This is a genomic window from Mesoplasma seiffertii ATCC 49495, assembly GCF_000518725.1.
Lineage (GTDB): Bacteria > Bacillota_I > Bacilli_A > Mycoplasmatales > Mycoplasmataceae > Tullyiplasma > Tullyiplasma seiffertii.
This window is the reverse complement of sequence record NZ_KI912485.1, coordinates 176,880-371,905: the sequence shown is the minus strand read 5'-3', so window position 1 is coordinate 371,905 and position 195,026 is coordinate 176,880. Positions and strand designations below refer to the sequence as shown.

Here is a 195,026-nt window from a genome sequence, read left to right as displayed (position 1 = left end):
TGGGTAGCTATATGCGGAAAGGATAATCGCTGAAGGCATCTAAGCGAGAAGCCTCCTTTAAGATGAATTTTCCCATTCGTAAGATGTAAGATCCCATGTAGACCACATGGTTGATAGGATGGATGTGTAAGCGCTGCGAGGCGTTAAGCTAACCATTACTAATAGATCGAGAGAATTTTAGAATAAAATCTATTACTCAACGCACATTTATATAAAACAATAAATTTTTCAATCTAGTATTCAGTTTTCAAAGAACAATCAAAAACCCAAGATCTGGTGATAATAGCATAGAGGTCACACCTGTTCCCATACCGAACACAGAAGTTAAGCTCTATTACGGCGACAATATTGCATTTGTGAGAAGATAGCGAGTTGCCAGTTCTAACAAAAAGAAACCGCAAGGTTTCTTTTTTTCATTTATTCCTAGCAGATATAATCTTTATTTAGAAAAAGAATAATTTTATTTTATAATAAGAAGGTAAAGATTAGAGGAGAGAAAATATGTACGCTTTTGATTATGAAGATATTCAGTTAGTTCCAAACAAGTGCATCGTGACTTCAAGAAGTCAATGTGATACTAGTGTTGAACTTGGAAAGCATCGCTTTGCGATGCCTGTTGTACCGGCAAATATGGCATCTGTTGTTAACGAAGAAATTTGCATTGCCCTTGCTGAAAAGAACTACTTTTATGTAATGCATCGTTTTAATGTTGATACAATTAAATTTGTTAAGATGATGCATCATAAGGGCTTAATTGCTTCAATTAGTCTTGGAGTTCAACCAAAAGATTATCAAATTGTTGCTGATCTTGTCGCTGCTCAAGAGATTCCCGAATTTATTACAATTGATATTGCTCATGGTCATGCAGATTCAGTTAAACAACTAATTCACCACATTCGCAAATTAATGGGAGATCAAACATTCATTATTGCGGGAAATGTGGCAACACCACAAGCAGTTCGTGATTTGGAATACTGAGGAGCTGATGCTACTAAGGTTGGAGTTGGCCCAGGGAAAGTTTGCATAACTAAATTAAAAACCGGTTTTGGAACTGGGGGATGACAATTAGGAGCCATTAAGTGATGTAGCAAAGCTGCCACTAAGCCAATTATTGCTGATGGTGGGTTACGAGTTAATGGAGACATTGCTAAATCAATTCGCTTTGGAGCAACAATGTGTATGGTAGGAAGTTTATTTGCAGCTCATGAAGAATCACCGGGAAAAAATGTCACTATTGATGGAGTAATGTATAAAGAATATTATGGAAGTGCTAGTGAATATAACAAAGGTGAAAAACGTTACGTTGAAGGTAAAAAAGAACTAATTCAAGTTCGTGGTAAATTAGCAGAAACGTATAAAGAAATGCATGAAGATTTACAATCATCAATTTCTTATGCTGGAGGAACCAAACTTAAAGCCATTAAAAAAGTTGATTACGTAATTCTAAAAACAAGTAATTTTTAAAAAATATGTGTTTGAAACACAATAAATAATGAGAAATTTAAAAAACAAGGCCTTTTGAGGAAAAAGGACTTGTTTTTTTTTTTTTTTTTTTTATACAATCAACAATGATAAGAAAGCGATCAAAGGAGTATAAAAAAATGAAAAACAAAAGTCTTAACAAAAGTTCTTCACTGTTTGAAAAAAATCTAGTAGTGGCAGTAGATTTTCATAAGAAGTTCAAAGACGTTGACATTGGACCTTTTTCTTTTAATATTGAAAAAGGCAAAGTTACCGCCTTATTAGGAAGTAGTGGATCTGGTAAAAGTGTTTTTCTTAATTCATTATTAGGAGCAACTTTAAGTTATGACGGAAATATTTATATTAAAGGTAAAGAACGCAAAAGTGCTAGTTCAATCGAAAATAATGCTCATGTCGGATTTTATTCTCAAATGGATTTTTCGCTATATTCAATTTCAGCGTTAAATTTTTTAAAAAATATGTGCAATGTCATGGGATTAGATATGAATATTGCGGATAGTAAAATTGAATATTGATTAAAAAAATTTGACTTATGAGCGGCTAAAGATAAACCTTTGAATGCATTTTCTTGAGGAATGAAAAACCGTATGAATTTAATATTGTGTTTTATTAAAGAACCTGAAATCTTAATTTTAGATGAGCCAGGAGCTAACTTGGATTCAAAGTGAAGAAGTTATATTTATAAAATTCTAAATGACTTTAAGAATGAATCAGAATGTACAATTGTGATAACAGTTCATAATATTGATGAAGTTTATGACATTATTGATAACTTCGTCGTGCTTGAAAAAGGCCAACTAATTTTTTCTGGGACTAAAGAAGAACTTAATTTATACAAAAAGCTTAAGCTTTCATTTAATAATAATGTCAATATTGAAGATGTTGAAAAACAGCTAAATCAAAATAATATATTAACTTTTGAATTAAATCAAGATGACAATACTCTAGTTGTTGGTTTACAAAAAGAACAAAGTTTTAACCAGGTTCAAATGGTACTTAATAAGTGTCAAATTGAAACCAAAAATATTGTAGTCCAACCGATTAACATTAATGAAATCCAAAAAGCACTAAAAGATAAAACTTTAGCGCATATTCCTAAATATCAACCCGTTGAAGGTTACTTAAAACTTCAGGACCAAAATTTGGTGACTATAGCAAATCTAGAAACTAAAAGTTTTGTTCCTGAAGAACTTTTAAATGAACCTGATCCAACTCATCTTGAACCAACTGAAGTAGAAGTAGCTATAGTTTCAAATAACAAAAAGTCTTCGACTGAAAAGCTTGTAACTAATAAATCTAAAACACCTATTACTGTTGAAGAAGATTTGGATATCTTAAAAAGAATTAACAAAATTAAAGAGCGCCTGAAAGTCAATTAAATAATAAATTAAAAAAAGTAAGGAAAAGATCAATGAAAAAATTACTAACAATTTTAAGTGTAATCGGATTGAGCGTTACTGTAGCTACAAACGTTGTTTCTTGTAACACTAAAAATAGAATCACTGAAAATATTGCGCGGATTGAGAAAAAGTTAAAACTGCTTTTACATTCAAAACCAGAAACTTCCGAACCTTGAGAAAAGTCAAAGTTAGAAAAAGTTCTTAGTGATCAAAAAATTGACAAACCTGGAGGAATATCTGTTGAAGTTGGTACTCCAATTAGTCCTGGTTCAGTAACAGAGTTTGAACAAAAAATTACATTTATTGGAAATGCTCAAAACAATAATAGCTATATTTATTCTGGAAAAATCACTATTGTATATGCTTATGGAGAAAATTTACCGCCAAGCAAAATTAAAATTACTAGAACAGATGTCGAGTCATCAATAGCAAATTTGAAAGAGTTTTTAGTAGGAACGACTTTCAATAATAAAGAGCTTATTTACAAAATCTTTAAAACAAGCAAAAATATGCCTGGTGCTCCAATTGAGGGACTTATTTTTGGAGAAGTTAAAAACTTAGTTATTACTAATGATGAAACTTTAAAGAATAGTTATAAAAATCGAGAAACAATTCGTTTTACTTTTGAAGCAAAAGTTGGTTTAAAAGATGATGAACAATATGAGTTTGCAAATGATGTTGATAATGATTTTAGAAAGTTTGAAGGAAAATTGTTAAAACCTATTTCAATTGAGGAATCTAAAGTTGTTGCGTTAACGGATACTTTAAAAACTGCAAGCAAAGCTTGAAATTTTTTAAACATAAATAATTATAAATCTGAAATTAAAAGTAAGGTTGAAGAGATTACTTTAGCAAGTGGTATCTTGTATGATACCTTTGCTGTTAAAAAACTTGATGAGAGCAACTCAACTGATTCCCAATACTGAAAGGTTCAAATTGAATTGACATTAAAACCTAATGGCAATTTAGGGTATGAATTTGCAGGCAATAACTTTAGAAAAGTCGTTCTCTCAATAAATTTACTATCTTTAAGTAACATTGATAATGCCACATTGTCTTGAAAACTTTTTGAGCAAAAAAATCACCAGATGCTAATTAACCCCCAATTCATTAACTTTGGAAAGCGATCTCAAATTTTTCTTGAAGATCAAGCCAATTATTTAATCGGAGAGAATATTACCGCAAAATGAGGCAAGCAAACAGCAAATCCTGAACCTCCGACAGATGATCCATGAGAGAACTCAAATAAAGAAAATACTGCGTACTATGCAAAGATGGAGTTTGTTTCAAAATTATTAAAATCCAACAATGTTCAAGCAAATCATTTATTTGTTGAAAAGTATATGAAGTATACAACTGCTTTTAACTATGAACAAGATTCTGATTTAACAGCTAATGATAAAGCCTTGTTCTTTAAAGAAAACACTGATAATTTTGAAGCCAAAATAAAAGCAAAGCTTAATCAAATTGGAAACCTAGCCGAGCTTCAAAAAGACACCACAATAATTACTAATGATACGTTATCAGGTAAAGAATATTATCACATGATTCTATTAACAAAAACTAATGATAATCAATACAAAACTTCAGCAAAAGTTTTTAGAGTTCGTTTAGAAACAATTAAACTGTAAGACTCATCTTATAAAACCATAGAAAGGAGGTAGATATTTTGGAAATAGTCGATAAAATTAATACTCAAGAAATCAAAAAAGCAGTAAGTCCTAAAAAACTTATCAAGTACAATACAATACCTTTTTTTAAGCTAATTAAATTTAGCATTAAGAGTATAACCAAAGAAGTTCTCTTCTATGTTTTAAATGCTTTAGTTTTAATTTCATCAATTGCCATTGGAGTTCTTTTGGCATATTCTAAATCTGGTGAATCGCAAGTGATTATGTTTAATTTTTATATTTTATTTTTTGTTTGTTGTTTGATGTTCGTTTTTATATTAAGAATGATTCAGTTCTTTTTTAATAAGAACTTTGAAGATAAAACCACCTATATTGTGCTCACCAACCAAGTAAGTAGAATAAAGTTTTTCCTAGCACAATATGTGCTTATCATTCTAATCATAGTAATCAATGTAGGTATTAGTTTCTTAACAATTAACTTATTTTATTCAGCATTCAATTTACTCAAATATGATCTTTTTATTTTACGAATGACTGTAATTTATAGTTTATATGCAATTCTAGCAGGGTTCTTATTAACTAACTTTGTAATTTTTCTAATTTTCAGTTTTAGTTTACAAACTACAACAATTATTTGTACATTACTATTAGCAATATCGTTTATTGCCAATATTCCAATGTCATTTGCTAAAGCTAATGAAAAGAGTTATAACATTCAGCTACAAAACAAACAGTTGTTTAAACTAAATGATATATATGATGCTTACAATTTAAACAAAAGTATTGCAACAGGAAATATCAAATATAAGTATTTATCAAAATATGTCTATGATAATTTTTTAAAGGCACAAATGACGCAAGAAAACTTTAATAGTCCAGAAAATATTTTAATAAGAACAGAGATGTGATCAAAATTAGGACTAATAAGTAAAGAATCAGTTGTTATTAACGAGTACAACTTAAAGTTGTTGTCTAAACCTTTAAGAGATCCAACTGTGCCAGCAACTTGAAAAACTGGAGATGAATTTAATCTACAAATGACTTTAAACAAAACTTTTATTAATAGCAAAAAGTTAGATGGATTAATTTCTCAATCAACTATAGAAAATACTAAAAATATTTTAAAAGATTTTAAAGACTTTACAGCAGAAATCACTAATCATTTTAATGATAATGTGCAATTTGAAAAATATGACTTAATGTATGATTTCTTATTCATGGAATCAGGAATTGATAAAAGTTTTTTAGAAAAAAACAATGCAGCAAATCATGAAAAAAAATACGCCTTGAAAGATCAAGACATAAAAACCTTCTATGAATATGCCTTGATTGGTCGTAACAATGATGGTTTTAAATTTTCAAATGCTGATAGTTTAGTCAAAAATGATCTTAACTTCAAGTTGATGTATACAGCCAGAATAATCGAACAATATTTCATAAAATATGCTAGCAACTATCACATAATATCAACTAATTCGATAGATACATCTACTGCAGATTGGAAGGCATATGAAAAAGGCCGAAGTGCAATGCAAATACTATCTTACTTTAATTTGTATAATGGACTATGAATGTTGTTTACTGAAAACTTAGGCTTTTATAAAAACGATATTTGATTTTCGCCAAATTCAGATTCAAAAATTTATTTAGAAAACCAAAAAAATATGTTCTTAGGTTATCCAGAATATAAATTAACCTTAAATAATCAAAATCAAATTTCAAAAGATACGACAAGCAGCTATATCAAATCTTGATACTATCTAGCAATCTTAATGGTTGTCAGTTTCATTGGATTTATGGTTGCTCTGATTAGATTTAAGAAATATGATTTTAAATAAATCTTAGAAAGTATTAATAATATGAAAGACAAATGAGATGTAAAATCACCAAAACTAAAAAAGCCAAAAAAAGCCCGAAAACCTAAAAAAACTAGTCGACTTTTTAAAAGCTATTAAATACCGTTGACTAACTACGAGGAGAATTAAAGATATGATAACAAAAGTTAAAAATGACTTTTATATAGAAAAAAATCATAATCGTTTCTATATTAAAGATTTCAATGATAACACGTTAATGGTTTGCAACAATTATTTGGATGCAATTGTCGAACTTGAAAATATTTACACCCAATCAATCAAAAACCCCATTATGAAATTTCATGAAGACCAGACAAAGTTGAAAAAAGAAGGTTCTGATCTTAAGTTTGATCAAATAGCTGACTTAATTAATTTGAAAATTAATAATTTAGAGCACAACTTGAAAAACCAGATTGCTCAAATGGGGACTTTAGCAACTGCTGAAACTATTGAGTTCCAAAATAACAACAAATTATCAAACACAAGAGAGGTCAATGTTGGCTTGCAAGAAACCGAAGAAAATTGAGTCCAAGAAAAGGAAATGACAACTGATGAATACAGCAGTGTTTTTGAAAAAATCTTGGAAATCAATAATACTAATTCTTTAAATTTTAAAAGCTTTGAAAAAACTATAAAAACATTGACAGATCAACTTAGTGAAAAAATTGAAAATAATGAAAAACGTTATAGTGAAATAATGTTTGAAAATTTAGTTTCAGATAGCAAAATTAATGATTTAGATAATAGCCTGAAATCGGTAATTCTAAACCTAAATCAAATCAAAGAAAATTGCTTAGATAAAAGTTTTAGAAACGAGCTTTGTGAAAGAGAGAGCGAAATGCTTGAAAGTTTTAATGGTATTTTAAATAATGAAATGAGTACTATAAGAGCTCAATTATTAGCTACAAATAGTGAAATTCAATCTCTTAAGAATAATCAATCACAAATGCTTAATCAAAATGAATTTAATGAGTTGCTTAACAAAAACAACTTTCAAATTGAAGAGGCAATAAATTCATTAAAAGCAGAAATTTTAGAAAACAAATTCGCAATTGAATCGCTGACTGATACTTGTACAGGTTTCATTAGTAATCAAGATCTAAGAGAAGTAGAAAATAAAGTACTTAACGAACTTGATCAATTCAAAGCGATTCAAGAAAGTCACTTAGAAATCGAAAGTAACAATCTAAAAGAGAGAATGACTAGTATTGCCAAAGAACTTGATAGCTTGTCGGCATCAACTAACAACCATGTATCTTTAGATAAAGTAAACAATATCAAAGTTGAAATGTTTAAAGCCTTTCAAGATGAACTAAAACTAGTAAAAACAAGTTACGAAGATAAAATGCAAAAAAGTGAGAAGAAATTTAAAACTAATTTTGAGGCCTTAAAGAAGGAATTTGTTGAATCTTTAGATTTACTTTTAACCTTGAATAGTAAAATGAAAGATCTTGTTAGTCAAGATGAATTAAACTCAATTAAGAAAAAATGAATCTTGGAAGCCAATAAAAAAATGTTGAGTGCTAGCTAATTTAGTTATCAATCAGAAGCTAAAAAGTTTAAATAATTTGGACTAATAAACTCAAAAAATACAATATAGAAAAGGAAAAATATGAAAAAATTATTAACAATATTAGGAGCAGTTACCTTAATGACAACAGCAGGATTATCGGTTGTTGCCTGTGGTAATAAAAAACAACAAGAACCAGAACCAAAACCTGATGAAGGAAAAGAACTAATCAATAAATTAATTAAGCAATTTGAAAATGAAGTAACTACAAAGTGAGCATCAACAGTTGCTGCACCAATGGGTGAAAGTGCCACCCTTTTGGAAAGTGAAGCTAATAGTAATAATTTGAGTTTTTTTGAAAAAGCAAATTTAGCAGATATTTATAAAAAAGCTAAGCAAGAAAACCCGACTAGTTTTGCTGCTAGTGACGTTCCTAAAGCTGTCCAATTTTATAATGTCTTAGAAGAAAAACAAAAAGACGTTTTAAAACGAAACGTTGAATCACTATTATCATCTGCTTTAAGAATCAATGACCTAAAAAAATCAATTAGTGCTTCAATGTATCAAGTTATTATTGGGGCTCTTGGACAAAACTGAATCGAAAATATTTCTTTTGATTATCAGACTGCGCTATTGAATTTTACAAAAGTTGAAGGTGAAAGTTTTCTGGCAAACCTTGAAGTTAACTATTCTGCAAGATATTCTTATATGGATGCTGAAGACACTAAACAAACTAAAACTATAAGTGGAGCAGTTTCTATTACAATTTCTGATGAAAAAATTATTGTTGATACAATTAAAAAAATTCAGCAAAGTTATACTGCTGATTTACTAAAAGCTGGAGATAATTCAGTTTGAATTGATCGAAGTGACTTAAATGTTGAAACAGCAGAAATTGTTGGAGGAAGATCTGAGAAATATAAAGTTGCCTTAGAACAATATTATAAAAAGTTAGCTTATAGTATGGTTAAAAACCTTGAGTGTAATTACTTTGCCAATAGCGAAAACAACATTTTAAAAGCAGTTAAAGTATCTTTAAATGATTCTGAAGATGTTGTTAGAAATAATTCAAAAGTAAGCGAAATTGGCTCACTTAATTTACAAAAAATTAAGTTAACCAAGTTAAGAGGTCCTAAAAAAGGAGTAATCGATACCGAACAATTAAACCGCCAAAAAACTTATTTTGGAGCAGTTACAAATACTGCTAACATTAGTTTAGCAGACAACACTGTTGCGAAAAATAAAATCTTATTTGACGATTTAAAAGTTGGATTTGAAGAAGCCCAAAAAAATTTCAGATCGACTTTTGAACTTGAATATAAAGAGATTACTAAAAACTCTAGCGTTGAAGAATCAGCAAATATTGAAAACTTAATGGAAGCATCTGTTGCTAATGAACAAGTAGTCATTAAAGGAATTCAATTTGCTTTAAAAAATGGGTATACTCAAAAACTAAATGACATCAAAGTTAGCTTAGCAGTTGCTGTTGACAAAACTGCTACTAAAGAAACTGAAGTTGAATCTAGTAAAGGATTTGCTGCGTACTACAGTGGCGCTGAAACTGCTTTAAATGTTTTCCATAAGTTTTATGGAATAACACCAACTGATATTGATGAACTTTCAAGTGACGCCAAAATTGAAGAAAAAGGACTTTTATTTTATATGACAGGAAAGACTGGAGCCTTAAAAGCAGATGGAGCTGAATTTAATATTTGAGATTATTGAAAAAATTTAAAACCAGATGTGACTTTCTTAAAACGACGAGCACATAGCGACGTGGTTACTAGGGGATTAAACTTGATTGCTGATAATAATCCTGAAGTAGCAAAAATTAAAAATGAGTACTTTTTAAGTAAGTTAAAAGGAATTGAAAGTTTCAACTTCAATTATATTCAAACTGCCCCAACAGGATGAAGAAATTTAAAAAGTTTTGCCGTTGCTGATGTCAATTCTAATATCACAAGGGGATTGCAAGCAACTGGGGTTTCTGTTCCAAGTGGTCCTAATTACTACCAAACATTAGAAATGGTAATTGCCAATGATTTATTTAATATTACATTAGGTGAAAGCGGAGCAAGTGATGAAATCTACTTTGATGATGGACATGAAGTTTTCACAATGATCGGAATGAAATAAAAACTAGTAAATAAAAAACCAAATCAAGTTTGGTTTTTTTGCTTTATTGGTTTAATAAGTTGTTAATCACCTGATAAAATTCTGATCACTCCAATTTATTTTTTTCAAGTTCTGCCAATCCATCTTTGGTAATTTTATAATATTTTCTTGAAGGACCATTTTGTGATTCTTCAACATAATATTCAGCGTATTCTTTAATAATTAGCTTTTTAAAAATAGCATAAGAAGTTGATTCATTAGTTTGAATAACAGTATTTAAAGCCTTGTTAAGTTCGTAAGCATAATAATTCTTTTTGCTTAGAAAATGCAAGACAATCATTTCTAAGACACCTTTTTTTAACTGCGTATCCATTAATCAACCTCACTAAAATTAGTATTAAAATTGTAAGAAACTTCGTATTTTTCAAAACTTGTAACTCCGATAATCGCATTTCAAGGCAACATTGAAGATAAGTAGATTCAATATTTACCACCATTGCTTGTTTGAGAATCTCTAACTTCAACTTGGGTTTCTAATTTATATTTTTCCTTAATATTATAGTGTCGAACTAGTTTGATTGAACCAAACTTTAAAGTTGGATCAGTTTTCTCAATAATATTAGTATACATATATGAGCTTAAACCACTGTAATTAAGGGTGATAGTAGTTGGATTTTTCAGTTGATCACTAAGATCAAGTTCAGTTACTTGAGTATAACGATATTTCCCAGTGTAATTTGAAGCAATTACACTATTTTCAGGAGCTAAGTTAATTGCTGCTCCAAAACCTAAAATTGAAGCAAATACTAATGCTAGAATCAACATGATTTTGCTAAGCAAGGTTTTTTCAAAAAGCTTTGGAAATGGTTGGTGCTCAGTATAAACCATAGACATTGTATTGATCATTCCTTTTGTAAGTTTTTCAAAGAACTTTGCCATAAATCAGCATAATATTCCTACAAGCGGAATAATTCCTAATACCAAGATAAATAATCCCAAAGCTACAATAAGGTCGTAAGTAATAAGCAAAATTGTTGCCATGAAAGGAAAAACAATTACCAAAGTTAAAATTGTGGCATAAAAAGTTAAACTAACCAATCCTGTAGAAGCTGCCAAAAAAGCCATTAAAATATTTGGAAGTGTAAACGCTATTTTTACTCCCATAGATTTAGAGTTAAGCTTCGCTTTCTTAGGTTTAGGTGCTTTTGCAGGTTTTGTCGCTTTTGCCGCTTTTTTGCTACGTTTAGGTTTTGTTTGGTAATCAATCCCTAATTCAATATAAATTTCTCGAGCGATAATTTTAACATCAGCTAATTGTCCCAAAACAATTTGCATATTTTTTAGTTCGTTAAATTCTTCAGTAATTTTTTCATCATAAGAATCAATAATATCATTGGCGTCATCTTCGCCTAAAAGTTTTAAAGCTTTACGCAGTTTTTGCAATCATTTATTTTTTAATTTAAGTTCTTTCTTGTTCATATTTATATCTCCCCACAAAGAATATAATACAACTACTATATATTATCAAGTAGATATACAAAGTATTTTTAAATTGTCTTTATGCGAAGATTCAAAAAACGTGTTATTTTGGTTAAAAAACCGCTTAAAAGATAAGCACCCAGGTAAAACAGGAAAATAATATTTATGAGAGTAGAAAAGGAAAAAAATGAAATTTAAAGATAAAAACTTTTGATTAAAAATGAAATCGGCAATTCCATTAGCAATTTTAGCTTTGGCTGATGTTGCAGTAATGGCAATTCCATTTTATATGGAAAATTACATTCCAAATTTATATGCCAATTTAAATTTAAGTGCTTCAGAATATTCACAAGCTGGAGCAATCTATGGATATTTATCTTTACCATGTTACATAATAGGAGCGTACATTGGGGATAAATTTCGTAGTAAATCATTAATTATTTTTAGTTTGATTGTAATGACAGCGTTAGGGTTATGATATGGTGCATTACCGTTTATCGGAGCGGCAACTGCTAGCTCAAACGTTGTTAAATATCAGTTATATACAATATTTGGAGGCTTTGCAATTGCCACATGTGGATTATTCTGAGCCCCATTATGAAAAGTAGTTAAGAATCACAACACACAAGATTTACCAGATGAATTAAAAGAAAAACAAGTTGGTAAAAACAATGGTATTCAAGGGTCATTGAACGGTCTAATTGGATTAACACTAGCAGGAATTGGAATTTTTTTATTAACATTATCTAAAAAGGGAATTCTGCCAAATATTTATGTTAATGAAATGGCGATCAATGCGGGATTTATTATTTTAGTGGCATTATATATTTTCTTTATTGGATTATCATTTATGATGGCAATCTTTTATATCAAAGAACCTAATATCACTGAAAAAACTTTTTCTCTTAAGTCGCTTTATGATGTAATTAAAAAGTGACAAATTTGAGCTTTAGGAATTTTAGTTCTGGGAGTTTATATGTTACAAATGGGATTAAGCAGTTATATTAACTATTTAGATAACATCTTTTTAGTTGGAGCAGTAGTTGTTTCGATAATTGGAATTTTTCGAACTTATGTAATGCGCTTTTTAATTTCTCCATTTGCTGGTAGAGCAGCAGACAAAAGTCATTCATATATTTTGGGAATTTGCTTAGGACTTATCGTCGGAATTGTTTTAATTATTATCGCAATTTGCTTACCGGGATTTGACAATTCTTTTAAAGAAACTGCCTTAAAAAATCCTCAAAGTGCTAAGGTAATTTTCGTTAAAGTAGCCGCTTGTTTAAACTTAGTTATTTTAGGAGCGGTTACTTGAGCTGTGGTGACAATTCGTTGATCACCGTTAGGAACAGAATTAAAGTTACAAAATAATCAATATGCTGCTGGAGTTAACGTGATTTCTGTAATTGCCTTTACACCAGATGCATTCTTTAAACAAATTAAAGCTGCAATTGAAGCAAAATATTATGATGTGATTGAATCTGTTAGTGGAACTGAAATTAGAGTTGCTAGCCAAACAGGGAATCAATTAATTTTAGCTGTTGCAATCATTTTTGGAATAGTTGCGTTAATTGCCGGAATCGTATTATATATTGGTATTCATCGCAATAGTGCTAATTATATTTTTAAATTAAAAAAACATAAGGTTGTAAGTGTCAGCTAATATAAAAGCAAAACCTTTTGCTATTTCAAAGCAAGGAAAGTTTAAATCAAAATGACTTAAAACTTTTCCGTTGGTAATTTTAGCACTGGCTGATGTAGCTGTATTCGCGATTCCTTCTTATATGGAAAACTTTCTTCCCAATGTCTACAGTTATTTGGGATTACACGCTTCAGAATATTCACAAGGAAAAGCATTATATGGATATTTGTCAATTCCTTGTTACATTTTAGGAGTTTATATTGGTGATAAATTTAAAAGTAAGTACCTAATTGGCGCAGCTTTAGGATTAATCACAATTTTAGCAACATGATATATGACTTTGCCATTTATTAATGCCTTAACGGGAAATAAACCTTTAGTCAAATATCAATTATACGTAATTTTCTGTTTTTATAGTTTTGCAAAAAGTGGTTTATTTTGAGCACCACTATGAAAATTAGTCAAAAATAATGATACTGAAGACTTAGTTGGGGCAGCCAAAGAACAAAAAGTTGGTAAAAATAATGGAATTCAAGGATCATTAAATGGTCTTTTCGGATTAACATTAGCAGGAATTGGAATTTTGTTATTAACTTTAAATAAAAATAAAACATTGCCAAACATTGTTGTCAATAACTATCAAATTAGTTCAGGTTTTTTTGTCTTAGTAAGTCTATACTTGGTTTGTTTAATATCAGCAACAATTATGGTTTTTGCTGTTATCAAAGAACCAAAAGTCACTGATAAAAGTTTCTCTTTGAAAGCAATGTTTCTTTTGTTAAAGAATTGGCAAATTTGAGCTTTAGGAATTTTAGTTCTGGGAGTTTATATGTTACAAATGGGATTAAGCAGTTATATTAACTATTTAGATAACATCTTTTTAGTCGGAGCAGTAGTTGTTTCGATAATTGGAATTTTTCGAACTTATGTAATGCGCTTTTTAATTTCTCCATTTGCTGGTAGAGCAGCAGACAAAAGTCACTCATATATTTTATGAATGTGCATTGGTTTATTTTTAGGAATTATCCTAATTTTGATTGCAATTATTTTGCCAGGATTTAAAAATGACTTTCGCCAATGAGCAATCGAAGAGCCATATAATTGACGAGTTATTGCAATTAAAGTTGCAGCCTGTTTAAACTTAATTATTTTAGGAGCTTTAACATGAGCTGTCGTGACAATTCGTTGATCACCAATTGCTACTGAAATGAAAGTTCCAAATTATCAGTATGCGGCAGTTGTCAATATTATCTCGATTATTGCGTTTACACCAGATGCCTTTTTTCAACAAGTGAAAGCTAAAATTGAAGCCAAGCATTATGAAGTTATTATTAATCCAAATGGTGATGCTATTCGCATTGCTAATCAAACCGGAAATCAAATTATTTTAGCAATTGGTGCTGGTATGGGAATTATAGCCCTAATTTTTGGAATAGTTTTGTATATTAAATTGCACAAAACCAATTATTGAAGTCAGAAACGACATAATAAAGGAGTATAAAATGACTAAATTAATTATTTTAGGAAAATTAAATTATCAAATGTTTGAAAAACTTAGATCAGCAATTACCTTGCCGTATTTAGATGTTAAAGTCCGTTTAGCATTACCAAGTATTAGTCGCGAAAATAATAAGATTTTATTAAACGATGGATTACCGTTAGAACTTATCTATTGTGGGTATGAAAGTACATCTATTATAGATAATCCCGATATTGATATTTATGATTATTCATTTGACAATTTGTCTACTGACCAAATTGCTGAATTAATAAATGATAATGATTTGGAAGACTACAACAAAATTGTTGTTGTTTCTACATCAGGGGTTTCTAAAAACATTAGTGGTGGAATTAATGTAAAAGAAGATCTTGAAGTTCCGGTACTATTTATCGGACAGTATTTTGAAAACAAACATATTATTGGAGAAAATTATTTAATCAATGATGTAGCAATTACAATTAACAATTTTTATGAAACATTTGTCCCAAATGCTCGTGGAAGAGTAATTGAAATGGAGGATAGTTATGAATAAACCTAAAGAAATTAAACATGTTATTATTTTTGGAAGCGACGCTTTTGGAAGCTATTTAATAGAAAATAATCAACTACCAAACTTGAATTATTTAATTGCTAATGGAGCAAGTTCATTAGATTGTCATTCTTCAATCCCAACTGCTTCAGCAATTAACTGAAATTCGCTAATGAGAGGGTTAGGAACTAATCAACATGGATATACTCATTGAAACTCATTTCCTCCTGAAATTGACCCAATTATTAAAACCGAATATAATGTACCGCCAAGTATTTTTTACTTAGTTAAACAACAGAATCAAAATCATAAAACTGCAGCCTTTTTTAGATGACCCCAATGACAACATATCATTGATCTAGATTGTGTTGATTATTACTATAATCCAATCATGAAACATGATGTTGCTAAGTGAGGGATTACTCCAAATTCAGAAATTATTGCGGATGAAGATAATGTTTTAATTAATGAAATGATTGTTGATAAAGCGATTGAGTATGTTAAAAAAGAAAAGCCATTTTTAACTTTATTATATGTTAATGAACCCGATACAACAGGTCACGAAATTGGACATCAGACAGATACAATTAATAAGGTTGCTCGTAGAGTTGATACTTGAGTTGGAAGAGTGACAGAAATGATTAATCAAGATCCAGAAATGCGTGATCACACTTTACTAGTCTTTATTGCTGATCACGGAGGATATGGCCGTGGAGATGAAGCACATGGAGGGGTTAACCGTTCTGAATTTAGAGTTCCGGTAATTTATTATGGGTCAATGGTCCAACCACTAAAAATCAATGGTCCATTAATGCAATATGATTTTGCAAAAACACTAATGTGAAAATTAGGAATTGATGTTCCTAAAGAATGATATGGACGAATTATTGAAGAGGCTTTCTTAAGCGCCAGTAATCATGAATTAGTTCTTTATGAACGACCTATTGGAACTTGAGCTTTATATCACTTTAATGTTAATCAGTTGCTATTTTTAGGGTTCAATGAGGCCTTAGAATTAAGCTTTGAGTATGCAAAAGAACATAATATTAAAAAGCTGCGAGTTTATGATCGTCAGTACCAACTAAAAATTTATGAGGTACTGTAATTTGAAGCTACAGTAGTCAAAAAGTAAAATTTCCAAAGAAAAGTCAGGATTTATATAGAGATTATCGAGTTTTCCATCTATTTACACTTTAAAAACGGAAATTTGACTGTTTTTAACACTTATAAGATTATATTTTTGGAAAAAATTATTATCAATAAATAAAGACGGTAACCTTTGTTACTGTCTTTATTTATTTAAAAGAGTTTTAATAGATAGTTGAGTTAAAATATAAAGTAAAGGATATTAGGAGGAAGCTATGAATCAAGAGAAGTTTTTTACGAATAAAGACCAACAAGAGTTGCTAGTCGAAATGCAAAAAGAACTTACAAGTTGTGATGAAGTTTATTTAATTTATCCCTTTATATCAAAAACAATTTTAAATCGAATTAGTGCAAGTTTTGATTACTGTTTAGAACATAACATTCCTATCAAAATTATTTCAACAACTTTTGATGATTTAGCACAATTTAATAACTTAAAGGAGTTAGTTAAAATAGTTGAAAAATATCCTAATATTGAAATTAAGATTGAAGATAACTTAGAAAAACATAGTGAAAGAATTCACATTAAAGCATCAATTTTCAAACGTAAAAATGGTAGCCATAGTGCAATCATGGGATCATCAAACTTAACTTACAATGGAATGGTAGCTGGTCGTGAATGAAATGTTAAAATTTTAGCAAAAACACCTCATGATATTGTTAATCAAATGATTGCTGAGTTTGATAGCCTATGAGAAGAAGACTTTGTAAACTTTGCAAATTTACAAGAACGTAATTTTTTGTTACAAAGAGTTCAAGAAAATCAGTTATCAAAAATTCAACTAGAAGATTTGGAGGCTACAAATTTTGTGGCAACACGTCGTTATTTATTTAAATTTCAAAAAGAAATTATCAACAAACTTTCATATCGTCGTTTTCAAAATAAGAATAAGCATTTAATTGTTATGGCAACTGGAACTGGAAAAACTACTGTTGCTGCTTTTGACTTTAAGCGTCTTCAAGAAAATAGTTCAAAAAAATTACGACTATTGTTTTTAGCTCATCAAAAAGAAATTATTGATCAAGCAATAATGACTTATCGTCAAGTTTTAAACGATTTTAAATTTGGGAGTGTGCTATACGATGGAACTTACATCAAATTTTCTGAAAAGCCTCAGCATTTATTTGCTACAATTCAATCACTTTCAAATCGCTTAGAGTTTTTTGATCCTAAAGAATTTGATGTAATTGTTTTTGATGAAGCTCATCATTTGGCAGCTAATAGTTTTGATAAAGTTTTCAAATATTTTGAACCGCAAGAAATCTTAGGACTAACAGCAACTCCAGAGCGTGAGGATTTACAAGATATTAGTAAGTATTTTGATAATGAATTTGCCTATGAACTTCGCTTGTGAGAAGCAATTAATCAAAAATTATTATGTCCTTTTGATTATTACTGTATTGATGATACAGCTACGGATTTGCAAGGTGTTGATTTAACATCTGACCGAGCAATTTTTCAAAAAATCAATACTGAATCACGAAATCAATTATTGTTTGATGTCATTGAAAAGTATTTGGGAATTTATGCTCGACCAACATGTTTAATTTTTTGTGCGACTGTTGAACATGCCAAAATTGTTGCTAATTATTTAAAAGAGAGATCTTTGAAAGCTGAATATTTAACTTCAGAAAATAATAAAGATCGTATTCGTATTTTGCATGAATTTAAGACTGGAAGAATTAATTATCTATGTGTGGTAAATATCTTTAATGAAGGAATTGATGTTCCTGAGATTAATACAATTATTTTGCTTCGTCCAACAAGTTCTAAAACTGTTTATTTACAACAATTAGGACGTGGTTTGAGAAAGACATCGCTAAAAAACCGCTTAGAGGTTTATGATTTAATTGCCAATATTGATAATAAGTATGATTTAACTGTGGGAATCAAAAATTTATTTGAGCCAGGAATGAAAGTTAGTGACTTTGAAAAGGGGAAAAACTTTTTACCTTATGATTCAACAATTCGTTTAGAAAAACAAACTGAAAAGTTAATTTTAGAAAGTCTAAAAAAGTGATATCATAATAAGAATCAGCTGCAACTTGATGTTATTAATTATTATCAACAACACCAAACTGATGCATTAAATCAAATGCTTAAGGATTATGAACTATCGATTTATGATTTTTATAATAAACTTGATGATTTGTTTTTAAAAGTTGCTTATCAAAATAAAAGTCGACTACCTAAACAAAATCAAACAAAGCGTAATAAAAACTTAGTGAAGCAATTTTTGTTTTTAAATAACTATCAAATCATTAATTACTTTTATTTAAGATTATCAAAACACCTTAACGCTAATGAAATTGATTTCGATTATGATAACTTATTAATGACATGTTTCTTATATGAAATTACCAGTCTTGATAAATTTTTAATTTTATATCCCAACTATTTAGAAATCTCAGACTTGGTTTCGGACTTTATTGATAATCATGAAATGATTATCAAAGAAGTGCTTATGATTTTGAAATACAAAATCGAGAATGAGAACTTAATTTTTGAAACAACGAGACATAAACTTCTGAATGCAAAATCTACTTATACTGTTAAACAAGCATTAGCTGCGATCGGGCGAACAAATTTTTTATGATATCGTCAAGAACTAAAGATTATTACATTTCAAGCGGGGTACTTAACATTTGATTTGTCAAAACAAATTATTCTAGCAGATGAAGATGGTAATGGTTATGGGAAAATGACTCGCTATGATGCTAAAAATCAAAAGTTTTATTGATCATTACCAGAAAAAATGACTCTTAATCACAAAATTATTCAAGACTTTGAAACACCAGCTATTGTTAAATATTTGTTTATTCATAACAAACAAAACTATCATCATCCGAAATTATTTTTGAAGCTGTATGATTTTGTCGGAGAAGGAAAATATTTACAGATGCATCAAGATATTGCATTGACAGTTGAATTTGATGTAGTAAATTTTAAATTTGAAAAAAGTTAAAACATAAATAACAATAGTTCTAAAAACTTTTTAAAAATAAGTTTTTAGAAACATATAAAAAATAGATAAAATTATCATAATGGAGGTCTCAAAATATGCAACAAATTATTAAAAGTTATATGAAGACATTTTTTAAAAATTGAGTTTCAACAATTGGGACTTTAGTTTTTATTATTATTTTGTCAACAATGATTATTGGGTTATTGGCGACACCATTGCAAATGAATTCAAAAATTAAAAAGATTGAAAATCACACTACTCAATATAATTCAAAAATGGTTCCAGCAACTTATAGTCAAAAATTTGTTTTTGAATATATTTTGAATCCTCAAAATGATTATAAAAAATTAGGAGAGACTGACGAAACGGTAATTAATAGTCCTGACATTAATTTGAGTGACTATCAAGAATATACTTACAATTTTTTAACAGACGATAATGATCAGCCAATTTCAATTCGTTCAGGGATTATTTCGAAATTTGGAATTGAAGTAATTAACTCCCTAGTTAAAAATTTAATTGGACAATATGTAGGTGAATCATTATTTGATGATATTAATTCATTTAATATCAAATTATCAAAAGAGCAACAAGAACCGATTAAAGCGTATATGACTAACTATGTACAAAATTTCCTTTATAATTTTGAGACTAGAGAATTGAATCGTTGAAATATTTATAAAATTAGTTTGAACTACGACAAAGAAATTAAAGAAATTCAAACAAATTTATATGCTAATCCTAAATATAAAGAATTTGTAAAGTTTTTTTGAGCAGGTTTTGTTGAATACTCAGTTAGAGAATTTGCTAACATTGATGTAAAAATTGAAACTAATAATTACATGGCCAGTTTAATTAAAACTATTAAAGAAGTACAAAGTAATAACCAACAATTTAGTCAGTATTATAAAAATCAATTTAGTGGTGTTTTATATCGCCAAATTGGAACATTTATTTCGTCAATTCCTGAACGAAAACATAATTTTACAACTTTGAGAAATGAACTTTATCAAATACTAACAAGTAACCAAGATGAAGCAACAATCATTGCAAAATTGAAAAGTAAAATTGATCAAGTAATTGTTGAAGAATATGAAGAGTTGATGAAGGGTAATGAATTTAAAGATCCTTCAACAGAAGGAGGAATGCTTAAGAAAAAAAGTATCCCGCTGCCTTTTGCAACAACTTTATCAGTTGATGCAAATTTTAAAAATGCTCTAGAACCTTATAGTTATTCTTTTGATGAGTATGTAGCAAATAAAGTAATCTTTAATCAAAAAAATAGTTTAACTCATGACGGAAATAACAATTTTAAATTTATGTTGGAAAAAGAGAATGTATTTTCGATTGTTAAGAAAAAATCAACTTCAGTAGCTTCATCATTTTCAATTAATATTGGGTCAAGCGACATAGATGGCAAAATTAACGAATTGTATATTCAAGAAGGGCGTCGACCAGAAAAATGAAATCCTGAAGATTATTTAACTAAAATTCCGGAAATTGTCATATCAGAGACTTATGCAAAAGCTAACAATATTAAAATTGGAGATATCCTAAGTGAAACTTTAAATTTTTCAACTTCAACTTTGGATAGTTCAGATTATGATAAAGAAAAAGCATTTTATAACTCAGCAATTAAAGTTAAGGTTGTTGGGATTGGAATTAAACATGATGATATTACCCCAGGTAGAAGTTATAGTTCCGCTGTTCAAGAGTTTAAAAATTATACTTATGGATATTTAGATGGCAATTTTTTAGCAATTCTTAAAAATAATTTGCGTTCAAATATTTCTTATGATGGTATTAATGCTGGAACAAAGATTCGTGTAAAAAATTTAACAGCTAGTGATGATACTCCTAAAACATTATTTAGTGCTGATCCAAAAGATTACAACACGTCAATTTTTGATATGCAAAATAATCCTAAGATTTTTGAAAAGTATAAAGATAGTTGAGAATACAACCGATTAAATTTAATCAAAATTCAAATTTTAATTTATGAGTTAATGGGAGTCGCAGTTTTAGTATTGGCGTTTATTTTTATTAACTTCTTGATTAAAAAGGAAATGAATGAAACTCGTAAGCAATTAGGAGTGTTCAAATCATTTGGTTATAAGGTTACGGAGTTATCATGAATTTTTGCGCTTAAGACCTTTATTATCATTTTTTTAGGATTAGTAATAGGATACTTTTGCTCAATTCCATTACAAATGTTTTCTGCTTCTGCAAGTGTTAAAACAGTTATGTTTGTGTTCTCACAAGTATATATTTCAATCCCATTTGCAGCGTTAATTTTTGTTTTAATTCCAGTAGTATTTTTATTAATTTCTTATGGATTAACAATTTTATATATTAAGGAACCGGCATTAAAATTAATCAATCAAAAAAGTAAGATTTCTCGTAGCGCTACAAAAACGACTTGAATCGTACGACGATTGAATGCTAATAATGCATTGTTTGGTTATCGTTTACGTAGAGCCTTTGTAAGAACATCTCGAGGAAAATTCATTGTTATTCAAACTTTATTTGCGTTAACATCATTTGTTTATGCGTTGATGTTTGGAGCTCAAACAATTTTTGCACAAATGACTCAAGAAGGATTTGCTAACTACAATGATAGTTTAGATCATAAATACACATATCGAAATGTTTCTGATTTTACAGTCTCACCAATTGATAGAAAATTTTCTTTACCTATTGGTACTGATGCAAATAAATGAGCAAATCAGTTGAATAATTATCGTGATACTTCAAATTTTAGTTCCTATAATGAGTACTTAAATGCTCAAGATGATCAAAGTGATTCACGTTATGGAATTAGATTAGTAGTAGATTCAATCGCTAATAGTATAACAACTCACGAAAATGAGACTTGAACAGGATTAAATACAATTATGCCATTGTATGTCAGTGCATTTTTAATGCGTGACAAAATTAGTGATTTTAATATTGGTTTAATTTTTAAAGATGAAAAGATTTTAAGTAATATTTCAAATATTCGTCAATGATTCTTATTTAACTTATTAACTTATAAGGTAGTCGGAATTGAACAAGAAAATAATCTTTATTATGACTTAATTAATAAACTTAAGAATAATCAACAAGTAGATACAACAATTGCAGATTTGCAAAAAATACCGAATCTTAGAATTGACTTTACTAAAATCAACAAGCAAAGTGATGAGTTATTAAAAACATTAATTGGAATGAAAGCAACCTTTGCCTCAGAAATAAATGGAAAAATTAAAAACCTTTACAACTCATTATATTTAGCAGATTTATCAAAAATTGTTTCAATGATTTATGCGATGCAGTATTCACAAAATGCATTAACCCAAAATCTTAATGCAACGGGCAAAGAAAAAGTAACTTTTAAAGAATTTACTGAAGCGTGATCACAATTAGCAAAAAATAAAGTATTGAAAAACTTTAACCCTAAAGATGACAAGTATTGAGGGCTAACTAATAATCCTTTAATTGATGTTAAGATTCCTGAAATTGAGGGCATTTTAAGAACTCAACAATTAGATTCAATGAATGATGAATCTAATAATAGTTTTAATAACTCAGTAGGAAATTCAGTAGGAATTAATTTAGAAGCAATTGCACCGGGATTAAAATCATTGGTTATGAGTTCAATGCTAGCAACTAGAAGTAGCAGTATTAATCAAGAAAAGGTTGTAACTTTTAATCAATTCTTGTTTAATAAAAACACTGATTTGTTGGTCAAAAATATTAGTGTACTTAATGTAGACCCCGATAAGACTGATAATATTCAATTGAGTCTAGTTGATTTTAAAGAGCAAGCTTATGGAAATATTTATAATGCTTACAAATTTACAGGAGTCACTCAATCACAAATTGATGAAACTGCAAAAATTAATGAAGATGGTTCATTGAATGTAATCATTCCCTATTCAATCGCGCGAGCAGATAATTTGAAAATTGGTTCAAAATTTCAAGTCAAAACTAAAGGTAAGCAGTTTGCTAAGATTGATCTGAATGTTGTAGGGATTAATCGTGGAGAGACCTTTAATATTGACAGAAAATGAAATATATTTATTGATTATCGAACATTTGCGAAAGCTCACTTTAGCAGTAAACTTTATGATTTGATGTTTAATCAAAAACAAGAACGTTTAATTTTTACAAGTTTATTTTCACAAGAAAAAATGCTTGAAGGAGATATTGATGTTTTCAACATTGCTAAATCTTTAAACTCTTTAAAATTTACTGGAAACGCTTTAGCTTTAGAATTGAATGAGGACACTTCAATGTTTTATTCATTAGCTGTCGGAATTGCTAAACCGCTACAAAATCTGTCACAGTACATAAATTTAAAGGCTTCATCAAACATTTTTGCATTAACTAACCCAAACCCGGTTTCATTGACAAATGGATATTCTGCGCGGCCAATTAATTTACTGCGACAGGGAGTTAAAATTGTTGCTTCAAAAGTTTCGCAATTGCTATACATATTTATTGGATTACAAACAATTTTATTAATTATCATTTTAGTAATTATTATGAATATTATTGTTGAAGAAGCAGCAGTGATTATTTTAACATTACGAGCAACTGGCTATAAATCTGGACAAATTAATTGAATCATTATGGGAAGTTATATTATTTGAGCATTTGTTTCATTTGTTATTGCCTTTACGCTATCAACTATTTTATGGCAAATCATTACATATATTGCAGCGTATAAATGGCAAATTTATATTAGCCTAGGATTTGATTGACGAGCATTAATAGTTACATTCTTAGTTAGTGCGATGATTTTATCAGTTGGATGATACACATCAAGTCGTCAAGTCAATCGCCGACCTTTGAACCAAATTACGAATATGGATTAAGAAAACACTTTTAAGTGTTTTTTTATTTTGTTTTTTTTGTATTATATTTTTAGTATTTTAAATTTAAAAGGAGTTCATATGAAAAACAGAACACAAGTTGTTTGCTTATGATGAGTTGCAATTATTCCTTTAGGAGTTGTCTTGTTGGATTTATTTTTATCAATTGTTGAACAAAACGATAATGTAGTTTCCAGCAACTTTGATATTTCACTTATTAATCAAATTGTGTATTTGTCAGTTTGAAATGCAGTTGCTAGTTCAATTTGAGCAATCTGCAACTTAATTAAACTTAGCAAACCAGAAACCTATAAATTTTTAGGATCACGTGAAACTTTTACTTTGATTACCACTTTAAATATTTTTGTCTTTTTGATGTATACATCAACTTTCTTAGCTGCCCCTGAAACGATTCCAGGGTTCTCAACTTGATATCAAATTGTAAAATCAGTGTTAGAGCATTTTTTGACACCACCACTAGTAGTATTGATGTACTTCTTAACAGCTGAAAAGCGTTATTCATCAAAAGTTTATGCCAAACACCGAGCATGAAGCGCTATGGTAATTCCAGCAGGTTATATTGTGTTCATCCTTATTCGAGCAGCCTTTTTGTATAGTTTTGCTGATAATCCAACAGTTCCATTCCCTTATCCAATTGTTGATCCTTGAAAAGTACCATTATGACTTTCTTTAGGAGCAATCATAGGAGTTTTATTTGGAAATTATGGAATAGCGACATTTTTAAATTGTATGAATAATCGAGTTCATAATTATCGTCATTTAAAACTTTATCGAAAAATAAAAAGCAATGAAGCTTTATAGCTTTTTTGCTTTTTATTTATACTATTTTTGTTAAAATTATTTTAATAGATTGTTAGGTGATGCTATGGATGAATATTTTAGAATCCAAGAAAATTTTAATTCAACTTCGGTAGCTAAACAAAATAGCACCAAATTCAGGGGTTATCAAATTAACTGACGATTTGAGGGGTTTCCTAAACTAATATCCAAACCAACATTTTTAACATATTTGCAAACTAGTTTTGATTATCAATTTAGCAGTTTAATGATTGAAGCAATCGAACAAGAAATTGATAAATTGCGATTTTTATTTAATGAAGTTGATGAAGCAACAAAACGCTATTTGAATGAGTTAGGTGATGTCACCATTATTACAAGAAATTATAGTCGATTTCTTTTAAGTGCATATACTGATCTTAGAAACTTCGTCAATGATTCATTAATAAATTGAGTTTTCTACAATGCACTTCATGAAGATTGGGATGAAAAAACTATAAGCTATGATGCTGATCTTTTTTATCAAATGCGTTTTAAAAGATTAGAACTTGATTTTCAAAATAATTTAAAAAAGACTTTGAAAGCAATTTATAAATTAATGCCAAATGATCAAACGATTAAGCTGATGCTAGAAACTTATGAGGTTGATATGAAACAGAAAGAACTTAATCTTATTGAGTTACGTACACAAGCAAAACTAAACAAGTAAAATAGAAAAAGGAATATAAACATGATTAATAAATTAACGACAATTTTAAATGAGTTTAATGACAAATTGAATTCGGCTAAAGGGTTAGAACAATTAGAAGAAGTCAAAAAACAATTTTCGGGAAAAGATTCACCGTTAAACGATATCTTAAAAGCAATGCGTGAAGCTTCTGCTGAAGAACGCCAAGAAATTGGAAAATTAGCAAATCAAGTACGTGTAGAAATTGCTAATAAATTAAATGCCCGATTTGAGGAGTTAAACCGTGCAGTATTAAATGAAAAATTAAAAGGAGAACAAATCGACGTATCATTGCCAGGAACTAATGTTAATTTTGGTACTAAACACCCTCTAAATTTAGTAATTGAAGAAATTAGTGATATCTTTACCGAAATTGGTTTTGAAATGGTTAATGGTACTGAAGTAGAACTAGATTTATTTAACTTTCAAAATTTAAATTTACCAATTGGACACCCAGCACGAGATATGCAAGATACTTTTTACATTAATGAAGAAGTAGTTATGCGTACTCACTGTACTAATGAAACTGCAAGAATGTTTACACAAATTTCAAAAACAAATAGTAAGAGTAAAAACTTAGCAGCAATTTCTTATGGAAATGTTTACCGTCGTGATGATGACGATGCTACTCATTCACACCAATTTATGCAAGTTGATGGATTTGCTCTTGGAGAGAAAATTTCGTTTGCTAATTTAAAATGAGTTTTAAAATATATGTGTCAAAGATTATTTAACGAAAATGTGAACATTCGTTTAAGACCATCATTTTTCCCATTTACTGAACCAAGTGTTGAAGTAGACGTTTCATGCTTTAAGTGTGACGGAAAAGGTTGTGCTTTATGTAAACAATCAGGATGAATCGAAATTTTAGGTTCTGGAATGATTAATGATCAAGTTATGGAACTAAATGGTTTAGATCCAAAAACACAATCAGCATTGGCATTTGGAATTGGAATTGAAAGAATTGCGATGCTAAAATTTGGAATTAATAATATTAGAAACTTTTATGAGAACAATACTAAATTCTTAGATCAGTTCAAATTTTACGGAGAATAGGGAGAAAATATATGATTATTACAAGAAAGTGATTAGAACAACATCTTAATTTAAAAAATATAAGCAATGATCAAATTTCAGTAGCCTTAAATTCTCTTGGATTTGAAGTAGAAGAAACTTGTGATTTCAGTAAACTAAATGAAGAGTTGGTAATTGGATATGTTGTTGAATCAACTCCAATTGAGGGAACTCATTTGAGATTTAACAAAGTTAATGTGGGAACAACACCATTATTAGAAATTGTTTGTGGAGCAGCTAATGTGGATGCAGGACAATTTGTAATCGTTGCAAAAGTTGGAACTACAATTGCTAATGGAATGACATTAGATGAACGTGAAATTCGTGGATTTAAATCTCAAGGAATGATTTGTGCTTTAAACGAGATCGGATTATCAAACAACGTCTTGACTGAATTAGAGGCTGATTCAATTTATGTGATTAATTCAAGCGATGATTTAAGTTCAAAATTAGGACATTCGATTAGTGAAATTAATTTTGATGATTATATTTGAGATATGGATTTAACTTTAAATCGTAGTGATGCATTGGCAGCAACACAGTTGTTAAAAGAAATTGCTAACTACTTTAAAATTGCTTATGAGCACAAAAACTTTAAAGCATCGGTATCTGAAATTGCAAATATTGAACTTAAAGTAAGTGTTGATTCTTCATTAGAAGAAAATGTTCGTACAATTGCTTATGCAACCATTGAAGTTACTAATAATGATTTTAAATTGGAAGCTAAAGATGATTTATGATTGAAATTTTCTCACTCAAAAGGGGTGGACAATAACTTTGAGCAACTAGCTAATAAAGCAGCGCTTGAAGCGGGACAACCAATTATTCTGGTTGATGCTCAAAAAATTAGTAGATCTTTAGCTTTAAAATCAGTTAGTGTTGAAGACAAAAGTTTCATTGCTTTAACAAGTAATGAAGAAATTGTTAATTTAATTGGTAAAAAAACTGAAACCAAGTTTGCTGTTGACAGTTCAACAACTCAAGTTGTTGCAATCTTTTTAAACTTTAATCCAGTGACAATGCGTAAACAACAAAAAGATTTAAATTTATCAAACGTTGATTTACAACGTTACATTAAACCATTAAATCCTAACTTATTTAGCTTTGCCTATGAAGTTTTCTTAGCAAACTTAGCAGCTTATAATTTAGTTAAACAAGCAAGCACAGTTACAGCTATTAAACAGAGTTATGTCAATCGAGTTATTTACGAATTACCATTATCAAAAATTACTGATTTATTAGGAATCGAAATTACAATTCCTGAAATTAAAGCGTTATTCACACAATTAGATTTTAAAGTTAGTGGTGATGAAAGCAAGTTAGTATTTGAAATTGATCCAAATAGAACCGATTTATATGGACAAAATGATATTTGTGAAGAAGTCGCTCGTTTATATGGTTATGACAATATTATTGAACAACCATTAATCGTTAAGGCACGTAAAAATGCTAAGAATATTAGTCATAAGCTACAAGTTAAAACAGGTGATTATTTAATTGGACAAGGCTTCAACAATACCAAAACATATTCGTTAATTGCTAACGAAGAAGTTGAGAAATGAAATTTATTTAAAATTTCTAACCCTGTAAAATTAATGAGTCCATTGTCAAAATTACATGAAACTTATCGAACAAACTTAATTTCATCATTAATTGAAGTGGCAGTTTATAACTCTTCAGTTGATAACAAGAAGTTAAAACTTTGAGAAATGGCTGATTTATATGCCCACGATAACTTCCGTGAACGCCATCTAGCTTTCTTAGTTTCAGGAGACGTTTTAGAAGATAAGATTACTAAAACCAAAGTTGAAGCAAATTACTTTTACGTTAAAGGAGTAGTTGAAGCAATATTAAATTTATATCGTGTTGATTTGAATCAAGTTACATTTACAGTTTCAGAAACTGTCATTGATGAAATTCATCCATATATTAATGCTGAAATTAAGCATAATGGAGAACTATTAGGATTTATCTTCAAACTAAATCCAAAATTTGAAAATGTTAAAAAAATTCACAAAACTTTTGGAGTTGAATTAAATGTTAATGCTTTAGAAAAAGCATCTCAAAAACAATATGTAGCTCAAGAGTTTTCAAAATATCAACAATCTTCACGAGATATTTCTTTAATTGTTAGTGAAACTCAACAGTATCAAGAATTGATTAAGGGATTAACTAATAACGTTAACCATTTAATTACAACTAACTTAATTGATGAGTATCATGATGCAGAGCTGGCAGCAGCACAAACTAAATCATTGGCAATTTCATTTGTCTTTAATGCTTTAGATCATCAGCTAACTGAAGCTGAAATTAATGAACAGTGAGCAATTGTTTTAAATAATGCGGCAAACTTAAATGCCAAGGTTAGATAATGCATATTTCACAATTAATAAATAAAGCGCATCATGAGTTAACTGCGGAAATTGTTAATGTACAAGATTTAGTTTCAACAAATGTTTTAGTTAAAAAGTTTTTAGCCGTTGATTATGATTTGGACTTAGACTACTTTGACGAAATTCAAACGGTTAAAGTTATCGGAGTAATTAACTTTCGATTATTAGTTGTTGATGCTCGCGATGGTCAGGAGTTTGAATATGCTGACGGGATTGATTGAAATGACGAGTATACTTTCAATGATGAGCTAAATGATCAAGCTAACTTAATCTTGGGAGACGAGTTTAATTTGCAAGACTATATTGTTGAACAAATAAATATTAATATTCCTGTCAACTTGTCAAAAAACAATGATATAATTTTAAAGGCTGGTTCTGGATGAGAGTTGTTAACACAACAACAATTTGACGAGTCGGAAAATGACAATCCAGATCCTAGATGAGAAAAGTTGTCAGAATTTAAAAAAATAAAAAAATAGGGGAGGTGTCATTACATGGCTGTACCATTTAGAAAAACTAGTAAGGCTGCTAAAAATAAAAGAAGATCTCACTTAGCTTTAGCAGCAGCATCAATCGTTTCATGTGGAAACTGTGGTGCTATGATCAAACCACACCGCGTATGTAGAGAATGTGGTTTCTACAAAGGAAAAGAAGCAAAATCAGTTGAAGCTTAATTTTCGCGCAGAATAATAAAAGAACAAAGCAATGCTTTGTTCTTTTTTTTTTTTTTTTTACAAAAAAATCATTTTTTTGTGATAATAAGTAATTTTTAAGTAATTTTTATGTAATAATATACACAAGTGGGAGAAAGTGGGGCGAAATGTCATGTTATTGGGAACTTATGAGCATAGTTTGGATGACAAACTTCGTCTTACCATTCCATCTAAACTTAGAAATAAATTAGGAAGTACTGTTTATGTATCTAAGGGTTTTGAAGGTAGTTTAGAATTACGCAGCGTCGAAGAGTTTAATAAGTGATCACAACAGGTATTGTCATATCCAAACATGAATTCTGAAGCTCGTATGCTAAGCAGAACAATTTTTGCCAATTCTGCTGAAGTTGAAATTGATTCTTCAGGAAGAATTAAAATTCCCGCAAACTTATTACAACTAGCGAACATCTCAAAAGATGTTTATATTTTAGGTTTGGGAACAAAAGCTGAAATATGAGATCGTGTAAAGTTTGACTCTTATGAAAATGAAAATGCTGACAAAATGGAAGTAATTGCTGATAACTTAGGAAGCGTGGCTTAACTATGGAACAGCATATTCCAGTATTGCTTGCCGAATCAATTGAAATGTTAAATATTAAGCCAACCGGAATTTATGTTGATTGTACTCTTGGTCGGGGAGGTCATTCTAGTGAAATCTTAAAACGTTTAACTAGTGGTAAACTTTATTCAATAGATCAAGATCCGACAGCTATTGAAGAAGGTAAAGCAAGGTTAACCGCTATTTCTAATAATTTCGAAATTCTTGAAGGTAACTTCTTAAACTTAGAAGCTCTATTATCAATTAAAGGAGTTTTCGAAGTTGACGGAATTTTATATGACTTAGGTGTTAGTTCACCACAATTTGATGTTCCTGAGCGAGGATTTAGTTATCGTTTTGATGGACCGTTGGATATGAGAATGGATCCGGTAAATAATTTACTTACAGCTGCAAAAGTTGTTAATGAGTATAGCGAAGAAGATCTTAAAAAAATCTTTTGAACATATGGAGATGAAAAGTTTGCCCCAAGTATTGCTCGAAACATTTGCAATTCACGTCCAGTAAACACAACATTCGAATTAGTTGAAATAATTAAGCGATCAATGCCTCAAAAAGAATTAAAAAAACCTAAGCATCCAGCCAAGAAAACTTTTCAAGCGCTAAGGATTTTTGTAAACAACGAAATTGAGGTTCTTAAAGATTCTTTAAGACAAGGTTTAAATTTATTAAAACCTCAAGGACGAATTTCGGTAATTACCTTTCATTCATTAGAAGAAAAAATTGTGAAAGAGATTTTTAAAGAAGTGACTGTTTCTGAACAAGATCATTTTCTAGCATCATTGCCAATTGAAGTTGAATCAAATTCTCAATTTCGTTTAGTAATTAAAAAACCAATTAAGGCAACAACAACAGAACTTAATAAAAATCGTCGTTCTCATAGCGCCAAATTATGAGTTATAGAAAAGAAATAAATAGATAGGAGTGATATCATGATTAACAATTTCAACATTGATGTTTATGCAACATTAGAAATAAAAAATGAAGCAATGATTTTTTCAGTATTTAAATATATCGGAAATAATCCAATGGTATTGTTTACCAAAAAGTCATTTGCTCCAGCAGCTTTAAATAATGGTTGATTAGACAAAGATGAACATGTTAAAGATACGGTAAAGACAGCAAGAGAATTTGGAAAAATGGTTGCCGAATTTGAAAACTCTCATAATGGTTTAAAAATTGACAATGTTATTTTGATAGCTCCTAACAAAAATCTTATTTATACAGAAAAGCCATTTACTAGCAATTTTGTTTCAGAAAGTAATCCTCAAGGAATTGTTGTTACTAAAAAAGTCATCAAAAAAATCATTGGGGATTTAAAAATTAAATCAAAAGTTGATAATCACGAAATTTTCAGTGAAGAGATTATTGAAATTCAGGCAGATGATAAGTATACAACTTTGGAGCGAATCGCAAATATTCAAACCGAAAAACTAACGGTCAGAATTAAGTTCGTGCACATTTCAGAACATATGCTAAATTCTCATCGTATGGTCATTACAAAAGCTGGTAAAGAAGTTTTAAAAGTTAACGGAGTTAATACAAGAATTAGTTCTTTATATAATGCTGTAGCTGATCAATATAGTGAAAAGCAACGTGTCCTTGTAATTGATTGAAAAGAAAATCAAATTGAAGCAGGAGTTTTTGAAGGTCGTAAACTGGTCTACTTTAAAACCTTTATCGATGGGACAGATAAAATCATTAGTATGATTGCCAAAAAACTTCGTGTTAATAAAGAAATTGCTAAAAATTATTTAATGCATAACCTTGATTTTGGTTCAAACAATAATGATCAAAGTGTAGTTTACCAAAACTGAAACTCAACTAATAAAGCATTAGATAAAATGACAGGAACACAAATTAAAGAAACTGTTATGACAATATTTGATAATTTTTATGGACCGATTAAAAGAAACATGAGTAAGAACTTTACTCAAGGAGAATTGGTTACTCACAATTTTGGAACAATCACCGAAATTCCTGGAGTAGAAACAATTCTTCGAAGAGGTTCAAAATTTGCCAATGATTATGTTTATGGAAAAAGAATTTTTGGAGCCAACAATAATCATCAAATAATTAGTGCAGTGGGAGCAGTTAGTTATGCCAAAACTATGAATTCTATCCGTAAGGATAAGATTGTTACATCAATTTACAATGGCATTAATTTACAATTCAATAATAATCAACAAGTTGAAAACAATACATTTGGAAGTCTAGTTCCAAAAAAGAATCATTTAAATGTTAATCAACCATTGTTTCTAAAAGATAATGGAATCTTAATTGACGAGAAAGAATTTAAAAACTAAAAAGGGAGCGTTTATTATGGAAAATAATTTTACACAAAAAGCAGTCATAAAAGTAATTGGAGTTGGTGGAGCAGGTAATAATGCTGTTAACCGTATGATCGATGAAGATGTTAAAGGAGTTGAGTTTATTGTTGCTAATACTGATGCACAAGTTTTACTTAGCTCAAGTGCTGAAAACAAAATAATTCTTGGAGAAAAAACTTCAAAAGGTCTAGGAGCAGGGGCAAATCCCGAAATCGGAAAACAAGCTGCTTTAGAATCTGAAACTGAAATTAAAAAAGCCTTAGCTGGAGCGGATCTTATTTTCGTTGCTGCTGGAATGGGTGGAGGAACTGGAACAGGAGCAGCACCAATCGTGGCTAAAATTGCCGCTGAATCTGGAGCTCTTGTTATTGGAATTGTAACCAAACCTTTCCGTTTCGAGGGTCGTCACCGTTTAAAATATTCTGAACAAGGATTAGTTGAACTTAAAAAATATGTTGACTCAGTAATTGTAATTTCAAATGATAAGTTATTATTATCAGGAGGAATTCCAATTGAAGAATCATTTAAAGAAGCTGACTCTATTTTAAAAGAAGGAGTTAAAACAATTACTGACTTAATTGCTACTCCAGCAGTGATTAACTTAGACTTTGCTGATGTTAAAACAGTTATGTCTAAAAAAGGAAATGCATTATTTGGACGTGGAGCTGCTGGTGGAGAACGTAGTGCCGAAACTGCTGCTAAACGTGCAATTTCTTCAAGTTTGTTAGATACAAAAATTACAGGAGCTAAAGATATTATTATTAACATTATGGGAGGTCCAAATACTTCTTTAAATGATGCTTATGATGTTGTTGACATTATTACTGATGCTACGGAAAATGAAGATGTTAACATTGTTTTCGGAATTTCAGTTAACCAACATTTAGGTCAAGAAGATGATATTGTAGTTAGTGTTATTGCTACAGGATTTAGCGAAAAACCAGGTGAAGAGATTGTTAATGAACGTCCAACTCGTCAAGCACGTATTGTTGAACGTGATCCATTAGACAAAATTCTTAAATCAGAAGTTGAAATTAATAAACCGCGCCCAGTTCCAGCTGTTGAAGAACCTTTAAAAGCTGAAGATATTTTTGACAACGATGACTTTCCGACTTTTTTAAAGTAAGATGAGCCTTTTTAAAAATATTAAACCTAAACCACCTAAAACAGAAAATCACTCCGCTAGTGCAATTAGTGAATACAAAGAAGAGTTCACCCAACAACTAGTCGAGTTTGATAGTGGTTTAAAAGAATTTGAAGAGATAACTATTGAACAAGGAAAGTCAAAAGAACTATCATTTGATGTTAAGAAAAAAACTCACGTTTTTGCACCCAAAAAATATCGAGAAATTCAAACAATGATTGATGAGTTAATTCAAAATAAAGTTATTTTAGTTGATTTCTATAATCTTCAATCTGATGAGAAACGTCGGGTTAAAGATTTTTTAAGTGGAATCACTTATGCTCTGGATGGAGAACACCGCAAAATTGAAAATGAAGTTTTTAAATTTATAATTCGCAAATAACTCTCAATCATTGAGAGTTTTTGTTTTTCCATTTTAATTTGCATTGAATGTTAATGATATAATACTAATATTGCAAGGAGTAGTTATGGGATATTCAAACTTAGCGAGAGCATTAATTTCTATGTGAAATTCACATTTTTCTAAAACAATATTTGAACGTCAAGATGGAACTAATTTAAAACTTAATATAATTAAACTGTTTGACCTTTCACCAATTACTCGTAATTCTAATAAAAAATTGGGAATTTTACAATATAAAACCCCCAATGCTAGTTTTATGGTTCCATCCAAAGATGGGACAAAAATTGCTGGAAGTATTTGATTAAATGATCTCCCATCAAACAAATGAATTATCGGAGTTCATGGTTTCAATTCTGATCGGTTTAGTGTCCTTTACTTAACCTGACATTATCGTGAATTAGGCTATAATGTTCTGACATTTGACTTTCGTAATCATGGTGGTAGTGAAGTTGACGTAGTTACTTGAGGTTATAAAGAAAAATGAGATTTAATGGCGGTAATTAACTGATTAATATCAAGTTATCGCGTTGAGGAAATGGGATTAGTTGGTACAAGTATGGGAGCATTCACAATTAATCACTTAGTTTTAACAGAACCTGAATTAATTAAGCAAGCAAACATTCGTTGAGCAATTGCCGATTCCGCATATATGTCAGTTCCAGAATTGTTAGAACGGATGATTAACAATAATGCCCCAAAAATGTTTGAAGGTTATGCTCGAGAAGTTTTAAAAGATATGATGGCAATCTATCGTGAAGAGTATGGAGTTAATTTGGAGCACTTAGCATTTTTAGATTTGGCAAAACCAGATGTTGACTATATTCCGGTAATGTACTTTCACAATCGGTATGATCGAATTACTGATCATTTAGATAGTTTTCGTATGTGCGATTTAAAAAATAATTTAGAAGATTCAAATCGTAATGAAATGGTGATTTATGATAAAGGTTACCATCACACAAAATCAATTATTGAGTTTGGGGAAAATTATCGTGAGATATCATTAAAGTTTGTTAAAAAAAATCAATTACCAGAAAAAAAGTCGTAATTAAATATTTTAAAATATTCAAAAATAACATATAATTTATTTATATATAAACGAAATAGACACGGTCATCATAAGATGTTACTAAGAGAGCTAGTGGTTGGTGGAAACTAGTTAACTATTATAATGATTATCACTATTTTTTAACAGAAAAGAAAAAAGTAATTTGAGTAGAATTCTGCGGTGGTCCCGTTAAAACCTAAAGATGATAAACAAGACAGTTTATTAATTAGGATGGTACCGCGGTTAATCGCTCCTTTTTATAGGAGCGATTTTATTTTATAGGAGAAAAAAAGATGGCAAATAAATATAAAGACACATTATTAATCGGGCAAACAAGTTTCGATATGCGTGCAGGGTTAAAAGATAAGGAACCAGTTTTTGAAAAATTCTGAGAAGAAAACCAAATTTATCAACAAAAGATAGCTTTAAATGAGGGCAAACCATTATTTATGCTTCATGATGGTCCCCCATATGCTAATGGAGATTTACATATTGGACATGCTTTAAACAAAACTTTAAAGGACATGATTATTCGTTGAAAAAACGCCAATGGTTATCAGGCACCATTTATTATGGGATGAGATACTCATGGATTACCAATTGAAACAGCAGTTACAAAAACTGGTGTTGATCGCAAAACTATGGACCCAGTAGCATTTCGTAAGTTGTGTGAAAAATATGCTTTACAACAAGTTGATAAACAAGCAACTCAATTTAAACGTTTGGGAATGTTTACCGATTATAATACTAAATATGTGACTTTGGACCATGACTTTGAAATCTCTGAATTACGTTTATTTCAGAAAATGTATCAAAAGGGATTAATCTATAAAGCGTTAAAACCAATTTATTGATCACCTTCAAGTGAATCAGCATTAGCAGAATCAGAAATTGAATATGCTGATATTAAGTCACCAACGATTTTTGTAGCTTGTGAAATCACAACTGGAAATCATCAAGTTGAAGCGGGAGTTAATTTAGTAATTTGAACAACAACTCCTTGAACAATTCCGTCAAATCAATTAATTGCTGTTGGCCAAGGAATGGACTATGTAATTGTACAACCAGCTAATGACCCTCGCCAATTTATTATTGCTGAATCATTAGTTAACTCAGTTAGTGAAGCAATTGGTTGAGAAGCAGTTGAAGTCTTAAAACACTTTAAAGGGTCTGAACTATTGGGATTAGAATATGCTCATCCACTATATCCTACAAAAATATCTCAAGTTGTTCATGGTGATCATGTAACAGCTGAGGCAGGAACAGGACTTGTTCATACTGCTGGGGGATTTGGAGAAGACGATTATGTCATTGTTAAGAAGCATGGTTTAGAACCATTTGCCCCAATTGACAATCAAGGAAAGTTTACTGAAGAAATTGCGCAACTTGATCCATCACTAGTTGGAAAGTTTTATGATGATACTAATAAAGAGATTGGGCAACGATTGGCAGCTTCTAAAAATTTATTAAAATTAAAATTCATTTCGCATTCATATCCACATGATTGAAGAACTAAAAAACCGGTGATCTATCGTTGTACTTTACAATGATTTGTTGGTTTAAAAAATGCTAAAGCAGAAATTTTACGTAATGTTGACCAAATTACAACTAACCCTAAATGAGCAAAACAACGTTTATATCAAGTTTTAGATGATCGTACTGATTGAACAATTTCTCGTCAACGTTTATGAGGAGTTCCAATCATTGGATTTTACAATAATCAAGATGAGTTAATTTTAGATAATGAAATTTTGGAATTCGCAATTAATAAAATTGCTGAATTGGGAACTAACTCATGATTTGAATTACCAGCAGACACGTTCTTACCGACTCAATGACAAAATCAAAATCTTCGTAAAGAAAAAGATATTTTGGATGTTTGATTTGACTCTGGGTCAAGTGCAATTGCCCTTCAAGATAGATTTCCAGAATATAAGTTACCATATGATATTTATCTTGAAGGTAATGATCAATATCGTGGATGATTTAATGCTTCAATGATTAACGCAACTGTTTTTGGTGGAGTTGCTCCATATAAAAAATTAGTTTCTCATGGAATGACAACCGATGAGAAGGGAAACAAAATGTCAAAATCATTGGGTAATGGAATTGATCCAATTGACTTTGCTAATGATTTAGGAGCTGATATTTTACGCTTATGAGTCGCATCAACAGATTATACTGATGATCAAAAAATTGGACCAGAAATTATTAAACAAGTTTCTGAAACATACCGTAAGTTTAGAAATACTATGCGATTTATTTTAGCTAATCTAGCTGATTTTGATAGTACAAAAGATTATCAAACAAATCTAACCGAAGTTGATCAATTTGCTCTACATAATTTAACTGAGTTTAAAACAAAAGTTATTGAAGCATATGAGAATCTTCAATACAATGTTGTTTACAATGCCACAATTAATTATGTAACTAAAGATTTGTCAGCATTTTATCTAGACTTCATTAAAGATATTTTATATGTTGACGCTCAAGATTCTTTAAGACGTCGTCAAGTTCAAACAGTATTATTTGAACAACTATGAGTTTTAATCGATACTTTAAGACCAATTTTAGTGCATACTATTGAAGAAGTTTATCAAGCATTGCCAATTGCTGATAAATTGGCATCAGTTCATTTATTAGATGTGCGTAACCAAGAGTTTAAACAATCAAGCGAATTTGTTGAAACATGAACAAAGGTTATGGAATTAAGAGATGATGTTAATAAAGCTCTAGAAATTGCTCGTGAAAGTAAAGTGATTAATAAGGCTTTCGAAGCAACTGTTGAAATCGGATTAAAACCACAATATGCAAATTTAGCAAAGATTGACAATTTGGCACAAATTTTTATTGTTAGTCAACTTAAGTTTGTTGAACCAACAAAAGATTTTAGTGAACAAAACTTGGCATTTGTAAATGTTAAATTACGTAATGGTGCTAAATGTGAGCGCTGTTGAGGAATTTTTGATGAATTAGTCAATCAAGAAGTTTGTCAACGTTGTTATGAAGTGGTCAATCTAAAATAATCAAAAGGAGATTATATGTGATTAGAATTAAGTCAAAATTTAAAAAATCGTGATTATCAATGAAAATTTAAGTTAATTGTATGTCTACCAATTTTTGTGATTTTAGTCGCTTTAGATTGAATTTCAAAAGCAATTGTTGTGGCAAAAATGGAACAATCAGGATCAGCGATTACCATTATTAAAAACTTTTTAGATTTTAAATTTATTATTAATATGGGATCTGCTGGAGGAGCTAATGCTGATAAACTAGGTTTGACTATTACCTTAGCGACTTTGTCAGCGCTAGTATTAATGATTGCCTTTGTATTTTTAACAGAACGTAAAATTTTGATAGCAATTACTATCATGTTAGCTGGAGCAATTGGTAATTTAGTGGCTCGTGCCTGAGCTCCACCTAATTTAGAAGGCCAATATGGTGGAGTTGTTGACTTTATTAGTGTGGCTTCATGATTACAATTACCGTGAGCTAAAGATGCTATTTTCAACTTAGCTGACATTTGAGTTAATATTGGAGTTGTCTGATTTATCATTGCAATTGTTATTGAGGGAGTCAAACAATTGAAAATTCACTTGGCAGCTAAAAAAACTAATCAATCAAATAAAGAAACAGAGGTTTAGAATGGAAAAACAAATTAGAATTATTGCTAAAGCTAAAAGCAATCGTTTAGATAAATATTTAGCAGAGGCTTTAAAAGAAGACCATGACCTTTCAAGAGCATTTATTCAAAAGTTAATTAAAGATCAAAATATTCAAATTAATGGAACAATTGCTGAATCTCAAAAAGTTAATATTGCTGAAAATGATGAAATCATCATTACAATTCCGGCTCCAAAGTCAACAGACGTTGTGGCAGAAAAAATTGATTTTGAAATTATTTATCAAGATCAGGATATTTTAGTAATCAATAAACCAAATAATATTGTGGTACATCCAGGAGCTGGAAACACAAGTGGAACTTTGGTTAACGGATTACTAGAAGCAATTGATGATTTATCATCAATTGGTGGAGTTGAACGCCCAGGAATTGTCCACCGTTTGGATCGTCAAACTACCGGATTATTAATTGTGGCTAAAAATGATAAAGCTCATAAGGCATTATCACAAATGTTGGTTGACCATGAAGTTTATAAAGAATATCAGGCTTTAGTATGAGGAGTAATTCCGGAAAATAAGGGAATTATTGATGCTCCAATTGGCCGTCATCAAAATGACCGTAAAAAAATGATGGTGACAAATAAAAATTCAAAGCATGCTAAAACTAATTTTGAAGTTATTGAACGTTTTGACAATGCAACTCTTGTACGTTGTTCAATTGAAACTGGAAGAACTCATCAAATTAGAGTTCATTTCAATTTTATTAAGTTTCCAGTAATGGGAGATCCGATGTATGGACGCTTAACAGATAAAGATACAAGTTGAGGACAATACCTACATGCATACAAATTAGTATTCAATCATCCAACTACAAATCAAAGAATGGAATTTATAGCTGAACTTCCGCAAGAATTTAATGATAAAATTAAAGAATTAAGGGGGGAAGCATAATATGGATTTTACTTATAGTGAAATTAAGTCAGGTTTGGTTAAATTTTTAACTAAAACTGAAAAATATAAGGCAATTAATTCGAAAGTAACTGATGGATTAGTTTTTCTAATTAACAAAAATCATGAGTACGGAATGGTTGTGATTAGTGAGTTTGATTTTGATTTGAAAACAAACTCAGAAGCAATGACAGTCATTAAAAAGGCAAAAATAAATGATCGTCATAAAGTTAAAATGTTAAAAATTATTATTAACAATGAAACACCAGAAGTTACTAAATTCGCTGATGAAGTTAAAGTAGTTACTAATCAGAGAATTCTTAAAGAAAATTTATTGGAGTTTTTCCCATCGATTAATTTAATTGAATTTACCAAAGCTAAAAAAGAAGTTGCTGCTGAACCAACTGTGGAAGATGAAAAAGCTAACCAAGAAACTTTAAATAAATTTGTAGCGGCGCTTAAAACCAATAAGGTTACTACTAGTTGAGTTATTTTATTCTTATTTGTAGTAACCCCAATTGTTTTATCATTAATTACAATTTTCACAGCCACAAGTGCTGAAGCTGCGGAGTTAAATGAACACTCAAAAGTAATCACATTAATTTTTGGAGGAACAACCTATTCCTTAACAATACTTGGTGGTCAATGATGAAGAATTTTCACATATGGTTTAGCACCGCATTCAGCCAATATTGTGATGATTATGCTATTTATTTTCTTTATTGGATCGACAATATTCTTAACGACTAAAATTACTGAAACACGCATGGGATCATATCGAATGATAGCAGCGTTTGTTCCAGCATATATCTTAACTGGATTTTTAGCTTCAACAACTTTACCTGCAACAATTACTGGAGGAATGCTACCAGTCTTGTCAATTATTTGTGGAATGTTATTGATGAATACTTCTGGTGATCGTACAATTACTGCAAAATTTTCAAAACTTAAGTCTGTTTGACCATTAGTGTTAATTATAATATTTTCTTTTGTAATGGGAAATGCTCAAGACTTTTTGGTTAATGGAGTAGCAATTGCTTTAGGGTCAGCCTTTTCGGGTTTAATTAAACCAAGAGATAAATATAATTGAACTCATGGAGTAATGGTAGCAATCATTGCTGCGGTATTAATTACGGGACTTGTATTTTTATTAATAGATAATTATATTCCCGCAGCAGATATTCGTGTTGCGTTGACATTAAAATACTACGCAAATCATAATATCTTTGGCGGAGTTGATGGAAATAACGCTATATTCAAACGTATTGGATGAAGAGTGTTTTTAGTATATGATGATAAAAATGTTCTTCAAATAAAAAGACTACCATTCTAGGAGGTAACCTAATATGTCAAATAAGAGAAAAGATTATCTATCATGAAAGCCTTATTTTATGACTGTTGCCAAAGCTAGCGCAATGCGCAGTAAAGATCCTTCAACTCAAGTTGGAGCTGTTATTGTTAATCAACTAAATCAAATTATTTCAACCGGGTATAATGGATTTCCTCGAGGAATCAATGATGATGAATTTCCCTGAATCAATACGGGAGAAGATTGAGGAAAGTTGAAATATCCTTATGTTGCTCATGCAGAACTAAATGCAATTGTAAGTGCACGAACAGACTTAACTGGATGTGATGTGTATGTAACTTTATTCCCTTGTAATGAATGTACTAAAATTATTATTCAAGCAGGAATTCAACGAATTTATTTTATTGATGATAAATATCATCATGAAAAAGAGTTTGTAGCATCACGAAAAATGTTAGATGCTGCAAAAATTTCTTATGAACAACTACCTGATTTAGAAATCAAAATTGAAGTTAGACAAAAATAAATGCCCTTTGGCATTTTTTTAATGCTTTTTTAATTAAATAAAATTCTAGAATCAAGAATAAATAATTATCGATAATGATATGATTATTTTGTATAAAGAATTGAATAAGAGTATTGATATCAGGGCTACTAAAAACTATAAAGTATGTTTATAAACTATAGGAGTTATTATGAAAGAAAATCGTTATTTGTATAATTTATCGATTATTGCTAAAACAATTTGAAATTATAAAACAATTAAATCTAAAGCACCAGCGAATTTTGAAAAGTATAAAGCTTTTTGCTATAACTATCCACGTAATGGCAAATGAATTAATGAAGATGGTACTGAAATTATTTCTAACAATTTACAATACCATCTTGATGATTTAAAAAGTAAATATATGAAGTTAGAAACTTTTAAAGAAGAAGATTTAGAAACAGTTGAATTAACAACTACTAAAGGGCCAGTTAGTATGTTAGTTGCCAAAAATTCGCAATCAAATAAGTGAGTGATTGGACTTCATGGATGAACTGAAGATAAATACTTAGCTTTAAGATTAGTTTTTCACTATTATCAACAAGGATACAATATTATCACCTTTGATGCATTTGCTCACGGATTAACTTATGGGGAAAAAACCGATATTGGAATGTCGTCAATTGAAATTCTTGATCGAATTATTGAATATATGCAAAAAACATATCATCCAGATTCAATTGGATTAATTGGCAATAGTATGGGTGCTTCAACAAGCGTCTTATATAGCCAAGTCGGAAAATATAATAAGTTGATTAATTGAGTTGTTGCTGACTGTGGATTTAGTTCGCTTAAACAACAATATCGTTATTTTATTGAAAATAACTTTTTCCATAATTCGTGATGAATTGAGGGATATCAGTTTACTAAGAAGTTCAGTAAAGAAACACGAACAAATCAAAATAAATATGATTTGAAAAAGCAAATGAAAAAATGCGTAGACATACCAATCTTTTTTATTCATGGGCAAAAAGATACTTTTGTGCCATGATGAATGAGTCAAGAAATGTATGATAAAAAACGTCAGTATGAAACTCGAGTGCAAAGTGAAATTTGAACTCCACCAGATGCAAATCATGTCGCGGTAATTGCCAAACATCATGAATTGTATAAAATGAAAACATTAAATTTTAGTAAAAAATGGGAGAACTCTAATGAGATTAAGTAAAAAATACGGTTTTTGAACTGTATTAGCATCAACCTTAACTGCGATTGTTGGATCAAGTATTATTATTTCTTTCAACATGGTCTTTAGTTTAGCAAATCAGAATCCAATTTTGATGATTTTGGCTTGAGTACTTGGAGCTTTAATTGTTATACCTGAAGCAATGATTATGATTGAACCTTCAATTGCCTATCAAGAAAGTGGAGGAGCTTATGCCTGAATTAAAAAGTGTAATTGAAAAATCTTAGCTTTTTGATTTGGTTGAGTTTTGGTGTTGTTCGTTTCAGCAACATCATTGGCTGGTTCTTGTTCAGCAATGGCGGGAATTGTTAGTGAGATATCAGGAATTAACAATATTTACTTTACGAAGTTTTTAGCAATTGCAATCTTAGTAAGTATGGGTGCAATTCAAATCTTAATTCGTAACAGTTCCAAATATACACAATTTATTTTCTTACTAGCTAAAGCCTTACCAATTTTATTAGTCTTTATTTTAGCAATTGTTTTTGGATCAAAAGATGGTCTATTAAGCAATGAAAATATTAATAAAGATCTAGGAAAAGCTTATGTATCAGCGGCATTATTAATTCCAGCAATTACATATACTGGATTTGCCTATTCAGGTCATGAATTTCCAACTTATATTACTGCAGAAATTGAAAATCCTAAACGTACTGTGCCATTAACAATTATTGGAGCAGTAGTTATTGTTTTAGTAATTTATGTTGCTTATGGAATTGCTTTATTGTCATTGGCTAAATCACCAGAAGATTTACCAATGACAGGTACATCATTAGGAAATTTAAATATCCCTGATTGGGCAAAACTGACTTTTAACATTATGGCAATATTTTTATTTATTGGTTCAATTAATGCTTTCTTAATGTTTCAATCACGTTTGATTCATAAACTAGCAGAGTCAGGAGATGCGCATGCAGTTTTTGGCAAAATATATTCAAAGTCTAATCAGCCATATATGGCAATTATTTTATTAAGCGCCATTGCAATTTTCTATATTATTTTCAATGATGTTACTCAAATTATTTCTTCGTTTGCCTTAGCAACAACTGTGTTAAAACTGTTGTTGGATGCATCGGTAATTAAGTTACGTTATTCTGATCGAAAATATACGCGAATTTATAATAATCTAACTTTCTGAATTTTTATGAGTTTGAGTATTATTACTGCAATAATAACTTTAGTTGGTTCAATTTATTTAATGGTAATTTATCCACTATACGAATGAGATCAATATCCAACAGTATTTTCAGCAATTTGAAGACCACTATTAATGATTGCAGTAGCAGCCGTAGTCTTCGGAATTGGGTTTTTCAAAGTTCGCTATGAAAATAAACGTCAATTGCATAATACTACCAAAGTTGTAGAAGTTGACAATAATCAAGGTTAATTCAAAAGTCTTAGTTTATCTAAGATTTTTTATTTTAATAATTAAAACAATCTAACAATAACTTATACTTTAGAAAGGTAAATGTTAAAATAATATTAGGTGAAAATATGATAAAAAAAATTGGAATTGATATTGTTGAAAATGCGCGTATTAAGCTGACACAAGCTTTTTTAGAAAAATTTTTATCAGCTGAGGAACTGCAAATGCTCAACAAGTTTGAAAGTGAACAACGAAAGTTGGAATTTGCAGCCGGCCGTTGAGCTGTTAAAGAAGCAATTATTAAAACATTGGATATTTGAATCTCACCGACCTTAATTAATATTGGTTATGATAATCAAACTCCAATAATTTTGACACCGGGATTACAATCAACTCATATTTCAATATCACATGAAACAAATTATGCAGTAGGAATGGCGGTTAGAGAAGATGATTAAACTAATTTGAGCTCAAACTGCAGATGGAGTAATTGGTAGCCAAAATCAATTACCCTGAAAAATTAAAGCCGAAATGGAACACTTTCGTAAAACAACTTTAAATCATGCTGTACTTATGGGTTCAGCAACATTTGTCGGAATGGGATATCGGGCACTAAAAGACCGCTTGAATTATGTTTTGACTCGTGATCCAAATCGATTTGAAAGTTATGCGAAGGAAAACTTGAGGTTTATTAAAGACTATCAACCTTTAATTGAAGAATACTTACATAACCCTAATAAAGACTTATATGTCATTGGAGGGGCTCAAGTATTTGAACTATTTTTTGATAATTGTGATGAATTATTATGTAGTATTATTAAAAAACCGTATTTAGGGGATGTATATATTCCACAATTCAATTACAATAAGTTTAGTAAGGTAAATCAAAATGAATATGAGGAATTTACCGTAGAAATATATAAGAGGGTATAAAATGGCAAAACAAGCTATTAGAGAAAATAATTTACAAGTTGGTAAAACAGAAAATGTTGAAGTAACAGCTACTGAATCAACACCAGTTGTTCAAAAAGAAACAAACGTAGTTGCAGCAACACCAACTACACAACCATCAACAACTAAAAATATTGATGATGAAGCTGGTAAACCAAAAGAGAAAAAGAATTTTAGTAAACCTAAAATGTTGTTTATGTGATGACCATTATGACGTATTTCTCGTAAGTCAAAAAAAATTGTCAAAAAAAATCGTAATGATCCAAACACATATTCCGAAGAGTATCGTTATCAATGAGTTAAAAAAGCAGTTAACAAAGTATTATTTACATTAAATGTTGATATTAAAATTGAAGGAATTGAAAATTGATTAGATCGTGGAGTGATTTTAGCGCCAAATCATCAGTCAAATATTGATCCAGCAATTTTAATTGCTATTAATGATTTTAGTCGTCAACAACCATTGGCATTTATTGCTAAAGAAGAATTATGAGATGACAAAAATTATGGAGCCTTTGTTCGTTTAATTGATTGTGTTCCATTAGATCGTCAAAGTCCTCGTTCAGCATTAGCTGCTTTCAAAGAAGCTAAAGATCTTGTAGTTGATTACAAACGTTCACTAGTAATTTTCCCGGAAGGAACTCGTAGTGGAACTCAAGAAATTGGAGAATTCCATGGGGCTGCTTTAAAAGTGGCACAAATGGCAAATGCTCCGGTTGTTCCAGTAACAATTATTAACTCTCATCAAGTTTTTGCTGAAGAACGTCCTAAACGTGTTGAAGTTAAAGTTGTTTTTGGTAAACCAATTATGCCAGCCAAACATATCTCTTTAAAAACAGAAGATTTAACAAAAAATGTTCGTAAAGAGGTAGTAGCTAATATGCAAAAATGAGAACATCAACCAATGCGTTATGAACTAAAAAAACTTTCTAAAAAAGATATTAAAGCCTTAGAAAAAGAAATTAAGGAAAAAGAAGAAGGTCAAAAAAATAAAAAGAAAAAATCAATTAAAGATCTTTTCAAAATCGTTGATTAAAATCAGCGATTTTTTTATTTTTTTATAAATTTAGTCTTGAATTATTAGCAAAAATAAATGATAATAAATAAGTAATTGGTTTTTCCAAATTATGTGAAAAAAGGTTGACAAAAGACGCGTACCTGATGTAAAATTATTTATGTCCTTGCTTTCAAGGAATCAGTAATTATTTGCTGACTTAGCTCAGCTGGTAGAGCAATTGACTAGTAATCAATAGGTCGAAGGTTCAAGTCCTTTAGTCAGCACCATTATAAATATGGAAGGGTAGCGAAGAGGCTAAACGCGGGTGGCTGTAACCCACTTCCTTTCGGTTCGGGGGTTCGAATCCCTCCCCTTCCACCATTTTTTTATTGGGCTATAGCCAAGCGGTAAGGCAAAGGACTTTGACTCCTTCATGCGCCGGTTCGAATCCTGCTAGCCCAACCACTTATTTTCGACTCGTTAGCTCAGCCGGTAGAGCAACTGGCTTTTAACCAGTGGGTCCGGGGTTCGAATCCCCGACGAGTCACCATTTTTATATTAGGATTTTTATCCCCAAGTGGCGGAACAGGTAGACGCATTGGACTTAAAATCCAACGGGCTTTATATCCCGTGCCGGTTCAAGTCCGGCCTTGGGGACCATCAGAAATTTAGAATAACCTTCGGGTTATTTTTTTTACGTTTGATTTAAGTTTATGCATTTAATTATAGTTGCTAAGGTATTTCTAAGTGGAATGTATTATAATTTATGAAATTACATAAGTGGGGTCATGATGAAAAAAGTAACCAGTTTAAAATTTATAATTCTTTTAGCATATTTTACTGTCTGTACTTCAATTTTGGCCAACATGTTTTTTAAAATAGTCTTACTAGAACAAAAAACTGAAATTATTTTAATTTGATTTCTTATTCAAGCTAATATAGGGTTTTTACTTTTGCAATTTAAGGGAATCTATGAAAATGGACAAACGATCTTTTCAACAGTTTCAACATATAATTTAAAAGCCAATTTTAAAATTGAAAATTTGCGAAAGATTTATATGATATCAATTCCATCTTTTTTATTATTGCAATGGCAAACAATTTTTTTAATGGAACAAAACGAAGCGAGAGTTGTCCAAAGATTGCTAAACTTAGAAACATTTGCCATTGTTTTTTCAACAGTTGTAGTAATGGGACTAATTATGGGATTGTTTATGCTGCTTTCAATCAAGCGAATGATTAAATCTCATATTAAAATGGTTTTTAAAAGTTTAACAAACGTTCAAATTAGGGCTCAAGAAAATACTCAAATGAGTTTATTTATTTTATTAGATTTAATAGCTACCCAAATTCGAATAGCGGTCCTAAATTGGCATCATCAAGATGTTATTTTGCCATTATTAGCTGATGAAAGTTTATTAAAACGGATTTATAAAAAACACCAAGCAGGAATTTTAGTAGAACAACCTTCATAGATATTTTGAAAACTATGGAGGGAAAATGAATACAAAACACCAAACACCGATTATTAAAATTAATAATCTATCAAAAAGATATCCGAATGGATATGGAATTTTTAATATTGATCTTTGTGTTAATCAAGGAGAAGTATTTGGCTATTTAGGTCCAAATGGGGCTGGGAAATCGACAACCATTAGAACAATTATGGGATATATCAAACCTGATGAGGGGAACTGTGAAGTTTTTGACTATAATAGTTGAAATGATGCAGCCATAATTCAAAGTCAGGTAGGATACTTACCAGGAGAAATTGCATTTCCAGAATTCATGACAGGAACTGAATTTATCAAACTAGTATTTAATTTAAGAAATCAATCTAATTGAAATGAAGTTGAAGATTTAATTAAATATTGAGAATTTGATCCGAATAAAAAAATTAAAAAAATGTCTAAAGGTATGAAGCAAAAGGTTGGGTTAATTATTGCCTTTATGCATCATCCTCGTTTAATTATCTTGGATGAACCGACAACTGGTTTAGATCCGCTAATGCAACAAAAATTTATTGATTTAGTTAATGAACGTAAACAACAAAAAACAACGTTCTTAATGAGTTCACATATATTTGAAGAAATTGAAAAAACTTGTGATAAGGTAGCAATTGTCAAAAGCGGACGAATTGTTTCCAATTTTGATTTAGCTAAACTACGTCAAGAAAATGAACGCTACTATACAGTTACTTTTAATACTAAAGAAATTTTGAAAACTTATAAGATTTTAAAACAAAGTAAAAATCAAGTAACATATAGTATCTTGCCCAACCAAGTTCCCCAATTCATTAAAGATTTAAATAACTATGACTTGGAAATGATTTCAGAAAATCCATTTTCACTAGAGAAGTATTTTATGAATTTCTATAAAGATGCAGGAGGACCAGATGTTAAATAAATATATTATTAAAAATACCTTTAAGGGTACATGATTAATGTGAGCGGTACTAACCTTGACTTCAACTGCTTTAATGACAATCTTTTTCTTCTTAGTAGAAGATGATCAAGTAAAAGTCGTTTTAGGAAAAATGTATTTTGGGTCAATAGGAATTGAAATTCCAATTATTTTTACCGCGATTGTAGGAAACAAAATTGTTGCTCGTGAAATTGAAAAGGGTTATATGGCTTATTATTTGTCAACACCATTATCAAGAACAAAAATTTTGGTATCAAAAGCGTTCGTATTCTTAATGCTAATTATTATGAGTGGAGTCGTTTACTTATGTGTTGGCTATGGATTGATTGCAATGACAGGGGCGAATCTAAGCTATGGCGATTGAACCTTATGAATGATTAATTTAACTCTACTATCAACAGTTTTTGCTGGAATTGCTTGAATCTTTTCATGTTTATTTAACAAGACAGGGTGATCAATTGTGTGTGGAGCAGGGATTCCCGCAGTCTTTTTTATTCTGACAACATTGTCAATGATTGAAACTTTGAATGTTGAGTTTTTAAAATACTTTTCGGTAATTACTTTATTTGATCCAATAAGTATTGTAGGAACAAAAGTCACAACGTGATTATTCCAAGATTTAGGTTTATTAATGATTACAGTTGGATTATTTGCGGGTGGAATTTATATCTTTAAGAATAAGGATTTACCATTGTAATAGACTAATTTTTATACAGAAGAACATCTAAAATAAAGTAGCTACAAACAATTTGTTACTTTAACTGGATGTTTTTTATATTCAAATCATCACCTAAATAGTTTTTTGTTTATAATGGTCGGTATAAAACTTTAATAACCATCAAAGCAAAGAAGTAATATAAAAAAATCAACTAATTTCTTAGTTGATTTAAAGATTATTTTTTAAAGTTATTTAAGTATTGGTTACTTAAACTGTATTGGTAAGGACGAGGCTTTGTTTGTTTATCCTTATCAAAATTTGAACTTCCTTCGTCTCAAGTTGTAAATACTGCTTTTCCAGTTGGATTAGCATTAAGGGTTGGAGAGCCATTATATAATAAATGATCTTCAATGTTAGAGTTAAGTTCTTTTTCAATTGCACTTAATAAATTAATTAATGATGTTTTTCGTTTTTCCTTAGCTTCTTCAATAGTACCAAGTGTTTCATCAATTGCTTTGCTATCACCTTGATTAAATTCATAGAATAATTCAAATCCATTAACAAATCCGGTAATAACACCATTTCTAATAGTTAAGAAAATTGGCCCTTTAGTATCTGTCAATGAAGCTAAAATTGTATTTACGTTTTCAGTCACTACCTTATTGTCAGCATTAGCATTAGAATTAGATGATAATAATGACTTAGCAATATTTTCTTCAATTACATCGCTAACAATTTTTTTCATTGGTTTGCTTGTTCAAAGCTGACTCATTTCATCTAAAATAATTGAATTAAAGGTTACCTTTTCTTCTAACTTGTCTTTTGTAACAACATATTTCTGGTCTTCATTAATTTTTGTTTTTTCTCAATAAGCTTTTTTCTTCTTAGGAGTTTGTTTTTTAACAGTTGCAGTACTTCAAGTTGTTGAATCGCTATAACCATTCTTAAGCGCTCCAGAAGCTGCTTTGATGTTTCAACCTAAATCCTCATTATCTGTACTTAAGTTTTTTAACCCAGTATTAAAGTCATGTCCAGTAGGATCTAAAAATTCTTCAACTGCTGCTTGAAACGAAAGTGAACTAGCATTATCTTTTGCTCCAATATAAATAACAGCAGAAGACCCTTTTGTAACTACTTCTCCAGTATCACCTTTATATTGAACTTTTGTTTCGTTAACTCAATTTTCAAAGTTATTGTAATTTGTTCAATTAGTACATGCGACAACAGCTAAACTAGCTGTCGCTGTTAAACTAACTGCTCCTAACAATGATAATAATTTTTTCATAAATCCTCCTTAAGTGACGATATAAATAATCTATATAATTTTACTATAAAAGCCCTAATAAAAATATAACTATTTATATTTATATCTATTTATAGGTTTTGGATTTTAAAAAAAGAAACACTTTTGCACGGGTGACTTAGAATAATCTCTTCTTAATAAAGATAGTTACTAACAACAAAGCAACTATCATTATTTCAATAATTTACTTTCTAAATTTTTTCTGAAACAAAAACTAGTTTTTATTGTATAATTGTTTAGGAATTGATATTATTTAAAGGCAAGCAAACTTTTCAAGAATGCTTATAGCAAAATATTTTAAAATAATATGATGAATTTAGAGAGGTGAATGTTAATATGCGCGAAAAATATATTTTACGTTGTACAGCATGTAAAAATGAAAATTACATCGGGAAAAACGATAAGAAAAAAGAAAAAATTGAAGCTTCAAAATACTGCTCAAACTGCAACAAACACGAAATTCATAAACAAAAAAAATAGTCTTTTTTAAAGATACAAATTATTCTCCACATATACAAAAGATAATCGAACATTATCGTTGATGTATAAGCGGAGATTTTTTTATTATCGATATTGAGTTGAAGACCGCGTTTTTATTCTATAATATAGTTAATACATTTAAAGGAGAACTATAATGACAAAATACGAAAAAATTATTAATTTATTAGATAGTAAACAAACGGATGCAATTATTTTATATGCTCCAGAAAATCGTTACTGATATTCACGTTTTCATTCATCATTAGGGTATCTAATTATTACCCGTAAAGGAGCCTACTTATTTTTAGATGGTCGTTATATCACTGCTGCTAAAAATAAAAGTGATTTGCAAAATGTTGATCATATTATTCACTTTGGGAAAAATGTTTGAACAGAAATGCAAAAAGTTTTAGATCAAGATCAAGTTAAAACTTTAGGATTTGAAGCTGATTGAGTAATTTATAACCAATATTTGGGGTTTAAAGATAAATTCACTAAACAAACTTTAGTTCCAATTGATTGTTCAATGCTAAGAATGGAAAAAGAAGCTTGGGAAATTGCTCAAATTAAAACCGCATGTGATATTACCAATACAGTTTTTCAGGAAGTTTTGCAATTTGTTAAACCAGGAATGACTGAGTTAGAATTAGCTCGTTTTGTTAGCGACCGCTTTTTTGCAAATGGTGCTGATAAATTAAGTTTTGATACTATTGTTGCAAGTGGAGTTAATGGAAGCATGCCACATGCTGTACCAACAGATAAAAAACTAGCAGTTGGAGAGTTAGTGACTTTAGATATGGGTTGCTTCTATAATGGTTATTGTTCTGATCAAACTCGTACATTTGCTATTGGAGAAATTACAGATCCTAAGTTACTAGATATTTATAAAACTGTTTATGAAGCCCAAAGTTTAGGAATTAGTTTAGTTAAGGCTAAACAAAATGCTGGAGATATTCATCGTGAAGTTGCTAAATTTATTGCTGATGCTGGGTATGAAGGTTACTTTGATCATGGTTTAGGACATGGTATCGGAGTAGAAATTCATGAGGAACCTTATGAAAATGGATTGTCACAAACAATTTTAGAAGCTAACATGACAATCACAGTTGAACCAGGAATTTACATTCCTGGAGTTGGGGGAGTTAGAATTGAAGATGACCTTTTAGTAACACCAGATGGATATGAAATGTTAACAACATCACCACGTGAATTAATTATTGTTAAGAATTAATCCTGAGAAGTTTCGATGTCACTTAGTGAAGAAATTTTTAGTTTAATATTGCAAGATATTAAACAATATCAATCTGGAGCCAAACTATTAAGTGAACAAATGTATGCGAAAAAATATTATACATCGCGACAAACAATTCGTCTTGTTCTTAAAAAACTTGAAGCGCAAAATATTATATTTTCAGTTAAAGGTAAAGGTTATTTTACTAATTCAAAAAGCCTTTGAAAGCGTACGATATCATTTAATCTCAAACACCAAAATACCAAGTCGGAATTATTAGTTAAAGACTTACCTCTAGATGAGTTTTTTGTTAAATCTTTTAATTGTGACCCTCAAAGTTTTAAATCAGTCATTAAGGTCCGTTATCGAAATGCGATTTTACATAAATATTCAATCATTTGAATCAATACTAAAATTGTAGGAGCATTAGATTATCACGCAATCGAAAGATCTGTTTTAGAATTTTTAGAAGACAAGCATCAAGTTTTAACATCAAGCGAAAAAAAACTGGTAATTACAAAAAGCAATGCCTTAGATGCGACTATTCTTAAAGTTAAAATTGACGAAAATATTCCTTGTAAGTATAGTATTTCGGTCAATGAGTATAATGAAATTATTGAGTGCTCAGTTGAAAAATATATTCCTGAGCAATTTGAATTAACAAGCAAAGAAGTGTTTTAGGCACTTTTTTTGTTTTTCTAACCTGTATGTACAACTCTTAAATAGCAAAAATCTGGTTTATTCTTTTGTTGATATTAAGTTATCAGAAAGGATGAAAATGAAAAAAATAGAAGTACCAGAAGTTGGTTCATTCAAAACCAAAAGTCAAAAACTCACCGCGATTTTTAAAAAAGGCAAGACCTCAAAAATGCATGAGTTTTTATCAAAGTTTGCTAAGGCCATTTTAACAATGATTGCTGTTTTACCAGCAGCAGGGTTACTAATCACTTTAGGAAAAATCATTGGTCCTTTGGGTCTGGGACAAATTGAAAGTGTGTCGGGGGTATTTTTAAAAATTGGTCAAGTTGTTGAAACAATTGGTTGAATACCATTTACTCACATGGGCCTATTGTTTGCCATTGCTATTGGTGGATCATGATCAAAAAATCAAGCAGGAGGAGCATTTGCTGGGGGACTAGGATACTTTGTTTTATTAGCAGTTGGTTCAACAATTTTTATTACCAAAACTGAAATTAATGCTAATGGAAACGAAGTTGAATATTTCATGAACTACATTATGGGTGGTAAGTGAATGCCAACAAATGATTTCTTTATTGCTCAATCAGGAGTTAAAGCATTGCGCTTTGATGCTCTGGGAGGAATCATTATGGGATTTGTGGGAGCATCAATCTTTAACAAATTCCATACTTTTAATAAATTACCTAATAGTTTAGCATTTTTTAATGGTCCACGATTTGTTCCATTTATGGTATTCATTTTAGCGTTACCGCTTGCTTGTTGTTTGACTATTTTATGACCAGCAGCACAAGTTGGAATTAACTCAATTGGAAAACAAATTGCCCAAAACAATGACCTGCCATTCGCTATGCCATTTGTTTATGGAACTTTAGAACGTTTATTATTACCATTTGGATTGCACCATATGATTACAATTCCTATGAACTATACTGCATTTGGAGGTAATCTTGATTATCTGTCACCAGAACAATTTGTTGATGCCTTGAAAGCTTCAACAATTGGAGACAAGGTGTTAGTTAATCAAATTGCTGAGTTCTTTTCAACATACTCAGGGAAGTTAACTGATTTAAGTGCTGAAGGTCAAGAAAAAATGTACTTCACTTGAGTTAGTGCTTTGGGGCATGTTAAAAATAATTGAGCTGGATTTGCTAGTTCACATCAAATTAATATTTCTACTGAAGAAATGTATAACTTGATTCTTGACACATTTGAACCGGTACGATTTAAAGCCGGGCAAATGATTACCTCAACCGGAAGTTTAGTTGGGGCAGGATTTGGAATGTTATATGCAATTCCTAAATCACATCGTGATCGCAACAAATCAATTTATGTATCAGGGGCATTAGCTTGTGCCTTAACAGGAGTTACTGAACCAATTGAATTTATCTTCATTTTCACAGCTCCATTCTTATATGTAGTACATGCTTTATTAACTGGAGTTGCCTTTGGTTTAGTAGATTTCATCCCAATGCGAATTCATGCTTTTGGAGGGATTGAAACAATCATTAAATATATTGGAATCACAGGACCAAGTTCTTTACCATCAGCTGGATTTAGAGCTAACTTGTGATATGACGGAATTTGATTTGTTTTAACAAGTGCGGTATTTGGAGGAATATACTTTGTAATCTTTAAATATATTACTAGAATTTTTAAACCTTCAATTCCGGGATTTGAAACTACTCCTCAAGATTCAAATTCTGCTAAAAGTTTACAAAAATCTTTAAAAAATGATGAGAATTTACAAATTGAAAAAATTATAAGTTTATTGGGAGGACTAAATAATATTGCGGAAGTTGATGCTTGCATGACACGATTACGTACTATTATTAAACAACCTGACAAAGTTGCTAATGACGAAATCTTTAAAGCAGAAACTGGAGCGATTGCTGTTGTTAAAAAAGGAAATTCTTGACAACTTGTTTATGGTGGTAAAAGTGATTTTTACAAACATAAAATTCTTGAGAAATTAGAGTCAAAGGAGCAAAAAGCAAATGAGTTGAACACGAAATCTTAAACCCAAAATGATGAATCATAGTTATCCAATTAAGCAACGTATTTTTGATCATAACTTTGAATATAGTATTGCTAGATATGTTTCTGATGTTTGAGAAAAGGAACGGGTTTTGTATATTGAAACCACGTTATCAAATTTTCAAAAGGCTACCCTAAAATTAAGTTTAACCAATATTGGGGTTATTCATCTTGAATATAGTTCAAAAGTTAAACCCCCAACTTTTGATGAATATTTAAATCAAGCAGTTACAACGGTACCTCTAAAGTATCAAAATACGGACCAAGAAATTATTGTTTCTTTACCAGAACAAGAAACTTTAGTTATTCATAAACAACCGTTTAAAATGGTACTTCTAGATCAAAGTGGACAACCTAAATTTCAAACTAATGATCGTAATGGTTATGAATTTTTAGATGATCATATTAATCCTGGCTTAGGCTTTAAAGTTCAAGAAACTAATTGTCGTCAGCCATTTATGTCGTTTTGAATTGAAAATGATGAAAAGATTTTCGGGTTGGGAGAAAAATTTCGCCCATTAGTTAAAAACGGAGTTGAAAGTGTAATTTACAATTCCGATAATTCTGTAGCAGCTAATCATGATCTAGCCTATAATGGATTACCACTAATATATTCAACAAAGAATTGAGGAGTGCTTTTAAATACCGGAAGTAAAACAACATTTGAGATTGGGTCACCCACAACAGATGCTTTATCATTTACAACTGATGATGAATATTTGGACTTGTACTTTTTTACAGGTGATAGTCTTAAAGCAATGATCAGTCAGTTCACAGAACTTACGGGAAAAATTAAAGGAGTTCCGGATAGTGCTTATGGAATTTGATTGAATCGTTTGTACTATCATAACTATAAAGAATTAACAGATGAAATTGAGAATGCAAGAAATTATCAATTTCCATTGGATGTGATTACTTTAGATCCAAAATGATTAAAGAATCGGTTTACAAAAAGTTGCAATTTCGAATACAACACTGATGCCTTTGGAGACTTTGAAGCATTGTTTACAAAAGTAGCTGAAAGTAATTTAGAAATGTGCTTTTGAATTAATCCCTATATTCAAGATGACAATTCAGCAACCTGAAAGTTTTTGCTAGATAACAACTTTTTAGTTAAAACTTCAAATGGAGAATTGGCTCATCCTTGAACAGGAACCGAAACTTATCAAGAAAATAATCACTTAATTGATTTTACAAATCCTCAAGCTTATTTATGATACAAAGAGCAACTGAAAAAGTTATTTAGTTTAGGTCTGCGTTATCTTAAACCTGATTATGGGGATGGATTACCTGAAGATGCCCTAATGTATAATGGCTTCACTGGTAAGGAATTTAAACAATATTATACATATCTTTATGTTAGATGTTGCCATGAAGCAAGTGAAGAGTACTTTGGGGCTGGTAAAACAATGGTTTTATGTCGTCCTGGATATATTGGAACGCAAAAATTTCCTGGTAAATGATCTGGAGATACAATTAGTAATTTTCGAGAATTAAAAATTCATTTAAATGCTGGATTGTCTTTAGGATTAGCAGGAGAAATAATGTGAGGAACTGATATTTCTGGATTCAAAAAAACTGCAGAGTTAACTGATGATTTATATATTCGTTGAACTCAAGTAGGGATGTTGACTCCGTTTAGTAGGTATCACAGTATTGGTAAAGGTGAACCTTGATATTTTTCTGATCAAGTTTTGGAAGTTGCTGTCAAGGCTGCAAAATTGAAAAAACAATTGCTACCGCATTACAAAATTTTTGAGCAAGTTGCGATTAAAACAGGATTGCCAATTATGCGTCCGCTAGTTTTAGAACATCAAACTGATCAAATCGCCACAACTATTGATGATCAGTTTTACCTAGGTGATAATTTGATGGTTGCTCCAATTTTAACAGCCAACACAACTCGCCGCCAAGTATACTTCCCTAAAGGAAAATGGCGAAATTTCTTTGACAAAACTCAAATATATTATGGTAATCAGGTTTACGAAATTGATTGCCCATTAACAGAAACATTAATTTTTATAAAAGATGGGAGTCTAATTGTGACTTTAGCAAATGGAGACTATCACTTTAACGCTTTAGATCACCAAAAGCTAATTATTAAGACTTTTGGTGAAACTATCGAGCAAGAGTATGAATTTTTCCTAAATAATAAAGTTCACAAAGTTATTGCTAAAGATAATCAAATTCAGGTTATTTCAGATTTAGACTTCTCTATTGAGTAATTTATAAGATTTAAATTCAACAAAACCAGAAAAACTCTGGTTTTTTGTATTTCCACTCATCTTAGAATAATTTAAAAGAAAAGATTAATTTTTAGATTGGCAAAACAATCATTAAAAATGTTAAAATAAATTTAAATGTATTTTATGCGTAGGAGGAATGTATGAATTCAACATCTAAAAAAACAGTTGGCGAATCTATCCTAACTCCTAAAAAGGAAAAGACAAATCTTCAGGTTCGCCTTATATCAGCAATTTTTTTAGTTATTTTAATGATAGTTTATTTGTTGTTACCAATTTTTCACACCGAAATTAATCGAAGTGAAGGTGAATCAACTTTATTGGCAAATATCTTTGGATATTTATCGTTATTAACAACGGCTATCTTAATCGGAGCCAGTGTCTATGAATTCAATAAAGCTGTCGGAATTCGAAAATGGCCAGTCCAAATAGTCCTTATAGCTACTGCATTATTTATCTTTGTTTGACCTTTTGGACAAATAGAAACTTTGAGAGATTTATTTTTTTATCGCTTTATTAATATTAACTTCTTAAAAGGGATGCGAAGTCCTTGAGTTTGCACAATCATTTTAATTTTAGGGTTTGTAATTATCGGGATTGTTGGATGAAGAACTGAAAAACGTCCAGCTAAGGATCCAACTCAAATTAAAAGAGGAACTTACAAGCAAGGATTATTAATCTTTGCAATTACAATTATTATTGTTTTTGCAATGAAAGGTTTTACAACAATTTCTTTATCAGTTAGATATGACAACTCAAGCATAAACCCATTATTTTTAGATTCACTTCCTAACGTTTATGCAAATGATTTTGTTCAGTTAGCGGAAAATACACCAACTTATTCATTTACTGCTATCCTTTGAATTTGATGTACAATTATTTTTACAGATACGTTTGCATATTTAGGTGGATCAAAATTTGGAAAACATAAGTTGTCACCGAGAATAAGTCCTAATAAATCCTGAGAAGGAGCAATTATTGGAACTGCAGTGGCGGCATTAATTGGAATTGGTTTTTCTGTTTCGCTATTATTTATTGAAGAAACTCAAGAATTTGCTCCATTGTTTGGAATTATCTACATTCTAGTTGAAGGAGACACAGCTTGAATTCCAATTCTAATATTTATTTTTATAACAATTGCTGTCTCAATTACTGGTCAAATAGGAGACTTATTGTTTAGTGCGATTAAACGTAATTTGGGAATTAAAGATTATTCAAATTTAATTCCTGGTCATGGAGGGATTCTTGATCGATTAGATTCATTTTATTTAGTATTTTTCATGATCTATATTTTGACATTGTTCGCTTAAAAGAAGTTTTACTTAAAGCAGGTAGTAAAAAGGAGGCCAAATGAGTACAGGATTAATTATTGTTGCCTTTTTTGTAGGAATTATTGCAGTGCTATTTTTAATTATGCTTCATGAACTTGGGCATTTTATTGTAGCAAAATTATCAAAAGCTTATGTTTATGAGTTATCGTTAGGATTTGGACCAAGACTATTTACTAAAAAAGGTAAAGAAACTTGATATTCAATTCGTTTGATTCCAATTGGAGGATTTGTTTCAATTGCTTCTGATGCTGCTGAACCACCGTTAGGTCGCGAAGAAGAAGCACTTCAAATTCCAGATGCTCGTAAAATTGATTATATTGCTCGTTGAAAAAAAGCTTTTTTTATAATTGCTGGTCCATTAATGAACTTTATAATTGCTTTATTTTTAATTACAACAATTTTTATGGCCAATGGTTATAAAGATAATGATATGAGTTTTTATGGCCAAAAATTTGCTGATAATAGTATTGCTTACAAAGTTATTAATAACCAACTAGAAGAGCAAAATCTAAAAAGTTTTGCTCCTGATGCCCAACAATATGCGATTACCGGATGAGAGTTTAAATTTGAAGATAGTCAAGATCCAATTGCTTATTATAAAGAGTATGATATTAATGACTTAGCACCAACTTACACAAAAATTGTTTATCCAATGATTGATACGTTAAAAGCAGAAGCATTTAGTGACCCTAAAAATTTTGAAACTTTACAGCTAAGATTTTCGTTTGTTGAAATTGATCGTTATTCAGGAAGAGTTACAAAAGTTTATGATTTTAAAGATAGTAACTTTTATAAAATTGACAAAGAACAAGATCAAGCAATTATTGAAAGTTGAAAACAACAAAATAAAATTAGCATGGGAATTGCTGCACCAACAAGATATTTCAAATCAACTGCGAGTGCTTATGGATATGGATGAAAAGAAACTTTTGATCAATCAATTGCATTATTAAAAGGTTTGGGAATGTTGTTTACTGGAAATATTCAAGCCCTATCAGGACCATTAGGAATGGCAAGTCAAACAGCAACTGTGATGAATTCACCAACAACTTTCTTCTTATATGTAGCGGGAATTTCAGCAAACCTGTTTATGCTAAATATGATTCCAATTCCACCGCTTGACGGATACCGTTTTTTAGAAAATGCCGTGGAAGCTGTTACTAAAAAACCGCTTAATAAAAAATTTAAACTAATAGTTTATTCAATTGGAGCGTTATTATTTGCAGGATTATTTATTATCATTACATTAAAAGATTTATTAATTGGCTAGAGAGGACAACATTTATGAACAAAGCAATTAAAAATATTTTCGAGAAGTTATCAATAACTTTTGATGACCTTGATTTAGCGTATTTTGAAAATGCTGAGTTGGTTGAACAAATTAAGATTTCTAAATTAAAAGGAAAAGCTTATGTGCATATTCGAATCAATAATTTTCTGCCAATTAGAATTATCAATCAAATTAATCAATCTTTTAAGAATAATGATTATGTTCCAATGAAATTAATTTTAGATGTTAAACATCAACAAATTGAAGAAGGAATTGTTTGAGAATATTTAGAATGAATTAAAAACAATAAAGCTCAGGAAAAAGGAGGTTGTTGAAATTTCATAGACCGCGAAGGATATTCTTTTGATATTGATAGTCAAACGATTACTTTTAATCTTGAATCTCAATCGCAAAAAGAAGAGTTGGAAATTTTAACAAAATACTGTGATGCTAAATTAAAACAATGTGGTTTTAAAAATATTAATTTTAACATTGTAGTTGACCAAACCAATGAAGAAGAGTATTGAAAAAAACACGAACAAAATTATCAATTAACTGTTGAGAAAAAAGCTCAGTTTGAGCAAACAATTAAGACTAGTTATGAATCAAACCGAACAACTTACCAAGCTAACAATAAAGTTTTTAAAAGAAACTTTGTGAAACTAGACGAGCCAACTTATCAGTCAATTGCTGATATTGATAATGATGCGCAAAATGTAGTTATTCATGGAATGATAATGACTAAAGAAATTAGAGTTTCTCGTGCTGGAAGAAAAATTTATATTCTGGGAGTTACCGATCATAAATCTTCAATTAAGGCAACTTATTTTGGAAAAGATGAAAACGATTGTTTATTTGATAGTTTGACTGATGAAGAAGCAGCTGCTGAAAATGCCAAAGAACTTCAAGCTTTACGAATTGACAAAGGTGATTGAGTTGCTTTAAAAGGAAAAACAAGTTATTCGCAATATGATCAAGAACAAGTTTTTTACATTGACAACTTTTGTAAAATTGAAAAAAATATCGAAATTCGTAAAGATTTATCAGCAGATAAACGTGTTGAGTTACATCTACATTCAAAGATGTCAGCGATGGATGGAATTTCTGAGTTTAAAGATTATGCAAATTTAGCAAACCAATGAGGATGAAATGCTATAGCTTTAACTGATCATAATAATGTCCAATCATTTCCCGATGCTTATGCAGCAATTAAGTCAATTAATAAAAAACGTGATCTTGATAACCAAATGAAGATGATTTATGGTTTGGAAATGACAATGTTACCAAACGATTTGTGATATGTTAAAAATCCTAAAAACCAAAACTTACGTGAAACTAAGCTAGTGGTTTACGATTTAGAAACTACAGGACTGTCACCAGAATTTGATGAAATTATTGAGTTCGGAGCAGTTATTTATAACTACAAAACTGGAGAACGTAAGCAAGTAGATATTCTAATTAAACCTGAACAAAAGCTTAAACAGTTTACAAAAGATTTGACTCATATTACTGATGAAATGCTGGCAGATAAACCTTCAATTGCAGAAGCCTTTAAACAAATTTATGAAATTATTGATGGAGCAATTTTAGTAGCTCACAACGCTAATTTCGACTTTAACTTCTTAAATAGTTATGCTCAAAAATTAGGATATCCGGAATTAACAAATACTGTGATTGATACTTTAACTATTGCTCGTGCAATGTACCCTGGATTGAAAAATCACCGTTTGGGAACTGTTGCTAAAAAGAATGGAATTCTTTATGATGAAAAAGTTGCCCACCGTGGAGATTATGACGCTGATGTTTTAACAGATATTTATGAACACATGTGAGCAGAAATGCGTAAAAAAACTGATATCAATCTTGATTCTGATTGAGCAAAAATTCATCCAGAAAATGATAAAGAAAATATGAACTATGTTAAAACTCGTGGATTTCACACAACAGTTTTAGTTAAAAACCAAGTAGGATTAAAAGATTTATATAAACTTGTTTCAAAATCACATACCGATAACTTTTTTGGAGGTCCAAAAATCTTTAAAAATACTTTAATTGAAACTCGTGATCGTGGCAATATTTTATTAGGAACTTCTTGCGTTAATGGAGAGATTTTTGAAATGGCTCGAACTAACACAATTGTTGAACTGGAAAAACGTATTCAGGACTACGACTATGTTGAAGTTCAACCTTTAAGTGTTTATAAAAATCTTTTACAAAATGATTCTTTAAATGAAGAAGAATTAAAACGAACAATCAAATTAATTATTTCAGCAGCCTTAAAATTTAACAAAATTGTAGTGGCAACTAGTGATGCCCATTATGCCAATCCTGAATTAAAACAAATTCGTGAAGTTTATATTAATGCTAAAGGATTGGGAGGAACACGTCACCCATTATTTGATTACAAAGGACGAGTTAAAGATAACCCAGATCAGCATTTACGAACAACAGATGAAATGCTTAAAGAGTTTGCTTGATTAGAAGACCAAGAGTTGATTAACAAACTTGTAATTGAAAACACAAATTTAATTGCTCAAATGGTAGAACCAAATATTGAAGCTATTAAAGATGGTTTATATACTCCATCAATTGAAAATGTAGATGAAAAATTGCGAGCAAAATGTTATGAAACAGCACATGAATTATATGGTCCAGAATTGCCTGAAATTGTTAAAGCACGATTGGAAAAAGAATTAACTTCAATTACCAAGTATGGATTTTCAGTTGTTTACTGAATTTCTCACTTACTTGTTAAAAAGTCTTTAGATGATGGTTACTTAGTAGGTTCAAGAGGATCAGTTGGTTCATCGTTTGTAGCAACAATGGCAAAGATTACCGAAGTTAACCCTTTGAAGGCGCATTATCGTTGCGAAACTTGTCAGTATTCAGATTTTAATACTCCAGCTGATGTTAAATGTGGTTATGATTTATCACCAGCACAATGTCCAAAATGTCAGTCAAGTTTAGTAGGGGATGGACATGATATTCCGTTTGAAACTTTTTTAGGTTTTGAAGGAGATAAAGTTCCCGATATTGATTTAAATTTTTCTGGAGAATATCAACCAACAGCCCATAACTTTACTAAAGAAATGTTTGGTGAAAATAATGTTTTTCGTGCCGGAACAATTTCGACAGTTGCCGAAAAAACTGCGTTTGGGTATGTTAAATCATACTATGAAGAAAAATTTGGTTATGAAAATCAACCACGAAAAGTTGAAATTGAACGTTTGGCTAGTTTAGCTCAAGGAGTTAAACGAACAACTGGACAACACCCCGGAGGAATTATCATTTTACCATCGGAGTATGAAATTGAAGATTTTACGCCAATTAACTATCCAGCTGATGATACATCTTCAAGCTGAAAAACAACTCACTTTGATTTCCATTCTATTCATGACAACTTATTGAAAATGGATATTTTGGGTCATGTTGATCCGACAGCTTTAAAAATTTTAAGAGATATTACAGGAGTTGATCCAATGACAATTCCCACAAATGATAAACGAGTTTATTCACTCTTTTCTGGATTAAGTGCTTTAAAAATTCAACCAGACCAAATTAATGGAGAAACAACAGGAGCAATTGGAATTCCCGAATTTGGAACTCAGTTTGTTAGAGGGATGCTTAAAGAAACAAGTCCTAAAACTTTTGCCGATTTAGTGCAAATTTCTGGATTATCTCATGGAACTGATGTGTGATTAGGAAATGCTCGTGATTTAATTAAAGAAAATAAAGCAAATATTTCGACAGTTATTGGATGTCGTGATGATATCATGGTGTACTTAATGTCAATGGGATTAGATTCATCAATGGCCTTTACAATTATGGAATCTGTTCGTAAAGGTAAAGGATTGAAAAAACCTTGAATTGAAGCAATGAAGGCATGCAATGTTCCCGACTGATATATTGATTCATGTTTAAAAATTAAGTATATGTTCCCTAAAGCCCATGCGACAGCGTATGTGCTAATGGCATATCGAATTGCGTGATACAAAATTCATTATCCAGCAGAATACTATGCGACCTTCTTATCAACTAGAGCTGATGCTTTTGATTTAAAAGTTTCTCTTGGAGGATATGATGCAGTTAATGCTCGTCTTAAAGAGTTAGAAGCTAGATCATCAGGAACTTATGGTGATAAATTAACTAAAAAAGATGAAGACCTGATGGTCGTTTATGAAATCATGTTGGAAATGTTCTCTCGTGGAATTAAATTTGGAAATATTGATTTTAAGGTTTCACAAGCTTCAAGATTTGTGGTTGTAGAAAATCCTGAAACTCATGAAAAGACAATTATTCCGCCATTTAATATTATTGATTCACTAGGAATCACTGTGGCCGAATCAATTGTTAAAGCTCGAGAAATTTCAGCAATTGCTTCAGTATCGGATTTAAAAAATCGAACTCAAGTTACACAAACACAATTAAAAATCTTTGATGAATTAGGAATTACTGATTCATTATCAAGTGACGAACAATTAACATTTGAATTTTAAAACTTAGCTTGCTAAGTTTTTTTATTTTATAGTTGTAGTTTGTTGTTAAAGATAGTAATATTTATCTTAACAATTTAATATAAAAAACTTGTATAAGCCAACATAATGGGTTGGTGTCTCTACGTCGTACCAATACGAATCTATAAGACTTAACACTCGTGGAGAAGTTTTTTGCATACTTTTTGCAAAATCTACGAGTTTTTTATTTGTCAAAGGAGAACTATGCAACAAACACAAATTATTATTTTAGATTTTGGAAGTCAGTATACTCAATTATTAGCTCGTCGAATTAGAGAACAAAATGTCTTAGCTGAAGTGGTCGATTTCAATATTACTAAAGCTGATCTAGATAACTACCCTAACTTAAAAGGAATTATTTTATCAGGGGGACCAGCAAGTGTTTATGAACAAGATGCTTATACTGTTGATAAAGAAATTCTTGAGGCAGGTTATCCTGTTTTGGGAGTTTGTTATGGACTACAATTAATCACGCATTTATTTGGGGGAACAGTCGAAGCAGCAACCAAACAAGAATTTGGGAAAGCTCAATTAATCATTGATGATGCCACAAACTTGCTATTTGCCGAAATTCCTAATCATAAAAATGTTTGAATGAGTCACGCTGATCATTTGACAGTCATTCCTAAAGATTTTTATCAAATTGCTCATTCAGAAAATTCAATTGCAGCAATTAAACATCAAACTCAAGAAATTTATGGAATTCAATTTCATGCAGAAGTAACTCATTCAGAGTTTGGAGCTGAAATGTTGAATAACTTTGTGTTTAAAATTGCACAAGCTCAAAAAGATTGATATATGGCGACTTTCATTGAAAAAGCAATTGCTGATATTAAAACTAAAGTTGGAACAGATAAAGTAATTTTGGGATTAAGTGGAGGAGTTGATTCTTCAGTAGCGGCGACTTTAATTTCAAAAGCAATTGGTAAACAACTAACTTGTATTTTTGTAGATACTGGGTTGCTTCGTAAAAATGAAGGTTCTCAAGTAATGGAAACTTATACTAAAAATTTTGATATGAATATCAAAATGGTTGATGCTAGTGAATTGTTTTATAAAAATCTTCGTGGCATTAGTGAACCAGAAGCAAAGCGTAAAATGATTGGAAAATTGTTTATTGATGTATTCACTGAAGAAGCCCGTAAAATGAGTCGTGATGCAAAATGATTAGCACAAGGAACAATTTATCCTGATGTTATTGAATCTTCAAAACAAGGACATAGTTCAAAAACAATTAAATCTCACCACAATGTTGGAGGTTTACCTGAAGATTTGGGGTTTGAATTATTAGAACCAATTCGTGATTTATTTAAAGATGAAGTTCGTAAGGTTGGTCGTGAATTAGGAATTCCTGACAAAATGATTGATCGTCATCCCTTCCCAGGACCAGGATTAGGAATTCGTGTTATTGGCGAAGTCACTAAAGAAAAATGTGACATTTTACGAGAAGTTGATGATATCTTTATTTCAGCATTGCATGAGGCAAACTTATATACTCAAGTTCAACAAGCACATGTTGTTTTGTTACCTGTTAAAACTGTTGGTGTTATGGGTGATAATCGTACTTATGAATATGTGGCTGCTTTAAGAAGTGTTGATACAGTTGATTTTATGACTGCAACAGCAACACACTTACCATGAGACTTTATTGATAATGTTGTTAATAAAATTATTAATGAAGTTAAACATGTTAATCGAATTGTTTATGATGTAACTTCAAAACCACCGGGAACAATAGAATGGGAGTAATTATGGAAAAAACTAATAACTTAAATAACAAATTAATTGATCAAGGAATTACTTTTGATGATGTTTTAGTAGTGCCAAATTTCAGTGATGTCTTACCAAATGATGTTTGCTTAAAAACACGGCTAACTAATAACATTACTTTAAATATTCCGTTTGTATCAGCAGCTATGGATACAGTTACAGAACATAAATTAGCAATTGCTTTAGCTCAGCTTGGTGGAGTTGGGGTCATTCATAAAAACTTGACTATTGAACAACAAGCCAATGAAGTTAAACTTGTTAAAGAATTTAAATTTGAAATTGAAGAAAGCATGAACCCCGTTTATGATCGTCAAAATCGTTTATTAGTAGGAGCAGCAGTTTCTACAGGAGTTGACACTTTACAAAGAGTTGAAGCATTAATCAAAGCAGGAGTAGACTTTATCGTTGTTGATTCAGCTCATGGTCACTCTCAAGGAATTTTGCAAACTGTAAAAACTCTTCGCAATGCCTTTCCTAAATTAGAAATTATTGCGGGAAACATTGCGACAACTTCAGGGGCACAAGCACTAGTTGAAGCTGGAGCAAATGCTGTCAAAGTTGGAATTGGACCAGGAAGTATTTGTACAACAAGAGTTGTTGCTGGAGTTGGGGTTCCACAAATTACGGCAATTGCCAATACTTATGAGTACTGTCAAGCACATAATATTCCGTTTATTGCTGATGGAGGAATTAAGTATTCAGGAGACATTGTTAAAGCAATTGCAGCTGGTGCTAATACAGTTATGTTAGGTTCAATGTTTGCGGGAACTGAAGAATCTCCTGGTGATGTGATTCATATTGATGGTAATTCTTATAAAACATATGTTGGAATGGGAAGTCTTGCGGCAATGAACCGTGGATCAAGTGATCGTTATTTCCAAAAGGGAGCCAAAAAATTAGTTCCTGAGGGAATTGAATCAATGGTTAATTATAAAGGACCAATAGCTGAAATTGTTTTCCAAATGTTGGGTGGTTTACGCTCAGGGATGGGCTATACTGGAAGTCATACAATTGAAGAACTAAGAACTAATACAAAGTTTGTTCAAATTACTAATGCTGGGCTTGTTGAATCTCATCCTCATGATGTAAAAATGATTCAGGCTGCTCCAAATTACAATAAATAGCGTAAAATATATTATATCGGACCTTTCAAATGTTCGATATTTTTTTAATCAAAGGAGAAATATGAATCAAACTGTTAAACAATTAATGCAAAACCGTCATAGTGCTCGTCGTTTTGATGTTAACTATGAGATTGCTGATCATGATTTAGACCAAATCGTTGAAGCAATTCGTATGTCACCAGCTAGTTATGGAGCATTAAATACTCGAGTAGTTGTGATGAAAAAGGGAGCTTTTAAAGATAGTCTTAATAAAATTTTTTATAATCAAGATAATTTTACTCAAGCTTCAGCTTACATTATTTTTGTAAATGATAAAGCTGAAATTATTTGTGATCAAACAATGCCATATACAACTGATTTAATCTTTAAAGATCAAATTGAAAAAAAAGAGGCATTTTTACAAAACTTTTATAAAGTTTGAAACTATCGCTTTGGAACTCCTGAAACTCTCAATTTAGCTGAAGAATGAAGTATGAAACAATCATATATTGCTTTAGGAGTGGGAATTGTTGCTGCAGCAAGTTTAAATATTGACACTTGTCCTCATGAAGGATTAGATAAAGCAGCGTTAGAAACTGTCTTACGTGAACATGGTTTAATTACTGAACATCAACAAGTAGCTGTTGGATTGGCATTAGGGAAAATTGATCAGTCAATTATAAATTCACATTCAAAAGAAAAAGTTAGAATGCCTATCGAAAAGTTTAGAATTGATGTAAAATAAAAAAACAATTAAAAAAATGATGAAATGAGGAAAATATGAATAATCAACAACAAAATCAATCTGGATATGGAATTCAACAACAACCAAGCACTCGCAAAACTTTGTACTTTGTAGCGTATATTTTTAATATAATTGCGACAGTGATAATGGGTATTTTTATTTTGCCACTATTATGATGTATTCCTGCAACCATTGCTTCTAAACGTGCTTATGTTGAATGTGATACTCCACAAGAAATATCTCATATTGGTTTAGGAATTGTCTCATTAGTGCTAGTTAGCAGAATTGGTGGAATTTTAATCTTAGTTGCCACAGCTACAAAATCTGAACCTGTAATTATTTTTAATCAACAAAATCCCGATTCTGGTTTTTCAAATGATCATGTATTTAGTGGTTCTGGAGTTGATTCACCAAACAACTCAAATAATAAATAGTCGTTGCAACTTTTGCAAATAAGTGCTATTATTTAATTATAAGATTGATAGAAATCTAAGCAAGCCGCAAGGCTTGCTTTCTTATTGACCTTATGAGAGGAGAACTTAGTGAAAAATTTTTCAAACATTAAACCAGCAATTATTGAAATAGCTAATGTCATTTTAAAAGAACATAACTTACGAGTTTATGAAGTTAATAACTTTGTTGATTTTGAAAGTGATGTATTGCAAATTCTGGTTGAAGATTTAAATCAACCCAATAAGCCATTAGATTTTGATGCGTTAACAGCAGTTAACGAAAAATTATCAATTGCAATGGATGAATTTGATTCAATAAAAGAACCTTATATGTTGGAGATCGCTAGTGCCGGAATTGAAAAACCAATTCGTGATTTTGAAGAAATGTTAAAAGCTATTGGACAATACATTTGTGTAGAACTTCAAGCAGCAATTAAAAATTTAACAACCTTTGAAGGTATATTAGTCGACTTTAATAATCAAACCGAAGAGTTCAAACTTGAGTTCTTCGTTAAAGGTCAAAAGAAAAAAGCTCTATTCAAATGAGCAGATATCAAAACTGTTAGATACGCAGTTAAATTTTAGGAGGATCGCATGGTAAACGGTGCAGAATTATTAGAGGCAATTAGTTTAATTGCTGAAGAAAAAGGTATCGACAAGAATACAATCTTTGAAGGGATTGTTGAAGGGTTCCAAAAAGCCTTTGAACGTTTCTTCGATACAGATGCAATTATTCAAGTTGAAATCGAAGAATCAACAGGAGCAATTAAAATGTTCCAAGAATTAGAAGTTTTAAACACAGTTGAAGATGATTGATTAGAAATCACTCCAGCAGATGCTAAAAAAGAGTTTGGTCAAGAGTTTGCAGAACATGATTTAGTTAGACGACCAATTGAGTTTAACGAAGAGTTTTCAAGATTAGCCGTATTTCAAGTACGTCAAATTGTACAACAAAAAATTAAAGGTGCAGAACGTGCTAAAGTATATGCTAAATTTATTGATAAACAAGGTGAAATCATTAAGGGAAAAATTACTGGAATGAACGAACAAGGGACATCATATTTAGTTGATATTGATGGAACTGTTGCTTCATTATGAAATCAAAAAACTATCAATGGTGAAAAATTTGAAGTTAATGAGTATGTAACTTTATATATTGATGAAGTTGCCAAAGACAACAAATTTTCACAAGTTATGGTTTCACGTACAGCACCAAACTTTTTAGCAAAATTATTAGAACAAGAAGTTCCTGAAATTAGCGAAGGAATCGTAGAAGTTAAAGCAGTTTCTCGTGAAGCTGGAAAACGTGCAAAAGTAGCAGTTTATTCTCATGATGAATTTGTTGATCCAATTGGAGCTGTTGTTGGTTCTCATGGAGCACGTATTAACAATATTTCAACTGAGCTTCGTGGAGAAAAAATTGATGTTGTTAAATGAGATCCATTAATTGAAAATTTCATTATGAATGCAATGGCACCAGTACGTGTTATTTCAGTTAGTGTTGATGAAGAAAATGGAGAATGTGATGTAATTGTGCCAAATGAGCAATTGTCATTGGCAATTGGTAAGTCAGGAATTGCTGCGCGTTTAGTTGCTAATTTACTTAAAATTCGTGTCAATATTTACTCATATGCTAATGCTTTAGAAGATAAATTAGAGATTTTATGAAATGGAAATATTTCAGAAGCAGAATTATCAAACCCTGAATTCTTAGCAAATATTAATAGACGTCGTGAAAAAACTGCTGGTAACCCACGAGTATCAAAACCAAGAACTAATCAAAAACCAGTCTTTGATATTGATGCATTAGCAGCATTACAAGATGAAATTAAATTGGAAAATGAAATTGAAGAATTAGAATTTACAACAATTCCTGAACCAATAAAACTTCAAGAAGCTGAAGAAGTTCAAGAAGAACTTGTTGAAGAACATGATTTAGATGCAATTGCTGCAAAATTAAAAGAATTTGAAAATGTCATTGAAGATACTGAAGAAACTGAATTTGATGAAGAAGAGATTGCTAATTACGATAAGTATTACGATTAATTAAGATGAAGCGTCCAAGTCCAATCTTAAGAAAAGATATTGCTTCAAAACAAATGTTGCCAAAAAAAGATTTAATTCGCATTGTTAAAAATAAAGAAGGTAAAATCTTTATAGACCTAACTCACACAGCGGAGGGCCGAGGTACTTATGTTAAAAATGATTTGCAATCATTTATGATTGTTAAAAAACATAACTTATTATCTCGAGGTTTGAAAGTCCGAATTGATCAAAACATTTACGATGAACTAGAAAAGGTTATCAATGGATAAACAAAAACTATTAAATGCCATTGGAATGGCCTATGGGTCACGAAACGTTATTTATGGAGCAAAATTATTAGACTTCATCAAAGCAAAAAAAGTGACATTTGTCATTATTGGATCAAATATGGGTCCAAGTCAAAAGAAAAAAATAACTGATAAATGCAAGTTTAATGAAGTTGAATATTGTGATGATATTCTAACTGTTGAAGAGCTTGCTCAAGCGTGTGGAAGAACCACTATTGTCGCTGTAGGATTTAAAGAACAAAATTTTATTAAGTTGCTTAAATCTACAATTAAACAGTAAAGGAAAGGGGAATATTTACATGGCTATAAATAAAAATAACAAAAACAATAACAAAAATAAAAATGCTAACTCAGCTGCTAAAGCCAAAGCTAAAGAACATACAAAACATATTAAACAACAACTAAAAGAAGAGGTTGCAACTGGTTTAATTGATGGAGTGTTTGTTTATACAGGGCCATTATCAATTACAGAATTTGCTTCTAAAGTTGGTAAATCAACAGCCCATATTTTGAAATTCTTTTTCAACCAAGGGTTAATGATGAACCAAAACATGATGTTAACTGAAGACCAAATGGGAGAATTAGCATTAGAATTTGGATTTGATTTCAAAAAAGAGGAAGCTTTAACAAAAGAAAACATTTTTGAACAATTACAAGTAGAAGATAAACCCGAAGATTTAGTTGAACGTGCACCGATTGTTACAATTATGGGACACGTTGATCATGGAAAAACAACTTTATTAGATTCGATGCGAAATGCTGATGTAGCTGCATCTGAGGCTGGAGGAATTACTCAGGCAATTGGAGCATATCAAGTTACACATAGTTCAGGTAAAAAAATTACCTTTATTGATACTCCTGGACATGAGGCATTTACTGAAATGCGTAGTCGTGGAGCAAATGCAACTGATATCGTAATTTTAATTGTAGCAGCTGATGATGGTGTAATGCCCCAAACTGAAGAAGCAATTGACCATGCAAAGATGGCAGAAGTTCCAATTATTGTCTTTGTTAATAAGTGTGATAAACCCGGAGCAGATCCTGAAAAAGTTAAAGTTGAATTAATGAACTATGGATTAGTTGCTGAAGAATATGGAGGAGATATTCCATTTATTCTAGGATCAGCTAAAGAAAAACAAGGTTTAGATGAGTTACAAGAAACAATCTTATTTATTTCAGAAATTAAAGACTATCGTGCTAATCCAAATAAATTTGCTTCTGGAGTAGTATTAGAAGCCCATTTAGATAAATCACGTGGGCCAGTCGCTTCAATCTTAGTTCAAGCCGGAACATTGGAAATGCGTGACATGGTAGTTGCTGGGGGAGCATTTGGAGCAATTAAAAATATGGAAAATGAAAACCATAAAAAAGTTTTAAAAGCTGAACCATCTCGCCCAGTAGTAATCTTTGGACTTAACTCAGTACCAAATGCTGGAGATAAGTTTATTGTGATGAATGATGAAAAAATGGCTCGTCAAATTGCTGAAGCACAAATTGATAAAAAACGTGCAGCCGAACAACAATCAAAACAAGCCTTTACTTTAGATCAAATCAAAAATCATATCGATCAAGGAGAACTAAAAAATATTAACGTTATTATTAAAGCCGATACTCAAGGTTCTGTTGAGGCGTTAAAAGGTTCATTAGCAAAAATTGATATTGCAGGAGTTAAACTAAATGTAATTCGTGGTTCTGTTGGAGCTATTTCAAACTCAGATATCACTTTAGCAATGGCTTCATCAGCAATTGTTTATGGATTTAATGTTCGTCCTGATGCTTCAGTTCGTCGAAAAGCTGAAGAAGATGGAGTTGATATTCGTTTACATAACATTATTTACAAAGTAATTGAAGAGTTAGAAGATGCTGCTAAAGGAATGTTAGATCCAATTGTTGAAGAAGTCGTTCTAGGACAAGCAGAAGTTCGTGCTTTATTTAGACATACTGATATTGGAGTTATCGCTGGATTCCATGTAGTTGATGGAATGATTCCACGTAATGCTCGTATTCGTATCTTACGTGATGGAATTGTAGTTTATACAGGAGAAATTTCTTCTTTAAAACATCAAAAAGATGATATTAAAGAGGCTAAAATTGGTTCTGAAGGTGGATTAACTATTAAAAACTATAATGATATTAAAGAAGGCGATGTAATTGAAGCCTACAAAGAAGAAGTCAAAAAATCTGTTTAAAACAGATTTGCTTAAATTAAATTTAAGGTATAATACCTTATAATATGGAGGGTATAAATGACAACAACAAAAAATACAAGATTTGGGATTAAGGAAATTTTTGCGATTATTTTTGGAACAATTTTCTTTATTGCTGTAATCGTTGGACTTTACGGAATCAAATTTAATTTTGATGGATTAAGTTATACATTAGCAACATTATCAAATTTAGGAGGTGCACGTCCTTGATGAGCATCTGCTGCTTACTACATGGGAATCTTTGGATTACTATTAGTATGTATCTTCGCAGTCTTTGAAATTTTAGGATTATTGCTATCACTAGTATTCAAGAAAAATAAATTTGTTAAACTAAATTTAAGAATTGCTAACTTTACAGGAGGAGCTGCTTTTGTATTAGTACTGCTATACTTAATTTTCTTAATGGTTGGAGCAATTATGAATATTGGTTCAGGAAACGTTGCTAACTTTGCAATTGCATGAGTAATTACTTTTGCAATTACAGCATTACCATGTGCGTTTGTAACTTTGGCTAATGAAAAAATGTTAAGAGCATCAAAAAACCATGTAACAAAAACAACTACAAAATAACCGTCAGGTTATTTTTTTTGCCTTTTTATAAATTACTGATAAATGCTATAATTAAAACAAGAAGAGGTATCAATTATGGCAAATCAAAAAGTTCAGGCAAGAAAAGAATCATTAATTTTAAGAGAGTTAACATTAATTTTAAATCGAGAAATGGATAATGAAATTTTAAAAGCAGTTTCAATTTCTGAAGTTAGATTAACAAACGATTCAGAATTGGCAAAAGTATATTACACATTTTTAGCATTTAGTTCAGAAATCAATCAAGAGAGTGTCGCTGAACAACTAGAACTAAATCACAAAAAAATTCGTATGAATTTGGCAAGAAAAGTACAAATGCGTGCTGTTCCGGACTTGCAATTTATTTATGATACATCATTAGATAATGCTAATAAAATTGAAAAGATATTAAAAGATTTAAAATAAGTCGATACAAATTAAAAGAGCTTACAATTCAAGCATTGTCTTGAATTTTTTATAGAGGGAGCAATTATGACAAACAAATCAGGAATTATTATTGTTAATAAACCTTCAGGAATTAGTACTAACGGAGTTATTCAAAAAGTTAAACGTAACTTGGGAATTAAAAAAGTTGGTCATGCTGGAACACTGGATCCGTTAGCAACTGGAGTCGTTATTTGTTTAGTTAATAACGGAACTAAAATTAGTGATTATTTACTAAATGCTGATAAAGGGTATTTAGTAACTATGAAATTATTTGTAGCAACAGATAGTTATGATAGTGATGGAGAAGTTATTGAAACACAAGAACCATTTCCGATTTCTTTAGCAGAAGTTGAAGCGGTCGTTGCCAAATATTCGGGCTTAAATTATGACCAAACTCCGCCAATTTACTCAGCAATTAAAGTTCAAGGCAAAAAATTATATGAGTATGCTCTTCAAAATCAAGAAGTGGAAATTCAGAAACGAAATATTACAATTCAAAATCTTGACTTAGTCAAGTATGATCATGTCAAGCAAGAAATTATATTAGATGTTAAGTGTTCAAAAGGAACCTATGTTCGTAGTTTAATCGTTGATCTTGCTAAGGAACTGGGAACAGTTGCACATGTTACAAGTTTACAACGCACTAAATCGGGATCGTTTACTATTGAACAAGCAGTTGATATGTATGATGTTAATGAAAATGATATTATTGATTTGTATACAGTCTTACAGAATGAACACTATCCAATTTTAAAAACCAATAACCTTAAAGATGTTATGTTTGGTAAAAAAATAATTTTGGATGCTCAAGATAATCTCGTCTTCATTGAAGATGAACACCACAATATTTTAGCTTGTTATGAACGTGAACAAGATAAGGTCTTTAAGTGTCGTCGTGGTGGACTGAATAATTAAGGAAGCTTATGGAATTAATTAAATTAAATCTTACTAATCGAGAACCAATTGCTAAACATGTTGCTAACTTTAAACAACCATTTGTGGCAACAATTGGGAATTTTGATGGAATGCATATATATCACCAAAAAATTTTGAAGCAAACAAAACAATGAAGTCAAGAAAATAATTTACCAATGATGGTAATTACTTTTAGTCAAAATATTTATGATTATTTAAATCAACAAGATAATCGAATAACTTCAACCAGTCAAAAGGCTGAATATATTCAAAACACCTACAATCCTGAACTATTTGTTGAAATCCAAACTGATGATGAACTAGTGAATACTTCAAAAGAAAGTTTTTTAAAAATCTTAAAAGATGATTTCAAGATTATTAAGATTGTTGAAGGTGCCGATTTTCGTTTTGGTGTTCAAGGACAAGGAACTGTTGAAGATTTGCAAAAAACTTTTGGTTTAGACAATGTTTGGATTGAACCAAGAACAAATCAAATATCATCAACGAAAATTCGCCAGCTGCTAAAAAATGGTGATAAAGTAGCAGCAAATAAGCTTCTGGGAATAAAAGTTAAATAAGGGATGTATTTAAAATTTAAATATGATATTATTTTATAGGTGATTGTTTACCAAAGTTTCGATCTTTCCCGAGATGTTACTTTGATAAAACGCTAAAAATCAAAATGAAAAGGGAGAACATATTAATGGTTTCAAAAGAAAGAAAATTAGAATTAATTAAAGAATTTGGTGGATCAGAAAAAAATACTGGTTTAGCTGAAGTACAAATTGCAATTTTAACTGAAGATATTTCAAATATGACAGAACACTTAAAAATGCATAAAAAAGATGTTCCAACAAGAAGAACATTATTAAAAAAAGTTGCTCAAAGAAGACACTTACTAGATTTCTTAGCTAGAAATGATGTAAATCGTTATAAAGCAATTATTGAAAAATTAGGATTAAGAAAATAATTAATTTTTTATAAAAAAACAAAAAAATATCTTGACACTCTTACTAAAATTATTTATTATATAAGAGTGTTAAACATGCAGGTGTAGTTTAATGGTAGAACTTCAGCCTTCCAAGCTGACTGTGAGGGTTCGATTCCCTTCACCTGCTCCATTATAGACATTAAACAAGAACTCGTAAGAGTTCTTTTTTTTGGTTGCAATAATAAATGAATTTACTAACCAGTAAAATAATAACCAAAGAAAAGAAACAATTTTTATTAAAAAATTCATTTGTTTAAAGAATTATAATTAACATAAAATGAATTGAGGGCTCAGCATGAAATGATTTTTACGAGTGATAGACAACTTCACTGGCAAACTTGGTGCCAATAAACGATTATCAAAAGTTAACTCTGCTAACGATTTTACCTTGGCAAAAGAAACCATTGATAAATCCTTAGCAATTGATGACTCACAAGCAAACGGACTACTAAGTAATTTTTATACTATTGGTGATAGTTTAAGTGACCTTAATGGCCTAACCTCAGTTTTTAGTATGTCATTGCGTCGCGAGATTAATGTAAGCCCACCAAGTGTTAATAATTCTTATACAAATGGTGATAATGCAGCGCTACTTGTAGCAAAACATTTTAACATCAAAAATTTTAGTGCAGGGTTTGATTATCAAACTGCTAATAATCACTTTGTTAAACATGGAAAGAACTATGCAATTGCTGGAGCAACAGCTGCCGAAATTTCTACTGGGTTAAGTTTAATGTTAAATAGCTTTAAACTTAAAGATCAAGCAGTAACTTTACTTAAGCAACATCAAATTCAGGCTAAGGATTTAGTCTTTATTGAAATTGGGGGTAATGATTTATTTCAAATTATGGAACTTCCCCGTGAATCTCGCCAAGCAAAATTAAACGAGGCAATTGCCAATATTGAAGCAACATTGGTGTTGTTATTAAATCATGGTCTACGAAAAATTGTTTTGGCAAATACTCCTGATATTAGTCGCTTACCAAAATACTTAAATACTCCACTAGCTAAAACAGCAAAACGTTTAAGTCATGAGTTTAATGACAGACTTTATAAAATGTTTGTTAGAGTAAATAGTCACTATGGTCATTCAATGAAGCTTTATAACCTACAAAATAAGTTTTATGAAATGTTAAAACAGTTTAAGGGTAATATTTGTGACGCACCAACAATTATTAAACGCGATTTAAGAGCAGTAATTAAGCGATGTACAATTGAAATCGAATTCAAACCAGGGATAGTCTCTGATCATTTAGATAATTACTTCTTTTTTGATGAAGCACATCCAACAAAGTGAGCTCATCAACAGGTAGCTGACGACTTAATTAAGTTAATCGAAAGCATGTATAAATAAAATTTTTAAAAAAGTAAAATATAGTCTTAAAATGATACACATTTGATTTTAAGGATATATAATATTTAAAGTATTTGAAGCAATAGTCTCAAAATGAGACTATTAAGAAAGAAAGTATGAATGATATGAAAAAACTAGGAAAAAAATTAACTGTTACTTTAGCAGCGATTGGAATGAGTTCGACTGCTATTATTTCTGCGGGATTAGCAACTCCAGGAATGGGACTTGAGTCATACAAATTTATTAATAGTGTCAAAAAGCAAATTGATACTAATTTTGCCAAAGGTAAGTTCGTGATTGATGGATCAAGTATGGTTTACGAAATGATTGTCAACTCAGCAATCAAAAGTAGTTACAAAGCTGATGCTTTATCGTCAACTAATTGATACAGTCAAAAAGAAGCTAGCCCTGAACGTATTGCTGAATACAATAAATTCATTGATGAATGATTTGATGCGCGTTGAGGACAAGCAATTAAGAACCGTGAAGATATTGATTTAAATGATGTCTCAATGGATTTGATTAAATTTGATAAAGCTTTTGCAACTGAATTTCATAGCTATGGATATGTTCATCCAGGAATTTCCTGAATCTTTAAAGAAGGTGTGGCTAAAGACATGCTAAGCTTTAATTTAAAAAATACTGAAATGTATCAAGAAGCTTTAGAAAAGCAAACAACAATTGATCAAGATAAATATGATGCTTATGTTAAACACACAGGACCGGGACTTAACGGAATTAATGTAACCAGTTCATTAGGAAGTTATATTGTTAACAATAAGGTTTGATTTATCAATATTCAACGTGCTAACGTTGAATATGCTTTAAATGACCCAATCGCTTCGACAGCAGGTGTATTTAAAGATAAAACATTAACAACAGCAGATTTACCAGATTTAATTACAGCTGATGATTTATACCAACCTAATTTTACAGCGGGAATTATTGTCACTGCAATTGGAACATGAATGTTACTAGTGATCACTCCGATTGTTTTAATTGGGGGAACTGCAGTAATTGTAACTGTAGTTATTAGAAGTAAAAAGGATGGGCAATAATTATGAAACGATTTTTAGTTATAAGTGGAACAATTATTTTAGTACTATCACCAATTGCAGCAGTATCTGCTTGTACAATTCCTCAAAAGCAAAATATTGATTTTGATCGCTTAGTAGGACTAGATATTGATAAGTCACAAGCAATTGATGACTCAACTAACACTGGAATGTTTACAAATTTTTACACAATTGGCGATAGCTTAAGTGATACTGGGGGGTTGACTTCAGCATTGGGAGCTGTATTAAATGCTAATATTTCTTTTAGTGATCCAAGTTACCACAACTCATTTACAAATGGAAATACTGCAGCGGTTAATTTAGCAGAAAAATTAGGAATTGAAAAATTTGAAGCAGGATTTAATTACAAATTAGGTCAAACAACTTTAAACAAACATGGAAAAAACTATGCAATTGGAGGAGCAACAGCGGCAACTGCTGGTGGTCCAATGGGAGCAGTTGTTAACTTTTTTAAAATTCAAGATCAAGCTGAATCAATTATTAAACAACATCAAGTTAAACCAACTGATTTAGTACTTCTAGAAATTGGGGGAAACGATTTATTTGGAATGATGGGAACAAGTGATACTAATAAGGCAATTAAAATGGCTGAAGCAATGGAAAATATTAAAAAAGCAATGTTGACATTATTGAACAACGGTTTAACTAATATTGTCGTAATGAATGCACCAGATATTAGCCGAATCCCGACATATAATAATAAGTCTGAAGAAGTCCAGCAAGAAGCTAGAGAACTAAGTCACGAGTTTAATGCTCGTTTTGATATTGTTTTTGAAGAAGTTAATCAAAAATATAATAACTCAATGCAAAAATATGATCTAATGAAAAGTTTTGATGAAATGTTAGCTACTTATGAAAAAGAAGGTAAAAATTTTAAAGATGCTGGTACAACAACAAAATTTGATTTGAATACTGTTTTAGAAACAGGAGTTATTCCAGTTGAATACAATGCTGGTGTTGATGAAGAAGCAATCAAAAATTACTTTTTCTATGATGCTGTCCATCCAACTAAATGAGCTCATCAAAAAGTAGCTGATGATTTAGAACAGCTTGTTATGAAATGAGGTAATAAATAATGAGAAAGTTATTATGCATTTTAGGAGCATTAACAATTGTTGCTAGTTCAAGTGCAACAATTGTTAGTTGTGGAACTGTACCTAATAATATTGGGTATTCAGAAACTGTTAATAATGAAACTAACTTAAAACTAGTCACAGCTGAAATTGCTAAAACACTAATTTTAAATGATCAAACAGGAATTGATGCTAATTATATGTTTGATAACTTTACTTCAGGTCAACGTTTAAATAGCATTGAAGGATTTGATTTAACTGAGCCAACAATGACACAATATACCCGTTTAAATGAATGAACTAAAAACTACTTTAGTTCACCGAGTGTTTTTAATAAGCAAACAATTAAAACTAATGCTAATTTAACTGTTCGTAAACAAGTTGTTTCAAACGGTCAAGGAATTCTTGAAACAATTGCTGGATTAGGAGATGCTATTAAATTGTTAACTAAAGGTAATGCCTTAGAAGCAATTGTTGGAATTATATCTAATTCAGTAATTCTTCAAGCCTTTATTTCAACTGATTTAGCAGACTTTATTAAAACATTAAATTTACCAATCGCTGCTATTGATCAATTAGCTTATGCTTTTGATGACTTGGCATATGATGGATATAGTTATCAAGAAGTAGTTAATGCTAGTTCAATTGAATTAAGCAATGGTTTACGTAATATTTTAGGATTTGAAAACTTAGCAGAAGTGACAGTTGACAATGACATTAATAATTTTAATCAGGCAACTGATAATATTGGTCAAATGTTAGGAAGCTTAATTGGTCAAAAAGCTGAGGTTAATGTAAATATGTTTAACAGCGCTCGTGGTTTAGCACAAGTAATTCGTTTTGGTCGTGGGTTGTTAAGCTACATGATGCAATTTGATCAATACCGTAGTTATCAACCTCAAGATGGCAAAAAGTTATTTTCAAGTAGTCAAAATAACAATAAAGTCGTTGATGAAGTTCTAAAAAAACAATTTGTTAAAAATGAAACTCAAAATGATAACAATATTGATTTCAAAAAGTTGATGGTAAATATTACAAGTATTTTTACAGTCGATGAGCAAGGATATAATTTTCAAAAGTTAATGGCAATGTTTTTTGCCAAAACTCCTGGATTAATTCCATCATCAAAATCTGGATTAGCACCATTAGTCAATCAAATTTTAAAATCTGTTGTTGAAGCAAATGTTCCTAATGGAAAATTAATTGGAGCATTCATTCCAACATTATCAGGAAGCATCTTTGATGCTCTTGCAAATCGAGGAACCCTAGATGGTTTAATTTCGGCAATCACATTAGCATCTATTGGTTTTTCAGAAGAACTAAAAGTAATTGCTAAACAAGTTACGAGTGCTTTAAGTGCCTCAAAATTAAACAAAAACTTTTATGGTGAACTTTATAATGGAGACGTTATGCATGAGTTGGGACCAGTTTTAGCACCATTAGGAATTAATTTAGGAACGAGCACAGGATTTAATATTAAAGCAATGTTATCGACACCGATAATTGATAATCAATCAATTTCGGGATTACTAAATAATATATGTGAAGAATTAGAACTAGATGTTCACACTGTTGTAGAAGATGGAAAATATTCAGAGCAACCTATTGTTTTAAGTAAAATAAGTACTGTGATTCGTTCATTGACCAATCAAGTAACATGAAGAGAACAAGTTAATGGTCAAATTAACGTTGTTACAACTTCAGTTTTAGAAAGAGCCTTAAGAAATCCTTATGAAATGTTTGAAGTTTTAGGATACAACAATAAAACTGGTAAGTTTAATAAAGATAGTCCATTAGCAGCGATTAAAGATATGCTAGGAGATGGAGTTGCAATTGCAGAAATGCTGAAAGTTTTAAAAGTATTTAGCCATGCAACTGATACTTCTATCAATCAAGAAATTGCTAAAATTATTCAAACTCAATTGATGGATCCAACAAAATGAACAATTAGTTCTTACAATAAAAAACAAAGTGGTAAAATCATAAAAGAATTGTCTGTCAAAGTTGCTTACCAAAGCGATCAATATGAGTTAAAAATTGTTCGTCAAAAAACTGGATACTTTAAAGTAGATACATTCACAAAACTAAGCAAATAGAAAGATTGAACTAAATGAAAATAGCAATACTAACTGATTCATCATATGATGGAAGAATTGATGAATACAAGGATTTGCATCTAGTACCATTAATTATTAATACCGAAGATGGACGAGAAATCTTAGATGATAATAATTTAGCAAAAGATGAATTTTATGATTTATTAGATAGTCAGCTTTTAAAAACTTCTCAGGCAACTCCTGGTCAGTTAATGAAAGTATGAGATGACTTATTGGTTAACTATGACCAAATAATTTATTTACCAATCTCTAAAGGATTATCAGGTCAGTTTGCCAATGCCCGTATGTTAAGTGAGACTGAAGAGGCTTATAAAGGGAAGGTTTTTGTTTGTGATGGAAATAATGTTTCAATTATTACACAAAAAACTGTTAAGCAAATTGCTTTTTGAATTGCTGAAAATAAAACTGGATTTGAAATTTTAGAATTAGTTAAGGAATATAATGGTAACTTTACAACTTTTATTATTCCGAAAAACCTAGAGACATTAAAACGTGGAGGAAGAATCACTCCAACAGCTGCTGCTCTTGCAAAAATGTTGAAAATTATTCCAATTCTTCGTTATGATGGAACAATAGACAAAGAAGATACAGCAAGAACTTTTAAAAGAGCAATTAAAGAAGCTTTAAAAATGATTAAAAAAGAATGTCATGGAGTCAAGGTTATTGATGTAGCGTATTCACGTTTCAATTCAGAAGACTTTGAAATGATTCTAAAAATTATTGCGGATGAAGGTTTTAAAGTTGATACGATGTCAGAATTAACTAATGTTATTATTTCTCATACTGGTCGTGAAACTGTGGCTTTGTGTGGTTGAAAAAAACCAATTAAATAGAATTTAAAAAGTAAGTTGCAAGGCTTACTTTTTAAATTTTTAAATTTACTTTAAACCAAACTAAAAAAGATAATTGTATAATTAAATAAATAAAGGAGATAGCTATGGAAGAAAAACAAACAATGACTGATTCTTATTGACAGCAGTTACGTCAATTTTCAGCATCAAGAACTAATTTTTGAATTAGTTTGTTGTCAGAGTTTTGTTTAACTATCATACCTTTTGTTGCTTTATGATTGGTCGTTGGACCAGATTTCAAGGCTTACAGTTTTAATGTTTATACTTCAAGACTAAATAATAACTTTGGAATTTTAATTGCAATTGTGCTAGGCTATTTTAGCTATGCTCTTTTATTTAATACAATATTATTTTTCGTTCGTCTTCAAAAAGCTGATTCATTTACTTATACATGTGGATTGGCATTTGTGGGTATTTCAATAATTTTAAATGGAGCTTGAATGAGCAATTGAGAGGTTGCAAAGCAAACAGAAATGCTAAAAATTTTTATTAGATTTATAATAGCAGTTGTTCTAGGAATTATTGGAGTAATTTTTGGAGTCTTACTAACTAACTTAGCACGTAACTGAGTTTATAAAATTGAAGAAGAAGATCAAGAAATCTTGACAGCATATCGTCAAGGATTACCGGTTCCTTCAAAGCAACAATTACGTATTGTTCGTGCTGAAAAAGCCGCACAAAAACGCGAAGCAGAAAAACAGGAGTTAGAAGTTTTTAAAGCACAATTAGATCTACGTCTGATTGAAGGTTATGATGATAAAAAAGCTGCTGAAAAAGCCGCAATTATCAAAGTTAAACTTGATGCTAAAGAAACCAAAAAGCGAAATCGGAAAAAAACACAGGGAGAGAAAAATGCATAAGAAAACTAAAACCGAAGTTCGCAAGTTTTATTACGATTTTACAAAAAAATATTTTATAACTAGTAAACCACTGTTAATATTATTTATTACTGATATGGTATTGTTTACTGCAGTTTGTATTTCATTTTTTACAAAATTGGGTTTACCGAACATGAATGAAACCATTGAAACAACATTAAACTACTTAATTATCGTAAGTTCATTTTATATTTTATTAAAATTTACGGTAACTAACTTTATGTATGATTCAATGTATTTTAAAAAAATTTGTATTTATGAAGAAAACATTAAATTAAAAACAATGGAAATCAAAACTAACCGAGTAATTAACTACTTACCATTTCAGTTTGTTATTTTAATGATTACTTTAAACATTATTATTGTTGTTATTTTAAATTTTGAAGTAGAACTGATTTTTAATGATAGTGAAACACCGATTGTTAAAGTCTTAGTAACAACTTTAAGTACCTTACTATTAATTCCATCATTTACAGCGTCATTAAACAAAATTTCAACAATTAAGAGTGGAGTTAATAATAACTATAAATTATTAGTACGTGATCAATTTTATGCTAATAAAGATTTTATTAAAAACCATGAAGTTGTTAATGACTATGAATTTATTGAATTTAAAGATTTATCAATTGCTTCTAAAAAAGGATTATTCTTGTTGGCAAATGTTAAAGATGCTAAATGTCAAAAGACTTTGTTAAAACATAATTTAATGGTCTTGGATACTTATCAAGAAATTTGAAGTAAGTATAGTGACTTTTTAGAATATATTAATCAAGAACACACTAAAGGTCGTGACCGTCGCTTAGCGTTCTTAATTCAACGAGTTTTTGATTCAGTATTTATTGATATGTTAGATATTTAAGAATAAAAAAATTAGCACTAAAATGCTAATTTTTTTAATTTATCTTGAGCAATTTCTTTGAAGATTTCTTGACTTGTAAAGTGATACATATAACTTGCTCAATAACTTCATAAGTAATTTTGATAAGTAATGAAATCTTGCAGCTTTTGCTGATTATCAACTGATAAATTTAATAAGTTTAAAAATTTTGGTCATTGTTCAACTTCTAGTGATTCACTCATAAAACTGGCGTAATCAAATAATCAATGATTTAAACTGACAAACTCAAAATCAATTAATACTCAACGACGCTTTAATTTTAAAAAGTTTCCACGAACCAAATCATTATGAGATACGACTAAAGGTGAACCATCATCTCAATTGCTAATAATTCGTGTAATTTCAGCATCATATTGACTAAGATCAAATATCGGAGTTATTTTGGTTTTAAATTTAGCTAATAATCTTTGAGGATCAAAAACAGCTAAATCCATATCAAGTTGATGAAAGTGCTCAATTAAGTTGATTACAGTTTTCATTTTATTAACACAAATTGTAACATCATGAAAAGTTTTGGCTTGAGGATGATACTTAGTATAAGAAGTAAAAGTGCCATCTTCATCAAATTCTCAGTGCTTTGGTGTTAAAAGTCAGGTTAGTTGAAGATGTTGAACTTGTTCATAAAATCGTTGCTCATTGTTTCGATCTAGAAAATAATCAACAACTGAATTAGATTTTTTCCCGATTAAGTCATTTTTAAGAAATAAAGTATTAGTTAATCCTTGAAATTGTTTATTTTCCATTTTGAAACCTCTAAAATATATATTATATAATTTAATTTTACACTAAAGGAGCAAATTAATGACACAGCCAACTTTATGAATAGCGACAGCAAATGTCTCAAAGGCATTAGAATTCAAAACGCTATTTCCCGAGTATCAGATTAAAACTTTATTAGATATTCCTGAATATCAAGATATTGTTGAAGATGGAACTACCTTTCAAGAAAATGCGATGATTAAAGCTAAAGATTTAGCATTATATGTCAACGGAATTGCCATTGGTGATGATAGCGGATTAAGTGTTGATTGTTTAGGAGGATTTCCTGGAATACATTCTAAGCGATGAGCTGAACCCTTAACTGATTTTATTGAAATTTCTCAAGAGTTATTAGCTCGAATGAATGACTATCAAGCAATGGAACTTCGTACTGCAACTATGAGCACAGCAATTGCATTTTATGATCCAATTAATCAAGTTGAAAAAATCATTTATTGTGAGGTTCCGGGAAGAATTGCAAAAGCAGTTTTAGGAGAAAAAGATAAGGGATTTGGTTATGACCATATTTTTATGCCCAAAAATTCAGAGTTAACTTATGCGCAAATGGGATTGACTATCAAAAATAAAAATTCTTCACGTCAAAAAGCCGTAGATGAATTCAAAAAGTTTATTAAAAATTATTAAGGAGAATAAAATGAATCAAAGAAAATTACATATTGTTTTATATGAAACAGAAATTGCTCAAAATGTTGGGGCAATTATGCGTACTTGTGTAGCTACTGCTGCAAAACTTCATATCATTGAACCTTTAGGGTTTCCGTTTGATGAACGTCATTTATCACGTCCAAGTGCTAATGAGTTTAAATATGTTGATATGGTTCGATATGATGATTGAGCTCACTTTCAGGAACTTAATCCAAATGTCACATTATTTTGTTTATCACGTTATGGAAAACAACCAATTTCTGACTATGATTTTACGAAAGTTGATGGGGATGTTTTCATTATGTTTGGAAAAGAATCAACTGGAATTCCGAAACAAATATTAGCAGACAACTTTGAAACTACTTTTAGAATTCCAATGGTTCCTGAAGCAAGAAGTATTAATATTTCAAATTGCGTGGGAATTACGGCTTATGAAGTTCTTCGTCAATGAGACTATTTAAATTTATCAAAAGTTGAAGTTCAAAAAGGGGAAAACTATATTGTTGAAGGCAATTGAAAAGGACTCGAAGATTAAAATGTTTGGACCTAAATTACCTTATGTAATGAGTGATTGTGACGGAACAATTGTCAACCATGATTTAACGATTGCCAAAGAAACCATTGCTGCAATTTTAAAATATCAAAAACAAAGTGGATACCGCTTTGCATTTTGTACTGGGCGACTAGATGTTGCTAACCGCCAATTAGCTCGTCAACTTAAGGTTCAATTACCAATTGTTGCTTGCAATGGGGCGCTAATAACTGATTTAAAAACAAACGAAGTTTTATATGCTGACTATTTAGATTCACAAATTTGTGCGACAATTTTTCGCGAATGTCATAAACTAAAGATTGATATGATTGCCTATGTTCCTGGAGCAATGGTAGGAACTAAAACTTCACATCGTTTGCAAGTTTGACAACGCTATCAAGAGCAAATAACTAATCAAGCTGATAAGTGACCAATTCATTTTTATGATGACCTAGAAAAGCTAGCTAGTGCGATCGAACAAAAACAAGTTTGTCCTGTGGAATTAACAATGTATTGTGAAGACCAAAATAAGCTTAAGCAAGCCTTGGCAATGTTAGCAGCCTATGATCAATCAATTGATGTAGTGCAATCCCTACCAACAATGTTTAATGTCATGAATAAGGGGACTAACAAATTAACTGGATTAATTCGTTGAGCAGAAATTGTACAAACAAATTATCAAGAGGTAATTGTTTTTGGAGATAATCACAATGATTTAGCAATGGTTGAAGGTGTCTTTAAAGGAATTGCTGTTGGGAATGCTGTTGATGAGTTAAAAACTAAAGCTTACAAAGTTTGTGAGACAATTGATAATAATGGTGTAGGAAAAGAATTAGAAAGACTGGTGGCAACTAATGGCTAGAAAACGTATTGCTTTATTTGGTGGATCTTTTGATCCAATTCACACCGATCATGTCAATATTGCCAAAGCTTGTCATGAACAATTAGGATTTGAAGAGGTTTGACTAATTCCGGCGTATTTAAACCCATTTAAAAAGAAACAAAACAGTATTACTAAAGATCGTTTATCAATGTTAAAAATTGTTGAAGCCCAAAATTCGTTTATTCGAATAAATGAATATGAAATTCGTAATCAACGAGCAACACCAACTTTTGAAACGGTAAGTTATATTTTAGAACATTATCCTGAAATTGATTTTGCCTTTATTATGGGAAGTGATCAATTAGATAGTTTTGAAAAGTGAAATGAATTTGATAAATTAATTAAACTAGTTCCTTTCAAAGTCTTTAAACGTCAACCAGAAATTAATCAAGAAATTGTTGAAAAGTATAATTTAGAAGTATTTGAATTTAATAATAACTTCTTATCTTCAACAAAAATTCGTAATCTTATTGATTTAGATAAACAGATTCCGGAAATTAACGATTATATTAATTACAACTTATTATATTTACATGAGCGTTTGGAATCACAAATGGATCAGGAACGTTATTTGCACTGTTTAAATGTCGGAGCGATGGCTAAAGAGTTAGCAGTTATTTGAGGTGAAGATGATCAAAAAGCGTTTATTGCCGGAACTCTACATGATGTTACGAAACGCTGAGATGATCAAAAAGCTCAATGATATTTAAAACACTACATGCCAGGATTATTAGCAGAGCCAAAACCAGTTTGACATTCGTTTACGGGGTATTTACATTTGCAAAAAGATTGATTGATTAAAGATACAGAAATTTTGCAAGCGGTATTCAATCATACTGTGGGAAGCCCTGATATGACTCGATTGGATATGATTGTTTTTTGCGCTGATAAGATTTCTGTTGAACGCAATTATCCTAGAGTAGACTATTATCGAAATTTATGTTTTAAAGATTTAACACAAGGGTTTAAAGAATTATTACAAATGCAATATGATCGCTCAGTTGCTGATCATGGCATTGACAACATTGGTAAAATGTTGATTAATACAGTTAAATACTGAATAGAAGATGAGAGAGATTAAAATGATATTATTAATTGGAGCGATGGAAGAAGAACTTCATCAATTAGTTGCTGATATTAAAGCAACACCAGTTAAAAATTCCCTAGTTCGTGAATTTTTAACCCCAGACAAAAAAGTTCTTGTAGCATATACAGGAATTGGCTTAGTAAACGCAGCAACAGCCTTAACATACTTACTTACTAAGTATCAAGGACAAATTAGTCAAATTGTTAATGCAGGAACAGCTGGTTGTTTAGATAAGCATCACTTAAAACGAGGAGATTTAGTCGTTGTTGAAAATGCCTACCTATCAACAGCTGATTCAACTGGTTTTGGTTATGTTCATGGTCAATTACCAGGAATGCCGCCACATTACTCAACAGACGATAAAATTAGAGCAAATTTGGCAAATTGTATGGCAAACAACCACTATGTATTTGCCAATACTGCATCAAGCGATATGTTCTTTGAATCACAAGCGAAGATCAATGAATATACTTCAAAACTTCCAGCTGAAATTGCAATTGCTGAAATGGAATGTGCAGCACTTATGCAAACTGCTCATATTTTCAATGTTCCAATCGGAGCAATCAAGATTGTTTCTGATGTGATTGGAAATGAAGATCCTAATGAAGAACAATTTGATCAATTTTTACCAAAAGCAGCTTTAAAATTAAGTGAAGTAATTCGAGCATATTTAAAGTAAAAAAATAACTTCCTAATGAATAAGGAAGTTATTTTTTTATTGGGTAAGTTTTTTAACGTTTAATCAACTGGCAATAAAAGTTATTAAGTATAAGAAAACTAAACCACCTAAAATTGCTAATGGATGTCATCAAACAACACTTGCAAAAAACACATAAGAGCTGCTATTTGAAATCGCCCCAATTATAATATAAATACTATAAATTCCTAAGCTTAAACCTCCAACAAACATAAAGATAATTCAAGAATTATATAATCTAAAGATTTGTCTAATTACATAAAAGTTTGAATATCCCAAGACTTTCATTGTCTTAATAAAGTGTTGATTATCTTCAATAATCAAGGTTGTCGCTAACAATAAAATAATCAAAGTAATCATTAATAAAATAGCTATGAAAATGTAAATTACTAAGGTTAACTTAACAGTTAAATTTTCAATAATATTCATTGTTAAGTTTACCGGAGTTAACATACTCAAAGTTGGTGTTGAGAATCCTTCGTAATATTTATCTTTGTTGATAATTAACTCACAATTACCATCTTCACATCCAGGAGGAGTTATCATTTCATAAGAACCGCGAGTTCCAAATAGACTAAAGTCTCCATAGCGCTGAGTTGTTGATAATCCCAAAGTCAAATCATCAATTTCGCTATTACCAGATAACTTATAGTTGAAAACAGGATAAAGGTTATTATAGAAGGTATCTAAATTATGTCACGCCATATTTGAAGTTGTTGCTAACCTAGTTTGGAAATCCTCATATGATGGTGAACCCTGTAAAAAAGTTTTTAAATCAGGGTCACTAAAGTTTTCAAAATTATATAAGTCATTAACAAAGGCTCACTCAGGGACAAAGAAGTTTTCAAAATTAAACTTTTGAATTTTATTGTACTCTAAAATTTCATTTGCACTGCTATTAGCAATTCAAGCCTGTGGTTTTCCATAACTATGTTCAATTCCGACTACCTTAAATGGTTTAACAGCTTTAACTGGATCTGTTCCAATTCGTAATTGATTATTAGTTACTTGCTTATGAACTGGAGGTTGTTTAGAAGCACCAATAGCGCCATTATTAGTAATTGCTAATTCTGCTCCCCCAAAGCTAGCTGAGGTAAACGTTTCAGGAATTCCAAATAAATTAGTATCAGCAAAGTTTCTTGTTTCTCGAGAATTTTTTGGAGAAGAATAGTAACTTCGACTTGATTGAGTTCGAAAGTCCTTGTATGGATTTTTAGTTCAACCCATTTTGACGTCGTTCAAATCAATTGGTTGATATTCATTATTGCTCAAAGTTTCTAATTTCGCATTAATCACATCTAAGTTAACCAATTCATTTACTTTTAAATCAAGTTTTTTAGCCAATGCTTGGTTGATTACAATGTTGTATACATCTGTTGTTGGGGTAAAAAGATTTTGATTTAAAAGTTGCGTCTTTTTATCTAGAAGTATTGTTAATTGAGAGTTTTGATTAATCCCATTAATATCAAATTCTAAATCTTGATACTTGGCTTTAAAAGTTGTACCTAGTTCATCAGTTAGTTGATTATAAGGAATGATACTATTGCTAATTGTAAAAGTATCATTATTTTCTAAGGCCTTGATAATTTTTTGTTGAATGTAATAAGGAGTATTCGTATAAGTCAACATTAAAATTGTTGTTCCCAAACGTCATTCAAACACAGACGTAAATCAAAGGGTTAAGTTATTATTTAATCGCTTAATGTCTTCATCAGATCATGATTTCAAAATTTCTTGCTTTAATGTCTTAACATTAATTAGTTGACTGTCTAAATAAAAGTCAAAGTCTGCTTGTTTGCTTGCACTAATTTGGTAGTACTTATTATAATCCTTATCTAACTTTCAGAAGTTTTGATAAGTGTTATTCTTGATCGCAATTGCTTTACTTAAAACATTGTTAACTTGTCTGTTGTCTAATAGGTTATTTTTAATAACTTTTTGGTTATAAGTTAATGGCAAAGCATCAGAATACTTTTTATAAAAGTTTAGCAACAAATTACAATAGGCCAATAAACTTTGACGATTAGGAGTTTGTTTTTTAAACTGCTCAAGTTCATTAGTTAGCATTGTGTGATCATTTCATTGAGAGTAAATGCTTTTCATTGTTTCACCAGCACCAAATCCCCCAACAATTCCTGAATCATCAATTTCAGCATTATCCAATTCTAATAAAAAGTTAGTTGATAAATTTTTTCAGTTTAATCAAGAAAATTCAGCTCAAGCAGTATTATTTTTCTTAGCAATATCATATGAATAATAATCGGTGTGAATATTATTATTTAAAATATCAGTTGTCACTTTTTCTCAGTTGATTTTGTTTGAACCATCTTGTAGTAGGGGATAGGCTGTACTTGCAAAATCCTTACTTTTAGAACCAATATATTCTTTAACCATTTTATTATCAAAATCAAATCCTCATTGTTCATCTTTAAAGTAAGGATTATAAGTTTTTAAAAAACTTAAAGGATTATTGGCAACCGGAGCTGTATAAACTACCTTATTTTTATAATTAATGTTGGCAAAGACATTTTGATAGTTATTTTTAATTTGTTGAGGAACAACTAAAGCTGATGAAGTTAAAGTCGCACATAAAAGCATCGCAAAAGCAATTCCAATAATTTTTGAAAACGATGAAATAAAGAGGGCAGCACGAAGTTTATGATCAAACTTGTTAATTACAAATCACTGCTTATATTTAATAGCAATTCAAGAGATTTTTGATGACTTAATCCCAAAATTCAAATCAGTAATTGGTTTGTTAAAATTGCGATAACAAATCCCAGCATTAATTATTAATAAAATTACCATGACAATTATTAAGCTTAAAAGTTCAAAAATTCATAAACTAGGAGCAGTCATAAATTTAAAGTTAAAGATATTTGTAAATAAATCGATAAAGTGAGGTTCTAAGAAAATAAATAACCCCGTTGCCAAAATAAACCCGCTTAAGCAAGCAAACACAATTAATGCTAAGTAATTAAAAATAATTTTCCTGTTTGTATACCCCATTGATTTTAAATATCCAATTTCAGCTAGTTCATTTTCCAACTCTTTTTTAGATACTAAATAGAAAATAAAAAGTGTAATTGTTAAAACAACGACCATTAATAATCCTGCTAAAAGATCAAAGAATTTAATGATTTGTGAAACATTATTTATACGGTTGTAATGGCGATAATTTTTGTCGCTATTCTTAAAGAAGTATTGTTGATTATTAAATAATCCTCCTAAATCCTTATATTGTTTATTTAAACTATCTGGATTAAGACTTTGTTGAGAGTCATTAGTTTTAAGAGAGTAATAAGTTTGACGATCAAATTCTGATGTCAATGAAACCAAAGCATTATTTGAGTTAAAAATTTTCATTGTTCGTAATTGCGATAAGTCAGTATTGTAATTAATTTCAAATGAATAATTTTGAAATCCTAAAGTTCGACTATCAACATATACTAAAGCTTCTTGTTTTGCTTTAGGATACAACGACAAACTGTCAAAAGTTGGGTATGCAAAATCAACAGAAGTCCCTAGTCCAATAACTTCATATCAGTTTAATCCATAATACTTCCCATTTTCTAAAAGTTCTTCTAAAGAAGCAGTTGCTAAAATATCTTGATTAACAGCTAAATTTTCCTTAACTAATAAACTTGTTCCATATTCATCTGGTTGTAAACGGATGATTGATCCAATCTCAATTTGATTAGCTTTAGCAAAAGCTGGATTAAGAATAACTTGTCGCTTAGCTGATAAAGCATCGTTAGAAAAGTTATTTCCTTGAGTGATTACAAGTTTATCAATTTGGGTATCAGCAGTTGAATCAAATTTTGCAATAACTTTTAATTTTAAAGCTGCTTGTTGATTAGTAATATTGTTAATTGTTCATTCTTCAGTTTTTGACCATTCAAATCCATTTTCTAGAGCCAACTGATTTAAGATATATTGTTGATAAAGTTCCTGACTTTCAGGTAACTTATCAAGATTATCTTTAGTTGGATTGGTCAATCGAGTAGTAGAGTCAACATCCATGACAATATCTCGTAGATTACTTGCAATTTTAATTTCTTGATAGGCAGTATTAACTTTCAAGTTAACAGCAAATATTCCAAAAAGTCCCATAAAAAATAAAGAAATTAAAAACCCTAAAGCCATAATCTGCACAAGTTTTTTTTGAGACTTTCGTATAGAATTTTTTAAAAATAATCAGCGCATAATTCTCCTCGTAATGCTTAATAAAATCACATCGTTTTTGTTGTGATTTTAATACTATATCATGATAGAAGTTCAAAATGCAACTTCTATTAAATATTGTCAAAATTGTCTAAAATAAAATATTTGAAATAAACTTCAATTACGAGTTTCACAGCAAAAGAAAATGTTAAAATAATTTTAATTGTAAAAAGGAGAGTTTATGAAAATTGCAATTTTTGGAACTGTGGGAGCCGGGAAAACAACTTTAATTGAAAAGCTAAAAGCGAAGCTACCTAAAGATTATCAAGTGTTTTGAGAACCGTTAGCTGACAATCCATATTTTGAAGATTCGTATTCTCCAAATCCTGTTATTGCTCGTGCGGCTGCTTATAAAATGGAACTGTTAATGTTAGCCAATCGAATGAAACAATTTTTAGATTCTAAACAATATGAAAATGTTATTTATGATCGTGGAATTATGGATACAATTATTTTTGCTCATTGTAATTATGAAGCTGGTAATATTGATGAACGTGATTGAAAAGTATATCGTGAATATTTTGAAATTTCAGTATTGCCGTCAATTTTTAAAGGACCTAATCAAGAGGGATATGATTTAGTCATTTATTTGAAGGTTAGTCCAGAAACTTCAATTCGTCGAATTCATACCCGAGCAATTGAACGTGAATTGGCAGTTGATATTGATTTTTGAACTAAATTAACTGAAATGTATGATCGTTGATATTTACATTTAAAAGATGCGTTTCCATTTATGGTGATTGATGGGAATTTAGAAGACCCCGAAATTTATGCAAATCAAGTAGTTGAATATCTTAAACAAAATATGAGTTTGGAAAATAAGTAATTTTCCAAACTCATATTTTGCCCTAAAACTTATGATTATATGTATTATTTTATTTAAAAGTTTTTACTATACTCAAATTTATAAGGAGAGAAATTGTGAAAAAGAAGGTTAATTATAATCAACACGCCAAAAGCTTTTTAACAGCAATTGGTGGACAAGAAAATATTAGCAATTACGTGCATTGTTTTACAAGAATGCGCTATGAAGTAATTGATAAATCATTAGTTGATATTGATACAATTAAACAAAATCCGATCGCTAAAGGAATCAACTGAAATGGAGATCAGTTGCAAATCATTTTAGGATCAGGAGTAGTAGAAGAAGTTTTCAAAGAAACTCAAAACTTGTTAAACAATTCAGGTTCAACAAATACGGGAAGTTTTGAGTTAAAAGAAAAGTTCGCTCAAAAACGTAAACGCGGGATTGGACCAGTGTTTACAGCATTGGGAGATATCTTTTTACCAATTATTCCAGCATTAGTATCTGCTGGATTATTAATGGGGTTCAAAGCATTATTTGTTCAAATTGGAATTATTCAAGTAGGGACAGAATTTGAAAAGATTTTAAATATTCTAACAACCACAGCGTTTGCCTTTTTAGCAGCATTAGTTTGTTGATCAACTGTTAAACGCTTTGGAGGAACCCCAGTTATTGGGATTATTATTGGAATTATGTTTGTCTCACCAATATTGCCAGACAAAAATGCGATAGCAACTTGAGATTACTTCTTAAAGTTTGCCCAAGATTATCCAAGTCAAGATATCGCTAAACAAGCATGAATAAATATGGGATTAGCAGAACCAATTAGAGCTGTGCCATGAGAAATTGGGTTTATTTCAATTATGGGATGACAAGGATCAGTATTGCCACCAATCGCTTTAGGAATTTTAGCAGCTGTGCTAGAAAAAAATCTTAAAAAAGTAGTGCCAAAATCATTGAATATGATTATTACACCATTTACAACAATTACAGTTACCTTTGTAGTTGGACTATTTATTTTTGGTCCGTTATTACAAATTGTAGAAAAGGGAATTTTAATTGGAGCGACTAGCTTCTTAAAAATCCCTTATGGATTTGGAACAGCATTATTGGCTGGAACATTACAAGCGATTGTAATTACTGGAGCACACCAACTACTACAAGGATTGGAAATGCAAATGGTAATTGAAGGTCAAATTACTGGCGATGGTTCAATTATGAATGCAGTTTGAACTGCATCAATTGTTAGTCAAGGGGGAGCAGCATTTGCTGTAGCGTTCTTAACTAAAAATAAAGTTGATAGTAAATTACATTTATCTGCTGGATTAACATCATTATTTGGAATTACCGAACCAGTAATATTTGGAACTAATTTACCAAAAGTTAAACCCTTTTTATATGGTTTAGTTGGAGGAGCTGCTGGAGGATTTATTGCCGGAATTTTCAATGTTACTTGTCCAGGAATGGGAGTAACAGTAATTCCAGGGTTATTATTGTATTCAGGACAACCAACACACTTAATTGGAATTTTAGGAGTCAATGCTGTAGGTTTTGGAACTGCATTCTTATTAACATTCTTCTTATTTTCAAATAACGTAAATATTAGGAATGACTTTAACAGCAGTTTTAGAAAACTTGGTTTAAAAATTCGTTTTCAAAATAAACAATTGGTTAATGAACATAAACAATTTATTAATCAACACCAAACAGCAATGGCTACAGAAAGTAAAATTATTAATGAATATGAAAAACAAGTGGCAATCTTAGCAAACTTGGAACTTGAAAAAGAAGAACTAACTGATAAATTAGAGCTTAAAAAAGCTAAAAATAAAGAAACAACAAAAATTGTATCTTTAATTGAGAAAAAAGCAGCGTTAATTAAGCAACAACATAAGTTAATTGATGAGTCTCAAAATACTTATGAACAAACTTTAGCAGAATATAAAAATATTGTTAATGATTATCAGTTGCTAATGACTAGTCAAGGAATAGAAAACTTCGATACTAGTACCTTTAAAATAGCAGTAAAGTAGAAAATATTACAAGAGAATTTTCCGATTTGGAACAAACTCTTGTTTTTTTTTTTTTTTGTTAGAGTTTATTTTGTAATTGCCATGCATTTGCAACAAAAAGAACAAAAGCTTCAAATTTCAAAGAGATGTCAACATAGTAGATGCAACCGAAAAGCTCTTTAAAAAAATTGAAGTTTAAGAAGGGGACAATATGAAAAAAATTTTAACAATACTGGGAGCGATAACCTTAACGGCTTCGACTAGCTTATCTGTAGTTGCTTGTGGAAATACTAAAACTCCACCAATTCCACCAACTGATGAGGCTATTAGTGAATTTAAAACAGAGTTAAACAATATTTGAAGTACTGTTTATAATCAAAATTCCGCTAAGTTTGTACGTAAAATTGAAGCCAGTGGGGATAAACAAAACTATCAGTTATTCAACTATAACTATTTAAACCAGCAATATGGTGGAGAGGGTAATGAAAGTTTTGATCTCTTTAAAAATAACAGTGCTCAAGCAATGTTTGTTAAAGATCTTAATATCTTATTTTCCGAAGAAGAGTTTGCCAGTTTGATCCAAAGTAATTTAGCAACAGGAAAAGATTCTATCAAATTTCGTAATATTTACATGGGCTCAGCCCAAGCAACATTAGGAGACTTTAAAATTTCTGAAGTTGATGACTTTAGTTTACAAAGAACAGAATATACTAATGTTAATACTTCAACTAAAGAGTTAATGTACTCAATTAACGTAACTGTTACTAAGGATATGTATTATAAAAACACTCAAGGAAATACCGAAGTTCACCAAACTAATAAAATTCCTTTAAAACTATTAATTGGAAAAGAAGGGCAAGTATTAACCTTTATTGAAAAAGTTGTTAATGAACTGCCAAAGCAAATGATCAAAAATGGAGATACTAATTTTAGTAGTTCTAAAATTAAAGCCTTAATACCTGACTTTAAAACGTATACTAATTCATTTGACTTAAGTTTACATCCATTCATTAACGATGTTAGATATAAAAATCAATTGTCGCAAAATATTGAAAAAATCAATAATGAGGAACTTAAATATCAAATTTCTTATGGCAATACCATTGCTGACCATTCTGATATTAAAGTAATGTCAGAAATGCTTCAGAATAATACGGAAACTAATCATGGGTTTGAAACTAAAACTTTATATGATCTTCAACGCAATCCTTTAGCTAACAGTTTAATCTTAAAAAAGACTGAAACAGAAGCTCTTACAGAAAAGCAAGCGTTACCAATGATCAATGAAATTATTGGAGATGTCAGTGAAGCAATAGTAACTCATGAACAAGCCCTAAAAAGTTTTCTAAGTTTATATTCAGTAGATAGTAACCTTAAAGACTTCTTAGTTCAAACTAGTTATAGTTTTGGGTATTTTAGATTACAAAATATTTATATTGAATTAGATCAAACTACAAAGTTAGAATTACCAACGATGGTAATTCCCTGAACCTATGAAAATGATGCCAACTTGGTTGGTAAAGAAGAAGCCTTAGGTAAATCAATTTATCAAGCTTTAAAAATTGTTAATAACAATGTCCTTAAGGCTAACTCAGAGTTGGTTACAAACGAAAGCTGACATGAGGGTAATAGTTACAGTGATTTAAGAGCTAATATTTTTACCATTAGTGATGAGATTGGAAAAAACTTAAAAAACTCTTTTAAAAGAACTTGAGAAGATATTGAAGCTGCAAGCAATCCGCTTTTCGAGTACTGAAATGTTCTTTTTACAAAAGACATGTTCAATTTTGATCCAACAACGGGAGTTAACACGTTTCATTTGGTAGGTAGTGAAAATTCTGCTAACACCAACAATTTAGTTACTAACAATGAACTATACGATTTTAATTTATTCTCTGCAAAAATAGAAGGTATTTCTGGGCACGATAAACGTGAAGGAACTTTAACTCCAACTGATAGTTTTAAAGCTACAGATCAGGAAGGTTTAGCTTCGCCATCATTATTTGTTAGAGGTGGATGACCTGCAGAACCAGCAAGACATACTTCGGTTTTGACACTAAACCAATATCATAAAGAAAATATGAAATTACCTTATAGTGTTAACTACAAATTTAATTTAGGCTGAATGAACTTTGATTTATTCTTACCGTTTGATAGAGGTATTTGACTAGAAAACTTTAATAAAAATAATAGTCGAACATGAGATGGAAAAGAATATTGAGAACTAAGCAATGACAAAAGCTTATTTGCAGACTCTAGAGACCCCAATAAATTCGACTGAAATTTGGCTAATCCCTATAAACAACTAGCAAGCGTTAGTGAATCAAAAGATTCTGGAGTTTATGGGCTGAAAAGTATTCCCTTATTATTTTTTAAAAACAAAGATTAAGAGTTTTTAACTTATAGCTTCTGTAATTACTTACAAAGGTAGTTATTAAATAACAAAAAAACGTTTAGATTTATTTGATTTATGACTTAAGCAATATAACTTATATAGGTTATTAGCAACAATTCCCTCCTATCTAAACTAATAACAATATAACCAACTGCTAAGCTCAATAGCAGTTTCTGAGCTAATCAAAATGTCACACAAATTTATATTAAACTTACAAAAATGTGAAATAGCGAGAGAATTTCCCGTTTTGGGACAATCTCTTGTTTTTTTTTTTTTTTGTTAGAGTTTATTTGTAATTGCTAGTATATGAAGAAAACAAATAGAAAACATTTTAATTTTTCATAATATACTATAAAAATGTTAAATCAATTACTTGTGATTAGTCCTACTATGAAAAATTTTAAAATCATAAACGGAGAAAAAGAATGAAAAAATTATTAACACTACTAGGAGCGTTATCCTTAATTACAACTGCAGGAACTACAGCTGTTGCCTGTGGAAAGAAAAATGTTGTCAAACCTCCAACAAATGAAAACTATGAAGAAACTTTAAAAGACTTCAAAAATGATTTAAATAAATTAACAGCTGAGATTTATTCACTAAGTGAAAATCAAGCAAAATTTACCAGAGCTGTTCCCGAAACTGGAGATTCTAGCTCGTATAACCTTTTTAATTTAGATTTTTTATTAGAAAATTATGAAAATGATTCTGAAAAAGACTTTTCTTGAGATCTAAGCGAGCAAAATTCCAATATTGATGCTCAAGCGTTAATGACTAATGATTTAAATAAATTATTTACTCAACTACAGTTTGAAAAAGCAATATATGATGCTTTTGAAACTGGAGAGAATGCCATTAAATATCGCAATATTTATTTAGGTAATGCTGCTGCAACTTTGGGAGAATTTCAAATTGTAGCAACAAGTCCATTTGTTTTGAAAAACACTAAAATAGATGGTCAGGAAATTTATTCAATTGAATTGACTGTTACTAAAAAAATGTATTTTAACGATAATAATAACGTTAAGACATCATTTTCAACTAACCAGTTACCAATTAAAATTGTGGTTGGTGAAGAAGGCGCAGTCCTTTCATTAATTACCAACGTTGTTCAGAATCTTCCCAAGGAACTGTATAATACAGAAACTAACTCAACCAAACTTAAACTTTCAGATTTTAGAAAAACCAATCCGAATTTCAAAAGCTATGGAATTTTAGATCATGGTATTGCTAAATATATCAACTCAGCAGAGTTTAAAGATGTTTTAGAAACATCAATCAAAAACCAAATTAGTACTGCTTTTACAGCTAATGTGGAATTTGGCGATGAAATCGTTAATCAAGATGAAGTATCAGTTCAAAAAGCGTTATTTGATAATATTGGTTTAAACCAAATTAAATGATGAGCAGACATTAGCAATAATGCCTTACTAAACAGTTTTTTATTAAAACGTAGTGATACAAAAGCTATTGAAAAAGATTTAGTAATTAAAGAAATTAAAAACAGTACTCATGACTATGAAGCTTTATTAGAAGCTTTTGATAGTAGTCTGGAAAAGTTTTTAAATGAAATTCCTGTAGCTGAAACTCAAACTGAAGAAATTATTTCGCAAACTTATAACTATGGAACATTTGTTTTGTCAAATATTAAAATTAAAATAAATAGCGGTGAAGAGATTAAAGAACTCCCAATTCCAACAATTACAGTTCCTTGAACTTATACCAATGATTTAGCTCCAGAAAATTCTACAAAAGAAGATGCCTTTTTTGCCGAAATTTATGACTCAATTTTAATTGCCAATAACTATATGTTACAAATTAATAATGATCAAGATACCAAGCCTTTAGAATTTTTAAAGTTGAGTGAAACTTTAGACAGCGATATCAAAACTTTAATTGAAGAAAAAACTGAAGTTTCTTGAACGGAAATTTTAGCAAAGTTAGATCTAAGCCCTAATAATGAAGTTACTTTCTTTGAACTTACAAAGCAAAAGCAATATCAAATTCAATTAGTTGGAACTCAAATGAGTAAGACTTTACAAACAGAAATGAACTTTGCCTTTGATGGTTTTCGTAGTTGAATTCAACTTGACAACTCAAATCATGTTGCACTTAAAAAAACCGCTGATGGTAAAATTGGTATTGGACTATCAAATGAGGCTAAAACGATTGATGGCAGTTATATAGAATATAAGCTTCAATTTGGAAATACTCGAATTCAATCCTTATTGCCAATGTTTAAACAAAATGATGGTGGTCAAAATGTCTATACTGGTGATGAAAGTAGAGAACAAATTGTTGACAAAGATGTTTTTGGAAGTAATTTGTCAGAACAAGAATATGCCAATTGAGTAATGAAAAATAAAGCTAATTGATTATTACTACAATTAAAAAAATAAGTTTTCTATAAAAAAAGTTTATAAAACTATTTTAGTTTCATAAACTTTTTTTTTTTTTTTTGAATAAGAACATTGATAATAATATTAGTAACTTTAGAAAGGAAACTTGCTAATGAAAAAGTTAAGAAAAGTTTTTGAAAACCCTAATTGCAACTTAACAAGAATTCAATATTTGCAATTGTTTAAAACTAAAATTGTTAAAGAGTTAATTGTTACTTTAAGCAGTTTAATTATGGCTATTGGGGTTGTTCTCTTAGTTGAGTTTTTAATTATTCGAAATAAACAAGGTAGTTTAGTTTCTTACCGAGTAGGTGAAGTATTAGCAATGATTATCAGTGTTTATTCTTTTTTGAAAATGCTTCTAGCTGTGAAGACTTGGTATTCCCTAATTAAATGTTGCCGATATTGTCAGCAATGAGAAAAAACTTCACTATCTCAAAAAAATTGAGTCTACTTAGAAGTTAGCAAGATATCACAAAAATATTTTGCCAAAAAAACGGTTAAAAGTATATATGAAAGCCCCGAACCAAATCCTATTGTATTTAATAATAAGCAATCGATTGAATGCGGCTCAATGGGGTGTAAAGAGCGATCATGACTTTTTGAAATACTTTATTGAATAGCTTGAATGGCTGACAACATTTATAGTCTTCTGGTAGCCATTTTAGCGGCAATATTTTTCTTTTTACCAAAATCTATTGACTATATTAGCCATTGATTAAACTTTTTCAGAATTGAAGATAGTCCACAAGTGCGTCAAAATTATGAAAAAATGCTTAGACAATTTTGACCAGTTGATTTAACAAATATAGATGCTTAAAAAGTCAAAATGGGTAATTTAAATTGACAAGTTATTAAAAATTTGACAAAAGGCTTTTAAAATCATTATAAAACAAGTTTGCTTTTGATATTCTATTTAAAATGAATAAAGGAGTATATCATGTCAAAGATGGAAAAAATGTTTAGGACGCCCAATCTTAAATTAACTAAGCTAGAGTTTTTAAATTTATTACGTCTGAGAATGCTCAAAGATTTATTGATCACAAGCATAGTTGTTGGAGCAATCACATTTTTTATTATTTTGATTGAATTAGTAATTTTGCAAAAGAGCAAGGTTTCAATACTATCGTATCGAACTGTTGAAATTATTGGAAGCATTATTGCTGTTTTTGGATGTTTAAGATTGTTAGCAACAATCAAAAAATACTTAATTTTGATTAAATCTCGCAGACAAACTGAGAATTGAAATCAACTTTCAAAAATAGATAAATTTTGAGTCTATCTTAATGTTTTAAAAATATCACAAAGTTATTTTTCAAGAAAAACTTTAGAAAGTTTTGAAGTTGAACATGATCGACTATCTTTAGATATAAATTATGATGAAAATAAAAGTTACAAATTTGAAAATATAGGAATAAGTAGACGACCATCATTATTTCGTATGCTACGATGAATAATATGATGATTTGGAGAACTTTTCTCTTGAATACTAATTGCAATATTTGCGGTAATGGTTTTTCTCCCAAATATTGTTACTTACTTTAATTCGCTATTAAATATTTTTAGAATTGAAGATACTGTCGAAGTCAATGAAAATTACAAAAATATACTATTACAATTCTGGCCTGAATAAAATTAACCCTTGGAGATATTTCTTATAGAAAGTCTCTTTTTTTTATAAATATTACTCAACAAAAAAGCAAATGGTTTCAACAACAAAATAAAAATAGCAGTTCTTAATAATTAGTATTAATATTTAGATACCTAGGCATAAACTAAATAATGATTTATATATAACCAAAGGAGAAAAAATGCATTTTAAATCGTTGCTTATATTACAACATTAAGTGGTTTTTCTGTGGCACCAATTTTGAATTCATATTTGAATTCAAAATTGGTTGAAGAGCAGGAAACCCAAAAAGCTAAATTAGCTAGCCAAATCAAAGAAGAAGTGTTACAAAAAAATTCTTTTCATATAGATGCTAGCAGTATTATATTTAAGAAATATAATTTAAATTTATCAAATTATAATTACCAAAAAACTAGTTATAAATATTTCGGAAAATCCAAATTAGAGCAGCAGGTTAGTCAGTACATTCAAGTATATGACCATGATTCTAATTTACAAAGAACATACGTTTATGATAAAGATAAAATTGAAAAACATATGGTTAAATATTTAACTGAAAATATTAAGGATCAACATTCATTAGATGATTTGACGATTCAAAACACTGAGGATAATGGTTTTGCTGAAGACATTAAATTTGTTAAGAAATATGCTCAAAATCAGGACCTTCATTATGATAGTAGTTTTATTAACAAACTAGGAGAAATTTTCATAAGTGCTTCAAGTGCAACAAACGATCAGGGAATGAAGTATTTGACAAATAATGCTTGAAAACATTATGAAGATGATTATGCTAAAGAAGATAAGCCTGTCTTTTTTTTCAGAAAGTATCAATGGATATCGAGATATAAACAAGGCTTTGGATATTTTTTCTAAGATATTAATTTATGCAACTGTAATGGCTACTATGAAAAGTGTGCTTGTTAAAAGAATTATTGCAAAAACAGCTGGTGCCATAACAAATGCTTTTGTCAAAGGTTTTAAAGTTTTATCTACATCTCCAACTAATGTAAAAAAAGCATTGGGAAAAGTAATGTCTTTTATAGTTAAGGGAACAATAAAGGTGACGCCTAATAAAATGATCAACTTTATTCTTAAAGCATTATTTGGAATTGATGTTTCAGGGAAAAATGTTTCGATTGATGATTTTATTAAGAAAAACAAAGAAATGTTGCAACAAAACTATGGGAAAAATATTTCTGATAAATATGAAAAGTTTATGAAGGAAGGATTTAGAAACGGATTAGGACATAAATTTTTAGGTTCTTTTGGACAAGAAAATGTAAAAGATAGAGCAATCATTATTTTTGACAAAACTAAAAATCCTGTTTGAAACTTGAAAAATATTAACTCATATTCAGTTGGTAAATGACGTACATGATGATTCTTTTTATCAACATATAAAGCAAGTGCTGAAAGAAACTATACAAAGAATATTGATAAATCATTAGTATTTTTTACATCTACATTAGCTACAAAAGGTTCTTGAACGGGAACATATTATGGTCCAATAGATAATCCTAGAGAGGGTTATTATGATGTGCATTGAGGAAGAGCTATTTTAGAATGAACCAATTTAAAATTGACACCAACATTTGAGAAAAAATCTCAAATAATTGCTAAAAGTCAATTTGTTGCAAAAAATTTAGATTCTATTGAATCAATGGTGGATATTTTTGAAAATGACTCTCAGGTCTTAATAGATAGTGGTTTAGAAAAAGAAGAAGTGCAGTTGTTCAAAAATTATCCTAAACAACAAGGGCACATCAATAAAAATCTACGTCACTTTTCAAGTTTATTTTGATAGAGAAAACTACTTATAAGAAGGGAGAAATACAATGAAAAATACCAATATTATTAGCGTTGATATTTTTGATCAGACTATTGTTGAAAGAACGTGCAAAAAAGTTAAAATTTTTGGATACATTGGATTGATATGCTTAGCCATACTTTTATTGGCAGGAATCTTATTTTCGTCTTTGGAGTCTGCACAAGGTGAGAGAGTAGTTATTATTATGGGCTATATTTTTGGCCCAATGATAGGCGTGTATATTATGCTAATACCATTTTTTATTCTACACTTACTGTTGTTACGCTATGCGAAGTATATATCTAGTGTTGAAAAAAAACACCTGAATGAAGTAATCTCGTATGAATTTAGTTACGAAGAATATCTTTGAAAGTTTTATTTTTTGGGAGTTCTTGTTTATTGTAATCGAGAGTCTTACAAAAAAGTCTTTAAATCAATAAAATTTAATAAAAGTACTAAAATAAGAAAAGTCATTTATGGATCTTTAAATTTCATAATGCTATTTATAAATTTTTTTGTAATTGCATCAATAAGATCTCACTCTAATGACTGAACTGACTATTTGACATATTTTTTTATTCCCTTTGTTGCACTTTTACAATTGGTTATTTTTGGGTATGCAATATTATTTTGTTTCTTGTTTAGTTTTATAAAAAACAAAAATATTAAAATTGATTTGGATGACAAGATAATTGAAGAAATTCAAGCAAAAATTTTTTAAAGAAAGTTTAGCACTTTCTTTTTTAATATACAATTATATAAATAGAAAACAGAATAGAGGTTATAAAAATGAGTAAAGTAAGAGCACAAGACAACTTTTTTGAATATGTAAACAAAGAGTGAATGGATAATACTAAATTACCAGATGGTTATGCATCATGAGGAAGCTTTGAACAACTAGGAAAAAAGGCTGATGATGATATCAAGAGCATTATTCATGAACTAATAAACCAAAAAACACCATTGTCAAAAGAAAGTCAATTTATTGTTAATCTTTACAAAAATTATTTAAATGATGAAGCCCGTAATAAAGATGGGATTTCACCAATTCAGCCAATTTTGACAACAATAGAGGGTTTAAAATCAAAAGCGGACTTAACAGCAATGTTTATTGAATTAAGTGAGAAATGAGATATTAGTTTCTTCCATAGTAAGATGATTGATGCTGATTTTGAAGATAGTAATACTCGAGCTTTAATGATTGATTCAATGGGATTGGGAATGTCAGATCGTGATTTCTATGAACCAACTCATCCTCGTCATGAACAAATCAAAGCAGCATACCAAACTTACTTAAATGCTTTAGTTAAAGAAAGTCAAGTGACTTTGTCAACAACTAATATATTTGATTTAGTGTATAACTTTGAAAAAGAGATTGCTCAATCAATGTTGAAAAAAGAGGAGTTAAGAGACCCTAAAGCAATTTACAATTTATTTACTCCTGAAGAAATTACCACAAACTTTGGATTTATTGATTGAACAAAATACTTAACTGCTACAGGTTATATTAAAGCTCCTAAAATTATTGTTAGTGAACCGAAATTTTTTACAAAGTTAACAGCGATGTTAAATGATATGCCATTAGAAGACTTAAAAGACTTTATGAAATTACGAGTAATTTCTGGTTATGCTGGATTACTAACAATTAATCTTTATGAAATTAAGTTTGCTTATCAAGCAGTCTTTAGTGGAGTTACTACTAAAAAACCAGCTGAAGATCGTGCAACAAAATTTGTTAATGATTTAATTGGAGAATTGTTATCACAAGAATATGTTAAACGTCATTTTTCACCAACAGCGAAACAACAAGTTTTAGCAATGGTAAATGATTTAATCAAGGTTTATAAAACTCGTATTAAAGCTTTAGATTGAATGTCAGAAGAAACTAAAGTTAAAGCATTAGAAAAAGCAGATTCATTTACAGTCAAAATTGGATATCCTGATAAATGAGAAGATTTTAGTGACTTAAATATTCGTTTGTATGAAGATGGAGGAAGTTTATTTGAAAATGTCTTGAGTATTAATCAACACTATTTAAATAAAGAACTAGCAGATATTGCCAAACCAGTCGATAAAGATAAGTGATATATGTATGCCCAAACAGTTAATGCCTATTACAATCCAACATCAAATGAAATTTGTTTCCCAGCAGCAATCTTACAAAAACCATTTTATGGTGAAGACCAAGAATTAGCCAAAAATCTTGGAGGAATTGGAGCAGTTATTGGTCATGAGGTTAGTCATGGATTTGATGATGAAGGAAGTAAATTTGATAAAGATGGAAATCTTAAAGACTGATGAACTCCAGCTGATTATGAGCAATACCAACAACGTACTAATAAGGTAGTTGAACAATACAATGCTTATGAGTTTAATGGTACTCATGTTAATGGACAATTAACATTGGGAGAAAACATTGGAGATTTAAGTGGAGTTGCAGCAGCATTAGATATTTGTAAAGCGCAAGCACCAAATGACTTAAAACTATTTTTTGAAAACTTTGCAACTGTCTTTTGTCGTATTACAACTCCTGAATTACAAAATACTCGTTTATTAACTGATCCTCATTCACCTGAAGAAGTTAGAGTTAATGGTGTTTTTGTAAATATTGATGAGTTCCATGAAGTTTATGAAACTAAACCAGGAGATAAAATGTATAAACCAAAAGAGGACCGTATTAAGGTTTGATAGAGGTTAAGTATGGAGATTCTAGATTTATACGACATTAATCGTATCAAGACATCCAAAAAACATCTTCGAGGGGAAAAAGTTATTCCGGATCATTATCGCTTAGTTGTTCGAGCAGCGATCTTTAATGAACATAACCAAATGTTAATTCAAAAGCGTCAAGCTACCAAGCAAAATAAACGCTGAGATAATTATTGAGATATCAGCGTTTCTGGATCAGTGATTCAAGGAGAAACTAGTCAGCAAGGAATTCAACGTGAAGTACAAGAAGAGTTGGGCTTGCACTATGATTTTTCGCAAACAAGACCAGCATTAACAATTAATTTTTATGAAGGATTTGATGATATTTATCTTATCGAAATTCCTAAACTAGATATTGCAACATTGACGCTACAACCAGAAGAAGTAGCAGCAATTAAATGAGCTACACAAGCAGAAATTATTGAAATGATTGATCAAGGGATTTTTGTTACTTGAAACAAGGATTTACTAAATCTATTATTTTCTTTAAAAGGTAAATGAAGCAATTTCGACATTTAAAAAAGCACACTAGTGTGCTTTTTTTATTGCTTCAATGTTTTGTAAGGGATTTTGAACTAAAATGATGACAAACTTAATAACAGTTTTAAATCTATAGTGACTTATCTATCTTGTCAATTTTTCATCCTACATAAAAGATTACTCCAAATGTTAAAAAAGGTCAGAAACTTAAAACACTTAAGATCATTATAGATTTTGGAGTTAATACTTTTTTAGATTGTTTAATTATGAGTAAACTATTTGAGCTAAACAGAAGTCAACAAATAAATAATAATATCATTGGTAAAACTTTGGCATTCGTATTAGAGGTAAAGGCTATAATGACAAAGAGCATAAATATTACTCAACCAATGGAAAACAAAATTGATGCTAATCCTGCTAATCAAAACTTCTTTTCATTTGATTGATCTTTATGTAAGACTATTTCCTTATAGTCGATATGAATCATTAATACGAAAGGGAATATTAAAAAAATAAATGAAGAAAATATTTGAAAAAAATTCATTCGTTTTACCCCCTAGTATATAAATATGTTATATCTTTTAAAAAAATAAGTGACGAATACAGAACCTATTTTAAGTTAACTATTACTAGTCTTTTGTAGGATTATATAAGTGTAAAGGAGAAACAAAAAGATGATAAATCATTTGACTTTGTTTTAAAAACAACACCTGCTGCAGCGATGTTAAAAAAAGCAGCAACAGTTAAATGAGCTACACAAGCAGAAATTATTGAAATGATTGATCAAGGAATTTTTGTTACTTGAAACAAAGATTTACTAAATCTATTATTTTCTTTAAAAGGTAAATGAAGCAATTTCATTATAGATGATTTGATTGAAATACAATAATTTAAAAGTTTTAGATACAAAGATAAATTGAGATGCAATTTACTCAAGTATTTAAAACTTTTTTTGATTTGTAAGACGTTTTTTAACAGCTTTTAAAAGATAGCAGTTATTTTTGGAAATTTAGATAATATATGTTTTAATTGAAATATAAGCCATTGTCAAAAGGGATTTATTTTTAACCGTAAAAAATGATAGTTTTTTATATGTTAAGTGGGAAAAGGTAAAAATGGAATCAGTATTAGAGAAGTTAGAAAAAGCGTCAAAAACGATTGATGAAACAAGCTATAAAATAATCGCACAAGAAATTTTGAAGAATTTTTTTGCAGGAGTTTTTAATAATCAAGAAGCTTTAGCCAAACAATGTTATGTTGCTGTTTCACAAGTAACAAAATTTTCAAAAAAAATTGGTTATTCAGGATATCGAGAGTTATTGTTTAATTTAAAAAATGAGTACAAACATTATGGATGAGATCAAAATGAAAATGAAGTTACATCAATAGAAAAATTTAATCAAATAACAAAGTGAATTTCAAAAAATTATCGTTTTGTAAGAGCAATTGTGCAAGCTATTAAAGCAAAAGAAACAATCAACATTTATGCTTCATATCAAGTTAGGCATGCTGCTAAGTATATTGTGGAGTTATTTTCTTCAATGGATAAAGTAGTTAAAATAATTTCAAATGAGCTAAGAAACGATATGAAACCAAATAAAGCAGATGAAATAAATTTAGTGTTACTTTGTTCACGAGATAATGAATCATTAATTAGAGTATTTAAAGCACAAAATAATCCAGAGCAACAAAGCTTTTTAGTTACAACTGAAAGACAAAAGGAAAAAATGAAAATGCCTTTTGAAGAAATAATGTTAATAGATTATAATTTTGATAAGTCTAAAAAGGTATATCGAAATCTTGCGATTGAAATGCTATTTATGTATATATTTGAAAATATTCAAGAGCTTTCCAATTAGGAAAGCTCTTTCCATTTTTACCCAAAAAAATTTAAATAATGGAAAATATTACTGTAAGGAAGGTAAGAAAATGGAGATTATTATTTATGCGCCAGTTGATGGCGAGATAAAAAGTATTGAAAAGTGTAAAGATTCAATGTTTGCTGATCGAATGCTTGGCGATGGTCTAGTTATAATTCCCTCAAAAAATACATTTAAAGGTTTTTTTGATATGGCTACTGTAACGATGATTTTTGATACAAAGCATGCTTATGGTTTTGACGTTGATGGTTTACAATTTTTGCTTCACTGTGGAATGGACACTGTTTCACTTGATGGAGAAGGTTTTAAAACAAACTTAACAGTTGGAACTAAAGTTACCAAAAATGATGAACTATTTAATGTTGATTTAAAACTTTTAAAAGACAAAAATATTTCAGCTGAGACACCAATTGTTTTTGAATTTAATCAACTAAAAGAGTACCAAATTAAAGATTTAAAAACAGGAATGGTTAAACAAGGAGAACAAATTTGTACAATTGAGTATATCAATGAAAAAGAAACAACTAAAAAAGAAACTAAAATTGTTACTGATCCTGCAGAATTCTTTAATGTTTCTGGTATATATGAAAGAGGAGCAAAAGATATTAATGCATTTGTAGGAAATCAAGCAAATTATGATGAAGTTTACAACTGTATGACAAGACTTCGATTTAAGATTAAAGATAAACAACTAGTAAATATCGATGAACTTAAAAAAATAAGTTTGGTTAAAGGAACAGTATGAAACGGAAATGAATTGCAAGTTGTTATTGGTCAAGATGTTTTCAAAGTTAAAGATGAAATCATTAAAGACAATAGCAATTCAAATGCTCTTAAGGCGTCTTTAGGTTCTAGAAATGTAAAAATTCCTTTGGGAAGAAAACTTCTAGCAATGTTTTCAGGAATTATGGTTAAAATAATTCCAATTATGGTTGGAGCCGGATTAATTCAGGCAATTATAGCTATTTTAATACAAGTAGGAGTTATGCCCAATATTGTCTTTAAAATAACTGCCGAATCTGCAGCCAATGATGTTTTGATTACTCAAGCTCCTATTGGATGAGCAATCTTATTTGCGATGGGTAAATCAACAACCTACTTTGTAGGAATTATAATTGCTGTTTCAGCAGCAAACTACTTTAAATTAGAAGGTTTAATGGGAGTCGCATTAGGAATAATTCTATGTTGTCCGATGATGTTTTATGACGGAGGACCGCTAGGTATTGGAAATGAATTTATTTTATTTGATTTTGGAGACTTGAATACGGGAAACCCAATGCTAGATGGTATCTCCAAAATTAAAATAAATACCATGAATACAAAAATATTTGTTATTGTTGGGGCAATTTATACTGCTAAAGTATTGGACACTTGATTAAAAAGTGTAATTCCAGTTGCTCTAGAATTAATGTTTAGACCATTTATTGTAATTCTAGTTGTTGCTCCATTAGCCTTTTTTGGATATGGAATCGTTTGAAACTTTGTAGAAACTTTATTTGGAGCACTAATGTTTTACGTTGGTAAAATTCCAGTAGGTATTGGAGTAGGAATATTTGTCGCTTTATGACAAGTTGCTGTTATTTTTGGATTGCACATTATGCTTTCATTAATCAGTACATTAGATCACTTCCAAAATGGTGGTCAATCAATTTATGGAATAGCTGGTTCACTATCAGTTTGAGCTCAAGTTGGAGCCCTAATTGGGGTTATAGTAGTGACCCAAAATTCAAAACTAAGAAAGCAAGGTCTGGGAATGCTACCGGCAGGTTTTTTAGGAATTACAGAACCAATTTTATACGGAATTAATTTACCTAAAAAAAGACCATTATTTTCTGGAGTTGCAGCTGCCTTTATTGCTGGTGCTTTTGCCAACATTTTAGGAGTAACTAAAAGAGCTTCTTCAGGAATTGGAGTTTTTGAAGCTATTGGATTTTTCTCAGAACCAATTTACAATGGAAAAGGAGCAATATCACCAATAGAAAATGGAGTGTATTATCTATTAGCATGTGCTATTGCTTTAGGATTGGCAATTTTATTCAGTATGCTAAGTTATAAAGAAAGAGTTAATGAAAAAACATTGTTAACAAAAACATTGGAAAAAACAATTCTGTTAGCGAAACTACAACTAAACTTAACTATTGATGATGTAAAAACTTTGAAAAATGATGAACATCAAATTTTAAGTCTTTTTACAAAAGAAACAAAAAAAGAAATTATTCAAAATGAAAAAAGAATTCAAAAATGACTAAGAGTTTCTGAAAAAATTAATACGCTATTAGAGAAAGAAGAAATTGCCAAAGATAAATTAATCACTCAAGGTAAAAAGTTAATAGCAAAAGAAAAATTTGATAAAGCTTCGTTATTGATGCATCGATATAATGCTTTAGATTGTACCGAAACAGTAAATCAACTAAGAAGCTTAAAAGAAGAATTATACAAGGAAATTGATTTTGCTGCTTTAAATAATACTGCAGCAAAAATGCAAAACGATATTGAGCAAATTTTAGCTAACTCAAAATACTTAAGTGATGATCTTATCAATGAAGTAAAATTAATGATCTATAACAATTTAAATAGTGTTCAAATTCATTATGGGTTATTAGAAGTTAAAAACCCTAATGTAAATTTAAATAATCTAATTGATGATCAAAAAAGTCTACTAAAAAAACAGAAAAAGGAAAATGTAATTAATGCTTAATATAACTTTTGATGTCGGAGGCACTGGTATAAAAGTCATTGTCTTTGAGGAAAACAAAGAAATTGAAACAAAATATTTAAATCATAGTAATCAAATGCAAATTGGAGAAAATTTAATGCTGAAAACTCCTTTAATTGATGTCTTGAAAAAGATTTCTGAAGTCTTAGATAATGTTAATGAAGAGTTTAATTTAGCAATTTCTTTTCCAGGAATTATTGATACTAAGAATAAAAAGGTGTTGGCACCATCATCAATTATTAATGTTGATGAAGATTTAGTGGCCTACTTTAAAAAATATAAAAAGCTAAAAAACTTTGTTATCGCAAATGACGCAAAAGCTGCAGTTATCGGAGAGTATCAAGAGAGAATTAAAAAAGATCAAAGTATCACTAATATGGTTCATTTAACAATTGGAACCGCACTTGGAGCGGGAATTATTATAAACAAAGAAGTTGTAGAAGGAAAAAGTTTTCAAGCTGGTGAAATTGGTAAAATGTATAGCAGTTTAGAAAAAAATAATCCTTCAGTAGTAGCAATCGATACTGGTATGGGAACATTGTTATTAAAATATTGATTGGAAACTCAAACAAAGATTTCTGGTGAAGAGTTCTTTGAATTGTTTAATAATCATAATCAATTGGCTGTTGAAATGATGGATGATTTTACTAGTCATATTGCTAAACTAATTATCAATCTTGATTACATGTTAGATATTGATTTGATCACAATTGGTGGAGGAGTCAGTGCTAATCCCCAATTCATCAAAATGATAAAAAACAAAATAACTAAGCATAAAGACTTTTATTGAAATGAGACAATCGTTTATAGCAATCATCATATTGAAGGCAAATTTGATGAGTCAATATTAAAAAATAAAGCAGCATGTTATGGTGGTTTATATTTATTAAATAAGGAGAAAGAAAAAAATGCATAAATTTCCAAAAGACTTTTTATGAGGAGCATCAACTAGTGCTTATCAAATAGAGGGAGCAATTAATCAAGGCGGAAAAGTTCCCTCAATTATGGATCGCTTTGATGAACGAGACTCATATCCAAAAGGAATAACAGGGTTTAAGGTGGCATCAGATCATTACAATAAATGAAGAGAAGATGTTTCAATGATGGCCGAAATGGGATTCAAATCTTATAGATTTTCAATTTCTTGACCAAGAATTATTAAAAATGTTAAGGGAGACGTCAATGAAGAAGGAATTAAGTTCTACAGTGATTTAATTGACGAACTTTTAAAAAATAATATTCAACCAGTTGTAACAATGTTACACTTTGATACCCCTGATTTTATTGATGAAATTGGTGGTATTGACAGTCATGACTTTGGTAAATTATTTGAGCATTATGCAAAAGTATTATTTGAAAACTTTGGTTCAAGAGTTAAATGATGATTAACAATTAATGAATTAAACATGTTTGCCATCGCTGGACAAATCATCGGAGTTATATCAGAAAAATCACAAGCAACTAAATGACAAATTATGCATAATCTAAATGTTGCTCAAGCTCGAGCAATTAGATTGTGTAAAAAAATGTTGCCTGACGCAAAAATTGGACCAGCACCAAACATTGCTTCAGTTTATCCAGCATCAAGTAAACCTGAGGACTACCAAGCAAAATTAAATTTTGATCAATTACGTAACTGGATTTTTCTAGATATTGTTTGCTTTGGAGATTACAGTAATTGATTCAAAAACTTCTTGAAATCAATTAATCAGGAAATTGACATAACTGCTGAAGAAAAAGAAATTTTAAAAGACTCAAAACCTGATTTTATTGCTTTTAATTATTACACAACAATGACAGTTGCTAATATCACAATGGAAGAATATCTTGAATCAAAAAATCAACCAGCCGATCAACAATCAAAATTAGTAATTCCTGGAATTGGAAAAAGCGTCAAAAATGAAAATCTAGAAAAAACTCAGTTTGGTTGAGAAATTGATCCGTTAGGATTTAAAAATACTTTAAAAGAAGTTTGAGATCGATACAAGTTACCAATTATGATTACAGAAAATGGAATTGGAGCCAGAGATGTTTTAACAAAAGATAATAAAATTCATGATGACTATCGAATTGAATACTATCAAAAACATATTTCTTCAATGGCAAACGCAATTGCTGATGGAGTTGAAATGATTGGTTATATGCCATGAAGTGCAATTGACTTAGTGTCAACTCATGAAGGAATTTCTAAACGCTATGGGTTTGTTTATGTAAATCGCGATGAAGACGATGAAAAAGATATGAAAAGATATCGTAAAGATAGTTTCTTCTGATATAAAGATTTAATTAAGAATAACGGAGAGAATATATAATGGGTAAAAAATTAGAATTTCCTCAAGAATTTCTTTGAGGTGGAGCAACCGCTGCCACACAAATAGAAGGTGCCTATGATGTTGATGGAAAATCACTTTCGATTATGGAAATGATTCCGTTTGTAGAATTAGAAGATCGTAAAGATTTGTCAAAAACTAGAAACTTGACAATGCAAAGTTTTCTAGATTCAATTGAAAATAAAAAAGGACTACATTATCCTAAAAGATTTGGAAACGACTTTTATCATCGATATAAAGAAGATATTAGACTTTTTAAAGAAGCTGGTTTAAAAATCTTCAGAATGTCAATTGCCTGAACAAGAATCTTTCCTAATGGAGATGAAAAAGAACCTAATCAAAAAGGTCTAGAATTTTATCGAAATGTTTTTGAAGAATGTAAAAAACAAGGATTAGAAGTTATGGTAACTATGAATCACTTTGATACGCCATTCCCGATTATTCAAAACTACAATGGTTGAAAAAATCGTGAAGTAATTGATATGTATCTTAAGTATGCGAAAGTTATTATTGATGAGTTTAATCAATATGTAAAATATTGATTGCCATTCAATGAAATTAACTTGGGTGTATTATTTTCCGCAATAGCTACTGGAGAAGAAGATGCCTCAAAAAGTTTTGTTGAAAAATTAGCAGCTACTTATCAAGAACTGCATCATCAATTTATTGCTCAAGCTAAAGTTGTTGAATATTCTAAAAAATATGAACATATAAAAATAGGTTGTATGGTAGCAGATACAACAACATACCCCCTAGATTGTAATCCTATTAATGTTCTAGAAAATCAACAAAAAGAGCAAATGAAAAAGTTCTTTTATTATGATGTAATGATCAAAGGTGAATATCCAAGCTACTCAAAAAGATTCTTTAAAGAAATTGGAGTAAACCTTGAAATGGCATCAGGTGATTTAGAAATCTTAAAAAATAATCCTGTTGAATTCATAACTTTTAGTTACTATATGTCAAGTACAATTTCTAAAGAAATGGGTGAACTAACAGAAGGTAACTTAATGAGGTTAGGTAAAAATCCATTTTTAAAAGCAACTGATTGAGGTTGACAAATTGATCCTTTAGGACTGAGATACACTTTAAATCAGTTATGAGATCGATATCAAGTACCATTGTTCATTTCAGAAAATGGAATTGGAGTTTTAGAAAAACTAAATGCCAACAATACTGTTGAAGATGATTATCGAATTGACTATTTAGGACAACATTTTGAACAAATGAGTGAAGCCATTAAGGATGGTGTTGATCTATTTGGTTATACAATGTGAACGCCAATTGATGTCGTGTCAGCTGGTTCAAATGAGTTTTCAAAACGTTATGGAATGATCTTTGTTGATTATGATGATTATCATAATGGAACAGGTGATAGGTATTTGAAAAAATCATATCACTGATTTAAAAACTTTATGGAAACAAAAGAAATTTAACGCTTAATGTAAAAATATATTAATAACTAAAATTCTTCTAATATACAAAACGGTAGTTAAAGACTATCATGAATAAGTATATAAGAAGTTTTTTTGCTTTTATCTTATTAATTTAGAACAAAGATAACTTAAAAATATGTTACGATTTAAATAAAAAATTAAGATTTTTAATTGTAAAGCATAGAAAGAAATAATATGGAAAAAAAGAAAGTAAAACGGTCACAACATTACATTCCGCGATTTTTTATTAAAAATTGAATTACTGATGGAAATGTTTATAACTATTATAATAAAAAAGAAAATATGAACAAAAAAGGTAACATTAAAAATCCAAATAATGATATTTTTCAAGAACACTATTTCTACGAAAATGAACTATTATTTTTTATTAATGAAATTGAGAATAAACTATCTCAGATGGAAAATGCAGCAAGTTTAGTAATAAATAAAATAATCAATTCAAGAAACAACGATTTTTTATCGTTGAGTAGAAAAGAATTAGTTATATTAAAAATTTATGTATTGCTACAAAAAATTAGGTCAAAGTCTTTCAAGAAAAAGCTAGATAAAAATAATGAAACTAACGTATTTTTAAATGATTTAAATTATTTATATGAAAAAATATTTTTTCCCATAGTTAAAGAGAACAAAGTCTTTAATAAATTTGAAGAAAATTTTAAAGATAAATATGTTAACTTAAATTTAAAATATTTATTCAAAGATACATATTTAAATATTATTCATCTAGATGATAGTATCGAACAAGGATTTGTTACTAGCGATTTGGCCAGTTGCAGATTTCCAAATGATCAAAATATGGCGTTTGAATTTTTTCCTCTTAGTCCTAAAACTGCTATAGTCTTTGTTAAGACAGACAATCTTTCTTTGCCAATTAACATTTTTGCACGTTTTAGTAAAAGTCACGCAATCGCAAAGGAAATTTTTGGAGGCAAATACATAGATAAAAACATAGAATACAAGTATATAAATAAAGATAAAGACAAAAACAAATTTAGTCTTTCAAACGATGATATTTTTATTTATCAAGTAATTATAGAACAAAGAGAGTATATTGTTACTATTTTAAATTTTTGATTATTTAACATAAAATCAAATTTCATATTACATAGTAATGATATTTTTGTAGTCAAAAATTACTTTGATAAAAAATTAATACATACTATTCTTAAAGGGATTTTTGAGGTTAAAAAAGACAAAAAAATTGAAATAAGTAGTTGGGAAAAGGAACTATATTTTGACTTTTAACCACTGAATCATTTTATTTGTAAATTGTGATGTTAGATCTAAAAACTTACAAATATTTAAAAATAGAGGGTCAAATATATCGATACTTAAAAGCAAAAATAATCAAGATTTAGTTTAAGACTAAGAATATTAAAATTAATTCAATAAGAAATAATCCAATAATTAATAATAAAAATCAAGTTGTTTCTACAAATATAGTCAAGACTATGAAAAATGAAAAGTAAAAGTTAAGCAAACCTAGTAATTTAAAATCCTGATAATTCAATAAAGCAGATGCTTTTTACTGTATCTACATTTAAGAGTTTTTCTTAAATAGTTTTCCAACATATTAGAAAATACTCAAATGATTAAGTACAAAGCATTAACTAAAATTAAAATTATGAAATATATTATCATACAATAACTTCCGTTCTAAACTATAAAATTAGTTGATAGGTTAATTGCTTTTTTGTGTATTATAAAACAAACTATAGTGATGAAATAGGTTAAAAATTTATTTTAGTTTTTTGTTTTCCGAATATTTCGAATATTTAAACATTAACTTGCTATAATATTTGTGTGATTAATATAATCACACTTAGAGAGATCTAAAAGTTCGATATAATGCATTGTCAATTCAAGTAGTTGCAGTACTTGATTGCAATAATCTTCATAACAACTTTAAAATCAAAACAAACTACAGAAAAGGAGATATTACCATGAGTGATATTATTTTAATTTGCCCCCATTGTAATCAAAGTATTACAAAAGCTAACTTAGAAACTAGCGAGCACAGCTGAGCTAATGTAGAAAAATTCTTAGACCAAGAAAAAGCTGCAATGTTAAAAACAATTGAAAATCAAGTTCGTCAATCTTTAACAATTGACTTTGAAAAGGCTAAACAATTGGAAGTTCTAGAAACTCGTAAAGAGTTAGAACAAGAAATCTTAAACTACAAAAATCAAATTGAAAAGAACCGTGCTGAATTTAATAATGCAGTAATTAGTGCAAAACAGGACTATGATTTAAAATTAGCAAACCTACTAAATCAAAAACAAACTGAGATTAACGAAATTAAAGCAAAATTAACTCAAGTTCAAGATCAACAAGAATTGATGATTCAAAATGAAGTTGCTGCCAAGCAAAAACAATATGCTGAAACAATTAATAAATTAAAAAACCAGCTATTTGAAATGGAACAAGCTCAACAAAATCTATTACTTAAAAAACGTGCTGAATATCAAGAAGAAATTAAACCAACAATTGAAGCTTTAAGAGAACAAATTATGAAAAAAGAAATTGATCTTTCAAATATGAAGGCTCAATTTGAAGTTAAATTAGCAACTCTTCAAGCTGAAACTGAACGCAAATATCATCAACAAATTGAAGAACTAAAAATTGCTAATGCTCAAAACAAAATCTTACAATCAAAACGTAAGGGGGAAAACTTTGAGCACGAAGTTGAAGGTGAGCTACGCAAAGCTTTTGGACTATTTGATACGATTACTAAAATCAATAATGTTACAGCTGATAAAAAAGCTGACTACTTACAAGTTATCAAAAATGGTCAAGGTGTTGAAATTGGAAAAATCGTGTATGAAGTTAAGAACGCTGAATGAAAAGATTCATGAGAAGGTAAATTAGCAACTGATGTTGCTAATAACCAAACTAAGTATGGAATCTTGGTGGCAACTAGTTTCAATGAAAAATATAATGGGATTCCATTTATAAGAAGTGAGAAGTATCCAAATATTTGAATCACTGATAGTGAGAGTTTTGTATTTGTCGGACAAATTGTTCGTAAGCTAATTGAAGTTGAAAGTGACTACTTAGCAAAAACTCAATTATTAACTCAGGATACTAATAACGAAGTTATTAAAGAGTACGAACTTAAAAAAGCTAAGTTAGATGAATACTGAACAATTGAGTTTCCTAAAACTTATAAGATTATTGAAACTGAGCTAAAAGCAATTGATAGTGTTAAAAACTCATTAGAAAATAACTCTGCAAAATTAGCAAAGGCTTCTACTAGATTAAATAATCAATTTAAGGAAAAAATCATTAAAGGATTATCAAAAATTTTGGGAACCCTAATAGTTGAAGAACAAGACGAAAATAAACAACATTACAATTCAAATTATGAATTGGGAGGGCAATAAACTATGGCGAGCAGTAAAGTATGGAAAGCGGAAGTTAAGGAAAATTATGCAATAGATAATCATACATATATGTGTGGTAAATGTAATGTAATGTTCTCTTTACAGAGTGGTATTGATTATATATATTTTGGTGGTAATCAGTACGATGATGATTTTTTTAAGGAGCAAACATTTTTACATAATTCATTGGATTTATGAGATTACACTTTCTATGAGGGAGATTACATATTATGAAAATGTAACTTTTGTAGAAATATAAATAAAAATGCTGCACTTATCTCATCACCTGCTTCAATAGTTCCAACTGATAAAGATTTTTTGGAGATAAAAGAATATGACAAAATTTCTGAAGAATCCTTGAAAAAGATAATTAAAGAATTTTATATAACAAGAGGATTACATCTTAATTCTTCTGCAACTATGCTGGCTAGAAAAATATTGATGCATATTGCAGTGGAGCAAAACTTATGTCAAGAAGGCCGTAAATTCATTCAGTATGTAGAGGCCATTAAAGAAAGTGACCTAGTCGGTAGAAATTGAAAAGAGAAAATAGATTTAATTCGCAAACTTGGAAATGAAGAAAATCATGAAGTAAAAGTTGCTACAGATGAAGAACTAACAAATATCTCTAATGTATTAAAAAACTTATTAACAAATATATATACTGATTAGTTTGTTCACTACTTGTCATTTAAATTAAAAGGTTGCCTTAAAAAAGCGTATTTTATTAATATGAAGTTAATGACTAGAAAGATAAAAAAAATGAAGAGTGACATTTTTTGAAAAATAAAGATAAAAAATAATTTTTGAGTATAAAGTTAAGGCGAAATCATGAAAAGAACATAAGTTTTTTTGAAATAGGCATTGGATATGCTTATTTTTTAAAGAAAGTCTATAATTAGGAATACATAGAATTAAGAAAAAAATGATTATAATCTGAATTTGCATTTTCTAAAGATTATATGATGGCGTTCGTCAAAGTTTAAGAGTAGCTAAACGTAATTTAAGATATAAGTATTAAGAGTATAAGAAAGCAAACTTGATTTAGTAGTAGGGGTTTTAAGTTAATGTGCAAGTTACAACTAAATATGATTTTAATAAAGCTGACTAAAATTTGAGATAAGTTAATTTGAGATTATGGATAGTAACACGATTAATAGTTTTTGAATTATAATTTAACTGATCTGATGACTATACAAAAAAGATTCCTACCTTGCTTACATAGTCTTTAAAAATATGCAACAACTTAAGCGCTGACAAGAAATATAAAGTAAATCATTTACCATTACCTATCTCGTTATAATTAAATCAATAATTACCGACTTTCTTGAATAAAACAATGGTTTGATTAATCTAAGTCAAAAAACATTGATGTTCCTTTATTTAAATTGCAGCAGTATTATATAAAAATAAATTATTAAATGTCCTTTCAATTATGCATTTACAAAAAAAAGTGTGCCAAAATTTGGCACACTTTTAATATTCAAGTTATTCATTAATGGTAATCTTGATGTCATACATTTCTTTTCTAGCTTTAAACATTGGTGCTGCAACTATTTCCTCCCCAATTATTCCTCTTTTTAGTTTTTCACTGACTATATTATGCGAACCTTCAATGTGTTTGTCTTCAATAATAGAATATGCATAAATTTCTTTGGCCTCACCAATTTCTTCATGAGTAAATATTGTTGAATCTCATGGTTGATTCTTATCTTTATAAATAACTTTGTAAAAAATATCTTCTCCAAAAATAAGTTCCTTTGAATTTATATATTCTGCTAGGGCAGCATTTGCAGTAACTTTTAATTCGTCCTCATTGGCAAAGGTTTTATTTTCAATTGAATCTGTCACCTTAATTATTCCTTCCGATAATGGGGTTGTGTATCACTCATCTTTTTCAAATTGATCACTTGATACGTATGGCGGTCTGGTATTAACGTTTCAGAAACAAGAAACTGTAAGCGGAACTAACGAAATTGTTAATCCTACAGCAGAGCACAGTGATAAAAGTTTTTTCATATTTTATACCTTTCTCAATTAAAGATAACAAACATAAACAAAATTCTATTTTTCTTATTTCATTTACACCTTCATTATATATAGATTTATATAGGAATAACTTTCAAGATAGACTTTTAATTTTAATAGTTGAGATTTTAAGTAAATAATACAAAGTTAATTTATTTTATATTATCGAAACAAGCAAATTTTAATTAAAGTCCTTGAATACTATCTTTAAAAAAGATAGTATTTTATTAATATAAAGTAGTGGAGAAAGAATGAGAGTAGCAATTTTTGGAACAACCGGAGCTGGAAAGACAACTTTAATTACAAAATTAGAACAGAAATTGCCAAAGGATTATAAAATTTTTTGAGAGACGTCATTAGAATGTCCTTATTTTGAAGAAGCTTATGATGAAGAAAACATTGATCAACAAGCAATGAATTATAAATTAGATTTGTGAATGTTAACCGATCGCATGAAGTCATTTATGAAAAACAAAGATCAACCAAATGCGATTTATGATCGCAGCATTTTGGACTCAATGATATTTGCTGATGCCGATCATAAGTTTAATCGAATTAATGATGTAGACTATAAAGTTTTTAAAGATTATTTTCAGTCATGTATTTTACCGGACTTGTTTAGAGATGATGACAAGAACTCAGGATTTGATTTAGTGGTTTATCTAAAAGTTGATGCTGAAGTGGCAATTCAAAGAATTTTAGGACGAGGACGCGAATCTGAGGTTGATACTGAATATGATTTTTGAAGGACCTTAACTGAGATTTATGACAAGTGATTTGAAAAGTACCGACAAATGGCACCGTTCATGGTTGTTGATGGGAATTCAACTGATCCTGATACTTATGCTGAAGAAATCATTATTCAAATGAAAAATTTGGAAAAACTTAAGTGTAAGCAAAAAGCTTAAAAAATGAGTTTGTAACTCATTTTTTTATTTTAGAAAGTAAAATTATTTATATAAGGAGCAAACTATGACCAAAACTTTATCATCTGAACTGTTAGCAGAAATTACTAATTACAATCAACGTTTGTATGAGCAAAGTTGAAGTGAATACTTAAACAAGATTAAGGACAAGCAGACCTTATCTAATTTAATGACAAGTGGTTTTACAACTCAACAAACAATTGAAGTTAAGAACTATTTTTATTGTGAATATTTAACAACCTATACTGGAAGTGCCTTTTATAATACGTTGGCTTATATTAAAACAAGCTGCGAGGCAAAAACTTATGATACTGTTAAGATAGCTTTAACAGGGCTTAATCTGCAGTTACAAGATATTATTAGCAACGGATTTATGATCTTGGAAGCAACCGAAAATAATATTGTAGTAACTCCAGAATATAATGATTTAATTGCAAAGTTAGAAATTGAATTATATCAAGAGTTTCTAACAATCATTAAAAAAGAACTTGGAACAAAAATTATTCCCAGCATATTAACAACGTATTTAAGTTTAACAGCTATAAATGAAGAATTAGAGCTAAAAAAACATCAACTTCAACTTGATAAAAGTTTTAAAATAATTAATGCTAAAGTTCAAGCAAAAACTGAATCTTTACTTGAAGTAATATATCAACAATTTGCTTTGAAAAGTTATCATCAACAGTCCCAAACAAGCAATCGTAAAGTTCAGTTTGCAGACTTTTCTAATGATCATCTATTATTCAAGATAGATTTTAATGACCAAGCAATTGCCTTAGAAACGTTGGGTTTGCAAACTGACGCTACATTTTCAGATATCAAACGGGCTTATAAGCAATTAGCTGCTAAATACCATCCTGATAATAATAAGTCACCAAATGCTGAATTAGAAATGAAACGTCTTAACATTGCCTATAATTTGTTAAAACAAATTAGCGAGTAATTTTAGTTTCTAAGAACTACTTTTAAAAACAATAAAACCAGCTGCTTTTGAGCAACTGGTTTCTTTATTTTTAAATTAGTAAATATAGAGTACTGGTTAATTATAAAAAGTTATTGATTTTCCTAAATTTCAAATTAGGCTCGCATAATAAGGAATTGATGGACCTCCTCCAAAAACTGAGACTTTAGTATAAAAAATAAAATTGATAATATAAACTTTTAAAGCTTGATCTCAATGTCAAACTGTTCCAGCTTTTAATTGAAAATAAGTTTGTCCAATTGAAGTTGAATACAACTCATTGCTATAGCGTCTAACGTCATCAATCTTACCAGGATTGATAGTAGTTTCCTCATAGTAGGTATATTCTTGATTCATACCGTATTCAGTTTTTCTTCCAAACGAAGAACCCATATCAATCGCTTTTTCTCAAGAAGAATTACTAGCATAGTTAGTTGATTGTCTAACTGCATCAACTGCATTTCGATCTCGAATATAATAAGAATAGACTCAACCTTTTTCATCAACGGGATTACCAATAGAAAAAGCGTTAGCCCCCAATTTAACTTCGTTATTATTGTCAAAAATAACTTGATATCTTTGTCGAGTTGAATCTGTATCATCTACTACTAAAAAATCATCTTGATTATAATTTGTAACCACAGTTACATTAGAATCATAAGTGTTTTGACTGCATTCTGCTGCAGATAATTCTGCAGACAGACTATTGGGATTATTGTTAATGGTAATCATCGCAGGATTTGTCACTAAAACCGAACTTACTACCGAACTTAATAATACTTTTATCATAAAACTTATATCCTTTTCTTAACCCAACCAACCAACCAATACGGATAAATATTTTAAAGAAAATAGCAACTTTGTTTTTTATTCCTTTTTGTTATTATTTGTTTTGTTATATTATTAAGTTTATGCTTTGTTTTAAAAATATTAGTTTTTTGCGTGATTTTTTTAAAATTTGTCAAAGTAAAGATAAACACAAGACTATAAAGTTATTTTGAAATAAGATAGTTTAAAATAACTTTATAGTAGTAAAAAAACCGACTTAAAAATAATAAAGTCAAGAAAAGGAATCTATGAAACAATATTTAAATTTACTTCAAGAAGTACTTGAAAGCGGAGAAACTCGTGGAGATCGCACTGGCACTGGCACTATCTCAAAGTTTGGAATGCAAGCTCGTTATGATCTTCGTGAAGGTTTTCCTCTGGTAACCACTAAAAAAGTTTTCTTTAAAGCTATTGTTCATGAAATTTTATGATTTATTTCTGGAGATACTAATATTAAGTATCTCGTTGACAATGGAGTAAATATTTGAAATGAGTGACCGTATGCTAATTATCAAAAATCAACTGCTTATCAAGGTGAAACATTAGAGGAATTCATAAATAAAATTCGTACTGATGAAACCTTTGCTCTACGTTATGGTGATTTAGGACCAGTTTACGGTAAACAATGACGTAACTTTAATGGAATTGATCAATTTAGCAAGTTATTAACCCAGTTAAAAGCTAATCCTAACTCTCGTCGTCACATTGTATCAGCTTGAAATCCTGTCGAAGTTGAAGACATGTTATTACCACCATGTCATTCACTATTTCAATTATATGTAAGTGAAGAGGGTTATTTAGATTTGCAACTCTATCAACGTAGCGGTGATCTCTTTTTGGGAATTCCCTTTAACATTGCCAGTTATGCGTTATTGCTAGAATTAATTGCTCGTGAATGTAATTTAAAACCACGTTACTTTGTTCATACAATTGGCGATGCTCATATTTATTTAAATCATCTTGACCAAGTTAAGTTACAACTAACTCGTGAGCCCAAGAAATTAAGTAAACTAGTTATTAATAATAAACCAATTTTTGATATTAAGTATGAGGACATTTCGTTAGAAGAATATACTTCATGACCAGGAATTAAAGGTAAAGTGGCTGTGTAGTGTTGATCTAACGAGTTTTTGATATTTAAGATTTTATAATTGTACAAAAAAGTTAAAAAACTATTTCACTTTTTAAAGTATGATTACTAAATTAACATAGGTTATAATGAAATTCTTATAAAGCTATTGTGATATCATTAATACATTACAGCAACGAAATGAGACACAAAATGGCTAAAGATATTAACAATACAATTGATTTTTTGGATATGCGTAATTTAGATGGAAAACTAGTTGATCAACTTTTAAGTGAAGGTAAAACATTAGTCTTTGCTTATAGAAAAGGTTGAATGGTTAAGGGCTGAATCAGAAAAGGTTATAACAGATGAATCAAAGCAAATATTGAAGTTAAACAAGAACTTGAAAGTTGTGGAACATGTTATTGCAAAAAACCTGCTAATGTTTTAGTATACGTTTGAAGATAAGAATTTTACTCATAAATAGTCAAAAAAAAGAGGTGAAGCGTAATTACGCTCTACCTCTTTTTACACTAAAAAATCAATTAATTCATTTTTTCTTTTAAAGTTTTTGATGGTTTAAATTTAACTCCAATTTGTTCAGGGATATTAATTTTTTCTCCTGTTAATGGATTACGCGAAACTTTTGCAGGTTTTGTAATTGTTTGTAATTTTCCAAATCCTGCAAGTGTTATTTCTTCAGAAGCCTCTAGTTTGTTTTGTAATGTTGCAAAGACATCATCAACAATTTGTTTAACACGTTTTTTAGACATATCTGAATAATTGGCAATAAGATCTTCTAAAATCATTTTTTTAGAAACTTGTTCTCTTTTAATTTTAGGAGCTCTTGGTGCTTTTGGTTGAGTTATCTCAACTGTTTTTTCAATAACTGGTTCAGGTGTTGAAACTGACTCTTCAACTTCACCGTGTAAACTTTTGATTAAAGTCAAAATATCAGCAATATCTTGTTTTAAAGTTTTGATTTCTTTCTCTACTTTTTGATTATGAGAAACCATTTTTTTATTAGTGTCCGAAAGTTTTTCATTTTCGTGAGTTAATTTTTCTAACTGATTTTTTAATTCTTTTTTTCTGATAAACATTTAATTCTTTTTCCTTGCTATTTTTCTATAACATATATTATATCTCAAAAGATAAAATCTATAAGAATAATGGCTATATTTTAATAAATATAAATTTCTCAAGAAGGACAAATTATTTTCTTCGTTCTTTTCTTTATTACTTATTTAAAATTTATTTAAAATTTCGATATCAAATTAGAAACTAAAAGTTTTATAAGCGTATTTGAAATTTAAAGCGGATTTATAAAATTCCTCTAATGAGGAATAGTACTTCTTAACAATTTTGTAGGTCACCATCGCATCTTCAAGAGCATTATGATGCTTAAATTCTAAGCCATTTTTTTCAGCCAAAGCGTTTAGTCTATATGAACTAAAAGAGTAATTAGTTACTTTTCTCAAAATGTTTACGGTGCAGCCATATTGAAAGGTTCCGATTTTCAAATTATATTTTTGAACTGTCGCTTTCAAAACTGAAGAAATATCAAAACTAGCATTGTGAGCATATATTATGTAATCTCCATTAAAGAGATATTCAATTTCAGGTCAAATTTCCTTAAATGTTTTGGCATCCTTAACCATTGATTCATCGATATGATGAATACTAATATTTCTTCAATGAAAATCGCATGGTTTGGGTTTGACTAATTGATCAAATGTCAGGATTATTTCATTGTTTTCAATAACAACAATACCAATTTGACAGATACTATCTTTTTGAAAATTGGCAGTTTCAAAATCTATAAATACAGCTTTATCAAATTTTGATGGAACCGTTGTCAGTTCAACATTATTTGATTGAGTACCACTTTTTGACTTCGTATTTATTGTTGTTTTTAGTGCTATCATTTCTTCTTTAAGAGTTCCATTTTCGACAGTAAGTTCACTATTAATTTTGTCAAGTGTGTTATTTTTAAATAGCTCTTCTTGCAGCTGAGCTGTAAATTTATTTTTCATAAACGTTGTTCTTATTTTCCTAATGTGTTTCTATATTTTCTGTAAATTATATTATATATGAAAAGCAAGTATTCCTGAGCTCAAAGCTGAAATATTCAAAAGACAAATAGCTTATATAAATAGAAAAGATAATCATAATAGAAATTTTAAATAAGCGTGTAATAAGGTAACGGCTGTAGTTTATTAAAAATCTAAGTATCGTAAGCAATCGTTTTAAACTCGGAGACAAAACATATGAACAAGATACTTTTGTAAAAAAAACAATTATTCAAATAACACTAAAATCTTTCGAAAAAAGCAAAAAACATTTCTTAGTATTTAAATAAAAAGATAACATGGTTAAAGTAATTATGCTTTCTGATATACTGTTAATAAAGGACAAATTATGAGTAAAAAAATTAGTAAGGTTATAGATTTAATTGCGTTAAAAAACGAAGTTTACAATAAGGACTTTGCGTTAGAAAGCTTAGATAAGATGAGTGAAGATGCTGATGTAAATAAATGATTAATAAATCAGTTCAATAACTATTTATATGAACAAATCGAACATTTAGATATTTCATCAAAGGTTAATTTTTTAAACAACTTGAATAATGAAATTGAGTTTATTAATAAAAGAGTTAAATCAAGCACTGACAATACAAATCAAAAAGCGTGAAGTTTAAATGAGTTTATTGATAAGAAACTTCAAGTTCATTTAAACCAGGAAATCAGTTCTACAAAACATTTATTTTTAATTGTGCCTTTTTTAAGCGCCTATGGGGTCAATATACTTCGAGGGTACTTGGAAATAAATAGTCAACTTGCAGTATCGATAATTACAACGACATATAATGGGGAATCCAAATACTTAGATTTAATTGGTTTAGCCAAACTTAAGTCTGATTACTTGGAGCGTGTTGACGTTAAAATCGAAAATAGCTTTAGTAATAATTCAAATAGGATTCACTCAAAAATTTATATATTTGAAAAGGAAAATAATTTTTCTAGTGCGTATGTTGGATCAAGTAATTTTACCAAGACTGGAATTTTAACAGGGAGTGAATCATCACTAAAGATTAGTCAGTTTCAAGAAAAAAAATTATTTGACAAAATTATGAGCAACTTTGAAGAATTGTGAAGTGATCATTCTCTAATAAATATTACAGATTCTGAAAAAATTAATATAATTATTCAAAAACAACAGCTTATCTCTGATTTTAAACGAGAAAGTACTGATCTAGATAAGCAATTAGAAGCGAATATTTTTAAAAATGAAAGGCAAAAACTTTTTCCGTATCAAGAGTTTGTGGTAAATAATCTATTTGACAGAATATCTAAAAATATTAACAAGCATTTAATAGTAATGGCTACAGGTACAGGTAAGACTTTTACAATCGCAAGCTTTGTTGAAAGATATATTCCCAAAGATGAATTTGAATTGCCACGACTAATTTATATTGCCCCTAATAAGGAGATATTAGATCAAACAATTTTGACTTTCAAAAAGGTAAATGCAGAATTATCAAATGATAATATTTTTCAGTTTTATGATTCCAAAAATAAAGCGAATGACTATGATGAACAAGAATTTATTTTTACAAATATAGAAACTTTAAGAAATAATAAGACTTTTTTGTTAAATAAAAAATTTGATATTGCGATTTTTGATGAAGCACATCATGTACAAGCAAGAACATTTAAAGAAATATTTAACTTATTAGAAAATCAAACTGAGCAAATCATTGGAATGACAGCTACCCCAGAAAGAACAGATGGTATAAACGTTGCAAATTATTTTGGCCTACCATATGTAGAGGAAATTCGTTTATTTGATGCAATTGACAAAGGATACTTGGCTGACTTTGATTACTATTTTGTAAACGATGAAAGTTCAATGCAGGGTGTTGATATCAATAATGAAGCAGCACTAACGCAAGCCTTAAATACACATGAAAGAAACGAATTCATATTTAAAACAATCGAGGAAAAAATTATTCCTATTATTGAAAAACCAAAAGTTGTCTTATTTGCTGCTTCTGTTGAGCATGCCAAAGACATTACAACAACCCTAAAACAAAAGGGATTGTTGGCAGAGTTTTTAGTTAGCTATACTGAAAACGAAGATAATAAAAAAGTTATTATTGGTAAAGAAGAACGCAAAGATATTATTCAAAAATTCAAAGATGGAAAAATAGAATATTTAGTAGTAAGAGATATTCTTAATGAAGGAATTGACATTCCTGAAATCAATGCCATTTTGTTCTTAAGACCAACGTCATCACCGTTAATATATATTCAACAACTTGGTAGAGGTCTTAGAAAAACAATAGATAAAAAACTGCAAGTATTTGATTTTGTAAATAATATTGATATGAAAACTAATAAAACTTACGACCCAGTTATTCCGATTAAAATTTTTATGCAAAATAATGCAGAAAGAGAAATTTTAGATCAAATTACTCATTACGCTGACAATATAAGTTACTCATTACCAGGTAATAGCGTATTTTACTTTGATAAAATGTCTAAAGAAAAAATCATTTCTGCTTTGGAAAAAAGAATCAAACTTTACAAAACAAAAGATTTATTAAGTGAATATCGAAGCAAAGATTTTACCTATGAAAACTATAAGGAATTTTTTGATTTCATACTACAAGAGCCATTTAAGTTTTATGGCAAGCAAACATACTGAAACCATGATCAAAAGAACAAGATATTAGATTCTAGATCTAACACAATTTTAAGAAACTTTTCGATCGTTAATAATACTCATCTTATAAATGCTTTTATAAATATTATTGAAAAACAACAAAGAATTGATAACGAGATAATCAACAACTTGTTTTTTATCAATTTTTATCCAAACTTGAAAAATGGGAATGAAGCAGCACAAGATGTAAATAAAGGATGAACAAATATTTTTGAACAACAACGGCTGCTACAGGAAATAAAATTTTTATTACTTTACCTAAAAGAGACATCAAATACAAGTGATTCTATTTTGACAAACGATGTCAAAAGTTTCGTGGGTTTGAATTTGACTAATTCCCAAGTAAAAGTTATTTTTAAGAATCCGTTTATAAATAATCGCTATTATGGAGATGGGCAACAAAGTGGTATTTGATCTAACAAGAGCAATGATTCTTATGCAATTAGCGCTAAAGCAAATTCTAAAGAGAGTAAATATGGCTACTCAAATACCATAAATGAAGATGCGAATTATTTAAACTGAGATCCTCCATCAAATTGAAGGTATGATTTAAAATCAAAAGGTTCAGCAACAAAGTTTATTAGTAAAGATTTCAATGAGCTTTATATATTCTTTAATACTTTTGAAATGGAAAAAACTTACAATGACACAATTTATCGTTTCATTAATGTAGTTAAACCAGAGGCAATTATAAATATTTTAGATGATCCTAATTCACCAAAATTTAAAATTAAAATTGTTTAATTTTATTAAGAAAATTTAACAAGGTATTCACAAAAAAGTGAATGCCTTGTTTTTTTTTTTTTTTTGAGAGAATAAAGGATATAAATAACAATAAAAATATAGAAAAAACTAATAAAGAGAACTAAAAATGAGCAAATCAAAAATAAGAGTCTTTGAGACGTTCGCTGGAATTGGTGCCCAGCATAAAGCTTTAGAAATTTTGAAAAAGCAGGATTTTTTAGATTATGAAGTTGTTGCTACTAGCGAATGAGATATATGAGCGAATATATCCTATAATGCAATTCATCATAATAACAAAAATATTGCGAAACCTTTAAAGGATAAAGAACTTAATGATTTTTTTGATAAGTTTGATTTATCAAATGATTCTAAAAAAGTTGCTGATAAAATGTTTGTCAAACGCCTTCCCAGAACGACAAAAGAAATTTTGTATAGTTCAATGGTTAATAGTAATAACTTAGGAAGCATTTTGAACATCACTGGGGAATCCCTAATAAATAGTATTACTAAGGAAAGCACCAAGAATAGTTACCAGACGGGTGTAGACTTGATTACATATTCCTTTCCTTGTCAAGATTTATCAACAGCGGGTAACTTTCATAACTCTAATAAAGGAATGAAAAAAGGTTCTGGAACACGAAGCGGTTTGTTATGAGAAATTGAAAGAATTCTACGAGAGTTAAAAGTGTTAAATCAGCTACCAAAATACTTACTTTTAGAAAATGTTCGTAACATGTTATCAAACAAGCATATTGATGATTACAGAGAATGACTTTCATTTCTACACGATGAATTGGGTTACAACACTCAAACGTATCAGTTGAATGCCAAAGATTATGATTCGCCTCAAGCACGAACAAGGGTTTATGCATTAAGTGTTTTGGGAGAAGATGATCAGAACTTCCATGATAGTTTTGCAAAAAACAATAGGGTCATCGAAGTTGAGACAATTCCGAAAAATGTTTCTAGCCAATTAAAAATAAAAAAGAAGTTGCATCAAGTATTAAAAACTGATTATACAAAGCAAGAATACCTTGAAGAAGCATCTAAGGCGACTCCAAATTTAACTCCAAGTAGAGTCAAAATGTATTGTGAAAATCCCATTTTGCACTTAAGTAATATTTCAGAAGCAAAGTACCAATCTCAATACCAAAAAATTGGTTCAAATGGTTATTACATGAACTACTCTCGCACTGTAACCACAAAGCAAGACCGAAATCCTAATTCAGGAATGATTTCTATCGAAAATAGTCTCCTAATCAAAGAACATGAAAATAACCCTTTAAAAAAGAATATGCACTATCGTTTATTAACACCACGAGAGACCTATCTTTTAATGGGATTTGAAGAAAAAGATGTCAAAAAAATATTTGAAAATGATTTTATTTCTCAGGCAGTACGATATCGTCAGGCTGGAAATAGTATTGTTGTAAACGTCCTAGTTGCAATTTTTAAAAAAGTTGCAGAATTGGAATATAAGGAGGAAGAATAAAATGGAACCAAAACTAACAAACTTTAATTTTTTAAAAAAATGACACGAAAATGATTTTTTTGAAGAAGTTCTTAAATTCGAGAGCAACTTTTTAAATTATGATGATACAAAATTTAATACTGAGATCGGAAAAGTATTGGAAGAGGCATTGTATTTAACACAAGATAAGTTCGTGTCTTCAATAAGAGAAACAACAATAGCAACTAACTTTTATGCTATTGTTAATTTCATTAAAGACGAAGGAAATCAAGTACCTGGTGGTGTGAAAAGTGCTGTAGAAAAATTTAAATTTAAACGAAATATATCTGTTCATTCTGCAACTAAAGAGGAAAAAGAATACTTAATTATTGAACCGCTAACAATTGATCTAAAACTTTCTGCAATACAGGAGTTGCACTTAATACTTGCTTATTTAAATAATACATTATGATCAAGACAATTTTCTGTTGAGAAAATCAATATAAAGACATCATACTCTAATCAAATTTACTTACCAGAATCTCAAGAAGGTATTGAAGCTAATGAATTTGAAGAAGCTAAAGTAAGCAATCAAGCAGACTACTTACCAGATGATTATTCAATAGGCTTATCAAAAGAATCTATAGGGACATTATTAGTTTCAAATTATGAATTTGTAATTCCACCATATCAAAGAAAATACTCATGAGAAACTGCAAATATTGTAGAACTTCTTTCTAGTATTCATTTTAATGTTGAAAAAACAAATGCCACTTCAGAATATTTTGGCACAATTGCTGTGACTTCAAATGCAAGTGAAAAAAGTGTTAATACAGTTAGATTAATTGACGGTCAACAACGCCTGACTTCTTCATTACTAATAGCAAAAGCTATTTATGATATTTTTAAAGAAGATATTAAAAATTTTAGTGGTGAATTTCCTGATGAATTGGATAAACTATTTAAGCAAAATGTATGAAAAAATAAAATTAAAAATGCTACCAATTTAGAAAAAGAGCATCACGCATTAGCAATAATATTAGATAGCACTCGCACAAGAACTGAAAAAAACTACGAATTAAAAAACTATAAAAAAACAAATGTTAATAATAATTATGTTCAGATTACTACAATCATTAATGGTTACCTTGCCAATAATGAAAATAAGGAAGAATATTTAGTAAAACTATGAAGCGCTTTTGCTAATAACTTTCATTTAGCAGTTATTAATTTTAAAAAAAGTAAAGAAGAAGAAATGAGAATTTTTGAGAACCTTAATTCTAAAGGAATGGAACTTTCAACCTTTGAACTTATTAAAAATAGTATTTTCTTAAAAGTTGAAAGTTCTGAATTTGAAAATTATGAAAATGAAATTTCTAAATACTTTAATAGTAAAATAGATTTCAGCAATAAAGATGTAATTGCTCATTCGCCTAAAATTAAAGATGTTCACAAGTGTGAAGAAAACTTTATTTACAATTTTTTAACTTTTAAAAAGCGTGATGAAAATGAAATTTCTAAAACTAGTAAAAATTTATTATTGGCCTTCAATAATGTATATATGAAAAATTATAAAAATATTAGCTTTGATCAATACAAAAATATTATCGATGAATTATCAGGATATGTAAGCTTATATCTAAGCGTGATTACTGAAGAGTATAAAGGAAGTACAACACATTATTTAAATACATTTGAAAATTACTTAGATATATTTAACTTTAAAGATGCATTAATGCCATTTATGTTTTATTTAATGGAAGTATATGGAAATTGAAATCGTATAACAAATGAATATGAAATAGATAGTAAATACCATAGGTATATAAAAGAAACTATTTTGGAAATTGAAAAATGATCAATATCTTTAAATCAAATTACACAAGGAAAATCCTTAAAAGGGGTAATACTAGGATTAATTAGATATCTTGATTTCATTGAAGCAAATGATAAAAGTGTAAACTTTAAAGAAAACTTAGCTTTAAGAACAAGAAAGTGATTAGCTGGAAAAGAAGATCCAAATGAGTCAAATATCAAAATTGGAGTTAGTTTCAAAACACCAACAAAAGAACAATTTAAAGATCAACTTTCTAATTCAGGCAGATTTTATAAAAAAGATGATGCAATGTTATTATTAAAACGAATTGAGCAAAACATTATTGACCCTAAACTTACTGGAAGTGTTAACTTAATTTTTAAAAATCCTTCTCTTGAGCACATTTTTCCTCAGAATCCTTTAAAAAATTCTAAGTGATACAAAACTATTAAAGAAAGAAAACCAAATACATTTAAAAATGATGAAGATGTTAAAGAATATTTTGAAAATTATATAAACAGAATTGGAAATTATTTATGACTAGATATAAAAAGCAATAGTGCTCTTCAAAATAAAGACTTCGAGATAAAGAAAAATGAATACGTTAATTCAAGAACAGCTAAGGACTTAAAGTTTAAGGATGTTAATAACAAAGAAGTGACCTTATTTAGCGATATTGATTTTTCTATTGAAGAAATTAAAAATCGTTCCGAAGCAATGGCCACAATAATTGTAAATGAGATCTACAAATATGATTAGTTTAAATGAATTTAACCAAGTGATTGCTATCATGAACGCAGCAGAAAGTTTTAGCTTTTGAAATATAAGCACAAATATTAATAACATTTTGAAAATTTTTGATTCGAACTTTAAAAGATATAAAAACATTGTTAACAAGGAAGAACCAATTATTCTTTATACAGAAGAATCTGATGACAACTATCAATTAGTTATTTTAGAAAATGATAAACGATATAACTTAACTCCTAAATCTCAAATAGTTAATGACTTTGTTTCGGTCAAAGACGCTACAATGACACAATATTTAAAGGTCCTAGTAACTTTTTCAGCTATTACAGCCAATAAGTCAATAACAAGTGATTATTCTTATTATGCAACCGGTTATTTATTAAAAGATATCATTATAAATGATAAAGAATGAGAAAAGAAACAAAAAATTCTTTACAATAATTTAATTTACAATGCCCGAGAAAACAAATATTTTGCCAGAGAATTTATTTATGGAACGATTTTAAGCTTCTTAATAGAAAATAGTGACGACTTTGAATTTGTTACTAACATAAAAGCTAAAAAAAATAATAATATATTCAAAACTTTTGATATTAAAGAATTAACCCAAATATTAGAAAACTGTGGTTATCATGAATTTCATGAAGTCATTGGTTCTTTTGATTATTCAGATATTCATTCTATTTTAATCATTCTTAATAAGATCGGACTAGATACTAGTATCTTCATTTTTGACTAATCAATTGGAAATATAATTACAAACAGCTAAACAATTAGCTGTTTTTTATTTATAATTATATGTTAGAAGAGGTGTATTATGTCAATAAAACCAGTCCAAATTATATTAATTGCTGGAGGGTCTGCATCTGGTAAAACAACAGTTGCTAAAAGAATTGCAAATGTAATTTTAAAGGATAAATCAGTAACTTACTTATCAATGGATAACTATTATAAAAACTTTCCGGAGTTAACTTTAGAAGAACGTAAAAAACTAAATTTTGATCACCCAAATATTATGGATATTGATCTGATGGTGAAGCAATTAACTCAACTTAAAAAGCGTCAAACAATTGAAGTACCTAAATATGATTTTACTACTTCGTTAAGAATGGAAGACACAATTCGTATTGAGCCAGCTGATGTAATTATTGTTGATGGTATTTTTGCCTTACATGTTGATAAAGTAAGAAAGTTTGGAGACATAAAGTTGTTTATAAAAACTCCTGATGATGTTCGATTCATTCGTCGTTTAACTAGAGATATAAGTGAACGTGGATTTACAACTGATCAAGTGATTGAACAATATTTAGAAACAGTTAAACCGATGCATGACTTCTTTGTAGCACCAAGTATTGATTTTGCTGATGTCATCATACCTTATCAAGAAGGTAATGAAGTTGCTATTGACTTAGTTGCTACTAAAATATTAAGTTGAGTAGACGAAAGGAATGCAAACAATGAAGCCATTGGTTAAATGAGTAGGTGGGAAAAGAAGATTTATAAAAGATATCGATCCATATTTGAAAAACTATAAAAGATACATTGAACCTTTTGCTGGTTCTGCAGCTGTTTTCTTTCATTTAAATCCTCAAAATGCAATATTGAATGATTTGAATAAAGATTTAGTAAATTTTTATAAGAACGTGCGCGATAATCCTATTCAGTTATTGAAGTCAATAGAAAATCTTTTTGAAGTCAAAACTGACGTCGAGAGTTACTATTTACTTAGAGATGAATACAATAGTTTAAAGGGAAATTCTTTAAGGAAATCAGCAATATTTTTTTACTTAAACAAAGTTGCATTTAACGGAATTTATAGAGTAAATTCAAGGGGAATTTTTAATGTTCCTGTAGGAAAACATAAGACGTATTATATACCAACGGAAAGTGAATTTTTGGAGGCTTCAGAGCTACTGAAAAATACAAAGCTTTATTCTATTAGCTATGAAAGTATAATGGATAAAGTAAATAATAAAGACTTGGTATATTTGGACCCCCCTTACTTTCCTGATGAAACCTCAAAATTTGTGGGATATACAGATCCTGCTTTTGGAAAAGAACAACATTATCACATGCTTACCTTATGTAAAAATGCTTTTGCAAAAGGCGCAACAATTATAATTTCCAATTCGCGTTCTAAAGAATTTGCTATGGCGCTTTACAAAACATTTGATAGCAGTTTTATTACAGCAATACAAATTCAAACAAACAGAAGTATAAATCCAAATGCAAATAATAAAAATAGGTTTGTTGAGATGTTGTACGTAATTAAAAAGGAGCAATAAAATAATGAATAAACAATTTATGAAAACCCCATATAATAGTTTACTTGCTAAAAAAAATGATAACTCTAAAAGTTATTTTATGTTATCTGAATTAATAGATAATTCAATAGGGTCTTGATTTGAAAATAAAATGGACAATGAATTGCAAATAGAAATTTGCATAAACAATGATCTGAAGAAAATAACCGCTGAAGACAATGCCTTTGGAATGAATGAAAACTTGTTGGGTTCTGCTATAAAAATGAATAATGAAACTAGTGGTAATAGTTTAAACATGTATGGCGTAGGTCTTAAAAACTGTGCATTTTGATTTGGGATGGATTTATACATTGAATCAAAGCAAGAAAAAGATTTAGGTTATAAAACTAGTATAGTAATATCTAAAATTGACAATTATAACGATCCAGTGGAATGAGAAGTATTCCCATGCAAAAAAAAGTCTACAGGTACAAAAATTTCTATTGAAAAAATATACGAAGACAAGCTTATTTCAAAAAGAGAGTTTGAGAGAGATATTTTACCTATATTATCTACAAAATACTATAAACATATTTTGGACAATAACATATCAATTAAGCTGATATATATTCAAAATAATGAAAAAAAGGAACATATCTTATCACCCAAAAAAGTAAAGGCTCAAAAAATTGAAAAAGAGTATAAGGAAAAAATCATTGAATTAGCAAATGATAAGCTTACATCAACAAAAATATTAAAAGATTTAAAAGAAAAAGTTATCTATAATGTTCAAAATAATTTGCCTTTAGAATTTGGCTTTCAAGTTAAGTGAAATAAAGAGCATGATATGATGTTTACTTTTGGTATACAAAGTCAAGGAAGTATTGGGAGAGACCAAAATAAACAATTTTTTAATAATTATGGGCTTACAACATATCAAGGTGGAAGAGCAATAAATTTGGCTCCTTTAAATCCATTACCACTTGGAGAATATATTCGTACTAACATTAAAAGGGTATATGGATATGTTGAGCTCGGTGAAATATTTAAACCTGACAATAACAAAAGAGAATTTGTTTTTGGAAAAGAAAAAGAAAGATTTTATGAATTAATTAAAAAAATAGGTGCTGATTTATTAATTTTGGCAGATATAGTTTTTGAGGTAATAGGCAAGAAACCCAAAGTTAATTCTGGTAACACAAATATAGCCGGAAATAAAATTGAAAATACGCTTAATGCCAAAACAAATTTTCATTGAAAAATTAATAAGTCAGGAGCTTTTGTTTCTTATAATGATGGAAGTGCGTTAAACTTTAAAATTTATGAAATATCTACAAATGATCAAAATGCGAATAATTATTTTATTAATGCTTCTCATGTAGAAGGAAATAAGAATGAGATTGAAATTTTTTTCAATATAGATCATCCTATATGAAAGCCTTTGACTTTAGCAAATATGATAGATACAAAGTCGGTACTTTATCCTTTGGTATCAGTAATTGGTTTAGCTGTAATAGATATTAAGACTGAAATTTTGAAAGACTTAATTAATTCAGAAGAAGGTTCCGATTTTCTTTCTATTCTAAATTCCATAGTTAGGTTTACTATTCAATAATGGCAAAAGCAGTTTTTAATATTCGGGATAATATTCTTAAAGATATTGAAAAAATAATTGATTTGAAGCAAAAGCAAAAAATACTTGTTGTTGGACAAGTACAGTCTGGAAAAACAAATTTTATTATGCAATTGTGTGAATGCCTATTGGAAAAAGACTTTGATGCGATAGTTATTTTAGGAGGAACAACAAATAATCTTTTGGACCAGACTAGAGACAGATTTTATAAACATAAGCTTTCAGAAAAATACCAAATAATTGATATTGAAAATACAAGCTACACGAAAATACCTGATAATAAGATAATTATTTCATCTCTCAAAGCAAAAGAGTCAATTACTAAAGTAAATGAAATGATTTACAATTCTTTACCAAAAAAAGTAGCCATTTTTGATGATGAATCAGATTATGCTGGGCAAAATATTCAAAAATATGGTGAAGGTTCTATGCTTTATAAGCTTCTTAAGCAAATGTACGAAAGATTATATAAAGGTGTCTATATAGGAGTTACTGCAACACCATTTGCTGATTTGCTATCAAACGACTCAAGTGACATAGATTATGTACACTTACTCCGCCATAATGCGAATTACACTGGATCACATTTTTTTATTTTAAATAATTTGTACGAAGTAGTTGAAATAACAAGAGAGCAAAGACGTTTGGAAAAAAGCAGCAAAATCTGAATGGAGATCTTAAAATCACATGTTGAAAGAATATATGATTCTAAATTAACAAAAAGTCAATTACTGATTAATAATGACTTAATTACAGATTATCATTCAAAAGCTCGAGACAATATAAACCAAATACTCGATGTTTTTTTAAATTTTGACTTAGAAAGTATTTTTAGTAAAAAATATGAATATGACAAAGTTCGCAAGATTATTTTGGAGCTTAAGGATAATAATTATGTTTTAAATGGAAGCGAAAGCGTGTGAAAAAACGAAACTCATTCAATAATTTCAGGGGGTTATTTAGTTTCTAGAGGATACACTTTTGATAATTTGTTAACATGTGTGATGTTGAATGAGCCAATTGAAAAAAATGCGGCTGATACTCTTCTGCAAAGAGCAAGATGATTTGGGTACAGAAATAATATAGCAAAGTTTATGAAAATATATGTTTCTCAGAAAGTGTATGATTCCTATTTGGAATGTGATGATCTAATTGAAAAAATGGAGCTTCTTATTGATAAAAATTGTGACAATGTTCAAAAAATAAGACATGAAATTAAAAAAATAAAATATGAAAATATAATATTTACGTACAAGGATAAGAGCAGAGGTAAAAATGAATAAAATATATGATTTGAAAGAAATCAAAAAAGTAGACAACTATTTGTTAGTAGAAAATGAAATATCAGATCAAGAAAAGTATTATATAATGAGAATTAACGACAATATAAATGAATTTGATTTGTTAGCAAGTGAATCTATGAACTACTATGGTGATGTTGATTTTTTAGACGCTAAATATGAAGCCGTTTCGTTTAATTCTGATATAGAACTAGAACTTCTTGAAAAAATATTTCTTGTCACAGCTAGTAAAAAGTGAAAACTTAATGAAGCATTGTCAGAGATCTCAAAGCTAATAAAAAGTAAAAAGCGAATTATAACTCTTCAAAATCTAAGATCAGTTTATGCAGAAATTAAAATTATTTTAGAAAAGGGATTAAAAAGTCAAGACTTTGAAAATTCAATTTTTGACTTGTTTGACGCAAAAGAAAACAAATTTGTTGAGGTCAAATCATTTTCTAAAGTAAAAAGGGAAGTTTATTTGTCATATCAACAGTTAACAAATAGCAAAGATGTAGATTTTATTTTTGTAGAAGTTATTGAATCTAATGAAGGAAAAAGTGTATTTGAACTGTATAACTTATTGGGAAGTAGTGACAAACAAAAGTATGAATTTTTGGAAAATTTATATCCAGAAGTATATTCTACAAAATTTAAAATAGGTGAAATTATAAATTATGATGTAAATGATCTTTCAAATGGTTTATCAATGCCCCTAAATGCTATAGATGCAAAATTTAAATTTAAAATATAATTGTGGAAAAGTGGAAAACTTTTTCACAATTTTCTTTTTTACATTTATAATTTATAAATAGACAAAGTTTTAAACTTTGATATTTTGTTATGAAAAGGAGAATACTATGGCAAATACTAAAAATGTCTATGATGAAAGTGCCATTCAGGTTCTTGAAGGTTTAGAAGCAGTTCGTAAACGTCCGGGAATGTATATTGGGTCAACTGATGGACGTGGGTTACATCATTTAGTTTGAGAAATTGTTGATAATTCAATTGATGAGGCTTTAGCAGGTTATGCGACTGAAATTAATGTCGTTTTAGAAAAAAATGGATCAGTGACAGTATCAGATAATGGTCGTGGAGTTCCTATTGGAATGCATGCTACTGGAAAACCAACTCCAGAAGTAATTTTTTCTGTGCTTCATGCTGGAGGTAAATTTGGAGGAAGCGGTTATAAAACATCAGGAGGACTACACGGAGTAGGTTCATCAGTTGTTAATGCTTTATCTAAAAAATTTAAAGTTACGATTCATCGTGATAAACAAATCAACGAAATTGAATTTAAAAACGGAGGGAAGTTATCACAACCTTTAACTCATACAGGAAATACTTATAAAACTGGAACTACAGTTAACTTTTTACCCGATGATGCAATTTTTACAACTACTAAATTTAGCTTCTCAACAATTGCTGAACGTTTGAAAGAATCAGCATTATTAAATTCAGGCTTACAGATTACTTTAAAAGATGAAACTACTGACAAGTATGTTGAATACAATTATGAAAATGGATTACAAGAATTTGTTCGTGAACTAGGAGAAGACTTTAAAAAGATTACTGATCCAGTAACTGTTAAAGGTGATGTTCGTCGAATTGAAGCCGAAATTTGTTTACAATATACTGAAGATTATAATGAAACAGTTTTGGGATTTGCTAACAACGTTAAAACCGGAGATGGGGGAACTCATATTACTGGTTTTAAAGCCGGACTAGCTCGTGCAATTAATGACTATGCTAAAAACACTAAGATTCTTAAAGAAAAAGAAGCGCGTTTGGATTCAAACGATTTACGCGAAGGGTTAATTGCCATTGTAACTGTTAAAATTCCTGAAGATCTAATTGAATATGAAGGACAAACAAAAGGTAAGTTAGGAACACCTGATGCCAAAGCAGCAGTCGAACAAATTACTTATAATTTCTTTAACTTTTGATTAACTGAAAATAAAGTACCAGCAACTAAGATTGTTGAAAAAGCATTATTGGCTCGTCGTGCTCGTGAAGAAGCCCGTAAAGCTCGTCAAGCAATTCGTGATACTAAGGGTAAAAAACAAGGGCGTTCAATGTTAGGAAAATTAACTCCTGCTCAAGGACGTAAAAAGGCAATTAATGAGTTATACCTTGTCGAAGGGGATTCAGCTGGAGGAAGTGCTAAATCAGGACGTGATCGTACTTTCCAAGCAATTCTACCGTTACGTGGAAAAGTAATTAACTCGGAGAAAGCAAAGATTGCTGATTTAATGAAAAATGAAGAAATTAATACAATCATTACCGCGATTGGAGCTGGAATTGGATCTGACTTTGAAATTGCTGATATCAATTACGGAAAAGTTATTATCATGACCGATGCTGATACTGATGGGGCACATATTCAAACATTGCTATTAACATTCTTCTTTAGATATATGAAAGACTTAATTGTTAATAAACATATTTTTATTGCATTACCACCATTATATAAATTGACGTTTTCTGACCGTTCATTTATCTATTTATGAGATGAAGATGAATTAGCAGAATACTCACGTAGTTCTAAAAAGAAATTTGAAATTCAACGTTATAAAGGGTTGGGAGAGATGAATGCTGATCAACTATGAGAAACAACTATGGATCCAGAGAAACGTAAGTTAATCCTTGTAACAATTGAAGATGCCTTGGCAGCTGAAAAAGCCTTTAGAACTTTAATGGGTGAAGATGCTGAAAAACGTAAAGAATGAATTCAAGAAAATGTTAAATTTACATTAGAAGATAAAGTTGCTGATATTATTATTGAACCAGTAGTAACTACAAATATAGAAGAATAGGAGGACACGTAAATGGCTAAAAAAACAATTGACAACAGTAATGTTGAAAATGAAAAAGGAATTGTCGTTTATCCATTAGAAGACTTAATGGGTGATCGGTTTGGACGATACGCAAAATATATTATTCAAGAACGTGCGCTTCCTGATGTTCGTGATGGATTAAAACCAGTGCAACGCCGAATTTTATATGCAATGGGAGATTTAAATTTAACTTCTGAAAAAGCCTATAAAAAATCTGCTCGTATTGTTGGAGAAGTAATCGGGAAGTATCACCCTCACGGAGATACTTCAATTTATGACGCAATGGTGCGAATGAGCCAAACTTGAAAACTAGGAATTCCGTTGATTGATATGCAAGGAAATAATGGATCAATTGATGGTGATAGTGCCGCTGCAATGCGTTATACAGAAACTCGTTTAGCAAAAATATCTAACTTAATGTTAGAAGATTTAGAAAAAAATACGGTAATGTTTGCTCCCAACTTTGATGATTCGGAAAAAGAACCTACAGTCTTGCCAAGTTATTTCCCAAATATCTTAACTAATGGAGCAACAGGAATTGCTGCAGGATATGCTACTAATATGCCACCGCATAACTTAGGAGAAATCATTGATGCAACAATTCGTTTAATTAAAACTCCTAATACCCGTTTAGACTCAATTTTAGAAATTGTTAAGGGTCCTGATTTCCCCACAGGAGGAGTTGTTCAAGGTCGCGAAGGAGTTCGTGATGCTTTTGCAACTGGTAAAGGGAAAGTTATTATTAACTCAAAATGACATGAAGAAAACGGTAATATTATTATTGATGAAATTCCTTATGAAGTTGTCAAACAAGATTTAGTTCGTAAAATTGGAGAAGTTATTGATAATAATCCTGGATTAGGAATTCAGGAAATTCGTGATGAAACTGACCGTACAGGATTGCGTATTGCTATTGACTTAAGTGATAAAGCTAATGTTGAAACTGTTCGTAAGTTCTTATTTAAAAACACCCCATTGTCAGTTTCATTTAACTACAATAATGTGGTAATTGTTGATAAACAACCTCAACAATTGGGAATCATTGACATTATTAAAGCTTATATTGTTCACTATAAAGAGGTCTTTACTCGTCGTACACAATTTGACGTTAATAAAGCTCGTACTCGTTTAGAATTAGTTTTAGGATTAATTAAAGCAATGTCAATTCTAGATCAAATTATTGTCGCAATTCGTGCATCAACTAATCGTAGTGATGCGATTGCTAACTTAGTTAGTCAATTTGAGTTTTCGCAAGCTCAAGCAACAGCAATTGTTGATATGCGTTTACACCGTTTAACTTCAACTGATATTGTTAAATTGCACGAAGAAAAAACTACTTTAGAAGGTTTAATTCAACACTTAGATCAAATTTTAAATAGTGAAGCAGTGTTAGATGCCGAAATTATTGCTCGACTAAAAGAGGTTAAGAAAAACTTCCCAACTCCACGTCGTAGTGAAATGACAGATTTAGTAGAAAGTTTAGAAGTTGAATTCAAAGATACTTTAGTCGAAAAAGAATTTACTTTATGAGTTTCAAAAGACGGTTACTTAAAAGCTGTTGATAATGCCATTGTGGCAAAAAACGATTTAGCGACATTTGGGCGTAAGCCAAATGATTTATGAATTACTTCAACTAAAGTTTCAAACTTAGAGCACTTATTATTAATTTCAAATCAAGGAACTTATTATTCAATTCCATTATATAAATTGCCAATGAGTAAATGAAAAGAAATGGGAGTTCATATTAATACAGTGGCTACCATGGATGGTAATGAAGAAATTGTTTCAGCATTTGTCATTAAAAACTTTGAACAAGCAACTCAACAAATTTTATTAACAACTAAAATGGGAATGATTAAACGTACACCAATTGTTGATTTGGAAACTAAAATCTTTACTCGAGCATTCAAATGCATGAAGTTAACTGATGGTGATCAAATTGTTTCAGCTTCATTAGTGACTTCAAAAACTCGTACTTGTGCAATTATTACTCGTAATGGGTTTGGAGTTCGTTATCATATTGAAGATATTCCTGTTCAAGGAACTAACTCAAAAGGGGTCAAAGCATCAAATCTAAAAGATGATATTATTGTTGCTGGAAAACCATTGGAAACTGATGATGCAATTATGTTTATTACTGATAAAGATAGTATGAAGAAAATTGCTCAAGACGAAGTTCCAATTTATGTTCGCCCAAAACGTGGAGCACGATTATTCCCTGAACGTAAACGTGGAGTGGAATATATTACTTATGGATTTAGTGTCAACGCTAACGACACAATTAAAGTATTAGATCAAAACGATGAGTACAACCAAATTAGTGTCGCCAAAGCTAAATTCTTAGATTTAAGTTCTACAACTGCTGATACAGGAATTCAAGCAATAGTCGCTGCCAATTTAGAAAAAGCTTATCAAGTTACAAATGGTGATTTACCACCCGAATCAGCAAATGGTTCAAATGAAGGTCAAGAATATGTTTCTAAAGCCGAAATTAGAGCCAAACAAGACGCTAATAAAGGTAAAGTAACTGATAAAGTAATTGTTTCAAAAACTGTTAAAGAACAAGGTAAAGAAAAAGCTGCTGAAATTCGGGGAACTGATTTATCAGATTTACTAGGAGATATTTCATCAATTTTAGGAAATGTCACAGCACCTAAAAAAGAAAAATCAAAAAAGCCTAAACAAGACGACTTTGACAAAGTTCAATTGAACTTTGACGATTTATTTGATGAATAAAAAGACTATATTTAAGTTAAAAAGGAAAATATAAAATGCAATATTGTAAATTATGTGGGTTATCAATAAAACCGTATCAAGCAGCAAAAACTTTTTTTGGAGGAGTTGGTATGGGATATCGCTCTAATAACTCAAGCGTAGGTGTTAATTCATTTGGAGGAGTATCTAATTCAGCTCATTTAGGTTGCTATCGAGTATATATTAGCAAAATGAAATTCTACTTAATTTTTTTCTTTATTGGCCTGTTCTTGGGCTTCATGCTTTTAATGCTAGGTATGATGTGATTATTTACTTCAACTAGTTTTGAGTATATTGATGGTGAATTTAAAAACATTGTAAATGAGGCAAAAAGAGCAAAAGGTATTTCTACTATTGTAATCTCAGTTATCCTTATTATTAGTGGATTTATTGCAATGATTTTTGGAGAAATTCGAACTAGAAAGTTTGTGAGAACTGGAAACTTTGCTAATGATTATATTGATAAAGAAGCAAAGTTAATTTATGAAAGTACTCTAAAACAAGCAAAAAAATATTTAGACACTGATGAGTAGTTATAATATATTAAATAGCTAATAAAAGATAGGTTAAAGAAACTTAATTTTTTTAAGTTTCTTTTATTTTGGGTTTGTTTGTTAAAATTAAAGAAAAGCAGGTGTAACATATGGACGATATAAAAACATTAAGAGGTTATATCTTTAAATCATTATATTCAAACGCTGATGGATGAGGAATCGCAATTTTTAGTAGCGAAGAAAACCGTAAGCTACAAATCAAGATTAAGGGAAACATTGGGTTAATGCATACGAAAGTTTTGTATGAGATAAAAGGAAAATTTGAAAGTCACATTAAGTTTGGTAAAACTTTTGCTGTAGAATCTTACAAAGTTGGAGAAACTAATTCATTAGAGCAAACTATTAAATATTTATCTTCAGCATTATTTCCCGGAGTTGGGAAGCGATCAGCTGAAATCATTTGTGACTTTTATAAGATTAATGTTATTCGTAAGATTAAAGAAGACTATGATCAATTATTTCAAATTCCCGGTTTAGATCCAAAACTAGCCTATATTATTCGTCAACAAATGATTGCGATTCAAGATAGTGAACGTCTAACCGAAATCTTTTTTGAAAATGATTTAAAAATTGATATTTTAAATCAAATGAAAAAATATACTGATACTGATGAAGAAATTGAATCAATTTTTAGTAATCATTTTTATGCCTTTGCAATGCGTCGTCGTTTACGTAGCTTTGAAGATATTGACAAAATTGCAGTTTACTTTGGAGCTGACCAATTTGGTCCTGAGCGAGTAGCTTATTGAGCTCAAAAGTTAACAACTGATATTTTAATGCAAACAGGTGATACGTATACTAACAAACAAACTTTATTTAATAAACTTGCGAAAACATTACAGATCGATGATATTGATGTAATCATTCAAGGAATTTTATATGCTAAAGAACACGATTTGCTAGTGTTAACTGAACAACGTATTTATACTTATGAAAGCTATAATGATGAACAAATTATTGCAAATAAAATGCTTGAAATTAATGAACCTCAAAAGTTGGTATCTGATGAACGTTTGGAAATCTTAATTGATGAGGTTGAAAAAAGTATTGCTCGAAGTTCAAAAGATGACAGTTTTAAATATGATGAAGAACAACGCCAAGCGTTACGAATGTTTGCCAATCATAAACTGTTTATTTTAACTGGAGGTCCCGGAACTGGAAAGACTACGGTAATTCGTGGAATGGTTAAATTATTTAATATGCTTTTAAGTGAACCTACGATTGCAATTGCAGCGCCCACTGGACGAGCAGCCTCAAGGATTCGTGAAAGTTCGTGAGAATTACCAGCAACAACCCTTCATCGTTTATTGTGTGCTAATTCCAATGATGACTTTGATATTAATATTAACAATCCTTTGCAACACAATTTATTAATTGTTGATGAGTGTTCAATGATTGAAAACCGTTTATTCTCCCAATTTATTCAATCAATTGGGAATGCTAAAAAAGTTGTTCTTGTCGGAGATGTTAATCAGTTAGCGTCAGTTGGATTTGGAAACATGTTTGAAGATATTATTGATGTTAATCAATTTCCAGTAATGACTTTAAAAAGTATTCACCGTCAAAAGGGTGGTAACGGAATTATTGATTTAGCCTATGCGATTCAAGATGGCAGTTTATCATCATTAGACTTTAACAATTTAACTAATGTTAGCTGTAATTTTACAGATGACGCTGATACTGGTTTAGAAGCTGTTAAAGAGATTTTTAGTTCGCAAAAAGCTGAACTTGAGCAATCAGCTTTGAACTTACAAATCATTGCTCCGGTTTATGCTGGGAAGTTAGGAATTGAGCATTTAAATAATATTATCCAAGGTGAATATAATGAAAATATCTTAGATCAATCAAAAGTTTATGATCGTGGAAGATTTCGCTATACTTTAAAAGATAAGGTTATGTTTTTAAAAAATGATTCCCAATTAGATTTGGCTAATGGAGACATTGGAATTATTGAAACAATTAATTTTAAAGGCGATAAATTTGAAAATGCCTTAGTTGACTTTTCAAGCAATCAAGCAGTTTTAGAAGCAAGTAACTTTAATGATGTTTCGTTATCTTATGCTTGTAGTGTTCATAAAACTCAAGGAAGCGAATATAAGAAAGTTATTTTAACAATTGAAGATGGACGAACATCATTTTTCTTAAATAAGAAAATTCTTTATACTGCCGTGACTCGAGCTAAAGACGAATTATTTATTGTCGGAAGCAAACAGTTATTTTTAAAAGCTGCTAAACGCTTACCGCCTCAAAGAAAAACAACTTTGAAGCAAGTAATCTTACGAAAAGTTAATTAAGGATTATAATTATTAAATAAGATAATATAAGAAGGTAATAAAAATGATTATAAAAAATGCCAAAATAGTTTTAGAAGATAAAGTTATTGAAACTGGTTATCTTGTAATTGAAAATAATAAAATTACGGTAATTCATCAGGGCAATACCGATGAACCTGGAATTGATGTCAAGGGTCAATGAGTTTTACCAGGGTTTATTGATTGTCACGTTCATGGGGGTTATGGAGTTGATTTTGAAACTGGAGATGAACATCGTTTTGAAACTTTTGCGATAAACGTTGCTCAAGAAGGAATCACTAAGTATTTACAAGCATCAGTTACTAACAGTTTGGAAAATAATCAAAAATACTATCAAGAATTTGGGAACTTTATGGCTAACCAAACTCAGATAGGGGCTAAATGTTTAGGCGCTCATATGGAGGGACCATTTATTTCTCCAGAACGTAAAGGGGCTCATGAACCAACACTTTTAATGTCACCAAATATTGCGATTACTCAATCATTAATTGATTTATCAAATAACAATCTTCGAATGGTGACTTATGCGGGAGAGCTTCAAGATGGCAGTTATACTAAGTTTTTGTTGGCAAATCAAATAACCCCTTCAATTGGACATACTAATATGGAAGCCTGAGAATTTGCAAAAGATTATAATTTAGGAGTTCGTCATATTACCCATTTATTTAATGCAATGAGTGGAGTTGATCAACGTCGTCCTGGTTTAGCCGTTGCTGCTTTAAATCATCCTGATGTTCTTGTTGAAGTTATCTCTGATGGAATTCATATTCATCCCGATACTTTGAAACTAATTTACGACCATAAAACTGCAGACCACATTTGCATTATTACCGATGCAATGAACGCCAAAGGTTTACCTGATGGGGAATACAAGCTTGGAGAACTAGAAGTTGTTAAACACCAAATGACAGTTGCTTTAAAAGCAACGGGAGTTTTGGCTGGAGCTGGAGCAACTTATGATCATAATGTGCGAACTTATTATCAAGCTTGTCAAATGCCAATGACAGAATTAATTAAAATGACCTCAATTAACATTGCTAAGCAATTAGGCATTTTTGAAGTAACTGGAAGCTTAGCAACTAATAAACTAGCAGACATTGTTGTTTTAGATCAACAACTAAAGGTCACAATGACAATTGTTGAAGGAAGGATTGTGTATCAAAATCATGAATATTAAAACTTATACCTTTGTAAAGTATCTTGCAACCGTTGCCTCAATATTTTTATTAATTGCCCCATTAACAGTGTTTGTTCAGCTTTGAAAGGGAATCTTTGCTCAACAGTCAACTGCGATAACTATTAGCATTATTTTAGTGGTTTTAGGAGTAATCGCTTTAGGAATTTACATCGGGTTACGTAATTATCTAAAAGATAAGTCAGGATATAGTTATCAACAAAAAGACAAACAAAAATTATGAATATCTTTTGGTAATTATAGTATCAGTGCCTTATTAGCAGTAACTTTAGTAATCATTGAGTTAACAGCTTCTAAACAAGCTGGAATGATTAGTTTCTATGTCATGTATCCATTAATCTTTATATCAATGATTTTGGGAGCAATTTTCGAATCGCTTTCAAGAATTAACGAGCAAATCTTTTTATATCAAAAAGAATATTTAGCAGCTCAAGAAGTTAAACAAGCGAAAGTTAAAAAGCTTATTAATCAACAAAGTGATGCTGAAAAGTTATTAGCAAAATCACCACCTAAAAATCATAAACAAAGTGATCTTGAAGTTAATGAATTTGTTAAACCCAGTGGTTCAGATAAAAATCCTTTTTTAGATGAAGAACTAAATCAAAAACTTAAAGAACAAGAAGACCTTGAGCAATGATTGAATAAAGAGGAAAGATAATTTTCTCTTTATTTTTATTTTCAAAGTGCTGTATTAATTTTATTGCTATAATAATTTTATATTTAAAGAAAAAAGGACAAGTATGGAAAGCAAAGCATTAATCAAGGAATTTAAAACAAGACTCTTATCAACCAATAGAAGAGGAAGCATTTACTATAATAGCTTTATTAAGAGATCAAATACAATTAACCTATTTAAGTTTCAAAAGTTTGAATTGATTCTTAATGGTAAAAGTTTAAAGAATTCTTTAAGAGAAAATTTAATAAATATCGATTTCAGAATTACAAAGGCTGAACCAGATTCAAAAGAATTTATAAAAATAAATAGCTACGCAAAAGAGCTGAAGACAATCATCTCTAAAAATAAATTATTAATATCTGAGCGCAATCAAGATTGTTTTTATATTGGCAAATATTTCATAGAGGGAATGATTTCAAAAAATGATAAAGATTATTTTAGAGCACCATTATTTTTACAAAAAGTAACAATCGAAAAGGACAACTTAAAAGAATTTACTTTTAAAATTGAAAATGATGTTATTTTTAATAATGCTCTAATGAATTTATTAGCTCAAAAGAACTCAATTAAGTGAGATTTTTATGAATACAATTCTGAGGATTTTAAATCAGAAGAATTGACAAGAGATACAATTACAAAATTACTTAATGCTGCAGGAATTAAACTAGTTGATGAGTCTAATTTCATAGCTGATATTTTTAATAACGATTACGAAGATATTAGTTCATCTTCAAAAGTTGATGAAGTTGCAAAGTTCTTAGAATTTAAAAAAGTTGGTTTATATGCTTATCCTGTAAAAGTTGTGGCTATTGGATTATTTGATTTGGCTGCAAGTAATATTTTGGCAGCTTATGAACTAATTGAAAGTGATACTGCTTTTTTTGAGACTCTTGCTGGGGAAGAATACAATTCTTTAATAAAGGCTCAGGAAGCAACAGAGAAAGATATTAAAACTATTTCAGTATTGGATTATTCTCAAAAAAATGCAGTCTTAAATGCTCTGAAAGAGTCTACTTTTATTTTTGGTCCTCCAGGAACTGGTAAGTCACAAACAATTGTTAACTTAATTGCAAATATTATATATAAAGAGAAAAAAAGCCTTTTTATTACAGAAAAAAAAGTTGCTTCCACAGTAGTATACGATAAATTAAATAAACTGAATGAATTTACACTTATGCTTCATAACAATGAAAAAGCAAAAGATGTGCATCAAAAAGTTGCGAATTTATATTATAAAATTCAAAAATTGATACAGGACGATAAACGATTACATGTTAACTTTAATAAATATGATGATGAAATAACTGAAATTTTTAATAAGATTAAAGAATATAAGGTATTAATGAACACTAATGATGGCAATCGATATATGAGCTTCTTAAGAGATGTTTATGAAGTAAAAAGAACTGATGGTATAAGAAAAGAGAATACACTAAGTTTTGAGATAAAATCAGATTTAGATATGATTGTTAAAAATGAATTTTGAATTGATTTAAATAATTTGAAGAATCTTCTTGACCTGGATTATTCTTATAGTAATGTTTGAAAATCTGTTATAAAACAAGAAGCAAGTATGTCAAAGTTTTTATTTAATAAAATTAATTACAATAATATAAGTTCAAATATTTCTTTTTTCAAAAAAAAGAAATATAAAAATTATATTAAGACACAAGAATTTGTAGAGCTTAAGCAAGAAATTGCTGCATTTGCTTATAAATATGAGATAGAGAACGTAATGAAGTTACTATCTTTAATTAAGACTCTCACTCAAAACGAGTTAAGTTTAAGTAGTTTTACAGTTAAAGAAATTTTTATTAATCATTTTGAAAAAATGCATGAGGAAAAGTTGACTTTCATTAATTCTAATTGAAGTTATAAATTGCAGCTATTGTTTAAAAATAAAGCTGAAGCAGATTTAAATGGAATCTATAATCGACATATTAATAATATTGTTAAGATTGTTAAAAATGGTCAATATAATGATGTTGAAACTAATACTGTTAGAAGCGTAGCAACACTATTTAATAGAATGGGAAGAAACATTGAATCAGTTAGAAATCATGTTCGTCTTACTACATGATTTAAAAATTATTATCCAATAATTGAAACTATGTTTCCAATTATTTTAGCATCACCAGAAACAATCGCAAATCACAAGTTGCTGCCGATTGACAAAGGAGAATTCGATTATTGTATATTTGATGAGGCATCTCAAATTTTTACCGAAAAATGCTTACCCGCAATGTATCGAGCAGAAAAATATATAATTTCTGGAGATGATAAACAGTTATCGCCATCTAATTTTTTTCAATCTCGAACTAATATTGAAAACGATGTTGATGATGAAGTTTCCAATTTTGAAGAAGACATTGTAAACTTTTCAAATCAAACGAGTTTAATTGATTTTGCAAAAGGTAAATACCGTAAGTTTATGTTAAGTTTTCATTATAGAAGTAAATTTGAAGAGCTAATTCAGTTCTCTAATCACAAATATTATGAAGGAAATTTAAATGTTATTAGTGATCCAACATTTGAATCAAAACCTATTGAAGTCATTAACGTTGATGGACAAAGAATAAATCGAATAAATTTAGTCGAGGCTGATGAGGTAATCAAGTTACTAAAGAAAATTGTTAAAAAGGATAGCCAAAAAAGTATAGGAATAATTACTTTTAACTCTGAACAACAAAAGCTTATCGAAGATAAAGTTGAATTACTAGCAAGTCAAAACGTAGATATTTATAATATTTATAATTTAAAAGAGCATGGTGAAAGTTTATTTATTAAAAATATAGAAAATGTTCAAGGTGATGAAAGAGATATAATTATTTTTTCAATTGGATTTGCTGAAGACGAAAATGGAAATTTTCGAAATAACTTCGGGCCAATTAATATTGAAGGTGGAGAACGACGATTAAATGTTGCAATAACACGTGCAAAAGAAAAAATGTATGTTGTAAAATCAATTAATTCTGAACGTATGAATCCAAGTCCAAACTCAGTTGGAGCAGTTCATTTTAAGCAATTTTTAGAGTACTGCGAGAAATTGCAGAAGCCAGCAGGATTGTATTCCGATGAAGTTCAAGTTTTGTTAAAAAATCAAACAGAGGTTATAAAAAATACTTTTGATCAAATAGAATTTGATTCACACTTTGAAGAAGAAGTATATGATGCAATAATTAAAATATTGCCTCCGGAATTATCTTTAAAAACACAAGTAGAATGTTCGGGATTTAAGATTGATCAAGCAATATATCATTCTGAACTTAATAAGTACATATTAGCGATTGAGTGTGATGGGTGATCATATCACTCATCGGAATATCAAAGACAACGAGATGTAGAACGTCAAATTTTTTTAGAAAATAGAGGTTGAAGGTTTAAACGCATTTTGTCTACTCAGTGGTGAAATAAGAATTCATTAATAAAAGAAAGTTTCATAGATTCTATAAAAATGGAAATTTCTGAATATTTAAAGACCATAAATTAGAAAGAGGTAAAATATGCAAGGATGATATTGATTATTGATTATAGGAGTTATTATATTTATTCTTTTCATAATTTTTATTGCGGCAATTGGCGATAGCAAAGAAAAAGAATATTTCTATTCCAAAGTAGAAGCAATAATATTGGAAAATGTTATTTTGTTATTAGGAGAAGAACATATTTGAAATGATGAAGAAATTTTGGAATCGCTGAAAGCTGAAATTCAAAACTCAATAAGAGATAATCGCAAAGGAGCTTATTCTATAAGACCTTCAGTAACTAATAGAGGTCCCAGAAAAATGATTGAATTAAAAAAGATGGTGAGTTCAGCGTTGGAAAGAGACCGTGCAAAGAATTTCTCTGTGTCTAATTTTAATAATGATTTCATTTCACCTGAAATTTCAGTTAAGTCTTCAGAAACACCTTTGACTTTCGATAATATTCAAAAAAGTAATAACAATAAGATTATTACATCAAATAATAAAGTATCATCTTCAACGAGTAAAGTATTGCCAACTTATAAAAAAACAAGTGGTAATAAAAGCAGAATTATAAAATAAAAAGTAATATTATTTAAACTTAATGACATTTAATGTTGATATATTTTCTTATAAAAAAAGTGGTACTTTAATATTTATGAACTAGTCGATATTTCCTTGACTTGAATTTTTCAATCAGCTACATTTAAATTATGCTATTCATTATAGGTGATCAGCAATAAGTTTTTATAAAAATGTCAAAGATAAATACACATTATAAGTTTATATTTGGTAAAATATAAATTACAAAAATGCTTTAAAATTGTTAAAAAACATTAAAACAGGAGATTTTGTCCCGAAATGGGACAAACTCTTGTTTTTTTTTTTTTTTGTTAGATTAATAGTTGAGCGTTAGTGCCATAAAGATCAAAAACTGAATATATTAAGAAATTTTTTTCACTATTTAAGACACTTAAATACGCGTTGAAAAGGAGAGAATGATTATGAGAAAATTATTATCAATTTTAGCAGCAATTGGAATTACTACGGGGGCAGCAACAACAGTTATCGCCTGTAAATCCCAAACAAGTGATAACAGTGATATTTTGGCAGCCATTTCTGATCTAACAATTGGTGTAGATCAACAACAAACAATTTTAATTCAAACAACTAGCGGAAATCCTCTTTTAGGCGATTTAACAGTATCATCAAGTGCAAGTGAGATTGTAAGTGTTAAAACTAGTTCGGCAAATAATGCTGAGATCTCTTTAGTGGGACTAGCTGTTGGAAAAGCAACAATTACTGTAGCAACATCAGAACAAAACAAAATTGAGTTTAATGTTGAGGTTTTAAAAGTAGCGATTCCAATTATTCAACCAATCAAAGATCAAAAAATCTTTGCCGATGATAAGGGAAATCAATCAGTGACATTTACTTTAAACATTACTAAACCAGCTAATGATAAAAGTACTTTGGAAATTAAATCTGAACCCCCAAAATATGGGGAAAATGTATATCCTCAAAAAGATGCCGTAACTACTGCTGAGATCAGTGGAGACCAAGTAACTCTCCATTGAAATCAAGCTAGTGGTTTAGGTCAAGATAAAGTAACAGTTAGCTTTGGGCAAGCAAAACCAGTTACTTTTAAAGCAAGTGTACTTAACCGTAATCAACCAATTGCAAATCCTCCTGGCAAAGGAAAAAGTGCTTATTGAGATTGAAAAGAAGCTAATCCTAATCGTGAGAAAAATGATGTTATTCCGCAAGTAGCCAAAAATCCTAATACTTATTTTTCACCTTATATTGATGCTGCCTTATATCAAGGAGATCAAGTTAAAGAAATAATTCAACAAAATAAAAACTTTGATCATTTAACTTTAGCTTTTGCAGCTCAAGATGCTAATCAAAAAGACAAACTAGATATTTCATTTGCTGGAATTGACAAAAGTACCAATGCTGAATGAGAAGCATATTGATGATATCTAAATAGAAAATTAGTTCCCGATATTTTACAACCATTAGTTGATGCTGGATTTTTCAAAAATACCAAAGTTTCATATGGAGGTTACAATGCCTGTATGGAAGCAGAAACTTATTTACCATGAGTTATTGCTAATAAGTTAGCAAAAAATAATGCTCAGGCAGCTCAAAACATGTTAGAAACAGCCTTAATAGGGTTCCAAAAAGAAATTGCCGATTTAGTTAAACAACCAATGACTAAAGCCATTGACTTTGATATTGAAGGACATGCTCAAGGTGATGAGTATAACGAAGATACTCGTTTATTAGCGAGAACACTAGCAGGAATGGTTAAAAAAGATAAAGAATGAGACTTTTCATTAACTGTAGCTGTTTTACCTGAAGGACTAGTTGAAGGACCTGACAAAGGTTATCAAGTAGTAGATGCTTTTATTGAAGAATACAAAAAAGCTGGTGTTGATATTAAAAACTTACCAACAATTAACCCAATGGTAATGGATTATGGAAATCATATTTATCAAGAAGCAATTGATGATGGTTTAACTAATGCTGATTTAGCAATTGCAGCAATGGAATCAACAAAAGTGCAAATGGTTAATTCAATTAAGAAACATTATGGAGTAGAGTTATCAGATAAAGATGCTTACCAAATGATGGGAGTAACTCCAATGAGCGGAGTTAACGATACTGAAGTTGGAGTCTTTACCTTAGAAGATGCTAAAGAAATTTATAATTGAGGACATAAAGTGGGAATTTCTTATATTTCAATGTGATCAATTAATGATGATCGTGGACTTAGTTCTGCAGTTTATATTGACCCAGACAGTTATCCTGAAGGAGTTCTTGGAGGTCAAGCTGGAAACAAATCTCAAACAACTCATGGTCTTTTATACTTAAACGAGTATGACTTTACTAAAGCTTACACTGGAGACTGAGTTGCTTTAAAATAATTGTCACTAAATCACAGAAGGTAAGAAGAGGACTTAATTATGAAAAAATTATTAGCACTTTTAGGAGCAACATCAATGTCAGTGGCAACTAGTTTTGCTCTAATCGCTTGCAGTAAAACTGCCGAAGAAAATAACGAAAAAATAACAATTACTTTAGAAGAAATTCAATCAAATACTCAAATAACAAGTATTAGCGAATTAGCTTCGTTTACTGAAGTTAAAAAAGAATTAAAAAAAGTGCAAATTGATGGGGTTAAAAGTTTAACCTCATCATTGATTAACAGTACTGACGTTTTAGTAACTATTGTTTTAGAAAAAAACTATGAGCTAATTGGTGAAGATACGTTTATTATTTATGGAGCAATTGCAGAAAAAGAACCAACATTACCACCAGAAACTGTCATTATTAAAGCCACTGATATTCAAAATCATCCTGATATTGTGGCGCTTAAGGGTTTAAGAGATTTACCTCACCTTAATAAAACTTTGGCAGAAATCAAAGATAGTATTGAAGGAGTTAGAAGTCTTATAGCGACTTTTAATCCTAATTCAAAAACTGATGTAACGATAACAATTACCTTAAGAAAATATTATGAATTAGACGGACCCAATACTTTTGAAATAATTGATGCCATTAAACTAAAAGATCCTATGGCTAGTCAACAATTTGCTTTAATTGCTAATCAAAAACTAGGGGTATCTCAAGAAAGTACAATCGCGATTGTTTCAGCTGATAATGAACCTTATCAACATGATATTTCAGTTACATCAAGTGATCAAAATATTGTTAGTGCAAGTCTTAGCGAGACTAAGAAAAATCATTTAGTACTTAAAAGTTTAAAAAGTGGAAATGCCACAATCAAGGTAAATTCTTCTCAAGCAAAAGCAATTGAATTTAATGTTACTTCTTCAGTTGTTAACGTTCCAGTCATTCAACCAATTAAAGATCAAAAAATTATTATTGATGATTCAGGAGCTGGAAGTGTTAATGTGGGAGTTAATATTATTAAACCTGCTGACTATTTTGGCAAAATAGAAGTTACTACAGAACCACCATCATATGGTACTAATGTTTATCCTCAAAAAAATGCTGTGACTTCAGCTAAAGTAATTGGAGACATGGTTAGATTAACTTGAGAACCTTCTAATGGATATGGTCAAGATACAGTCACTATCAAATATGATAAAGCTAAACCAGTTACTTTCAAAGTTAGTGTTTACCCTGAAAAAGTTAAGCTTTCAAATCCACCAGGAAAAGGCAAAAGTTATTTTGAGACTTGAGATGAAGCCAATCCTAATCGTTTAAAAAGTAACCAGATAACAAAGGCAAAGGCTAACGAATCAACTTACTTTTCACCTTATATTGATGCTGCCTTATATCAAGGAGATCGAGTTGAAGAAGTTCTTCGTCAAAATCCCGAGTTAAGGCATATGACTTTATCATTTGCAGCTCAAGATGCTAATCAGAAAGATAAGTTAGATATTTCTTTTGCTGGAATCGACAAAAGCTCAACGGCTGAATGAGAGGCTTATTGATGATATTTGAACAAAAAGCTAATTCCTGATATTTTAAAACCATTATCTTCTAGAGGTATTTTTAGAAATACCAAAATTTCTTATGGGGGATATAATGCCTGTATGGAAGCAGATACTTATTTACCATGAGTTGTTGCTAATAGATTAGCTAATGGAGATACTCAAAAAGCTGAACAGCTATTAGCTGATGCTTTAATAAAATTTCAAAAAGAAGTAGCTGACTTAGTTAATGAACGAATGACTAAAGCTATCGACTTTGATATTGAGGGACATGCTCAACAAGACAAATATCTTCCTGATAATCGTTTGTTGGCACGTACTTTAGCAAATATGGTAAAGGTAGATAAAGAATGAGACTTTTCATTAACTGTAGCAGTCTTACCTGATGGGTTAGTTGAAGGTCCTAACAAAGGTTATCAAGTTGTTGATACTTTTATTAGTGAATATCAAAAGGCTGGAGTTGGCATTAGTCAACTTCCTAAAATTAATCCAATGTTAATGGACTATGGTAATGAGATTTATGAAGAAGCAACAGCAGCTGGTTTAACTAATGCTGATTTAGCAATTACCGCTATGGAAAGCACAATGCGCCAAATTCAAAAATCAATTAACCAACATTACAATGCTAATATATCTGATGCTGATGTTTATGCAATGATGGGAGCAACTCCAATGAGTGGAGTTAATGACACTGAAAAAGGTATATTTACTCTTGAAGATGCTAAGGATGTTTATAACTGAGCTCAGGAAACAGGAATTAACTATATTGGAATGTGATCAATTAATGACGATCGTGGTTTAACATATCCAGTTTATATTGATGTAAATAGTTTTCCTGAAGGAGTTATTGGAGGTCAACCTGCTAATAAAGCTCAAACAACACATGGACTGTTATATCTAAATGAATATGACTTCACCAAAGTTTATACTGGAGATTGAGATTTAGTTCAAGCAGGAGAAGTTGATCCCGAAAGTAAAAAACCCCCTACTGGATTTTCTCCAATTGAAAATCTTCCTGGTGATGTTGTTGATAGTTTTGAACAACGCAGTAATCTTTTTTTCACTAAAAGACGATATAACTCTGATGCTGACTATAACAAAAGAGAACATCTTTATGTAATTGACAAAAATGAAGAAATTACAGAAGTAAATCTTAAAGTTGAAAATGATTTATATGAACTTTATGAAATTAGAGACATGTATCAAAATGACGGTGGTTTTTGAATATGAGGATCACAAATTCGTAAGGTTAATGAAAATGTAAATGACTTTAGAAAATTTTTAGCCTATATTGCTATTGGTCCAACAAATAACGTTCATGGCGCTGTTTATGCCGATTTGGAAAAAGTAAGCAATCCTTGAGAAGTAGTTGTCAAGCTTGCTACAAATGGTGATGGAGGTATTGTGACGTTCATTGCTCAAACAGGAAACATTTATCGTTTTGATTATGACAATGCATTAAATGGAGTTACTAGTGACCCTAAACTACTCTCACAAAATATGTTTGAGAATGGTGTCCCAACTATAAGCGACATGCAGGTTTTTGAAAATGACATTATTATTACTACAAGAAGTCCTGGAAAACTTACAAAAGATAATGTTGAAAGCACAATTTTTTATACCAATAATCAAACTTCGGGAGATTATCGATTAGCTGCTTATAGAAACTATACAAATGCGATTGATCAAATAATCGTGCCTCTTTCTTATATGGGCGGTGTATATTTTATACGTCGAGATGGTAATATTGAAACTTTTGGTCGCGAGGGACAAAACTTCAAGCTTGAGCAATTAGAATTGGGAAATTATCCTAATGGAAATCCAAAATGAGTAAAACAAATTGTGTTTAAAAATGATCTTTACTTAGCATCTGATGATGGATATTTTGGAAGAATTGCTAAAGCTGGTAATAGTCAATACTTCCAAAGTATTGACTTGGGAGTTGCAATCAGCAAAGACAATGGTATTACTTCACTAACTGTTGGATCAGAATTTTTATATGTCGGTTTAAAAAATGGTGATGTTGTAAAAGTAGAATCTCTTAGACAACAAGTTTGAATTAGTAAATTTAGTTTAAATATTGGTCCAATTCAATCAATTATTGAACATAATGATAAAGTTTACTTTACTACAAATGAAGGTACAAAAAATACTGTTTGAGTATCCGATGATCTTGGCAATCCGACAGCTGAAAGTCTTACAAAGTTCGTTAGTTTTGACGCTTATCTTGAGTTTAATAAAATTTATAAAGCTCACAATAAAATTTACACAGTATCTCAATCTAAAAAAATTGTTCAATTTTTTGCCTAAAAATCAATAAGCAAGGAGAAAAATTTCTATGAAAAAATTATTAATGTTACTAGGAGCAATTGGCTTAACAACAACGACAACAACTTCAGTTATTGCTTGTGGAAATCAAAATAACGGTTTGGATATTGATATTTTAGACTTTAAAATTAAAGCCGAAATTGAAACAATTGGTAAATACGAAACGATTGAAGAAACAATTGAGCCTATTAAAAATATTACAGAATTACCGATTGGGGTTGAAAGCATACAAGTTTCAATATTTAATTTTGAAAATATTGAAATAAATTTTAGTGTTGAAGAAGGTTATAAAACCCCTGCTTCGTTGATCTTAAAATTCTATGCAAAGGGAACTATTGTTAAAACTGAAATTAAAACTACAGATATTGAAGATATTGTTAAAACTAAAGATATCTATCAACTAAATAATTTAGCTGCTGTTAATGAAAAACTCGCAGAAGTTAAAATTCCAGGAGTGCTCTCTCTAATTGGTCGATTGTCTCTTAATAATTATGTTGATGTCAGTGTTAGAATTTTAATTAACGAGAATACGCATTATTTAACTGGAGCAAACTCTTTTGTTATCGAGAAAGCTATCAAACAAAACTTCCCCAGAAATGCAACAGTTTATGTTGATGCTAGTGGTAAGGAAATCGCTACTCAAGATCAAAATTTGGCAACTCTTAATACCACGACAATTAAGCAAATAGGTTTTTTTAAAAATAAGGCAGGTGAAATTCAAGTGCCAAGAATGCCAACAAGAGTAAAAGAAATGCCTATGGAGTTACCAGAAGAAGTTACAAGTTTAGAAGGCATGTTTATAGCTTGTGGTGATTTTGATCAAGATATTTCAGGTTGAGATGTCTCAAATATAACTAATATGCGTTCTATGTTTTACCAGGCTCGAGTTTTTAATCAAGATCTTTCTAGTTGAGATGTTTCAAACGTAGCTAATATGAATGCTATGTTTAGTAATGCCAAAAAATTTAACCAACCTCTTGACAGTTGGGATGTTTCTAAGGTAACTAGTATGGACGAAATGTTTAACGGTGCCAGCAGTTTTGATCAAAAGCTTTCATCTTGAAATACATCTAATGTAACAAGTATGAACGAAATTTTTGGATACGCCAGTAATTTTAACAGCGACATTTCTAGTTGAGATGTTTCAAACATAACTGACATGAAATTTATGTTTTTTGAAGCAGAAAATTTTAATCAAGATCTTTCAGCTTGAGATGTTTCGAATGTAACTAATATGAATGCAATGTTCTGATACGCTGAATCTTTTAATCAAGATATTGCTAGTTGGAATGTTTCAAATGTTACTAATATGCGTTACATGTTCACAGATGCCAAAAAATTTATTCAAGATATTTCGAGTTGAAATGTAAAAAGTGTTGAATCTTATGATAATTTCGATCAGGATACAAACCCTAATTGAGTTGCTTCAATGAAACCAAATTTCTTAAAAAATGTATAAATTGGATTAGCAATAGTCCCAACAATGTTACTTGTTGTTTGTAGAAACTTTAAATAGTTAGAACCAGTTGATATGACTGGAACTGAAGCTATAATCTGAACAAAATTTAGTTAAAGCGCTAAATACTTTTATTCTTTGTTAAATAGATGCTTGTCCTCAATACAAGATATTAACTATTGACTTAGAAGTTATTTGTATTGTATTGAGGGCAAAAAAAATAAATACTATGAGCAGTATTTAATTGTTGTTAGTTTAAAAAATAACAAAAGGAGAAATATGAAAAAATTATTAACAATATTGGGAGCTGTTACCATGACAACAACAGCAAGTTCAACAATCGTTTCTTGTGGATTTTTAAATAATGATTTGGCCGAAGATCTGGCCAAGGACCCATCAGAAATTATTGAAGGTAATGAAATTAAAGTTGAGTCAATTAAAAATCAAACTGAAATTGGTGAAATCAAAGAACTACAATCAGTTGAAGAAGTTAACAAGTATCTGGAGAATATTACTATTGTGGGAATTAGAAGTTTATCTGCTAAACAATTATCTGATACTGATGTTTTAGTGACAATTAATGTCGAGCCAAATTATAAGTTGGAAGGCGATAGCAGCTTTATTATTTATAATGCAATTGTCTCTAAAGATGAGTCTACTGGACCCACTTTTGAAAATAAGTTTGTAACTTTGGTATCAATCACAACTCATCCAAGTTATAAAAAAATCAACAGACGTAAAAATACTGAGTCAATTAACCAGCTGCTAAGCGAAATTAAAGTTGAAGGAATTAAATCAATTGAAGTTATTGAACGTAAAGTATTTGACGCTCAAACTGCAATTTATCTTGAACATGGTTATCAATTGCTTGAAGGGGAACCTGGAGTAGAACCTCTTTTATATATACCAAATGCTTATACTGAAAACCCTATTGCTGTTGAAGGAGAACAAGCAGTCGAACAAATATATCAAGCTCAAAACTTATTGATGAGTGCGATAAATACTCCTTCATCAGATTGAAAAACAATTAAAACCTATAGTATTGACGCCTATGCTAAGATAGAGGAAGCTTTATATTTGGGAGCCGCTGCTATTTTTCCAAATCATCAGCTTAATGGACTAAACGAAATTTTGCTAATTTTAAGACCTATTAAAAATGGAGAATTGGATAATTCAGGTATGACAATGCAAGCAATTGCAAAAAAAGCCCTTGAGCGAATTTCTGAAGTCTTAAATGAATTAGAAAAACATTACGGAGAACTTTAAAAATATTTGTTAAGTAAGTAAATCTTGCTTAACTTTTTTTTGCAAAAGCATTTTAATATTTCATTTTAAATATAAAATTTTTAAAACCTAAAAAATTCGTTTTTGTATTCAATATCAGATTTTTCATTTTAGGGTTTTTTTAAAATAAAAGATAATAATATAACTGGGGGTTATATTAAGAAATTTGTATAACTTCACAGGGAGATTATATTTATGCCTTTATTTAAAAATGACTCAAACGTTAATGAATTAGAACGTTTATCAAAATTAGATTATTCGGTATTAGATAAGCCAATGGGGATGGCTCAACAAGGAGTTGTTGATGGTTTTGTCGCGGCGATTGACATGTTAAATCAAAAACTTCTTAAACATTTTTTACTAGGTATTGCTGCAGGAATTTTTGTAGCTTTAGCCTATATTGGTTGTTTTTATGCAGCGTACTTAGTACCAAATGCCTCAGTTAGAAGAATTATTTTTGCAGCAATTTTTCCTTCAGCAATTATCTTTATTGTTTTTATTGGAGGAGGATTTTTAACTGCTTACATGTTTTCAACTATTCCAATGTTGAAACGAAATCTTGGTTTTAAACCATACTTAATGGGACTTGGTGGAGTTTACTTAGGAAACTTTATTGGGCAATTTATTTTTATGCTCTTATGATTTTCTGCAGGAGCAATGCGAGACCCAGAATTAACTCAATTTATTTTTGAATTTTCTTTAAACAAGTTAGATGGAACTGGAACTCAGTTATTAGAACTTTTGGGAAAACAAATTGATAAACTGGATTCATCAACTACTTTTAAAACATTTATTTATTGTTTTTTTTCAGCAATTTTGTGTAACTTTTTAGTCCAACAAAGTGTGCCAATATCAAGATCGGTTAAAGATAAATTGGCTTTAATTATTTTATTAAGTGTCATTATTTTTATGTTTGTGATTTCAGGATTACAACACTGTGTGGCTAACTTGTTTTTAATGATCTGACTTTTAGTAGCTAATTGATGAGAAATTGAAGTTACTGTTCTTAACTCATTTCAACAGGCTGAAAGTATTAAAGTTGGCGCTCAACTAGCATGACTATTTTTTGGATTAAATATTATTCCAGCAATTTTAGGAAACTACCTTGGGGGAATTAGTATGGCTGGATTATTGTACTGAATCAATCATGAAAAAGTTAATTTAAAATTAGCCCAATTAAGATTGCAAAACTTACAACAAAAGTCTACAAACTAACTTGTAAAATATTTAAACGATAAAAAGTCAAAGTGTTATAATTAAAAGGAAATTATATTTAAGGAGAGAAAAATATGAAAAAAACATCAAACAAAGTTGTTTTGATTGGAGCCGGAGCTGTTGGAACATCATTTATGTATTCAGCAATTAACCAAGGAATTGCTTCAGATTACGTGTTAATCGACGCTTTTCCTCAAGCAGCACAAGGGAATGCGCTTGATTTAGCAGATACTATGGCAGTTTTACCAGTACCTTTTACTTCAATTAAAGCTGGAGATTATTCAGATTGTGGAGATGCTGATGTAATCGTAATTACAGCTGGTCGTCCTCAAAAAGAAGGAGAAACTCGTTTAGAAATGGTTGCTGGAAATGCAGTAATTATGAAATCAATTGCTGAAGAAGTTAAAAAATCAGGATTCCAAGGAATTACTGTAATTGCTTCAAACCCAGTTGACGTTTTAACATTAGTTTACCAAGAAGTGACTGGATTTGATCAACATAAAGTTATTGGATCAGGAACTACTTTAGATTCTGCTCGTTTAAGAAGATTAGTAGCTGAAAAATTAAATGTTAGTGCCGAAGCAGTTGATACTTTCTTAGCTGGAGAACACGGAGATTCATCAGTTGCTGTTTGATCACATGCTTCAGTTATGGGGCAACCAATTAGCAAATATATTGCTGAAGGAAAAATTACTCAAGCTGAATTAGACCAAATTAGAGATGAAGCTGTTCATATGGCTTACAAAATTATTGAATTAAAACGTGCAACATTCTACGGAATTGGAGTATGTTTAACAAAAATTGTTAAAGCTGTTTTAAGAAATGAACGTACTACTTTAATGGTTGGAGCTAAATTAAACGGAGAATACGGAAATAAAGATTTATATACAGGTGTTCCCGCAATTATTGGTCAAAATGGTTGAGAATCAATTATTGAATGAGATTTAACAACTGCAGAACAAGATTTATTTAACCAATCATGTGCTACTTTATCAACAACAATTGCTAAAGCTAGAGATGCAATTAAATAAGACTTTTGCTTAAAATTTAACAAAAAAAGGTGCTTTTAGCACTTTTTTTATGGGTTTTTGAAAATTGTTATTTTTGAATAGGTTATAATATTTACAAAATACGGAAGAGGTTGTTATGAAAATAAAGATCAGAGAGCATATGGACACTAAAATGCTGAATAAAATTCAAGATTATGTAGTTAATCTTAATTTGGATGCCGATTCGGTAATGTCAATTATGGCTAAGGAGTTTTATCACTTTGATGATGCAACTCTTTTAGAAGCCAAAAAATTTGTAATGTATTTAATATGATTGCACGATAATAATAAAAGTTTAAAAGATGCTTTTGAGAACTTTGTTGAACGTCTGGAAATGTTAGAACGTCAAAAAGAACGTGAAACTGCTCGTGTTCAACGTGGTCGTCCTGATTTTGAAAAACAACGCCTTCAAATTGAAGAACGTCGTCGTGAACAACAACGAATTGATCGCTATGCAGCATTGGCTCGCCAACAACGTGAACGTGAAGAACAACAAGCACGTGAACTTGAAACTACAGAAAAACCTACAGATATTTTGGAATTTGAAGTTACTAAAAGTGAAGAAAAAGACGAAACATTTGTAGTTCAAGCTGATAAGACTGTTGAATATATCAAACTTTCTCCTGAAGAAGTAGATTATGAAAAAACTTTGGATTTTACTGCTCGCAAAGAAATTTATAACCAAGCTGTCAAAAATATTGATAACACTCGACCTTCAATGACTGAATCTAAATTAGAAGCAATTTTAGATGAAATTACCATTAACCATAGCTATGGAATTGACGATGAAGATAATCATTTAACTTTAGATGAAGTCTTAAATTCAACATTTGGAGAAGATTTTGATCAAACTTATGATAACAGTACTCATACTTTAGATGAAGACTTAGTATTTACTGAAAATGAAGATACTCGTACAATGGGTATTGAAGATTTAGATTTAGAATCAATTAATTTTGAAGAAGTCGATGAATTAAAAACTTTTAATCAAAAACATTATACAACTACGACAATTAGTAGCACTGATTATGTCCTATCAAGTAACGAGAATTTAAGTCGTGTGACTCCAGCTGAAATTGCTAAAACAATCAACGATGTTTTTAAAGATGAAGATGATAACATTGAAGAAACTTTAAACGACTATCTTGATAATTACGACAATGAACAAGAACTTACAAGAACTATTATTGAAGCCTTAAATGACGAAGATATCTTAAATACTTTAGTTGCTGATAACGATGATACTTTAATAAAATTTGAAGATATTACTGAAGCAAATACTCAAGAAGCTATTGAATTTTTGGCAAACTTTGAAAATAAATATGGGACAATTGCCTTAGAAGACAACACTATTTTAGAAGATGAAATTGAAGAAGAAACAATGGGGATCTACAATAATCTTTTTGAAGATAATTAAAATCAAGAATTTTAACAGACCTATATTCTAAGAATTAGAAAAAAATATAGATTTCTTGCAAAAAAAATTGCAAATTTACCTCAAATTAAGGTATCATTATAAGGAATTGGAGTTGAATACATATGGCAAGTGTTATCGTACACGAAGGAGAACCAATTGAAAAAGCGTTAAAACGTTTTCAAAAGGTAGCATCAGTTAATAAAGCTGAAGCAAGAAAACGTGAATACCACTTAAGTAAAAAAGAAAAACGAATTTACAAACAAAAGCAAAACCGTAAATTTAAATAATTTTTACTAAGATTCACAATTATTAAACGAACCGATAATAAACGGTTCGTTTTTTTATTTTTTTCTAATACTTATTGGGAGGTGTTATGAAAAATTATATCGTTGGAGCAGTCAAAAATCTTAGAGAAAATCATGTTGATATTGATATTAATTCATATGGTGAAACTTTTATTATTTTAGAAAAAGATCATCTATTCTTAAGTATCAATACTGAAGTTAAATTGTATATTGCAACATATAAAACCGAATTTGAAGAGTTAGATTTTGGCTTTCTAAATTATGAAATCCGTGATTTGTTTAAAAATTTGTTAAAGATAAAAACTGTTGGCTACAAAACAGCATTACTACTTTTAGAATCATATGAATATCTAGAATTTTTAGAGATTATTCAAACAGGCGACATTGATCAAATTTTATTAATTAAAGGAATCGGTAATTTTACAGCAAAGTTAATTATTGAAACCTTACAAAAAGAATACTTTAACTTTAAATTGACTAATAAAAAGGAGAAGTTATTAGTTTCATTACAAAAGTTGGGATTTAGAACAAAAGAAATTTATCATGTTTTGCGACAGTTAGATGATTCTCTAGCGCTTGATAAAATGGTAGAAAAGGCAGTCTTAACTATTGGCCAACAATAACTTTAGACCTCAAACTTGGAACGAATTTTTAGGACAAACGCAAATCATTTCAAATTTAAAAATATATGTTGAATCAGCAAAACAACAAAATAAAGCTTTAGATCATTTGCTAATACACGGATCAAGTGGAATGGGAAAAACATCTCTGGCGTTCCTGATTTCCAAAGTAATGAAGTCAAAACTTCATATTTTAAATGGTCCAAGTATTCAAAAACCCAGTGATCTAATTGCTGTCTTAACTGCTCTGAAACCAAAAGATATTTTATTTATTGATGAAGTTCATGCAATATCTAAAGAAGTTTTAGAAATTTTATATCCTGTTTTAGAAGACAATAAGCTGAATTTAGTTATTGGTAAAGATTACAACTCTAAAATCATTAATGTCGCTTTACCCGAATTTACAATTATTTGTGCCACAACTGAAATCTACAAGTTATCATATCCATTGATCAACCGGTTTCCTATTCACTTTCAAATCATGGATTACTCATTGTCTGAATTGTCTCAAATTATTAAAAACGCTGCTAGGCGCATTGATTTACAGTTGAGTATTGATAGTTGCGAATTCATTGCGACTTATTGTCGAAGTACACCAAGAATTGCCATTAACTTAGTTAATCGTATAAAAGACTACATAGTAACTAAACATATTGATTGTACCGATATTGTCAATTTAAAAGATATCTTTAAGCAAATGGGACTTTTTCCTTATGGCTTAACAAATAAAGATGTTGAATATCTAAAAGCTTTACAGCAACATAAAAGTTTAGGTGTTGAATCCTTAGCACAAGTTTTAGATATTCCGGTGTCTACAATTGTCCAAAATATTGAACCTTTGTTAATTAGAACTCAACTTGTTTTACGGACCTTAAGAGGGCGAGTTATTACTGAGAAAGGTTTAAGTTACATAGATACTATTCTTAATATAAAAAGCTGCTAATTAATTAGCAGCTTTTTCAAGTTCTTCAAATATTTTTTTACACATTGAGACTAAGATTAATAAACTATTAACTGTATTTGTAATTGCAACATATTTTTCAACATCATGTTTAAAATTAGAATCTTTTAATGAGTCTATACCACCACTTAGATCTCCTAAATCACCTAAAAAGTTGGGTTCTTTAAACTCTGTAAAATATTCTTTAATTGTTTCAGCAGCATGCATTTTAGTAGCTCAACTTTTACTTGTTTGTAGTGATGCAAAATTTGGAGAAATTTTTTCAGCATCATTGGGGTTACTTGTCAAAAAAATTCGTAACTGTTCTAAGTCGTCAGCTAAAAGATTGTTTAATAAATAATCAACGTCTTCTAAATCAAGAGTTGCTAAACTTTCATCATCTCCTAATTTAGGAATGATTGATTGAATTTTTTCAATTTGTTGAGCTTGAATTTTAAACTCTGAACCAAATTGAAGTTTTAAGATTGATTTTGTCATTCCGTTAACTCCAGCCCCTTGGCTCATTAGACCAGCTAAGAAATTAGCACCATCAGAAAATAACTTTGATGAATCAACACTATTAGCTTTTAAATAAGCTAATAGTTCATCAGTATTACGAATTACTCCAAGATCACTATTGATTTCTCCCAAGAATAAATCAATATCAGTTTCACTAGGAATAAATGAAGATAACATCGGATTAGTATTTGTTAAAGCCGCATTTGCAAAGTCACGCTTAATTGCTAGACCTTTCTCAAATAACTTCCCAGCAGTTATTTCAATTATTTGCTTATTAATAAACTCTTTAAGATTCATAAAAATTCCTTTTCTAACGGTTTTGACCTACTATACCGTTTGCATTTATATAATTATATTATATCAATTGAATATATTTAAATAAATAAAACCTTATTTTGATACTATATATATAAAGAAAAGTCGGGATGATTAATGAAGTATAAGGCAATTAAAAAACAAGAGGAACGATATTACATAAATGAATATCAATTTTTTTATGTCGATAAAGAAGAAATGAAAGCAAGAATGAGTGAAATTCAGTTTCCAGCAATTGTAATGGATACAGAATTTTTTAATCGTTCTCATGAATCTTATGACTATAATGAAAACAATTTTCCCCGTCTTTATGACGAAGACCAAAAAGACTTAGTATATGTTCTACAATATTCATTTGCTCAAAATTTTAAAGAGATTCATAATCGTCAAAACTCAAAAGCGATTAAGTCAATGACTATTAAACGAAATTTTAAAGACCCTGAGTACAGTTTTGAGGCCCAATATGACTCAACTGTTAAAAGTTTTATTAACATGTGTATCAATAAGAATATCAAAACTTTAGTTTTTGCTGGTAAAGAAAACGACGCTCGAATTTTGAAAGCATGAATTAATAAAAATAAAGTTTTACTAAATAATAAGCGCAGCGATTTATTTATTATGAACCATAAAACCAAAGAATACGATGTCAATGCTTTTGATATTTACAACGTCTTAAGTCAAAATATGTCATTTTCAAATTTTGATAAAGACGGTCAGCAGTTTTACGAACCAAAAAATCTAAAACCTGGGAAAAAGGGTGAAAATACATTGGCCCTGCCAAGTTTGAAAAAGTTTTTTGATTATATGCAAACAATTTATCCGAACAATCAGTTTGAAGAAGATGAAGATATTTATAATTTATGTGTCAGTGCCTTACGATTCTTTTCTTATAAGGATTCAAATTTTAAGGATTATTTAAAATGAAACAAAGACGTTAAAAAAGCTAAGACTCATTGTTATAATGATGTTTTAAAACTTTTATATTTAATCGATTTTTTATATGTGTTTATGTTTTATGATGACTCAGAAAACAAGTATTTAAAAAAGTAGAAACGAAGGAATAATAACTTATGAAAAAATGTATTGGATGTGGAATTGGTTTACAAACAACTATTGCAACTAAACCAGGATTTGCTAACAAATTAGAAAACGATTACTGTTTAAGATGTTTTCGAATTAAAAACTATAATGATTTAATTGAGCAAGATCTTGATCAAGAAACTTTTATTACAAACATCAAAAATATTCTTCATAATGATCCTAAACCAATTTTTTATTACATTTTAGATATCTTTGATTTAGAAGGAACAAGAATGTTAGAAATTGAAAGACTAATTGCTAATAAAGAGGTTGTCATTGTAATTAATAAAATCGACTTAATTCCTAAATCAGTCAAACTATCTAAGATTAGAAAATATGTTACTAAAATTTTTGCTACTTCAAAATTGGCTAATGCTAAAATTATCTTAACTGCAAGTGATAGTCAAAAACTAATCACTCCATTTTTAAATCTAGTTTTAAAATCCCCACAAAATCAATATTTTATTGGAGCATCAAACGTAGGAAAGTCATCATTAATTAATGCCTTAATGAAAGCAAATAATTTAGTTCCTAAGATTTTGGAATCTAAATATTTCAATACTACTTTAGAACTAATTGAAATTAAACTTTCATCAGCTGTTAAAATTATTGACACTCCCGGAATTGCTCGTAATACATCAATTGCGCATATTATGAAGCGAGCAGATTGACAATACTGTTATTTTAAAAAAGAACTTCGTCAATATACTTTTCAGTTAAACTCTCAACAAACAATCTTCTTTTCAGGATTAGCATGATTTACTTTTACCAGTCAAACTGATACTAAGCAAAATTTTCATGTTTATGTAAACAAAGCAATTGCTTTACACCGTACAAAGCAAGAAAATGCTGAGAACTACTATAGAAAAAATCAAGCGTTACTAGTTACACCAATCATGACTGATGAAGGACAAAATTACCATTTTAAATTTAGTAAAAGTGACATTGGCAAAGAATTTGATATTTCTATTTCGGGATTAGGATGAATTAATTTTATTGTTCAATCAGAACAAGAAATTACTTTTACAATTCCATTAAAAAACCAAAATACCTTAATAAGCCTACGAGAACCTATTATTTAATAAGTTCTTTTAGTTTTATTTAAGATAGATAGTAGTTTAAACCTACTAATTATTTTATAATTAAAATAGAAATTTAAACGGAAGAGAGTGTTTATGAGAAAAATTTTAGGAATTGATTTAGGTGGAACAAGTGCCAAAGTTGGAATCGTTAATCAATTTGGAGAACTTGAAACGTCATTTGTTGTTAAAAACGATAAGGATAATTTATTGGAAAATTTAGCTATGAAAACTATCAACAAAGTTGAAGAGTTGGGTTACAACTATGATATTGATATCGAAAGAATTGGTTTTGCTTGTCCGGGATTTATTAATCACGAAAAAGGAATTGTAGTTTTATCAGGAAATTTAAATTTGGAAAATTTTGATATTAAAACCACAATTAAAAAGTTATTTAAAAAACAAGAAGTCCATGTTCTAAATGATGTCAATGCTGCAGCATTAGGAGAATACTGAATTGGAGCTGCATCACGTTATTCATCAGGTCTTTTTTATTGATTGGGAACTGGAATTGGTGGAGCTATTGTTAGTGAAAACAAATTAGTATCAGGAGAACATGGTTTTGCTGGTGAATTCGGTCATGGTGGAAAAATGCAAACCTTGTATAAATGTAATTGTGGTTTGGATTATTGTATTGAAAGAACTTGTTCAGCTGTTTCATTTGGAAAAACATTTATGAAGTTACTAAAAGATAATAACTTAACAAGTATTAGTAAATTATTTGATAAGCCCAATGACATTACAATGGAAGATATTGCAAGAGTTTACAAAGCTAATAATAAACCCCAAGAAATCAGAGCATTAATCGAAGAAATTTATCAGCCATTATTTAATCATATGGCAATTATGATCCAAGCTTTAGACCCAGCACTTATCGTAATTGGTGGTGGTGGTTCTGGAATGGGCACAGATTTATTGGAAATTATTGAAGAGAATGTTAAACCATTAATTGTCAAAATTATTAGAGACGAAATCACTTTTGATTTGGCATCACTTGGAAACAATTCAGGAATTGTTGGAGCAGCTTATTATTCAATTAATAACTGAGATTACTAATGAAAAATAAGATTGAACAATTATCTTTTCAAGAATTGATTTCAGAAATTAACCGTTTAGCTGCAATCAAAAAAACTCGTGACTTGTCAGTTGAAGAACATCAGTTACGTGATTTGCTACGTTCTCGTTATATTGAGCTTTATCGACGAAATTTAGAACATCAACTTCAATCAATTAAAGTTATTAATGAACAGGGTGAAGATATTACTCCCCAAAAAATCAAAAATTTAAAAAAAGGAGAAAATCATGAAAAATAATATTGGAAACGACAATTTGAATGCATTGAGAATATTAGGAGTTGAAGCTGTTAATAAAGCTAATTCTGGACACCCAGGAATTGTTTTGGGAGCAGCCCCAATGGTTTTCACATTATTTACTAAAATTATGAAGCAAAATCCTCAGAATCCAAAATGATTTGATCGTGATCGTTTTGTGCTTTCTGCTGGACATGGAAGTGCTTTATTATATTCAGCTTTACATTTATCTGGATATAACTTGTCAATCGATGATTTGAAACAATTCCGTCAATGAGGAAGTTTAACTCCTGGACATCCCGAATCAACAATTACTTCTGGAGTGGAAGTGACAACTGGACCATTAGGTCAAGGAATTGGAATGGGAGTTGGAATGGCACTTGCTGAAGCCTTTTTAGCTAATAAATTCAATAAACCCGGATACGACATTATTGATCACTTTACCTATGTATTATGTGGTGATGGTGATTTACAAGAAGGGGTTGCTCAAGAAGCAATTTCTTTTGCTGGAAAAAATCAATTAAACAAGTTGATCTTGTTGCATGATTCAAATGATATTCAACTTGATGATGAAGTTGCAAAAGCACAAGCAGAGAATTTAAAGTTACGATTTAAATCAGCAAATTGAAATACTCTTCGTGTAGAAAATGGTGAAGATTTAAAAGCATTAGAAAAAGCAATCAACAAAGCTAAAAGTTCATCAAAACCAACATATATTGAAATTAAAACTGTAATTGGTATTGGTTCATCAAAAGCTGCCACTAGTGCAGTTCACGGAGCACCTTTAGGAAAAGACATTCAAAAAGTTAAAGAGTATTTTAATTGAAATCACAACGAATTTGAAATTCCTGAAAGCGTTTTGGAATTTTGAAAACAAGCTGTTTTAACTCGTGGAATTGAACTTAATAGTTCATGAGATAAACTTTTTGCAAATTATGCGACTGAATATCCTGGTGAATTTGCCGAACTAAATAATGCTTTAAACCGAAATTGAACTTTTGATGAAGCAAAAATAATGCAGCATGTTCCTTCAAAAGCACAAGCAACAAGAATTAGTTCTGGAACAATTTTTAATACGATTGCAACTGATAACTCTACAATGCTTGGAGGAAGTGCTGACTTGGCATCTTCAACAAAAATTAAAGGACCCGATGGTGATTATGAACCTACATTTAAACGAGGTCGTAACATTATGTACGGAGTAAGAGAGTTTGGAATGGGTGTTATCAATAACGGAATGGCAGCTCATGGAGGAATTTTAGCATACGGAAGTGGATTCTTTGTATTTGCTGATTATCTAAAACCAGCGATGCGTTTGGCAGCAATTATGAAACTTCAAGAACTATACATTTTTACTCATGATTCAGTTGCTGTTGGAGAAGATGGACCAACCCACCAACCAATAGAACAATTAGCAATGTTGCGTTCAATTCCGAACCATACTTTAATTCGTCCAGCAGATTATGCTGAAACAGCAGCTGCTTATAAAATTGCTTTAGAAATCAAAGATGGTCCCACAACGTTGGCATTAACTCGTCAAGATTTACGTGAATTACCACATAAAAATGTTTTTGAAAATGTTAAAAAAGGGGCTTACATTATTGCAGATCAAAAAGATGCCTCAGTAACTTTAATTGCTTCTGGTTCTGAAGTTAGTTTGGCAATTGATGTCAAAGAAGCTTTATTAACTCATGGAATTAAGGCGAAAGTAGTATCAATGCCATCAACTTCATTATTTGATAAGCAATCAACAAAATATCAAAACTCTGTAATTGATAAAACAACTTTGAGAGTTTCTATTGAAATGGGAACTACATGAGGATGACATAAATATGTTGGTGATACAGGATTGACTTTTGGAATTGATTCATTTGGTGAATCTGCACCTGGAGAAGTTGTTATTGAAAAATTTGGATTTAAAGTAGATAATATTACTAACCAAATATTAAAACATTTGCAAACAAAATAAGGAGAGAAAATATGAATATATTATTAGCAACTAGCTTTTCAGCTGGTGGATTAGCAGGAATGTTAATCGGTGTAATCTTAGGATCACTATTAGTTGGAGGAATTATTGGATTTTTCATTACACGAATTGTTGTTAAGAAACAATTAAAAGAAAATCCTCCAATTAATGAAAAACAAATTAGAGCTATGTATATGAGCATGGGAAGAAAACCATCTGAAGCAGACATTAAAAAAACTATGAATGCGATGAAACGTGGTAAATAAAATATTTTAAATTAAGAATCATTAGTGATTCTTTTTTATTTATAATAATAGATAAATAGAATAGCAGAGGATCACAAATGAAAATATTAATGGTTTTAACTAATGTTTCACAATACGGGAATAATTCTGAATCTACAGGATTATGATTGGGAGAAGCAACAGAATTTATAAGAGAGTTTCAAGGATCACATTGTGAAATCGAATATGCTAGTCCAAAAGGAGGAGTGGTTCCTTTAGATCGTCGTAGCCTTAAAATGGCTGACAAAGATTCTTTGGATTGATTAAATAAAGATGATGATTTTTCAAAAGCATTGGCAAACTCTAAATCACTTAAAGAAGTCATGACAAATAAATATGATCTAATATACTTTACTGGTGGTCATGGAACTATGTGAGACTTTTACGATAACAGTGATATTGAAAGTCTTGTAATCAATAATTATAATCAAGGCGCATATATTGCCAGTGTTTGTCATGGGATTGCTGCATTATTGACAATTAAACATAATACTAGTGAGTATTTAATTAATAACAAGCGAATCACTGGGTTTACTGATACTGAAGAAATATTAAGTGGTAAAAAGTTTAAAGTCCCATTTTCTAATGAAAGAATTGCTAAATTCAATGGAGCAATTTTTGTAAAAAAACGCTTCTTTAAATCACATGTAGTTGTTGATGGACAATTGATTACCGGACAAAACCCTTATTCAGTTGTTGCTCTTGCAAAAGTCTGTAAAAAAACTCTTGGCCTAAGAAATTAATTTATCTTTATAAAAAAAGTGTAGTGAAAGATCACTACACTTTTTTATTTTGCAGCTCTTTGAACTACTAACTTTTTAATTAACTCAGGTCCCTCAACACTACTGTGATCAAAGAAACTACTCTTATCTAAATTTAAACTAGTAATAGCTAACATATCTTCAGCAACTAATTCAAAGTCCAAAATATTAAGATTTTCTCTAATGCGCTCTTTCTTACTAGACTTAACACAAAACGGAATATCTTGATGATATAATCAACGCAAAATAATTTGGGCAACAGATTTTTGGTGTTTATCAGCAATACTTTTCAAAACTGAATTATCAAAAATATTATTACGTCCTTCGGCAAAAGGCGCTCATGCTTGTGCAATAACACCATATTTATGATTGACACTAATTGCTGTTTGTTGTTGGAAAAACGGATTAATTTCAATTTGATTAACTGCAGGCATAATTTGTTCTTCGTTAAATAAACATAAATCTGCAATTCTATCAGGATAAAAATTTGATACTCCAATTGATTTTATCAATCCTTGTTTTTGTAAAAACACCAAGGCTCTATAGGCTTCATAATAATTAGCAAATGGTTGATGTAAAAGCACTAAATCAAGGTAATCAAGTTGAAGTTTTTTCAAAGATTCCTTCACAGAAGCAATTGTCTTTTCATACCCATAATTATCAACTCAAACTTTAGTAGTAATAAAAAGCTCCTCACGAGGGACTTGTGATTTGGTTATTGCATTTCCAACAGCTTCCTCATTAAAGTATGATTGCGCTGTATCAATTAATCGATACCCAGCTGCCAACGCTTCAAGAACAACTTTTTCACATTGTACAGAATCTGTCATTTGAAAAGTTCCAAATCCAATTAGTGGAATTTTATTACCATCATTTAATTTTATATATTTCATTTTATTTTTTTCCTTTACTTACACTTATATCTTAATTCTTTAAAGTAGGTTGAATGCAAGCAAAAATTTGAAAATAATTAGAAAAACTTTTTTTAAAATATTGCTGTTTTTCTATTTTGATAAGTTTACGACCTTAAAAATTTCAAGCTATTTTTAAAACTTCTTAGTAGTGAAAACAAGTAAAACGATAATAAAAAAATGAACTAAAGCAAAAGCAAACTTAAAATAGTTGTTAAAACAGCTTTTAATTAGCGTCGTTTAGCGAAACAAACTTACTTGATTTTATTAAATTGCGGCTTCATTGAACTGTGTCAGTACTTAGCTGAATTTTCATCAAAATTGTCAAAACGCTGAACATTCTTAACATTTCATTTTGAAAGATTTTGATTAAATAAAGTTGTCCCTCTAAACATTAGTTGCATATTAGTCACATTTGAGACATCTCATTTTGAAAGATCTTGATTAAATACAGTAGCTCCATTAAACATTGAACCCATGTCTGTTACATTAGAAACATTTCATTCTGAAATATTTTTGTCAAATTTAGATGCTCCAAAAAATGTCCCACTCATATCAGTTACATTTTTAACATCTCATGTTGAGAGATCCTGATTAAAATTGCTACAATCCATGAACATACCTTCTAAGCTTGTAATTTGTGATGGTAAAGATGCTGGTACTTTTTCGACACTTTTTGGCATTTTTACTCCACGAATTTCTTTATCTCCAACTTTATAAAATCCTATTTGGACAATTTCTTTAGATTGAATACTTGATAGGTTGGTATCATTTGTTGAAACTTTGTTTCCTTGACTGTTAATATATATTGTTGGCATTTGTGTTACTTTTGTTGGTTCCTTAATTGCATTTTCAAGTTCAAACGAACTATCTCCAATTATATAATGAGTGTTTTCATCAACTTTAACGTTTACAACTACAGTAGTATCTGATCCTGGTTTTAATTCTGCAGTTAATGAAGCAACACCTTCAATTTCATTTGATATTGATTTTAATTTTTCATTAACAGCATCTATAGTATCTAATTCCTCAACAAATTGTTCTTGAACAGTTTTTTGAATTACATGAATGTCAATCTCAGTTAGAATTTTAGCACCTTCTGCTTGAAATCTTAAAGTTAAATTCTCAGGAGTTTCATATCCTTTTAAGGCTTGAAACTTTACTTCAATATTTTTTGAGTTCTCTTTATCAATTGATACTTCAATTTTTCCAATTCCAGTTGGAAGAGTTTTGATTTCTTCGATTGCCTTAACAGCTTCGTCAATTGTTTTATAAGACCCTGTTGCTAGTTTTTTAGCCTCTTCTTTAAACAATGTTATATCCACAGGTTGATTTTTATTTTTTTCTGGATTCCCACATGCAACAACAGTTGCCCCAGCAGTAGCAGTTAACCCAACTGCTCCTAATAATGTTAATAATTTTTTCATATTTACATCCTTTTTTCTTTCTATGGGTATATTTACTCATATTAAAAAAAAAAAAAAAAAGCGGAAAAGATAGAAAAATCTACTTTTCCGCCTTTTTTTTCGCTTATTTTTTAAATGATTCTTCCACTTTTGATTTTTTTTTAAAAATAACTGCTTTTTTTGACATTACAAACATTTAATTAGTTATAATATTTTATTTTTAAGGAGACACTCGCAGTATTTTTTCAGTAAAAAGAGTACCATTGGCACTCTTTTTTGACTTAATAATTAATTGTTGGTAGTTTTAGTTTTTTTAACTTTTGCTTGCTTTTTTTGTTGACGAATAAGTTCACGTTCTAGTTTTAACTTACGTTTTTCTTCATTTGTTAACTTTGGAAAGGTAACAGGTTCAGTTTTATTTTTAAGACGTTTAATATTAGGAAAATGTCTTCACCCTAATATTAAGAAACCAATCAAGATACAAATTTGCATTTCTACAATTGATGAAGCATACTGATGTGGTGTCAAGGTATGCATTCAGTTAAACTCAGTGAAGATATAACCGTTTGCTCAAGCAGCATTAAATTCAGTTCATGAATTTCATTTATATAAATAACTATCAACTCCATAAGTATGGGGAATTCAAATAATCACTCCAATTGTTAATGCAGCAACAATTGATGACATTGATACTTTTTTAAAGATAAAAATCGTTGTTCATCAAATAAATAAAAATAATAACAAGTAGATATAATTAACAACTAATAGTAATCCTAGAAAACAAGAAACTGCTTTTCCACCTTTAAAATTATAGTAGACCGGATAACAATGCCCAATTAAGGCAAAGATACATGGAATGAAATAGCTTGTTTGTGAAAAAAGTGAATTATTGATAAACGATAACCCAACTGCCACAAATGCTACGACAACAACTTTAATTCCATCTAGAAAAACTACCGCAATTCCTCATTTTTTTCCTAGAAGTCTCGCGGTATTCGTAGCCCCAGCATTTCCCGACCCAGTTGTTCTAATATCAACGCCGTGACGTCATCTAACAATAATTACAGAAAAGGAGATTGCTCCAATCAAGTATCCAATAATACATGCAAGTATCGTACCTAAGTAATACATATGTTCTTCCTTTCAAGTTCTTATAAAATTATAAGATAAATAAGATAAAATATAAAGTAAAGGTGGAAACAAAATGACTTATAACATCTCACAAAAAATTGATCTTGAAAAAATTGTTGTCGCTATATTTCAAAGTGAAGCTAAAATCTTAGAAGATTTAATTTTAAAATTAGAAGATCCAAACTTGGATGATATCTATCAACAAGTTAATGTTTTAACTAAAGTCAAATTTGGCGAAGAAATAATTTCTGGATTAACCGCAATTTTTAAAACTTTATCAGATCTAAAAGTTATTGACTTGGCAATTGTTTTTCAACAATTCGTTCAACGATATTTATACTTTGTAGGAACGATTAAAGATTTTAATAACTACTGTGAAACTAATAATTCTGCTTTTAAAGACCTTGAAGATCAACAACTTTTTTCAAATGTTGTAGCGCTTTTTTTTAATGGCCAAATTGACTATTATACTCAACGCTATTTAAATCTGGTTAACACAAGTGAACTAACAGCTTGATCGCCCGAGCTTAGTGCAATTTTAAATCAGTTTTGTAACAACATTATTCAGAATGACGATATCATTCAAAAACTTCATTATCTTGAAGGACTAAGTAATTATCTAAGCGACTTTAATAATTTTCTTGCAAAAATTGATATCGAGCAAAATTCAGAAGCTAAAGAACAGTTTTTAAATAACACTTTAGAAATGAAAGTTGTTACACAATCAATTACTACATTAATCGAAAAAGTTGTTGAACAAATCAACATCACAAAAGGAGAATAACAATGACAAACCCAAGCTTACTAACAACTGAAGAACTAATTAAAAATAATGAAATGTTAACTCAAGAACTTCAAGGATTTAATAAAATCTTAAAAGATTTGGAAAAACAAATTCGTGGAAAATTTTGATTATGATTTTTATTACCAATTTTAGGATGATTTATTTACATTGCAATTATTAATAAACGTCGTACAAGTCCAGAAATTGCCCAAAGTTTGATGGAAATTAAAACTGCACAAACTAAAAATGAGTTACAAATAATGTTAAATAATCGTGAACTAGAAAAACGTCAAGAAACACAAAAACCAGAATAGTTGCAATTTGTGTCCTATTTTGATTGACAATAATTTTGCTTTGAGAGATTATATCCTTGTAAGAACTAAGGAGATTTTTAATTATGTCAAAAAATGCTATTGAAATTCCATTTGCATTTAAAGTTTATTTTATTATTGTTAATGGAATTAAGTATGTAAACAAAAAAAATAGTTTACCTGCCAACATGGATAAAATGTATTTTACTGTTTTGCTATTGATTTTTTTCAAACCAAAAATTAATCAGCGTCAGATTTCTTTAAACTTGGATATCGATAAAACTACAATGAGTCGAATTATTGCTAAGTTAGAAGAGTACGAGTTTATCACTAAAGTTCAAGACCCTACAAACCGTCGTAGTACAAATTTACAGGTTACCAAAAAAGGTCATGCTTGAGCAACTGATTTAAAAGATTATGTATATGAATACCGTAATAAGTTATTAGAAGGCGCTGATCCAGAAAAAATCAAAATTACCCAAGAACTAATTAGTCATGCACTAAGAAATACTGTCAATTTAGATAGTGACGAGTATTTTAAATTTTAAATAATTAAAATTTAAAACGGTCTAATATTTTATGTCTAAAAATATTGATAAAAATTTTGAAAAGCGCAACGAAACAATTAGGGGATGATTTAAAGGTTTAGGTCATGCTATTAAAATTGAAATTGAATCAAGAATCTTAATGTCGTGAAAACGAATCATTAAGTTTATTGGAATTGGGGTAGTTCCAATAATCTATGGAATTACCTGTGTATTAGCCTTTTGAAATCCAATTGAGGGAATTGGACGAGCACCAATTGCTATTATGAACAATGACCATAATATTATTTTGGTAACTTCTTTTGAAGAAGAAGAAACTTCAAGTTTTGCAACATCAAGTAAATACCATTTGAAAATGGGAGCATTAAATTATAGTAATGGTTCTGCTCCAATTGGTTCTCATGGAGAAACAGTTGAAGATTTAAATAAGCTTGTTTACAATCTTCAAAATGGTAAAGACTTTGAAGGAAATTCTACTCCAGCTGGAGTAGAATTGGTTCTAAACAATGGTTTAAAACTAAAAACTAAAGCTAATAAAACAATCAAATACGAAGTCACAAGTAGTTGAGAAATTATTAAATCAAAACTATTGCCAAAAACAGATAAGACAATTAGTGATCAAGACTATCTATTTTCGGCACCTAAAATTGCCGATAAGATGGCATTAACAAATATTCGTTATATTGATAATAACCAAGAGATTACAAATCAATGAAAAGGTACAAAGTACTATGCTCAATTGAAAATTAAAGAAAACTATCTTGCTAATTTAATTGGTTATGCCGGAACATTATTATATCAAGCAGGTGCAACTGATGATGAAATTGCTAATAACTTAAATAAAACTTTAGCTGAATGAGTTGCAGAAATGAAAAATAATCAAATTGATATTTGAACAACTTTTGAACGTAATTTTATTTTTGGATACTATATGAGTACCTTTAATACCTTTGCCGAAGGAATGATTATTAAAGCAATTCCTTCAGTTTTAACTTCGCTAGTGGGAACAAATCTATTAAATACACTTTCAACAAGTGGAGATATTTTAAATTTGGCTCTTGCAGATGCTGGAAATACAAGTGTGGTTAACGAATTTGATAACTATCAAAAGTATGTTGCAATGAATGTTCCTAATCTCCCTGATTTAGGAACAAGCGAGCAACGTCAAAAATTTGAAAAATACACAATTTTTGGAGATGTTGATGAAAATGGAAAATTAAGATCATCTGCTAAAGGTGGAAAGTTAATTAATTCGATTAATGAACTAACTGATATTGGCAAATGACTATTAGAAAATACTAAAGTTCTTGACGCTTTAGGAATTATTTCAGGAAATTCTCAGTTTCCCCAATTTATTAAGACTTTAATTATCAATATTATTGAAGCAGGAATCAAAGAAGATGCTCCCCATATTAATCAAGTTTTGTACAATGCTCTAGTCGGACAAACAGATAAAACTGAAGAAACTATTTTATCATCAGTTATTAAAAAAATCGCTAAGCTATTAGGTTTAGATAATAGTCTTAAAGACATTGAAAAGTTTTTAAACAATCTTGGAACTTTTAACAATACTCTTGTAGACCCAATTATGAATCAACAACAGTTTATCAAAAATGCTGACCAAAGTGTTCTTAAAAACTCTGATGTTTTATTGGGGGCTACTAGTGTTAGCCAATTACCAAATAAGTTAAAAATCTTTTTTAACGATAAACTTTTAGGTGGCTTTACACCTGAAGAAATCGTTCAAGTTGAAATTCAAGGTGAAAACAATGGTTTATACGGAATTGGGTTAGGAATCTTTTTCTTGGTAATCGGACTATGAGTTGGAGTTTTAATGCAAACGTTTATCTTTGATCGTGGAAAACGGGTGGCTAAATCTACAGCTGTACAATGATACTTGTCAAAAACTGTTTTGATGATGTTAACAGTTTTTGTTCAAGCCACTTTAGAAATTTGATTAGCTTATGCTGTTGGATGACATATGCTAGGATTAGTAACAATGTTTTATATTTGACTATGATTTATAGCTTCAGGTTTTTTGTTTGTAATTATTATTCAGGCCTTATGGTTTATTGTTAAAGATGAGTCAATTGGGAAGTTTATGACGGTTATTGTGATGGTATTATCACTTGCCGCTGGTGGAGGAACTTTTCCTGCATTTGCCCAATTTGCTTTCTTTCACTATATTAGTTATCTCGTGCCATTTACATACGTCATTCGAGGATTTACAGCAATAACTTTTGGAACTTCATTAGCAGATCCAACAACGTTAGCAACTCAACTTTATATTCTTAAAAATTTTGCCATCTTTTTCATTTACATTGGAATTTTTGTAAGTTTAGGATTAATCATTGGATCTAAAAATCGTTTAAGAGATATGAACTATGGCGCTCATTCTGCTAAAAAAGTTTTAATTGCAATGACAGCACTAAGTCGAGATACATCAAACTTTGCTAGTTTAAAAACATCAAAATTTGCGCGTAAACCAAAATATAAATATTCTTGAAAAGCGTTACCAAAAACATTTGATCAAGAACTTTATATGAAGTGTCGTGAGCTATTTCCGTTTGAAGGGGAATTCAAATGACACAAAAATAAATCACATGATTTCGTTCAAAAACCAAATTATTCTGATGAAGATCAAATTACTCGAAATGAATAATATTTAGATATATTAAAAAGGAACTTTTAAAAGTTTCTTTTTATTTTATAATTAAGATAATGAATAAGAGGATTATATGAGAAATATTTACTACAGTGAGCTAACAAAAATGCTTTATAACATGGAACCATCAATTGCAATAATTGGAGATTTTGGAAATTGAACAGATAACGAAACTAATTTAATATTAGAAGCAAAACAAAAGTTTCCAAAACATAATTTAAGTATGGTGGTTGATTCTGACAAATATAATATTGCCAATGTTATTTCAAATAATGTTTTAAAAGCTAAATGTGAAGAACAACAACTGGCATATATTGAATACTATAAAACGCCTTTTGATCGTGATTGAAGTAATTTTAAACAAGATCTAAACATTGACAAAGTCATTACATTTGATAATTATGCTGAGTTATCAAGCTTGATAAGTGTTTTTGGTGAAGAAAATGTAATTACTATTAAATGAGAACCAAATCATGATCAAACCTTAAAAACAATATTAACAGCTTTAACAACAGGAGACTTAGATACTTACCAACAATTAACTGGTCATAACTTTACTTTTAAAGGGCATGTTGAGCATGGAAATCATCATGGTCGTGAGCTTGGATTCCCTACTGCTAATCTTTTAACTAATAACTTATTAAAAGCTAAATATGGAGTTTATTTAGTAAAGGTTACTTTACCAAATGAAGATTTTACTCACTGAGGGATTGCCTCTTTCTGAGTTAACAACCAACAAAGTGAAGTTTTTGAAACTCACATTTTAGACTTCGATCAAGATATCTATGGTTGAGGAATTGAAATTGAGTTAGTGAAATACTTACGTGAAAATCAAAAAGTTAATTCAATTGAAGAATTAAAAAACTTAATTAATACTGATAAAGCACAAGCTTTAAAATTAATAGCCTAGGAGGCTTTATGAAAAAATACCCAATTCTTGGTTCACATGTTTCAGCATCGGAAAAAAATAATTACTTGGTAGGGGCAGTAACTGAAAGTGTTAACAACGGAGCAAACACTTTCATGATTTATACTGGTCCACCTCAAAATGCTAATCGAAAACCAATTGAGAATTTTAAAATTGCAGAAATGCATGAATTGTTAGCAAAACATCAAATTGATATTAATGATTTAGTGGTTCATGCCCCATATTTAATTAATATTTCAAATCCTGTAAACGAGACAACTTGAAACTTTGGAATTCAGATGTTAATTCGTGAAATTGAACGTTGTGAAGCAATCGGAATTAATATATTAGTTTTACACCCTGGTGCTTATACTAAAGGTGAACCAGCTCAAGCATTAGAAAAGCTAATTGAAGGACTGAACCTTGTCAGTGAACATCAACATACTGTTAAAATTGCAATTGAAACAATGAGTGGAAAGGGTACTGAAGTAGGAACTGATTTAGAACAAATTGCTTATGTAATCTCTAAGTTAAACAATCCTGAAAAAGTAGGTGTTTGTTTAGATACTTGTCATATGAATGACGCTGGTTATGATTTAAGCAATTGAGCTGCAGTTAAAGAAAAGATTGTCAAAACAGTTGGAGTAGAAAAAATTTTAGTATTTCACTTAAATGATTCTAAAAATCCAATTGGAGCTCATAAAGACCGTCATGAAAATATTGGTTATGGAACAATCGGTTTTGAAATTTTAAATGAAATTTTATGAGATTCTGATTACAAGGAAATTCCCAAAATTTTAGAAACTCCTTATATCGGTGAACTTGCACCATATAAAGCAGAGATTAGCGATTTGAGAAATAAAACTTTCACTGATCCATTTAAAAATTTAAAATCTGAAAATTAAGGTTTTAAACAAAAAGAGAACAAATTTTGTTTGTTCTCTTTTTTCATTTAAATGAAAAAATTAAAATGATTTTTCCAATAATTTCATATTTAGTTTTTTTGTACTATCGAGTTTAATATCTGCTTCTACATTTATTCCAATTGTTTTACAACCTGCTGTCCTAGCGGCTATTATGCCTGTTATTGCATCTTCAATGACAACACAATTTTTTGGATCTATTTCTAATTGTTTTGCAGCTTGTAAAAATATATCTGGAAAAGGTTTACTATTTGCTACCAAACTAGGGTCGACAATTTCATCGAAATATTCAGTAAGAGCAACTTTTTCCAAAATCAATTTTGTATTATGACTTGCACTTCCTATTGCAATAGGAATATTGTTTTGTTTCAATTCTTTTAGAAAATTAGTTATTCCCGGCAAAATAGCTTGCTTATCAATTTTAGATAGAAGATCAATATAATATTTATTTTTATAATCCAAAAGATACAAAAATTTATCATCATTTAATTTAATATTGTGACTACTTAGTATTTTTTCAAGTGATTGAACTCTGCCTACGCCTCTAAGATTATCCAAATAAGAATGATCTAATTTTTTTATACCAACTTTTTCAACAGTCTTTGATCATGCCTTAAAATGAAGTGGGGCAGTATCTGTAATAACCCCATCGAGATCAAATATTACCGCTTTAATATTCATTATTGTATTTTGTAAATTCTTAGCGAGTTCGAAGCTAATACTATTTCATCTTTTTGCTCTAGTTGGTTTGTAATCAATTCAGTCTTTCCTTTTAGATTTGGTTTTGTTAAAATAAGGCTATTTTCAGAGTTATTTAAAAAAATTACGTATCTATTTTGTTCATCAAATTTTGAATATTCAATGTAATGGTCGCTAACAAAATTGAATTTCATTTCACCATAACTTCCCAAAATAGGATGTGTTTTTCTTAAATTGCATAAATTTTTAAAGTGAGCAAATATTTGTTGGTTTCACTCCGATTTATTTCAATTCATACACTTTCTACATCCAGGATCATTATCACCATTCATTCCAATTTCATCTCCATAATAGATACTTGGAGCACCAACACAGGTAAAAAGAAAACTATACGCTAATAAAAATTTCTCGATTCTATCACCACATTGAGTTAATAATCTTGGCGTATCATGACTATCCAAACAATTAAACATTCCAGGTAGTACATTTTTTGGATATATATGAAGAACATTTGTAATTCGGTCCTTAAAAGTTTCTGCTGAAATTGAATTTTGTGCTATAAAATCAGAAATTGCACTTGTTAAAAAATAGTTCATAACTCCATCAAATTGGTCACCTTTTAATCAGGCATTTGCTTCTGTTCAAATTTCTCCCAATATATAAGTTGAATTATTCATTTTAACTTTATTTCTAAAAGATCTTCAAAATTTGTGATCAACTTCATTAGCAACATCTAGTCTTCAAGCATCAACTCCAAATTCTTCAACTCAATATCTACCAACTTCTAATAAATAATCTCTAGCTTCTTTATTAGAAGTGTTAAATTTCGGCATATACCCATTATATGAAAAGGTGTGATAATTCAGTTCCTTGACATTATTTTGATGACTTGTCTCATCCATTGCTTCAACAGGAAATTCCTTAACAAAAAATCAATTTTTGTATTTTGAATTTTCTTGGTTTTTAACGACATCTTGTCATATTGGACTTTTGTAACCAATATGATTAAAAACTCCGTCAATCATAATCTTAATTCCGTAACTATGACATTTATCTACTAGTTCTCGAAATTTATCTTTGTTTCCAAAATTTGGATCAATTTCAAAGTAATCTACAGTGTCATATTTATGATTAGTAGAAGCTTTGAAAATAGGACACAAATAAAGCCCATTAACACCCAAGTCAGCTAAATGATCTAAATTGTTAATAATTCCTTGTAAGTCACCCCCAAAAAAGTTATCTGGAGTCGGTTCAGTGCTTCCTCAATCTAAAGTTTCTGGGGGATTAATTGCTTGATCACCATTCGCAAATCGTTCTGGAAAAATTTGATATCAAATGGTATCTTTAATTCATCTTGGTGCTTCAAAAATGTCCACAGGATTCATTCAAGGAAATGTGAATCCAAACCCGCCTTGGAGAATTTTTGGCAGTATATCAATATCAAAAAAACCTTTTTCTGTAAATAAAATATTATCTTGACATTGTCCATATAGATTAAAGAAATATGTAAGTCTTTTATCCTTTGGTTTAATTTCAATAAATCAATAATCATATTCAGTTGTAGAGCCCGTTTTTTTCATATCAAACGCTTTAAAATTTAGCAAATTTTCTTTTTTAGTCACATCAAAAGGATCTGTACATCAAAGTTCTACTTTCACTAAATCATCTTTTTTTGTTCTTAGTATAATATGAATTTTTTCTTCATCATAAGCATAGGCCATATTGCTTTTTGGAATATGAATAATTGCAGATTTTTCAATTTTGTTCATGTTTATAATTCCTTTCACACATATTTTTATTTTAATTAAAAAACCTTTTGAAATAATTTATTTCTTGCGAATAAACTAAAAAGTTGTCTATACAACTAATTCAATAATTTAAGATTTAAAAATTGTTATATTCCTGCCAAAGTTATTTAATTAAAGTAGGAAGTAAAAAATTACTTTTGTTTAAAATGACTAATTAAAAAAATTGAAAGGGGATATTAATAAAATGAAAAAATTATTAACAGCATTAAGCGCTGTTACATTAACTGCAACAAGCGCGAGTATTATGGTTTCATGTACAAAAACTAATAACGATAATGTCATAATTGTACAAATGAATAAGACTTGAAAGCCAGTTTATGAAAAAGCTATTAAAAAAGTTAATGAAACTTTTAAATCTAGAAAACTTGATTTTACAGTAGTTGCTAAGGAAACTGATATATTTCAAGAATATGATCAAATTTCTAAAAAAGGGGTAAAAGATAATTCTATTGCTGATGTATTTTTATTAGGTTTTGATCGTTACCAAGGTTACGTTGATCAAAATAATATCAAAGATTTATCAAAAGAAATTAAATCAGTATTAATTCAAAGTGAAGAGGATAAAGTTCATTATGGAATTGAAATTAAAAACGATAAAATTGTAGCTAATGATAATCAAGTCGTATGAAATACATCGAAATTGTTAAAAAATAATCAGGACTATTATGGAATGATACCAGCAAGTATTGAAAACAATATTTGATTATTTGACGAAAAAAAATTAGGAATTGTTGATGGTAAAATAGTCGGAAGCGAGTTTGCAAACGCTCAACAATTAGATTCAACGATTACTGATTTACCAACATTAGAAAACTTAATAAAAATTAATAATGCTGTCAAAAAAGCAAAATCTTTTTTTAGAACTGTAGATGGTTTTATTGGAGGAAATGTTTTGAATGCCTATGTAAATAAAAATTCTGAAAGTATAAAAACAAAATCTCTTGATAGTAATTCGCCTTCACTAGTATGACAAAAAGGGGGAACTGCTAATGAGTCAAAAAATCCAAATGACTATGATTCATTGTTTGAAAATCAAGATTTCCAAATTGATTTTAGTCAAGCAACAAAAACTTTGCAAGCTTATGGAAAATCATTTCAAAAAAAATTTGTCAACGCCATGATTAATCAAACAAATGATGACAAAATAAATAATCAAGTAGCCGCATCCTTAAAAGACGGTGAAATATCAATGGAATTAATCGCTCCACATTTATTAAAAGATGATATTAATGCTATGAAACAAGGTAACAAGGACGCTAAATTTGGAATTGCTAGTGTTGGTGATATTAAAGTAGATTCAGAAGGAAAATATTCAATGTCAGGTTTTGCTGGAGGATATGGTTGAGCCGTAAAATCTACTATTAAAGATATTACAAAAACGGATAAAAACAAAAATAAAGTTACCAAAACTGAAGCAGCAATGATGTTCATTAAAGAAGTTTCACAAAAAGAGTATGCAGCTAATTGAGCAGAAGTTGATGGAAAATATTCAGCATATCAAGAAAATATAGAATACGCTGTAAATGAACTAGCACAAGGAAGTGAAGCTCAAAAATTTGTTGGTGAGGCTTTAAAAGCAGTTGCTAAAGGATATTATGGAGAATCAAAGGCCGTTACTTCACGACCAAATACAGCATTATTTGATATTTATTGAGAAACATATGCAATTTCATACAGAATAGCTATGGACAAAACTGATGAAAATGCTTTTGGTAAACATTTCTTGGACCTTTTCAAAAAAAATAAACTAAACTATGTTTTTGGTTAAAAATTCTTATAACCATAATAACTACTATAAATAGATCTTTATAAAGTTAAGTTGAAGGAGAAATATGGAAATAAGAAACTACAATAAATTTAAAGTTAATATTAATAAAAAAGTTTTTTATATCTTATTAGTAATTTCTATAATTTACATTCTATTATTGACAATTCATATGTTGTTTGATTTAAGCAACAATACATTAACTGCTGTTAATCAGGGAATAAGAAAAAATTCAAAAGAGATGGATAAATTTATAAGTACTGCTACAAAAGTTTGACTAATTCAATACATCACTGGTGCTATTTTTTTAATAATGTTTGTATCTTACATAGTTATTGCTCTTAATAAAATAACTGTCGGAAAAGTTTTTGTTATCTTTTGATTAATAATTTGACTGGGATTTGCTTTTGTACCAATTATAGTACTAAAAAGAGTAACAGTTTTTGACATCTTATCAATATTATTATTCATTGGTATTCTAATTTCTTTCTTTTTTATAGTGAAAGACATTTACGATTCAAAGCGTAATTATAGCTATAAGAAAATGAAAAATAGAGAATATAAATTTTAAAAGAAATAGGTGAAAAAATGCAAGATTTGGAAAATTTAAAACGTTTAAGCACTAGGGAAAAAGTTTATAATGAACTTTCAAAATTAAATTTCAAAGAGTTTACTGATCTTTTTAAAGAAATTGATGAAACTTACGATGACGATAACTTCAAAGATACTTCGTATACTTTTTCTAATAAACAAATAGCTAAAATTTTTGAAAAGTTTGGCATAACTGAATTTAAAAATGATTTAAGAGATAAATTTAACAAAAAATTTATAAAATTTTTACAAAAAGATACTAATGGAAAAGTAATATTTAACAAATTTGAAATAGAAAATTATTTTTCTCCAAAAGATGATCAATTTGTAAAAGAAATGTTTGATTTGAAAGCTCGTAAACAATTGGCAAAAATTAGTTATGAGGCAAAGATAAAAGAACTTAAAGATTTTAAAACTAAAATGAATAAGCATTATACAAAATTTGAAATTTATTCAGCTAAGTTTATTTACAGATTAGAAAATCAATGAATCAACATATCTTTTGATATTGCTAAGCGAAAAGTTAAAGAAATGAAAATGCTTATTACTAACAACGGCGATACTTTTTATATGAAAAGTAAGGGACAAAATATTAAAGATTTTAACAACAAAAAAAATGATTTAAAAAAAGAAATAAACCATGATTTAAAAAAAATATCAAGAAAACTACCAGTTACAGATAAACTAAAAATGCAATCTACAATTTTAGATAGAGGTAAGGAAATAAGCTATGATTATGAAGTTAAATCATTAAAAGCCCTTGTTAAACAAAAATTTCTTCTAAAAAAAATTGCTATCAAATCAGAATATGAAAGCCTAATTAAACAAGCAAAAAAAACTGTTGAAAGTTTAAGAAGCAAGAAAACTTATTATAATGAAAAAACCAAAGAAAAGATAATTCATTTTAAAGATGAATTTAAAAATGAGATAACTCTTGCTGTAACTCAAAGTGAAATAAAAAATATTAAACAACAATACAAACAAGAAATAAAAAGCATAAAAAATTCTAATGAATATACAAAGACAAAAACTCAGTTAAAATATTTAAAACATTTATTTAAAAATGAATTGAAAAAAAATTATATAAGTTACAACTCTGAAATAGAAAATATTAATAATAGTTTTCCTGTCGAAGTAAGTAACTACAAAAAGTGAATGGTACCTTTTTTAGCAATAATTCCTGGTGTTGGCCAAATGCTAAATAAACAATACAAAAAAGGTTTTTTAATGTTTCTAACTATTCCAATAATTGCTTTATTTGTGAGTTATGGTTTTGGAATTGGGAACGTCGGAGGTAATGGTATTCTTGGTCTGATTGATTTTGGGGCAAGTAATCCAAATGTTAATGATGGAAGGTTTTTCATGATTGAAGGTATAATTGGATTAATTTTGATAGTTATCTCTTCACTTATTATTACTTTATCTATCGTTGATGCGAAAAATGTCTCTAAACAAATGCATATTGGAGCACGCCCCAATACATGAAGACAAACAAGAGCTTTTTTAAAATCTCAAGGTACACCTTACATTCTTTCTTTACCCGCAATGATTGGAATTATTTTTGTAATACTAGTTCCTATTATAGCTACTCTATTAATTGCTTTTACTAACTACGGTAAGGGTTTTGATCCTGCTCGACCAGGACAATATATTAGTTGAGTTGGTGTTGATAACTTTAAAGCTATCTTTGGCGGAAAATATACAACATCTTTTAAATATGTAATGCTTTGAACTTTTATATGAGTTATTTTTGCGACAGGAGGTTCAGTCGCTGCAGGTACAATTGCTGCGCTACTAGTAAATAATGATAGACTAAAGGGAAAAAGTTTCTTTAGATTATTCTTAATTCTTCCTTGAGCAGTACCGGCATTTATTATGATCATGATGTTTAGTCTGTTATTTGCAAATGAATCTTTCAACGAATTTACTAAAAAAATTTTTGGTGTTGACGGATGAACTAGACAAGAAACTCAAGTTAGAGTAGCATTAATTTTTATTCAAGCTTGATTAGGTCAATCCTATTTATTCTTGTTAATAACTGGTGTAATTCAAGGTATACCAAAAGATCTTTATGATTCAGCAATGATTGATGGTGCAAATAAACGTCGTCAATTAATAAAAATTACGATTCCTATTGTCATCACACAAATTGCCCCTTTATTAGTCGGACAATTTACATTTAACTTTGGAAACTTTGGAATTTTTAGTTTATACGGAGCAAACGGTGTGGCCTTAAATTCTGAAGGTTTCCCTTATCCAGGAAACCCTGGTATCACTGATATCTTAATTTCATTTGTTTATAAACTGTCAACACAGCAGCAATCATATACTTATGGACTAGCCTCTGCATTTGTCATTGTATCTTCAGCATTTGTTGTTGGAGTTTCAGCTATTGGTTTTAAAAATATGAAAGCTTTTAAAAATTAAGGGAGATATTTTTTATGAATGATAAGCATCAAATTAACCATCAAACAAATCTTTTTAACAATCGTAAACAACCTTTAGACTTTGATATTTTATTGAGACCAGTTAAAAAATACTCTAATAACGATTTTAAAAAAAATTATTGATCAATTTTAAAAAAAACCATATTTAAAAATGATTTAATCGCTGTTACCGAAAAAGTTTCTGAGTATAAAATTTTTGTTAAAAACAATTATATGTTTGGTAGTATTGTAGACATTTTTAAAAAAATATCTATTGCTACTGATAACGAGAATTTAAGTCAATCATTTTTGTTATTATTGTTAGCTAATGCATTTTCAAAATTTGATGACAAATTAAATTTTGAAATAAACTCAGCAAACGAAGTGATGAATAAAATTGCCATGTTAAAAATTTATGAAAATAACATCTTAACTGAACAAAAATTTAATTGGTATCAAGAAAATGAGTCTATGAAGGATATTAATTATTTCGGATTTAAAAATTTTGAAAGCTATGAGTTTAAATATCAATGAAAAAGATTAAATGCTATTATTGTGAATTTTTTCGAATTAATTAATAAAAAATCTATCGGTAAAATTATTGCTAAAATATTTTTACTTAGTTATGAAGCACAACGTGAAATTAGTGATTTTACTTCGACAAGCTTAGTAGTCCATGAAAATTTGTCAGAAGATTTTATTTTTAATAATATAAATATTCTTTTAAAAATGCTATTTAATGAATTGAAAACTACTGATGTGAGTGATGATAATATTAAGCAAGTAATTTCACATATTTTGGGAATAGTCACTGAATATCAAATTAAAGAGCATAAAGACAGTTTGCTTAAACGTTTTATTAGAAAAAAAAGATCAAAAGAAAAGTTTAGACTTTATATCTCTAAAGAAATTAACGATAACATTGCCAAAGAATTAAGATATTTGACAAATCGTGATTTACTGAATATCGGTCGAAAAAATATTGTCAAGAAAACTTCAAATTTTAACCATCCTAGTGTCATTAAAATAAATGGCAAAGTAATAAGGATAAATCCAAAAGCATTATCAAATGCCAAGTTTGTTTTTAAAAAGTATGATTTACTCGATTTTTCTACAGCTTTGTCAGAAACATTTTTTAAATCTAAACACTTAACATTTAACAAATATTATAAACATCTTCAAATTATTAAAATGGCAAGTTTAGCTTTTTCTTATGATGATAATAAAAAAAATAATGAAGCAAGATTAAGAAGTGCTCAAATGATCTTTGAAATTTTAATTATGAAATTAGCTTTTGAAATAAACATCAACTTTGGGGAAACTATTAAGAAAATTTTGAATAATTCAAAATTAGATAATATATTTTTTGTAAACAATAAAATAAATAATATCAATAAAAGTCACTTATGAGCAAAATATATTTGTATTGTAAAAGCAGTTTTTAAAGAGCTACAATTGAATGCTGATTTGGCTGAAAAAACTATTATTTTTGAAATTCTTAAAAACGAAATATACACCTATGAGTCAAATAAAAAAGCTCGCACAATAATAAGAACAAATGATGTTTCTCAAAACGCTATTTCAAAATATCAAAACCAATTGATTTTTGAAATCGAAAAGCAAATAAAAGAAGAAAAAATTAACATTCATATAAAGTATATTCGTTTTATGACCGAGACATTTGGAAAGTTATATCTTTCTGATAAACCTCCACTTACAACTGCTGGAAAAATAGGATTAGTCGCAACCTACATAGTTTTAATTTTATGAGTATTGATGATAGCAGTTCCAATTCTTCAAATTATAATTCAAGCATTTAATTGATTTTCTTCCAATGCTTCAAAAGGTATGGATGGAGAAATTGGTAAACAAGGAATTTTTGACTTTGTCAATTTTAAATTTGCTTCTGATAATTTTAAATATCTATTTAACGAAACATTATTTTTGAATTGATTAGTAAATTCATTAGTTATTGCTTCAATTTGTATGATTCTAATGGTTGGTATTACAGCGCTAATTGGATATGCTTTTAGCAGATTTAGATTTAAGGGGAAACGCATTGGTCTAATGAGTGTTATGTTAATTCAAATGATTCCTACAGTATCGAGTTTTGTTGCCTTCTATATTATGCATCAATTATTGCAAAATAGGTTTGGTATTTCAGGCCAAGTCATGTTGATATTGATTTATACGGGTGGAGGAATTCCAGGCAATGTGTTTGTATTAAAAGGTTATATGGACAACATTTCTACTGACATTGATGATGCTGCCAAAATTGATGGCTGTGGGAACTGAACAATTTTTACAAGAATTATGTTGCCATTAGCTAAACCAATGTTATCAGTTATTGCTTTGTGATCATTTATTGGGCCATTTGGAGATGTATTACTACCACTTGTATTACTAAACGATAAATCACAATATACAATGGCTACAGGACTTCAAACGCTAATTAATAGCGGCACAACAGTGGCAC

General features: G+C 29.7%; 154 protein-coding genes, 6 tRNA genes, 2 rRNA genes, 1 pseudogene and 1 riboswitch (1 of these 164 only partly in view). Of the genes and pseudogenes, 148 read left to right on the top strand and 15 right to left on the bottom strand.

The features are described from left to right. From L872_RS0103015 to L872_RS04705, 8 genes are all read left to right on the top strand, one after another. Positions 1-183, top strand: a 23S ribosomal RNA gene (locus L872_RS0103015); the annotation flags it as partial. 89 nt (positions 184-272) lie between these two features. After that, positions 273-381, top strand: a 5S ribosomal RNA gene (gene rrf, locus L872_RS0103010). A gap of 120 nt (positions 382-501) precedes the next feature. Continuing rightward, positions 502-1,464 (top strand): GMP reductase, encoded by a 963-nt coding sequence (locus tag L872_RS0103005; protein ID WP_027063378.1) that lies wholly within the window; start codon positions 502-504, stop codon positions 1,462-1,464. 137 nt (positions 1,465-1,601) lie between these two features. Further along, complete coding sequence (locus tag L872_RS05015) at positions 1,602-2,861, top strand: ATP-binding cassette domain-containing protein (protein ID WP_156923102.1); 1,260 nt, start codon at positions 1,602-1,604, stop codon at positions 2,859-2,861. A gap of 32 nt (positions 2,862-2,893) precedes the next feature. Beyond that, a complete protein-coding gene (locus L872_RS0102995; RefSeq protein ID WP_027063377.1) occupies positions 2,894-4,513 on the top strand; it encodes a lipoprotein in 1,620 nt (539 codons plus the stop codon). A 38-nt stretch (positions 4,514-4,551) separates the two neighbouring features. After that, on the top strand, positions 4,552-6,351 hold the full coding sequence (locus tag L872_RS05165; protein WP_245576614.1) for an ABC transporter permease: 1,800 nt from the start codon (positions 4,552-4,554) through the stop codon (positions 6,349-6,351). A gap of 151 nt (positions 6,352-6,502) precedes the next feature. Further along, positions 6,503-7,900, top strand: coding sequence for a hypothetical protein (locus tag L872_RS0102985; protein ID WP_027063375.1), 1,398 nt, complete (start codon positions 6,503-6,505; stop codon positions 7,898-7,900). 81 nt (positions 7,901-7,981) lie between these two features. Beyond that, positions 7,982-10,015, top strand: a complete 2,034-nt coding sequence (locus L872_RS04705) for a lipoprotein (protein WP_036268871.1) — start codon at positions 7,982-7,984, stop codon at positions 10,013-10,015. 43 nt (positions 10,016-10,058) lie between these two features. Here L872_RS04705 and L872_RS0102975 read toward each other — a convergent pair whose 3' ends face one another. After that, positions 10,059-10,367 carry a PadR family transcriptional regulator gene (locus L872_RS0102975; RefSeq protein WP_027063374.1) on the bottom strand — a complete coding sequence of 103 codons (309 nt, stop codon included), beginning with the start codon at positions 10,365-10,367 and terminating at the stop codon, positions 10,059-10,061. Beyond that, positions 10,367-11,473 (bottom strand): DUF1700 domain-containing protein, encoded by a 1,107-nt coding sequence (locus L872_RS0102970; RefSeq protein WP_027063373.1) that lies wholly within the window; start codon positions 11,471-11,473, stop codon positions 10,367-10,369. The genes L872_RS0102975 and L872_RS0102970 overlap by 1 nt, the downstream gene beginning before the upstream one ends. A 187-nt stretch (positions 11,474-11,660) precedes the next feature. On the opposite strand from L872_RS0102970, the gene L872_RS04700 reads away from it, so the two are divergent. The 36 genes from L872_RS04700 (at position 11,661) to L872_RS0102790 (ending at position 49,342) form a co-directional block, all read left to right on the top strand. Beyond that, on the top strand, positions 11,661-13,136 hold the full coding sequence (locus L872_RS04700; RefSeq protein WP_211227359.1) for an MFS transporter: 1,476 nt from the start codon (positions 11,661-11,663) through the stop codon (positions 13,134-13,136). Further along, a complete protein-coding gene (locus tag L872_RS04695; RefSeq protein WP_211227358.1) occupies positions 13,126-14,616 on the top strand; it encodes an MFS transporter in 1,491 nt (496 codons plus the stop codon). Before L872_RS04700 ends, L872_RS04695 begins: the two co-directional genes overlap by 11 nt. A gap of 1 nt (position 14,617) precedes the next feature. After that, positions 14,618-15,148, top strand: coding sequence for a hypothetical protein (locus L872_RS0102955; protein ID WP_027063372.1), 531 nt, complete (start codon positions 14,618-14,620; stop codon positions 15,146-15,148). Then, entirely contained in the window at positions 15,141-16,250 is a 1,110-nt protein-coding gene (locus L872_RS0102950) for an alkaline phosphatase family protein (RefSeq protein ID WP_027063371.1), read from the top strand. The genes L872_RS0102955 and L872_RS0102950 overlap by 8 nt, the downstream gene beginning before the upstream one ends. A gap of 256 nt (positions 16,251-16,506) precedes the next feature. After that, positions 16,507-19,257 carry a DEAD/DEAH box helicase family protein gene (locus L872_RS0102945; RefSeq protein WP_027063370.1) on the top strand — a complete coding sequence of 917 codons (2,751 nt, stop codon included), beginning with the start codon at positions 16,507-16,509 and terminating at the stop codon, positions 19,255-19,257. 95 nt (positions 19,258-19,352) lie between these two features. After that, positions 19,353-24,116, top strand: coding sequence for an ABC transporter permease (locus L872_RS0102940; RefSeq protein ID WP_027063369.1), 4,764 nt, complete (start codon positions 19,353-19,355; stop codon positions 24,114-24,116). Positions 24,117-24,194: 78 nt separating this feature from the next. Then, the gene (locus L872_RS0102935) at positions 24,195-24,935 is read left to right on the top strand and encodes a hypothetical protein (RefSeq protein WP_027063368.1); all 741 of its coding nucleotides are present in this window, start codon (positions 24,195-24,197) and stop codon (positions 24,933-24,935) included. Between the two features lie 64 nt (positions 24,936-24,999). Then, entirely contained in the window at positions 25,000-25,620 is a 621-nt protein-coding gene (locus L872_RS0102930; RefSeq protein WP_027063367.1) for a hypothetical protein, read from the top strand. Between the two features lie 21 nt (positions 25,621-25,641). Continuing rightward, entirely contained in the window at positions 25,642-26,694 is a 1,053-nt protein-coding gene (locus tag L872_RS0102925) for a phenylalanine--tRNA ligase subunit alpha (RefSeq protein WP_027063366.1), read from the top strand. 11 nt (positions 26,695-26,705) lie between these two features. Further along, positions 26,706-29,084, top strand: coding sequence for a phenylalanine--tRNA ligase subunit beta (pheT, locus tag L872_RS0102920; protein ID WP_027063365.1), 2,379 nt, complete (start codon positions 26,706-26,708; stop codon positions 29,082-29,084). After that, a complete protein-coding gene (locus L872_RS0102915; protein ID WP_027063364.1) occupies positions 29,084-29,584 on the top strand; it encodes a YceD family protein in 501 nt (166 codons plus the stop codon). Before pheT ends, L872_RS0102915 begins: the two co-directional genes overlap by 1 nt. Before the next feature lie 15 nt (positions 29,585-29,599). Continuing rightward, positions 29,600-29,779, top strand: a complete 180-nt coding sequence (gene rpmF, locus L872_RS0102910; protein ID WP_027063363.1) for a 50S ribosomal protein L32 — start codon at positions 29,600-29,602, stop codon at positions 29,777-29,779. 151 nt (positions 29,780-29,930) lie between these two features. After that, positions 29,931-30,359: a division/cell wall cluster transcriptional repressor MraZ gene (gene mraZ, locus L872_RS0102905; protein ID WP_027063362.1), complete on the top strand. Its 429-nt coding sequence runs from the start codon at positions 29,931-29,933 to the stop codon at positions 30,357-30,359. Positions 30,360-30,361: 2 nt separating this feature from the next. Then, positions 30,362-31,288 (top strand): 16S rRNA (cytosine(1402)-N(4))-methyltransferase RsmH, encoded by a 927-nt coding sequence (gene rsmH, locus L872_RS0102900; protein ID WP_027063361.1) that lies wholly within the window; start codon positions 30,362-30,364, stop codon positions 31,286-31,288. Positions 31,289-31,306: 18 nt separating this feature from the next. Continuing rightward, entirely contained in the window at positions 31,307-32,680 is a 1,374-nt protein-coding gene (locus tag L872_RS0102895) for a hypothetical protein (protein ID WP_027063360.1), read from the top strand. 16 nt (positions 32,681-32,696) lie between these two features. Further along, the gene (gene ftsZ, locus L872_RS0102890; protein ID WP_027063359.1) at positions 32,697-33,830 is read left to right on the top strand and encodes a cell division protein FtsZ; all 1,134 of its coding nucleotides are present in this window, start codon (positions 32,697-32,699) and stop codon (positions 33,828-33,830) included. 1 nt (position 33,831) lies between these two features. Beyond that, positions 33,832-34,230 carry a cell division protein SepF gene (locus tag L872_RS04950; protein ID WP_051418448.1) on the top strand — a complete coding sequence of 133 codons (399 nt, stop codon included), beginning with the start codon at positions 33,832-33,834 and terminating at the stop codon, positions 34,228-34,230. 85 nt (positions 34,231-34,315) lie between these two features. After that, entirely contained in the window at positions 34,316-35,299 is a 984-nt protein-coding gene (locus L872_RS0102880) for an alpha/beta hydrolase (protein ID WP_036268868.1), read from the top strand. Positions 35,300-35,592: 293 nt separating this feature from the next. Next, on the top strand, positions 35,593-38,325 hold the full coding sequence (ileS, locus tag L872_RS0102875) for an isoleucine--tRNA ligase (protein WP_027063357.1): 2,733 nt from the start codon (positions 35,593-35,595) through the stop codon (positions 38,323-38,325). A gap of 15 nt (positions 38,326-38,340) precedes the next feature. Further along, a complete protein-coding gene (locus tag L872_RS0102870) occupies positions 38,341-38,943 on the top strand; it encodes a signal peptidase II (RefSeq protein WP_027063356.1) in 603 nt (200 codons plus the stop codon). A gap of 1 nt (position 38,944) precedes the next feature. Then, on the top strand, positions 38,945-39,871 hold the full coding sequence (locus tag L872_RS0102865) for an RluA family pseudouridine synthase (protein ID WP_027063355.1): 927 nt from the start codon (positions 38,945-38,947) through the stop codon (positions 39,869-39,871). Between the two features lies 1 nt (position 39,872). Beyond that, complete coding sequence (locus L872_RS0102860; protein ID WP_027063354.1) at positions 39,873-41,201, top strand: rhomboid family protein; 1,329 nt, start codon at positions 39,873-39,875, stop codon at positions 41,199-41,201. A 58-nt stretch (positions 41,202-41,259) separates the two neighbouring features. After that, positions 41,260-41,703, top strand: a complete 444-nt coding sequence (locus tag L872_RS0102855) for a deoxycytidylate deaminase (RefSeq protein WP_084340190.1) — start codon at positions 41,260-41,262, stop codon at positions 41,701-41,703. A gap of 169 nt (positions 41,704-41,872) precedes the next feature. Then, positions 41,873-42,889, top strand: coding sequence for an alpha/beta hydrolase (locus tag L872_RS04685; protein WP_051418447.1), 1,017 nt, complete (start codon positions 41,873-41,875; stop codon positions 42,887-42,889). Next, positions 42,876-44,294: an amino acid permease gene (locus L872_RS04680; protein WP_051418446.1), complete on the top strand. Its 1,419-nt coding sequence runs from the start codon at positions 42,876-42,878 to the stop codon at positions 44,292-44,294. Before L872_RS04685 ends, L872_RS04680 begins: the two co-directional genes overlap by 14 nt. A 107-nt stretch (positions 44,295-44,401) precedes the next feature. Next, a complete protein-coding gene (locus L872_RS0102840; protein WP_027063352.1) occupies positions 44,402-44,731 on the top strand; it encodes a holo-ACP synthase in 330 nt (109 codons plus the stop codon). Next, positions 44,724-45,206, top strand: a complete 483-nt coding sequence (locus L872_RS0102835) for a dihydrofolate reductase (protein WP_027063351.1) — start codon at positions 44,724-44,726, stop codon at positions 45,204-45,206. The genes L872_RS0102840 and L872_RS0102835 overlap by 8 nt, the downstream gene beginning before the upstream one ends. 1 nt (position 45,207) lies before the next feature. After that, a complete protein-coding gene (locus L872_RS04675) occupies positions 45,208-46,260 on the top strand; it encodes a lysophospholipid acyltransferase family protein (RefSeq protein ID WP_084340184.1) in 1,053 nt (350 codons plus the stop codon). 172 nt (positions 46,261-46,432) lie between these two features. Continuing rightward, positions 46,433-46,508 (top strand) — tRNA-Thr (locus L872_RS0102825). 10 nt (positions 46,509-46,518) lie between these two features. Then, positions 46,519-46,602, top strand: a tRNA-Tyr gene (locus tag L872_RS0102820). 9 nt (positions 46,603-46,611) lie between these two features. Continuing rightward, positions 46,612-46,686, top strand: a tRNA-Gln gene (locus L872_RS0102815). A gap of 9 nt (positions 46,687-46,695) precedes the next feature. Further along, positions 46,696-46,771: transfer RNA gene (locus L872_RS0102810), tRNA-Lys, on the top strand. Between the two features lie 21 nt (positions 46,772-46,792). After that, positions 46,793-46,881, top strand: a tRNA-Leu gene (locus tag L872_RS0102805). A 128-nt stretch (positions 46,882-47,009) separates the two neighbouring features. After that, the gene (locus tag L872_RS0102800; protein WP_156923101.1) at positions 47,010-47,696 is read left to right on the top strand and encodes a hypothetical protein; all 687 of its coding nucleotides are present in this window, start codon (positions 47,010-47,012) and stop codon (positions 47,694-47,696) included. Between the two features lie 25 nt (positions 47,697-47,721). Further along, a complete protein-coding gene (locus L872_RS0102795) occupies positions 47,722-48,627 on the top strand; it encodes an ABC transporter ATP-binding protein (RefSeq protein ID WP_036268866.1) in 906 nt (301 codons plus the stop codon). After that, positions 48,617-49,342, top strand: coding sequence for an ABC transporter permease subunit (locus L872_RS0102790; RefSeq protein WP_027063348.1), 726 nt, complete (start codon positions 48,617-48,619; stop codon positions 49,340-49,342). The genes L872_RS0102795 and L872_RS0102790 overlap by 11 nt, the downstream gene beginning before the upstream one ends. A 196-nt stretch (positions 49,343-49,538) precedes the next feature. On the opposite strand, the gene L872_RS0102785 is transcribed toward L872_RS0102790, so the two are convergent. Beyond that, positions 49,539-50,588 carry a lipoprotein gene (locus L872_RS0102785; protein ID WP_027063347.1) on the bottom strand — a complete coding sequence of 350 codons (1,050 nt, stop codon included), beginning with the start codon at positions 50,586-50,588 and terminating at the stop codon, positions 49,539-49,541. A gap of 354 nt (positions 50,589-50,942) precedes the next feature. On the opposite strand from L872_RS0102785, the gene rpmG reads away from it, so the two are divergent. From rpmG to L872_RS0102635, 30 genes are all read left to right on the top strand, one after another. Continuing rightward, positions 50,943-51,086, top strand: a complete 144-nt coding sequence (gene rpmG / locus L872_RS0102780) for a 50S ribosomal protein L33 (RefSeq protein ID WP_027063346.1) — start codon at positions 50,943-50,945, stop codon at positions 51,084-51,086. Between the two features lie 154 nt (positions 51,087-51,240). Next, on the top strand, positions 51,241-52,317 hold the full coding sequence (locus L872_RS0102775; RefSeq protein ID WP_027063345.1) for a M24 family metallopeptidase: 1,077 nt from the start codon (positions 51,241-51,243) through the stop codon (positions 52,315-52,317). 15 nt (positions 52,318-52,332) lie between these two features. Continuing rightward, entirely contained in the window at positions 52,333-52,998 is a 666-nt protein-coding gene (locus tag L872_RS0102770; RefSeq protein WP_027063344.1) for a UTRA domain-containing protein, read from the top strand. Positions 52,999-53,095: 97 nt separating this feature from the next. After that, positions 53,096-55,033 carry a PTS transporter subunit EIIC gene (locus tag L872_RS0102765; protein ID WP_245576613.1) on the top strand — a complete coding sequence of 646 codons (1,938 nt, stop codon included), beginning with the start codon at positions 53,096-53,098 and terminating at the stop codon, positions 55,031-55,033. Continuing rightward, the gene (locus L872_RS0102760) at positions 55,011-57,275 is read left to right on the top strand and encodes a TIM-barrel domain-containing protein (RefSeq protein ID WP_027063342.1); all 2,265 of its coding nucleotides are present in this window, start codon (positions 55,011-55,013) and stop codon (positions 57,273-57,275) included. The genes L872_RS0102765 and L872_RS0102760 overlap by 23 nt, the downstream gene beginning before the upstream one ends. Positions 57,276-57,436: 161 nt before the next feature. Then, on the top strand, positions 57,437-58,603 hold the full coding sequence (locus tag L872_RS04945; RefSeq protein ID WP_051418445.1) for a phosphatidate cytidylyltransferase: 1,167 nt from the start codon (positions 57,437-57,439) through the stop codon (positions 58,601-58,603). 40 nt (positions 58,604-58,643) lie between these two features. Continuing rightward, complete coding sequence (locus L872_RS0102750; protein ID WP_027063341.1) at positions 58,644-59,894, top strand: M50 family metallopeptidase; 1,251 nt, start codon at positions 58,644-58,646, stop codon at positions 59,892-59,894. A gap of 14 nt (positions 59,895-59,908) precedes the next feature. Further along, positions 59,909-64,390 (top strand): PolC-type DNA polymerase III, encoded by a 4,482-nt coding sequence (locus L872_RS0102745; RefSeq protein ID WP_027063340.1) that lies wholly within the window; start codon positions 59,909-59,911, stop codon positions 64,388-64,390. Positions 64,391-64,458: 68 nt separating this feature from the next. After that, positions 64,459-64,553: riboswitch (purine riboswitch) on the top strand. 59 nt (positions 64,554-64,612) lie between these two features. After that, positions 64,613-66,157, top strand: a complete 1,545-nt coding sequence (gene guaA / locus L872_RS0102740; protein WP_027063339.1) for a glutamine-hydrolyzing GMP synthase — start codon at positions 64,613-64,615, stop codon at positions 66,155-66,157. 2 nt (positions 66,158-66,159) lie between these two features. Continuing rightward, the gene (guaB, locus tag L872_RS0102735) at positions 66,160-67,302 is read left to right on the top strand and encodes an IMP dehydrogenase (RefSeq protein ID WP_036268864.1); all 1,143 of its coding nucleotides are present in this window, start codon (positions 66,160-66,162) and stop codon (positions 67,300-67,302) included. Positions 67,303-67,363: 61 nt separating this feature from the next. After that, on the top strand, positions 67,364-68,026 hold the full coding sequence (locus tag L872_RS04665; protein ID WP_051418444.1) for a nitroreductase family protein: 663 nt from the start codon (positions 67,364-67,366) through the stop codon (positions 68,024-68,026). 35 nt (positions 68,027-68,061) lie between these two features. Next, the gene (locus L872_RS0102725) at positions 68,062-68,460 is read left to right on the top strand and encodes a hypothetical protein (protein WP_027063337.1); all 399 of its coding nucleotides are present in this window, start codon (positions 68,062-68,064) and stop codon (positions 68,458-68,460) included. Between the two features lie 108 nt (positions 68,461-68,568). Further along, positions 68,569-69,063 carry a ribosome maturation factor RimP gene (rimP, locus tag L872_RS0102720; protein ID WP_027063336.1) on the top strand — a complete coding sequence of 165 codons (495 nt, stop codon included), beginning with the start codon at positions 68,569-68,571 and terminating at the stop codon, positions 69,061-69,063. 9 nt (positions 69,064-69,072) lie between these two features. Continuing rightward, a complete protein-coding gene (gene nusA, locus L872_RS0102715) occupies positions 69,073-70,524 on the top strand; it encodes a transcription termination factor NusA (RefSeq protein WP_027063335.1) in 1,452 nt (483 codons plus the stop codon). 5 nt (positions 70,525-70,529) lie between these two features. Continuing rightward, positions 70,530-70,793, top strand: a complete 264-nt coding sequence (gene rnpM, locus L872_RS0102710; protein WP_027063334.1) for an RNase P modulator RnpM — start codon at positions 70,530-70,532, stop codon at positions 70,791-70,793. Beyond that, entirely contained in the window at positions 70,786-71,091 is a 306-nt protein-coding gene (locus tag L872_RS0102705) for a L7Ae/L30e/S12e/Gadd45 family ribosomal protein (RefSeq protein WP_027063333.1), read from the top strand. The genes rnpM and L872_RS0102705 overlap by 8 nt, the downstream gene beginning before the upstream one ends. Positions 71,092-71,110: 19 nt before the next feature. Next, positions 71,111-73,000 carry a translation initiation factor IF-2 gene (gene infB / locus L872_RS04655; protein WP_051418443.1) on the top strand — a complete coding sequence of 630 codons (1,890 nt, stop codon included), beginning with the start codon at positions 71,111-71,113 and terminating at the stop codon, positions 72,998-73,000. 57 nt (positions 73,001-73,057) lie between these two features. After that, positions 73,058-73,588: a hypothetical protein gene (locus tag L872_RS0102695; protein WP_027063332.1), complete on the top strand. Its 531-nt coding sequence runs from the start codon at positions 73,058-73,060 to the stop codon at positions 73,586-73,588. A gap of 75 nt (positions 73,589-73,663) precedes the next feature. Further along, a complete protein-coding gene (rbfA, locus tag L872_RS0102690; protein WP_027063331.1) occupies positions 73,664-74,011 on the top strand; it encodes a 30S ribosome-binding factor RbfA in 348 nt (115 codons plus the stop codon). Between the two features lie 66 nt (positions 74,012-74,077). Continuing rightward, positions 74,078-74,947 (top strand): tRNA pseudouridine(55) synthase TruB, encoded by an 870-nt coding sequence (gene truB, locus L872_RS0102685; RefSeq protein ID WP_027063330.1) that lies wholly within the window; start codon positions 74,078-74,080, stop codon positions 74,945-74,947. 8 nt (positions 74,948-74,955) lie between these two features. Then, positions 74,956-75,525, top strand: a complete 570-nt coding sequence (locus L872_RS0102680) for a nucleotidyl transferase family protein (RefSeq protein WP_051418442.1) — start codon at positions 74,956-74,958, stop codon at positions 75,523-75,525. Between the two features lie 125 nt (positions 75,526-75,650). Further along, positions 75,651-75,917 carry a 30S ribosomal protein S15 gene (gene rpsO, locus L872_RS0102675; protein ID WP_027063328.1) on the top strand — a complete coding sequence of 89 codons (267 nt, stop codon included), beginning with the start codon at positions 75,651-75,653 and terminating at the stop codon, positions 75,915-75,917. A gap of 77 nt (positions 75,918-75,994) precedes the next feature. Beyond that, positions 75,995-76,068 (top strand) — tRNA-Gly (locus L872_RS0102670). Positions 76,069-76,233: 165 nt separating this feature from the next. After that, a complete protein-coding gene (locus L872_RS0102665; RefSeq protein WP_027063327.1) occupies positions 76,234-77,292 on the top strand; it encodes an SGNH/GDSL hydrolase family protein in 1,059 nt (352 codons plus the stop codon). Between the two features lie 125 nt (positions 77,293-77,417). Further along, positions 77,418-78,350 carry a hypothetical protein gene (locus L872_RS0102660; RefSeq protein ID WP_169729898.1) on the top strand — a complete coding sequence of 311 codons (933 nt, stop codon included), beginning with the start codon at positions 77,418-77,420 and terminating at the stop codon, positions 78,348-78,350. A gap of 2 nt (positions 78,351-78,352) precedes the next feature. Next, the gene (locus L872_RS0102655) at positions 78,353-79,444 is read left to right on the top strand and encodes an SGNH/GDSL hydrolase family protein (protein ID WP_027063325.1); all 1,092 of its coding nucleotides are present in this window, start codon (positions 78,353-78,355) and stop codon (positions 79,442-79,444) included. After that, positions 79,444-81,537 carry an MOLPALP family lipoprotein gene (locus L872_RS0102650; protein ID WP_027063324.1) on the top strand — a complete coding sequence of 698 codons (2,094 nt, stop codon included), beginning with the start codon at positions 79,444-79,446 and terminating at the stop codon, positions 81,535-81,537. The genes L872_RS0102655 and L872_RS0102650 overlap by 1 nt, the downstream gene beginning before the upstream one ends. Before the next feature lie 14 nt (positions 81,538-81,551). Continuing rightward, on the top strand, positions 81,552-82,391 hold the full coding sequence (locus tag L872_RS0102645) for a DegV family protein (RefSeq protein WP_027063323.1): 840 nt from the start codon (positions 81,552-81,554) through the stop codon (positions 82,389-82,391). Between the two features lie 104 nt (positions 82,392-82,495). Continuing rightward, a complete protein-coding gene (locus L872_RS0102640; RefSeq protein ID WP_027063322.1) occupies positions 82,496-83,269 on the top strand; it encodes a DxFTY motif-containing membrane protein in 774 nt (257 codons plus the stop codon). Next, positions 83,262-84,146 carry a hypothetical protein gene (locus L872_RS0102635; protein ID WP_027063321.1) on the top strand — a complete coding sequence of 295 codons (885 nt, stop codon included), beginning with the start codon at positions 83,262-83,264 and terminating at the stop codon, positions 84,144-84,146. The genes L872_RS0102640 and L872_RS0102635 overlap by 8 nt, the downstream gene beginning before the upstream one ends. A gap of 17 nt (positions 84,147-84,163) precedes the next feature. On the opposite strand, the gene L872_RS04940 is transcribed toward L872_RS0102635, so the two are convergent. After that, the gene (locus L872_RS04940) at positions 84,164-84,928 is read right to left on the bottom strand and encodes a phosphotransferase (protein ID WP_027063320.1); all 765 of its coding nucleotides are present in this window, start codon (positions 84,926-84,928) and stop codon (positions 84,164-84,166) included. A 58-nt stretch (positions 84,929-84,986) separates the two neighbouring features. Here L872_RS04940 and L872_RS0102625 point away from each other — a divergent pair, with 58 nt between their 5' ends. From L872_RS0102625 to mtnN, 5 genes are read left to right on the top strand one after another with little or no spacing between them, the layout of a single operon-like run. Beyond that, positions 84,987-85,589 (top strand): non-canonical purine NTP pyrophosphatase, encoded by a 603-nt coding sequence (locus L872_RS0102625; protein ID WP_027063319.1) that lies wholly within the window; start codon positions 84,987-84,989, stop codon positions 85,587-85,589. Between the two features lie 10 nt (positions 85,590-85,599). Beyond that, on the top strand, positions 85,600-86,145 hold the full coding sequence (locus L872_RS0102620) for a tRNA (cytidine(34)-2'-O)-methyltransferase (RefSeq protein ID WP_027063318.1): 546 nt from the start codon (positions 85,600-85,602) through the stop codon (positions 86,143-86,145). Position 86,146: 1 nt separating this feature from the next. Then, positions 86,147-87,004, top strand: a complete 858-nt coding sequence (locus L872_RS0102615) for a Cof-type HAD-IIB family hydrolase (RefSeq protein ID WP_036268852.1) — start codon at positions 86,147-86,149, stop codon at positions 87,002-87,004. Next, entirely contained in the window at positions 86,997-88,106 is a 1,110-nt protein-coding gene (locus L872_RS0102610; protein ID WP_027063316.1) for a nicotinate-nucleotide adenylyltransferase, read from the top strand. Before L872_RS0102615 ends, L872_RS0102610 begins: the two co-directional genes overlap by 8 nt. A gap of 1 nt (position 88,107) precedes the next feature. Then, positions 88,108-88,791, top strand: coding sequence for a 5'-methylthioadenosine/S-adenosylhomocysteine nucleosidase (gene mtnN, locus L872_RS0102605; protein WP_051418441.1), 684 nt, complete (start codon positions 88,108-88,110; stop codon positions 88,789-88,791). Positions 88,792-88,827: 36 nt separating this feature from the next. On the opposite strand, the gene L872_RS0102600 is transcribed toward mtnN, so the two are convergent. Beyond that, positions 88,828-93,015 carry an FtsX-like permease family protein gene (locus L872_RS0102600; protein ID WP_027063314.1) on the bottom strand — a complete coding sequence of 1,396 codons (4,188 nt, stop codon included), beginning with the start codon at positions 93,013-93,015 and terminating at the stop codon, positions 88,828-88,830. 199 nt (positions 93,016-93,214) lie between these two features. Between L872_RS0102600 and L872_RS0102595 the strand changes: the two genes are divergently transcribed. The 21 genes and pseudogenes from L872_RS0102595 to L872_RS04935 all read left to right on the top strand — a co-directional run bounded on the left by L872_RS0102595 (position 93,215) and on the right by L872_RS04935 (position 119,711). Then, complete coding sequence (locus tag L872_RS0102595; RefSeq protein WP_027063313.1) at positions 93,215-93,859, top strand: deoxynucleoside kinase; 645 nt, start codon at positions 93,215-93,217, stop codon at positions 93,857-93,859. Positions 93,860-93,954: 95 nt separating this feature from the next. Beyond that, positions 93,955-95,871: a PTS transporter subunit EIIC gene (locus tag L872_RS04645; RefSeq protein ID WP_051418440.1), complete on the top strand. Its 1,917-nt coding sequence runs from the start codon at positions 93,955-93,957 to the stop codon at positions 95,869-95,871. 190 nt (positions 95,872-96,061) lie between these two features. Further along, positions 96,062-98,239 (top strand): lipoprotein, encoded by a 2,178-nt coding sequence (locus tag L872_RS04640; protein ID WP_036268850.1) that lies wholly within the window; start codon positions 96,062-96,064, stop codon positions 98,237-98,239. 431 nt (positions 98,240-98,670) lie between these two features. Next, positions 98,671-100,644, top strand: a complete 1,974-nt coding sequence (locus tag L872_RS04635) for a lipoprotein (protein ID WP_036268849.1) — start codon at positions 98,671-98,673, stop codon at positions 100,642-100,644. 112 nt (positions 100,645-100,756) lie between these two features. After that, positions 100,757-101,464, top strand: coding sequence for a hypothetical protein (locus L872_RS0102575; RefSeq protein WP_027063312.1), 708 nt, complete (start codon positions 100,757-100,759; stop codon positions 101,462-101,464). 120 nt (positions 101,465-101,584) lie between these two features. Next, on the top strand, positions 101,585-102,277 hold the full coding sequence (locus L872_RS0102570; protein ID WP_027063311.1) for a hypothetical protein: 693 nt from the start codon (positions 101,585-101,587) through the stop codon (positions 102,275-102,277). A gap of 225 nt (positions 102,278-102,502) precedes the next feature. Continuing rightward, positions 102,503-103,150 (top strand): hypothetical protein, encoded by a 648-nt coding sequence (locus tag L872_RS0102565; RefSeq protein ID WP_027063310.1) that lies wholly within the window; start codon positions 102,503-102,505, stop codon positions 103,148-103,150. A 22-nt stretch (positions 103,151-103,172) separates the two neighbouring features. Continuing rightward, positions 103,173-104,081, top strand: a complete 909-nt coding sequence (locus tag L872_RS0102560) for a hypothetical protein (RefSeq protein WP_156923100.1) — start codon at positions 103,173-103,175, stop codon at positions 104,079-104,081. A 31-nt stretch (positions 104,082-104,112) separates the two neighbouring features. After that, complete coding sequence (locus L872_RS0102555) at positions 104,113-104,805, top strand: hypothetical protein (RefSeq protein WP_027063308.1); 693 nt, start codon at positions 104,113-104,115, stop codon at positions 104,803-104,805. 68 nt (positions 104,806-104,873) lie between these two features. Beyond that, positions 104,874-106,775 carry a M13 family metallopeptidase gene (locus L872_RS0102550; protein WP_027063307.1) on the top strand — a complete coding sequence of 634 codons (1,902 nt, stop codon included), beginning with the start codon at positions 104,874-104,876 and terminating at the stop codon, positions 106,773-106,775. 9 nt (positions 106,776-106,784) lie between these two features. Then, positions 106,785-107,312 carry an NUDIX hydrolase gene (locus L872_RS0102545; protein WP_027063306.1) on the top strand — a complete coding sequence of 176 codons (528 nt, stop codon included), beginning with the start codon at positions 106,785-106,787 and terminating at the stop codon, positions 107,310-107,312. 631 nt (positions 107,313-107,943) lie between these two features. Beyond that, a pseudogene (locus L872_RS05255) lies at positions 107,944-108,021 on the top strand (50S ribosomal protein L11); the annotation flags it as partial. After that, on the top strand, positions 107,995-108,162 hold the full coding sequence (locus L872_RS05160; RefSeq protein WP_211227357.1) for a hypothetical protein: 168 nt from the start codon (positions 107,995-107,997) through the stop codon (positions 108,160-108,162). The pseudogene L872_RS05255 and the gene L872_RS05160, both read left to right, overlap by 27 nt. A gap of 226 nt (positions 108,163-108,388) precedes the next feature. Next, entirely contained in the window at positions 108,389-109,132 is a 744-nt protein-coding gene (locus L872_RS0102530; protein ID WP_027063304.1) for a MurR/RpiR family transcriptional regulator, read from the top strand. A gap of 70 nt (positions 109,133-109,202) precedes the next feature. Then, the gene (locus L872_RS0102525) at positions 109,203-111,851 is read left to right on the top strand and encodes a PTS sugar transporter subunit IIABC (protein WP_027063303.1); all 2,649 of its coding nucleotides are present in this window, start codon (positions 109,203-109,205) and stop codon (positions 111,849-111,851) included. After that, positions 111,844-112,785: an ROK family protein gene (locus L872_RS0102520; RefSeq protein ID WP_027063302.1), complete on the top strand. Its 942-nt coding sequence runs from the start codon at positions 111,844-111,846 to the stop codon at positions 112,783-112,785. The genes L872_RS0102525 and L872_RS0102520 overlap by 8 nt, the downstream gene beginning before the upstream one ends. Next, complete coding sequence (locus L872_RS0102515; RefSeq protein WP_027063301.1) at positions 112,778-114,181, top strand: glycoside hydrolase family 1 protein; 1,404 nt, start codon at positions 112,778-112,780, stop codon at positions 114,179-114,181. The genes L872_RS0102520 and L872_RS0102515 overlap by 8 nt, the downstream gene beginning before the upstream one ends. After that, positions 114,181-115,635, top strand: a complete 1,455-nt coding sequence (locus L872_RS0102510) for a glycoside hydrolase family 1 protein (protein WP_027063300.1) — start codon at positions 114,181-114,183, stop codon at positions 115,633-115,635. The genes L872_RS0102515 and L872_RS0102510 overlap by 1 nt, the downstream gene beginning before the upstream one ends. 195 nt (positions 115,636-115,830) lie before the next feature. Continuing rightward, positions 115,831-116,901 carry a DUF4238 domain-containing protein gene (locus L872_RS0102505; RefSeq protein WP_027063299.1) on the top strand — a complete coding sequence of 357 codons (1,071 nt, stop codon included), beginning with the start codon at positions 115,831-115,833 and terminating at the stop codon, positions 116,899-116,901. Between the two features lie 698 nt (positions 116,902-117,599). Continuing rightward, a complete protein-coding gene (locus L872_RS0102500) occupies positions 117,600-119,039 on the top strand; it encodes a DUF2130 domain-containing protein (protein WP_027063298.1) in 1,440 nt (479 codons plus the stop codon). 3 nt (positions 119,040-119,042) lie between these two features. Beyond that, the gene (locus L872_RS04935; RefSeq protein WP_027063297.1) at positions 119,043-119,711 is read left to right on the top strand and encodes a DUF4145 domain-containing protein; all 669 of its coding nucleotides are present in this window, start codon (positions 119,043-119,045) and stop codon (positions 119,709-119,711) included. 816 nt (positions 119,712-120,527) lie between these two features. Here the strand turns inward: L872_RS04935 and L872_RS0102490 are convergent. Next, on the bottom strand, positions 120,528-121,058 hold the full coding sequence (locus tag L872_RS0102490; RefSeq protein ID WP_027063296.1) for a hypothetical protein: 531 nt from the start codon (positions 121,056-121,058) through the stop codon (positions 120,528-120,530). A gap of 260 nt (positions 121,059-121,318) precedes the next feature. On the opposite strand from L872_RS0102490, the gene L872_RS0102485 reads away from it, so the two are divergent. Together L872_RS0102485 and L872_RS05155 are read left to right on the top strand one after the other, a co-directional pair. Continuing rightward, complete coding sequence (locus tag L872_RS0102485) at positions 121,319-121,975, top strand: deoxynucleoside kinase (RefSeq protein WP_027063295.1); 657 nt, start codon at positions 121,319-121,321, stop codon at positions 121,973-121,975. Between the two features lie 64 nt (positions 121,976-122,039). Beyond that, on the top strand, positions 122,040-122,936 hold the full coding sequence (locus L872_RS05155) for a J domain-containing protein (RefSeq protein ID WP_051418439.1): 897 nt from the start codon (positions 122,040-122,042) through the stop codon (positions 122,934-122,936). 96 nt (positions 122,937-123,032) lie between these two features. Here L872_RS05155 and L872_RS0102475 read toward each other — a convergent pair whose 3' ends face one another. Continuing rightward, positions 123,033-123,743, bottom strand: coding sequence for a hypothetical protein (locus L872_RS0102475; protein ID WP_027063294.1), 711 nt, complete (start codon positions 123,741-123,743; stop codon positions 123,033-123,035). 287 nt (positions 123,744-124,030) lie between these two features. Here L872_RS0102475 and L872_RS0102470 point away from each other — a divergent pair, with 287 nt between their 5' ends. Together L872_RS0102470 and L872_RS0102465 are read left to right on the top strand one after the other, a co-directional pair. Then, on the top strand, positions 124,031-124,894 hold the full coding sequence (locus L872_RS0102470; protein WP_027063293.1) for a thymidylate synthase: 864 nt from the start codon (positions 124,031-124,033) through the stop codon (positions 124,892-124,894). 158 nt (positions 124,895-125,052) lie between these two features. After that, the gene (locus tag L872_RS0102465; RefSeq protein WP_156923098.1) at positions 125,053-125,319 is read left to right on the top strand and encodes a hypothetical protein; all 267 of its coding nucleotides are present in this window, start codon (positions 125,053-125,055) and stop codon (positions 125,317-125,319) included. 77 nt (positions 125,320-125,396) lie between these two features. Here the strand turns inward: L872_RS0102465 and L872_RS04925 are convergent, their stop codons facing one another. Then, the gene (locus L872_RS04925; RefSeq protein ID WP_051418438.1) at positions 125,397-125,951 is read right to left on the bottom strand and encodes an HU family DNA-binding protein; all 555 of its coding nucleotides are present in this window, start codon (positions 125,949-125,951) and stop codon (positions 125,397-125,399) included. A gap of 174 nt (positions 125,952-126,125) precedes the next feature. Then, positions 126,126-126,884 (bottom strand): 3'-5' exonuclease, encoded by a 759-nt coding sequence (locus L872_RS04920; RefSeq protein ID WP_051418437.1) that lies wholly within the window; start codon positions 126,882-126,884, stop codon positions 126,126-126,128. A gap of 385 nt (positions 126,885-127,269) precedes the next feature. On the opposite strand from L872_RS04920, the gene L872_RS0102450 reads away from it, so the two are divergent. The 27 genes from L872_RS0102450 (at position 127,270) to ruvB (ending at position 168,367) form a co-directional block, all read left to right on the top strand. Further along, on the top strand, positions 127,270-130,320 hold the full coding sequence (locus tag L872_RS0102450; RefSeq protein ID WP_027063290.1) for a DEAD/DEAH box helicase family protein: 3,051 nt from the start codon (positions 127,270-127,272) through the stop codon (positions 130,318-130,320). Positions 130,321-130,447: 127 nt separating this feature from the next. Beyond that, complete coding sequence (dcm, locus tag L872_RS0102445) at positions 130,448-131,812, top strand: DNA (cytosine-5-)-methyltransferase (RefSeq protein ID WP_051418436.1); 1,365 nt, start codon at positions 130,448-130,450, stop codon at positions 131,810-131,812. A gap of 1 nt (position 131,813) precedes the next feature. Further along, positions 131,814-134,345, top strand: a complete 2,532-nt coding sequence (locus L872_RS0102440) for a DUF262 domain-containing protein (protein WP_027063288.1) — start codon at positions 131,814-131,816, stop codon at positions 134,343-134,345. Then, positions 134,323-135,075, top strand: coding sequence for a hypothetical protein (locus L872_RS0102435; protein ID WP_156923097.1), 753 nt, complete (start codon positions 134,323-134,325; stop codon positions 135,073-135,075). Before L872_RS0102440 ends, L872_RS0102435 begins: the two co-directional genes overlap by 23 nt. 78 nt (positions 135,076-135,153) lie before the next feature. Beyond that, positions 135,154-135,810, top strand: coding sequence for a uridine kinase (gene udk, locus L872_RS0102430; RefSeq protein WP_027063286.1), 657 nt, complete (start codon positions 135,154-135,156; stop codon positions 135,808-135,810). Beyond that, positions 135,794-136,621 (top strand): DNA adenine methylase, encoded by an 828-nt coding sequence (locus L872_RS0102425; protein ID WP_027063285.1) that lies wholly within the window; start codon positions 135,794-135,796, stop codon positions 136,619-136,621. Before udk ends, L872_RS0102425 begins: the two co-directional genes overlap by 17 nt. Before the next feature lie 4 nt (positions 136,622-136,625). Further along, a complete protein-coding gene (locus L872_RS0102420; RefSeq protein ID WP_027063284.1) occupies positions 136,626-138,194 on the top strand; it encodes an ATP-binding protein in 1,569 nt (522 codons plus the stop codon). Next, positions 138,194-139,495 carry a Z1 domain-containing protein gene (locus L872_RS0102415; RefSeq protein ID WP_027063283.1) on the top strand — a complete coding sequence of 434 codons (1,302 nt, stop codon included), beginning with the start codon at positions 138,194-138,196 and terminating at the stop codon, positions 139,493-139,495. Before L872_RS0102420 ends, L872_RS0102415 begins: the two co-directional genes overlap by 1 nt. Then, positions 139,488-140,246 (top strand): hypothetical protein, encoded by a 759-nt coding sequence (locus L872_RS0102410; RefSeq protein WP_027063282.1) that lies wholly within the window; start codon positions 139,488-139,490, stop codon positions 140,244-140,246. Before L872_RS0102415 ends, L872_RS0102410 begins: the two co-directional genes overlap by 8 nt. Before the next feature lie 106 nt (positions 140,247-140,352). Further along, on the top strand, positions 140,353-142,308 hold the full coding sequence (gene parE, locus L872_RS0102405) for a DNA topoisomerase IV subunit B (protein WP_027063281.1): 1,956 nt from the start codon (positions 140,353-140,355) through the stop codon (positions 142,306-142,308). A gap of 12 nt (positions 142,309-142,320) precedes the next feature. Further along, the gene (gene parC / locus L872_RS0102400) at positions 142,321-145,065 is read left to right on the top strand and encodes a DNA topoisomerase IV subunit A (RefSeq protein WP_051418435.1); all 2,745 of its coding nucleotides are present in this window, start codon (positions 142,321-142,323) and stop codon (positions 145,063-145,065) included. Between the two features lie 35 nt (positions 145,066-145,100). Further along, positions 145,101-145,616 (top strand): hypothetical protein, encoded by a 516-nt coding sequence (locus L872_RS0102395; RefSeq protein ID WP_027063279.1) that lies wholly within the window; start codon positions 145,101-145,103, stop codon positions 145,614-145,616. Between the two features lie 110 nt (positions 145,617-145,726). Then, positions 145,727-147,931: an SF1B family DNA helicase RecD2 gene (gene recD2 / locus L872_RS0102390; RefSeq protein WP_027063278.1), complete on the top strand. Its 2,205-nt coding sequence runs from the start codon at positions 145,727-145,729 to the stop codon at positions 147,929-147,931. 43 nt (positions 147,932-147,974) lie between these two features. Then, positions 147,975-149,126 (top strand): N-acetylglucosamine-6-phosphate deacetylase, encoded by a 1,152-nt coding sequence (gene nagA, locus L872_RS0102385; RefSeq protein WP_027063277.1) that lies wholly within the window; start codon positions 147,975-147,977, stop codon positions 149,124-149,126. Then, positions 149,116-149,802 carry an MFS transporter gene (locus L872_RS0102380; protein WP_027063276.1) on the top strand — a complete coding sequence of 229 codons (687 nt, stop codon included), beginning with the start codon at positions 149,116-149,118 and terminating at the stop codon, positions 149,800-149,802. The genes nagA and L872_RS0102380 overlap by 11 nt, the downstream gene beginning before the upstream one ends. An 82-nt stretch (positions 149,803-149,884) precedes the next feature. Then, a complete protein-coding gene (locus tag L872_RS0102375) occupies positions 149,885-153,310 on the top strand; it encodes an AAA domain-containing protein (protein WP_027063275.1) in 3,426 nt (1,141 codons plus the stop codon). A gap of 13 nt (positions 153,311-153,323) precedes the next feature. After that, on the top strand, positions 153,324-153,866 hold the full coding sequence (locus tag L872_RS0102370) for a hypothetical protein (protein ID WP_027063274.1): 543 nt from the start codon (positions 153,324-153,326) through the stop codon (positions 153,864-153,866). Positions 153,867-154,288: 422 nt separating this feature from the next. Beyond that, positions 154,289-156,214, top strand: coding sequence for a lipoprotein (locus L872_RS0102365; RefSeq protein WP_027063273.1), 1,926 nt, complete (start codon positions 154,289-154,291; stop codon positions 156,212-156,214). Between the two features lie 39 nt (positions 156,215-156,253). Continuing rightward, positions 156,254-160,060 carry a lipoprotein gene (locus L872_RS0102360; RefSeq protein WP_027063272.1) on the top strand — a complete coding sequence of 1,269 codons (3,807 nt, stop codon included), beginning with the start codon at positions 156,254-156,256 and terminating at the stop codon, positions 160,058-160,060. 28 nt (positions 160,061-160,088) lie between these two features. Next, positions 160,089-161,537 carry a BspA family leucine-rich repeat surface protein gene (locus L872_RS05125; RefSeq protein WP_169729897.1) on the top strand — a complete coding sequence of 483 codons (1,449 nt, stop codon included), beginning with the start codon at positions 160,089-160,091 and terminating at the stop codon, positions 161,535-161,537. A gap of 276 nt (positions 161,538-161,813) precedes the next feature. Next, positions 161,814-162,800: a lipoprotein gene (locus L872_RS0102350; RefSeq protein ID WP_027063270.1), complete on the top strand. Its 987-nt coding sequence runs from the start codon at positions 161,814-161,816 to the stop codon at positions 162,798-162,800. Between the two features lie 213 nt (positions 162,801-163,013). Further along, positions 163,014-164,033, top strand: coding sequence for a formate/nitrite transporter family protein (locus L872_RS0102345; protein ID WP_027063269.1), 1,020 nt, complete (start codon positions 163,014-163,016; stop codon positions 164,031-164,033). A gap of 74 nt (positions 164,034-164,107) precedes the next feature. Further along, positions 164,108-165,064: an L-lactate dehydrogenase gene (locus tag L872_RS0102340; RefSeq protein WP_027063268.1), complete on the top strand. Its 957-nt coding sequence runs from the start codon at positions 164,108-164,110 to the stop codon at positions 165,062-165,064. 115 nt (positions 165,065-165,179) lie between these two features. Beyond that, positions 165,180-166,499 (top strand): hypothetical protein, encoded by a 1,320-nt coding sequence (locus L872_RS0102335; protein WP_027063267.1) that lies wholly within the window; start codon positions 165,180-165,182, stop codon positions 166,497-166,499. A gap of 122 nt (positions 166,500-166,621) precedes the next feature. After that, entirely contained in the window at positions 166,622-166,786 is a 165-nt protein-coding gene (rpsU, locus tag L872_RS0102330; protein ID WP_027048082.1) for a 30S ribosomal protein S21, read from the top strand. Positions 166,787-166,872: 86 nt separating this feature from the next. Further along, positions 166,873-167,427, top strand: coding sequence for a Holliday junction branch migration protein RuvA (ruvA, locus tag L872_RS0102325; RefSeq protein ID WP_027063266.1), 555 nt, complete (start codon positions 166,873-166,875; stop codon positions 167,425-167,427). After that, complete coding sequence (gene ruvB, locus L872_RS0102320) at positions 167,414-168,367, top strand: Holliday junction branch migration DNA helicase RuvB (RefSeq protein WP_027063265.1); 954 nt, start codon at positions 167,414-167,416, stop codon at positions 168,365-168,367. Before ruvA ends, ruvB begins: the two co-directional genes overlap by 14 nt. Here ruvB and L872_RS0102315 read toward each other — a convergent pair whose 3' ends face one another. Continuing rightward, a complete protein-coding gene (locus tag L872_RS0102315) occupies positions 168,368-169,180 on the bottom strand; it encodes a hypothetical protein (protein WP_027063264.1) in 813 nt (270 codons plus the stop codon). A gap of 135 nt (positions 169,181-169,315) precedes the next feature. Here L872_RS0102315 and L872_RS0102310 point away from each other — a divergent pair, with 135 nt between their 5' ends. From L872_RS0102310 to L872_RS0102280, 7 genes are all read left to right on the top strand, one after another. Further along, positions 169,316-170,248 (top strand): hypothetical protein, encoded by a 933-nt coding sequence (locus tag L872_RS0102310; RefSeq protein ID WP_027063263.1) that lies wholly within the window; start codon positions 169,316-169,318, stop codon positions 170,246-170,248. Positions 170,249-170,268: 20 nt separating this feature from the next. Then, entirely contained in the window at positions 170,269-171,360 is a 1,092-nt protein-coding gene (gene yqeH, locus L872_RS0102305; RefSeq protein WP_027063262.1) for a ribosome biogenesis GTPase YqeH, read from the top strand. A 93-nt stretch (positions 171,361-171,453) separates the two neighbouring features. Further along, positions 171,454-172,413 (top strand): ROK family protein, encoded by a 960-nt coding sequence (locus L872_RS0102300; RefSeq protein ID WP_027063261.1) that lies wholly within the window; start codon positions 171,454-171,456, stop codon positions 172,411-172,413. Next, the gene (locus tag L872_RS0102295; protein ID WP_027063260.1) at positions 172,413-172,670 is read left to right on the top strand and encodes a DUF896 domain-containing protein; all 258 of its coding nucleotides are present in this window, start codon (positions 172,413-172,415) and stop codon (positions 172,668-172,670) included. The genes L872_RS0102300 and L872_RS0102295 overlap by 1 nt, the downstream gene beginning before the upstream one ends. Continuing rightward, the gene (gene tkt / locus L872_RS0102290) at positions 172,660-174,636 is read left to right on the top strand and encodes a transketolase (protein ID WP_027063259.1); all 1,977 of its coding nucleotides are present in this window, start codon (positions 172,660-172,662) and stop codon (positions 174,634-174,636) included. Before L872_RS0102295 ends, tkt begins: the two co-directional genes overlap by 11 nt. A gap of 17 nt (positions 174,637-174,653) precedes the next feature. After that, on the top strand, positions 174,654-174,899 hold the full coding sequence (locus L872_RS0102285) for a YneF family protein (protein ID WP_027063258.1): 246 nt from the start codon (positions 174,654-174,656) through the stop codon (positions 174,897-174,899). Positions 174,900-174,976: 77 nt separating this feature from the next. Next, the gene (locus tag L872_RS0102280) at positions 174,977-175,660 is read left to right on the top strand and encodes a type 1 glutamine amidotransferase domain-containing protein (protein WP_027063257.1); all 684 of its coding nucleotides are present in this window, start codon (positions 174,977-174,979) and stop codon (positions 175,658-175,660) included. A gap of 44 nt (positions 175,661-175,704) precedes the next feature. Here L872_RS0102280 and L872_RS0102275 read toward each other — a convergent pair whose 3' ends face one another. From L872_RS0102275 to plsY, 3 genes are all read right to left on the bottom strand, one after another. Then, positions 175,705-176,571 (bottom strand): aldo/keto reductase, encoded by an 867-nt coding sequence (locus L872_RS0102275; protein WP_027063256.1) that lies wholly within the window; start codon positions 176,569-176,571, stop codon positions 175,705-175,707. 272 nt (positions 176,572-176,843) lie between these two features. After that, positions 176,844-178,016: a BspA family leucine-rich repeat surface protein gene (locus tag L872_RS04915; RefSeq protein WP_051418433.1), complete on the bottom strand. Its 1,173-nt coding sequence runs from the start codon at positions 178,014-178,016 to the stop codon at positions 176,844-176,846. Positions 178,017-178,283: 267 nt separating this feature from the next. Then, on the bottom strand, positions 178,284-179,126 hold the full coding sequence (gene plsY / locus L872_RS04610; RefSeq protein WP_084340178.1) for a glycerol-3-phosphate 1-O-acyltransferase PlsY: 843 nt from the start codon (positions 179,124-179,126) through the stop codon (positions 178,284-178,286). Positions 179,127-179,199: 73 nt separating this feature from the next. Here plsY and L872_RS0102260 point away from each other — a divergent pair, with 73 nt between their 5' ends. From L872_RS0102260 to L872_RS0102235, 6 genes are all read left to right on the top strand, one after another. After that, the gene (locus L872_RS0102260) at positions 179,200-179,910 is read left to right on the top strand and encodes a hypothetical protein (protein WP_027063255.1); all 711 of its coding nucleotides are present in this window, start codon (positions 179,200-179,202) and stop codon (positions 179,908-179,910) included. A gap of 2 nt (positions 179,911-179,912) precedes the next feature. Next, positions 179,913-180,224 carry a hypothetical protein gene (locus L872_RS0102255; protein WP_027063254.1) on the top strand — a complete coding sequence of 104 codons (312 nt, stop codon included), beginning with the start codon at positions 179,913-179,915 and terminating at the stop codon, positions 180,222-180,224. A gap of 83 nt (positions 180,225-180,307) precedes the next feature. Beyond that, complete coding sequence (locus tag L872_RS0102250) at positions 180,308-180,769, top strand: MarR family winged helix-turn-helix transcriptional regulator (RefSeq protein WP_027063253.1); 462 nt, start codon at positions 180,308-180,310, stop codon at positions 180,767-180,769. A 31-nt stretch (positions 180,770-180,800) separates the two neighbouring features. Then, positions 180,801-183,428, top strand: coding sequence for an ABC transporter permease (locus L872_RS0102245; RefSeq protein WP_027063252.1), 2,628 nt, complete (start codon positions 180,801-180,803; stop codon positions 183,426-183,428). Between the two features lie 76 nt (positions 183,429-183,504). Then, entirely contained in the window at positions 183,505-184,341 is an 837-nt protein-coding gene (locus L872_RS04910; protein WP_051418432.1) for a riboflavin kinase, read from the top strand. Between the two features lie 8 nt (positions 184,342-184,349). After that, a complete protein-coding gene (locus L872_RS0102235) occupies positions 184,350-185,243 on the top strand; it encodes a deoxyribonuclease IV (protein WP_027063251.1) in 894 nt (297 codons plus the stop codon). Between the two features lie 60 nt (positions 185,244-185,303). Here the strand turns inward: L872_RS0102235 and pgmB are convergent, their stop codons facing one another. Together pgmB and L872_RS0102225 are read right to left on the bottom strand one after the other, a co-directional pair. Next, complete coding sequence (gene pgmB / locus L872_RS0102230) at positions 185,304-185,942, bottom strand: beta-phosphoglucomutase (RefSeq protein ID WP_027063250.1); 639 nt, start codon at positions 185,940-185,942, stop codon at positions 185,304-185,306. Next, positions 185,942-187,729 carry a glycoside hydrolase family 13 protein gene (locus tag L872_RS0102225; RefSeq protein WP_027063249.1) on the bottom strand — a complete coding sequence of 596 codons (1,788 nt, stop codon included), beginning with the start codon at positions 187,727-187,729 and terminating at the stop codon, positions 185,942-185,944. Before L872_RS0102225 ends, pgmB begins: the two co-directional genes overlap by 1 nt. 223 nt (positions 187,730-187,952) lie before the next feature. On the opposite strand from L872_RS0102225, the gene L872_RS0102220 reads away from it, so the two are divergent. From L872_RS0102220 to L872_RS04905, 4 genes are all read left to right on the top strand, one after another. Then, positions 187,953-189,536 (top strand): hypothetical protein, encoded by a 1,584-nt coding sequence (locus tag L872_RS0102220; RefSeq protein WP_027063248.1) that lies wholly within the window; start codon positions 187,953-187,955, stop codon positions 189,534-189,536. Between the two features lie 64 nt (positions 189,537-189,600). Continuing rightward, complete coding sequence (locus L872_RS0102215; protein ID WP_027063247.1) at positions 189,601-190,104, top strand: hypothetical protein; 504 nt, start codon at positions 189,601-189,603, stop codon at positions 190,102-190,104. Positions 190,105-190,121: 17 nt separating this feature from the next. Next, positions 190,122-192,551 (top strand): carbohydrate ABC transporter permease, encoded by a 2,430-nt coding sequence (locus L872_RS0102210; protein WP_027063246.1) that lies wholly within the window; start codon positions 190,122-190,124, stop codon positions 192,549-192,551. A gap of 14 nt (positions 192,552-192,565) precedes the next feature. Beyond that, positions 192,566-195,026 carry the 5' portion of a sugar ABC transporter permease gene (locus L872_RS04905; protein ID WP_051418431.1) on the top strand. It continues 113 nt past the right edge of the window, so 2,461 of the gene's 2,574 nt are visible here — the first part of the coding sequence; it begins with the start codon at positions 192,566-192,568; its stop codon lies beyond the right edge, outside the window.